201 protein-coding genes, 2 pseudogenes and 1 riboswitch (2 of these 204 running past the window's edge) are annotated in these 230686 nt (G+C 70.4%); of the genes and pseudogenes, 88 read left to right on the plus strand and 115 right to left on the minus strand.

Going from position 1 to position 230686, the window contains the following annotated elements:
- A protein-coding gene (locus ACFO6S_RS11800) for an ATP-binding protein (RefSeq protein WP_378417133.1) crosses the window boundary here: on the plus strand, positions 1–1037 show its end. 1285 nt of this gene lie to the left of the window's left edge; 1037 of the gene's 2322 nt are visible here — the last part of the coding sequence; the start codon falls outside the window, past its left edge; the stop codon is at positions 1035–1037.
- Between the two features lie 24 nt (positions 1038–1061).
- On the opposite strand, the gene ACFO6S_RS11805 is transcribed toward ACFO6S_RS11800, so the two are convergent.
- Entirely contained in the window at positions 1062–1262 is a 201-nt protein-coding gene (locus tag ACFO6S_RS11805; RefSeq protein ID WP_378417135.1) for a hypothetical protein, read from the minus strand.
- Positions 1263–1465: 203 nt separating this feature from the next.
- Here ACFO6S_RS11805 and ACFO6S_RS11810 point away from each other — a divergent pair, with 203 nt between their 5' ends.
- Together ACFO6S_RS11810 and ACFO6S_RS11815 are read left to right on the plus strand one after the other, a co-directional pair.
- Positions 1466–2482 (plus strand): AurF N-oxygenase family protein, encoded by a 1017-nt coding sequence (locus ACFO6S_RS11810; RefSeq protein ID WP_378417137.1) that lies wholly within the window; start codon positions 1466–1468, stop codon positions 2480–2482.
- 56 nt (positions 2483–2538) lie between these two features.
- Positions 2539–4284: an FAD-dependent oxidoreductase gene (locus ACFO6S_RS11815; protein WP_378417139.1), complete on the plus strand. Its 1746-nt coding sequence runs from the start codon at positions 2539–2541 to the stop codon at positions 4282–4284.
- A gap of 108 nt (positions 4285–4392) precedes the next feature.
- On the opposite strand, the gene ACFO6S_RS11820 is transcribed toward ACFO6S_RS11815, so the two are convergent.
- The 4 genes from ACFO6S_RS11820 to ACFO6S_RS11835 all read right to left on the minus strand — a co-directional run bounded on the left by ACFO6S_RS11820 (position 4393) and on the right by ACFO6S_RS11835 (position 7052).
- On the minus strand, positions 4393–5427 hold the full coding sequence (locus tag ACFO6S_RS11820) for an aldo/keto reductase (RefSeq protein WP_378417141.1): 1035 nt from the start codon (positions 5425–5427) through the stop codon (positions 4393–4395).
- A complete protein-coding gene (locus tag ACFO6S_RS11825; protein WP_378417142.1) occupies positions 5424–5858 on the minus strand; it encodes a MerR family transcriptional regulator in 435 nt (144 codons plus the stop codon). The genes ACFO6S_RS11820 and ACFO6S_RS11825 overlap by 4 nt, the downstream gene beginning before the upstream one ends.
- Before the next feature lie 11 nt (positions 5859–5869).
- A complete protein-coding gene (locus ACFO6S_RS11830) occupies positions 5870–6391 on the minus strand; it encodes a cysteine hydrolase family protein (protein ID WP_378417143.1) in 522 nt (173 codons plus the stop codon).
- A gap of 67 nt (positions 6392–6458) precedes the next feature.
- Complete coding sequence (locus tag ACFO6S_RS11835) at positions 6459–7052, minus strand: hypothetical protein (RefSeq protein WP_378417144.1); 594 nt, start codon at positions 7050–7052, stop codon at positions 6459–6461.
- 102 nt (positions 7053–7154) lie between these two features.
- On the opposite strand from ACFO6S_RS11835, the gene ACFO6S_RS11840 reads away from it, so the two are divergent.
- Positions 7155–7574 (plus strand): MarR family winged helix-turn-helix transcriptional regulator, encoded by a 420-nt coding sequence (locus tag ACFO6S_RS11840; RefSeq protein ID WP_378417146.1) that lies wholly within the window; start codon positions 7155–7157, stop codon positions 7572–7574.
- Between the two features lie 58 nt (positions 7575–7632).
- Here ACFO6S_RS11840 and ACFO6S_RS11845 read toward each other — a convergent pair whose 3' ends face one another.
- Positions 7633–7965 (minus strand): zinc-binding dehydrogenase, encoded by a 333-nt coding sequence (locus tag ACFO6S_RS11845; protein ID WP_378417147.1) that lies wholly within the window; start codon positions 7963–7965, stop codon positions 7633–7635.
- Between the two features lie 24 nt (positions 7966–7989).
- Positions 7990–8418, minus strand: a complete 429-nt coding sequence (locus ACFO6S_RS11850; protein ID WP_378417149.1) for an ester cyclase — start codon at positions 8416–8418, stop codon at positions 7990–7992.
- 500 nt (positions 8419–8918) lie between these two features.
- On the opposite strand from ACFO6S_RS11850, the gene ACFO6S_RS11855 reads away from it, so the two are divergent.
- The 3 genes from ACFO6S_RS11855 to ACFO6S_RS11865 all read left to right on the plus strand — a co-directional run bounded on the left by ACFO6S_RS11855 (position 8919) and on the right by ACFO6S_RS11865 (position 11440).
- Positions 8919–9335, plus strand: coding sequence for a DoxX family protein (locus tag ACFO6S_RS11855; RefSeq protein ID WP_378417150.1), 417 nt, complete (start codon positions 8919–8921; stop codon positions 9333–9335).
- Between the two features lie 492 nt (positions 9336–9827).
- Positions 9828–10637 carry an alpha/beta fold hydrolase gene (locus ACFO6S_RS11860; RefSeq protein ID WP_378417151.1) on the plus strand — a complete coding sequence of 270 codons (810 nt, stop codon included), beginning with the start codon at positions 9828–9830 and terminating at the stop codon, positions 10635–10637.
- Positions 10638–10699: 62 nt separating this feature from the next.
- The gene (locus ACFO6S_RS11865) at positions 10700–11440 is read left to right on the plus strand and encodes an SDR family oxidoreductase (RefSeq protein ID WP_378417152.1); all 741 of its coding nucleotides are present in this window, start codon (positions 10700–10702) and stop codon (positions 11438–11440) included.
- A gap of 69 nt (positions 11441–11509) precedes the next feature.
- Here the strand turns inward: ACFO6S_RS11865 and ACFO6S_RS11870 are convergent.
- Positions 11510–11827: pseudogene (locus tag ACFO6S_RS11870) on the minus strand (sensor histidine kinase); the annotation flags it as partial.
- Between the two features lie 84 nt (positions 11828–11911).
- Entirely contained in the window at positions 11912–13510 is a 1599-nt protein-coding gene (locus ACFO6S_RS11875) for a Na+/H+ antiporter (protein ID WP_378417154.1), read from the minus strand.
- A 66-nt stretch (positions 13511–13576) separates the two neighbouring features.
- On the opposite strand from ACFO6S_RS11875, the gene ACFO6S_RS11880 reads away from it, so the two are divergent.
- The 5 genes from ACFO6S_RS11880 (at position 13577) to ACFO6S_RS11900 (ending at position 19793) form a co-directional block, all read left to right on the plus strand.
- Positions 13577–13906 carry a UBP-type zinc finger domain-containing protein gene (locus tag ACFO6S_RS11880; RefSeq protein WP_378417671.1) on the plus strand — a complete coding sequence of 110 codons (330 nt, stop codon included), beginning with the start codon at positions 13577–13579 and terminating at the stop codon, positions 13904–13906.
- A gap of 204 nt (positions 13907–14110) precedes the next feature.
- The gene (locus tag ACFO6S_RS11885; protein WP_378417156.1) at positions 14111–14689 is read left to right on the plus strand and encodes a carboxymuconolactone decarboxylase family protein; all 579 of its coding nucleotides are present in this window, start codon (positions 14111–14113) and stop codon (positions 14687–14689) included.
- Complete coding sequence (locus ACFO6S_RS11890; protein WP_378417158.1) at positions 14686–15549, plus strand: RNA polymerase sigma-70 factor; 864 nt, start codon at positions 14686–14688, stop codon at positions 15547–15549. Before ACFO6S_RS11885 ends, ACFO6S_RS11890 begins: the two co-directional genes overlap by 4 nt.
- Before the next feature lie 544 nt (positions 15550–16093).
- Positions 16094–18238, plus strand: a complete 2145-nt coding sequence (locus ACFO6S_RS11895) for a phosphocholine-specific phospholipase C (RefSeq protein ID WP_378417160.1) — start codon at positions 16094–16096, stop codon at positions 18236–18238.
- 97 nt (positions 18239–18335) lie between these two features.
- Positions 18336–19793, plus strand: coding sequence for a cellulase family glycosylhydrolase (locus ACFO6S_RS11900; RefSeq protein WP_378417161.1), 1458 nt, complete (start codon positions 18336–18338; stop codon positions 19791–19793).
- A 123-nt stretch (positions 19794–19916) separates the two neighbouring features.
- Here ACFO6S_RS11900 and ACFO6S_RS11905 read toward each other — a convergent pair whose 3' ends face one another.
- Together ACFO6S_RS11905 and ACFO6S_RS11910 are read right to left on the minus strand one after the other, a co-directional pair.
- On the minus strand, positions 19917–20735 hold the full coding sequence (locus tag ACFO6S_RS11905) for a DUF1707 SHOCT-like domain-containing protein (protein WP_378417163.1): 819 nt from the start codon (positions 20733–20735) through the stop codon (positions 19917–19919).
- 5 nt (positions 20736–20740) lie between these two features.
- The gene (locus tag ACFO6S_RS11910) at positions 20741–21601 is read right to left on the minus strand and encodes a DUF1707 SHOCT-like domain-containing protein (protein WP_378417165.1); all 861 of its coding nucleotides are present in this window, start codon (positions 21599–21601) and stop codon (positions 20741–20743) included.
- Between the two features lie 283 nt (positions 21602–21884).
- On the opposite strand from ACFO6S_RS11910, the gene ACFO6S_RS11915 reads away from it, so the two are divergent.
- From ACFO6S_RS11915 to ACFO6S_RS11925, 3 genes are all read left to right on the plus strand, one after another.
- On the plus strand, positions 21885–24041 hold the full coding sequence (locus tag ACFO6S_RS11915) for a DUF6924 domain-containing protein (protein WP_378417167.1): 2157 nt from the start codon (positions 21885–21887) through the stop codon (positions 24039–24041).
- 196 nt (positions 24042–24237) lie between these two features.
- Positions 24238–24444, plus strand: coding sequence for a hypothetical protein (locus ACFO6S_RS11920; RefSeq protein ID WP_378417169.1), 207 nt, complete (start codon positions 24238–24240; stop codon positions 24442–24444).
- Between the two features lie 199 nt (positions 24445–24643).
- Positions 24644–25021: a hypothetical protein gene (locus ACFO6S_RS11925; protein WP_378417170.1), complete on the plus strand. Its 378-nt coding sequence runs from the start codon at positions 24644–24646 to the stop codon at positions 25019–25021.
- A gap of 168 nt (positions 25022–25189) precedes the next feature.
- Here ACFO6S_RS11925 and ACFO6S_RS11930 read toward each other — a convergent pair whose 3' ends face one another.
- Both ACFO6S_RS11930 and ACFO6S_RS11935 read right to left on the minus strand, forming a co-directional pair.
- On the minus strand, positions 25190–25876 hold the full coding sequence (locus ACFO6S_RS11930) for an MBL fold metallo-hydrolase (RefSeq protein WP_378417172.1): 687 nt from the start codon (positions 25874–25876) through the stop codon (positions 25190–25192).
- Between the two features lie 190 nt (positions 25877–26066).
- Positions 26067–26732, minus strand: a complete 666-nt coding sequence (locus ACFO6S_RS11935; protein ID WP_378417174.1) for a DUF6891 domain-containing protein — start codon at positions 26730–26732, stop codon at positions 26067–26069.
- A gap of 402 nt (positions 26733–27134) precedes the next feature.
- Here ACFO6S_RS11935 and ACFO6S_RS11940 point away from each other — a divergent pair, with 402 nt between their 5' ends.
- On the plus strand, positions 27135–28097 hold the full coding sequence (locus ACFO6S_RS11940; protein ID WP_378417176.1) for a DUF389 domain-containing protein: 963 nt from the start codon (positions 27135–27137) through the stop codon (positions 28095–28097).
- A 515-nt stretch (positions 28098–28612) separates the two neighbouring features.
- Here the strand turns inward: ACFO6S_RS11940 and ACFO6S_RS11945 are convergent.
- The 3 genes from ACFO6S_RS11945 to ACFO6S_RS11955 form a co-directional block, all read right to left on the minus strand.
- Positions 28613–28867 (minus strand): hypothetical protein, encoded by a 255-nt coding sequence (locus ACFO6S_RS11945; protein WP_378417178.1) that lies wholly within the window; start codon positions 28865–28867, stop codon positions 28613–28615.
- Positions 28868–29498: 631 nt separating this feature from the next.
- Positions 29499–30008 carry a hypothetical protein gene (locus tag ACFO6S_RS11950; protein ID WP_378417180.1) on the minus strand — a complete coding sequence of 170 codons (510 nt, stop codon included), beginning with the start codon at positions 30006–30008 and terminating at the stop codon, positions 29499–29501.
- 273 nt (positions 30009–30281) lie between these two features.
- Positions 30282–30533 (minus strand): hypothetical protein, encoded by a 252-nt coding sequence (locus tag ACFO6S_RS11955; RefSeq protein WP_378417182.1) that lies wholly within the window; start codon positions 30531–30533, stop codon positions 30282–30284.
- Positions 30534–30698: 165 nt separating this feature from the next.
- On the opposite strand from ACFO6S_RS11955, the gene ACFO6S_RS11960 reads away from it, so the two are divergent.
- The gene (locus ACFO6S_RS11960) at positions 30699–31553 is read left to right on the plus strand and encodes an alpha/beta fold hydrolase (RefSeq protein ID WP_378417184.1); all 855 of its coding nucleotides are present in this window, start codon (positions 30699–30701) and stop codon (positions 31551–31553) included.
- Between the two features lie 426 nt (positions 31554–31979).
- On the opposite strand, the gene ACFO6S_RS11965 is transcribed toward ACFO6S_RS11960, so the two are convergent.
- The 9 genes from ACFO6S_RS11965 to ACFO6S_RS12005 form a co-directional block, all read right to left on the minus strand.
- Positions 31980–32687 carry an MFS transporter gene (locus tag ACFO6S_RS11965; RefSeq protein ID WP_378417186.1) on the minus strand — a complete coding sequence of 236 codons (708 nt, stop codon included), beginning with the start codon at positions 32685–32687 and terminating at the stop codon, positions 31980–31982.
- 28 nt (positions 32688–32715) lie between these two features.
- The gene (locus ACFO6S_RS11970) at positions 32716–32976 is read right to left on the minus strand and encodes a response regulator transcription factor (RefSeq protein ID WP_378417188.1); all 261 of its coding nucleotides are present in this window, start codon (positions 32974–32976) and stop codon (positions 32716–32718) included.
- 294 nt (positions 32977–33270) lie between these two features.
- Complete coding sequence (locus ACFO6S_RS11975; RefSeq protein WP_378417190.1) at positions 33271–34560, minus strand: M20/M25/M40 family metallo-hydrolase; 1290 nt, start codon at positions 34558–34560, stop codon at positions 33271–33273.
- 33 nt (positions 34561–34593) lie between these two features.
- Positions 34594–35844 carry a hypothetical protein gene (locus ACFO6S_RS11980; protein WP_378417192.1) on the minus strand — a complete coding sequence of 417 codons (1251 nt, stop codon included), beginning with the start codon at positions 35842–35844 and terminating at the stop codon, positions 34594–34596.
- Complete coding sequence (locus ACFO6S_RS11985) at positions 35844–37850, minus strand: hypothetical protein (protein ID WP_378417194.1); 2007 nt, start codon at positions 37848–37850, stop codon at positions 35844–35846. The genes ACFO6S_RS11980 and ACFO6S_RS11985 overlap by 1 nt, the downstream gene beginning before the upstream one ends.
- Positions 37847–38335, minus strand: coding sequence for a hypothetical protein (locus tag ACFO6S_RS11990; protein ID WP_378417196.1), 489 nt, complete (start codon positions 38333–38335; stop codon positions 37847–37849). The genes ACFO6S_RS11985 and ACFO6S_RS11990 overlap by 4 nt, the downstream gene beginning before the upstream one ends.
- 74 nt (positions 38336–38409) lie before the next feature.
- Complete coding sequence (locus ACFO6S_RS11995; RefSeq protein WP_378417198.1) at positions 38410–39717, minus strand: hypothetical protein; 1308 nt, start codon at positions 39715–39717, stop codon at positions 38410–38412.
- Complete coding sequence (locus ACFO6S_RS12000) at positions 39701–40381, minus strand: hypothetical protein (RefSeq protein ID WP_378417200.1); 681 nt, start codon at positions 40379–40381, stop codon at positions 39701–39703. The genes ACFO6S_RS11995 and ACFO6S_RS12000 overlap by 17 nt, the downstream gene beginning before the upstream one ends.
- Positions 40382–40408: 27 nt before the next feature.
- Positions 40409–41536, minus strand: coding sequence for a hypothetical protein (locus ACFO6S_RS12005; RefSeq protein ID WP_378417202.1), 1128 nt, complete (start codon positions 41534–41536; stop codon positions 40409–40411).
- Positions 41537–42287: 751 nt separating this feature from the next.
- Between ACFO6S_RS12005 and ACFO6S_RS12010 the strand changes: the two genes are divergently transcribed.
- The gene (locus ACFO6S_RS12010) at positions 42288–43457 is read left to right on the plus strand and encodes a hemopexin repeat-containing protein (RefSeq protein ID WP_378417203.1); all 1170 of its coding nucleotides are present in this window, start codon (positions 42288–42290) and stop codon (positions 43455–43457) included.
- A 541-nt stretch (positions 43458–43998) separates the two neighbouring features.
- On the opposite strand, the gene ACFO6S_RS12015 is transcribed toward ACFO6S_RS12010, so the two are convergent.
- The 8 genes and pseudogenes from ACFO6S_RS12015 to ACFO6S_RS12050 form a co-directional block, all read right to left on the minus strand.
- A complete protein-coding gene (locus tag ACFO6S_RS12015; RefSeq protein WP_378417205.1) occupies positions 43999–45456 on the minus strand; it encodes a carboxylesterase/lipase family protein in 1458 nt (485 codons plus the stop codon).
- Between the two features lie 549 nt (positions 45457–46005).
- Positions 46006–47835, minus strand: a pseudogene (locus ACFO6S_RS12020) (thioesterase domain-containing protein); the annotation flags it as partial.
- Between the two features lie 299 nt (positions 47836–48134).
- Entirely contained in the window at positions 48135–49514 is a 1380-nt protein-coding gene (locus ACFO6S_RS12025; RefSeq protein WP_378417207.1) for a DUF6297 family protein, read from the minus strand.
- Positions 49505–50158 (minus strand): ABC transporter ATP-binding protein, encoded by a 654-nt coding sequence (locus ACFO6S_RS12030; RefSeq protein WP_378417209.1) that lies wholly within the window; start codon positions 50156–50158, stop codon positions 49505–49507. Before ACFO6S_RS12030 ends, ACFO6S_RS12025 begins: the two co-directional genes overlap by 10 nt.
- 54 nt (positions 50159–50212) lie before the next feature.
- The gene (locus ACFO6S_RS12035; RefSeq protein WP_378417211.1) at positions 50213–50548 is read right to left on the minus strand and encodes a DUF6412 domain-containing protein; all 336 of its coding nucleotides are present in this window, start codon (positions 50546–50548) and stop codon (positions 50213–50215) included.
- A gap of 73 nt (positions 50549–50621) precedes the next feature.
- Positions 50622–51167, minus strand: coding sequence for a DUF2716 domain-containing protein (locus tag ACFO6S_RS12040; protein ID WP_378417213.1), 546 nt, complete (start codon positions 51165–51167; stop codon positions 50622–50624).
- Between the two features lie 73 nt (positions 51168–51240).
- Positions 51241–51465: a cold shock domain-containing protein gene (locus tag ACFO6S_RS12045; RefSeq protein ID WP_378417215.1), complete on the minus strand. Its 225-nt coding sequence runs from the start codon at positions 51463–51465 to the stop codon at positions 51241–51243.
- A gap of 97 nt (positions 51466–51562) precedes the next feature.
- On the minus strand, positions 51563–52009 hold the full coding sequence (locus ACFO6S_RS12050; protein ID WP_378417217.1) for a hypothetical protein: 447 nt from the start codon (positions 52007–52009) through the stop codon (positions 51563–51565).
- 74 nt (positions 52010–52083) lie between these two features.
- On the opposite strand from ACFO6S_RS12050, the gene ACFO6S_RS12055 reads away from it, so the two are divergent.
- Positions 52084–53133 (plus strand): lipoate--protein ligase family protein, encoded by a 1050-nt coding sequence (locus tag ACFO6S_RS12055; RefSeq protein WP_378417219.1) that lies wholly within the window; start codon positions 52084–52086, stop codon positions 53131–53133.
- Positions 53134–53138: 5 nt separating this feature from the next.
- Here ACFO6S_RS12055 and ACFO6S_RS12060 read toward each other — a convergent pair whose 3' ends face one another.
- Both ACFO6S_RS12060 and ACFO6S_RS12065 read right to left on the minus strand, forming a co-directional pair.
- Positions 53139–53567: a pyridoxamine 5'-phosphate oxidase family protein gene (locus ACFO6S_RS12060; RefSeq protein WP_378417221.1), complete on the minus strand. Its 429-nt coding sequence runs from the start codon at positions 53565–53567 to the stop codon at positions 53139–53141.
- 84 nt (positions 53568–53651) lie between these two features.
- A complete protein-coding gene (locus tag ACFO6S_RS12065; protein WP_378417223.1) occupies positions 53652–55139 on the minus strand; it encodes a GMC family oxidoreductase in 1488 nt (495 codons plus the stop codon).
- Positions 55140–55346: 207 nt separating this feature from the next.
- Between ACFO6S_RS12065 and ACFO6S_RS12070 the strand changes: the two genes are divergently transcribed.
- Both ACFO6S_RS12070 and ACFO6S_RS12075 read left to right on the plus strand, forming a co-directional pair.
- The gene (locus ACFO6S_RS12070; RefSeq protein WP_378417225.1) at positions 55347–55817 is read left to right on the plus strand and encodes a flavodoxin family protein; all 471 of its coding nucleotides are present in this window, start codon (positions 55347–55349) and stop codon (positions 55815–55817) included.
- Positions 55818–55976: 159 nt separating this feature from the next.
- Positions 55977–56489 (plus strand): nitroreductase/quinone reductase family protein, encoded by a 513-nt coding sequence (locus ACFO6S_RS12075; protein ID WP_378417226.1) that lies wholly within the window; start codon positions 55977–55979, stop codon positions 56487–56489.
- Positions 56490–56667: 178 nt separating this feature from the next.
- Here the strand turns inward: ACFO6S_RS12075 and ACFO6S_RS12080 are convergent, their stop codons facing one another.
- The 4 genes from ACFO6S_RS12080 to ACFO6S_RS12095 form a co-directional block, all read right to left on the minus strand.
- Positions 56668–57252, minus strand: a complete 585-nt coding sequence (locus tag ACFO6S_RS12080; RefSeq protein ID WP_378417228.1) for a hypothetical protein — start codon at positions 57250–57252, stop codon at positions 56668–56670.
- Between the two features lie 69 nt (positions 57253–57321).
- A complete protein-coding gene (locus tag ACFO6S_RS12085; protein WP_378417230.1) occupies positions 57322–57753 on the minus strand; it encodes a hypothetical protein in 432 nt (143 codons plus the stop codon).
- Positions 57754–57893: 140 nt separating this feature from the next.
- Positions 57894–58427 carry a hypothetical protein gene (locus tag ACFO6S_RS12090; RefSeq protein ID WP_378417231.1) on the minus strand — a complete coding sequence of 178 codons (534 nt, stop codon included), beginning with the start codon at positions 58425–58427 and terminating at the stop codon, positions 57894–57896.
- Positions 58428–58473: 46 nt separating this feature from the next.
- The gene (locus ACFO6S_RS12095) at positions 58474–58914 is read right to left on the minus strand and encodes a VOC family protein (protein WP_378417232.1); all 441 of its coding nucleotides are present in this window, start codon (positions 58912–58914) and stop codon (positions 58474–58476) included.
- Between the two features lie 224 nt (positions 58915–59138).
- Between ACFO6S_RS12095 and ACFO6S_RS12100 the strand changes: the two genes are divergently transcribed.
- The gene (locus tag ACFO6S_RS12100) at positions 59139–60368 is read left to right on the plus strand and encodes a hypothetical protein (RefSeq protein ID WP_378417672.1); all 1230 of its coding nucleotides are present in this window, start codon (positions 59139–59141) and stop codon (positions 60366–60368) included.
- A 180-nt stretch (positions 60369–60548) separates the two neighbouring features.
- The gene (helR, locus tag ACFO6S_RS12105; RefSeq protein WP_378417235.1) at positions 60549–62801 is read left to right on the plus strand and encodes an RNA polymerase recycling motor ATPase HelR; all 2253 of its coding nucleotides are present in this window, start codon (positions 60549–60551) and stop codon (positions 62799–62801) included.
- On the opposite strand, the gene ACFO6S_RS12110 is transcribed toward helR, so the two are convergent.
- Positions 62790–63827: a MerR family transcriptional regulator gene (locus ACFO6S_RS12110; protein WP_378417237.1), complete on the minus strand. Its 1038-nt coding sequence runs from the start codon at positions 63825–63827 to the stop codon at positions 62790–62792. The two genes, helR and ACFO6S_RS12110, sit on opposite strands and share 12 nt — an antisense overlap.
- A gap of 15 nt (positions 63828–63842) precedes the next feature.
- Entirely contained in the window at positions 63843–64508 is a 666-nt protein-coding gene (locus ACFO6S_RS12115; RefSeq protein WP_378417239.1) for a HEAT repeat domain-containing protein, read from the minus strand.
- A gap of 142 nt (positions 64509–64650) precedes the next feature.
- On the opposite strand from ACFO6S_RS12115, the gene ACFO6S_RS12120 reads away from it, so the two are divergent.
- Genes ACFO6S_RS12120 through ACFO6S_RS12135 form a run of 4 tightly spaced genes read left to right on the plus strand, consistent with a single transcriptional unit; the run spans position 64651 to position 67172 of the window.
- A complete protein-coding gene (locus ACFO6S_RS12120; RefSeq protein ID WP_378417240.1) occupies positions 64651–65043 on the plus strand; it encodes a hypothetical protein in 393 nt (130 codons plus the stop codon).
- Positions 65040–65792 (plus strand): RES domain-containing protein, encoded by a 753-nt coding sequence (locus tag ACFO6S_RS12125; RefSeq protein ID WP_378417242.1) that lies wholly within the window; start codon positions 65040–65042, stop codon positions 65790–65792. The genes ACFO6S_RS12120 and ACFO6S_RS12125 overlap by 4 nt, the downstream gene beginning before the upstream one ends.
- 52 nt (positions 65793–65844) lie before the next feature.
- On the plus strand, positions 65845–66414 hold the full coding sequence (locus tag ACFO6S_RS12130; RefSeq protein ID WP_378417244.1) for an RNA polymerase sigma factor: 570 nt from the start codon (positions 65845–65847) through the stop codon (positions 66412–66414).
- Entirely contained in the window at positions 66411–67172 is a 762-nt protein-coding gene (locus ACFO6S_RS12135) for a hypothetical protein (RefSeq protein WP_378417245.1), read from the plus strand. Before ACFO6S_RS12130 ends, ACFO6S_RS12135 begins: the two co-directional genes overlap by 4 nt.
- A 50-nt stretch (positions 67173–67222) precedes the next feature.
- Here the strand turns inward: ACFO6S_RS12135 and ACFO6S_RS12140 are convergent, their stop codons facing one another.
- Both ACFO6S_RS12140 and ACFO6S_RS12145 read right to left on the minus strand, forming a co-directional pair.
- The gene (locus tag ACFO6S_RS12140; RefSeq protein WP_378417247.1) at positions 67223–67615 is read right to left on the minus strand and encodes a VOC family protein; all 393 of its coding nucleotides are present in this window, start codon (positions 67613–67615) and stop codon (positions 67223–67225) included.
- 185 nt (positions 67616–67800) lie between these two features.
- Positions 67801–69048 (minus strand): KasA/KasB family beta-ketoacyl-ACP synthase, encoded by a 1248-nt coding sequence (locus ACFO6S_RS12145; RefSeq protein ID WP_378417249.1) that lies wholly within the window; start codon positions 69046–69048, stop codon positions 67801–67803.
- A 39-nt stretch (positions 69049–69087) separates the two neighbouring features.
- Between ACFO6S_RS12145 and ACFO6S_RS12150 the strand changes: the two genes are divergently transcribed.
- Together ACFO6S_RS12150 and ACFO6S_RS12155 are read left to right on the plus strand one after the other, a co-directional pair.
- The gene (locus ACFO6S_RS12150; protein WP_378417251.1) at positions 69088–69657 is read left to right on the plus strand and encodes a TetR/AcrR family transcriptional regulator; all 570 of its coding nucleotides are present in this window, start codon (positions 69088–69090) and stop codon (positions 69655–69657) included.
- 75 nt (positions 69658–69732) lie between these two features.
- On the plus strand, positions 69733–70287 hold the full coding sequence (locus ACFO6S_RS12155) for a hypothetical protein (RefSeq protein WP_378417253.1): 555 nt from the start codon (positions 69733–69735) through the stop codon (positions 70285–70287).
- A 72-nt stretch (positions 70288–70359) separates the two neighbouring features.
- On the opposite strand, the gene ACFO6S_RS12160 is transcribed toward ACFO6S_RS12155, so the two are convergent.
- Positions 70360–71205, minus strand: coding sequence for a hypothetical protein (locus ACFO6S_RS12160; RefSeq protein ID WP_378417255.1), 846 nt, complete (start codon positions 71203–71205; stop codon positions 70360–70362).
- A gap of 111 nt (positions 71206–71316) precedes the next feature.
- On the opposite strand from ACFO6S_RS12160, the gene ACFO6S_RS12165 reads away from it, so the two are divergent.
- The 3 genes from ACFO6S_RS12165 (at position 71317) to ACFO6S_RS12175 (ending at position 73126) form a co-directional block, all read left to right on the plus strand.
- Positions 71317–71868 (plus strand): GNAT family N-acetyltransferase, encoded by a 552-nt coding sequence (locus ACFO6S_RS12165; RefSeq protein WP_378417256.1) that lies wholly within the window; start codon positions 71317–71319, stop codon positions 71866–71868.
- A gap of 345 nt (positions 71869–72213) precedes the next feature.
- Positions 72214–72501, plus strand: a complete 288-nt coding sequence (locus tag ACFO6S_RS12170) for a DUF1918 domain-containing protein (protein WP_378417258.1) — start codon at positions 72214–72216, stop codon at positions 72499–72501.
- 106 nt (positions 72502–72607) lie between these two features.
- Positions 72608–73126, plus strand: coding sequence for an acetyltransferase (locus tag ACFO6S_RS12175; RefSeq protein ID WP_378417260.1), 519 nt, complete (start codon positions 72608–72610; stop codon positions 73124–73126).
- Positions 73127–73661: 535 nt separating this feature from the next.
- Here ACFO6S_RS12175 and ACFO6S_RS12180 read toward each other — a convergent pair.
- Together ACFO6S_RS12180 and ACFO6S_RS12185 are read right to left on the minus strand one after the other, a co-directional pair.
- Positions 73662–74300, minus strand: a complete 639-nt coding sequence (locus ACFO6S_RS12180; protein WP_378417262.1) for an RES family NAD+ phosphorylase — start codon at positions 74298–74300, stop codon at positions 73662–73664.
- Positions 74297–74803, minus strand: coding sequence for a hypothetical protein (locus ACFO6S_RS12185; RefSeq protein ID WP_378417264.1), 507 nt, complete (start codon positions 74801–74803; stop codon positions 74297–74299). The genes ACFO6S_RS12180 and ACFO6S_RS12185 overlap by 4 nt, the downstream gene beginning before the upstream one ends.
- A 162-nt stretch (positions 74804–74965) precedes the next feature.
- On the opposite strand from ACFO6S_RS12185, the gene ACFO6S_RS12190 reads away from it, so the two are divergent.
- The gene (locus ACFO6S_RS12190; protein ID WP_378417266.1) at positions 74966–75574 is read left to right on the plus strand and encodes an SMI1/KNR4 family protein; all 609 of its coding nucleotides are present in this window, start codon (positions 74966–74968) and stop codon (positions 75572–75574) included.
- Positions 75575–76562: 988 nt separating this feature from the next.
- Here ACFO6S_RS12190 and nicT read toward each other — a convergent pair.
- Positions 76563–77633, minus strand: a complete 1071-nt coding sequence (nicT, locus tag ACFO6S_RS12195) for a Nickel transporter NicT (protein WP_378417268.1) — start codon at positions 77631–77633, stop codon at positions 76563–76565.
- A gap of 270 nt (positions 77634–77903) precedes the next feature.
- Between nicT and ACFO6S_RS12200 the strand changes: the two genes are divergently transcribed.
- From ACFO6S_RS12200 to ACFO6S_RS12235, 8 genes are all read left to right on the plus strand, one after another.
- Positions 77904–78386, plus strand: coding sequence for a hypothetical protein (locus ACFO6S_RS12200; RefSeq protein WP_378417270.1), 483 nt, complete (start codon positions 77904–77906; stop codon positions 78384–78386).
- Between the two features lie 236 nt (positions 78387–78622).
- A complete protein-coding gene (locus ACFO6S_RS12205) occupies positions 78623–79021 on the plus strand; it encodes a chorismate mutase family protein (RefSeq protein WP_378417271.1) in 399 nt (132 codons plus the stop codon).
- Between the two features lie 9 nt (positions 79022–79030).
- The gene (gene pabB / locus ACFO6S_RS12210; protein ID WP_378417273.1) at positions 79031–81130 is read left to right on the plus strand and encodes an aminodeoxychorismate synthase component I; all 2100 of its coding nucleotides are present in this window, start codon (positions 79031–79033) and stop codon (positions 81128–81130) included.
- Positions 81121–81990, plus strand: coding sequence for a prephenate dehydrogenase/arogenate dehydrogenase family protein (locus tag ACFO6S_RS12215; protein ID WP_378417675.1), 870 nt, complete (start codon positions 81121–81123; stop codon positions 81988–81990). Before pabB ends, ACFO6S_RS12215 begins: the two co-directional genes overlap by 10 nt.
- Positions 81987–82970 carry a diiron oxygenase gene (locus ACFO6S_RS12220; RefSeq protein WP_378417274.1) on the plus strand — a complete coding sequence of 328 codons (984 nt, stop codon included), beginning with the start codon at positions 81987–81989 and terminating at the stop codon, positions 82968–82970. Before ACFO6S_RS12215 ends, ACFO6S_RS12220 begins: the two co-directional genes overlap by 4 nt.
- 45 nt (positions 82971–83015) lie before the next feature.
- Complete coding sequence (locus ACFO6S_RS12225) at positions 83016–83438, plus strand: helix-turn-helix transcriptional regulator (protein WP_378417276.1); 423 nt, start codon at positions 83016–83018, stop codon at positions 83436–83438.
- Between the two features lie 28 nt (positions 83439–83466).
- Positions 83467–83877 (plus strand): VOC family protein, encoded by a 411-nt coding sequence (locus tag ACFO6S_RS12230; protein ID WP_378417277.1) that lies wholly within the window; start codon positions 83467–83469, stop codon positions 83875–83877.
- A 1-nt stretch (position 83878) separates the two neighbouring features.
- Entirely contained in the window at positions 83879–84508 is a 630-nt protein-coding gene (locus ACFO6S_RS12235) for a glyoxalase (protein WP_378417279.1), read from the plus strand.
- A 129-nt stretch (positions 84509–84637) separates the two neighbouring features.
- On the opposite strand, the gene ACFO6S_RS12240 is transcribed toward ACFO6S_RS12235, so the two are convergent.
- From ACFO6S_RS12240 to ACFO6S_RS12255, 4 genes are all read right to left on the minus strand, one after another.
- Positions 84638–84946, minus strand: coding sequence for a hypothetical protein (locus tag ACFO6S_RS12240; protein WP_378417280.1), 309 nt, complete (start codon positions 84944–84946; stop codon positions 84638–84640).
- A 65-nt stretch (positions 84947–85011) separates the two neighbouring features.
- A complete protein-coding gene (locus ACFO6S_RS12245; protein ID WP_378417282.1) occupies positions 85012–85581 on the minus strand; it encodes a GtrA family protein in 570 nt (189 codons plus the stop codon).
- A gap of 104 nt (positions 85582–85685) precedes the next feature.
- Positions 85686–112445, minus strand: a complete 26760-nt coding sequence (locus ACFO6S_RS12250) for a non-ribosomal peptide synthase/polyketide synthase (RefSeq protein ID WP_378417284.1) — start codon at positions 112443–112445, stop codon at positions 85686–85688.
- A gap of 221 nt (positions 112446–112666) precedes the next feature.
- Complete coding sequence (locus ACFO6S_RS12255; RefSeq protein ID WP_378417285.1) at positions 112667–112999, minus strand: hypothetical protein; 333 nt, start codon at positions 112997–112999, stop codon at positions 112667–112669.
- 186 nt (positions 113000–113185) lie between these two features.
- Between ACFO6S_RS12255 and ACFO6S_RS12260 the strand changes: the two genes are divergently transcribed.
- Positions 113186–113524, plus strand: a complete 339-nt coding sequence (locus ACFO6S_RS12260) for an RNA polymerase-binding protein RbpA (protein ID WP_378417287.1) — start codon at positions 113186–113188, stop codon at positions 113522–113524.
- Positions 113525–113590: 66 nt separating this feature from the next.
- Here the strand turns inward: ACFO6S_RS12260 and lnt are convergent, their stop codons facing one another.
- Genes lnt through ACFO6S_RS12275 form a run of 3 tightly spaced genes read right to left on the minus strand, consistent with a single transcriptional unit; the run spans position 113591 to position 117316 of the window.
- Complete coding sequence (gene lnt / locus ACFO6S_RS12265) at positions 113591–115150, minus strand: apolipoprotein N-acyltransferase (protein WP_378417288.1); 1560 nt, start codon at positions 115148–115150, stop codon at positions 113591–113593.
- Positions 115140–116723: an amidohydrolase gene (locus ACFO6S_RS12270; RefSeq protein WP_378417290.1), complete on the minus strand. Its 1584-nt coding sequence runs from the start codon at positions 116721–116723 to the stop codon at positions 115140–115142. Before ACFO6S_RS12270 ends, lnt begins: the two co-directional genes overlap by 11 nt.
- 5 nt (positions 116724–116728) lie before the next feature.
- On the minus strand, positions 116729–117316 hold the full coding sequence (locus tag ACFO6S_RS12275; protein WP_378417292.1) for an FxsA family protein: 588 nt from the start codon (positions 117314–117316) through the stop codon (positions 116729–116731).
- A gap of 202 nt (positions 117317–117518) precedes the next feature.
- Between ACFO6S_RS12275 and ACFO6S_RS12280 the strand changes: the two genes are divergently transcribed.
- On the plus strand, positions 117519–118136 hold the full coding sequence (locus ACFO6S_RS12280) for a hypothetical protein (protein WP_378417294.1): 618 nt from the start codon (positions 117519–117521) through the stop codon (positions 118134–118136).
- Positions 118137–118185: 49 nt separating this feature from the next.
- Here ACFO6S_RS12280 and ACFO6S_RS12285 read toward each other — a convergent pair whose 3' ends face one another.
- A complete protein-coding gene (locus ACFO6S_RS12285) occupies positions 118186–118944 on the minus strand; it encodes a dienelactone hydrolase family protein (RefSeq protein ID WP_378417295.1) in 759 nt (252 codons plus the stop codon).
- Positions 118945–119215: 271 nt separating this feature from the next.
- On the opposite strand from ACFO6S_RS12285, the gene ACFO6S_RS12290 reads away from it, so the two are divergent.
- Positions 119216–119758, plus strand: a complete 543-nt coding sequence (locus ACFO6S_RS12290; RefSeq protein ID WP_378417297.1) for a hypothetical protein — start codon at positions 119216–119218, stop codon at positions 119756–119758.
- 50 nt (positions 119759–119808) lie between these two features.
- Here the strand turns inward: ACFO6S_RS12290 and ACFO6S_RS12295 are convergent, their stop codons facing one another.
- Positions 119809–120867: a coiled-coil domain-containing protein gene (locus ACFO6S_RS12295; RefSeq protein ID WP_378417299.1), complete on the minus strand. Its 1059-nt coding sequence runs from the start codon at positions 120865–120867 to the stop codon at positions 119809–119811.
- 282 nt (positions 120868–121149) lie between these two features.
- Here ACFO6S_RS12295 and ACFO6S_RS12300 point away from each other — a divergent pair, with 282 nt between their 5' ends.
- Positions 121150–121323, plus strand: coding sequence for a hypothetical protein (locus ACFO6S_RS12300; protein WP_378417300.1), 174 nt, complete (start codon positions 121150–121152; stop codon positions 121321–121323).
- 137 nt (positions 121324–121460) lie between these two features.
- Here the strand turns inward: ACFO6S_RS12300 and ACFO6S_RS12305 are convergent, their stop codons facing one another.
- Both ACFO6S_RS12305 and ACFO6S_RS12310 read right to left on the minus strand, forming a co-directional pair.
- Positions 121461–122312 (minus strand): alpha/beta fold hydrolase, encoded by an 852-nt coding sequence (locus ACFO6S_RS12305; RefSeq protein WP_378417301.1) that lies wholly within the window; start codon positions 122310–122312, stop codon positions 121461–121463.
- 68 nt (positions 122313–122380) lie between these two features.
- Positions 122381–123787, minus strand: coding sequence for an inositol monophosphatase family protein (locus ACFO6S_RS12310; protein ID WP_378417303.1), 1407 nt, complete (start codon positions 123785–123787; stop codon positions 122381–122383).
- A gap of 268 nt (positions 123788–124055) precedes the next feature.
- Here ACFO6S_RS12310 and ACFO6S_RS12315 point away from each other — a divergent pair, with 268 nt between their 5' ends.
- The 10 genes from ACFO6S_RS12315 to ACFO6S_RS12360 all read left to right on the plus strand — a co-directional run bounded on the left by ACFO6S_RS12315 (position 124056) and on the right by ACFO6S_RS12360 (position 134171).
- Complete coding sequence (locus ACFO6S_RS12315; RefSeq protein WP_378417305.1) at positions 124056–125210, plus strand: site-specific integrase; 1155 nt, start codon at positions 124056–124058, stop codon at positions 125208–125210.
- 37 nt (positions 125211–125247) lie between these two features.
- Positions 125248–126765 carry a TldD/PmbA family protein gene (locus ACFO6S_RS12320; RefSeq protein WP_378417307.1) on the plus strand — a complete coding sequence of 506 codons (1518 nt, stop codon included), beginning with the start codon at positions 125248–125250 and terminating at the stop codon, positions 126763–126765.
- A complete protein-coding gene (locus tag ACFO6S_RS12325) occupies positions 126762–128123 on the plus strand; it encodes a metallopeptidase TldD-related protein (RefSeq protein WP_378417308.1) in 1362 nt (453 codons plus the stop codon). The genes ACFO6S_RS12320 and ACFO6S_RS12325 overlap by 4 nt, the downstream gene beginning before the upstream one ends.
- Positions 128123–128512: a YchJ family protein gene (locus tag ACFO6S_RS12330; RefSeq protein ID WP_378417310.1), complete on the plus strand. Its 390-nt coding sequence runs from the start codon at positions 128123–128125 to the stop codon at positions 128510–128512. Before ACFO6S_RS12325 ends, ACFO6S_RS12330 begins: the two co-directional genes overlap by 1 nt.
- Before the next feature lie 132 nt (positions 128513–128644).
- Positions 128645–128938: a hypothetical protein gene (locus tag ACFO6S_RS12335; protein ID WP_378417312.1), complete on the plus strand. Its 294-nt coding sequence runs from the start codon at positions 128645–128647 to the stop codon at positions 128936–128938.
- Between the two features lie 62 nt (positions 128939–129000).
- Positions 129001–129696, plus strand: coding sequence for a response regulator transcription factor (locus ACFO6S_RS12340; RefSeq protein ID WP_378417314.1), 696 nt, complete (start codon positions 129001–129003; stop codon positions 129694–129696).
- Complete coding sequence (locus tag ACFO6S_RS12345; RefSeq protein WP_378417316.1) at positions 129693–131039, plus strand: sensor histidine kinase; 1347 nt, start codon at positions 129693–129695, stop codon at positions 131037–131039. The genes ACFO6S_RS12340 and ACFO6S_RS12345 overlap by 4 nt, the downstream gene beginning before the upstream one ends.
- Before the next feature lie 36 nt (positions 131040–131075).
- Positions 131076–132500, plus strand: coding sequence for a lipase maturation factor family protein (locus ACFO6S_RS12350; RefSeq protein ID WP_378417318.1), 1425 nt, complete (start codon positions 131076–131078; stop codon positions 132498–132500).
- 9 nt (positions 132501–132509) lie between these two features.
- Positions 132510–132896 carry an RNA-binding S4 domain-containing protein gene (locus tag ACFO6S_RS12355; RefSeq protein WP_378417319.1) on the plus strand — a complete coding sequence of 129 codons (387 nt, stop codon included), beginning with the start codon at positions 132510–132512 and terminating at the stop codon, positions 132894–132896.
- A gap of 414 nt (positions 132897–133310) precedes the next feature.
- On the plus strand, positions 133311–134171 hold the full coding sequence (locus ACFO6S_RS12360; RefSeq protein WP_378417320.1) for a hypothetical protein: 861 nt from the start codon (positions 133311–133313) through the stop codon (positions 134169–134171).
- A gap of 72 nt (positions 134172–134243) precedes the next feature.
- Here the strand turns inward: ACFO6S_RS12360 and ACFO6S_RS12365 are convergent, their stop codons facing one another.
- Positions 134244–135188, minus strand: a complete 945-nt coding sequence (locus ACFO6S_RS12365) for an AraC family transcriptional regulator (protein WP_378417322.1) — start codon at positions 135186–135188, stop codon at positions 134244–134246.
- An 81-nt stretch (positions 135189–135269) separates the two neighbouring features.
- Here ACFO6S_RS12365 and ACFO6S_RS12370 point away from each other — a divergent pair, with 81 nt between their 5' ends.
- Positions 135270–135776: an anthrone oxygenase family protein gene (locus ACFO6S_RS12370; protein ID WP_378417324.1), complete on the plus strand. Its 507-nt coding sequence runs from the start codon at positions 135270–135272 to the stop codon at positions 135774–135776.
- Between the two features lie 52 nt (positions 135777–135828).
- On the opposite strand, the gene mihF is transcribed toward ACFO6S_RS12370, so the two are convergent.
- The 3 genes from mihF to cobN form a co-directional block, all read right to left on the minus strand.
- A complete protein-coding gene (mihF, locus tag ACFO6S_RS12375) occupies positions 135829–136140 on the minus strand; it encodes an integration host factor, actinobacterial type (RefSeq protein ID WP_378417326.1) in 312 nt (103 codons plus the stop codon).
- Between the two features lie 111 nt (positions 136141–136251).
- Complete coding sequence (locus ACFO6S_RS12380; protein WP_378417328.1) at positions 136252–136632, minus strand: PPOX class F420-dependent oxidoreductase; 381 nt, start codon at positions 136630–136632, stop codon at positions 136252–136254.
- A gap of 29 nt (positions 136633–136661) precedes the next feature.
- The gene (gene cobN, locus ACFO6S_RS12385) at positions 136662–140276 is read right to left on the minus strand and encodes a cobaltochelatase subunit CobN (RefSeq protein ID WP_378417330.1); all 3615 of its coding nucleotides are present in this window, start codon (positions 140274–140276) and stop codon (positions 136662–136664) included.
- A gap of 34 nt (positions 140277–140310) precedes the next feature.
- Positions 140311–140452, minus strand: a riboswitch (cobalamin riboswitch).
- Between the two features lie 4 nt (positions 140453–140456).
- Between cobN and cobG the strand changes: the two genes are divergently transcribed.
- Genes cobG through cobJ form a run of 3 tightly spaced genes read left to right on the plus strand, consistent with a single transcriptional unit; the run spans position 140457 to position 143759 of the window.
- Positions 140457–141626 carry a precorrin-3B synthase gene (cobG, locus tag ACFO6S_RS12390; RefSeq protein ID WP_378417332.1) on the plus strand — a complete coding sequence of 390 codons (1170 nt, stop codon included), beginning with the start codon at positions 140457–140459 and terminating at the stop codon, positions 141624–141626.
- A gap of 19 nt (positions 141627–141645) precedes the next feature.
- The gene (locus ACFO6S_RS12395; RefSeq protein WP_378417334.1) at positions 141646–142272 is read left to right on the plus strand and encodes a precorrin-8X methylmutase; all 627 of its coding nucleotides are present in this window, start codon (positions 141646–141648) and stop codon (positions 142270–142272) included.
- Positions 142272–143759: a precorrin-3B C(17)-methyltransferase gene (gene cobJ, locus ACFO6S_RS12400; RefSeq protein ID WP_378417337.1), complete on the plus strand. Its 1488-nt coding sequence runs from the start codon at positions 142272–142274 to the stop codon at positions 143757–143759. Before ACFO6S_RS12395 ends, cobJ begins: the two co-directional genes overlap by 1 nt.
- 94 nt (positions 143760–143853) lie before the next feature.
- On the opposite strand, the gene ACFO6S_RS12405 is transcribed toward cobJ, so the two are convergent.
- The 6 genes from ACFO6S_RS12405 to ACFO6S_RS12430 form a co-directional block, all read right to left on the minus strand.
- On the minus strand, positions 143854–144153 hold the full coding sequence (locus ACFO6S_RS12405; protein ID WP_378417339.1) for a hypothetical protein: 300 nt from the start codon (positions 144151–144153) through the stop codon (positions 143854–143856).
- Between the two features lie 167 nt (positions 144154–144320).
- Entirely contained in the window at positions 144321–144536 is a 216-nt protein-coding gene (locus ACFO6S_RS12410; RefSeq protein WP_378417341.1) for a DUF4287 domain-containing protein, read from the minus strand.
- A 79-nt stretch (positions 144537–144615) separates the two neighbouring features.
- Positions 144616–145353, minus strand: coding sequence for a cobalt-precorrin-6A reductase (locus ACFO6S_RS12415; RefSeq protein WP_378417342.1), 738 nt, complete (start codon positions 145351–145353; stop codon positions 144616–144618).
- Entirely contained in the window at positions 145353–146102 is a 750-nt protein-coding gene (gene cobM, locus ACFO6S_RS12420) for a precorrin-4 C(11)-methyltransferase (RefSeq protein ID WP_378417344.1), read from the minus strand. Before cobM ends, ACFO6S_RS12415 begins: the two co-directional genes overlap by 1 nt.
- Positions 146099–147343 (minus strand): precorrin-6y C5,15-methyltransferase (decarboxylating) subunit CbiE, encoded by a 1245-nt coding sequence (gene cbiE, locus ACFO6S_RS12425; protein WP_378417346.1) that lies wholly within the window; start codon positions 147341–147343, stop codon positions 146099–146101. The genes cobM and cbiE overlap by 4 nt, the downstream gene beginning before the upstream one ends.
- Positions 147340–148077: an SDR family NAD(P)-dependent oxidoreductase gene (locus ACFO6S_RS12430; protein ID WP_378417348.1), complete on the minus strand. Its 738-nt coding sequence runs from the start codon at positions 148075–148077 to the stop codon at positions 147340–147342. Before ACFO6S_RS12430 ends, cbiE begins: the two co-directional genes overlap by 4 nt.
- Positions 148078–148108: 31 nt before the next feature.
- Here ACFO6S_RS12430 and ACFO6S_RS12435 point away from each other — a divergent pair, with 31 nt between their 5' ends.
- Together ACFO6S_RS12435 and ACFO6S_RS12440 are read left to right on the plus strand one after the other, a co-directional pair.
- Positions 148109–148522, plus strand: coding sequence for a pyridoxamine 5'-phosphate oxidase family protein (locus ACFO6S_RS12435; protein WP_378417350.1), 414 nt, complete (start codon positions 148109–148111; stop codon positions 148520–148522).
- Positions 148523–148642: 120 nt separating this feature from the next.
- Positions 148643–149098: a hypothetical protein gene (locus tag ACFO6S_RS12440; RefSeq protein ID WP_378417352.1), complete on the plus strand. Its 456-nt coding sequence runs from the start codon at positions 148643–148645 to the stop codon at positions 149096–149098.
- Between the two features lie 34 nt (positions 149099–149132).
- Here ACFO6S_RS12440 and ACFO6S_RS12445 read toward each other — a convergent pair whose 3' ends face one another.
- The 5 genes from ACFO6S_RS12445 to ACFO6S_RS12465 all read right to left on the minus strand — a co-directional run bounded on the left by ACFO6S_RS12445 (position 149133) and on the right by ACFO6S_RS12465 (position 153818).
- The gene (locus ACFO6S_RS12445) at positions 149133–149420 is read right to left on the minus strand and encodes a hypothetical protein (protein WP_378417354.1); all 288 of its coding nucleotides are present in this window, start codon (positions 149418–149420) and stop codon (positions 149133–149135) included.
- A 50-nt stretch (positions 149421–149470) separates the two neighbouring features.
- The gene (locus ACFO6S_RS12450; protein ID WP_378417356.1) at positions 149471–150262 is read right to left on the minus strand and encodes an ABC transporter permease; all 792 of its coding nucleotides are present in this window, start codon (positions 150260–150262) and stop codon (positions 149471–149473) included.
- Entirely contained in the window at positions 150259–151221 is a 963-nt protein-coding gene (locus ACFO6S_RS12455; protein ID WP_378417358.1) for an ATP-binding cassette domain-containing protein, read from the minus strand. Before ACFO6S_RS12455 ends, ACFO6S_RS12450 begins: the two co-directional genes overlap by 4 nt.
- Positions 151222–151403: 182 nt before the next feature.
- Positions 151404–152177, minus strand: a complete 774-nt coding sequence (locus tag ACFO6S_RS12460; RefSeq protein ID WP_378417360.1) for a sulfite exporter TauE/SafE family protein — start codon at positions 152175–152177, stop codon at positions 151404–151406.
- A gap of 267 nt (positions 152178–152444) precedes the next feature.
- Entirely contained in the window at positions 152445–153818 is a 1374-nt protein-coding gene (locus tag ACFO6S_RS12465) for a rhodanese-like domain-containing protein (protein ID WP_378417361.1), read from the minus strand.
- A 384-nt stretch (positions 153819–154202) separates the two neighbouring features.
- Here ACFO6S_RS12465 and ACFO6S_RS12470 point away from each other — a divergent pair, with 384 nt between their 5' ends.
- The gene (locus ACFO6S_RS12470; protein WP_378417363.1) at positions 154203–154718 is read left to right on the plus strand and encodes an ester cyclase; all 516 of its coding nucleotides are present in this window, start codon (positions 154203–154205) and stop codon (positions 154716–154718) included.
- Between the two features lie 102 nt (positions 154719–154820).
- Here ACFO6S_RS12470 and ACFO6S_RS12475 read toward each other — a convergent pair whose 3' ends face one another.
- Positions 154821–155777, minus strand: a complete 957-nt coding sequence (locus ACFO6S_RS12475; RefSeq protein WP_378417365.1) for a R2-like ligand-binding oxidase — start codon at positions 155775–155777, stop codon at positions 154821–154823.
- Between the two features lie 133 nt (positions 155778–155910).
- Here ACFO6S_RS12475 and ACFO6S_RS12480 point away from each other — a divergent pair, with 133 nt between their 5' ends.
- Positions 155911–156180: a tyrosine-type recombinase/integrase gene (locus ACFO6S_RS12480; protein ID WP_378417367.1), complete on the plus strand. Its 270-nt coding sequence runs from the start codon at positions 155911–155913 to the stop codon at positions 156178–156180.
- Between the two features lie 1375 nt (positions 156181–157555).
- Here ACFO6S_RS12480 and ACFO6S_RS12485 read toward each other — a convergent pair.
- Entirely contained in the window at positions 157556–158482 is a 927-nt protein-coding gene (locus ACFO6S_RS12485) for a DUF6884 domain-containing protein (protein ID WP_378417369.1), read from the minus strand.
- 316 nt (positions 158483–158798) lie between these two features.
- Positions 158799–159938 (minus strand): M24 family metallopeptidase, encoded by a 1140-nt coding sequence (locus ACFO6S_RS12490; protein WP_378417371.1) that lies wholly within the window; start codon positions 159936–159938, stop codon positions 158799–158801.
- A gap of 37 nt (positions 159939–159975) precedes the next feature.
- Between ACFO6S_RS12490 and ACFO6S_RS12495 the strand changes: the two genes are divergently transcribed.
- Positions 159976–160932 (plus strand): 5'-3' exonuclease, encoded by a 957-nt coding sequence (locus ACFO6S_RS12495; RefSeq protein WP_378417372.1) that lies wholly within the window; start codon positions 159976–159978, stop codon positions 160930–160932.
- A gap of 3 nt (positions 160933–160935) precedes the next feature.
- Positions 160936–161955: a hypothetical protein gene (locus ACFO6S_RS12500; RefSeq protein WP_378417374.1), complete on the plus strand. Its 1020-nt coding sequence runs from the start codon at positions 160936–160938 to the stop codon at positions 161953–161955.
- On the opposite strand, the gene ACFO6S_RS12505 is transcribed toward ACFO6S_RS12500, so the two are convergent.
- The 7 genes from ACFO6S_RS12505 to pafA form a co-directional block, all read right to left on the minus strand.
- Positions 161945–162574, minus strand: a complete 630-nt coding sequence (locus ACFO6S_RS12505; RefSeq protein ID WP_378417376.1) for a DUF4333 domain-containing protein — start codon at positions 162572–162574, stop codon at positions 161945–161947. The two genes, ACFO6S_RS12500 and ACFO6S_RS12505, sit on opposite strands and share 11 nt — an antisense overlap.
- A gap of 122 nt (positions 162575–162696) precedes the next feature.
- On the minus strand, positions 162697–165411 hold the full coding sequence (locus tag ACFO6S_RS12510) for a DEAD/DEAH box helicase (protein ID WP_378417378.1): 2715 nt from the start codon (positions 165409–165411) through the stop codon (positions 162697–162699).
- A 70-nt stretch (positions 165412–165481) separates the two neighbouring features.
- Positions 165482–166408, minus strand: coding sequence for a twin-arginine translocase subunit TatC (gene tatC / locus ACFO6S_RS12515; protein WP_378417379.1), 927 nt, complete (start codon positions 166406–166408; stop codon positions 165482–165484).
- A gap of 70 nt (positions 166409–166478) precedes the next feature.
- Complete coding sequence (tatA, locus tag ACFO6S_RS12520; protein ID WP_378417381.1) at positions 166479–166754, minus strand: Sec-independent protein translocase subunit TatA; 276 nt, start codon at positions 166752–166754, stop codon at positions 166479–166481.
- A 58-nt stretch (positions 166755–166812) separates the two neighbouring features.
- Entirely contained in the window at positions 166813–167775 is a 963-nt protein-coding gene (locus tag ACFO6S_RS12525) for a helix-turn-helix transcriptional regulator (protein WP_378417383.1), read from the minus strand.
- Positions 167772–168764, minus strand: a complete 993-nt coding sequence (locus ACFO6S_RS12530; protein WP_378417385.1) for a helix-turn-helix transcriptional regulator — start codon at positions 168762–168764, stop codon at positions 167772–167774. Before ACFO6S_RS12530 ends, ACFO6S_RS12525 begins: the two co-directional genes overlap by 4 nt.
- A 26-nt stretch (positions 168765–168790) precedes the next feature.
- Positions 168791–170149, minus strand: a complete 1359-nt coding sequence (pafA, locus tag ACFO6S_RS12535; protein WP_378417387.1) for a Pup--protein ligase — start codon at positions 170147–170149, stop codon at positions 168791–168793.
- Between the two features lie 92 nt (positions 170150–170241).
- On the opposite strand from pafA, the gene ACFO6S_RS12540 reads away from it, so the two are divergent.
- A complete protein-coding gene (locus ACFO6S_RS12540; protein ID WP_378417677.1) occupies positions 170242–171666 on the plus strand; it encodes a bifunctional phosphatase PAP2/diacylglycerol kinase family protein in 1425 nt (474 codons plus the stop codon).
- 46 nt (positions 171667–171712) lie between these two features.
- Here ACFO6S_RS12540 and prcA read toward each other — a convergent pair whose 3' ends face one another.
- From prcA to ACFO6S_RS12580, 8 genes are all read right to left on the minus strand, one after another.
- Positions 171713–172507 (minus strand): proteasome subunit alpha, encoded by a 795-nt coding sequence (gene prcA / locus ACFO6S_RS12545; RefSeq protein ID WP_378417389.1) that lies wholly within the window; start codon positions 172505–172507, stop codon positions 171713–171715.
- Positions 172504–173388: a proteasome subunit beta gene (gene prcB / locus ACFO6S_RS12550; RefSeq protein WP_378417391.1), complete on the minus strand. Its 885-nt coding sequence runs from the start codon at positions 173386–173388 to the stop codon at positions 172504–172506. Before prcB ends, prcA begins: the two co-directional genes overlap by 4 nt.
- The gene (locus tag ACFO6S_RS12555; protein WP_378417393.1) at positions 173385–173579 is read right to left on the minus strand and encodes a ubiquitin-like protein Pup; all 195 of its coding nucleotides are present in this window, start codon (positions 173577–173579) and stop codon (positions 173385–173387) included. The genes prcB and ACFO6S_RS12555 overlap by 4 nt, the downstream gene beginning before the upstream one ends.
- 133 nt (positions 173580–173712) lie before the next feature.
- Positions 173713–175212, minus strand: a complete 1500-nt coding sequence (gene dop, locus ACFO6S_RS12560) for a depupylase/deamidase Dop (RefSeq protein ID WP_378417395.1) — start codon at positions 175210–175212, stop codon at positions 173713–173715.
- A 175-nt stretch (positions 175213–175387) separates the two neighbouring features.
- Positions 175388–176005, minus strand: a complete 618-nt coding sequence (locus tag ACFO6S_RS12565; RefSeq protein WP_378417397.1) for a hypothetical protein — start codon at positions 176003–176005, stop codon at positions 175388–175390.
- A gap of 589 nt (positions 176006–176594) precedes the next feature.
- Positions 176595–177845, minus strand: coding sequence for a hypothetical protein (locus ACFO6S_RS12570; protein ID WP_378417399.1), 1251 nt, complete (start codon positions 177843–177845; stop codon positions 176595–176597).
- A gap of 78 nt (positions 177846–177923) precedes the next feature.
- Positions 177924–178310: a nitroreductase family deazaflavin-dependent oxidoreductase gene (locus tag ACFO6S_RS12575; protein WP_378417401.1), complete on the minus strand. Its 387-nt coding sequence runs from the start codon at positions 178308–178310 to the stop codon at positions 177924–177926.
- Positions 178311–178515: 205 nt separating this feature from the next.
- The gene (locus ACFO6S_RS12580) at positions 178516–178716 is read right to left on the minus strand and encodes a hypothetical protein (RefSeq protein WP_378417403.1); all 201 of its coding nucleotides are present in this window, start codon (positions 178714–178716) and stop codon (positions 178516–178518) included.
- 481 nt (positions 178717–179197) lie between these two features.
- On the opposite strand from ACFO6S_RS12580, the gene ACFO6S_RS12585 reads away from it, so the two are divergent.
- Positions 179198–179719: a hypothetical protein gene (locus tag ACFO6S_RS12585; protein WP_378417404.1), complete on the plus strand. Its 522-nt coding sequence runs from the start codon at positions 179198–179200 to the stop codon at positions 179717–179719.
- An 83-nt stretch (positions 179720–179802) separates the two neighbouring features.
- Positions 179803–180342: an NUDIX hydrolase gene (locus tag ACFO6S_RS12590; RefSeq protein ID WP_378417406.1), complete on the plus strand. Its 540-nt coding sequence runs from the start codon at positions 179803–179805 to the stop codon at positions 180340–180342.
- A 57-nt stretch (positions 180343–180399) separates the two neighbouring features.
- On the opposite strand, the gene arc is transcribed toward ACFO6S_RS12590, so the two are convergent.
- Entirely contained in the window at positions 180400–182172 is a 1773-nt protein-coding gene (arc, locus tag ACFO6S_RS12595; protein WP_378417408.1) for a proteasome ATPase, read from the minus strand.
- Positions 182173–182343: 171 nt separating this feature from the next.
- Here arc and ACFO6S_RS12600 point away from each other — a divergent pair, with 171 nt between their 5' ends.
- Positions 182344–182826, plus strand: coding sequence for a WKL family lipoprotein (locus tag ACFO6S_RS12600; protein ID WP_378417410.1), 483 nt, complete (start codon positions 182344–182346; stop codon positions 182824–182826).
- 43 nt (positions 182827–182869) lie between these two features.
- Here ACFO6S_RS12600 and ACFO6S_RS12605 read toward each other — a convergent pair whose 3' ends face one another.
- Positions 182870–183736, minus strand: a complete 867-nt coding sequence (locus tag ACFO6S_RS12605) for a tRNA (adenine-N1)-methyltransferase (RefSeq protein WP_378417412.1) — start codon at positions 183734–183736, stop codon at positions 182870–182872.
- Positions 183737–183824: 88 nt separating this feature from the next.
- Here ACFO6S_RS12605 and ACFO6S_RS12610 point away from each other — a divergent pair, with 88 nt between their 5' ends.
- On the plus strand, positions 183825–184721 hold the full coding sequence (locus tag ACFO6S_RS12610; RefSeq protein WP_378417414.1) for a RecB family exonuclease: 897 nt from the start codon (positions 183825–183827) through the stop codon (positions 184719–184721).
- Positions 184718–185527, plus strand: coding sequence for a thioesterase family protein (locus ACFO6S_RS12615; RefSeq protein WP_378417416.1), 810 nt, complete (start codon positions 184718–184720; stop codon positions 185525–185527). Before ACFO6S_RS12610 ends, ACFO6S_RS12615 begins: the two co-directional genes overlap by 4 nt.
- 81 nt (positions 185528–185608) lie before the next feature.
- On the opposite strand, the gene hisG is transcribed toward ACFO6S_RS12615, so the two are convergent.
- From hisG to metH, 8 genes are read right to left on the minus strand one after another with little or no spacing between them, the layout of a single operon-like run.
- Positions 185609–186460 carry an ATP phosphoribosyltransferase gene (gene hisG / locus ACFO6S_RS12620; RefSeq protein ID WP_378417418.1) on the minus strand — a complete coding sequence of 284 codons (852 nt, stop codon included), beginning with the start codon at positions 186458–186460 and terminating at the stop codon, positions 185609–185611.
- Positions 186461–186513: 53 nt separating this feature from the next.
- Positions 186514–186777: a phosphoribosyl-ATP diphosphatase gene (locus ACFO6S_RS12625; protein ID WP_378417419.1), complete on the minus strand. Its 264-nt coding sequence runs from the start codon at positions 186775–186777 to the stop codon at positions 186514–186516.
- A gap of 45 nt (positions 186778–186822) precedes the next feature.
- Positions 186823–188448 (minus strand): ABC transporter ATP-binding protein, encoded by a 1626-nt coding sequence (locus ACFO6S_RS12630; protein ID WP_378417420.1) that lies wholly within the window; start codon positions 188446–188448, stop codon positions 186823–186825.
- Complete coding sequence (locus tag ACFO6S_RS12635; RefSeq protein WP_378417422.1) at positions 188445–189260, minus strand: ABC transporter permease; 816 nt, start codon at positions 189258–189260, stop codon at positions 188445–188447. Before ACFO6S_RS12635 ends, ACFO6S_RS12630 begins: the two co-directional genes overlap by 4 nt.
- On the minus strand, positions 189257–190204 hold the full coding sequence (locus tag ACFO6S_RS12640; protein ID WP_378417424.1) for an ABC transporter permease: 948 nt from the start codon (positions 190202–190204) through the stop codon (positions 189257–189259). The genes ACFO6S_RS12635 and ACFO6S_RS12640 overlap by 4 nt, the downstream gene beginning before the upstream one ends.
- A 4-nt stretch (positions 190205–190208) precedes the next feature.
- Positions 190209–191717, minus strand: a complete 1509-nt coding sequence (locus ACFO6S_RS12645) for an ABC transporter substrate-binding protein (protein ID WP_378417426.1) — start codon at positions 191715–191717, stop codon at positions 190209–190211.
- 23 nt (positions 191718–191740) lie between these two features.
- Positions 191741–192448, minus strand: a complete 708-nt coding sequence (locus ACFO6S_RS12650) for an HAD family hydrolase (protein ID WP_378417427.1) — start codon at positions 192446–192448, stop codon at positions 191741–191743.
- Positions 192441–196010, minus strand: coding sequence for a methionine synthase (gene metH / locus ACFO6S_RS12655; RefSeq protein ID WP_378417429.1), 3570 nt, complete (start codon positions 196008–196010; stop codon positions 192441–192443). The genes ACFO6S_RS12650 and metH overlap by 8 nt, the downstream gene beginning before the upstream one ends.
- A gap of 114 nt (positions 196011–196124) precedes the next feature.
- Between metH and ACFO6S_RS12660 the strand changes: the two genes are divergently transcribed.
- The 9 genes from ACFO6S_RS12660 (at position 196125) to ACFO6S_RS12700 (ending at position 209572) form a co-directional block, all read left to right on the plus strand.
- Positions 196125–196958: a PAC2 family protein gene (locus ACFO6S_RS12660; RefSeq protein ID WP_378417679.1), complete on the plus strand. Its 834-nt coding sequence runs from the start codon at positions 196125–196127 to the stop codon at positions 196956–196958.
- Positions 196955–198070, plus strand: a complete 1116-nt coding sequence (locus ACFO6S_RS12665) for an MFS transporter (RefSeq protein ID WP_378417431.1) — start codon at positions 196955–196957, stop codon at positions 198068–198070. Before ACFO6S_RS12660 ends, ACFO6S_RS12665 begins: the two co-directional genes overlap by 4 nt.
- Before the next feature lie 136 nt (positions 198071–198206).
- Positions 198207–198908 (plus strand): MspA family porin, encoded by a 702-nt coding sequence (locus ACFO6S_RS12670; RefSeq protein WP_378417433.1) that lies wholly within the window; start codon positions 198207–198209, stop codon positions 198906–198908.
- A gap of 260 nt (positions 198909–199168) precedes the next feature.
- Positions 199169–199867, plus strand: a complete 699-nt coding sequence (locus ACFO6S_RS12675; RefSeq protein WP_378417434.1) for an MspA family porin — start codon at positions 199169–199171, stop codon at positions 199865–199867.
- Between the two features lie 103 nt (positions 199868–199970).
- On the plus strand, positions 199971–201395 hold the full coding sequence (locus ACFO6S_RS12680) for a TIGR02677 family protein (protein WP_378417681.1): 1425 nt from the start codon (positions 199971–199973) through the stop codon (positions 201393–201395).
- Complete coding sequence (locus ACFO6S_RS12685) at positions 201392–202744, plus strand: DUF2398 family protein (RefSeq protein ID WP_378417435.1); 1353 nt, start codon at positions 201392–201394, stop codon at positions 202742–202744. Before ACFO6S_RS12680 ends, ACFO6S_RS12685 begins: the two co-directional genes overlap by 4 nt.
- A 13-nt stretch (positions 202745–202757) precedes the next feature.
- A complete protein-coding gene (locus ACFO6S_RS12690) occupies positions 202758–206909 on the plus strand; it encodes a TIGR02680 family protein (RefSeq protein ID WP_378417436.1) in 4152 nt (1383 codons plus the stop codon).
- Positions 206910–206995: 86 nt separating this feature from the next.
- Positions 206996–208120: an NDMA-dependent alcohol dehydrogenase gene (locus ACFO6S_RS12695; protein ID WP_378417438.1), complete on the plus strand. Its 1125-nt coding sequence runs from the start codon at positions 206996–206998 to the stop codon at positions 208118–208120.
- A gap of 27 nt (positions 208121–208147) precedes the next feature.
- Positions 208148–209572, plus strand: a complete 1425-nt coding sequence (locus tag ACFO6S_RS12700; protein WP_378417440.1) for an aldehyde dehydrogenase family protein — start codon at positions 208148–208150, stop codon at positions 209570–209572.
- Positions 209573–209579: 7 nt separating this feature from the next.
- Here the strand turns inward: ACFO6S_RS12700 and ACFO6S_RS12705 are convergent, their stop codons facing one another.
- Positions 209580–210173 carry a VOC family protein gene (locus ACFO6S_RS12705; protein ID WP_378417441.1) on the minus strand — a complete coding sequence of 198 codons (594 nt, stop codon included), beginning with the start codon at positions 210171–210173 and terminating at the stop codon, positions 209580–209582.
- 339 nt (positions 210174–210512) lie between these two features.
- On the opposite strand from ACFO6S_RS12705, the gene ACFO6S_RS12710 reads away from it, so the two are divergent.
- Complete coding sequence (locus ACFO6S_RS12710; RefSeq protein ID WP_378417442.1) at positions 210513–211532, plus strand: alcohol dehydrogenase catalytic domain-containing protein; 1020 nt, start codon at positions 210513–210515, stop codon at positions 211530–211532.
- A 46-nt stretch (positions 211533–211578) separates the two neighbouring features.
- Here ACFO6S_RS12710 and ACFO6S_RS12715 read toward each other — a convergent pair whose 3' ends face one another.
- Positions 211579–212364: an SDR family NAD(P)-dependent oxidoreductase gene (locus tag ACFO6S_RS12715; RefSeq protein WP_378417444.1), complete on the minus strand. Its 786-nt coding sequence runs from the start codon at positions 212362–212364 to the stop codon at positions 211579–211581.
- A 229-nt stretch (positions 212365–212593) separates the two neighbouring features.
- On the opposite strand from ACFO6S_RS12715, the gene ACFO6S_RS12720 reads away from it, so the two are divergent.
- The 3 genes from ACFO6S_RS12720 to ACFO6S_RS12730 are packed head-to-tail and all read left to right on the plus strand — an operon-like array spanning position 212594 to position 214919.
- Positions 212594–212995 carry a GntR family transcriptional regulator gene (locus tag ACFO6S_RS12720; RefSeq protein WP_378417446.1) on the plus strand — a complete coding sequence of 134 codons (402 nt, stop codon included), beginning with the start codon at positions 212594–212596 and terminating at the stop codon, positions 212993–212995.
- A complete protein-coding gene (locus tag ACFO6S_RS12725) occupies positions 212992–213852 on the plus strand; it encodes an ABC transporter ATP-binding protein (RefSeq protein WP_378417448.1) in 861 nt (286 codons plus the stop codon). The genes ACFO6S_RS12720 and ACFO6S_RS12725 overlap by 4 nt, the downstream gene beginning before the upstream one ends.
- Positions 213849–214919, plus strand: coding sequence for an ABC transporter permease (locus tag ACFO6S_RS12730; RefSeq protein ID WP_378417450.1), 1071 nt, complete (start codon positions 213849–213851; stop codon positions 214917–214919). The genes ACFO6S_RS12725 and ACFO6S_RS12730 overlap by 4 nt, the downstream gene beginning before the upstream one ends.
- A 60-nt stretch (positions 214920–214979) precedes the next feature.
- Here the strand turns inward: ACFO6S_RS12730 and ACFO6S_RS12735 are convergent, their stop codons facing one another.
- Positions 214980–215318: a hypothetical protein gene (locus tag ACFO6S_RS12735; protein ID WP_378417452.1), complete on the minus strand. Its 339-nt coding sequence runs from the start codon at positions 215316–215318 to the stop codon at positions 214980–214982.
- A gap of 378 nt (positions 215319–215696) precedes the next feature.
- On the opposite strand from ACFO6S_RS12735, the gene ACFO6S_RS12740 reads away from it, so the two are divergent.
- Entirely contained in the window at positions 215697–217094 is a 1398-nt protein-coding gene (locus tag ACFO6S_RS12740) for a flavin-containing monooxygenase (RefSeq protein ID WP_378417454.1), read from the plus strand.
- On the opposite strand, the gene ACFO6S_RS12745 is transcribed toward ACFO6S_RS12740, so the two are convergent.
- A complete protein-coding gene (locus ACFO6S_RS12745; protein WP_378417456.1) occupies positions 217081–217971 on the minus strand; it encodes a LysR family transcriptional regulator in 891 nt (296 codons plus the stop codon). The genes ACFO6S_RS12740 and ACFO6S_RS12745 overlap by 14 nt on opposite strands.
- Positions 217972–218078: 107 nt before the next feature.
- On the opposite strand from ACFO6S_RS12745, the gene ACFO6S_RS12750 reads away from it, so the two are divergent.
- Together ACFO6S_RS12750 and ACFO6S_RS12755 are read left to right on the plus strand one after the other, a co-directional pair.
- Entirely contained in the window at positions 218079–218447 is a 369-nt protein-coding gene (locus ACFO6S_RS12750; protein ID WP_378417457.1) for a YybH family protein, read from the plus strand.
- A gap of 238 nt (positions 218448–218685) precedes the next feature.
- The gene (locus tag ACFO6S_RS12755) at positions 218686–219867 is read left to right on the plus strand and encodes a Cmx/CmrA family chloramphenicol efflux MFS transporter (protein ID WP_378417459.1); all 1182 of its coding nucleotides are present in this window, start codon (positions 218686–218688) and stop codon (positions 219865–219867) included.
- A 49-nt stretch (positions 219868–219916) separates the two neighbouring features.
- Here ACFO6S_RS12755 and ACFO6S_RS12760 read toward each other — a convergent pair whose 3' ends face one another.
- The 5 genes from ACFO6S_RS12760 to ACFO6S_RS12780 all read right to left on the minus strand — a co-directional run bounded on the left by ACFO6S_RS12760 (position 219917) and on the right by ACFO6S_RS12780 (position 223372).
- On the minus strand, positions 219917–220312 hold the full coding sequence (locus ACFO6S_RS12760) for a tautomerase family protein (RefSeq protein WP_378417461.1): 396 nt from the start codon (positions 220310–220312) through the stop codon (positions 219917–219919).
- Positions 220313–220417: 105 nt separating this feature from the next.
- The gene (locus tag ACFO6S_RS12765) at positions 220418–221569 is read right to left on the minus strand and encodes an HNH endonuclease signature motif containing protein (RefSeq protein WP_378417463.1); all 1152 of its coding nucleotides are present in this window, start codon (positions 221567–221569) and stop codon (positions 220418–220420) included.
- Positions 221560–222342 carry a DUF222 domain-containing protein gene (locus tag ACFO6S_RS12770; RefSeq protein ID WP_378417465.1) on the minus strand — a complete coding sequence of 261 codons (783 nt, stop codon included), beginning with the start codon at positions 222340–222342 and terminating at the stop codon, positions 221560–221562. The genes ACFO6S_RS12765 and ACFO6S_RS12770 overlap by 10 nt, the downstream gene beginning before the upstream one ends.
- A 157-nt stretch (positions 222343–222499) precedes the next feature.
- Positions 222500–222697: a hypothetical protein gene (locus tag ACFO6S_RS12775; RefSeq protein WP_378417467.1), complete on the minus strand. Its 198-nt coding sequence runs from the start codon at positions 222695–222697 to the stop codon at positions 222500–222502.
- 78 nt (positions 222698–222775) lie between these two features.
- Positions 222776–223372, minus strand: coding sequence for a helix-turn-helix domain-containing protein (locus ACFO6S_RS12780; RefSeq protein WP_378417469.1), 597 nt, complete (start codon positions 223370–223372; stop codon positions 222776–222778).
- A 90-nt stretch (positions 223373–223462) separates the two neighbouring features.
- On the opposite strand from ACFO6S_RS12780, the gene ACFO6S_RS12785 reads away from it, so the two are divergent.
- Positions 223463–224455, plus strand: a complete 993-nt coding sequence (locus ACFO6S_RS12785) for an NAD(P)/FAD-dependent oxidoreductase (protein ID WP_378417471.1) — start codon at positions 223463–223465, stop codon at positions 224453–224455.
- A 36-nt stretch (positions 224456–224491) separates the two neighbouring features.
- Here ACFO6S_RS12785 and ACFO6S_RS12790 read toward each other — a convergent pair whose 3' ends face one another.
- The 5 genes from ACFO6S_RS12790 to ACFO6S_RS12810 all read right to left on the minus strand — a co-directional run.
- Positions 224492–224893: a DUF1622 domain-containing protein gene (locus ACFO6S_RS12790; protein ID WP_378417473.1), complete on the minus strand. Its 402-nt coding sequence runs from the start codon at positions 224891–224893 to the stop codon at positions 224492–224494.
- Positions 224894–224901: 8 nt separating this feature from the next.
- The gene (locus ACFO6S_RS12795) at positions 224902–225387 is read right to left on the minus strand and encodes a hypothetical protein (RefSeq protein ID WP_378417475.1); all 486 of its coding nucleotides are present in this window, start codon (positions 225385–225387) and stop codon (positions 224902–224904) included.
- Between the two features lie 185 nt (positions 225388–225572).
- Positions 225573–225809: a hypothetical protein gene (locus ACFO6S_RS12800; RefSeq protein WP_378417477.1), complete on the minus strand. Its 237-nt coding sequence runs from the start codon at positions 225807–225809 to the stop codon at positions 225573–225575.
- Positions 225810–225970: 161 nt separating this feature from the next.
- Entirely contained in the window at positions 225971–227212 is a 1242-nt protein-coding gene (gene mshC, locus ACFO6S_RS12805) for a cysteine--1-D-myo-inosityl 2-amino-2-deoxy-alpha-D-glucopyranoside ligase (protein ID WP_378417479.1), read from the minus strand.
- Positions 227213–227288: 76 nt separating this feature from the next.
- On the minus strand, positions 227289–230686 hold the end of the coding sequence (locus ACFO6S_RS12810) for a non-ribosomal peptide synthase/polyketide synthase (RefSeq protein WP_378417480.1). It continues 23422 nt past the right edge of the window; the window shows 3398 of its 26820 coding nt (coding positions 23423–26820); its start codon lies beyond the right edge, outside the window — the gene reads right to left on this strand; the stop codon is at positions 227289–227291.

Consider the following 230686-nt stretch of genomic DNA (forward strand, 5'->3'; position numbering starts at 1 on the left):
TCAGCGAAGGACGCCGCTGGCTCGAGCGTGCCTTGGCCCGCCCGAGCGCGGCCACGACGGCGGAACGCGCCAAGGCGCTGTACGCCTGGAGCGCCCTCGCCTCGATGCAGGGCGATGTCCAGGCCGGGATGGCCCGTGTGCGGGAGGCGCGTGAACTGATCCGGGAGGGCGACGACGCCGTGTCGGACGCCCTGATCACCCACGTCGAGGGCCTGCTGGCGCTCGCGGACGGTGACTTCGATCGGGGTGTCGAGTGTCTGGAGGCGAGCCTGCGTGTCTTCCGCGCGGAGGGCATGCGGCTGCAGATCGTCGAGGACCTGGTCGGGCTCGAGTTGGCCACGGTGCTGCTCGGCGATGCCGAACGGGCCGCCGCGTGGCACGCGGAGGTGCTCGCGATCACCGAGCCCTGCGGCGAGGCCGTCTTCCGGACCTACGCGTTGTGGGCCGCGGGCATGGCGGAGTTGCGGCGGGGCGACCCCGCGAAGGCGGTCTCGGTGTTCGAGGAGGGACTGCGGCTGACGCGGTCGGTGGACGACCCGCTGAGCGCCGCCTGGTTCCTGGACGTGCTGGCGTGGATTGCGGCCGCGGCGCGGGACTTCGGCCGGGCGGCGACCCTGCGGGGTTCGGCCATGGCGATGTGGCAGATCGTGGACGGACCGACGGTCCGATTCCCCAGCCTGCTCGTGCACCGCGACGAGTGTCGGGAGCAGATCGTCGGTGCCATCGGCAAGCGGGGCTACGAGGCGGCGCTCCGCCACGGCCGGGAGCTGACATTCGAGGGTGCGGTTGCGTTCGCGCTCCGGGAGAAGGATGCGGTGGAACCCGAGCAGGACGACGCCGCACCGAACCTGACCCGACGCGAGCGGCAGGTTGCCGACCTGGTGGCGCAAGGACTGACGAACAAGGCGATCGCCGAGCAGTTGGTCATCTCTCCGCGCACCGCTCAGGGCCACGTCGAGCACGTGCTGACCAAGCTCGGCTTCACCTCCCGGAGTCAGATCGCGGCGTGGACCGTCGAGCGCACCCGTGATCGGTAGGGGAGGCCGACTGTTCCGCGCGACTCAGACGCCCGGTCGGGTCCCGGACAGGTCGCGGAAGGTCAGCATGAAGCCGAAGATCGCGAACAGCACCGCGAGGATGTAGCCGCCAACCGCGAACCAGGTGGGCCCGGAGGTGGCCGTGACGATGAACAGTGCCATCGCGGCAAAGACAAAGAGGATGCCGTAGAACGGCGTCCGCTGCGGATGATCGCCCCTGGCCATGGCTCGCTCCCGGTGTCGATGTGACTTCCGACGAATCCAGTGTAGGCGCGGGGCGCAGGCGCAGGAAACTGGTACTAGAGTTCTCTGATACTTGCGGTTACAGTAACTGTCGTGAGGTCGAGTTCCCCCCGGAGCGATGTCCTCTGCACTGACTCGACGCCTGGGCTGACGCTCGGGCGGCCGGAACGACGGAGGAGACTCGGATGACAATCTCGGCGGAGCGGATCGGTTCGGATCGGGCACCGGTGGACTCGGACGCGGCCTACAACGAGATGCTCATGCGGTTGTCGGAGGGCTCGGTGCACAAGCACTTCGACCCCTTCACCGACATCGACTGGGATGCGCCGGACTTCGCGGTGGTCCCGAACGACCCGCGCTGGGTGCTGCAGAAGGAGACCGACCCGCTCGGCAGCCACGCCTGGTACCAGGCGCAGCCGCTGGACAAGCAGATCGAGATCGGGATGTGGCGTCAGGCCAACGTCGCCAAGGTCGGCCTGCAGTTCGAGAACATCCTGATCCGCGGCCTGATGCAGTACGTCTTCTCCACCCCGAACGGCTCACCCGAGGCGCGCTACTGCACGCACGAGGTGATCGAAGAGTGCAACCACACCATGATGTTCCAGGAGATGGTCAACCGCATCGGGATGGACACCCCGGGGATGAGCCGACCGCTGCGGTTCCTCGCCCAGTTCATTCCGCTGGCAGGCAACACGCTGCCGGTGATCTTCTTCATGGGGGTGCTCGCCGGCGAGGAGCCGATCGACCACCTGCAGAAGTCCGTGCTCCGTGAGGACGGCGTGATCCACCCGATCATGAAGGGCGTCATGGCGATCCACGTCGCCGAGGAGGCCCGGCACATCTCGTTTGCGCACGAGTTCCTGCGTCGCCGCATCCCGCTGATGTCGCGCCCCGGCCGGTTCGTGGCCTCGCTGGCGATGCCGTTGATCATGCGAATCCTGTGCGACGCCATCGTCGTTCCGCCCAAGCAGTTCTGGGAGGAGTTCGATATCCCGAAGCAGGTCAAGAAGGACCTGTTCTGGCGCAGGCCCGAGTCGCGGCAGTCGCTGCGTGACTACTTCGCGGACGTGCGGATGCTGGCCCAGGACAGTGGGCTGATGAACCCGGTGTCCAGGCTGGTGTGGAAGGCGCTGAAGATCGACGGCAAGGTCTCGCGCTACCGCAGCGAGCCGTCCCGCGGCACCGACTACCTCGCTGCCTGACCCCTCGCGCGCCAGCGCACCAGACCCAGCCCCCCCGACGATCGGATCCGCCCGACATGCCCCACGTGGTGACCCAGTCCTGCTGCAGCGACGCCTCCTGTGTGTACGCGTGCCCGGTCAACTGCATCCACCCGACGCCGGACGAGCCCGACTTCCTGACCGCGGAGATGCTGCACATCGACCCGGCTGCCTGCGTCGACTGCGGGGCGTGCGTGTCGGCCTGCCCGGTGGACGCGATCGTGCCGGAGTCGAAGCTGGCGCCGGCGCAGCGGGTGTTCCTGGAGATCAACGCTGACTTCTACCGGACCCAGCGGGATCGGCCGATCCTGGCGCCGGTCGTCCCCGCACCGACGGTCCGCCGCGGCCGCGCGCCGCTGCGGGTGGCCGTCGTCGGGTCGGGCCCGTCGGCGATGTACGCCGCCGACGAGCTGCTCACCCAGCCGGGCGTGCGGGTCGACGTGTTCGACCGCCTGCCGGTGCCGCACGGGCTGGTGCGCGCCGGCGTCGCGCCGGACCACCAGAAGACCAAGCAGGTCACCGCCCTGTACGACACGATCGCCGCCCAGCCGGGTTTCGAGTTCTACCTCAACGTCGAGATCGGCCGCGACCTCTCGCACGACGAGCTGCTCGCGAGCCACCACGCCGTGGTCTACGCGGTGGGGGCGTCGTCGGACCGCAAGCTCGGCGTCGAGGGGGAGTCGCTCGCCGGCAGCGCCTCGGCGACGGACTTCGTGGCCTGGTACAACGGCGACCCCGACCACGCGGGCGACACCTACGACTTCTCGCACCGGCGGGCGGTCATCGTCGGCAACGGCAACGTCGCGCTCGACGTGGCCCGGATCCTGACCATGGACCCGGAGCTGCTGGCGGGCACCGACATCGCGAGTCACGCGCTCGAGGCCCTGCGCGCCAGCAGGATCGAGGAGGTGGTGATCGTCGGTCGGCGCGGCATCGCCCAGTCCGCGTTCACGGTGCCGGAGTTCGCGGGGCTGCTCGAGACCCCCGGCATCGAGATCGCGGTCCGCGACGGCGACGAGGTGCTCGACGCGGCCACCGAACGCGCCCTTGCCGACGGCACCGTCTCGCACGCCGTGGAACACAAGCTGGGCCTGCTCGGCTCCTTGGCCGCGCGGTCCGGCGGGACCGGTCGGCGGATCACCCTGCGGTACCTGTCGAGCCCCACCCGGATCGTCGGCGACGACCGGGTGACGGGGATCGAGTTGGGACGCAACGCCTACGCCGAGGCAGGCGACGGCACGGTCCGGGTCGAGGCGACGGGCGAGACGGACGTGCTCGACGCCGGGCTGGTGCTCACCTCGATCGGCTACCGGGGCGTGCCGCTGGCCGGGGTGCCGTTCGACGACGCGGCGGCCGTCATCCCGAACCGCGAGGGCCGGGTGCTCGACGGGCCGGACGGTGCGCGGCTGCCCGGCGCCTACGTCACCGGGTGGATCAAGCGTGGGCCCAGCGGATTCATCGGCACCAACAAGTCCTGCGCGCAGGAGACGGTGAACGCCCTGGTGGACGACTACAACGACGGCCTGCTCGCCGACCCCGGCACCGGCACAGCGGAATTCGACGCGCTGGTGCGTCGGCGTCAGCCCGCCGTGGTGGACCGGACCGGCTGGCAGGCCATCGACCGCGCCGAGCGGGCTCGCGGCGCTGAGGCCGGCCGGGTCCGGGAGAAGATCACCGACACGGCGGAACTGGCGTCGATCGCCGCCGCGGCGCAGCGGGTCCCGGTGGCCCGCAGCGGCGGCCGCAGCCTGATGCGCGGTCGGCTGCGGCTGGTCCGGGACTAGGGGGCACGCTCACCCCGCGGATGTTCTGGTGGCCGCCGGAAGGGTTCGGCGTGCCGACCACGACTGGACGTGAGACCGGCGAGACACGCCACAAGGGTTGTGCTCACATCACTCTCGCCCCGTCGAGATCCACTGCGGTCCGTTGAAAGTCAGATTGCGGTCACCCGTCACCAGGTCCGCTGCGCGGTCGAGCCTCGACATCTGATCGGCGTTGAGAAAGACCCGGACCGCGCCCGCGTTCTCGTCGACCCGCGCCGGCCGACGCGTCCCGGGGATCGGCGCGACCGGCACACCGAGCCGCTCGCCCTGGGCCAGCAGCCAGGCCAGCGCCACCTGCGCGGGCGTGGCCGACACCTCGTCGGCGACCGCGCGCACCACGTCCACCACCGCCTGGTTCGCCTCGAAGTTCTCGTCGAATCGCGGCTGTCCCTTGCGCATCGAGCCGGACACACTCTCCCTGGTCAGGGTGCCGGTGAGGAACCCGCGACCGAGCGGCGAGTACGGCACGAAACCGGCCCCGACCTCGATCGCGGCGGGCACCACGTGACGCTCGATGTCGCGCGACCAGATGCTCCATTCGCTCTGCACCGCGGTGATCGGGTGCACCGCCGCGGCCGCGCGCAGCTCGTCGCCGGTCACCTCGGACAGTCCCAGGTGCCGCACCTTGCCAGCCTCGACGAGTTCGGCCATCGCGCCGACGGTCTCCTCGATCGGCCGGCCGAGGTCGCGGCGGTGCAGGTAGTACAGGTCGATGACGTCGGTGCCGAGTCGCCGCAGCGAGGCCTCGCACGCGGACCGCACGTAGTCGCGGTCGCCGCGGGTCGGCGTGTCCCCGGGCTGGTCACCGATTCTTCCGGTGATGCCGAACTTGGTCGCGAGCTGAACCTCATCGCGGCGAGTGCGCAGCACCTCGGCGATCAGTTCCTCGTTGGTGCCCGCCGGGCCGCGCGCGTCCGGGCGGGGTAGGCCGTACACGTCGGCGGTGTCGACGAAGGTGACGCCGATGTCGAGCGCGTGGTGCAGGGTTGCCAGTGCTTCGGTGGGATCGGTCGGCCCGTAGACGTGGCTCAGCGCCATGCCCCCGAATCCGATGCGGCTGACCGTCAGCCCGTGGCCGAGTTCGAGGGTCGGTACCTGACTCATCGGGAATCTCCTTGTCGTTCGAGAACTGTGAGGTCGGTGATCGGTGCGTTCTCGCAGTCCAGGCCGCGGTCGATCAGCCCTCGGTAGTGCTCGACCTTGTCGTCGATCGCGCCGAGGTCCTGGTGCAGCTGGTCGAGTTGGGCGAGTACTCGTTCGCGATGCGCGAGCAGCAGCGCCATTCGGCGTCCGTGGCTGGCCGCGCCCTCCTCGTAGTACTCGAGGAACCGCCGGATCTCCGCCACCGGCATACCGGTGCGGCGGAGCCGGACGATCAACTGGATCATCCGCAGTGACGCGTCGTCGTATCGACGGCGTCCGTCGCTCCCACGCTCGACCCGCGGGATCAGACCCTCACGCTCGTACCAGCGAAGCGTGTCGCGGGTGAGCCCGGTCGCCTCGGAGACCTCCGCGATGCCCAGTGCTGTCGTCATGGGTACCGACGCTAGGTGCTGGAGTGCACTCCAACGCAAGTGCCGGCTCGGACGACCGTGATTCCTTCCTCCGCCATTGCGACCAGCGCCCGGCGATGGGATTCGACCGTCGTGCCCGCGCAGGCATCCGCGACGACGGATACGTGGTACCCGAGTGCGCGGGCCGACCTCGCCGCGAGCGCAACTCCGTGCTCGGTGGCGACGCCGGTGAGCACGACATCGGTGATTCCGCGCAGGCGCAGGTTGGTGTTGAGATCGGGGTTGGTGAAGACGTCACGGTCGTACTTCGTCAGCACCAGATCGCCCTCGTCCGGCGCCAACGCCGGATGAAACGACGCGCCGTGGCCCGCCGGATCCGACCGCATCGGATCGGTCGGGTCGGTACTCACGTACCGGGTGCAGACCACCAGTGCTCCCTCGGTCCGAAACCGGGCACGGGCCAACGCCGCCCGGCCGACGACCTCGCGGTCGTGCGCCAGCGCGACGATCCAGTGCTGGAAGTCGATCTCGATCAGTGCTGTGGCGGTGGTCATCCGCGGCACGCTAGCGGCTGGAGCGTGCTCCAGCGCAAGCCGCGCGGGTCCGGCGCTGTGCCTGCGATCAGCAGGGGCTCGGCTCGCCGATCTTCACGGCGGACAGGACGGCCTCGGCCTCACCGACGGGTGAACCCGGCAGCGGGGTCTGGCCGACCACGACCCAGTTCGCGTCGAGGACCTGTCGGCGCCCGGCGCCCGTCGCGTCGACACTCCGCGAGAAGAAGACGCCCGCCGTCTGGATGCGATCCTGCGCCGCCTGCAGATTCATGCACACGACGTTCGGCATGGTTGCGGGCTCGGCTGCCGGTGCGGCCGCCGGGGGTGGTGCTGCCGCGAGCGGTGCAACCGAGATCGGTTCGGCCGCCGCACGGGTCACCGACGGGACGGCCGCGACCGGTGCCGAAGTGGTCGGATGCGCCGACGCTGTCGTCGGGCTCACCTCGGAGGTGACGGCGGTCGGCCGAGCTTCGGAAGAGCCCGACTCGTCGTTGTCGCCGCAACCTGCCACACCCGCGACGGTCAGAGCCAAAGCCGCCAAGGTCAGGACTGTCCGTTTCATGACCCGTTGTCTAACAGAGCGCGCCGCGTGTTTCAGGAAGGCCTCGCACAATGTCAGCCACCCGAATGACGGATACGTGGCCCGGGCCGAGCGCGCCATGAGGTTAGTGACACATCAGCAAAGATGTATCGTTGACCTGTGGCGGATTCTGGGTGGCTCGACGAGCGTGAGGCGCGGGTGTGGCAGGCGTATCGCGAGGTGGTGCGCGATCTGCAGTCGGCCTTCGACCGCCAACTGGCCGACGACGCTGGTCTGTCCGGCGCCGACTTCGCCCTCCTGGTACCTCTCTCGGAATCGCCTGAAGGCGTGCTCCGGACCCGTGATCTCGGACTGATGGTCGGCTGGGACCGCAGTCGCGTCTCGCATCAGGTCAGCCGGATGCAGCGGCGGGGACTCGTGGCCCGGGAAGACTGCGCGGACGACGCGCGCGGATCGATGGTGCGGCTGACACCGGAAGGACGCGGCGCCATCGAGGCGGCAGCACCCGAGCACGTGAACACCGTTCGCCGACTGTTCTTCGATCCGCTGTCCGATGAGGAAGTCGACCTCCTCGGGGGGATACTCGAGCGGCTGCGGGAACGGAACGGTGGCGACAAGGAGCTGTCGCACCTGCCGAGATAGCGCAACCCGCAGTGCCTATCCGCCCTCTCGCCGAATCGCCATGGCAGTGCGACGTCGGCTACTCGCGGCGCTCGCCGGGCGCGATGATGCTGCTGAGTACCCGCTTGCCGCTGGTGTGACGGGTCGCGACGTCCCGGTACGCCTGCCGCACCTCCGCGAGGGGGTACACCTGATCGATGGGAATGGAGAGTTGTCCGTCGGCCGCCAGGTCGGCGAGTGCGGCCCACAGGGCGGGTGAGGCCGCCTCTTCCTGCGCGTCGGAGTGCACCCCGTACTTCCGGATGGCCGCCCCGTCGGCGAGCGTGTTGATCCGGCGGCTACGACGATGAGGATGACGTCGGCGCCGCTGGTGTCGCCGCCGTCCACGGCCTGGCCAGGCCACCGCTGACACTTCCGCGCCCGACCGCGGTGATGTTCACGAGGGCAGGCCGCCGAGCTGCTGCATGAGTGAGAAGAGGTTGGCCACGCCCCAGTGCTCGACGATCTTGCCGTCGCGCACCCGCATGGCGTCGACCGTCTCGAACTGGATCTTCCGGCCCGTCGGTTCGACGCCGAGGAATGTTCCCAGGTGCGTGCCGTGGTAGGTCTTGAAGGTGGTGACGAGGTCGCGTTCGGCGGCCTGCCAGTGGATGTCGGCGTGAAAATCGGGGAACGCCGTGCGCAGGGCCTGGTAGAGGCCCCGGACCCCTTCCTTCGTCGGGGTCATGTTCGGTTGTGGCGTGTGGTCCCGAAAGTCGTCGTCGAACAGGTCGTCGAACACCTCGAAGTCGCCTCCGCTCTGAACCTCTTCGGTGTTTCGGCGGACGACAGCCTTCGCGGCATCGCTCACGTCGACTGGTTGCATGGGACTCTCCGATCCTTCGGCGGGCGTCCGGGCGCAGGCCCGAGGCGTGAAGTGGGGCCGAGTCTGCCCTTGCTCACATGTGCCCCCTCGTCGCAGGAGTGAGGCGCGCCGGTCCGGGTCGGCAATGGTGCTGGGTAGCAGCACCATCCGTTGCTCATTCGGTGAACGTCCGGGATCGGCGCGCACGGCCGGATCGGCTGTTGGTGGCCACCACCCTGGTTTTTGATGATGCATCAACAACGATATTTCCGGAATGTTGATGTGTCAACGAATGCTTCGGAATCTGGATGACCTGCGCATGATCACCGCCGCCAGGTTCGACCTCGCATTCGCCACGGGCGAGGTGTCCGACGCGAGATACTGGACAACGTCGAGTTTACGGCTCAACGGTGATCCCCTGGTGCGCGAGATCCTCGCGGAGTTGGCGAGGGGAGGTCGGCAGGCAGACCGCCGCCGGCGCACTACTGACCCGCTCAACAACCACCGCCCGGAGGTAGGCAATGGACATCGTCGTTCTCATCGGCCGAATTCTCTTCTCCGCGTTGTTCCTCTCGTCCGCTCTGGGCCACCTGACCCAGTCCAAGGTCATGGCGCAGTACGCCGCGGGCAAAGGCGTGCCGATGCCGCAGCTCTCCGTCCTGCTCTCAGGTGTGCTTCTCGTCGCGGGCGCGCTGAGCGTGCTCCTCGGCGTCTGGGCCGATCTCGGCTCCCTCCTGCTGCTGGCCTTCCTCGTGCCGACCGCGGTGCTCATGCACAACTTCTGGTCCGAATCCGACCCACAGGCCCGACAGATGGAGATGATCCAGTTCAACAAGGACATCGCGTTGGCCGGTGCGGCACTGATGCTGTTCGCCTTCTTCGCCCACACCGGTGATCTCGGGTTGACTGTCACGGGGCCGCTGTTCTCGATCTCGTGATCTGGCGAGAATGGACCGCGAATGGACCCAGTGGCGGCGTTCAGAGCTGGGTCGACGCCCGGCGCTCAGGAATCCGTCGTATTGCATCGCTACCGGTGAAGCGCAGTCCGAGAGGTGGAAGTCCGGTCCGGCTCCATGACTTTCGTCCTGTGAAGCATGTCGCGCTAGATGCTGACAGAACCTCCATCGCGGTCTCCCTGATCATCCCTGGCGCACGTAAGATCATGTGCTGGGGGAGGGCATCCCGAGGAGGCGCCCGCGACAACACCGATCCCGAGGCCACCTGCGTTCCGCCGCCAAGATCCGGCGCCGCCACAACTCAGGCATCACCGAGCTCGAGGTGTTCTCGGACCGTGGCCGCGTGATGCCCGCAGACCACGGTTGGCCCGAGATCGCCGACACCGCACTGCCGTTCCTGGTCGAGAACGGGCTGGCCGCAGGCGCGGGCCTCGGTTCGTCCTGACCCTGCGCGCACAGCGAAGGAGTACGCCCATGAGCATCTTTCGATTCGCCCGAGCCGCACTCGTCACCATCGGCCTCATCACTGTCCTCGCCGCGGCACTGATCAGCCCGGCCGTCGCACGGCCGCTGCCGACGATCGTGCTGGTGCACGGTGCATTCGCCGACACCACCAGCTGGGACGGCGTGGCCGACGATCTGCGCGGCCGCGGCTACACCGTTGTCGTACCGGAGAACCCGCTGCGCGGACCCGCCTACGACGCGGCCGCAATCGAGAAGACCCTCGCCGGGATCGCCGGGCCGGTCGTGCTGGTCGGCCACTCGTACGGCGGCGCGGTCATCACCAACACTCACAACCCGAACGTGACGGCGCTCGTCTACGTCGCGGCCTTCGCCCCGGCGCAGGGCGAACCCGTCCAGCTGGCGCTGGACCCGATCCGGTTCCCGGGCAGTCAACTCCTGCCACCCGTCTTGCAGGTGAAGGTGGTCGACGACGCACATGCGATCGGCGGCAAGAACCTCGACGGCTACATCGCCGACGCGTCGTTCCACCAGGTGTTCGCACCCGACGTCAGCGCCGCGACCGCCGCGACCATGCTGGCCCACCAACGCTCGATCGCGCTGTGGGCCAACATCGAGCCGTCCGGGCCGACCTCCTGGTCGAACACCCCGAGCTGGGCCCTGATCCCCACCGGCGACAGCATCATCCCGCCGGCCTCGCAGCGCTACATGGCGGGCCGTATCGGGGCGCGCACCAGCGAGATCGCGGCCTCGCACGCCGTGCTCGTGTCCCAGCCCGTCGCCGTCGCCGACATCATCGTCGTGGCCGCGACGGGCAGCTGACCCGGGGAGGTTGCAGGGAAGCTCGCTGACCTCGAAGCAACACTCGAACGGAAGGAACGAGCATGAAGATCGTCGTCATCGGAGGCACCGGGCTGATCGGCTCGAAGCTCGTCGCTGGTCTGAGCGAGCGCGGCCACCAGGCGGTTCCGGCAGCACCCAGTACGGGCGTGAACACGCTCACCGGTGAGGGAGTGAAGGAGGTGCTGCAGGATGCGAAAGTCGTGGTCGACGTCTCCAACTCGCCGTCGTTCGCCGACGACGACGTCATGACGTTCTTCCGGACCTCCACCAGGAACCTGCTCGACGCCGCCGGTGCGGCAGGCGTCGGCCACTACGTCGCCCTGTCGGTGGTGGGCACCGAGCGGTTGCCGGAGTCCGGGTACTTCCGGGCGAAGGTGGTGCAGGAGGACCTGATCAAGGGTTCGGGCCTGCCGTACTCGCTCGTCGACGCCACGCAGTTCTTCGAATTCGCCGGTGGCATAGCAGACTCCGCGACGGTCGACGGCAAGGTGCGGCTGTCGGGCGCGGCCGTGCAGCCGATGGCCGCCGACGACGTGGCCGCGGCCGTCGGCAAGGCCGCGGCGGCCGCCCCGCTGAACGGCACCGTCGAGATCGCAGGTCCGGAGGTGTTTCGCCTCGACCAGTGGATCGGCACGGTGCTGGCCGCACGAGAAGATCCGCGCGAGGTGGTCACCGATCCGCAGGCCCCGTACTTCGGGGCGAAGCCGGACCGTGAGCTGCTGCCCGGTCCGGGCGCGAGCCTCGCGCAGACGCGGTTGTCGGAGTGGTTGACCCGGCACTGACGCGTCGAAGACCGCGAACCGCCTGCCGGCCCCGCCGCCGGTGTGGCCGCGGGGCCGGCTCCCTCGATCTCAGGGGTTTTCGCCCGTGTCGGGCGCGGCCATCGGGATGCGAACCACGAACTCGGTGTTTCCGGGCCGCGACTCCACGCGGATGTCGCCCCGGTGCTTGTCGACGATCCGCCACGAGATGTCGAGTCCGAGCCCGGTGCCTTCCCCGACCGGCTTCGTGGTGAAGAACGGCTCGAAGATGCGGTCGCGGACCTCGTCGGGGATGCCCGGTCCGGTGTCCCCGACGGCCACGGCCAGGCAGTCGCCGTCGCGGTAGGTGCGGACGGTGAGCGTGCCGCGGCCGTCCATGGCGTCCACCGCGTTGTCGACGAGGTAGGTGGGCCGTGTGGGGCTCCTCGCGGTCTCGAGGGCGTCGGTCGCAGGTTCCAGCTCCAGGGCGTGTCCGCCGGATACGGTCCGGTCCTACTCCCGGTTCAGGGTCGCCTCCTCGAGGTCGAGTTCGCGCAGCACCTGCCGCAGCACCTCGTCGTCTATTCGTCCGCTGTCCCGCTCGGCGATGAAGACGCCTCGCTCGGTGTCGAGCATCTGCAGGCGCAGCGCGCGGAACGCGGCGGAGGGGCTCTCGCCCAACTCGGCCTCGCTGCGCCCGAGCCGCTCCCATGCCGCGTGGGCGCGGTGCTCGCTCCAGGTGCGCAGGATCTCCGCGGCCCGCTCACGGACGGCGGCGGGGTCCCCGTCGGCGTTCGCGACCAGGCTGTCGAGCACGTCCGTCGCGGCCCGCGCGGCCTTGTCCTGCGCGGCGGCCAGCGCCACCGCGTCGGTGCGGCGTTCCTCCTCGTTGTCGACGCCCAGTCGGGTGATCAGCCACGGCAGGGTCAACCCGTGCAGGAGCAGCGTGCCGACCACGACGGTGAAAGTGATGAAAAGGATCATTTCGCGCTCGGGGAACGGCGCGCCCGAGTTGACGGTGAGCGGAATCGCGAAGGCCGCGGCGAGCGAGACCACACCGCGCATGCCGGACCACGCGACCACGAACACCGCCCGAAGACTCGGCGCCGGCTCCCGCTCTCGGATCCGCGCGGACAGCAGACGAGGGAGGTATGCCGCGGGGTAGACCCACAGCAACCGGACCGCGATCACGGCGACGAGCACGGCAAGGGAGGCGCCGACCACTGCGGCCACGCTGCGGCCGTGGAGGCCCTGGACGACGCTCGGCAGCTGCAGTCCGATCAGCAGGAAGACGAACGACTCGAGGACGACGTCGACGGCCTTCCACACCGCGGTGTCCTGCAGGCGGGTCGCGTAGCCGGCGCGAGTCGACCGCTGCCCGAGGTACAGGCCGGCGACCACTACCGCGATCACCCCGGAACTGTGCACCTCCTCGGCCGCCAGGTACGCGACGAAGGGGACCAGGAGCCCGATCCCGCTCTCCATCACCGGATCCGCGAGCCGCGAACGTATCGCGGCCACGACGATCCCCACCCCGATGCCGATCAGTACGCCGCCGATCGCGGCACCGAGAAACGTGCGCACCCCCTCGACCAGCGTCACGCCGGTGCCGACCGCTGCGGCGAGTGCCACCCGGTACGCGGTGAGCGCAGTGGCGTCGTTGAGCAGGCTCTCGCCGCCGAGCAGCGTCATGATCCGTCGGGGCAGGCCGAGGCGCCGTCCGATCGCGCTGGCGGACACCGCGTCCGGGGGAGCCACCACCGCGCCGAGCACCAGCGCGGCGGCCAGGGGGAACTGGGGAATGGTGAGGTAGGCGACCACCCCGACAACGGCGGTGGTCGCCAGTGGCAGCCCCACCGCGAGCAGACCGATGGCGCGCGCATTGCGGCGCATCGCAAGCGAGGAACTGTCGAGTGCGGCCGAGTAGAGCAGCGGCGGCAGCACCGCGAACAACACGAGATCGGGGTCGAGTGTGGTGTCGGGGAGCCCGGGGATCTGTGACCCGGCCAGTCCGACCAGGACCAGCAGCAGCGGCGCCGACCAGTTCAGGCGCCGCGCGAGTGCGGCGGTGAGCAGCGCCGCCACCGCGACGGCGAGCAGGGCCACGTTCACGGCGGTCTCCGTCCATCGGGTCGGATGTCTAGATATCGCACCTAGCAGCATGCAGGATGGGAGGTGATGAAGAGAGTTCTGCGACGTGCGGCGGACCGGATCCGAGTCGAATCCACGGGTCCGGCCACCGTGGCGCCTTGCGACGAGCTCGCGGCGGCAACGGGACCGGATCCCGAGGCGCGCACGCCCGGCGTCTGCGAGGAATGCACCGAACTCGACGAACAGAACTGGGCGCACCTGCGGATCTGCCTCACCTGCGGGCACGTCGGATGCTGCGACTCCAGTCCCCACCGGCACGCGACCGCGCACTTCGAGCAGACGGGACACCCCGTCATGCGTTCGCACGAGCCGGGCGAGTCGTGGCGTTGGTGCTACCGGCACGCCGAGATGGGCTGACCCCGGACACCTACAGGATTCGATGTCCGACCCAGCCCCCAGGGCGCTCGGGCCCACACGCATGTCGAGGGGCGGGACTGACGAACAGGGCCATCGCGCCGCGACCGGTGATCTCCCTCGGTGCCGCCGATCTCGGGATCGGATGTCACATTCGAGGTTCGGCCGGTGTCTTCATGCCGAGAGCACGAAATCGGAGGAGGAGTAATGACCGGCAATACCAGAATCCCCAAGGCGGAGTTGACCGGAATCTACGGCGCCGTGGTCAAGCGGATGTCCCGCAAGATGCTCGGCGAGGTGGCCGAGCCGGTCGAGGTGACGTGGCACAACCGGAAGGTGCTGAACTTCAGCTTCACTGTCGGCCGGAAGGTGCAGAAGTGGGACCGGTGTGACGAGAGCCTGAAGTCGTTTGCCCACATGGCGGTGGCCAGCCTGGTCGGCTGCAGTTTCTGTCTGGACTTCGGCTACTTCCAGGCGCGCAACGAGGGGCTCGACCTGACCAAGGCGCGTGAGGTGCCGCGTTGGCGCGAGTCGGACGTGTTCACGCCGTTGGAGCGCGACGTCATGGAGTACGCCGAGGCGATGACCGCGACCCCGCCGACGGTGACCGACGCGATGTCCGCGCGGCTGCTCGACCAGCTCGGTGCGCCCGCGCTGGTGGAGCTGACCGCGTTCGTCGCGGTGGCGAACCTCATGACCCGAACCAACACTGCGTTCGGTATCGAGTCGCAGGGCTTCTCGGCGGCGTGTGGGCTGAAGCCTCTCGCCGTACGCTCGGCAACATGACCGACGACCCGTTCGTCACCCACCGAAGCCTGCTGTTCACCGTCGCCTACGAGATGCTCGGCTCCGCCGCCGATGCCGAGGACGTCGTGCAGGAGACGTGGCTGCGGTGGGCCGAGGTCGACCGCGGCGAGGTTCGTGACCCGCGCGCCTACCTGGTCCGCATCGTCACCCGGCAGGCGCTGAACCGGCTCCGGTCGGTCGCCCGGCGCCGCGAGGAGTACGTCGGGGAGTGGCTGCCGGAGCCGCTGCTGACCAGTCCCGACGCGGCCGAGGACGTCGAGCTCGCCGAGAATGTCTCGATCGCGATGCTCACCGTGCTCGAGACACTCGGTCCGGTCGAGCGGGCGGTGTTCGTGTTGCACGAGGTGTTCGAGACGCCGTACCAGGAGATCGCCGAGGTGGTGGGCAAGACGCCGGGCGCGGTCCGGCAGATCGCACACCGCGCCCGCGAACACGTCGGCGCGCGTCGGCCGCGGATGCAGGTCGACCGCGATCAGCAGCAGGCGGCGGTGGAGAAGTTCCTGGCTGCCGTCTCGACCGGCGACGTGCAGGCACTGGTGGAGGTGCTCGCCCCGGACGTGGTGGTGATCGCCGACGGCGGCGGCTTCGCCACGGCAGCCCGGAAGCCGATCGTCGGGGCCGAGAAGGTCGCCGCCTTCCTGGCCCGCGCAGCGAAGGTCACCGACCTCGTGGCGACCACCGCCTGGCTCAACGGGATGCCGGCCGTCCGGATCGACGCCCAGGGCTCGGCGACCGCGGTGAGCCTGGTCGTCGAGGACGGCCGGATCACCCGGATCTTCGCTATCCGCAACCCGCACAAGCTCGGCCGGCTGGAGGAGGTAGCGGAACTGCGGCGATGAGGCTGGAGGACCTGTCGGCGGCCGGCGCCCGTCGCGTCGACGCTCCGGGAGAAGAAGACCCCTGCAGTCTGGATGCGATCCTGTGCTGCCTGCAGATTCATGCACGCCGCGTAATTTCGGGCAGGCCTCGCACAATGTCAGCCACCCGAATGACGGGCACGTCGCACCCGATGTCACTCGCGTCCGCTCTGATCCCCCCCTACTGACAACGAAACCTTGTCAATCCCTCCCAAACAAGTGTTTCTGTTCCGGTCCACCCGACCATAGGGTTCACTCACTGGAATGTTCCGGAACGTCCGGAGCTGACATTCCCCGTGCCGGTCCCACCGGACCAAGCACCAGGCGACCCGCGCTGACGCGTACAAACCCACACCGGGCGGCCTCGACTCCCTGCAACTGACAACCAGTACACAGTGAAGTGCCTGTCCCCGCCCACAGTGGCCGGGGACAGGCCCCTTCCAGCACTCGAATCTCCGGAGTCGGCCGCTTCCGACGCTCAGTCTCGAGTGGTAGTCGTACCGACCCATCCGACAATGGAGCCCTTGTGACTCGGAATTCTCTTACCCGCCGGAGGTTTCTCACCGCCGGCGCCGGTGCGGCCGCTGCCGTCACCGCCGCCTCGATGCTGCCGCCGTCGCTGCAGCGGGCGATGGCCTCGCCGGTCCCGCCCGGGGGCATCGACTCGATCGAGCACGTTGTCCTGCTGATGCAGGAGAACCGGTCGTTCGACCACTACTACGGGATGCTGCGCGGGGTAAGGGGTTTCGCCGACCCCAACTCGCTGACCCTGCGGGGCGGGGCGTCGGTGTTCGAGCAGCCCGGCCCGAACGGACCGGTGCTCCCGTTCCCGATCCGGGACTCCGCCGCCGCGCAGCGGATGGACAGCCAGAACGTCACCGGCCTCGACCACAGCTGGGAGGGCGGGCACCAGGCCCTCGCCGGCGGCTGGCACGACGGCTGGATCGCGGCGAAGACGGCCACGACGATGGCCTACTACGACCGCCAGGACATCCCGTTCCACTACGAGCTCGCGGACGCGTTCACCATCTGCGACGCCTACCACTGCTCGGTGCCGACATCGACCAGCCCCAACCGCAACTACTGGGTGTCCGGGTACACCGGTTTCGAACCCGTCGGCCCGAATCCGTTCGGTTCGACCGAGGAGCTGGGTTTGAGCGGGTCGGAGGGTGCGCCGGGCCCCGAGGGGCGCGCGGTCACCAACGCCGCCTACAACCCATGGCACGCCGGCTACGGGTGGACCACCGTGCCGGAGCGGCTGCAGGCCGCCGGCGTCACCTGGAAGACGTACCAGGAGTGGGACAACTTCGGGGACAACAACCTCGAGTACTTCACCACCTTCAAGAAGGTGGGGGCGCACCTGCTCGGGAACCCCGGCCTGGTCCCGTACGAGCTGCAGACCCTGGCCGGGCTCTACCTCGCGCTGCCTGCGCTGCCGCCCGCGGCCCAGGACGCGGCGCTCGGGGCACTGACGGTCGCGGTGAACGGGCTTTCCCCCGCCGACCGGCAGCTCTACGACCGTGGGCTGTACCGGTCGCGTCCGGGCACGCTCGCCGCCGAGTTCCGCAAGGACGTCGAGTCGGGCAACCTGCCGCAGGTCAGCTACCTGGTTCCGTCCGAGGTCGACTCGGAGCATCCGTCCGGGTCGTCGCCGGCGGCGAGCGCGACGCTGCTCTACCAGGTTCTCGACGCCATCGCCTCCGACCCGGCCCTCTGGGCGAAGACCGCCGTGATCGTCAACTTCGACGAGAACGACGGCTACTTCGACCACGTGCCGCCGCCGCGCCCGCCGCTCTCGGTCGGCGCGGAGTGGGTGGCCGGTCAGCCCCTCGGCCTCGGCCCCCGGGTGCCGATGACGATCGTCTCGCCCTGGACCGTCGGCGGGTTCGTGTGCTCGCAGGTGTTCGACCACACGTCGGTCAACCAGTTCCTGGAGAAGCGGTTCGGGATCACCCAACCGGAGATCGACCCGTGGCGGCGCACGGTCAGCGGGGACCTGACCTCGGCCTTCGACTTCGCGAACCCGCGCGCGCGGCCGAACGTCGCCCAACCGCGGCCCACCCCGCCGCTGGAGCCGCGGTGGACGCCGACGCCGCCGATCGAGCAGCGAATGCCGCTGCAGGAGAACGGCACCCGGCCTGCCCGGGCGCTGCCGTACCAGCCCGACGCCCACGCGACCGTGGATCCCGGCGCCCGTTCGCTGACGGTCCACCTGGTGAACTCCGGCGCGGCCTCGGCGCACCTGGCCCTGTACCCCTACGCGGGCGAGTTCGACGCGCCGCGCCACTACGACGTCCTCGGCACGACCGACGACACCATGGCGGTCCCCGGCCCGGGCTACAACCTGACCCTGACGGGCCCCAACGGCTTCCGGCGCGAGTTCGCCGGGTCGATCGACGGCGCGGCGGCCGCACTCGCGGTGTCCACCAGGGTCGACGCGTCGGCCGGGGCGCTCGACCTGACCGTGGCGAACCCGGGGGACCGGGAGCTGACCGTCGTGCTCGGCGGCCAGCGCCGCTCCGTCGCGGCCGGCGGCAGTCAGTCGTGGACGGTGCCGTCGACGGACGGCTGGTACCAGGCCACGGTGACCGTCGAGGAGGACCCGGCGTTCCGGCGGCGCCTCGTCGGACACGTCGAGAACGGCCGGGGCAGTGTCAGTCAACCGGTGTGAGGCGACGACCGGGCACCTCGCCCGGATCCGCGCCCGCGCAGGACAAGTCAGTCAACCCAATCGACCAGTAGGAGCTTCTGTGCGTCGCGTCCCACTCTTGGCACTGATCATGGCCGGCTCGTTGGCTGTCGGGGGCGGCGTCGCCGTCGCCCAGAGCAGCCTGCCCACCGCGGGGAGCGGGGGCGGCAGCTCCGCGGCGTCGGCGGCGCCGTACCTCACGGACGACGCGGGCCGCTCCCTGGTCCTGCGCGGGTTCAACACCGCGTCGAGCGCGAAGAGCGCGCCGGACGGGATGCCGGACTTCACCGAGGAGGACCTCACCCGCGAACACGCCGACATGGGTACGAACTTCGTGCGTTTCCTGATCTCGTGGCGCTCGGTGGAGCCGGCGCCGGGGCAGTACGACCAGGCGTACCTGGACCGCGTCGAGGACCGGGTCAGCTGGTACGCCGAGCGCGGCTACAAGGTGATGCTCGACATGCACCAGGACGTGTACTCCGGCGCGATCACCCCGGAGGGCAACAACGGCAACGGCGCCGGCGCCATCGGCAACGGCGCGCCGGCCTGGGCGACCTACATGGACGGCCTGCCGGTCGCGCCACAGCCCCGGTGGGAGCTGTACTACATCCAGCCCGGCGTGATGCGCGCGTTCGACAACTTCTGGAACACCACCGGCAAGCACCCCGAGCTCGTCGAGCACTACGCCAAGGCGTGGCGGGCTGTCGCCGACCGCTTCGCCGACAACGACGCCGTCGTGGCCTACGACCTGATGAACGAGCCGTTCGGCGGCTCCCTGCAGGGGCCGGCGTTCGAGGCCGGGCCGCTCGCCGCGATGTACCAGCGCACCACCGACGCCATCCGCGAGGTGGACCAGGACAGCTGGGTGTGCGTGGCCCCGCAGGCGATCGGCGTGAACCAGGGCGTCCCCAGCGGGCTCACCAAGATCAACGACCCGCGCGCAGGCGACCAGCGAATCGCCTACTGCCCGCACCTCTACCCGCTGCCGCTGGACCTCGGTGACGGCTACTCGGGCCTCTCGCGCACCCTCACCGACGCGACGATCACCACCTGGCGCGCCAGCATCGAGCACGTCGCGGGCACGGTGCTCGGCGGCGTCCCGATCATCATCGGCGAGTTCGGGCTCGACACCACGCTGCCCGGTGCCCGTGACTATCTCGACCGCGTCTACGACAACGCGCGGGAGATGGGCGCCGGCGTCTCCTACTGGTCCAGCGATCCCGGACCCTGGGGCCCGTACCTGCCCGACGGCACCCGGACCCTGCTCGTCGACACCCTGAACAAGCCGTACCCCCGCGCCGTGGCGGGTACGCCCACCGAGTGGTCGTCGGCGGTCGACCGCCTGCAGCTGACGATGCGTCCCGACCCCGCGGTCACCGCGCCCACCGAGATCTATCTGCCGCAGAGCGGATTCCCCGCGGGCGTCAAGGTCGAGGGCGCCGACGTCGTGGACTGGAACCGGCAGAGCCGGCTGCTCACCGTGCGGACCCCGGCGGGCGCGGACACCGCGACCGTCACGGTGACGCCGGCGGCCTGACCGACGACTGTTCGACGGGCAGAGCTCCCGTGACGCCGTGGCCACTCCTCGACAGGGGTGGCCACGGCGCGTAGACGGTCGGGGACCTCCGGCATCCCCGCGCGGTGGTGGATCGTTCCGCTGCTACCGGTCGGTTCGGTAGACGCCGCGGACGCTGCCGTCGAAGCCGACGATCAGGAAGCCCTGTGCCCCCGTGTCCTCGTTCCGCAGGTAGATGCTGACGGCCGGTCCGTCGTCCCCGCGTTCCGCGATCAGGTAGGTGTCGGTCGGGTCGCCCACGCCGAGCGTGCGATCGGCGCCGTAGAGCAGCCCGATCAGCCGAGAGACGTTCGGGCGCAGCTCCGCGAGGTCGACGGGTACGCCCTCGGTGCGGGGGGACGGCGTTCCGTCGTCTGAGATGCGGGCCCGCCCGTCCTCCACCTCGTACCGGTACGACTGCTCGCTGCCGGGTCGGCCGGGGACCGGGCGCGAGAACGTCGCGTACGCGGGGTGGACGGTCAGCCGGTCGACCTGCGAGTCGCCCAGGTGGTGGGCGATCTCGTCGATCATCCGCCCGAAGCCTGCCGCGGTGGTCAGTTCCGCCTGCGGCCCGGCCGCGCCGGCTACCGGGCGGTCGTTGGCCCGGCTCGACGTGACCGCCACGACGCCGCATGCGAGGACGACGGCGGCCGCGAGCGCGACGGCCCAGCGGGTGCTCCGCGGCGGTGGCGGCGTGCTTGCGCTCTCCCGCAGATCGTTGGGCACCTGCAGGTCACGCACGAGTCCATCGAGGTCGGCCAGCGTGCGCGCCGTGCCGGCTGCCTCGACCCGGATCCGATGCTCGGCGTCGGTCAGCTGGCCGTCGGCGAAGGCGGAGTCGAGGGCGTCGCGCACCGCGGCGCGGTCGACGTCGCGGGCGCGCACTCGCGTCGTCGCGGCCATGCGGCGGAGGCGGTTCGGCATGATCGTCACCCCTCGGCGTGGGAGATGTCGACGACCGAGCCGTCCAGACGCGTGTTGACGGACCCCGATCGGTCCGCGTCGTCCTCGAACTGGACGGTGACCAGGCCTTCGGTTCCCGAATCCGGGCGTACGAAGACGTGTTCCACCCGGCCCGTCGGCATCCCGACCTGGTTCGCCCCGGTGGCGATCACGTCGGCGAGCCGGTCGACGTCGAGGGCCCCGAGGTCGACGGTGGCGGTGTCGAGGGTCCGCGACTCCGGATCCCCCGAGGTGGCGAATCCGCCGCGGAAGCTCCAATCCTGTTTCCGGTGCGGCTGGTCCGTCAGCATCCGGGTCACGAACACGTAGTTGGAGTAGAAGGTCACCTGGTCGACCCGCAGGTCCCCGCCGAACTTCGCCCCGAGCTGACCGACGAAGTCGCGGACCCCGTCGGGGGTGAGGGGATCGATCGGCTCGACCGCGATCGGTTGTGGCTCGCCGGCCGGGATCTGCGCGGGGGCGGGAGCCTGCCGGGCCGCGGCGATGTCGGATGCCCCGTCGCTTCCGACGGTGGTGACGACCAGGGTTCCACCGACCGCCAGGACCGCGGCGGCGACGGCGGCCACGACGCGTCCGGGGACTTGCCGCCGCGGCGCCGGCGCGGGCGCCGTCGGACGGGTGACCTCGACTAGATGCTCGGGGATCTGCAGGTCCGAGACCAGCGCATCGAGTTCGCCGAGCGTCTTGGCCTTCATCGCCGCGGCGTTGCGTGCCTGGTACTCGGCCGGGTCGAGTTGTCCCTCACCGTATCCGGCGTCGAGCAGCCCGCAGGTCTGGGCGCGATCGATGTCGCGCGCGCGAGTTCTGGAGGAATCCTGCTCAGGCACGCACGTGATCCTAGGAAACCGTTCGGAATCGTGTCCTTCCGGCTCCGGGCCGACCCGGTCCGAGCTCGACGTAGACGAGGACAGCAAGCCGAGCACCGCTGTTGGCCGCCTTCTCTGGTGGCGGGTGGCGGCAAGGAACGTGTCGCCCCGCGACGGCGCCGGGTTGTACGCGTCCGACGGTGCCCACTACGCCGACGCGGGACGACTGCTTTGCCGTGACTTCGCAGCACGGTGCGTGACGTCTCGCTGACCTGTCGAGCGGACCGTCGGGTACGTTCCGACCATGGCGCCGACGTGGGAACAGGTCCGAGGCTCGAACTACGGCACGATGGGACGGACCACTCGCGGAATTGTCCACCGACCGGACGGATCTTGGGCACTCGTGTGGCACGCACCTGAGGAAACTTGGCGCTACGAGAACGAGTCCGGTGAGCCCACTTTCATCGAGAACACCACCGGCACATGGTCACGCGACGAGGGCGGCACGATGGTGCACTCCGTCAAGTCCCCGAACACCATCTACGCAACCATTGGAACTGGCTCGCCGTCCCTTCTTCTACGCGCCTACGACGTGTTTCCTGCCAGGACAACTCACGGGTTCGACGACCAACGATTCGTCGGACCGAGTGCACCCAGAGCCGTCCGCGTTCGTGGCCGCGACGGCTGGGAGGTGAGCGCCGTCGACCAGCATGCGAACGAAACCGTCACCTACGTGTTCGACGCGGAACTCGGCATCGCAGTGCGCTGGCAGCAGGGTGAGGATTGGATGGAGCTTGAACACCCCAGCCTTGACTACGCCTTCGAGCCCACGTTGTTCACATGGACAGGTCCGTCACGCTCGGCTGAGGACGACTTCGCGAAGTTCCACCGCGAGCACGAGGAGCGGCAGCGCGTTCTGGCCGGGATTCCTCAGGCGCTTCCGACGTGGCTGCCGATGACGACAGACGTACAGTCTCAATCCGGCGATGCCCGCACCAGCGAACTGAGTGTGTCGATCAGTGGGTATACGCCACAGTTCACGCTGCGTCGATGGGTGACAGCGATCGGCGAACCGAAAGCCGAGTGGCCCAACGATTCGACACCGGAACGCTACCGCCAGTCCATCGGTGACTGGACATACGAGATCCGCAGTTACCAGGAGATCAACCGGGACGACTGTGCTCGGATCGTGGACTCGATCGTTCCAGTCGACCCACCTGAGCGAGATCCCGCAGCGATCACAGCCGAACTGGCCGCCGAGGAGCACGATCGCCGCGAAGCGGAGGTGCTCGACGCCCTCGGCGCAGGACGACTCCTCACCGACCACCTCGAGGGCGAGTCACTGCTCATCCGTACCGATTTCACCGACGACGCCGCCTGGCGGGACATTGCCGTCGCAGCCATGGCTCCGGTACCGCAGGGAGATGACACCGTATTCGAGGCCTACCTCACCTGCATCGACAACCCGGAGTACGACGGGTTGACCGTCGACGGGCTTCTCGAGGCAATCGGCGAACCGCCGCCCGACTACGTGTTTCTCGTCGACGCCGAGACGGTGACAAACCCCGAGAAGCCCATCGTCACCGTGTACACCGGGCCCGACGAACCGGAACGGCCTCGTGGAAGAACCTTCCGCGTCATTCCCTCGGAGATGTGTGGCGTGGAGAACAACCTGTCGATCGCGAACATGGACTTCGAGTCCTTCGCGGACAGCGCCGACGAGGACGGGGTGTTTCGTGGTTTCCCGGAACCCGTCCGTCCCATCGAGGAGGTGACCACACGCGAGATCGCGCACTGGATCGCAAATGATCTGGATACCGACGCCCTCCGGGAGTTCCACGCCCAGATCGCCGGGCGGAAGTATCGCTATCCGGTGTCCCTGTTCGAGGTCGAACTGGCGGAGGTTCATGCGCAAACCCGCGATGCCGAACACGGATCACGCGCCGAACTCCTCGGCTACGACGAGTTCCTGGGCGCAACCTCGAGTGGGGGACCAGCGCTGCGCGGTACCGTGCCGACACACAACGGCTACTGGACGTTCGTCATCGACCGTGGATCCCATCGACCGATCGCGGCGTACCGCATCACGTTCGCACCCTACGTCCCCCCAGCGCCACAGGACGGAGTGCCGCAACCGATGAAACTCGAAGTGCCGTTCGTATGCACTGAACCGGTAGATTTCTCGATGCTGACCGATGACGACGACCTGATCGACCGAGACGTCGTGCAGCGAGCCATTCTGGCGGAGGCTGCACGGCTGCACCCCGACGGCGACATCAGGGGCGGCGAACCGGTCCTCCGGCAGATCCCCCGCCTCGTGGGCTTCAGCATCGGCTGCCACCTTCAAATCGACGGCCGGCCGGTGTTCTATGTGGCCATCGTGACCGACGTCGACGACACGTTCATCGTCCAGGAGGTGCCACCCGAGGGGCTGCGGGTAGTCGGTCCTGGCGAAGACTGAACGATGACCACGGCCCAGACGCCGCCGACGAGCGCCGCTTTGCGGCGGTTCAGGCCGTAGCCGGTCACGAACGTCCACATCGTCCTGACAGACAATCGTCGAAGAGGACGCTGTACCGCGAGGGTCTCGGTTCACCCCGTCCACCTTCCGAGAACTCACAGGTCTGCTGGCGTCCAGCCCGGCATGCGCAGCCCTGGTGAAGGTCGAGTGGCTCAAGGGCGTCGTTCCGTTCTCCCACGTCGCACACGTGACCGTCGACAGGTCGGGCCCGACGCGCATCGACATGCCGATCGGTGCCGGCGCGAGCCTGCTGACCGTCCAGGGGTTCGGAGTGCGGGCGCTGCGGCCGGACGCTCAGATGGCGCGTGTGTTGGTACGGCCCGAACCGGACATTTCGGCGTAGGTTTTCCGTCGTGGCCGTGCTGTCCACGAGCGTCATCTCCGGCACGCGCTGTGCAGGATGGCGCGTTGGCTTGGCTGCCGTCTCATCGCGCAATTGATTCACATGCAGGAGACCTCGCTGCGCGGCGTTGTTCAACCGCAGCAGTAACGCCTCATCGGCACGACCGATAGGTGTGGTAATCACTACGGGAAGGATCTCAATGAGAAACACAGTTCTCGTGGCCGCACGTGTCACGGCCGTGGCCGCAACCGGGTTCGCCTTCGCAACGTTGATCGGCTCCGGCACCGCCCAGGCCGACCCGGCGGAGTGCGGCGTTCAATGGAATGCATTCAATGCGACGGCTACGTGCCATGACACCGATGCACCCGCGGGTAGGGAGTACGCGCTGATCGTCGACTGTTGGGGCCTTCACGGCATCCCCAACGCCTTTCCGCTCTATGCGATCGGTCCTTACAGTCAGTCCAGTCCCTCCATCGCGCCGACAGGTCAGGCGATGGGGAATTGCGGCACCAATTGGGGCGCCCCTTCGATGAACGTCGGAGTCATCACCAATGCTCGCGTGGAGATCTATCGCTGATTGGGCGCCTGAGACGCGACCGCGACTGACTGTTGGCCAGGTCGAAATTTGTCGGATGAGCTGGTGGTGCCCGCCCGACCGGGCCCAGGCCAGGAGTGCGGTCATGCGAGTGGTTGTGCCGCAGGACCTTCACGAACCCGCCGACCAGCGGGCGAGATGTGGACGTGCTCAGTGGGTGCGATCGCGCACCACGTCGACGGCCGCCGAGATGGGCATGGTCAGTGCGGGGCCGTGGCCGGGGACGATTGTGTCGGCGTCGAGCGCGGCGAGGTGGTCGAGTGCCCCGAGCGTGTCTTCCTCGCCGTGGTCGAACACCGGCGGGAGTAGTTGCGGTCCCTGGATCTTCGACAGCGGATGCGCGGTGACGAGGGCATCGCCGGTGACGACGACGCCGTGCTGCGGCAGATGGAACGCGGTGTGTCCGGAGGTGTGACCGTGGGTGGCTACCGGCACGGGGCCGCCCGGCAGATCCAACGGATGGCCCGGCGTGAATGCCTGTGCGTTGACCGACACTGATCGGGTGGCGCCTGCGCGGGCGATGCGCAGCAGCCACGGCAGCACGCCGTGCTTGTGCAGCATCGGGATGAAGTCCTTGCCCGTGGCCTGCTCGAGGTACTCGCGGCGCGCGTGTGCGACCTCGGTCGGGTCCGTGAACACCGGGATCCCGTAGCGATCGTGGAACGCGACGATCGCGCCCATGTGATCGACGTGCGCGTGCGTGAGCAGCATGCCCTGGACATCTTCCGGCCGCCGGCCCAGCGCACGGATGGCGCTCTCGACTGCGGTGACATCCCCGGGGTAGCCGCCGTCGATCAGGGTGAGTGCGTCACCGTCCCGCAGGAGCACGAAGTTCACGTCCGTCCCGGTACCACGGAACACATCGGGCGCTATTTCCTCGACAGTCTTCACGGAAATCCATTGTGTCGCATCGACAAAGGGGGCACTGGCAGGGGGTGAGTTCTGGCAGGAGATTGGACAGCGATGCTTCTCGGCATCACGAGCGGCGACACGTGGGTCACGGCGGCTACTCCCACTCGACCGGGCGTCACGCCTCGATCGGGTCGTACCAGTCGGCATTCCTGAGCAGCACCCTCGTGCCCAGGTCGCGGTTCCATTCCGGCTCGATGCCGTGCCGCCGGAGGACGGGAAACACCACGTCGTCGAGCAGGCGTGTCACGTCGGCCTCGTAGAGGGCCTCCTTCGCGTCGTCGCTGAGCGCACCGTAGGTGGCCTCGTCGAAGTCCTCGGGCGGGAACGCGCCGTAGCCGATGTGGGTCTCGCCGTCCTCGACGAGACGCTCGGTGTCCTGCTGGTGGAAGTAGGTGTAGCCCTGCCAGTGCCGGCTGTCGTCGAGCTCGCCCCAGATCTCGGCGGACGCGCAGGTGCCGCAGCAGGTGAAGTCCGCGCGGGCCAGGACGCCGTTGGCGTTGAGCTCCTCGAACGCGGCCATGGTGCGGGAGGTGTACGCGCCGAGTTCGGACTGCTGGCGCAGCCGCGCGGTGCGCAGTGCCTCGAACGCCGCCCCGAGCTGCTCGGCGGTGAGGTCGTGGTCCTCTCCGTAGATGTCGACGAAGTCGTCGGCGTCGCCGCGGCCGGTGATCAGGTGGTCCCAGATCTGCCGGGTCAGCTCGGCGCGGTCGTCCTCGTCGAGCGGCAGGTCGGGCAGGGTGGCAAAGGGCGGCAACGCATTCGGGTTCGACGACGCGCTCACGGCGCAACCTCCAGACGACGAGCGGAACCGAACTACTTGCCCGGCGGGGACGATGCTAGCTTCCGGCGATCCCCAGGTCGGTACGCAGGCCAAGGCCTGAATTCGGCCCCGCACCGGCTGATCCAGGTGTTGCACCACTTCTTCTCGACGTACGTGACCTTCGTCGCCGGTGCCAGCTCGGCGAAGTCGAACTCCGCCCCCGCAGCCAGGAACGAATCGTGCGGAACCCGGCGCGCCGCGCGGACCCGCTGCTTTTGACCGCTCATCGAACGCGGCCGCCGAACACCGTCCACTCGACAACCTCATGCGGGCGCGCAAGGAGTTCCTCCGCCGCGCTCCGGAAACCGAAATTGTGCCCGCACATCCCGCCTGTCACTGCTCCGCCCCGGCAGACTGACCCGCATGCTGCACCTACGGATACTGGCGCCGAGCGACCTGACCGACGACGCCCTCCGAATTCTGGAAGAGGAACCGGGTGTCAGTGGCCTTGCGGTGCTGCGCGGCGCCGCCCTGCGTCCGGCGGGCGACGTCGTGTACGCCGACATCGCCCGGGAGGCGGCCAACGACGTGATCGATCAGCTGCGGGCCACCGGCTTGCACCACCGCGGCAGCATCGAGATCGAACCGGTGCACGCGTGGCTCTCCCGCAGCGGATTCGACGCCGAACTGAGCACACCCGGCAGCAGCGCGGACTCCGTGGTGTGGGCGGAGGTCGCGCAGCGCTCCTACGAAGAGACCGAACTCAACTGGACCTATCTGAGCTTCATGTCCCTGGCGACCCTGCTGGCCGGGATCGCGATCATCACCGACTCGCAGATCCTGGTGATCGGGGCGATGGTGCTGGGGCCGGAGTTCGGGGCGATCGCCGCGCTCGGGGTCGCGCTGGTGCGGCGACGGTGGGTGCTGCTCGCGCTTGCGGTCCGCACCCTCGTCGTCGGGTTCGTGGTCGCGATTGCGGTGACGGCGATCCTTGCGCTCGTCGGCCGGGGGCTGGGCTGGGTGACGATCGACGACGTCACCGGTCCGCGGCCGGACACCGCGTTCATCTACAGCCCGGACAAGTGGTCGTTCATCGTGGCGGTGATCGCGGCCGCCGCAGGCGTACTGTCGCTGACCTCGTCGAAAATGGCCGGGCTCTCCGGAGTGTTCATCTCCGTGACTACGGTACCCGCGGCGGGAAATGTGGGTCTGGCCCTGGCATTCGGGGCCAGTCACGAGATCTGGGGCAGCAGCCTGCAGCTGCTGCTGAACCTGTCCGGCATGGCGTTGGCCGGCTGGGCGACGCTCGCGATCCAGCAGGCGCTGTGGACGCGGGTGTCGGTGCGCCGGGCCCGTGCGCTCGACCGGGTTCGCCGGATGCTCTGACCGGTCAGGAGTTGCGCCGGGCCATCTCCGCGCCGAGCGCGGTCAACGGATACACCGCAACTTCCTCCGTCAAGCAGCGTTACGTGAACGAGAAGATCTCCCTCGCCGCACCAATTCTCGTGGGCGACGTCCTGACCGCCACCCTGACAATCACCTCGATCACCGAACGGGCCGGCGCCGCGATCATCGAAGCGGTCACCGACATCAGACACCGAGACGGGAGACCTGCGGGCGACCGTGACCACGTCGAACCTGGTCGGACCCAACGATGTGAGACCCGCCGAGCCCGCGCTGGTCGCCGCTCCGCATGCGCATCCCACTGCTCGACCAGCCACCGTGTGCGGGGGGAGAGGGCGCTCGGCGGTACACGCACCGGTGGGTGGTGTGCGGGCACTTGCGCCGCCGGTGGTTTCCGAGCGTGCAGCAGCACGTGCTGACCGTGGATCACGGACTACATCGCCGGGCCGGAGGATACCCCGATCGTGGTGCGCGACAAGGCGACGATGGTCAGCTGACTAGGACGATCCGAATCCGAGACTGGCGAGGCTTCCACCGGCGGTGGGATGCGGGGTGACCTCGGGGGTGTCCGGGGTGTCCGGGGTGCCGACGGTCAACGGGTACAGGGTGAGTGAGGTGTACTTCGGGACCGTCCAGCCTTCGAGTCGTTCGTACTGGCCGCACACCACCCCCGCCACGTACTTGCCGTCCGCGACCGCGGGGATCACAGCTTCGCCGGACTGGCCCGCATCCAGGTGGAGAATGTTGGGCATCGGTGCTCCATTCCCGGTGATCGCACTGTTGGGGGAATCGGGCTGGTGCATCAGCCACTGGCCCGGATTTGCTGCCAGGTCGATGTCGGGGCTGGTGCGGATGCGGTTGGTGCTCGCTTCTGTGTGCACCAGCGGCCCGACGCATACGTTGGTGCGGACTTCTCGAGGGCCAGGCGTTCCGTGCACCGCGATCGTTGCCCGAATGGTGTTGCCCACGACCCCGATGCTGACGTCGGAGGGGAGCTCAGCAGTTGGGAGATCGCTGGCGGCCGCGGTGCCGGTGACGGCGATCGCTGCTGCGGCGGAGAGAGCAACAGCAGTCGCTGCGCGACGAGCAAAGCTGGCGGGAGTCACGATTCACCTCGGTGCACTGGATCGGCAGGGACGGAGCCGGACGCTATCAAGGACCGGAGGGCAGGCGGCCCGGGACATTCGCGGTGTCAGCCGTTCAGCTGACACCGGGGCGTCGACGAGTCGTCGACAGCTGTCCAAGCCTTGCGGCGGCCCGGGGTGCTGTGCGCCGGCCGCGGGCTGCAGTAGTCGCCGAGTTGCCAGCGAAGTACTAACACTGAAGGCCCGCCCCAGAATTGGGTGCGGGCCTTCGACGTGGATGCAGTGAGCTGGCCGTGCCTCAGCTGCCGAAGAGCTCGCCGAGGTCTGGGCGGGCCGGCTCGACGTGGGGGACGGTGACCACGGTGGACTCCTGGTCCACGGTGAATGCAGTGATGGCCGGGATGCCCGCCAGGTAGTCCGCGATGCCGGGGTAGTCCGAGACCCACATGGTCATTGGGTCGGCGACGGGGCTGCAGGAGGCCAGGACGACGTAGGAGCCGTCGGGGATGTCCGTGACGGTCTGGGTCGCCGTGCCGGGTTGGACCTCGCCGTTGGCGTAGAGAGTCTGGCCGGCGCGGAGGACGTCCTCGACCGGCGGCAGCACGGCGCCCGGTCCCTGCGCGAGCGAGGTCCCGCACATCAGGGCGGTGCCGGAGTTGTTGGTGATCGTGTTCGTCACCGCCGATCCGCTGACCTCGTACGCGAAGGTGACCTGGTCTGCCCCGGCAGCAGAGGCCAGTGCCGGGGTGGCGATGGATAGTGGAATCGACGCTGCCGCAATGAGTGCGGCGCGGGTGATCAGTCGCATGCAGGTATCCTCTTAGTCCGGTTGTCCTCCGGTTGCGATCTTGCACGACGAGCGACCCGGCGCCGCCGATCGTGGCTGAGGACGAGCGCACCCACCGCAGCACACTTTGTAGCTGTGAACTGCGAGGATCACCTCCCTCTCGTCACGCTCCTTTGGCCCAGACGATGGGCGTGTCCCGGACCGATGTCGGGGCGGGGCGCATTTGGGGTGCACCACGGGCTTCTGGCATCAGACCCGGCCTGCGAAAGCATCCCTGCGGCACCGGAGAGGAAGTCAGGGTTCCCCGTTTGAGCGCGCCGTGGTCGTATCGGTCTTGAGGCATTGTTTGATGTCGCCGCGGGCTCCCGCCATCGCCCACGCGACGCCTGTAACACCGCTTTCCGTGAGGCCGTACTCCTTGATGGCCTGTGCTGACTCCGGCGTCTGCTTCAGCCACATGCTCCACTCGGAAGTGCTGTCGGAAACCGTCTTCGCCAGGTCAGCCGACGACCGAAGTGCTGGGAACAGGCCAGACTTCGAGATCATGGCGTGAGGCGGCGTCGCTGGTCATGAACGGACACCAGGGACCGATGAGTTGCAGCCGCGGAAGTGGTCTCTTCTTAAAGACGTAACCGTAGAGGAGTCGCAATGCCGCTTCATGTTCAGTAATCGCCCGAGCACCTGGTCGCCGTCGGGGATGTCGACCTGTGCGTGTCCACATTCGGGGACCGGCGGCAGCCACCGGTGCTGCTGCCGTGCACGTCGAGACTGTTCTGGGAAGACCGGTTCTGCGACCGGCTTGCCGGCGCTGGCCGGTTCGTCCTGCGCTACGACATCCGCGACACCGGCCGGTCGACTGTCTATGTGACCGGCGCTCCCGGCTACAGCCTCCGTGGCTTGGTCTTGGACATCATTGGCCTGATGGATGTCTTCGAACTTCCGCGAGCTCACCTGGTGGGCTTCTCCGTGGCCGGGTGGATCTGTCAGCTTGCCGCACTCGACCACCCCGACCGTATGTCGGCACTGACCTTGATCAACACCCGTCCGACGTCCCCTGGCCCGGCGGACTCGGACCTGCCCGAACACTCGGACCAGGTCGTGGAGTTCTTCACCAAGGCACCCGACCCGGACTGGTCCGACCGGGAGGCGGTGATCGATTACGGTGTCGAACAGGCGCGGGTACGTGCGGGCGCACACGGATTCGACGAGCAGGAGGCCCGGCGGCAGACGACCCGGATGGTCGACCGCACCACCAACGTGGCCTCCAGCATGCGCAACCTGGCATTTGTCGAGGCGGGCGACCGCTGGCGGGAGCGTTTGGGCGACATCACCGTGCCGACCCTCGTCGTCCACGGGACCGATGACCCGTTCTTTCCGTACGGCAACGGACAGGCCATGGCGCGCGAGATCCCTGGCGCGGACCTGCTCTCCCTAAACGGCATCGGCCACGAGCTTCCGTCCACCACCTGGGATCGGCTGCTGGACGCAATGCTGGTGCTCCAGCCGGGATCCGCGATCGACGACGGTGTTGGACAGCAGGATGGACGAGGGCCGGCCACTGCGTGATCATGTCGTGTTTGTCTCTGACTCAACCGATTGGCGTGAACATGGGTCATGACTTGGCGTCTGATCTCCTGCAACGGGAGTTCGACAGTTTGAGCGGCCGGTCGCGCGGGTGGGAGACCTGCGGTACTGCGGCGCGATGCTTGACGGGATGGTGTCGGGGCTCCGAGCTCGGGTGTTTCACCAATGACGGAGCGTGGTCGGCTGCATGCGGATCGAGTAGGCCTACCGGTCGGTAGTCACACTTACGGACGGCCCCTGATCACACAGATTTGGATGAACTCCAGGTTGGGACAGTCAGGTGCACAATCACTGGTTCGATGACTTGCCGCGCCGACTGAACGGCGACGGTGAGGGACTGCCCGCGTGCTAGATCGATCTCTAGGGGCAGGCGAGAGTTGGGGACTGGACAGACTCGAGGGTCATTCACTATTCCTTGGTCGGGCTCAAGAGTCTGCACAGCACCAGGGCGATGATCAGGCCGCCGGCGGCGCAGATCGCGACCGCCAGAAAGCCCGCGCTGACGCCGTCGAGGGTTGCCGCGGCCGCGGTGTCGTGGTGGTTTCTGATGACGGTGGCAATGGTCGTGCCGACGACCGCTATCCCGACGGCGCCGCCGGTCTGGTTGAAGGTGTTGAGCAGGCCCGAGCCGACACCTGAGTCCTCGATCGCGACATGGCTGGCGCCGATTCCGTAGAACGGGACGAAGGCGCTGGGCAGTCCGGCGCCGATGAGGGCGAGTAGTGCGATCGCTACGGCTGTGTTGTCGATTCCGGAGGCGAAGGCCGCGGCGCCGATCAGCTGTGCGGCGACGCCACCGAGATAGACACGGGCAGGGCCTTGGGTGGCGATGATCTTCGGTAGGGCGACCGCGACGACGAGGGAGGCCAGTCCCATCGGGAGCAGGCTGAGACCGGCGAGCAGGGGGCTCATCGCACGGACGTCCTGGAAGAAGATGCTGCCAAGGTACGAGCTGCTGATCATGACAGCGGATGTAGCGGGTGCGGCGATCAAAGGCTGATCGACGCGACAACAGTGTCGTCCCTGCGTATACCGTATGTTGGCCGAACTGGACGCCGCGGGTCTCCGTGGATTCGTCGGCGCGGTTGTTGTCGCCTCGTCGCGGTGATCGGTCACTCCCGCGATCCCAGGAGTGGCCCTGGGGTCAGGTTCCGCGGAGTTCGGCGGTGTTCAGCCTGGCGAGCTGGGCGACCATTTCGGCACGGCTGGAGACCGAGAACTTCGCGAAGATGCGGCGCAGGTGGGTGGACACGGTCCATGCGCTGATCTCGAGTGCCGACGCGATCGAATGGTTGGTGTGGCCGCGGGCGACCAACAGCGCGATCTGCCGTTCCCGTGGGCTGAGGTTGACCCGATCGGAGGGGTGCTGCATGACGAGGGTGCAGCGGATTCCGTCGACGATCACGTCGAGGAGGACACCTGCCCGCAGGTTGGTGTCGAATCCTCCGTTGGTGACCGCGTGGACGACGTCGTCGAGGATTCGGAGTAGGTCAGAGTCGGCGAGGTGGTGTTTCGGGGGGTCTTCTGACCGCGGAGGGGGTTCGGCGTCTGCGGCGACTTCTGTGGGAAGTGCTGCCGGTGAGCCTTCTGTCGGGCGTTGGTCACGCATCGCTTGCCCCTCGTGTCCGCGTGCACCTCAAGTGATGGGTGACTGCCATTGATTGAAGATTCAAGGGCAGGGCTGACTTTCAAGCGCTAACTAAACCTTAGGTGCTGGCGGACTGTCCCGCGTCAGAGTCGAGATCAGCGCAGTGCACGTATCGACCGCCCGCGCCCACTGTGCGAGGTCGAGGTACTCATTCGGCCCGTGCGCTCCGTCATCGACCGGACCGAACCCGAGTAGCACCGGCGGGGGACCGAAGATGTCGGCGAGGACGGCGACGGCGGGGATCGATCCGCCCGACGAGACGCGGGTCGGTGCGGTGTGAAAGGCGAGCCGGCAAGCGACATCGATGGCCACGCGGGTCTCGTCATCGTGGTCGAGGCAGCGGCCGTCGGCGCGGCCGCGGCGGGTGACGGACACCGTCGCCGTGCGCGGCAGATGGTGTCCGAACACGTCGCGGAGGTGGGACTCGACAGCGTCGGTACGCATTCCCGGAGGTATCCGGATGTCGAGGGTCGCGGCCGCGGCCGCGGGAATCGCGCCGGGGGCGGCACCCGATCGGAACGAGTTGACCGTCAGAGCGCCGGATCGGGCCGCGGTGTGCGCGTCGACACGCGTGGCCGATGACCCGGTGCCGGGGACGGTGGGGGTGCGCAGTGTGCACGGTGTGCGCAGCGCCGCGACATCGCGGGCGGCGCTGTGCACGGCCGCCGCGAGCCAGAGAGTCGGGTCGAGGACCGCGCCGCCAAAGCGGCCGGCATGAACGGGCCCACGTCGGGTCGTCACCGTCACCCGCAGTGCGAGCATGCCACGCTGCGAGACGGTGACGGTGGGGTCGCCGTGTGTGTCGGCGCGGGTGTCCGAGACGACGGTCGCGGCGACCGGCCCGGCCAGGGTCGGCCGGCGACGCCACCGACCGAGCACGCCCGCCAGGTGGGGCGAGCCGATCTCCTCGGCGCCGTCGAGGACAAGCAGGACGTCATGTGGGGGTCCACCAACGGTGCTCCACGCGCGCAGCGCTGCCAGGTGAGCCATGAGTTGGCCCTTGTCGTCGCTGGCGCCGCGACCCACGAGGCGGGCTCCACGTCGCGTCGGCTCGAACGGGCCGGTCCGCCAGCCCGGACCGGCGGGGCGGACGTCGAAATGCCCGTACACGACTGTCGCGGGACGGCCAGGGTGGCGACCGCGGATCCGGGCGAGCACGGTCGGCCCCGACGGGCTGGGAATCACGCACACAGTGGGGGTGAGGACCCGCAACCAGCGCGCCGCCAAGAGGGCGGCGCGGTCGACGTCGCCGCGGTACCGGGCCGAACCGCTCACCGAGGGGATACGGATCCACTCGGTCAGGTCGCTGACAGTGGCGGGCAGTGCGGAGCGGGCGGTCAACCGAGCGTCCTGCAACCGCGTGGCCATCGCTAGTCACCGCCGTCGAGTCGAGGCAGGTACCCACCCTGCCTTTCCACCGCGGTAGGTGCCCTTTCCGTTGCGCTGCGGGTACACGGGGACGGGCATGCCGCCGGGCTGCATGGTCGGCGGGACTGTCAGGGGGCTGCGTTCTGCGTATTGGGAGGCGACGCCGGACTGGCCGAGCTGCTCCCACGGCAGGACACGGTCGGTGCCGGTGCGGCGGGCCAGGCTCATCGCTTGGGCCGAGGTCAGCCATTCCTCGGCCGGTTCGGCGATGTTCATCAGCAGCGCCTCGAACTCGCCGCGCTGGGTTTCCATGATGTGTGGGCCTGCGAGCCAACGCAGCACTTCGCGGCCGGTGACCGCCATCCGCTGGCGTGGGGAGCTTTGGAGTCGTTCGTCGAAGTAGCGGATCAGGACCTCGTCGACGACGTCCCAGGCGTTGTCTGCGCCGAACAGGTCGATGACGTCTTGTGACCCGAGGATCCGGAAGCACTCTTCGAGGACTTGCATGACCTCGACGCGCAGGACGTTGAGGTGACCGAACGAGGTGAACTTCAGGTTGTTGCGGAGGTCGAGACCGGCGCGGCGGACCACGGCGATGGATCCGAAGCTGGGGTCGAGGGCACCTGTCCGGATAACGTCGCTGATTCTCTTGTCGCGCCAGAACAGGGTCACTTGGTTGTCGAAGTGCGCGAACAGCATGTGGAAGTCGGTGTTCGGTCGGGATTGGGCGGAACCGCGGCCGCGGCCGTACCCGAGGACTCGCCGGTAGGCGTCGTGGCGGTCCTTGCGGGTGTAGCGCAACACGTCACGCCGATCGAACTGGTAAAGCCGGTAGGCGCCGGGGCCGCCAGACAGGCGGACGGAGCCGGCTTCGAACAGTTGCTTGAGTTTCTGAACGACCTTGAACACGCCGATCATTTCGTGTTGGTAGATGTAATACAGGTCGCCGACCGCGACGATGCGTTCGGAGTTGACGTTGTCGTCATAGGGGGCGACGCCCTGCGACATTCGGGTTTGGCCGAGTTGTTGTGCTGCGTCGGGGCCGAGGCCGACCAGGGACGCCAACCCCATGTCCGGCGGGACAGCTTTCCCGGAGTCAGCGCCCGTCGCAGCATCGACGAGAGCGTCGATCTGCCCGTTCAACTCCTCCGCGAGCGCCGGGTTCGACACCAAGCTCCCCGACAGTTGCTGTGCGACCTTCTCCCGCAGGGCCTGGATCCGGTCGAGGCGTTCCTGATACTCCCGTTCGGTAACCATCACCAATCACCTCCAACCTCGGTATTCAAGCGCTGTTGAATCTCGGCCCGCTCGGCCTCTTTCTTGACCCGCTCCGCGTTGATTTCCGAGATTAACCAGTCGCATGTGTCCACCGCCCCCTTGGCCCAGCGCGCGTTCGTTTTATTCGGAATCTCCCGTCCTACAGCGGTGACCTGGATTGACCTCTCATCCAGTCGAGCTATTTCCTCATTTACATGCACAAATGCGCTGAAGAGCTTTCTCCTGTCATCGGTAGGAAGCTGTGCGTTAGGCATCGCAGCGGCGTTATCTCGCCCCTCGGAAGGTCTGAGCAGAGCCACGTCGGGAAGTTTCGTTGGGGTGTGGCCAATGATGTATTCGTCGATTTGATGGTTGTCGGGTTCACCTTTGGCTCCGTCGAGGATGACGAGAGTACTTATCGCTGAGGCGGGGAGGGTGAACGGCTGGCCGGAATCTAGCAGGTCATTGATTGTTTCGGCGTCTTTGGCCTCGAAGATGTTGTTGCGCAAATCCTCCCTGAGGAAGATCGCCGAGGTCGAGTCGGCGTTGGCGCTGGGAGTGGATCGGACGGGTCTCACGAGCCCCTTGCAGCCGTTCCTGCCGTCGTCGACACGGAATGCAGGGATTTGTATCGGTCGGATGTTGAGGCCTCGGAGTTCGCTTCGAACAAGGTGCGGCTGGACCTTGTTGATCGTCGGTGGGAGCGGGGTGAAGGTGATGTCAAATAGGACCGGGTCGGGGAAGCGGGAGATTCGTTGGGCTGTGATCGCCAGGTCGCGGAGGAGGCGTCGTAGTCCATCGACGGCGATCTTCGTTCGTGCGGAGTACATGCCTGCCGGGTATTTCCTTTTGCCTATCGGTAGGCCCGGGTTCGTGATGTAGACGGGTTCTGTTTGGTTCGCGGCTGGGGTTTGGCCGTTTAGTAGCTTGATCACGTTGCCGATGTCGATGGTGCCCAGGATGTGCCCGGCGAGATTCGTTTCGAGGCTGGTGACGATGTCGTTGATGGTGGGGGTGAGCCCGGCGACGATGCCGTTGCGGCCCCCGTCTTGGGCGATGTGGCGGCCCTCCTCGACCAGGAACGTTCGGATCCAGGACAGCAGCCCGTCGAGGGTGAGGTTGTCGTCTTCGTTGAGGGTGATGGTCTGGCGTTCGGACAGCGGCACGAGTGCCGAGTCGAGGACCGCCTCAACCTCGGCGGTCTGGTCGGCGGCGGCGTCCATCAGCCGCGAGATCCGGATCAGGTCGGTGCCGAGGAACCCACTGCTGTCGCTCTGGGCGAAGTGGGATTGATTGGTGCGCCAGGCCTTGTGCAGATCGGTAGTGAGGTCGGCGAGGGTCCAGAAGGCGGTGCGGATCTCTTCTTCTTCGATGGTGTTGACGTTGGCGTCGATGAGTCCGAAGTGGTCGCGGAGTTGCCCGAGGAGGCCGGTAATGGCGTCGGGGGTGGGGTAGGCGACCGGTGTCTTGGGATCTGTGGGTAGTCCGGTGAGGCTGCGGAGGTAGGAGTCGACGATCGGGATCCGGGGCCCGCCGGGGTTGCCCAACTCGTCGACGGTGTTTTCAAGGGCGCCGCGAACCAGCCCACGGAACGCCTCCATGTCCTCGTGGTCGGCGTCGACGCGCAGCGGGGTGAGGGCATCGAGGATGCGGAGGGTTTCGGTGCGGGCAATCGCCGCGCGGCGGTAGAGGGAGGCTTGGCCGCCGGTGACGCTACCGAGGTCGGCTTGGACGGCGAATCCGTGTGGTACATAGGCGGATTCGGTGTGCCCGTCGACGGTGGTGAGCCGGAAGGAGGAGGTGAGGGCGTCGAGGAACGCACCGGGATCCTCGACGCGGGGCCGCCACCCCAAGATGGTGCGGATCACGTCGTGCACGGCAGGGGCGGTGTCCCCAGCAACGGCGGGGGCGGAGGACGCCGCAGCGCCTCCAGCCGCCATCGGCGGGAAAGGTGTGTCGACGTCCACCACCGGCAGGTGGCCGGTGGTATCGGGGTCCCAGGTCATCGCGTCCTCCTCAGGTGGTCGGCGACACTGTCGGGCTGGTCCTGCGCGGTGACCTCTGCGGCACTCGCGCTGGTGGCGGGCGGTGGTTGAGTCGGAAGGCAAAGCATCAGCAGGTCGGCGACTTCACGCCAGCTGGCGCGGACGGTCGCCTCCAGCGCGGTCAGCGATTCTTCACACCGCAGCTGCGACACCTCGACGCTGTCGGTCCAGGTCCGCCAGTGGTTGTCGCGGCGGGTGGCGGACCGAAGCTCCGCGGTGGGGGTGTAGGCACGCAGCTGCTGCCAGTAGCGGTGTGAGGCAGTGGCGACAGCGGTGTCGATCGCCGGTAGGAGCCGGGGGAGATGCCGTGCGTCGGTCAGCCCGGCGACCAGGTCGCCGCAGGTTTCGATTGGTGCCTGGAACTCGGTGACCAGTTCGACGAGGGCGGTTACGGCTGCGGGTTCGTCGTCGTGCTGCGGCCGGTCGAGGTCGACGATCATGACCATCTCGGTGATGCTGTGACGCAGGTCGGTGATGCTGCGGCGCAGGTCGTCACGGGCGGTGTTCAGCGACATCATCGTCACCGCCTCGACAATTCGGTGTAGAAGTTCCTCATCAGCGAGTCAGGTTCGGCGAGACGGCGGTCGAGGGCGTACCGGACCGCGCCGATGAGGAATCGTTCGGGGACGACACCCGGGTCGACACCGCGGGCGAGCCGGACACCGGCTTCCTCGATCATCCGCTGATGCCGCGGGGTGAACGCGATGACCTGACGCAGGGTCTTGTCCCCGAGACCGGGATAGCGGGTGTAGCAGACGGCGTCGACGGTGGCACGGACGCACGCGGGCCAGGACCGCAGCACCTGCACGGGCAACGTGGTTCCCGTCGTGGTTGGGTACAGCCTGCGCCACGCCTGTTCGTACGCGGCGGCGGTGTCGGCGAATCCCATGCGGCGCAGCAACTCTGTGGACAGGAACGTCCGCAGGTACGGGGTCGGGTGCACTCCGCGTGGGGAGTACGCCAGCGCCTGTTCAGGGGCGCGACCGATCACGTCCATCAGTGACGCGACGAACGCCTCGCCGCCGAGCAACACCCCGGCGAGATCACCGAAGATTTCGCGGTTCCACCGGGACCAGACCGCCGCGACCGCAGGACCGGCGCCCGTCGCGCGGACCGCCTGGCCGATGGCGCGGGGAATGTCGCGTTCGAGTTGCAGCTCGTTCTGCAGGTTGTGGCTGACCTCGTGCAGGATCGCACCCATCGTCCACGGATTGACCAGACGGTGATACGGCAACTGAACGAGGGGAAACGGGTTGAGTTGAGCGCCGAGGCGCCGCAGCGGAATGTTGCGCCGATACGTGGCCGGGGAGAACCCGGTCCGCATGTACGCGAACGGGGGCGGGCTGGGGATACTGCGGTACGCCCCCAAGCGCAGGAAAATGTACTGATAGCAGTCCAGGGCGATGCGGTCGCAGGCGAACAACCACTCCCCGAACGCGCCCTGCCGCTGGCCGAACAACTCGAAGTAGAAGTCCCATACCCGTTCGGTCGCCCGCACCCAGTCGTGAGCAAGGCTTTTGCGGCGCAACAACTCCGACAGGTCCTCGGTGGTGGCGGCCGCGGCACCGGCACGCCTGCTGGCCTGCTCGAGATCGTCGACCGCACGCTGCAAGGGCTGACGCAGGCGGGCGAGCAACGCATTGACGGCTTGGACGTGACCTTCGGACGGCCGCGCGATCGACGTCCCGAACTCGTCGCGACGGAAATCACGCAACGCGTCGAGGTGCCGGCGCACGTTGACTGGTTGCCCGCCGACGAACGCGGTGAGCAACAGCGACGACACCTGTCCGCGGGCCTGCGCGGGCGGGTGGTCAACGACGGTGGACACGACGTCTCACCGCAACGGACTGGTAGACAGGCTGTACACGCTGGCGGGCGGCGGCGCGGTGAGCACGGTGCCAGCGGTCGTCGAACACACCGACGGCACGGATCGACCGTCCCCGAGCCGACGGCGCAAGAACCCGCTGCGTCATCGTGCCGAGGGTGCGTGCCACCGTACTGGAATCGATGGCAGCACCGGACGCGGCTTGGTCGGCGAGGCTCTGCGCGGTACGTTGCAGCACCACCGGGAGAGCACCCACCAGGGCACGGGTGGCGGGGTCGTGGCGAAGAGTGCGGGCGATCCGAGCGGCGCCACGGATCATCGCCGGTGCGTTCGCGGCGACAATCGACGCAGCGCGCGGCACCAGCCGCGCAGCCAGCGGAACGAGCGCGCCGATGAACGCCTCGGCTTCCGCTTCGCTGTCCGTGCGGCCCGCGCGTGTGGCGAGGTGCGCCATCGTCTCCGCGTCGCGGTAGACCCGCCGCACCGGATTGACGAACGCCTCGCCCTCCTCCTCGCCTTCGTGCTCGCCATGGACAGCCGCGTACGCCTCGGCCTCGAACTCGAACTCCCCCGCCCCGCCAGGGGCGAAGTCCTCGCGGTCAGCAGAGAACCCTTCGTCCTCGAGCTCACCCTGGATCGGGGGGTAATAGCGGTTCCGTGTGGTCATGGTCTCTCCCGCGATCGTGATGGCTGGTCATCGCCGGGCGTTCACACCGACGGGACGACCGGCGAGACGGGCGCCACTCGGCACCCGAACGTCGGTGAGAACCCGGACAGTGCGGGCGGGCTGAGTGCCGCGAGCGGGAACCCGGACCGGCGTCGCGACGCGGACGTATCCCGGCCGGGGACGTTGGAGCCTGGTGGTGGGGGAGACGGTCCGCACCCGCGACGGTCGCCGCGTGAGCGTGCCGCCGCGCGGGTAGCCGCGTCCGACCGTCGCGACGCCACGGGCGTGCCGACGCACAATCGGACGCTGGACACGCGGGTCACTCAATGCGCGCCGAGCAGCGGCGGCGAGGACGGATCCGACGTCCGTGGGTGTCACGGCGCCGCCGACGGCCTGGCGGCGCGCCAGGGTGCGGGCCGAGGCGTCGACGATGCCGGGGATCAGGCGGACACCCGCGCGGCCGCGGGAGCGGCGCAACGCCCGGGTGAGGACGGCGGTGCCCTTGATCATGCTCGGCAGGACTCGTTGCAGTTCGCGGTAGTCACGCCTCTGCAGGGTGAGCGTGACCGCGGATCCGATGAACCCTTCGGCCTCGCTTTCGGATTCGGCCGTGGCGGCGCGGGCGGCGAGGTACTCGCCGAGAGCCTGCTGCGTCGACAGCGGCGCGGTGGCGAGATCCTCGAACTCGGCTTCGAGCTCGTCCTCGAGCTCACCTTCGAGCTGTGAGGTCACGGCACGGGCGATCGCCCCGGCGGCAGGTCCGCCGACGGCAGTGGCGATCATCGGGCCGGCGACCTTGGCGATCTGGCGCAGCGCCGGCGCGAACCGTCGTAGGACCTTCCCGATCTTGAAGAACTCTTCCGCTTCGCCCTCGACTTCACCCTCCAACTCGAGCTCGTCTTCGAATGCCCCCTCACCGAGACCGGCGGGCGTGAAGTCCTCGAACTCGCCTTCGTGCTCGGCCTCGAGTTCTTCCTCCCCGAGGCCGAGCACCGAGAAATCCTCGGACTCGTCCTCGAACTCATTGCGGAGCTCGACCTCGAACTCGTCCTCGTACTCGCCTTCGAGTTCGTCCTCCGCCTCGTACTCGGATTCGAACTCACCTTCACCCTCGTCCTCGTATTCGCCTTCGAGTTCGAACTGCACGTTGGTCATGAGCATCCCTTTCTGCCCCGCTCGGCGGCCCCTTGCTGGGGCTCACGTACGCGAATCGAATGAAATCGAGACCTCGATCAAGTGCACGCCCGGCGAGGTGTGAGGCACCAGTCACGTCCGTGAGCTCACCCGAACCGGGTACGCGTTATGTGGTCGCTCACCTGTGGGCCCCGGTTGGGGTTCCCCCGTATGTGTGAGCCCGGTGGAGGTCGCCGGTTCGTGTGACTGGCCAGGCCGCGAAACAATGGCGAACGCTCGTAGTGCATCCGGGCCGCCCACTGCAGCAACAGCGAGTCGACACTCCACATACGGATGATGAGTGGCGAGTGCGCTGCTTCGAAGTCGTCCGTCCGAAACCGATCGCCGACGGCGCGGTCCAGCCGTCGCCGGCGACGAGCCGCTGGAGTCTGTGTCTAGCCCACCGTGCCGGTGCCCGACAGGTCCAGGAGCCCTTTCAGGTCCGGGTATGGGAACGGACACAGGCACAGGAAGGCGCGTCGGGCACTGCACTCGAAGGCCCGCTGAATTGGATGCTGTCCGACAGCTCTATGGCGGCGGCGGTTTCGTATTCGGATGACGGACGCAGTTGTCGGTGCGGGCGCACTCGTCGCCGCACTGCAGGAGTCTCGACCGTGACGAGGTGGCTACCGAACCGGCCCGTGCCCCGAGGACACCGATCGGGGGCCCCGCGACGGTCGCCTGCACCCCGATACGGCGGTCGATGGGAAAGGAATCCGTTATGGGTACGGGAGTGTACTTCTTCAAGACCGGCAACTACGTGCGATACGACCGAGGCGCCGACCGCGTCGATGACGGTTACCCACTCGGCGTAGGACCGAACTGGCCAGGACTGGCGGCGGCCGGTTTCAATTCAGGTGTCGACACTGCGCTCAACCTTGGCGCTGGATTCGCCTATTTCTTCAAGGGCAGCAAGTACGTTCGCTACCGCCTGGACAGTCCTGAAGGAGTCGAATTCGGACCTGCGCCCATCGCCGATCACTGGCCGGGGCTCGAGGCGCGAGGATTCGCCAGCAACCTCGACGCCGCCGTGAACTTCGGCAACGGCTTCGTGTACTTCTTCAAAGGCTCGCACTACGTCCGATACAAGGTGAGCAGCCCAGAAGGGGCCGATTCCGGGCCGACGCCAATTGCCGCCGAGTGGCCAGGAATGGCCGTGGCGGGCTTCGGATCCGACCTCGACAGTGCCATCACATGGGGTGACGGAAGCACGTACTTCTTCAAGGACGATCAGTATGTGCGGTTCGACCACGCCGACAACAAGGTGCCCGGCGGCTACCCGCTCGCCATCGCCGACCGATGGCCGGGCATGGCGAGCGCCGGGTTCGATGATGGTCTCGAACTCGCCGTCGACGTGATCGACCTGCGGAAGCCGCTGCTCGACGCAAGCACACAGCAGCGGCCGGCGTCGGTCAACGGACCCGTATTCATCGACCGGCCGTGGAGGGGTGTGCTCCACACGACGGAAGGGAGCACACTTGCGGGTGCGCTGAGCACCCTTGACTCCAAGAAGGTGTGGCCGCACCTGACGATCGAACCCAACACCTTCAAAAGCGTTCAGCATTACCCACTCTCGCAAGGTGCGCGAGCGCTCACCGATCAACTCACCCCGCAGAATGCAGCTCGGTGCATACAGATCGAGATCGTCGGATTCGCCGCGCAGACCCAGGACTGGGCTCCCGAGCAGCTGGAGTTCATCAAAGACGTCATGCGCCAGATCGAAGATCTCGTGCCAATCCCCCGAACCGCGGATGTCATCTTCCTCAGCGGCGGCGATCACCCTGCGAACCGGATGTCCGTCAACCAATGGAACCGGTTCTCGGGATGGTGCGGCCATCAACACGTGCCCGGCAACTCGCATTGGGATCCCGGGGCGATCGACATCGCAGCACTATTGTCGTGACCAGCGCGGATGACCTACTCGACGGCCCGAGGCGAGGCCGGTACCCCGGCCGCCCACGAAAGGCGAAATCCAAGGATTTCGTGGCGCGACTTCGGCCGCATGGCGGAATCACTGGTCCATAGGCGCCACGAGCATACGACTCGACTCAGATTGTGGGGGAATCGTGCCCGCGACTAGGTGGAGAATCCACCTAATCTCTCCATTCAGGCGGAGTTGCGATGGAAATCGGCATCCGGCCTTGGTTCTAATAGGTGAACTCAAACAGCGCTGATGGGTGAACACTCCGGCTCCAGGGTCGACCGCAGGCGGGGGACTACCTTGGACCCATGGAGCACTACGTGCGCAAGGAGCCGATACCGTGCGGGGCCGTGACCACACCCGCCAGCCCGCGACGCTGGTTCCAGCGGATCACGGTCGGAGGACTCCTCGGGGATCGGAAGCCGAGCCCCTACTCGTCGCTCGTCCCGCGCCACCCCGACGGATCGCGTACCGCGATCATCCCTTTCAACTCGAGCGGTGGCGGGAACGGCGGCGGTGCGGCCTAGCCGCCGGAGCGAATGTCGTCGGGAGCGGTGTCCTCGCCTAGGTGTGGGCCGGCATCGAACTGCATCGCAATCCTGGTGTCGTCGTAGGCGGGCCAGCCGGGATCCCCGTGGGTTGCGAAGGCGACCCAGGCCTGGTGCATCGTGCGGGTGAGGCCGGAGGGTGCGGCGCCGCCGATCAGATCGCGGCACGTCTGTGTGGTGTCGAAGACGAAGGGGACGTCGAGGCCGTGTGCGGCGCCGTGCAGCGGTGACCGCCAGGCGAATTCGTAGACGAAGGTGGGGCCCGGGTGCCGACGCGCGGTGCGGCGTCTCGGTGACCGGAACATCAGGTCCGTGTAGGCGGACGTGAGTGCGCGTCCGGGGGTGACGGACGGGTCGTGCAGGCCGTACCGGTCGAGGAGTGCTTCGGCATCGGGGTAGGTGGCGGCCAGCTCCGCCACGGCGTCGTCCGCGTCGAAGTCGGCGAACCCGTCGGCACCGAAACCGAGGTTGGCCTCCTCGAGTGTCGTGCCGATCAGCAGGGCGACGCCGAGCGAGTGGGCGCTCGCGGCTCCGAGAGGGTCGGGGAGGACCTCGTCACCGGTGGTGGGGAGGAACAGGGCTCGACCGTGGCCCGGGTCGACACCGGTGCCGTCGCGCAGGTCCGGGCGGGGTTCAATCCTGAGCAGCGCCGTCTGCGCGCGCAGCAGGTCCGCGGCGGTGAGTGCCCGGAATGCGTCTGCGGTCGGAGAGGTTCCGAGCCGGGCAGCGAGTGACCTCGTGAGCTCCTCGGTGACCTCGAGCCGGCGGGCCATTTCGTCGTGTCCGCTCTGGACGATCGCCCGCCGGAACAGTCCGGCGGCCAGCGGGGAGCGCAACAGGAGCGCGACCGAGGTGCCGCCGGCCGACTCGCCGAAGACGGTGACGTTGTCCGGTTCCCCGCCGAACCCGGCGATGTTGTCGCGAACCCACCGCAGTGCCGCGATCTGGTCGCGCAGTCCGTTGTTGGGGGTCCCCCCGGGGAGAGAGACGAAGCCCTCCGCCCCGAGCCGGTAGTTGACGGTGACCAGGACGACGCCGTCGCGCGCGAACGAGGTGCCGTCGAAGGCGGGGGCCGATCCCGAGCCGATCATGAACCCGCCGCCGTGGAGGTAGACCATCACGGGAAGCCCGCTCGAGCCGGGATCGGGCGTCCAGACGTTGAGGTTGAGGTAGTCGCCGTCGCCGGTGACCCATCCGGGCCCGGTCAGCGGCGCCAGATTCGCGTGAGCGGGGTGCAATTGCGGCTGGGGTGCGGTGGCGCCGTAGCTGGTGGCGATCCTGGCCCCCGCCCAGCGTTCCGCGGGGCCGGGCGGCGCGAACCGGCGTTCGCCCGCCGGTGCTGCCGCGTAGGGGATTCCCAGGAAGCGGGCGACCCCGTCGGTGTGGTCGCCGGAGACTCGCCCGGCCTCGGTTGTCACGGTACGGACGGTCATCGGCGACGTCCCCTTTCGTGTATGCGCGGACGGTCGGGCCCACGGTGGCGGTCTGAGTCGGCACCCCACCCCGTCCGAGCCTGCCATTGGCTTCGGTGTCCGGCCCGAGGTCGCCGCCGTCATGTCGTGCCGTGGCTCGTGGTAGACCGGCGCCGATCGGGACTTCGAGGGGGAGCGGCATGACCTGGCAGATGCGTGATTCTCAGCGGATGATGGAAGACCTGCTGCTCGAAGGTGCGGTGACGCTCACGGAAGCACGTCGGCTCCGGATGCCGCCGCCCCCCGGACTCGTTCCTCCGGGCCGCTGTCGAGCCCCTCCTGATGGTCTGGTCGGGTTACCCGCTCGGGGAGGGCGGGCCGCGCTGGCACGTCGCGACTGACCCGCGAGAATCGTGCGGATCGACGCTGGGCGATCCTCGACCCGCTCGGGGCGCCGGCGAGCGACCGGAGGATTCCTGTGTGTCCCGTCAACCCGGGGTCGTCGAACATCGGCCGCCCGAGGTTTGGTGCGGGTCGACGAGGGAAGCGTCGGCCCGCACCATCTTTCACTCAGCGGCGCGCCAGTGCCTCTTCGATTGTGGCCAACTTGTTCGCCAGATCAGCGCCCACCGTGGCGATGTACGGCTCGTCGATTATCTGGATGTGGTCGCAACCGACGTGGACGATCTCCAGGTTCTTCACGGCGTCTCCCCAGCCGCCGTCCGGCTGGCGGATCCGGAACGCGGGTTCGAGCGCGATCTGGTCGTCCAGGTACTTCTCGGCCATGTACAGCACCACGTCACGGTCGTAGGTTCCCAGGTCCGTGCTCGGGATGGCCCGGTTGTCGAGCCACGACGTGCGCTGGTGCTCGATGATGCCGGCGGGGATCTTGGCGCCGCTCGCCTTCAACAGGTTCATCAGGATCTTGATCTGTTCCTCGTCGCTGCCGGCGGACGCGAGCTGGTCGTAGGGCAGCGGTGCGTCGAAGTTGTAGGTCTTCTTCGCGAATGCGGCGTACCGCTGCCAGCGCTTACGGATCTCCTCCGGGGTGTTCTCCACTTTCTCGCCGGGGAGAACAGTGTCGATGAGTCCGACGTACTGGACGTCAGCGCCGTCCTGGCGCAGTTGCTTCGCGACCGCGTATGCGAGGGCGCCACCGAAGGACCAGCCGTACAACACGTACGGGCCGTCTCCCTGGATCGTGCGCAGCAGCGGGACGTACTCCTTGGCGCGTTCCGCGAGTGGGCCCTCGACGCGTTCGAGCCCGAACATCGGGGTGTCGGCGGGTAGCCGCTTGAGCAGCGGTTCGTATGCGACGGTCGAGCCGCCTGCCGGGTGGAACACGAACACCGGTACGGCGTTCGAGCCCTCGGCGCGGGGCCGGAGGGTTCGGACGAGGCCGTCGATCTTGAGGCCGTCCTCGAGGTGTTGGCGCACGGTTTCGGCGAGTTGCTCGATGGTCTCGGCGTCGAGGACGTCGTCGTCGGTGATCTCGCCGCCGGCACGCTCGGTGAGCCTGGCGGCCATCTTCGCGGCGGTCTCGTCGTCGAGGATCGGCAGAGTCGCGAAGATGCTCTTCGCGGACTTCCCGGTGACGACTGCCCAGGTGGCGAAGGCGAGCCGTTCGGCCGCGTCGCGTGGCGGCACGTCGAGGTCGCCGGACTCGCCGGGTACCTTCGCGACCAGCTCGGGGGTCGCGACCGGTTCCGTGACCTCCACGGATTCCCGTTCGGCCTGTTGCTTCTCCGCCAGCGCAGTCAACTCTTCCCGGTTGTCCACGGCGTAGCGCAGGTACTTCGAGACGTCGTGCAGGCTCGCGTCCTTGACCGCGGCGAGCTGCAACTGGGGGATGTCGAACTCGTACTCGACGCGGTTCTTGATCCGCACCGCCATCAGCGAGTCCAGGCCCAGTTCAATGAGTGGGATCTCGGCGGGCAGGTCCTCGGGGGCGTAGCCCATCGACTCGGCCACGATCAGTGCCAGCCGGTCCTCGAGGGGTTGCGACCCCTCCGGATCCCACCTGTCGCCGAAGGTGTCGATGACTTCGGGGAGCTCCTCGACGAGCGCCGTCGGCGCCGCGACGACAACGGTCGATTGCCGAACTTCCTCGCCCGACGACACGACGGCTTCACACAGCAGCGTGAATCCCGCCGCATTGGCGACACCCGAGGTGGTGTTCTCGGACCTGCAGTGAACCTGAACCGCCGCCCCACCCGGGTGCCGGAGCATGGTCACGCTGAGGGTGCCGCTGGATGGCAGGTCGGTGTGCGAGATGGTCGTGACGAGCGTGACTTGCGGAAGCACTTGTGCCGCAGTCGTTGTGACAAGGTCTTCGAAGCTGGAGGCGGTCGATGCTGGCAGCTCCCACGCGTGGCGGCCGTCCGGCAAGGCCACCCGCGCCCAGAAACGGTCCTGAGACTCTCGGCCCCCTGTAGTGAATTGCTTGTCCGTCATGCAGTCATTCCCTCCCGTGACGCCCTGCTCCTTTGCGGCGCAGCGTCAGTGCGTGTGTGCAACCAGCCAACAGAATCCGGCATTCGCCCCCGGCGCGAATTCAAAGCGCGACGATCATGACACGCCGATAGTGCTGCGGCGCCCATCCCGTGGATTCGGAAACGACGCAGGACGACAGAGTTGTTCGTGTCTGTCAGCTGGTTTCAGGCCCTGGGCTGAGAGGGTGGTGGCATCACGCCGCACCGTCACGCCACCACCGCGGCCAGCAGCACCGCCGTCACGACCAGGACATCCGGCCCCCGCATCAGTCGCCGGAGCAGGTCGACGGGAACCTGGCCGTACCCGGTCTCCAGGATCAGGCCGTCGTAGGCGGTCCAGGGGCGCGTTCGCAGCCGGTAGGCGGCGAGAAGTGCCCCGGCAGAGGCGATCAGCGGGATGGGCAGCTGGGTGTGGACGGCCGGGGCGGTCAGTGACGCGGTGCAGACGACCGCGCACAGCGGCACGACGAGCAGGGCGAGACGCAACGGGCGGTCGCCGACACCCAGCATCATCCGCAGCTCGTCGTTCGTGCACAGCTCGCGGAGCCCGGAACTGAACACCAGCGCCACGACGGATGCCGCCCCGAGCTGTGCCATTGCCGCACCCAATACGGTCCCGACGGAGGCGACCGTCCAGACCAGTCCGACCGCCGCGGCGGCGATCGCGAACGACGAGGGCCGGCGGAGGTGCCGGAGCAGATCCGCCCGGATCATCGCGTGGACACGACCCGGGGGCAGGCGCCGAGACCGGCTCTTGCCGATACGCCGCCAGGCCCTGACGTCGAGAATCCCCGCCAGTGCGGTGATATCGAGGGTCGTCATCGAGACACCGGCGCCGACAGCGAGATCCGCGCCGGCAGCCAGATCGGCCCGGCCGATTCGCCCGCACGCGAGCAGGGAGATCGCCGCGGCGGCTCCCGCGCACACCGTGCCGATCAGTACCGGCCACCACGACGTGACGACCGGGACCGCGACGCCCACGGCCGCCGCCGCCCCGAGACAGGCCCCCGCGGCGAGGAACACCCACCGGGAGATCGGAAGGACGCGAACCGGGAGCACCCGGCACTGCGCGAGCGCGGCCACGGCCACGACACCGACACCCGCGGTGGCCCCGAGCCCGGTCACAGGGAGCCACCCGGTCACCGCGCCGGCGAACGCGGCCAACCGTCCGACGATCAGGCCGGCCGTCGCGCCGAGCCCAAGCACCAGGAGGAGGCGGGGACGCAGCAGCGCGGCGCGGTCCACCGGCGTCGACAGCAACCAGCCCGTGTCCTCCGGGGAGGTCGTGACGGGGCCGAGCGCCCTGGCGATCGCCAGGCCCGCCCCGATCGCGAGGGAGCCGAGGGACCAGGCCCACGTGGGGCTCCAGGCGGGACCCGAAATGAAGAGGACCGAGCCGGACAGAACGGTCGCCGGCCGGTGGGCCAGCCACCACAGGGACCCGGCCGCGACGTAGGCGCCGAGGGCGAGCAGCAGAATCGTGCCGACCCGATCGCCGCGCGGTGCGTGCCTGCGTGCGAAACCCCGTCGCAGCGACCGCAGGTCGCGTGCCGACGGGACGGCTGCGCGGGCGTCGGTCAGTGCCATGTCCCGGCCTCCACGACGTGGTCGGCGACGGCGGCGACGAGGTCGGAGTCGTGGGAGACCAGCAGCACCGCAGTGCCCATTCGTTTCTCCTGCTCGAGCGCCGACGCCAGCCAGCTGCGGCCCGCGCTGTCGAGGTGCTGTTCGGGCTCGTCGAGGACCAGCAGTCGGCGGGGACGGACGAACGCGGAGGCGAGCGCGAGCCGCCGTCGCTGTCCGCTCGACAGGGTCACCGGGAGCTGATCCGCGGCACCGGCCAGGCCCACGTCGGACAGCGTCGCGGTCGCGATCGCGTACGGGTCCGGCACGCCGTGCGCCGTCGCGACGAGCTGAAGGTGTTCGTGCGCGGTCAGGTGGGCGAAGGTAGCGACGTCGCCGACCACCGCGGCGACGGTGGCCCGGAACCGGGGCGAGGACTCGTCGACGTCGGCCCCGTCGATCGTGATGCTGCCTGCGTTGAGTCGGTCGGCACCGATCACGCATTGAAGCAGGGTGGACTTGCCGGCTCCGTTGTCGCCGATGATCGCGCAGCAGTTGCCCGCTGCGACACCGAAATTGACTCGTGCGAATGCGGTCAGCTCGCCGAAGTGTCGCGCGGCGTCGCGGACGACCAGGAATTGATCGTCGTGATGTGAGTGGTCGAGCATGGGTTCTCCCGGATTTCCTCGTGGTGTGTGGATGCGCGAGGAGGCGGGGGCCGGTCAGAGCGCGGCAGAGAGTGCGGCCCCCGCGACGGGGCCGGGTGCCCGGGGCCGCGGGCGGCCTGCGGTGTCGGGGTGGCTGTGACGGCGGAACGAGCCGCGGAGTCGTCGTTCCTCGGCGGTCGGACCCCGCGCGGTGCGGCACTGCCCGCACGTCGGGTCGTCGGCGCGGCCCAGGAGCACGAGCGCAGCAACGGCCACGACGGTGGCGAGCAGCCCCATCAGCAGGGCATTGGTGTCGCCGGTGGGCGGGAGGGTGGCGGCGATGAAGGCAATGGTCGCCCACGTCATCAGGACGGCGAGAACATCAGCAATGCCTCGCGAGTCCCGGAACATGTCCAGCAGCCTAACCCGGTGAGTTCCGACGACGCCCTACCGTTCGAGAATCGAACGAGGGTGTTCGGTTGCGCTACTCGGAGTCCGGTCGTTGGCCGTCGACTCGCTTGACAGGCAGCCACGTCGCGAGGGTGTGTGCGAGTGTGCCCAGGAGGCGGTCGCCGAAGACACAGAGGGTCTGCTCCCACGGGTGCCCGAAGGTCCCCTCGCTGAGGTCGTCCCGCAGGAAGATGTAGTAGTCGCCGTTGGGGTAGACGGGAACCCGCCACTCGGTGTCGGGAGTGGCGGCATGGACGGCGGCATCGAGCCGGTATCCGTGGTGCTGCCAGTCCAGCACCACGAACGTGGGGTCGTCGGGAAACTCGCTGACGAAACAGCGCAGTGCCTCGGCGTTCACCGCGTCGAAGCGGCTCTGCCAGGCGCCTGCGATGTTGGTGGGCGCGGTGAGGTCGAAGGTGATCGACGGTGTCGGTTCGGCGATCGCCGGCCAGGTCGATTCGGTGATGCCGGGCCGGAACCCGAACCTGTCGGTGAACCGATCCCAGTATCGATTCTGGTCTTCCAGCGTGGTCCAGCCGCTCGGCAGCGGGCTTCCGAAGTCGAGCGTGTGCCTCATCATTGCGGCTCCTTCTGCTGGCACCCCGGACCCGATCTCGTCGATGACGGGCTCCACCAGGTTTCGTCGCCCGCGTTCACGTCTCCGGCTGCTTCACTCGGGTCGCGCGGAAGCGGTACCCGTCCTGGGCCGCGTGCTCCCAGTCGATGTCGACCGTCGCGCCTACCGTCAAGGCACGGAATCCGGTCCCGTCGATGTTGCTGTAGTGCGCCCAGCATCCGCCGGGGGTGTCGGGGGAGTCCAGCACTCCCCACCCCAATTCGGCGTGCCACTCCCGGACCGTTCCCGTTGTCTGTCCCACGGCAAGGACGATCTCATGGTTTCGGCGAGGGTCGACTGTCCGAAACGCCCGAGGTCGGAAGAGTCCGATCGTTGAACCTGGCACTGCACGGCGGCGCTCAGTAGGCGGCCATGCAGTTGCGGATCACGTCAGCAGAGAATTCTGGAATCGAGCAGGTGATGCGCCGCCAGCCTGGCGTGCCGCCGAACTGGTCTTGCGACGTGTCGACCAGGACCTCGAAGTCACTCGTTGCAGGCGTGGCACGCAGGTAGTACACGATGGGGTCGCCCTCGGTCGTGTAGCTGGTGAGCGCGAACTCGCCACCGTGACGCTGTCGCCCGCCTGACAGGCAGTCGATCACCGGCGGTGTGAGTGAGTCCTGCGGCGTGGTCCCGGGACGAGGCGCTGCCTGGCCACAGCTCGGTAGCGCCGAGCGATGGACGATCTCGTCCGGCGGCGGACCGGCCGGTGGCTCCCAGCTGACGTAGACGACCGCGGCCGCGACAGCGAGCAGGATTGCGAACGGGACGCAACGCAGCGCTGCCTGGATCTTCCCCGCCCTCATGACGACCAGGCTAGATGCTGCGCTGGCAGGTAGCTGTGGCTGACCGGCGGTCGGCGGCCGATACGCTTTGCCTCATGCGTGGTGAGTACAAAGTTCCCGGTGGCAAGCTCGTGGCGGTCGACGTCGAGGTGGACGACGGGCGCCTGTCGCGGGTGTCGCTGTCCGGTGACTTCTTCCTCGAGCCGGACGAGGCGCTCGACGACATCGTCGCCGCGGTGATCGGGATGTCCGTCAACGCCGACGCCGCGAAGATCGGACACGCGATCTCCGGGGCGCTGGGCGACGAGGTGTCGATGATCGGCTTCACCCCGGAGTCCGTAGGCATCGCGATCCGCCGGGCCCTCGGTCACGCGACGAGCTGGCACGACCACACCTTCGAGGTGATCGAGCCGGTGGTGCTCGACCCGGCGCTGCACGTCGCCCTCGACGAGGTGATCACCCGTGAGGTGGCCGTAGGCGACCGGGGCCCGACGCTGCGTTTCTGGGACTGGGACGCCCCGCTGGTGGTGCTCGGCTCGTTCCAGTCGGTGCGCAACGAGGTCGACGAGGAGGCCGCCGCCCGGCACGGCATCGGCATCGTGCGCCGCATCTCCGGTGGAGGTGCGATGTTCATGGAGCCCGGCAACTGCATCACCTACTCGCTGTCGGTGCCCACCTCGCTGGTCGACGGACTGAGCTTCGAGCAGTCGTACGAGTTCCTCGACCGGTGGGTGATGGGTGCGCTCGCCGACGTCGGCATCAACGCCCGCTACGTGCCGCTCAACGACATCGCCTCCGACAAGGGCAAGATCGCCGGGGCCGCGCAGAAGCGCTTCGCCGTCGGCGCGGTGCTGCACCACGTGACGATGGCCTACGACATCGACGCCGACAAGATGACCGAGGTGCTGCGCATCGGTCGGGAGAAGATCTCCGACAAGGGGATCACCAGTTCCGGCAAGCGGGTCGACCCGATGCGTTCGCAGACCGGCATGGCGCGCGACGCCATCATCGCCGCGTTCCTCGCGCACTTCCGTGCCCGCTACGACACCCGGGACAGCGCCTACACCGACGCCGAACTTGCCGCGGCACGCGAGTTGGTCGATTCCAAGTTCCACACCCGGGAGTGGAACCACCGCGTGCCGTGACGTGGCTACAGGTCCCGGATGTCGCCGAGGTCTGCCGAGAGCCAGTGCTCGGGCCGCATGAACACCGCGACCTGGCCGCCGTACGACTCGGTCGCCTTCAGGTACGGGTCGACCTTGTCCGCGGGGAGGTAGCGGGCGGCCATCTCGCGGTTCATCTCGTCGGTCACCTCGACGATCCGGGTGACCGGCCCCTCCACGCTCACGTACCTGACGGTGGGTTCTTCGCGCTGCACCATCAGGCTGAATCGACCGGCCTCCCTGATGCGGCGGATCTTCTGCGACTCGGGGCCGGTGAGCACCCACGCCTCGGTTCCCGGTGCGTACTGGTACCAGATCGGGACGGTCAGCGGGCCGCGGCCGGGGGCCGACACCGCCAGCGCGGCGATGTGCGGCTGCGCGAGAAACTGTTGACGCTCATCCTGTGACAGCGGCATGTTCCTCAGGCTAGCGCGCCAATGGGTTGTCCGCGAGGAGTCACGGACCGCGCCGAGCGGGCCTTCGGGTACCGCCGTCGTGCCTCAGATCAGTTTTGCGGCACGTTCGGCCATCATCACGCAGCCGAGATAGGTGTTGCCCGCCGGCAGCACCGGCATCGCGGAGGCGTCCACCACCCGCAGGCCCTCGACCCCGCGGACGCGGCAGCGTGCGTCCAGGACGGCGTTCGGGTCTCCGTCCGGACCCATCGCGCACGTACCGCCCAGGTGCGCGTAGCTGATCACGCCGCCGTCGACCAGGCCCGCCGCGGCGCCGTCGGCGCTCAGGTCGGTCATCGGCTGGATGCGGGTGGCGCCGAGTTCCGCGAACGCCCCGGTCGACTCCAGTGCGGCGATGCGACCCAGGATCCAGTCGAGGCGTTCCAGGTCGTGCGCCGTCAGCGCCGGCATTTCCACGTCCGGTTCGGCGCCGGGATCGGTCGAGGAGATCCGGACCGTTCCCCGCCCGGTGACGTCGAGCAGGTACGGGACGACCGAGAAGTACGCGCCGTCGGCGGTCGGTTCGCCGATCGGCAGGTTCAGGACGTGGAAGTCGATGGTGTCCGACTGAGGCGTGCTGCCCACCCACACCGGCTGGACCGGACCGCCGCGCAGCGGCCCGCCGCCCGCGTGGTGGTAGACCAGCGGGAAGCCGAGGTGGTCCTGCAGGTTCGCCCCAACCCCCGGGACGTCGGCGACGACGGGGATGCCGAGGCCGTCGAGCAGATCCCTCGGGCCGATGCCCGAGCGCTGCAGCAGCGCGGGCGAACCGGTTGCGCCGGCGCTGACGATGATCTCGCCGGCGGACAGTTCCCGGCCGTCGGCGGTGCGGACACCTCTCGCCCGTCCCTCCTCGACGACTACCCGGTCCACCGTCACCCCGGTCTCGACGGTCAGGTTCGGTCGCGACCGGACCTCCCGGGTCAGGTACGCCTGGCTCACGGTCAGCCGCTCGCCGTCCTCGGACACCGTCAGCGGGAAGATCCCGACGCCCGGGAGCTGCGCGGGGTCGTTGACGTCGTCGGCCCACGGCACGTCGAGTTCCCGCAGTCCCGCGAGGAACGACCGCTGGGACTCGGTCTGTTGGTCGGGGGTGGAGCGGCGTACGACGAGGGGCCCCTCGGTGCCGTGCAGTTTCGATGCGCCGCAGTCCAGGTCGTTCTCCATGGCCCGGAACGTCGCAAGGATGTCGGGCCAGCCCCATCCGTCGAGGCCCCGCGCGGCCCACGCGTTGTAGTCGGCCGGCTGGCCGCGCATCGTGGCGAGGTAATTGACGGCCGAGGTGCCGCCCAGGACGCGCCCGCGCACCATCTGGACCGTGGTGTGTCCGGCCTGCATCGGGAAGGCCCGCGCGAACGGCGTTCCGGCCCACACGTCTCCCGCCGCGGTGGGTCGCAGAACGGAGTCGTCGTACGAAGAATCGTCCGGGCCCTGCTCCAGCAGCAGTACGCGCCGTTCCGGGTCCTCCGACAGCCGTGCGGCCAGCACCGCACCGCTGGTGCCGCCGCCTACGACGATCACATCCGCGTCCATCGCCACTCCGTCTCGACTCGCTGAGGCCTTGCGCCCCTGCTTGACTCGGTCACACTACTGACCGCAGTGTGACCGGGGTCATCGGGACGTGTTCGTGCCACGCGAACCGCATGGCCGGACTGATCGAATCCGGGCCGCTGTCACATTTCCCTCGTGGGCGGTGTCCTATCTCGAGAACATGGACGCGACATCGGCAGGAGAACCGCCATGAAGGCACTGATCGTCTGCACGTCCGTCTCGCACGGGAACACCAGAAGGGTCGCCGAGGTCATGGGCGGGGTGCTGTCGGCGCGGGTCATGGCTCCCGAGGAGCTCGACCCGGCAGCATTGGCGGGCTACGACCTGGTGGGATTCGGATCCGGGATCTTCCAGATGTCGTTCCATCCGCAGCTGCGCGACTTCGTGCGGGCCCTTCCGTCGCAGCCCGCGACCGCGGCGTTCCTGTTCTCCACCAGCGGTCTTCCCGAACCTCCGTTCCGGCGCTACCACCGTTCCCTGGAACTGCTGCTCGCGCAGAAGGGGTTCGAGGTGGTCGACACGTTCTCCTGCCGGGCCTTCGACACGTACCTGCCGTTCAGGCTCGTCGCCGGCATCCGAAAGGGACGGCCGGACGTCGACGATCTGCGGGCAGCACATGCATTCGCCGCGGGCCTACGTTTGCGGATGTCCGCCCTTTGAGGCGTCACAACGTCTTCGGGCCGCGGCGGCACAGGCCGTGCCGAGGTTGCCGCGCGATCACGGGCACCTGGCCGCCCTCGGCTGCTCGCGTCGACACCGCAGCGAACGTCAACCTATTTTAGGACCGTCACTGTCCTATATCCGCGACACACTCGAATCATGAGCGAAACCGACACGACTGCCGGACAGCCGGATCAGACCGACATCACCGACTACAACGATCCAAACGCGCCGTGGAACCAGGCTTGGGACCCGCAGGACGGCATCGCCAACTGGAACGATGATGTGATCAAGGAGTTCCGAGAGAACTCGGGCAAGGTAGGCGGTGCTTACGCGGGCGGGGACCTCATCCTGCTCACCACCACGGGAGCCAAGAGCGGCAAACGGCACACGACTCCGCTGGGGCCTCTGTACCGGGACGACACCATGTTCGTGAGCTCGTTCATCGAGGACAAGTACCCGGCCTGGTGGTACAACATCAAGGCGAATCCGCAGGTCACTATCGAACTCCGGGACAAGACCTACCAGGCGACCGGCAAGGTGCTCGAAGGCGCGGACTACGACGAGTTCGCGACCTGGGTACTGGCCAACAACCCCCTGCTAGCGGACTTCCAGTCCAAGATCGACAGGCCCATGCCGCTGGTTGTGCTGACCCTCAACGGCGAGGTTTGAGCGCTCCCCGAGACCTCCCGGCCCCGGTGCGTCGAATGGTGCGCACCGGGCTGCGCAGCAGAACCAGGATGCTGCCCGAGGTCGCACTCAGTACTGCGTCACAGGGGTGGCTGTCGAATCGCGGCTGAGGCACCCGACTCGCGGCGGTCCGACGATTGCGACCGAATCCACTGATTGGTCAGTCCCAGTACGGCGGCTCGCATTCGGGGTCATCGAGCACCGCGTCGATCCGCTGGTCGACCACGATCCGACCTATTGCATCGGTATCGGCACCGATGGTCGCGAAGTGCGGATCGACGTCGTTGGTGACGCACCAGGCGCGGTCCGCCGGCCAGATGAATGCGGGATCGGGCGAGTCTCCGAACGGCCACCGCGCGGGGTCGTCGCCGTTCCAGTCGGCGTAGTCCGCGAGTGTGCCGCGGAACAACCAGTAGTCGCGGTTGGGGATCTTGAAGTTGGGCGCCGAGTTGACGGTGATGGTGCCCCACCCATCCCACATGCAGAAGTAGCACTCGTCTGGTGTGGCTGTGTATCGAGACAGCACCTCCAGCGCCACGCCGACCTGCTCCTTCTCCGACAATGCGTTCTGATCGAAGTCGACGTCACTCGTCTTCTGTCCGGGAAAGCTCGGATCGGGAATGAACCTCACCCGCGCATAGCTCGGAAATCCGACCGGGCCGCGACCCGCCAGTCGGTACCACGGAAGACCCTGCTCGAGGAGCCACTTGGCGGCCGCCGCGTCCCTGCACAGTTCGAAGCTCACCACACCATTGTCTACGGGTTGCGAGGCCGCGCTTCACAAGTCGATCGGAACGCCCGTACCGGACCGCACCTACCCGCCGAGCGCACCCTGTGCACGAACGCCCCGGCGACGACGCACGACATCGGTGACCAGGCCGACCGCGACCAGCACCTGGCCCAGCATCAACGACGCCGGCAACGCAATCAACTCCCACCCGGTCGAGCCGAACTGCAACGCCCACACCACGATCGCCACGGCCAGGACCAGCGTCGTCAACTGCCCGAGCCCCATCAGTAGCGGAGGAACCCACACTCGAGCGGTGCCGCGCAGGAGAACGACCACGCCAGCCACCGCTCCCACCGCCGCGGCCATCAATCCGATCAGCGTCGGAAACACCACCATCAGCTCGAAGAACGGACCCGGCTCGATCACCCCCGAACTCGCCAACTGTGGCATCACATACAGCCACACCGACACGAAACACAGCACCGATACCGCCGACGCAGTCATGAGCATCTTCATCGCTGCAAGGTAGCCCGATATCCACACGGTCGGACTCAGGGACGCATCCGCGCGCAGGTGCGCTGACTCCCTCCACGACGGGTGTTCACCAATCCCGGCCAAGTCCGTGTAGCCACTGCTTTGATCACTTCCGCATTCGGCTAGGGGACCTGGAAGGTGCCGAGCCCCGGGGTGATCAGGATCTGATATGCGGGCGCGGGCAGCGGCGCGCCGACATCTGCCGTCGCGGCGACCGTTCCGCTGCCCGTGGACACCGTTGCGGGTCCGTATCGACACCACCCGTCCGGTGCGACCGGCCGGCTGTAGTCGGGAACCACGTGCTTGAGCACGGTGGTGCCCGCGGCGCCGGTGGTCAGGTTTCGCCAGTTCACCGTCATGTCGAGGGCGACACAGATTCCTGTCGGTGGCTCGGTCGCGAAGGTCACCGCACCGGGTGCGCCAGTCGTTGCCGACGGCGTCACCGAGATCAGTGGCGTCGGGTTCCAGCACATGAGGAGCTCGCTCAGGCATCCGGCGACGTACCGCACCGGGACCTGGAATGCCGTGGTCGTCGGCACCGGTACCGGCGGTGGGTTCGCCGCCGCCGCGGCGGACGAGCAGAGCGGGAGGGTGAGCACGGCCACGGACGCCAGGGTCTGGGGGAAGAACGAACGATGAATTGCTGCACGGCGCATGGCGTGAGCCTTTCCGCGTTGGATCCGAACCGACCCTGGTGCAGTGTCAGCGTACGTGCTCGAACAGGGACACGATGATCCCTTCGGGCCCACGCACGTAGGCCATCCGCACGCTGTCCTCGTACTCGCCGATGCCACCGATGAGCCCGTACCCGTCTGCGGCCACCGCGTCGACGGCGGCCTGGAGGTCGCCGACCTCGAAGGACACGTTGCGCAGCCCGAGTTCGTTGGCCATCGCCGTGGGCGATCCGGGCACGTGGTCCGGCGTGACGAAGGTCGAGAGCTCGAGCCGGGACCCTCCGTTGGGCGGTCGCAGCATCGCGATCCGGCAGTGCGCGCCGGGGATGCCGCAGACGGTCTCCACGAACTCGCCCTTCACGGAGCCGGTGCCCTCCAGTTCGAGACCCAGCCCGACGAAGAACGCCGTTGCCGTGTCGAGGTCCGCGACGGTGATGCCGACGTGGTCGAAGCGTTGCACGTGTGCCATGGGATCGATCCTCCGGTTGTTGTCTTGTCGATTCGATTCGATGCCGGGACGGAGCCGGGACGGGGTTCTCGACATGTTCCTACCGCATGGCTGCGGACAACCGAGGGACTCGGAACCCGCGACGCCGGCAGTTCCCGGGCGTAGCGTGAGGAGCCGAGCGGACGGAGCCGGGCATGTCTGATTCGTTGTCGCGCACGTCGAATGCGGTGCGCACCCTGCTGGCGATGCTGGGTTCGGTGCTGATCGGCGCCGCGGGTGCCCCCGCCGCGGTCGCACAGCCCGCGGTGACCGCGCCGCCGCCCGCCTGCGCGTGGCGGTTCATGTCCAACAGCACAGTGCTAAACGTCGCGTTTCCAGATGCAAACGCGACTTACTGGGTGCTGCCGTACGCGCTCGGCGCGGGCGAGACCATCGAGCTGACCGGGACGTACCCCGCCGCGCGGTACCTCTCGCTCAACACCTACGGCACCGACCTGAACACCGTCGACACGCTCCGCGACGACCAGATCGTGCCTGACGCGGGCAGCGTGAACCCGTTCGCGGGGCCGACGGTGCCGGGCTCCCCGCGACAGTGGCACGCCACCGTGGTGCCCGGGCAGGCCGACCACTCCCGCAACGAGATCCGGGGGTTGCCTGCCGACGGCGCCCAGCCCACGCCGGTGGGATTCCTGATCGTGCGGGTCTACGTCCCCGACGACGCGGCCTCGCCGACCGGCGGGGTGGAGCTGCCGTCGGCCACCCTGGTCCTCGGCGGCGGCGCCACCCGCGTCGCGCTGCCGACCTGCGCATCGCCGTTCGACCCGGCGGACGTCACGGGCGGCCCGCTCGGGCAGCTGGCGACCGAGGGCTTCGACCGGCTCATCGCGGGCGCCGCGTCCGGGGCGTTCCCCGGGAACGTGCCCGAGGCCACCTTCGTCAACCCCGCCAGCACCTCCGGCCTGTTCCCCAACGGCGACAACAAGTATCTCGGCGCCGGCCTGACCTACCAGGCGCAACGGATCGTGGTGGTGCGGGGCAAGGCGCCGACGTTCCCGGACACCCGCGCCGGCGACCCGGTCACCGATCCCGGGCAGCAGGTGCGCTACTGGTCGATGTGCCAGAACGACCAGGTCTCGCCCTATCCCGTGGTGGCCTGCGCGGCGGACTTCCAGACCCGGCTCGACGCCGACGGCTACTACACCTACGTCGTCGCGGCCACCGGCGACGTCCCCGCGCGCGCCGAGTCCGATCCGACGGTGACCGTCCTGCCGTGGGGTTCGACGGACGTGCCCAAGAAGGTGCTGTTCATGCGGAACATGCTGCCCACCACGGACTTCTACCCGCGGTCGATCCAGGCGTCGCAGGACGGTGGCCTGGACCCGGCGACCAGCATGGGTGAGTTCTACCCGGTCGCGGCCTACTGCGACACGGCGGCGTTCGAGGCCGGCGGGTACCGGGCGTGTGCGGGTGGTTGATCGATAGAGGGGGAGTGCTCACCCCTTCCACCTTCAACTTATAGCCGACAGGGGGGCTTGCGGCAAGGCCCCGGTGGTGACGCAGAATCGTCGGCCCGGGCCAAAACCCGTGGACAAGTGGAGGCCGACGGCCCCGGTGTGAACCACCCGGGACGGTCGGGCCGGAGCAGTAGGGGGCACATGTCAACGCAGGGGTACGACTCGACGGGGCGGCACGACTCGACACGGCGGTACGACGACGAGCTACGGTCCGAGCAGCGCTACGTGGCCGGGCTCTACGCGCGGCTCGACGCCGAGCGCGCCCGGGTGAAGGGCAGGCACGGCGCCGCGCTGAAGGGCGCCGCCAGCCAGGACAAGGACGGCACCCTGGTGGACCGGGACGCGGAGGTGCGGGCACTGGCCGCCGAGATGAGGCGCCTCGACGTCGCGGACAGTGGACTGTGCTTCGGCCGGCTGGACGCCGTCGCCGGGCACCCGTCCTACATCGGGCGGATCGGGATCTTCGACGAGGACGACGAGTACGAGCCGCTGCTGCTCGACTGGCGCGCGCCGGCCGCGCGCGCCTTCTACACCGCCACCGCCGCCAGTCCCGAGGGCATGCACCGCCGCCGGCAGTTCCGCACCCGCGGCCGCGGCGTCGTCGGCTTCACCGACGAGGAGTTCGGCCGCCCCGACTGGCATGCCCGCGGCGACGAGGCCCTCCTCGCGGCCGTCAACGCGCCCCGGGGCGACGGGATGCGCGACATCGTGGCGACGATCCAGGCCGAACAGGACCGGATCATCCGGCTCGAGCACCCGGGCGTGCTGGTGATCGAGGGCGGCCCCGGCACCGGCAAGACCGTGGTCGCGCTGCACCGTGTCGCGTACCTGCTCTACACCCAGCGCGAGCAGATGGAACGCAACGGCGTGCTCGTGGTCGGACCGAACCCGGCGTTCCTCAACCACATCGGCCACGTGCTGCCCTCGTTGGGCGAGTCCAACGTGGTGTTCACGACGACCGGGGACCTCGTGCCCGGCCTGCGTGTCACCGCCGAGGACGCACCGGGCGTCGCGGAGCGGAAGGGCTCACGCGAGATCCTGGGGGTGCTGGCGGCGGCGATCGCCGACCGGCAGCGGCTGCCCGAGCACCCGGTGCTCCTCGACCTGGCGGACGTCACGGTGCGGATCGACGCCGAGACCGCGCAGTGGGCCCGAGAGGAGGCGCGCGCGAGCGGGCTGCCGCACAACGAGGCCCGGACGGTGTTCGCCGAGATCGTCACGTACGTGCTCACCGAACGGGCCATCGGTCGGATCGGCAGGGGCTGGCTGAGCCGGTCGGACAAGCAGGCCTGGGAGCAGCTGCGGGCGGACCTGGTGACCGAGCTCGCGGAGAACGACGCCTTCACCGCGGCCCTCGACGAGCTCTGGCCGGTCCTGACGCCGCAGGCCCTGCTGGCGCAGCTCTACTCGTCCCCCGAGCGGCTGCGGGCCGCCGGCGCCGACGCGGCGCTGGGCCGCACAGACGGCGACGCCTGGACGGTCTCGGACGTGCCGCTGCTCGACGAGCTGGTCGACCTGCTGGGCCGAGACACGGCGGCCGAGAAGGCCGCCGCGCTGGCCGCGACGCGGGAACGGCGGGCCGAGGCCGCCTACGCCGCCGGCGTGCTGGACCTGATGGTCGGCCGCGCCGACCACATGGACGACGACGACCACCTGTTCGCCACGGACCTGCTCTACGCCGAGGACCTCGCGGACCGGTTCGCCCAGCGCGACGACCGGGAACTGTCCGAACGCGCCGCCGCGGACCGGGACTGGACCTACCGGCACGTGGTGGTCGACGAGGCCCAGGAGCTGTCCGAGATGGACTGGCGGGTGCTGATGCGGCGCTGCCCGAGCCGGTCCTTCACGGTCGTCGGCGACCTGGCCCAACGCCGCTCCCCGGCCGGCGCGCGGTCGTGGGACGCGGTGTTCGAGCCGTACGTGCCGGGCCGCTGGGTGTACCGGTCGCTGACGGTGAACTACCGCACCCCGGCGGAGATCATGACCGTCGCCGCCGCGCTGCTCGCCGAGTTCGCGCCCGGGGTGCGGCCGCCGGAGTCGGTCCGGGCGTGCGGCGTCGCGCCGTGGTCCCGGGCGGTGGACGAGTCCGACCTGGCCGCCGCCGTCGACGAGTTCGTGGTGGACGAGGCAGGCCGGGAGGGCACCAGCGTGGTGATCGGCCCGCCGGGCGTGCCGGGCGCGGTGCCGCCGTCGGAGACCAAGGGCCTCGAGTTCGACGCGGTCCTGGTGGTCGAGCCCGAGCGGATCCTCGCGGACGGCCCCCGCGGCGCCGCGGAGCTCTACGTCGCCCTCACCCGCGCCACCCAGCGGCTCGGCGTCCTGCACCGGGAACCGTTGCCGCGGAGCCTGACCGGGCTCACCCAGACGGGGATGGCTGCCGGCCTAGGGCGCTGACGGTCCGAGGGACCTGGGCCGTGTGCGCGTGCGGGTTCGCGCGTTCACGATGGCCGCCGCGGTGGCCGCGACTGTCCTGTCACCGTCGTGGGTCAGCCGGTCGAGGGCCTCCCGCGCGGCGGTGCCGGGAATCTCGGCGAGGGCCTGGGTGATCCGTGACCGGGTGGACGCGTCCGCGACGGTGTCGAGCAGGTCCTGCAGCGCCCCGACGATGTCGTCGGCCACGGGCGCGGACTCGGTCAGCCGGCCCAGCGCCTCGGCGGCCTCGACGTCGCGGCGACCCTCGGCAACCATCGCGAGCAGGGTGGGGACCGGGTCGGTGTTCGACCGGGCGGCGAGAGCCAGCGCCGCCCGGTCGCGGACCTCGGTGTCCGGGTCGTCGAGGGCCCGCCGCAGGAGCACCGTCGCCTCGGTGGTGCGCACCGCCGCGATCGCCTCGGTGGCGCGCCGCCGGACGCCCACCTCCGCAGAGTCGAGGCCGACGGCCAGGTCCGCCAGACCCCGGCCGTCGGCCCTCGCCAACGACCACCGCAGCGCGCCGGCGACGTAGGGGTCGTCCTCCGACAGTGCCGCCGCGGCCAGCGCCCCGGCGGGCAGCGCCGCGTGCTCGTCCTGGGCCAGGATCGCCTGCTGACGGCGGGCGGCGGACTCGGACTCGAGCGCACGCAACGCGGTGACGACGCTCAGCACGCCGTCCCACTCCGCCGGGGCGGCGGAGTCGACGTGCTCGAGCTTCGCGAGCAGTTCCTGCTCGGCGGCGATCCGTTCCCGCGTGTGCCGGATGAGCTCACCTACCAGCTGGGCCGGTGCGAAGCCGGGCTCGTCCAGCGCGCGCCCGGCCTCGCTCAACGACAGCCCCAGGGTCCGCAGGCTCTCGACGTGGAAGAGCCGGCGGATGTCGTCGGCGGAGTACTCGCGGTAGCCGCCGGACGTGCGGCCGGTGGGCCGCACCAGGCCCAACGCGTCGTAGTGCCGCAGCATCCGGGCGCTGACGCCGGAGCGCCGCGAGACCTCGCCGATCAACATCCCCGTCTCCTTCCGTTACGCGTCCGGGCCGGTGACCGCGACGCGCTTCGCCGTCTCGAGGGAGAGCGCGAACCCGCTGTCGGGGTCGTGCCAGAGCTGCCGGGTGGCCTCCGCGTGCGCCCGGACGAGCGGGTCGGGACCGGTCGTGGCCGCGTCGAGGAGCGGCAGGACGGACTCGCCGAGTCCCGCCAGCGCGCGGCTCAGGCTCAGGTGTCGGTCGCGGTCGCCGCGCCCGAGCTCGGTCACCAGCGCGCCCGCGAGCGCGGGCTCGTCGTCGGGCGCCACCAGTGCCACTGCCGCCCGCCACGCACTGCGCGCGACCTCGTCGTCCGGGTCGTGCAGCATTGCCGACACCGCGGGCCAGGCGAGCCGGTCGCCGATCTTGGACAGCGAGTGCAGCGCCTGGCTGCGGGCCTGCGGGTGTGCGGACCCGAGCTCGTCGACCAGCCTCGGCACGGTGACCTCGGCGGGCAGCCGGCACAGCGCCCAGGTCAGCATGTCCCGGACGAAGAAGTCCGGTTCGACGGCACACCGCTCGACGAGGGTCTCCGTCAGCCGGGGATCGGGGTCCGTGCCCGCGGCGAGGGCCGCGCGCAGCCGAGCCGACGGGTCTGCGGCGGCCAGGGCGTCGACGAGGCGGGCGTTCGGCCCGCCGTGATGGGTTGTGTTCACGACAACCACCTCCTTCGTCGACCATTCGAGTCCTTGTCACAGTGTCAGGGTCAAGCCCCGGTGTCAGGGGGACCCGGCGGCGGGCCGGGCCGTTCGCACGCTGGCAGTGATCATGAATGTGATTTACCATGTGATCAGGAGGTGGATTCACATGACTGCAGCGCATCCCCGACCGGACCTCGCGGCCTACAACGCCGCCGCCCGCATGTCCCAGGCCGAGCTGGTCACCGAGCTGCGTGAGCTGCTCGGCGCCAAGCTGGTCGCCTACCTGGGAAAGGTGAAGGAGACCCGGGCCGTCCGGCAGTGGGCCGACGGCACCCGCACCATCGGCAACGACGTCGACGTCGAGCGGCTCCGCATCGCCTACCGCGCCGCCCGGCTGGTCACCGAACGCGACACCCCGCAGGTGGCGCAGGCGTGGTTCCAGGGACTGAACCCGATCCTCGACGACCGGGCCCCGGCGCTGCTGCTGCGCGAGGGCGACCTCGCCGACGTCGGTCCGCTGGTCCTCGCCGCAGCCCGCCAGTTCGCGGCGGTCGGGTGAGCGGACGTCGCCGTGTCCTGACCGACACCGGGCTGGGCCGGGTGTGCTGTGTGCGCGTCGCCGGCGCCGCCGCCCACCGCGTCGGGTACCCGCCGACCGCGTGGGAGTGGACACCCTGGGAGTACGCCACCGACGGGCGTTTCGGCGGCCGCTGGGACGACCCGGCGGGTGTCTGGCGCACCCTCTACGTCGGAGCCAGCCGACTGGCCTGCTACCTCGAGGTGCTCGCGTTCGCGCGGCCGAGCATCGACGTGGACCTGGACATGGACGCCATCGTCGTCGACGAGGAGGACCAGGCCGAGTTCCCGACGCTGGCACCGGGACTGCTGCCGCGCTCGTGGCCGGCGTCCCGGGTGTCCGCGAGCGGGATGATCGGCGGGTGGTTCGTCGTCCCGGGCGATCCGGAGACCATCGCAACCCTGCGAATCGGGTTCCGCGGCGCCGCGATTCGGCACGGGCTGGCGGACCTCGACGGTGCCGCGATCCGCGACGGCCGCCCCCGGGAACTCACCCAGGGCATCTCGCAGTGGATCAACACCCTCGTCGATCCCGCAGGCACCCCGGTGGCGGGGATCCAGTTCGACTCCCGCCACGGTGACGGCCTGACGCTGTGGGCGGTGTACGAGCGCCCCGGGGACCACGCGGCCTCCGGGCACATCACCCCGCTGGAGGCCGGTCCGATCGAGCCGGACGATCCCGAACTGGCCGAGGCGATGCGGCTTCTCGGCCTGGTCTGGTCCGACGACTGAACCCGTGTCGCCGGGCCGGTAAGGAACGGCAGTCGTCCGGACACTTCTTGGTATGAGCGAGGAACAGCCGGGATCACCGGCACCGGGGGACAGCGCGCGGTTCACCGCGCTGTGGGACGACTACGCCGGGCGGGTGTTCGCGTACGCCTGCCGGCACGTCGACCACCACACGGCCCAGGAGGTGGTATCCGAGGCGTTCCTGGTCGCGTGGCGGCGGCTGTCGGAGGTCCCCGACCAGGCCCTGCCGTGGCTGCTGGTCGTCGCCCGCAACACCGTCGCCAACCACCGTCGCGGCGACCGCCGTCGTGATGCGTTGACGGAGAAGATCTCCCGCATCGAGCAGGTCGCGGGATCGGCGCCCGGCGCCGACGTCGCGGTCACAGACCGCGCCGAGGTGCTCGCGTCGCTGGCCACACTGACCGCCGTCGAACGCGAGGCACTGCTGCTGACCGCGTGGGACGGGCTGACCGCGACGGAGGCGGCCCGCGTCGTGGGATGTTCCGTGCCCGCCATGCACGTCCGGCTGTACCGGGCCCGACGGCGCCTGCAGTCAGGTGCCGCCGCCGAACCCACCGCAGTGGCCCCGCAGCGGGCCGTCGCCGTACCGAGGAGCATCCGATGACCAGTGACCCGTTGCGAACCCTCGAGGCGCTGAGGCCGGACGCCGGAGCCGGCGAGCTGTGGCCGCAGCACCTGCAGGCCGCGGCCCGCGCCCGGATACTGGCCACCACGACGGAGCCGGCTCCCGCCCCGCGGCCCCGTCGCAGAGTGGGTGCCGTGTGCCTGGCCGCGGCCCTGCTCACCGCGGGCGGCCTCGGCGTCGCCGCGGCCGCCGGAATGATGCCGGCGGCGTTCACCGACCACTACTCGCACTGGCGCAATCCTCCGGAGCCGGGCACACCCGCGGTGGACCCGGCCGCAGCAGCGAGGATCGGCTCCGTCCCCGGCCCGGACGGCACGGTCTTCAGCGTCATGGTGGCGCCGGGTGCCGACGGGATGCGATGCGTGACGTCGGTGTTCGAGACAGTCGCCAGCGCGGCCCTGCCAGGCCCGGACGAGTTCATCGACCTGGGCAACCGGTGCCGACAGGGACCCGAGGACTGGGGCGCGCTGGGCGACGGTGCCGGCACCTTCGTCGTCGGCGGATACGGCGAAAGCCTCGGGGGCGTGCCAATTTCGCGTGGGTGGACCTACGACGCCGCGGCCGGAACTGCGGTGCGTGCCGAGATCCGCACGAACACCGGTCAGGTGCTTCCGACCATCCTCGCGGACGGCAGCTTCTTCGGCTGGTACCCGACGCCGACCGCCGGCAGCCCCCGGCCGGTCCTCACCGGCTACGCCGTGGACGGCACGATCGTCGACAGCTTCGAGATCGGCTGACGACCGAGCCGCCGCGGTGACGACCGACAGGGCGCCGGGGGACCCGCCCGCTAGACGTTCTGGCGGGCGATCTGGATCAGGTTGCCGCAGGTGTCGTCGAACACCGCGGTGATCACCGTGCCCATGTCCACCGGTGCCTGGGTGAAGCGGACGCCGAGGTCGAGCAGTCGTTCGTACTCGGCCTGGACGTCGTCGACCGCGAACGAGGTGAACGGGATGCCGTCGGCGACAAGGGCATCCTTGAACGGCTTCGCCGCCGGGTGCCCGCTGGGTTCGAGCAGCAACTCGGTGCCGCCCGGGTTCTCGGGGGAGACCACGGTGAGCCAGCGGTCCTCGCCGCCCATCGGGACGTCGTGCTTGAGCACGAAGCCCAGCACCTCGGTGTAGAACTTCCGGGCCTTCTCCTGGTCGTCCACGAGCACGCTCGTCAGGTTGATCCTCATGTCGGTGCCTGCTTTCCGTCGGTGTCGGCGTCACTGTCGGGGTGGTCGCCGGCTTCCTTGTCTGACCCGCCGAGCCGTCGGTCGACAACCGGCCCGCGTGCCCTGGTGCCGAGGTGAATGCTTGCATGCCGAGCGAGAGAACCCTACGAACGGTGACGGCGGGGCACCGCCCGACAGGCAGAGCGTCAGCTCCGTCCGAATGCGAGGCTGACGTTGTGCCCTCCGAATCCGATGGAGTTGCTCAGTGCGTAGTCGATCCGTTGCTGCCGTGCTGCTCCGGACACGATGTCGAGTTCGACTGCCGGGTCTTGGTTGTCGAGGTTGAGGGTGGGCGGCACAACCTGGTTCTCGAGCGTCAGGATGGTCAGGATCGCCTCGAGTGCACCGACCGCGCCGATCGAGTGGCCGAGGGCCGACTTCGGGGCGTACACCGTCGCGTCCCCTGCTACCGCAGCGATCGCAGCAGCCTCGGACGCGTCGCCGACGGGTGTCGCCGTGGCGTGCGCGTTGACGTGCGCGATGTCCGACGCCGACAGTCCGGCGGTACGGATCGCCGCGCGCATCGCGCGGGCGGCGCCTTCACCGTCCGGTGCGGGCGCCACGATGTGGTGCGCATCGGAGGTGATGCCCGCACCCACTACTCGCCCGCGGACCTCGGCCCCCCGAGCCCTGGCGTGTTCCTCGGACTCGAGCAGCAGCAACGCGCCGGCCTCGCCGAAGACGAACCCGTCACGGTCCCGGTCGAACGGCCGCGAGGCACGTACCGGCTCGTCGTTGCGTTGACTCATCGCCCGCATCATCGAGAAGCTCGCGATGGGCACGGCGCCGATCCGCCCCTCGACGCCGCCCGCGACCACCATGTCGGCCTCACCCGTGGCAATCATCCGCCAGCCGTGGGCGATGGCCTCCGATCCGGAGGCACACGCGGAGACCGGGGTGAAGATGCCGGCCTTCGCGCCGATCTCGAGCCCGACGGTCGCCGCTGGGCCGTTCGGCATGATCATCGGTACGGACATTGGCGACACCTTGCGGTATCCGCCCGCCCGCAGCGTGTCGACGGCGTCCACGAGGGCGTCACCCCCGCCGAGTCCGGTCCCGATGGCGACGGCGAGCCGCTCCCGGTCTACCTCGGGTAGCCCCGCGGACCGCCACAGCCGACGTCCGAGAATCATGCCGATCTGCTCGACGAATGACATCCGGCGCAGTTCCACGCGGGTCAGCTCGTCGCTCGGACGCAGGCAGAGTTTGCCGCCGATGCGCACCGGTAGGTCGTGGTCGGTGACGAACTCGTCGTCGAGCAGTCCGATGCCGCTCTGGCCGTCGAGCAGTCCCGTCCACGTGCGGTCTACGTCGTCCGCCAGCGAGGTCGTCGCCGCCATTGCGGTGACGACGACCGGCCTGGCTGCAGTTAGTGAAGCAGTTGTTACGTTCATGAGCAAATGAATACCTGGAGCGACCGCTACAGTCAACACATGGCTCGACCACCCGATCACCACAAACGCGCCGCGCTCCTCGCCGGCGTCGTCACGTACATCGGCGAGAACGGACTGGCCGACCTGTCGCTGCGGCCACTCGCCGCGGCGCTGGGCACCACCTCGCGGATGCTCATCCACTATTTCGGCACCAAGGAAGAGCTGCTCGTGCAGGCGCTGGCAACCCAGCGGCCCGACTTCGACGCGTTCTTCGCGGACGTGTCGGACGCCGCCGGCCTCGAAGCGCGGCTGCGTGAGTCGTGGACAGCCATGACTGTCGGCGACGACGCGGTCAGCACCCGAATCCTGCTGCAGGTCATTGCCATCGGACCCACCCAGCCCGGACCCTTCGCGGACTTCGCCGAGAAGGCGCTCGACACCGTCATCGGGGCGCTTGCTGCCGCGATGGTGCGTTCGGGATGGTCGCGTGGCATCGCGACGGCGGACGCGACGATGATCTCGGCGGGATTTCGGGGGCTGCTGTCCGATCGCTTGATCACCGGCGACTTCGAGCGCACGGAACTCTCGGCCGAGAGGCTCATCGGAGTCGTGCTGGGCGGGATGCGCTGAGCACGAGTAGCGCGGTCGTGCGCCGGCCTCAGCGGGTTGAGCCGGCTGGTCGGGGAGGATCGCACGATGGCGCCCATGGATTCACGCGACCCGGGATCACGTACGGGGTGGCTCACCGCTGTCTTCTGGACGGTCACGGCCGCGTTCGCCTACGTGCTCCTCGGGCTGCTCTTCCCTTGGGCGTGGCTGCCGTACCTCGGTTCCGGACTTGCGCTCACCTACCTCTGGTGGAAGCGCCGTCACCGCGGTCGGTACTCGGTCCTGTTCGGTGCGACCTGCGCGTTCTTCGCACTGATGGCCGTCGGGGTGAGCGGGGCGGCGCTCCTGGTGCCCGTCTCCCTCCCGGTCGACAGCGTTGGTCCGCGGCGGGTCGACTGCGGATCCGTCGTCGACCGGGTGCCTGCCGACGAATTGACGGTCACGACCGGTGACTCCAACGAGCCTGCGGTGCAATCTCGTTCGATCCCGCAGGGTTCGCTGGAGCGGAAGTGCTCGGATTGGCTCGACGGTCGCGGTGGTCGAGCAGCAGGGCTGGCCCTGATCGGCCTGTTCGTCGGCGCACGCGCCACCGGGCATTTCGTCCGTTCGGACGGTGTTCGATCGGTGGGTGTTCCTGCAAGCTCAGTGTGAAAGCCGGATCGCAAACCCTCGACGGTGAGGGGTCGTCCTAGCGTGGAGCTTTAGGGCAGTGATCGGCCTCGATCACGTGTCGTCGAGTTCGGCAGCGAGCTCCCGGGCGCGCGTCAGCTCCGCGGTCGCGCGCTGCGCAGCCTCCTCGGCGGCCCGACGTGTGGAGTCGGCGAACCGTCGCTCCTGCTCGGCCCGCGTCAGCTCGTCCCGGAGTTCCTCGACCCGGCGATGGGCGTCTCTCGACCGTTTGGCTGCCTCGTCGAGGTCGGACGCGGCTTCGTGCGCAGCGCGTTGCGCCTCGTCGACCGCCGCCTGTGCCCTCCGCAGTGCCTCCTCGTGCGCTCGCCGCACGGCGTCATCATTGGCTTCGGTGTGTGCCTGGCGCTCGTCGTCTGGCGGCGTCTCCTCCGCAGCGGGGGCCGGTGCGGGCACCGACGCGAGCGCAGCCGGCCCGAACCCGCTGTAGGACACCGCACCGAGCATCCGGCCGCGGCGCAGGTCGGCGCCGATGTCGGGGTCGGCGATCGCCGCCGTCAGCGACTGACTCACCTCCCGCAGCACGGCCTCGGACAGCTCGTGACCGTGTTCCCGGGCCGCGGCAGCCGCACGGTTGGTCAGCGCCGAAATCACCGCGGCACGTTGGGCGGCCAGGGACCGCAACTCGTCGCCGCGTAGTGCCTGATGCGCCGAGCGGAGGGCCGCCCCGAGGTCGAGCAGCTGATCGACAATTGCCGGCTCGGCCCGGACCAGCACGTTCAGCGCCCACCCGGTGGTCGTGGGCTTCCGCAGGCCGCCGACCTCCTTCGCCAGCGTCTTCTCGCCCGCGTCCTTGGCGTTCGCCACCGCGGTGCGTCGGGCGGCGACGAAGTCGGACGGGGTAACCGCGTAGAGCTCGTCGGCGACGCTGTCGAAGTCCACTTGCTGATTGTGGCATCGCATACCCCACCGATGGGGCCTGTCCGGGGTCAGGCGCAGCCCGGGCGGATGCCAATGGAGTGCGGGCCTATGGGGCTGGAATAGTCGCCACGCATGGAATTCGTGACGCTGTCGGTTGAGGATGTGGGTGAGCTTCTGACGTTGCAGAGGGCTGCGTACGTGACGGAAGCGCAGGCCCACGACGATGTAAACCTTCCCCCGTTGATGCAGTCCCTCGACGAGTTGGCGAGTGAGCTGACTGAGCCCGGCGTAACCGCGTTCGGGTTGCGCAATGGCTCTCTGCGTCTCGTCGCCGCGGTACGGGTGCACCTCTCGCCGACGGACCCGCACACCGCCGAGTTGGGAAGGCTGGTCGTTGCCCCGGACATGCAGGGCCGGGGTTGGGGCAGTCGACTGCACGAGTTGGCGGAAGCGCGACTACCCGAGCAGGTCACCGATCTGCAGTTGTTCACGGGCGAGCGCAGCCTCGGTAATCTGCGGCTCTACTCCCGATTCGGATATCGGGAGACACATCGCACTCCGACTCCGGGTGGCTATTCGCTGGTCCACCTGACGAAACGAGTGCGTGAGCAGCCTGACGCAGTAGTCACGCCGCCGCCGCCGTGTGGGGGAGGGGAGAGCGCTCTGTCAGCGGGCGGGTTGTGAACTGCGACGGAAGTCGTGGTGATCGGGGAGTGCACGGCGAGATGCACCGCGCGCTCCCGGTGCCCAACAGAGCTACCACCTGCATGTATGCCTCGTATATCCGCGTGGGCCGTCGCGCAGAACAAGGATAATAATGTCATAATCCAACTTATCGGCAGTTTGGGGAAACCGGTGCTGAGTCCCCGAATTCGTCTCCCGCACCGCAGTACTCCCGTTGCCGACCGCACCGGAGAGGGGAGGGGAGGGGATCGGCGTCGCCCTTGGGCAAACGGTCCCGGCGGAGGATGATCAAGGTGGCCGGATCGGCCGCGACCGTCGGCATTCGCGCCCTAGGAGGGCAGGACAATGCACGCAGTACCCGGTGACTGGATGGTGATCAAGGGAACCGTTGTGGACGAGCCCGACCAGGTGGGGCTGATCCGCGAGGTGCACTCGGAGGACGGTGGTCCGCCGTATCTCGTCCGGTGGATGAACGACGACCACGAGACGCTGGTCTTCCCGGGCCCGGACGCCTACGTGGTGCCCGAGGCGTCGAAGACATCCTCCGACGAGCATGAGCGCCGGCGGTATGCCGAACTGCAGGAAGTGGTCGCCGCGCGGCAGGCCCACGCGCACACCCATCCGTCCGGCTAGGGCGAGCCGCCTCGGCGGCGGGGAAGGGCGCTCACGCGCCGGGCCCCGTTGAATACGGGCCAAAGTCGGTTGACAACCGCCTTCAGCCGTCTGTAGTCATGCACCCATGAGCACATCCAAGGAACTGGTTCTCCGCCCGTGCGAGGGCGAGGCGGAGTGGCCGGCACTCGTGCGCATCTGGCGGAGCGCCGTGGAGGCAACCCACGACTTTCTCACCCCGGAGGATGTCGACTTCTACGAGTCACGGATGCTCAGCGACTATCTTCCGGCCGTCGAACTGACGGTCGCGGAGATCGAGGAGGCACCGGTGGCCTTCGCCGGGCTCGCGGGCAACTCACTCGAGATGCTCTTCGTCGACGGTGCCTGCCGCGGGCACGGTGTCGGTTCCGCGCTGCTGTCCCGCGCGATCGAGCGCCATCCCGATCTGCGCCTGGACGTCAACGAGCAGAACCCGCAGGCTGTCGGCTTCTACCAGCGCCACGGTTTCGTCGTGCTGAGTCGATCGGCGACCGATGGAGACGGGCGCCCGTTCCCGATCCTGCACATGGGTCTGTCGGTGGTCGGGACTCCGGACGGCCCGTTCGGGCTCAGCGGGAACGCGTCCTCCAACCCGCGAGCTGTTTGAGCCCGGGTACCCACACCGGTAGTCCGCCCGTGTCTGCGCGCATGGGCGTGCTGCCGCTGGCTGCGAGCTCGTTCATGTGCCGGGCCGGGATCGAGATTTTGTCGCGGCGTCGGAGTGCGGAATGCTCCGGCGTGTGACGAGTTTCGTGATTCTGGCGCTGTTGGCGCTCCTGCTGTTCTTCGGTCTCCGCGCTGCCACCAGGAAGCAGCCGCCGGCGCAGGCGCGCCGGGGCTCGTCGGGCGCGGGGGATGCCAGCGGATTCACGTCCGGTCAGAGTGACGCGGGGACATCCTTCGGTGGAGGCTGCGGCGACAGCGGGGGATCCTCCGACAGCGGTGGTGGGTGCGACTGACGCGGCGGCGAGCGTGGGCGCCGCCGAGCACCCGATTGGGAGTCCGTGTCTCCGTCGGGGTCGGTGTATCAATGGCATAACGTGGCTTATCGGCCCAATTCCCGACCACCGCATCACCATCCGTACTCGGCTCACCTTGAGCCGCAGTTCAGACCCCAACATTTGAGGGGGACGGGGTCGGGCCTAGAGGGAGTGGGGGATGGCGAGCACGGTGATCCCGGACGTCTCGCGCAGCTGCTCGAACAGGTCGCCGCGGTCGGCGAGCTTGTCGGTGCGGGTGACGAGGTAGTCGCCGGTCCCTGCGCTGTTCGTACGGTCGCCGGCGTCGTCGAACAACGCGATGCATGCGTGGGTGTGGGAGAGGTCGTGGCGCGCCCAGTACCGGACGCCGGCGTGTCCGGCCTCGCGCAGTGCGGCCGCCCATACCTGCGTCGCCCCGTAGTCCACCGTCGTGAAGATCTCCGCGGTCACCCCGAACTGCACCGCCAGGTTCGAGGTCAGGTCCGCGACCGTCACGTCCACGGCGAGCTCGAGCTGCGAGATCGTCCGGCCGGTGAGTTCGGTGCTGGGGATGACGCGGATGCCGCCCCAGGTCTCGAGCAGGGTGACGTCCTCCGACTCGGCGGTGTAGCAGGTGCCGTACGGGTCGGTGAGGTCGAACCGGCCGTACCCTCGGCTGCCGAACCACCACGGGCTGTACGCGGCCCCGTGGGTGCGGTGCAACCGGGTGCCGGCCCTGAGCGTGGCGACCGGGAAGCGGTCGCGCAGCAGGTCCGGGGGAGGCGGGGCGGCAAGGTGGGACGTGGCGCGGGGTGCGCTCACGCGGCCAGCCGCTCGCCAGCCTGTCGGGCGAGCGCGACCACGGTGGTCACGTCCCCGTCCAGCAGCGCCGCCCGCGGCGTCCGGCCACCAAGCTCGGGCTGCTCGGTCATCAGCCACGACGCGACGGTCCAACCCTGCGGGTCGGCGTGCGACCACGCGCGCAGCACGTCCTTGATCCCGAGGATCGGCTTGGCCGGGATGGCCTCGTCGAACCCGGTGACCGAGTAGCCGGCGGTCCCGTCCTCGGCCTCGAGGCGCAGCACCCGCTTGTCGCGCACGGCCTGGCTCAGGGCCTGCTTCGTCCAGCCCGTCAGTTCGAGGGTCTGCTTGTGGGTGAGGATCGGGCCGATGTGGTTCTCCCAGACGCGCCGGGCCTTGAGCCCGGAGAGCACGTCGCGGATCCGGTGCTCGACGTACTGGACGTCGGCCGGGTTCAGCTCGGTCTCGTCGATACCGCTGGCGGCGATCTCCGCTGCCATGACGTCTGTCAGTGGGCTGCTCATGCCACCATCGTCCACGGTCAACCAGGTCAAGTCAAGCAGGTCAACCGCAGCGGACTCGTTCCGGCGGCGTCGGGCAGGGGACCTGGCGCCGCGTCGCGGGTGGGTGTCGGGGTGCGGCGCTATGGTTCCGACCACTCAAGGTCAACAACGGAGGTAGGCACAATGGGCTCCACCAAGTACTCGACGCCGTCGGGATCGGTCACCGAGCAGTGGGGGCGAATCGCACGGTGGCTGCGGGCGAACCTGGATTCGCCGTCGATCGCCGGCGCCGACGAATCCGCGATCGACAGCGCGCGGCAGGCGACGGGGGTGACCTGGCCGGCGGAGCTCGCCGAACTCTTCGCGCAGCTCAACGGATTCCCGCCGGCCGCACACGTCGAGCTGCTTCCCATGAACGAGATGTTCGACCTGGAGCGCGCGGTCGAGGAGCGCGCCATGGAGCTCGAAGTCTGGGGCGAGTTCGACGAGGAGATGGGTGCCCCGGACCCCGACGCCTCCGCGGGCGAGATCGCCGGAACGTACCTTCCCGAGTTCGTCCCGTTCGCCGGTCTCGACGGCTACCTGCTGGTCGTGGACGCCCGTCCCGGGCCGCTGCACGGCTGCGTCACCGCATTCGGGAAGGTTGACTGCGACGACGAGGGCCCGCGGTGGGTCTCGGTCAGCGCGATGCTCGCGGACCTGGCGGACAGCCTCGAGACCGGCGCCGAGTTCGACACGGGGTGGACGCCGGCCGTGGTCGACGGTCGACTCGAATGGCGGCTCGGGGCCTGACCGGCTCGTCCGGGAGGCCGACCAGGGGAGTGCGGCCGTTCGGTCGGTCCGGTGGGCGAGGTCGAGCGCAGGGGAGGCTGCGACGCGTCCGGGCGGAGGGGAGCGTGGGGTGCGCCGAACCGGAGGGCGGGACCGCAGGCAGCGGGGTAGCGGTCGGGTGAGGCGGTGGGGCGGGCGGGCGTCGTGTCGGCCACCGAGCGCGCAGGTTCAATGTCACGTAAACTATTGGGCTGCAGCATGTTTCATGGATAACAGTGATTATCCATGAAACATGGTCGGGGTGCGCGCGGACCCTCGGTCGAGGAGTGCTCCGCAGTCGCAATCCCGCGTGGGCCGAAAACTGCTCCGACGGTCATGCGGTCGAACGTCGACCCGCCGCATCCGATGGTTCGCGTCCATTCGCGTCGGCACGACCAGATGCATGATCGAATGCGTGACCGTGTCCGGCGGTACTCGGCCGTCGACCCGGGGGCCGGTCCTGCGTCCGGGAGGTGGGGCCGGCTCCCAGTCGAGCTGATGTCCGGGTGCCGCTCGCGCCCGTCGCCGGCTCGTACCTCCGGGCTCGTGTCGCCAAATGCGGTCCCGTGCAGTTCCTTCGGGGGCGGCCCCGTGAAGGCAAAATGACATAATGTACATTATCGGATGGCTGCATTCGCAGTGGTCAGATAATCGCCTACCGGCAACCGTCCGATACTTGCGTCCGCCGGCGTGCGTCCGCAGCGACTCGGCGCGTCGGCCCCGACGCTTCACGTGCGTGCCGACTCATTGCCCGGCCGCGGCGCCCGTCGTTCCTTGCGGCCTCGATGCGGACCGCAGTCTCGTCGCCGGCCGTCCGTCGGCCCAGCCGTCGTCATCTCCGGATTTCGGCGATGTTCACCGACCCTTGCGGCGCCCGGTTTCGTGGTGACCGCTCCCGCTGCCGTGTCCGGCCCATCCCGCCGCCCCACCGGTATTCGTCACTGTGACGTAATGATCCGCTGTCGGCGGATCAGTCCGTTCCGACCCGGTCCTTGACCAACCGGGATTCCCAGCGCTCCTGGATCCCGCTGTAGCGCCACACGAGCACCGCGACCAACCAGGTGGCCACGAACAGGCCGACGATCACGAAGCCCATCGAACCGAGGTCGAGGCCGCCGATCCGGCCGAGCAGCCCGGTGGTGATGTCGTTGCGTGCGGTGACGATGGAGATGATCTCCTGCCCGCCGATCAGCAGCGCCACCGCCACCGACAGGCCGGTGACGACGAGGTTGTAGTAGATCTTGCGGACCGGCCGGGCGAACGCCCACCCGTACGCGTAGTTCATGAACGACCCTTCCAGCGAGTCGAACAGCGACATGCCGGCGCTGAACAGCACCGGCAGCACCAGGATCGAGTACCACGGCAGGCCCGTGGTCGCCGCCCCGCCGGCGATCACCAGCAGCCCGACCTCGGTCACCGTGTCGAACCCCAGCCCGAACAGCAGCCCCACCGGGTACATGTGCCACGGCGCGCGCACCGCCCGCACCAGCGGACCGAGCAGCTTGTTCATCACGCCCCGGGAGTCGAGTTCGCGTTCGAGGCGGTCCTCGTCGAACTGCCCGTCCCGCGTCTTGCGCAGCACCGCGTAGATGCCGATCAGCGACGCCAGGTTCAGCAGGCCGATGAGGATCAGGAAGGTGCCGGACACCGCGGTGCCGAACAGGCCCGTCCACCGCTGCAGGTCGGAGTCCGAGTCCCGCAGGCTCGACGCGAGTTGCTTGATGCCGAACGCGAGCAGCAGGACCAGCACGAACACCACCGTGGAATGGCCCAACGAGAACCAGAACCCGACCGTCAGCGTCTTCTTCTTCTCCGCCAGGAGCTTGCGCGTGGTGTTGTCGATGGCGGCGATGTGGTCGGCGTCGAAGGCGTGCCGCATGCCGAGCGTGTATGCGGTGACGCCGAGCCCGACGCCGAACACCCCGCCGTTGAACTCGTACCGCGCAGGGACCACCAGCAGTAGCAGCGCCCCCCAGCCGATGATGTTGAGCGCCGCCACCGTCACGACCATGCCGAGCACGCTCTTCGAAGTCGTGGACATCCGATTCCTCACAGACGAGTGGGCCACGCTGCCGAATCAGCGTAGGCCGGATCCGGCGACCGGGCACGCCGACTCGACTCCCCCGGACCTGCCCGGCGCCGGAGGTTCGCACCTTTGCCCAAGTGTGCTCGGCGTGTCCGGGACTGTTGTAGCGTTCAGCCAGCGGTCGGCGCGACGGGAGTGAATCGCCACATGCGTCTCACCGGTAACATGCCGCGGTCCCATTCCCTCACAGTCACGGAGCACAAGAGAACGATGTTGTCGTCGGTCATGTCCACTGTCTCTACCTCCCCCCGGCGTGGTCGTCGGGTCGCCGCCTTCGCCCTCGGGGCCCTCGCCGTTGTCGCCGTCGCGTCCGGCTGCTCCTCCTCCGAGGATTCCTCGTCGGACGCCACCGCCGATCAGACCGCGGTGGTGGACACGCTCAGCTCCTACTACTCCGCCTTCGGTGCCGACGACGGGCCCAAGGCCTGCGGCTACCTCGACCCGGAGCTCGCCGCCAAGCTGGCGACGACCGGCCCCGACGGCACCTGCGAGTCCGCGGTGAACGCGGGCCACAAGAACGCAGGCGCCGAGGCGCTGACCAAGCTGAGTGAGCTGAAGTACGACGCGACGAAGGTTGTCGTCGAGGGCGACACCGCGAAGCTGAGCACCAAGGACGTCGCCGAGCTGAACGGCAAGGCCACCGACTCGACCGCACAGATCGTCCTCACCCGCGACGGGGACAACTGGAAGATCGTCGACCTGGGCTGATCGGGTCAGATCGACTCCCCGCTTCGACCCGCTGCCCGGTCCGGACCACAATCCGGGCCGGGCAGCGTTTTCTCTGCCGCACTTTCGATGATCAGAGTTTCGTGATCGTGGGGGCGGCGCGCGAGCCTCCGTGAGACGATGGAGGCGCTCGGGGAACGAAGTGCACGCGGGAGGACGAACTCGTACGGCGTGGGTCGACCGGCGTGCTGGTGCAGACTTTGCAAGGGGTGCCGCACATGGAGAACTCGATCCGACCCGCCGACACCGGCCGCTCCACACGGCCGATCGAGGCGCCCCATCCTCTCGAGGACCAGGATCCGCAGCAGCAGCTGGAGAAACTGCGCGCAGAACTGGACGAGATCGACAGCGACCTGCTCGAGATCGTGCGGCGCCGGATCGAGGTGTGCTGCCGGATCGCGGTGCTCAAGCGCCGACACTCGATCCCGATGCTGCAGCCGGCGCGGATGGGCCTCGTCCACGACCATGCCCGGTCCTACGCCCGGAGCCATCAGCTCTCGCCGGACTTCCTCGACGACCTCTACGACGTGCTGATCGCGGAGACCTGCCGGGTGGAGGACCTGATCATCGACGGCGCCGGCACCGGCGGCGCCACTCCCCTGCACCACGACGGCTGAGGATGCGACATGGGCGTCCGGACACTGCTGGTCGACAACTACGACTCCTTCACCTACAACCTGTACAGCCTGCTCTCGGAGGTGAACGGACAGGTTCCGGTGGTCGTCGCCAACGACGCGGACTGGGACTCGGTGCGGCTGGCCGACTTCGACAACATCGTCGTCTCCCCCGGTCCGGGTCGCCCGGATCGGCGACGGGACTTCGGGATCAGCACCGACGCTCTGACCGCGAGTGGGCTGCCGGTGCTCGGTGTCTGTCTCGGGCACCAGGGGCTGTGCTACCTGTTCGGCGGCGCGGTCGAGCTGGCGCCGGAGCCGATGCACGGCCGGATCAGCGAGATCAAGCACGACGGTGCCGGGCTGTTTGCCGGGATCGCCTCGCCGTTCCGGGCCGTCCGGTACCACTCACTGGCCGTCGAAGCGTTGCCGGACGAGCTCGAGGTGCAGGCCCGGTCGAGCGACGGGGTGGTGATGGCGGTGCGGCACCGCGACCAGCCGCTGTGGGGCCTGCAGTTCCACCCGGAGTCGATCTGTACCGAGCACGGGCGGGAGTTGCTCGCCAACTTCAGGGACCTGACCCCGGTCCGGGCGTCCTCCCGCACGGACCCCGCACCCCGCGTCGAGCCCGCGCAGGCCACGGCGCCGCGTTACCGGGTGCGCAGCGACCGGGTCGACCGGGACCTCGACCCGCACACGGTCTTCCGGACGCTGTTCGTGGACGGTCCGAACAGCTTCTGGCTCGACGGCAGTGCCGCGGCCGACGTGGACGCCCGTTTCACGGTGATGGGCGACTGCTCCGGGCCCCGGGCGGAGTACGTCACCTACCGGGTCGCCGAGACCACCGTCCGGGTGCAGCGGCGGGGACTGCCGGACGAGGAGGTCCACTCGACCTTCTTCGACTACCTCGACGAACGCCTCCGCGAGCGCACCGTCGAGTCCCACCCGGATGTGCCGTTCGACTTCGCCCTCGGCTACGTCGGGTATCTCGGGTACGAGCTCAAGGCGGACACCTGCGGGCAGTTGGTGCACGCCTCGCCCCATGACGACGCCGCGATGGCGTTCGCGGACCGCGCGCTGGTGATCGACCACGACGAGGGCTGCTGCTACCTGCTCACCCTCGACGACGGAAGCGGCACCCTCCCGGAGGACGTGCGCTGGCTGGAGGCGATGACCGACGCGCTGATCGGGATCGCCGAGGTGAGCGGTGGGCCGCCTCCGCCGCCGCCGCTGGTGCCTGCGGCCGCCGACGTCGAGGTTCGGTTCCGGCACGACCGGGACACCTACCTCGACCTGATCGAGCAGTCCCTGGCCGAGATTCGTGCCGGCGAGTCCTACGAGGTGTGCCTGACCAACGTCGGGACGGTCCAGGGCGGGATCGACCCGTTGGCGGGCTTCGCCTGCCTGCGGGAGATCAGTCCCACCCCGTACAACGCGCTGCTGCAGTTCCCCGGCCTGGCGGTGCTCAGCGCCTCCCCGGAGCGGTTCCTGCGGATCGACGGGAACCGCCAGGTCGAGTCGAAGCCGATCAAGGGCACCCGGCCGCGTGCCCGCGACGCCGCGGCCGACGTGGCGCTGCGCACGGACCTGCTCGACAGCGAGAAGGACCGGGCCGAGAACCTGATGATCGTGGACCTGGTCCGCAACGACCTGTCCCGGGTCTGCGTCCCGGGCTCGGTGCACGTGCCCGCCCTGTTCGAGGTCGAGACGTACGCACCCGTGCACCAGCTCGTCTCGACGGTGCGGGGCACCCTCCGCGAGGACGTGTCGGCGGTGGAGTGCATGCGCGCGTCCTTCCCCGGCGGGTCGATGACGGGCGCGCCGAAGATGCGCACCCTGGAGATCATCGACAAGCTCGAGGCCGGGCCGCGCGGGGTGTACTCCGGTGCGATCGGCTACTTCTCGCTGACCGGCACCGCGGACTTCTCCATCGTCATCCGGACCATGGTCGCCACCGCCGACCAGGTCACCTTCGGCGTCGGCGGCGCCATCGTGGCGCTGTCTGACCCGGAGGAGGAGTTCGAGGAGATCATGGTCAAGGCCCTGACGATGCGTCGCTGCCTGTCGATGACCGGCGACCGGACGCCGCGGTCGGGCCCGGGATCATCGTGACCGCACGGCCGCCCGTGGCCGTCGCAGGCGGCGGCGGTGCGGTGGGCGGGATGCTGGTCGAGCTGCTGCGTGGGTCCGGGGCCGAGGTGCGCGTCCTCGACCCCCGGGATCCGGACCGGCCGACGGACGTCACCGGTACGGCACCCGACCTGGTGGAGTCGCTGACCGACGCCGCGACGGTGGTGCTCGCGGTGCCGGAGCCGGTGGCGCTCGCTGCGGCGCGCACCCTGCCGCCCCTCCTGCGGCCCGGCGCGTTGCTGGTCGACACCCTGTCGGTGAAGTCCCGCTACGCCGCGGCGTTGCGGGAGCACGCCCCCGCGGTGCAGGCGGTGGGCATCAACCCCATGTTCGCGCCGTCGCTGGGGATGGCCGGACGCGTGGTGGCGGTGGTGGTCCACAACGACGGCGCGGACGTACGCGGCTTCCTGGGGCTGCTGGAGGGCGGGGGCGCCAAGCTGGTGCGGCTGGCCGCAGACGAGCACGACCGGCTGTGCGCGGCCACCCAGGTGGTGACGCACGCGGCGGTGCTGGCGTTCGGGCTGGCGCTGGCGGACCTCGGGGTGCCGGCGGCCCAGTTGGCCGCGGTGGCGCCGCCGCCGCACACCGTGATGCTGTCGCTGCTGGCGCGGATCGGGCTGGGCCGGCCCGAGGTGTACTGGGACGTGCAGGCCGGCAACCCGGCGGCGCCGGCGGCGCGGGCGGCGCTGGTCGACGGACTCGCCCGGCTCACCCGGGTGTGCGAACACGGCACCCAGTCGGAGTTCGAGGAGCTGCTGGTGACGGCGTTGACGCCGTTGGGCGAGGACGCCGAGCGGTACGGGGATCTGTGCGCCCGGATCTTCGGGGGGCCGGTCCGGTGACCGGGGACGTGGACCCGTCGGCCGATTTCCTGCTGCGGATCCCGGCGCTGCCGGACTTCGACCCGTCGGACGTGGTGGACAGCGCCGTGGTCCGGGGGCTGGTCCGCAGCTGGCCGCGCCGGGCCACGGTGCGGCGCAGCGAGCCGGATCTCGACGCGCTGTTCGAGCCGGAGAGGGCGGACTTCCCCGAGTCGATGCTGCCGTTCGGCGAGGACGCCCGCTACCGGGACCTGGACAGGGGCACCCGGAAGCGGATCCGGGCGTGGGGGTGGATCGCCTACAACAAGAGCGTCGTGGACATCGAGCAGCACGTGGTCAACCCCGGATTCCAGCTGCTCTTCCAGGACGGGCTGGGCACCGGGCTCGGCGACGGCATGCGGGCCGCGGCGGTGCAGGCGATGGTCGACGAGCAGTACCACACGCTGATGCACCTGAACGCGAGCGCGCTGACCCGCACGCACCGCGGCCGGTCGATGCCCGACTCGGCGCTGCCGTACGGGCTGACGGTGCGTCGGCAGCGGGAGGAGGTTCTGGCGCAGGCCGACCCGCGGTCCGCCGCGCTGACCACGCTGGCGTTCTGCACGGTCGCGGAGACGTCCATCGGCGCCTACCTGAGCCTGCTCTGCGACGACGCCGACCTGCAGCCGGTGAACCGGGCGACCGTCACCCTGCACCGGCGGGACGAGCGGGCGCACGCGTCCGTGGCGGCGGAGCTGACCGGCGCGGTGTACGAGCGCCTCGGCGCCGACGACCGGCGAACCCTGATCGGCGCCCTGGTGACCGGCGTCGACGCCTTCACCGGCACCGACTACTCGACCTGGGCGGCGATCCTGGCGGCCGAAGGGGTCCCGCACGCCGCCGCGATGCTGGCCGACGCCGCGGCACGGCCGGGCGACCACCGCCTGATGCAGGACTGCACCGCGATCCGGCACCTGATGGAGTCGCTCGGCGCGGCCGAGGACGTCCCCGACACCTGGTGACGCGTCACCGGGCAACCGGCGGCGCGAGGTGGCACGATCTCGGAGGTGACGAGCAGCAACAGCGCGGAGCAGCGCCTGCAGGACCTCGCGCGGTTGCGCCGGGTACGGGACCGGATGGACCGGGAGTACGCGCAGCCCCTGGACGTCGAGGCGCTCGCGCGCGCGGCGCACATGTCGGCCGGGCACCTGAGCCGCCAGTTCAAGCTCGCGTACGGGGAGTCGCCGTACTCCTACCTGATGACGCGGCGGATCGAGCGCGCGATGGCGCTGCTGCGCCGGGGCGACCTCAGCGTCACCGAGGTCTGCTTCGCGGTCGGCTGCTCGTCGCTGGGTACGTTCAGCACCCGGTTCGCCGAGCTGGTCGGGGTGCCGCCCAGCGTCTACCGGGATCAGTCCCGTCACGACGCGGAGTTGCCGCCGTGCGTCACCAAGCAGGTCACCAGACCGATCAGGAATCGAGAAGCGTAGTCCCGCAACGACGCCTAGCGTTGTCGTCATGGACATCACAATTCACTCCGCATTCCTCCCGCACACCGACCACGAAGCCTCCCTGGCCTTCTACCGCGACCTCCTCGGCTTCGAGGTCCGCAAGGAGGTCGGCTACAACGGGATGTACTGGATCACTGTCGGTCACCCGGACCAGCCGGGCATGTCCCTGGTCCTGCACCCGCCGGCCGCCGACCCCGGTGTGACCGACGACGAGCGCCGGACGATCACCGAGATGATGGCCAAGGGGACGTACGCGATCCTCACCATGGCCACCCCCGACCTCGACAAGACCTTCGCGCTGCTCGAGTCCGGCGGCGCGGACATCGTCCAGGAACCGATCGAGCAGCCGTACGGCATCCGCGACTGCGCCGTCCGGGACCCCGCAGGCAACCTGATCCGAATCAACGAGGTGAACTGACATGACCGCAACCACGTCCCGGACCACCGTCAATACCGTCATCCTCGATGTTCCCGACCCGACGGCCGCCGAGGCCTTCTACGCGGCCTTCGGCGTCGGCGACCACGTGGTCGTCCGCGCCGGCGAGGCGCCGACGACCGGCTTCCGCGGCTACACCCTCTCGCTCGTCGTCTCCCAGCCGAACATCGTCGACGCCTTCGTCGACGCGGCCCTCGCAGCCGGCGCCACGTCGCTGAAGCCGGTCAAGAAGGGGTTCTGGGGTTACGGGGGCGTGGTGCAGGCCCCGGACGGCGCGATCTGGAAGGTCGCGACGTCGTCAAAGAAGAACAGCGGCCCGGCCACCCGGCAGATCGACGACATCGTGCTGCTGCTCGGTGTGGACGACGTCAAGGCGAGCAAGGAGTTCTACGTCGACCACGGGCTGGAGGTGGCAAAGAGCTTCGGCCGCAAGTACGTCGAGTTCGCCACCGACGGGACGGGCGTCAAGCTGGCGCTCTACGGTCGTCGCGCGCTCGCCAAGGACGCCGGTGTCCCGCCGGAGGGAACCGGGTCGCACCGGATCGCCCTCGGGAGCGCGTCCGGGGCGTTCACCGACCCGGACGGGTTCGCCTGGGAGCCGTTGTCCGACTGAGTCGCTGCTCAGGGAGGAAGCTACGTGGCCGCCCACCCCATCCCCGGGGTGGGCGGACTGCTCTTCACACAACAGGGCCTGCGGTAGGAGCGTCGCTTCCGCGGTGCTGGAGGCCCGACCGTGGATGAGTCAGCTGACGACGGCGTAAGTCGGTCGACTCAGCTCGAAGTAGATTGCAAAGAGCAGGATCAGGCCGCAGACACTGACGGCAGTGAGACGGTGGGTCGAGGACAGCTCCCGCCAGTTCCTGTAGACCACAAACAGACCCAGCGAAGACACCGCGCCCGCGACGTACTGCATCGGCATACCGATCCAGACGAACGCCAGCTGAGCTAGGACCGGCAACGCAAGCGTCCAGATACTCGTCGGGATCTGCTGCAAACCGAATGCGGGTTTCCACCGCTTCGCTTCCGATGGACGTAGCCGCGGGATTCCCATCCGAGTCGTTCTCCCCCCCTGCGACAATCGTTCTCTTCGTTGTGCAGTGCCGAACGACGTTCGACCTAGGTGGCCTGGGGGCTGCTCGCGGCGGCGACGTCGGTGTGCCCCGTGTCTTCCAGCATCGTTTCGTCCAACTCCGGGTGCGGCATCACAGGATTCGGGAAGACGAACCTGCGCATCGCCCACCAGCGGAACACCGTCGCCAGGAGGGTGCCCACGATGGTGGCGCTGACGAAATCGGCCAGGTTCTCCACGATGAGCGACACGTGCGGCGCCTGGAGGGCGAACACGTACCGCGACACCACCAGCGGCAGCTGGTTGATCGCCAGACCGACACCGGCGACCACGAAGAACAGCGCTGCCTCATGCCGTCGCTCTCGACCGCCGCGGGCGGTAAACGCCCACTCTCGGTTGAGCACGTAGGACACCACGGTGGCGAGCAGCACCGCCACGACATTGGCGGTGACCGGCTTGCCGTCCAGGACCGTCCATTTCAGCCCGAAGAACAGCACCACCGTAACGACGAACGCGATCGATCCGACTGTCAGGAACTTGAACAGCTCCGCCTTGCGCACGAACACCGCCAACAGCCGATTGGGCATCCGTGCGGTGACAAACCGAGTGAGGAACACCGCGACAGGCTACAGAGGTACGGGTGCTGCACGATCGTGCGACACGACCGGAACTGCCCTGGTCTCGTTGGCGGGCGCTGGCGTGTCGGACCGGGTCGGTGTGTTCAGTGGGCGGCGAGGTAGTCGTCGAGCACCGGGCCGACCACGGCGAGCACCTCCGGCTCGATCATCTGGTTGTGCTCGCAGTCCACCCGTACCTCGCGGACACCGCCGGTGACGGACTCCTGCCACTCGTCGGCGGTGTGACCGTCTCCGGTGGACCGGCCGGCGGAAAAGAACAGGATGTCGCCGTCGAAGACCTCGGGGCGGAACGCGTGCATGATCCGTGCCGAGTTGGTGAACCCGGCGCTGATCCGCTCCAGGTGGACGGCCGTCAGGCCGGTCTCCTGGCCGAACGATTCGTCGAGCAGCTCCACCGCGCGTCCGTAGGTCAGCTCGCTGCTCTCGGCGTCGTCCTCGAGGTCCAGACCGAGGCCGTGCAACAGCTCCGCCACCGACAGCGTCTCCGGGGCGTCGGGCTCGTCGTTCTCGATGTAGCTGTCCATGATGGCGAGGGTCGCGACGGGCTCGCCGGCCCGGCGCAGCTCGACGGCGATCGCGTGGGCGATGACGCCGCCGAGCGACCAGCCGAGCAGGTGGTACGGACCGTGGGCCTGCACGGCCCGCATCTCCAGGACGTACCGGTGCGCGAGCTCCTCGATCGAGGCGAAGGTCGGGCCGCCGCTGATCACCGGCAGCTGCAGGCCGTACGCCGGGCGGTCGCCGGAGAGGTGCCGCACCAGTCCGGTGTATCCCCAGGACAGTCCGATCCCGGGATGCACGCAGAACAGCGGCGGCTTGCTGCCCTGCGGGCGCAGCGGGATCACCACGCTCAGCGCGTCGTCGACGGGTGCCGGCTGCTCCCCCGACTCGTCGAGCAGCCGCGCCAGGCCGGCCGGGGTGGGGTCGAGGAACAGGGACTGCAGCGGCAGCAGCTTGCCGAGCCGGGTCTGCAGCTCGGAGACCACCCGTGTGGCGACGATCGAGGTGCCGCCGAGGTCGAAGAAGCTGTCGGTAACCCCGACCCGGTCCACGCCGAGCACCGACTCGAAGGTCTCCGCGACGGCCCGCTCGGCCGGCGAGCGCGGCGGCAGGTAGGCGTCGGAGCGGGAGCCGAACTCCGGTGCCGGGAGTGCCTTCCGGTCGAGCTTGCCGACCGGGGTCATCGGTACCTCGTCGAGGACCACCACCGCGGACGGCACCATGTGCGAGGGCAGTCGGTGGGCGGCGTACTCGCGGACCTCGGTGGGCTGGACCGTGACGCCGTCGGCGCAGTGCACGTACGACGCGAGGAGCACGTCTCCGCTGGGCCCGGGTATCCCGAAGGTGGCCGCGAAGCTGATCGACGGGTGCCGGGACAGGACGGCGTCGATCTCGCCGAGCTCGATCCGGAAGCCGCGGACCTTCACCTGGAAGTCGCTGCGGCCGATGTACTCGATGGTGTGCACGTCCGGGGCGCCCGGCGTCGGGGACGGGGTCGCCTGCCAGCGGACCACGTCGCCGGTGCGGTACATCCGCTTCCCGGGCCCGGCGAACGGGTCGGCCACGAACCGGCCCGCGGTCAGTCCGGGCCGTCGGTGGTAGCCGCGGGCCAACCCGGGTCCGGAGATGTACAGCTCCCCCGGCACCCCCAGCGGCACCGGCTGCAGCCGGCTGTCGAGGACCATCTCGTCGAAGCCGATCGCCGGGCGGCCGATGTTCACGGTCTGAGATGCGGTCATCGGGTCGCTGACGCTGGCCTGGATGGTGGTCTCGGTCGGGCCGTAGCCGTTGAACATCTTCCGGCCGCGGGACCAGGTCTGCATCAGCTCCGGCGGGCAGGCCTCGCCGGCGACGGCCAGCACCCGCAGGAACTCGAGCCCCACGTCGTCGATGGAGGCCAACGCGGTCGGCGTGATGAACGCGTGGGTGACGTGCTCGCGGCGCAGCAGCTCCTCGAGCTCGGGGCCGCCGTACACGGTGGGCGGCACGATCACCACGCTGGCACCGGCGCTGAAAGCCATCATCAGTTCGAACACCGAGGCGTCGAAGCTGGGCGAGGCCAGGTGCGAGACCCGGGAGTCGGCGGTGACGCCGAACCGGTCGTGCTCCTCGGCGGTGAGGTTGGCGATGCCGAGGTGGGTGATGACGACGCCCTTCGGCCGGCCCGTCGAACCCGAGGTGTAGATCAGGTAGGCCGGATGGGTCAGCCGCAGCGGCGTGGTGCGGTCGGCGTCGGTGACCGGGGTGACGGCGGCCCGGGCCAGTTCGGCCTCGGTGGCGGGGTCGTCGAGGACCAGCCACGGCGCACCCGCGGGCAGGGCGTCGGCCCGCTCCGCGACGGTCAGGCCCAGCACCGCCTCGCAGTCCTCGAGCATGTACTCGATGCGGTCGGCTGGGTACGTCGGGTCCACCGGCACGAACGCGGCGCCGGCCTTTGCCACCGCCCAGATCGCGACGACCTCCTCGATCGAGCGGGACAGGCCCAACGCGACGAACGTCTCCGGTCCCACCCCCCGGGCAACGAGCAGTCGGGCCAGGCCGTTGGAGCGTTCGTCGAGCTCGCGGTAGCTGACCCGGCGGTCCTCGAAGGTCAACGCGATCGAGTCGGGGTCAGCTGCGGCTGCGGCGGAGAGCAGGTCCGGCCACAGCGCGGGTTCCCGGCTGGGTCGACCGTGCGCGGGTGCGAACTCGGCGAGCTCGGACTCGTCGAGGATGGTGATCTCGCCGACCGCCCGGGACGGGTCCGCGGTGGCGGCGTCGAGGATCCGCACGAAGCGGTCGGCGAAGCCGTGCACGGTGGCGGCGTCGAACAGGTCCAGCGCGAAGTCGAAGGCCGCGGACATGCCCGCGGGCGCCCCGTCGTCGTCGAACTCCTCGACGAGCAGCAGTTCGAGGTCCTCCTTGGCCACCCGGGTGTCCAGGTCGACGCCCTCGACGGTGAGGTCCGGCAGCGTCAGCCGGGGGCGTTCGGTGTTCTGGAACTCGAGGGCCACCTGGATCAGCGGCGAGTAGGCCGTGGACCGGGCCGGGTTCAGTTCCTCGACCAGCCGCTCGAACGGGACGTCGGCGTTGCCGAAGGCGGCCAGGTCGACGTCCTTGACCCGGGCGAGCAGTTCGGTGAACGAGGCGGCGGGGTCGATGGCGGTGCGCAGCACCAGGGTATTGACGAACATGCCGATCATCTCGTCGAGGCCGGCGTCGCCGCGCCCGGCGAGTGGGGTGCCGATCGCGATGTCGTTGTTGTCGCCGAGGCGGGCCAGCAGCATCGCGTACACCGCGTGCACGGCCATGAACACCGTCGAGTGCTGCTCGCGGGCGAAGGCGACCAGCCGGCGGTGCAGCTCCGCCGGAACGGTGAACTCGACCCGGCTGCCGCGCATCGTCTGCTGCGCGGGCCGCGGCCGGTCGGTCGGCAGCGACACCACGTCGGGCAGCCCGGTCAGGGCGGAGCGCCAGAAGTCCAGCTGCGCGGACAACAAGGATTCCGGGTCGTCGTCCCGGCCGAGCACCCGCTGCTGCCACAGCGTGTAGTCGACGTACTGTGCGACCAGCGGCGTCCATTCGGGGGCGGAGCCGTGGGTCCGGGCATGGTAGGCCGCCATCACGTCCCGGGCGAGGACGGCCAGCGAGAACCCGTCCGCGCAGATGTGGTGCACCACCAGGACCAGCACGTGGCTGCGGTCGTCGAGCCGCAGCAGCCGGGCGCGGATCGGGACGGCAGTGGTCACGTCGAAGCCCGCGCCGGCCAGCTCGGCGATCCGACCCGGCAGGTCCGCCTCGGCGCAGTCGACGGTGTGCAGGCCGTCGAGCGCGTAGGCGGTGGGCAGCACCTCCTGGACTGGGTCGCCGCCGCGCAGCGGGTACCGGGTGCGCAGCGACTCGTGCCGGTCGACGACGTCGAGGACGGCCAGTTCGAGGGCCTCGGTGTCGAGTTCGCCGGTGAGCCGGACGGCCAGGGGGATGTTGTAGGCGGCGGAGGTGACGTCGAACTGGTTGAGGAACCACATCCGCTGCTGGGCGAGTGAGAGCGGGATCCGCTCCGGCCGCGGCTCGGTGGTCAGCGGTGGCCGGGCCTTGACCATGCTGGAGGTCGTGGCGGCGATCCGTTCGGCCAGGGCGGCGACGGTCGGCGCCTCGAACAGTGCCCGGACCCCGATGTCGATGCCCAGGACCGCGCCGAGCCGGGCGGTGACCCTGGTGGCGACCAGTGAGTTTCCGCCGAGGTCGAAGAAGTGGTCGTCGAGTCCGATCCGGTCGATGCCGAGGACGGTCGCGAACACCTCGGCGATGCTGGCCTCGAGTTCGGTGGTCGGGGCGCGGAACTCGGTACCGGTGGCGGCGAACTCCGGTGCCGGCAGCGCCTCGCGGTCCAGCTTGCCGACGGGCGTCATGGGGATCTCGTCGAGCACGGTGATCGCGGCGGGCACCATGTGGGCGGGCAGCCGGGCGGCGAGGTCGGCGGTCAGCGCGGCGGGGTCGAGCAGACGGTCCGCGGCGGGCATGACGTAGGCCGCCAGCACGGTGTCCCCGGACGGCCCGGGCACCGCGAGGGTGGCCGCGAAGCCGACCCCCGGCAGGCGCATCAGCGCCGAGTCGATCTCGCCGAGCTCGATCCGGAAGCCGCGGACCTTCACCTGGAAGTCGCTGCGGCCCACGTACTCGAGTTCGTGCCGGGAGTTCCAGCGCACGATGTCACCGGTGCGGTACATCCGTTCGCCGGGCGCGCCGTACGGGTTCGCCACGAACCGCGACGCGGTCAGACCACCGCGGCGGTGGTAGCCACGGGCCAGGCCGGGTCCGGAGATGTACAGCTCCCCCGGTACGCCCTCCGGCACCGGCTGCAGGTGGCTGCCCAGGACCACCTCGGTGACGCCGTCGATCGGGACGCCGAGCGTGATCGGCTCGCCGACCGTCATCGGGTCGCTGATGTTGGACATGACCGTGGTCTCGGTGGGCCCGTACGCGTTGCACAGCCGCCTGCCCGGTGCCCAGCGCTCGACCAGGTCCGGCGGGCAGGCCTCGCCGCCGAACACCACGTCGGCGAAGTCGTCGAGACCGGTGGGGTCGACGGTGGCCAGCGCGGCGGTGGTGATGAAGGCGTGGGTGACCGACTCCGTCTCGACCAGTCGGGCGAGTTCGGCGCCGCCGTAGACGGTCCGCGGTGCGATCACCATGGTGGCGCCCGCGCCGAAGGCCTGCAGGTACTCGAAGACCGCGCCGTCGAAGCTGGGCGTGGAGAAGTGCAGGGTCCGCGAGGCCGGGGTGGTCCCGAACCGGCGGAGCTGGTCGTGGGCGAAGTTGTCCAGGCCGCTGTGGGTGACCAGCACGCCCTTGGGGATGCCGGTGGACCCGGAGGTGTACACGAGGTACGCGGCACTGTGCAGGTCGATCGGGCCGCGGCGGTCGGTGTCGGTCAGCGCAGTGGCGGGCCGGGCGGCGACCTCCGCCGCGAACCCCGGTTCGTCGAGGCAGAGCCAGCGGGTGGAGGTCGGCAGCGTCTCCCGGTGCTCGGTCAGCGCCAGTCCGAGGGTGGCGCCGGAGTCGGTGAGCATGTGTGCCAGTCGTTCGGGTGGGTAGGTCGGGTCCACCGGGACGAAAGCGGCGCCGGTCTTGGTGACCGCCCACATCGCGGCCACCGACTCGACGGACCGCGGGATGCCCAGCGCGACGAAGGTTTCCGGACCGGCGCCGAGTTCGACCAGGGTGCGGGCGAGCCGGTTGGAGCCCTCGTCGAGTTCGCGGTAGGTCACCTCGCGGCCGCCGTCACCCGGGACGCGCAGTGCGACGGCGTCGGGGTCGAGGGCGGCGCCGTCGGCCAGGATCTGCGGCAGGGTGCGCCGGGAGCCTCCCGGCCGGCCCGCGACGGGCAGCAGCCGCTCGAGTTCGGCGTCACTGAGCGCGTGGGTGGCGACGTGCGGGACCCGGATGTGCGGGTCGGCGGCGACGGCGGTCAGCACCTGGCGGACCCGTTCGGCGATGGCCGCGACCGCCATGTCGTCGAAGATGTCCGCGTCGTACTCGAACTTCAGGTTCAGCAGTTCGTCGCCGGAGGCCACCAACGCCAGCGGGTAGTGCGCCGCGTCCCGGCCGCTGATCCCGGCCACCCGCAGCCCGGCGATATCGGTCTGCGCGGTGAGCCCGGCCTTGTCGACGGGGTACGACTCGAACACGGTCAGGGTGTCGAAGCCTGCGCCGGGTCCGGCGGCCCGCTGGATGTCGGCCAGGCCCAGGTAGTGGTGCTCGAGCAGGCCCGCCTGCTCGACCTGGACGCGGTCGAGCAACTGCGCGACCGTCTCGTCCGGGTCCAGGGTGACGCGGACCGGGACGGTGGTGATGAACAGCCCGACCATCGACTCGATGCCCTGGATCTGCGGCGGCCGGCCCGAGACGGTGCCGCCGAACACCACGTCGCTGCGCCCGGTCAGGGCGGCGAGCACGATGCCCCACACCGCCTGGACCATCGTGTTCAGGGTGACCCCGCGTTCGCGGCCGAGGGACCGCAGCGCTTGCGTCTGGTCCGCGGTCAGCGCGACCGCGGCCTCGTGCGAGCCGACGGCGCGGGACGCGGCCGCAGGCGCCAACTGCGTCGGCTCGTCCACCCCGGCCAGCGCGTCCCGCCAGGCGGCCGCGGAGTCCGTGTCGTCGCGGCCCGAGAGCCAGGCCAGGTAGTCCCGGTACGGGCGGACCCGGGGCAGCACCGCCGGGTCGCCGTCCGTGGCGTACAGGGTCAGCAGGTCCCGGATCACCAGCGGGGTGGACCAGCCGTCGAGCAGGATGTGGTGGTTGGTGAGCACCAGCCGGTACTCGTCCGCCGCCATCCGGACCAGCAGCATTCGCAGCAGCGGCGGCGCCGACAGGTCGAAGCCGGCGACCCGGTCGGCGTCGAGGATCGCGGCGTACTCGCGTTCGCGGGCCTGTGGTTCGAGCCCGGACAGGTCGGTCTCGGTCCAGGGCAGCGTCGCCCGGCCGGGGACCACCTGCACCGCCGTCCCGTACTGGTCGCGCACGAAGGCGGCCCGCAGGTTGGGGTGCCGGTCGAGCAGCCCCTGGCCGGCCCGGCGGACCCGGTCGGCGTCGACGGTGCCGCGCAGCTCCAGCGTCAGCTGCACCACGTACGGATCGACGGCGGACTCGGAGAACTGGGTGTGGAACAGCAGGCCGGACTGCAGCGGCGAGAGCGGCCAGGCGTCGACGAGGTCGGGGAAGCGTGCCTCGATCTCGTCGACGGCGATCTGGTCCAGATCGAGCAGGGCCAGGTCTGACGGGGTGCGGCCGCCGCTCTCCGGGGCGGCGGCGTGCCGGCCGAGGGCGGTCAGCGCGTCCACCCACAGGTCGGCGAGGCGGCGCACCTCGTCGGCGGCGAGCACCCCGGTCGGGAACGCGAAGGTGGCCCGCAGCCGCGAACCGTCCTCGGCGGCGAGGGTGACGGCGTTGACGTCGACGGCGGTGGCCACCGGCATGGTCGGGCTCGGGGCGTCGTCGAGCCGGATGTCGGTGACCGGCAGCCAGCCACTGTCGAGGTGTTCGAGCTGCTGCTGCCCGGTCAGGCGGCCGAGGTAGTTGAAGCTGACCTGCGGCCGACGCGGCTCGTCGAGCGGCGGCGTCGCGAGGTAGCGCAGCAGACCGAAGCCGATGCCGTGGTCCGGCACCGCGAGCAGCTGCTCCTTGACGGTCTTGACCGCGGCGCCTGCGGCGCGGCCCCCGGCGAACGCCTCGTCCAGGTCGACGCCGGCCAGGTCGAGACGCACCGGGAAGATGGTGGTGAACCAGCCGACGGTCCGGGACAGGTCCGCACCCGGGACCACGTGTTCCTCGCGGCCGTGGCCCTCGAGGCTGACCAGCGCGTCGCTGCCGTCGACGCCGCGCTCGCGGCGCCACCGGGTCAGTGCCAGCGCCAGCGCAGCCAGCAGGCCGTCGTTGACGCTGCCGTGGAAGGCCTCCGGCACCGCAGTGAGCAGCTGCTCGGTGACCTCGGCGGACAGCTCCACCTGGACCGAGTCGACGGTGGCGTTGACGTCGACCGTCGGGTCGAGCGGCCGCGAGCCCAGCAGCGAGTCGGGCGCGGCGAGCTCGGCGCGCCAGCGGTCCGCCTCGGCGCCGCGGTCGGCGGCGGCCTCGGTCAGCGCGTGCGCCCAGCGGCGCATCGAGGTGCCGACCGGTGCCAGGGCGGGTTCGGCGCCCGCGGCCACCTGCGACCAGGCGGTGGCCAGGTCCGGCACCAGGATCCGCCAGGAGACGCCGTCGACGGCAAGGTGGTGCGCGACCACCAGCAGCCGGCCTGCGCCGGTGGGCGGCGCGAACCACACCGCCTGCAGCATCGTCCCGGCCTCGGGGCGAAGCCGGCCGGTGGCCGCGTCCAGCGCGGCGTCGGCGGCGGCCACGAACTCCGGGCCGGTGACCGAGTCCACCTCGACTTCGGTGAGCAGGTCCGCGGCCCGCACCGTGCCGGGTTCGGCGACCCGCACGGTGGCAGGTCCCGCATCCGGCCGGTCCAGCATGGCGCGCAGCATGTCGTGCCGGTCGAGCACGGCCTGCAGGGTGCGTTCGAGGCCCTCCCGGTCCGCGCCGTCGGGCAGCGTCAGCAGCGCGGTCTGGGTGTACCGGCGGACGTCGTCGGCGCGGTCGAGCAGCCAGGCCGTCACCGGGGTGACCGGCATGGTCCCGACGCCGCCACCGGGCAGCTCGTCGAGCACCGGCGCGGCCTCGGCGTCCTCGCCGCGGGCCACCGAGGCCAGCGCGGCGACCGTCTTGTGCTCGAACACCTCGCGGGGGGTGAGCACCAGTCCGGCGTCCTTGGCCCGCGCCACCAGCTGGATCGACATGATGCTGTCGCCGCCGAGGGCGAAGAAGGAGTCGTCGACGCCCACCTCGGGCAGGCCGAGGACCTCCGCGTACAGGCCGGCCAGCACCGTCTCCGGGCCGGTGCGCGGTGCCCGGGTCGGCGCCGCGGAGGCGCCGAAGTCCGGGTCCGGCAACGACTTGCGGTCCAGCTTGCCGTTCTCGGTCAGCGGCAACCGGTCCAGCACCATGACGGTGGCGGGCACCATGTGCGCGGCCAGCTCGCCGGTCAGGAAGTCGAGCAGCCCGGCCCGGTCCGGTTCGGCGCCCGGCTCGGGGACCACGTACCCCACCAGCCGGGTGCGTCCCTGCCCGTCGTCGTGCACCAGCACGACGGCCTGCGCGATGCCCGGGTACCGCAGCGCGGCCGCCTCGATCTCGCCGAGTTCGATGCGGAAGCCGCGGATCTTGACCTGGAAGTCGCTGCGGCCCAGGTACTCCAGCTGGCCGTCGACGCTCCACCGGGCCAGGTCGCCGGTCCGGTACATCCGCTGCCCCGGCGCCCCGGACGGATCGGCGACGAACCGGCCCGAGGTCAGCGCCGACCGGCCCAGGTAGCCCCGGGTGACCTGGTCGCCGGAGACGTAGATCTCGCCGGTGACGCCCGGCGCCGTCGGGTGCAGCCGCCGGTCGAGTACCGCGATCCGCAGGCCGGGGACGGCGCGGCCGATGACGCTGGCCGACGACGACGCGGCGCGGGGGGTGTCGAGGGCCAGCCGCGTCACGTGCACGGTGGTCTCGGTGATGCCGTACATGTTCACCAGCAGCGGCGACGTGTCCTCGTGCCGGGCGTACCAGCGACCGAGCTGGCCGAAGTCCAATGCCTCGCCGCCGAAGATGACCAGCCGCAGTGCGAGGTCCTCGGCGTCGCCTGCGACCCGGTCCGCCTCGGCGAGCTGGTAGAAGGCGGTCGGGGTCTGGTTGAGCACCGTCACCCGTTCCCGGCGCAGCAGCTCGAGCATGGCCTCCGGGGAGCGTGCGGTGTGGAAGTCGACGACCACCAGCCGGCCGCCGTACAGCAGCGGTCCCCACAGCTCCCACACCGAGAAGTCGAAGGCGTACGAGTGGAACATCGTCCACACGTCGCTGCTGTCGATACCGAACTCGACGGCGGTGTTCGCGAACAGGGTCAGCACGTTGCGGTGGGGAACCAGCACGCCCTTGGGGCGGCCGGTCGAGCCGGAGGTGTAGATCACGTACGCGACGTGCTCGGGCCGCAGCGGGACGGTCCGGTCGGCGTCGGTGACCGGGGCGCCGGACGCGGCGGCCAGTTCGGCGGCCAGCTCCGGCGAGTCGACGGTCAGCAGCGGGGCGCCGAGCTCGGCGAGCGGCCCGGACGCGTCGGTGGCGCACAGGATGCACAGCGGCGCCGCGTCCTCGACGGTGAAGGCGAGCCGCTCGGCCGGGTAGCTCGAGTCCAGCGGCAGGTACCCGGCGCCGGCCTTGACGACGGCGAGCAGGGCGACCACCAGGTCCGCGCCGCGCGGCAGCGCGACGGCGACGAGCGTCTCCGGCCCGGCGCCGCGCGCGATCAGCGCACGCGCCAACCGGTTGGCCCGGTCGTCGAGCTCGGCATAGCTCAGGGCGCTCTCCCCCGCGGTGACGGCGATCGAGTCGGGGTGCGCGGCGGCGGCCCGGTCGAAGGCGTCGACGAGGGTGTCGGTGCCGGAGCCGATGCCCGGGTCGTTCCACTCGGTGAGCAGGGCGTGGCGTTCGGCGGCGGTGGTCAGCTCGATGTCGCCGACCGGGCGCCGGGGGTCGGCGACGACCGCGTCCAGCAGCGCGGTGAAGCGGCCGGTGAGGTGGCGCACGGTGTCGGCGTCGAAGACGTCGGTGGCGAAGGTGAACGCACCGGTCATCCCGGCGGGCGCCCCGTGCTCGTCGAACTGCTCGGCGAGGGTGAGCTGCAGGTCGAACTTCGCGACCGCCAGGTCCGTCTCGAGCCCGGCGACGGTGAGCCCGGGCAGCTCGAGGCTGGGCAGCTCGTTGTTCTGGAACTCGAGCATCACCTGGAACAGCGGCGTGTGCGAGGTGGACCGCTCGGGGGCGAGCTTGTCGACCAGGCTCTCGAACGGCAGGTCGGCGTGCCCGAACGCGGCCAGGTCGGCCTCCCGGAGGTCGGCGAGCAGGGCCGGGAAACTCGCGGCCCGGTCGATGCGGCTGCGCAGCACCAGGGTGTTGACGAACATGCCGACCAGTTCGTCGAGGCCGGCGTCGCCGCGTCCGGCGACCGGGGTGCCGACCGCCAGGTCGTCGGCGCCCGACACCGAGGACAGCAGCAGCGCCAGCGCGGCGTGCACGGCCATGAACATGGTCGCGTTCTCGCCGCGGGTCAGCTCGGCCAGCGCGCGGTGGACCGCCGGTTCGACGTGCAGCGGCACCCGCGCGCCGCGGAACGAGCGCTGGGTCGGCCTGGGGCGGTCGGTCGGCAGTGCCAGCGCCTCCGGCAGGTCGGCGAGCGTGTGCGTCCAGAAGTCGAGCTGCCGGGACATCAGGGACTGCGGGTCGTCTGCGGAGCCGAGCAGCTCCCGCTGCCACAGTGCGTAGTCGGCGTACTGGATCGGCAGCGGCGCCCAGCCGGGGGCGTCGCCTGCGGTTCGGGCGGTGTACGCGACCATCACGTCGCGGGCCAGCGGCGCCATCGAGAAGCCGTCGGCGCAGATGTGGTGCACCACGATGGCCAGCACGTGCTCGTCGTGCCCGCAGCGCAGCAGCAGGGCGCGGACGGGGGCCGCCGCGGTGACGTCGAAGCCGGCGGAGAAGAACTCGGCGAGCCGCGGGCCCAGTTCGTCCTCGGTGGCCCACTCGGTGATCAGCTCGGGCAGCGCCGCGATCGGCGGCACGATCACCTGGGCGGGCTCGGTGCCGACCCGCGGGAACACCGTGCGCAGCGCCTCGTGTCGACCCAGGACGTCGAGGACGGCGGCCCGCAGGGCATCGGTGTCGAGGCCGCCGGTGAGCCGGACCGCGAGGGGCACGTTGTAGGCGGCGGAGTCGGTGTCGAACTGGTTGAGGAACCACATCCGCTGCTGGGCCAGCGAGAGCGGGAGCGGTTCCGGCCGGGGCCGCGCGGTCAGCGGCGGGCGGGCCTCGGCGCCGGTCGAGTCCTGTTGTCCGAGCCAGCGGGCCAACCCCGCGACGGTGGGCGCCTCGAACAGCGCCCGCACCCCCACCTCGGTGCCGAGGGCGGCGCCGAGCCGGGCGGTCACCCGGGTGGCGATGAGCGAGTTGCCGCCGAGGTCGAAGAAGTGGTCGTCGACGCCCACCCGGTCCACGTCGAGGACCTCGGCGAAGACGTCGGCGACGGTCTGTTCGAGCGTGGTCCGCGGGGCCCGGTACTCGGTGCCGGACCAGGCGAAGGCGGGTTCCGGCAGTGCCGCCCGGTCCAGCTTGCCGACCGGCGTCAGCGGCAGCTCGTCCAGCACGGTGACCGCGTCGGGCACCATGTGTGCCGGCAGGTGGCCGGTCGCGAAGTCGCGGAGGTCGCTCGCGGTGACCTCGCTCCCCGGCACCAGCCGGACGTAGGTCGCCAGCCGGGTGACCCCGGCGCCGTCACGGCGGCTGACCGTGACCGCGAAGTCGACGTCCGGGTGGGCGCCGACGGCGTTGTCGATGTCCCCGAGCTCGATCCGGAAGCCCCGGATCTTGACCTGGAAGTCGCTGCGGCCCACGTACTCGATCACCGGGTGCCCGTCGGTGCCCGCGAGCCACCGCACCAGGTCGCCGGTGCGGTACATCCGCTCGCCGGGCTCGCCGTGCGGGTTCGCCACGAACCGTCCCGCGGTCAGCGCCGCTCGGTGGTGGTAACCGCGGGCGAGGCCGGGGCCGGCGATGTACAGCTCACCGAGCACCCCGGTGGGTACCGGCTGCAGGTAGGTGCCCAGCACCAGCTCGCTGACCCCGCGGATCGGACCGCCGATGGTGACGGTCTCGCCCACCACCATCGGGTCGCTGACGTTGGACATGATCGTCGCCTCGGTGGGCCCGTACCCGTCGTAGAGCCGCCGGCCGGGCGCCCAGCGCTCGACCAGGTCGGGCGGGCAGGCCTCGCCGCCGACGACCACGCACTCGAAGTCGTCGAGGCCGGTCGGGTCGACGGTGGTGAGGGCGGCGGTGGTGACGAAGGCGTGGGTGATCGACTCGGACTCGATCAGCCGGGCGAGTTCGGTGCCGCCGTACACGTCGGGGGGCGTGATCACCAGGGTCGCGCCTGCGTCGAAGGCGAGCAGGTGGTCGAGTACCGACGCGTCGAAGCTGGGCGAGGCGAAGTGCAGGGTTCGCGAGGCCGGTCCCACGCCGTAGCGCTCCCGCTGCTCGCGGGCGAAGTTGTCCAGACCGTGGTGGGTCAGCACCACGCCCTTGGGGAGGCCGGTCGAGCCCGAGGTGTAGATCATGTACGCGGGGTGTGCCAGCCGCAGCGGCGTGGTGCGGTCCGCGTCGGTGATCGGGGTGTCCGGCAGTGCGGCCAGGCGCGCCACCGTGTCCGGGTCGTCCAGAACCACCCAGTCGACGTCGTCGGGGAGCTGGTCGCGGTCGGCGGCGACGGTGACCCCGACCCGGGTGCCGGAGTCGGTGAGCATGTGGCTGACCCGCTCCGGCGGGTAGTGCGGGTCCACCGGGACGAAGGCGGCGCCGGTCTTGGTGATCGCCCACATCGTCTCGACGGACTCCACCGACCGCGAGATCGCCAGCGCCACGAACTCCTCCGGTCCGGCGCCGTGTTCGACGAGCAGCCGCGCCAACCGGTTGGACCGCTCGTCGAGTGCGCGGTAGCGGACCTCACGGCCATGGAAGGACAGCGCGACCGCGTCGCCGTGGCGCCCGGCGGTGTCGGCGAGCAGCTCCGGCAGGGTCCGTTCGGACCGTCCCGGACGGCCGCGTACCGGGACCAGGGTGTCGTGCTCGGCCGGCGAGAGCAGCCACAGCTGCGCCAGCGGGAGGTCCGGCGTGGTGGCGATGGCGTCGAGCGCGCGACCGAGCTGGGCGGCGATCCCGTCGATGGTGTCGGCGTCGAACAGCTCCGGGAAGTACTCCAGCTTCAGGGTGAGGTTTCCGGTGTCGGAGGCGATCAGCGCCAGCGGGTAGTGCGCCGCGTTGGCGGTGTCGTGCACGCCGACCATCCGCATGCCGGCGATGTCGGTGTCCTCGGTCAGACCGGCCCGGTCCACCGGATAGGACTCGAACACGGTGAGCGTGTCGAAGGTCGCCGCGGGCCCGACCAGCTGCTGGATCTCGGTCAGCCCGAGGTGGTGGTGCTCGAGCAGGGCCGCCTGCTCCGACTGGATTCGGGCGAGCAGGTCGCCGAGCGACTCGGTCGGGTCCAGAGTGACCCGGACCGGGAGGGTGTTGATGAACAACCCGATCATCGACTCGATGCCGGGAATCTGCGGCGGGCGCCCCGACACCGTGCCGCCGAAGACCACGTCCCGTCGGTCGGTCAGCTCGCCGAGCACGATCCCCCAGGCCGCCCGGATCAACGTGCTGACGGTCAGGCCGCGGGCGCGGGCCAGGGCACGCAATTCCTCGGTCCGCCCGGCCGACACCTCGAGCCGGACCTCCGTCGAATCGCCCTGACGGGTGCGTCCGAGGCCCAGCGGGCTCACCAGGGCGGGTTCCTCGATCCCGGCCAGCGCGCGGCGCCACACGGCGGCCGAGTCGGCGTCCTCGCGGCGGGTGAGCCAGCGGAGGTAGTTGCGATACGGGTGCACCGCGGGCAGCTCGGCGGCGGAACCGTCGGTCGCGTACAGGGTCAGCAGGTCGCGCAGCAGCAGCGGCATCGACCAGCCGTCGAGCAGGATGTGGTGGTTGGTCAGGATCAGCTTCTCGGCGTCGGGGCCGGTCCTGATCAGCAGGAACCGCAGCAGCGGAGCGACGGCCATGTCGAACCCGCGGGCGCGGTCGGCGGCCAGCACCCGGTCCACCTCGGCGTCGAGATCGTCCGGGGCCAGGTGACGCAGGTCGAGCTCGGACCAGGGCAGCTCGACCCGGTCCTGGACCGCCTGCACCGGCCGGCCGGCGCGGTCCGTGACGAAGGACGTGCGGAGGTTCGCGTGCCGATCGATCAGCGCCTGGCCCGCCCGCCGCATCCGGTCGGGCTGCGTGCCGCGCAGTTCGAGCGTCAGCTGCACCGTGTACGAGTCGACGGTCTCCTCGGCCAGCTCGGCGTGGAAGAGCAGGCCGGACTGCAGCGGCGCCAACGGCCACACGTCGCCGAGCGTGGGGTGGGTTCGTTCGAGCCGGTCGATCTCCGCCTGGTCGAGGGTCACCAGGTCCAGGTCGGACGGGGTGAGACCGCCCGACTCCGGCGCGGCGGCGTGCCGGGTCAGTGCCCGCAACGCCCGCGACCACAGTTCGGCGAGTTCGCGGACCTCGGGCTCGGCGATGACCCCGGTGGGGAACGCCCAGGTGGCGCGCAGCCGGGGTCCCTCGGCGGTGGCGAGGGTGACGGCGTTGACGTCGAGGATCGCGGCGACCGGCAGGTCGGGATCCTGGACGAGGTTCAGGTCCACGTCGGCGGTCGGCATCCACCCGGTGGGTGCGGCGGACTCGTCGCCGTCGGTGGCGAACCTGCCGAGGTAGTTGAAGCTGACCTCCGGCGTGGGCAGCGGCGCCAGCTCGGCGGCGGCGTCGGGGTCCAGGTGCCGCAGCAGCCCGAAACCGATCCCGTGGTCCGCGAACGCGAGCAGCTGCTCCTTGACGGCCTTGATCGCGGTCCCGGCGGCGGCGCCGCCCGCGAACGCCTCGTCGAGGTCCAGGTCGCCGAGGTCGAGCCGGACCGGGAACAGCGAGGTGAACCAGCCGACGGTCCGGGACAGGTCGGCGCCGGGCACCACGTGCTCCTCGCGGCCGTGGCCCTCGAGGTTGAGCAGCGCGCCGGGTCGCGCCTGCGACGAGCCGTGGTCGCGTCGCCAGGCGGTCAGGGCCATCGCGAGGGCGGTGAGCAGGCTGTCGTTGACACTGCCGTGGTACCGGTGCGGGAGCGTGGTCAGCACCGCGTCGCTGACCTCGGCGGGCAGCTCGACGGTGACCCGTTCGACCGTCGAGCCGACGTCGACGGCCGGGTCGAGTGCCCGCGAACCGAGCATCGGGTCGGGCGTGGACAGCGTGCGTCGCCACTGGTCCAGTTCGTCGCGGCGATCGGCGGCGAGTTCCACCAGCGCGTGTGCCCACCGGCGCATCGAGGTACCGACCGGGGCGAGCACCGGTTCGCCGCCTGCGGTCACCTGCGTCCAGGCCGATGCGAGATCGGGCACCAGGACCCGCCAGGAGACACCGTCCACGACGAGGTGGTGCGCCACCACCAGGATCCGGCCCGGTCCGGTAGTCGGGTCCAGCCACACCACCTGCAGCACGGCACCGGTCGCCGGGTCGAGCCGGTCCTGCGCGGCGTCGAGTTCGGCCAGGGCGGCGGCGGCGAACGCGTCGGTACCGGGCGCGGCGTCGACCGGCACCCGCCGGACGAACTCCGCCGCGGGTGTCGCGCCGACCGGCCGCACTTCCACCGTGTCCGGGTGCAGCCGGGCCCGCAGCATGTCGTGCCGGTCCACGACGGCCTGCACCGTCGCGACCAGCTGGTCGGCCGAGGTCAGGTCGGCGGGGGCCTGCAGCAGGACGTTCTGGGACATCCGGTCGAAGGAGCCGCCGCGGCTCATCAGCCACCGGACGATCGGCGTCAGCGGCAGCTCCCCGACGCCGCCGCCGGGCAGCTCGTCCAGCACCGGCGCTACGGCGTCGCTGAGGACCGCCACCGGTGCCAGCCCGGCGACGGTCTTGCGTTCGAAGATGTCCCGCGGCGAGAGTTGGACGCCGGCCGCCTTGGCCCGGGCCACGAGCTGGATGGACATGATGCTGTCCCCGCCGAGCGCGAAGAACGACTCGTCGGCGCCCACCGACTCCAGACCGAGCACCTCGGCGTACAGGCCCGCGAGCAGCGTCTCCATCTCGGTGCTCGGGGCGCGACCTGTCTCCGGGCGCGAGGTGAAGTCCGGGGCGGGCAACGCGCGTCGGTCCAGCTTGCCCACCGGGGTGACCGGCAGCTCGTCGAGCACCACCAGGGCGGCGGGCACCATGTGCGGCGCCAGTTCCGTCCCGACGAAGGCGAGCACCTCCGCCGGGTCGGGTGCGGACCCGGCCTCGGGGACGACGTAGCCGACCAGTCGGCCCCGCCCCGCCGGGTCGGGCCGGGTGGTCACCACGGCGTGCGAGACCCCCGGGTAGCGCGCGAGCGCCGACTCGACCTCGCCGAGCTCGATGCGGTACCCGCGGATCTTGACCTGGAAGTCGCTGCGGCCCAGGTACTCCAGGTCGCCGTCCGCGGCCAGGCCCCAGCGGGCCAGGTCACCGGTCCGGTACATCCGTTCGCCCGCGCCGCCGTGCGGGTTGGGTACGAACCGTTCCGCGGTGGTGCCGGGGCGGTTGCGGTACCCGCGGGCGAGCCCCGGCCCGGTTACGTACAGCTCGCCGGTCACCCCGCGCGGCACCGGCTGCAGCCTGGCGTCGAGCACCAGCTCGCCGCAGCCGAGCGGCGGCCTGCCGATGGTGACCGGGACGGTGGGGTCCATCGGCCCGGTGATGCTGGTCGCGACGGTGGCCTCGGTCGGGCCGTACGCGTTGAACATCCGGCGGCCGTCGCGGACCCACTGCGCCACCAGTTCCGGCGGGCAGGTGTCGCCGCCGGTGATCACGGCGGCGAGCTCGTCGAGGCCCGTCGGGTCCACCGACGACAGCGCAGCGGGGGTGACGAACGCGTGGGTGACGCGTTCGTCGCGCAGCAGGTCGCGCAGTTCGTCGCCGCCGTAGACGGACGGGTCGGCGACCACCATGGTGGCGCCTGCGCCCAGGGCCAGCATCAGTTCGAGCACCGATGCGTCGAAGCTCGGCGACGAGAAGTGCAGGGTGCGCGAGTTCGGGGCGATCCCGAACCGGGTGCGCTGGTCCTCGGCCAGGTTCGCCAACCCCCCGTGCGTGACCATGACGCCCTTCGGCACGCCGGTCGAACCGGACGTGTAGATCAGGTACGCGGGATGGTCGAGCCGCAGCGGGGCCAGCCGGTCGGCGTCGGTTACCGGCGCCCCGGCCAGGTCGGCGAGTTCGGCTGCCGTGTCGGCGTCGTCGAGCACGAGGTGCGGCACCGCGTCCGGGAGCGACTCGCGGTGGGTGGACAGGGCCAGCCCCAGGATCGCCCCGGAGTCCTCGAGCATGTGCAGGATCCGGTTCGCCGGGTAGTGCGGGTCCACCGGGACGTACGCGGCCCCGGTCTTGGCCACCGACCACACCGCGAGGACCGACTCGAACGAGCGCGGCAGCGACACCGCCACCACCGACTCCGGGCCGGCACCCCGCCGGATCAGCAGGCGGGCCAGGCGGTTCGACTGCTCGTCGAGCTCGCGGTAGGTGACCTCGCGGCCCGCCACGACGAGCGCGGGTGCGTCCGGGTGCACGGCGACCGCCGCGGCCAGCATCTCGGGCAGCGTCAGTGTCTCGACCGCAGGCCCCCCGGCGACCGGGGCCAGCCCGGCGCGTTCGTCGGCCCCGAGGATCTCCGCGTCGCCGACGGCGGCACCCGGGTCGGCGGTGACCTCGTCGAGCACCCGACGCAGCCGGTCCGCCAGCGCCGCCACCGACGGCTCGTCGAACAGGTCCGTGGCGTAGGTGAACCCGGCCGTGATGCCCGCCGGTGCGCCGTCGTCGTCGAACTCCTCGGTGCAGGTCAGCTGCAGGTCGAAGTTGGAGATCGCGGTGCCGAGGTCGATGCCCTCGACGGTCAGGCCGGGCAGTTCGAGCCGGGCACGCTCGTTGTTGCGGAACTCGAACATCACCTGGAACAGCGGCGAGTGCGCGGTGCTCCGTTCCGGTGCCAGGGTTTCCACCAGCCGCTCGAACGGGACGTCCGCGTGGTGGAAGGCCTGCAGGTCCCGTTCGCGGACGTCCGCCAGCAGGTCGGTGAAGGAGACGGCGGGATCGACGGTGGTCCGCAGCACCAGGGTGTTGACGAACATGCCGACCATGCCGTCCAGCGCGGCCTCGCCGCGGCCGGCGGTCGGGGTGCCGATGGCGATGTCGTCGCTGGCGCTCACCCGGGCCAGCAGCACCGCCAGGGCGGCGTGCACGGCCATGAACACCGTCGAGTTGCGTTCCCGCGCGGTCGCGACCACCCGACGGTGCAGCCCGGCGTCGACGCCGAACGCGAACTCCGCTCCGGCCAGCGACTGTGTCAACGGCCGGGGGCGGTCGGTGGGCAGGTCCAGCAGGTCCGGCAGCCCGGCCAGGGTCCGGGTCCAGTACTGGGTCTGGGCGCTGAGCAGGCTGTCCGGGTCGGACGCCTCGCCGAGCGCGGCGCGCTGCCAGAGCGTGTAGTCGGCGTACTGCACCGGCAGCGGGGCCCACTGGGGGGCCTGTCCGTTCGTGCGGGCGCCGTAGGCGGCCATCACGTCGCGGGCCATCGGCGCCATCGAGAAGCCGTCGGCGCAGATGTGGTGCACCACGATGGTCAGCACGTGCTCGTCCGGCCTGACCCGCAGCAGTGCCGCCCGCAGTGGCACGGCCTGCGTCACGTCGAACCCGGCGCGGGCCATCCGGTCGATCTCGGCAGGCAGTTCGTCCGCGGTCACCTCGACCGTCGGCAGGTCCGGCAGTGCCTCCGTGACGGTGACCACCTGCTGGGTCGGCCCGCCGTCGCGCAGCGGGAACCGGGTCCGCAGTGCCTCGTGCCGGTCGAGCACGTCGGCGACCGCCGCGCGCAGGGCGTCGGCGTCGAGGTCCCCACTCAGCCGGACCGCCATCGCGATGTTGTAGGCCGCGGAGGTGATGTCGAACTGGTTGACGAACCACATCCGCTTCTGCGCCAACGACACCGGCAGCGGGTCCGGTCGGGCGGCCGGTTCGAGCGGCGGCCGCTCGGCGCCCTGCGCACCCGCGGACTCGATGCGCAACGCCAGTGTCGCCACGGTCGGTGCGTCGAACACCTCCCGGACGCCGACGGCGGTGTCCAGCGCGGCGTTGGCCCGGGCCACCAGTCGCGCGGCGATCAACGAGTTGCCGCCGAGGTCGAAGAAGTTGTCGTGCACGCCGACCCGGTCCGCGGCCAGCAGGTGGGCGGTGATCGAGGCGAGGATCTCCTCGACCGGGTTGCGGGGCGCGACGAACTCGGCGGCCGACGCCACGAACTGAGGTGCGGGCAGCGCGCGGCGGTCCAGCTTCCCGGACGGGCCGAGCGGCAGCTCGTCGAGCACCACGATCTGCGCGGGGACCATGTACGGCGCCAGCTCCGCTGCGGCGGAGGCACGCACCGTCACCGGGTCCGGGGCCGCGCCGGGCGCGGCCACCACGTAGCCCACGAGGGCCTCGCCGGTCAGGTCGTCGTGGTGCACCACCACGACCGACTGGCCGACCGCGGGGTCGGCGAGCAGGGCGGCCTCCACCTCCCCCAGCTCGATCCGCTGGCCGCGCAGCTTGACCTGGAAGTCGCTGCGGCCCAGGTACTCGAGGGCGCCGCCGGGATCCTTGCCGGGCGCCGGTCCGGGCAGGCCGAGCCGGCGCACCACGTCGCCGGTCCGGTACATCCGCTCGCCTGGCGCGCCGAACGGGTTCGCCACGAAGCGGTCCGCGGTCAGGTCGGCGCGGCCGATGTAGCCGCGGGCCAGCTGGACGCCCGCGAGGTACAGCTCGCCGCGCACCCCCACCGGGACCGGGTGCAGCCGCGAGTCGAGCACGTACACCTGGGTGTTCCACACCGGGGCGCCGATCGGCACGCTGTCCCGGTCGGCGGCGGAGGCCCGCCACGCGGTGACGTCCACGGCCGCCTCGGTGGGGCCGTACAGGTTGTGCAGTTCGGCGTCGGTGAAACGGCGGAACACCTCGGTGGTGGCCGGTGGCAACGCCTCTCCGCTGCAGAACACCCGACGCAGTCCCCGGCACTCGTCGGCGTGGGCGCCCGCCAGGAACGTCGCCAGCATCGACGGCACGAAGTGTGCTGTGGTGACCGACTGCTCGGCGATCAACTTCGACAGGTAGCCGGGGTCGCGGTGCCCGTCGGGGGCGGCGAGCACCAGCCGGGCGCCGGTCTGCAACGGCCAGAACAGCTCCCACACCGAGACGTCGAAGGTCGTCGGGGTCTTGTGCAGCACCACGTCGGTCGAGTCCAGCGGGTAGGTCGCCTGCATCCAGCGCAGCCGGTTGACGATCGCGCGGTGGCTGACCGCAACGCCCTTGGGCCGGCCGGTGGATCCGGAGGTGTAGATGACATAGGCGGCGTTGTCCGGTCGCTGTCCGCGCCCGGCGTCCAGCGGGCCGTCGTCGTGGCCGGACAGGTCGAGCTCGTCGACCGCCACGACGTCCACGCCGTCGGGCAGCAGCGACCGCTCGGCGGCGGTGGTGAGCACGCACACCGGGTCGGCGCTGTCGAGGACGTACCGGGTGCGCGCCGCCGGGTGGTCGGGATCGAGCGGGACGTACCCGCCGCCGGCCTCGAGCACCGCGTAGACGGACACCATCAGGTCCAGGGACCGGCGCATGGCCACCGCGACGCGGGACTCCGGCCCGACGCCGCGGGCCCGCAGCTCCCGGGCGAGTCTGTGTACCCGCCGGGCGAACTCGGCGTAGGTCAGTTCCGTCTCGCCTGCGACCAGGGCGACCGCGTCCGGTGTGCGGGCCACCTGGTCCTCGAACAGGTCGACGAGGGTGCCGTCGGGCAGGTCCACCGCGGTGGCGTTGAAGTCCTCGAGCACCCGGCGCCGCTCGTCGGGGCTGAGCAGCGACACGTCGCCGACCACGACCGTCGGGTCCTGCGCGACCGCGTCGAGCATCCGGACCAGCCGGTCCGCCAGCGCGGACATGGTGGTCGCGTCGAAGAGGTCACGGGCGAAGGACATCTGACCGGAGAGCGGGCCGGGGCGACCCTGCTCGTCGGTGTGCTCGGTCACGATCACCTGGAGGTCGAACTTGGCCGTGCCGGTGTCGACGTCGTCGACGTCGACCGTCAGCCCGGGCAGGGGCACGTGCCGGTCGACCGCGCCCTGCAGCACCAGCATCACCTGGAACAGCGGGGAGACGTTGCCGGCCCGGTTCGAGGCCACGGCCTCCACCAGTCGCTCGAAGGGCAGTTCCGCGTGCCGCAGCGACTCGAGGTCGGCGGTCCGGGTCCGGTCGAGCAGGTCGTCGAATCCGGCGGACGGCGAGACCTGGGTGCGCAGCACCAGCGTGTTGACGAACATGCCGATCATGTCGTCGAGGTCGGGATGGCCACGCCCGGAGACCGGTGTGCCGATGGAGATGTCCTCCGCGCCGCTGGCCCGGGCCAGCACCGCCGCCAGCGCGGTGTGCAGCACCATGAACAGGCTGGCCTGGTGTTCCCCGGCGACCGCGAGCAGTCGGCGGTGCAGGCCGGCGTCGATGGTGAAGTCGACGGCGCCGCCACGCATCGAGGGGCGTGCCGGCCGGGGCCGGTCGGCGGGCAGCGAGAGGACCTCGGGTGCGCCGTCGAGGGTGTCGGTCCAGTACGACAACTGGCGGGCGAGCAGGCTCGCGTCGTCGTCGGGGTCGCCGAGCAGCTCGTGCTGCCAGGCCGCGTAGTCCGAGTACCGGACCGCGAGCGGGGCCCACGTCGGCGCGGCGCCCGCTATCCGGGAGCTGTAGGCGACCAGCACGTCCCGGGCCAGCGGACCCATCGACAGTCCGTCGGCCGCGATGTGGTGGACGACGAGGACCAGGGTGTGCGAGGTGGGTGCGGTCCGCAGCAGCCGGGCCCGCAGGGGTGGCTGCTCGGTCACGTCGAAGCCCTCTGCGCCCAGCGCGGCCATCCGCCTGCGCAGCATCGGTGCCGGGACGAACTCGGCGGTCAGGTCGGGCAGCGCCTCGTCTGCGGTGAGGACGAGCTGCACCGGCCCGTCCGCGGTGTTGGGGAAGACGGTGCGCAGCGTCTCGTGCCGGTCGACGACGTCGGTGACCGCCGCCGCCAGTGCGGCCTCGTCGAGGTCACCGGTCAGGCGGACCGCGATCGGGATGTTGTAGACGGCGGACGACGGGTCGAGCTGGTTGACCACCCACATCCGTTGCTGGGCGGGCGAAACCGGGGCCGGGCCGGTGCGCGGCCTCCGCACCAGGGCCGGGGTGTCGGCGGCGGTCTCCCCCGCGGCGACCGCCGTGCCCACCCGGGCGGCGAGCCCGGCGACCGTCGGCGACTCGAACAGCTCCAGCACCCCGAGCGCGGAGCCGGTCGCGGAGTTGATCCGGGCCACCACCCGGGTCGCGACCAGGGAGTCGCCGCCGAGGTCGAAGAAGCTGTCGTCCATGCCGACTCGCGGGACGTCGAGCAGGTCCGCGAAGATCCCCGCGATCAGCTCCTCGGTGGGGGTGGCCGGCGGCCGGTACTCGGCCGCGCCGGTGTCGAACTGGGGTTCCGGCAGCGCCCGGCGGTCCAGCTTGCCCGCCGGGGTGAGCGGCAGCTCGTCGAGCACCACGATCGTGGACGGCACCATGTGAGCAGGCAACACCTCGGCCGCGTCGGCGAGCAGCTCGGCCCGGTCGATCTCCTGTCCGGGTCCCGCCTTCACGTAGCCGACCAGCGAGAGGTCGCCCGACGGCCGGGCGTGGCCGACCGTGAGGGCGAAGCCGACGCCGGGATACGCGCGGAGCACTGCATCGATCTCGCCGAGCTCGATGCGGTAGCCACGGATCTTGATCTGGAAGTCGCTGCGGCCCAGGTACTGGAGCTCCTGCTCGGGGGTCCAGCGGGTCAGGTCGCCGGTCCGGTACATCCGGGTCCCGGGCGCACCGTGTGGGTTGGCCACGAACCGCTCGGCGGTCGTCCCCGGTCGGTTGTGGTAGCCGAGGGCCAGTCCGTCGCCGGTGACGTACAGCTCGCCGGGTACCCCCACCGGCACCGGGTGCAGGCGGCGGTCGAGCACCATCTCGCCCGCGCCCCGGGTGGGGCCGCCGATGGTGACGGGTCGCTCCGGGTCGAGGGGGCTGCTGATGCCGGCCACCACCGTCGTCTCGGTCGGTCCGTACGCGTTGAACAGCGCCCGGCCGCCTGCTGCCCACTGCGCGACCAGCGCGGGTGGGCAGACGTCGCCGCCGGTGACCACGCACACCAGATCGTCGAGTTCCGACGGATCGACGGAGGTGAGCGCCGCGGGCGTGACGAAGGCGTGGGTGACGGCCTCCCGGCGCAGCAGCTCCCCGAGTTCGTCGCCGCCGTAGACGCTCGGCGGCGCGATCACCATGGTCGCGCCGACGGTCGCGGCCATCAGCAGTTCCAGGATCGAGGCGTCGAAGCTCGGCGACGAGAAGTGCAGGGTGCGCGCGGATTCGGTGAGAGCGAACCGCTCTCGTTCCTCGGCAGCGAGGTTGGCCAGGCCCCGGTGGCTGAGGACCACGCCCTTCGGCACGCCGGTCGACCCGGAGGTGTAGATCAGGTAGGCGGCATCGTCGAGGCGCAGAGGTCGGGTGCGGTCCGCGTCGGTGATCGGCGTCGAGGCGCCCGCGGTCGCGGTGCCCGGCTCGTCGAGGACCAGCCAGTCGGTGCTGCCGGGCAGGTTGCGACGGTGCGCGCGGACGGTCAGCCCGAGTCCGGCACCGGAGTCGGAGAGCATGTGCTCGATACGGTCCAGCGGGTAGTTGGGATCCACCGGGAGGAACGCGGCCCCGGACTTCGCCACCGCCCACAGTGCGGTCACGGACTCCAGCGAGCGGGCGATGGCGAGGGCGACCACCGAGCCCGGCCCGGCACCCCGCTCGATCAGCCGGTGCGCGAGTTCGGTGGACCGGGCGTCGAGCTCCCGGTACGTGCGCCGGTGGCCCTCGTAGGCCAGCGCGTCCTTCTCGGGGTCGATCGAGGCGGCGGCGGTGAGGATCTCGGCGAGGGTGCGCGGAGGCACCGGGTCGGGCCCGCGGACCGGGGTGAGCCGCGAGTGCTCGGCGGTGTCGAGGATCTCGATGTCGCCGACCGGTCGGTCCGGGGCGGCGACCGCGGCGGCCAGGACCCGGTCCAGCCGGACCGCGAACTGCTCGACGGTCGCGGTGTCGTAGAGGTCCGCGGAGAAGTCGATCCGGATGCTCGGCCCGGTCAGGTCCAGGGTCATGGCCGAGTCTGTGTGGTCGAGGTGACCGTCGGTGGTGAGCAGGACCTCGGGAGGGGTCGGGCGGGGCCGCTGCCCATCCGCGCTGACCGCGTCGGCGATCCGGTCGAAGGGCAACTCCGCGTGGCGGAGCGCGCGTTGCTCGCAGTCCCGGACCCGGCGCAGGTGGACGGTGAAGGTGGCGGCCGGGTCGACGGTGCTGCGCAGCGGGATCGGGTCGGGTCCGGCTGTTTCGGGCGGCTGGTCCACGGCTGCGGGGCGCACCAGTCCCACGACGATGTCGTCGGACTCGCTGACCCGGCCGAGCAGCACGGCCAGCGCGGTGTGCAGGACGGTGAGCAGTCCGACGCCGTGTGCGGCGGCGAACTCCTCCAGTGCCAGGTGCCGGGGCGGGTCGAGGCGCAGCGGCACGACGCCGCGGCGGGAGGTGCGGTGGGTCGGTCGGGGCCGGTCGGGCCGCGGCAGCGCCGGTACCGCGGGCAGGCCCGCTAGTTCCGTTGTCCAGAAGGTGATGTCAGAGACCTCGCGCAGCCGGCGGACGCCGAGCTCCGCGGACTCCGCGTGCAGGTCCGCGAGCCGGGTGCCGGGATCGGCGGCGAGCAACTCGTCGATGAGCTCGAGGAAGCGCCGGTGGTGGGTGCGCAACTCCTCGTCGCCGTACCGGTTCGGGTTGCCCCGGAAGTCGACGAGAGTCTGTGCCGGTGAACCGCTTTGGTAGATGTTCACCAGCAGGTCCTGGACCGGTCCCGAGGTGACGATGTGGTACTCGCCGACGATGGAGCCGAGGGTGATCTCCTGGTGGAAGAGCATCACGTTGACCATCGGGCCGTTCAGCCCGGCCCGGCCACCGGTCAGTCCGGCGTCGCGGCGGATGTCCTCCAGGCTGCACCGCTGGTGCCGCAGTGCGCCCATCAGTTCCAGCTGCACCCGCTGGACCAGGTCGGTGACGGTGTCGTCGGCGTCGACGGTGATCCGCAGCGGCGCGACGTTGACGAGCATGCCGCCCGACCGCTGCAGCGGCGCCGTGGTGCGTGCGGACACGGGCAGGTTCACCAGCACGTCCCGGCTGCCGGTCATCCGCGAGAGGTAGCAGGCGAAGCCGGCGATCAGCAGCGCGGCGGAGGTCGCCCCCACGATCTCGTCGGAGGCGCCGAGTCGCTCGAGCGCGGAGTCGGAGAGCTGGGCGCTCTCGAGTCGGCTGCGGGCGGCCGCCGGCCCCTCGCGTTCGGCCAGCGTCGACCCCTCCTCGATGCCCACGATGTGACGCGACCAGTACTCGCGGTCGCCCTCGAAGCGACTCGAGGACCGATACTTCTGGTCCAGTTCGTAGAGCGTGTGCAGCGGCAGCGCCCGGTTCGGTTCCGGCTCGGTCCCCTTCACCTCCGCGGTGTAGAGCGAGGCGATCCGGTTCAGCATCACCATGCCGCTGTAGCCGTCCAGCGCGACATGGTGAATCCGCGTGTACCACAGGTAGTCTCGGGCGCCGACCTGGAGGATCGTCATCTCGACCAGGCGGTCGTGGGTGAGCCGGATGGGGGTGACGTAGTCGTTGTCCATCCAGGCGTGCGCCGCCACGAGCGGCTCTGCCTGCCCGCGGAAGTCGAAGAACTCGATGGTCGCGTCGATGGAGTGGTCGACCATCTGACGGGGTTCGCCGTCGACGTCGACGAGTCGCAGGAACGGCGACTGGAACTCGTGGGCCGCAGTCACCGCGGCGCGTCGGAGCACGTCCAGGTCGAGGTCTCCGTGCAGGTCCACGTACTGCGCGATGAAGGTCGGGACCGCGGGGGCGAGCTGCTGGGAGAACCACATGCTGCGCTGAACCGCGGACAGCGGAAAGGCCGTGGATGGATCGTCCTGCGGCGAGGCCTGCCCCTGCTCAGGCTGCTCTCGATCTCCGCACGAATCAGTCGAGGAAAAATCCGTCATCTTTATCCCTAAGGCTGAGGAGACGTCTGATTGCTCATTAATTTGTCGTGCTTCCCCCGCTAGTCAAGGGTATCGGGGGCGGGTGGTCGCCGGGTGACTTTGCCGATACCACGGGAACGGGTCCGCGCCGATTCAACACGCCGGAACCCGCGTTGTCGCTGATGCGGCCGACGATACGCGCCGGTTCGGACACCCGGCCGAGAGTTCGGGGTCTGCGCAGGTCAGCGCAGGCGCTCGGCCTCGTTCGCCAGCTCGAGGAGGGTGGCGCACAGCGCCGCGAGTTCCGCGGGCGACGCGTCCTCGCCTGCGGCGGTGGCGACGTCCTCGGCGGCGCACCGGACCGCGAACATCCGGTCCATCACGGCCGTCGCCTCGTCCGCGGTGAGCACCACGGCGTCGGGTGCGATCGAGGTGCCCTTGACCGCGACGCGCTGTTCGTACGCGCGCTGCCTGCAGGACTGCCGGCAGTACCGGCGCCGTCGCCCCATGCCGGCGTCGGGCACCTGGCGACCGCACCAGACGCACGATTCGGGTCTTCTCGAAGGGCTCGCCACAGTCCGCCACTGTACTGGCCGACGGCCGGATCCCCACCCGGTAAGATGGTGGCTACATCTGCGCTGCGCACGGGAACCAATCGGATGCCCGTGGCGTTGTAGGTGAGTGTGAACGCTTGGTCCGCCGATTCAGGCGCGCTCGCGTGACCAGAGCTTTGTAGGGCAAGCGGAGGAGAGGACACCAGCATGGCAGATCGCGTACTTAGGGGTAGCCGACTCGGAGCGGTCAGCTACGAGACGGACCGTGACCACGATCTGGCGCCCCGGCGGATGGCCAAGTACCGCTGCAGCAACGGCGAGATCTACGAGGTGCCGTTCGCCGACGAGGCCGAGATCCCCGGCACCTGGATGTGCAAGAACGGCCTCGAGGGATCCCTCATGGAGGGCACCGCGCCGGAGGCCAAGAAGGTCAAGCCCCCGCGCACCCACTGGGACATGCTGCTCGAGCGTCGCTCGGTGGAGGAGCTCGAGGAGCTGCTCAAGGAGCGCCTCGACCTGCTCAAGACCAAGCGTCGCGGCGCGTAGCAAGTACAGCCGGCGAACCGACAACGCCCCGGAGGGGATTTCCCTCCGGGGCGTTGTCGTGTCCGGCTACTGCTCGGTGACGCCGCGGCGGCGCCGCAGCACCGCCACACCCAGCGCCGCCGCGGCGGCCAGGCACAGCAGGTACTCCGGGATCGGGCCGAGCCGGGTCGCGAGCGTGTCGGTGGCCCGCAGCGGCACCTGCGCGACGAGGGTGGCCGGGGCGAACAGCGGCGTGGACTGCTGCACGGAACCGTCCGGCGCGACGATGGCGCTGACCCCCGAGGTGGCGGCGACGACGACCGCGCGGCCGTGCTCGACCGCGCGCACCCGCGACATCGCGAGCTGCTGATAGGTCATCTCGGTGTCGCCGAAGGTGGCGTTGTTGGTGGGCACCGCGATCAGCTCGGCACCGTCGCGGACCGCCTCGGTCAGCGCCCGGTCGAAGGCCACCTCGTAGCAGGTCGCGACGCCGACGGGCACCCCGGCGGCCTGCACCACCCCGTTCCCGTCGCCGGGCACGAAGTTCCCGGCCTTGTCGGCGTACGAGGACAGGTGCCGGAAGAAGTCGCGGTACGGCAGGTACTCGCCGAACGGCTGGATGATCTTCTTGTCGTGACGTTCCTGCGGGCCGGTGTCCGCGTCCCACACGATCACCGAGTTCGTGGTGGTGCCATCGCCGTTGACGAGCACCGCGCCGACCATGATCGGCGCGCCGACGGCCCGTGAGGCCGCCTCGATGGCACTGGCCGCGTCGGCGTTGCGCAGCGGGTCGATGTCCGAGGCGTTCTCCGGCCACACCACGATGTCCGGACGCGGCTGACGGCCGGCGTCGACGTCGTCGGCGAGTCGAATCGTCTCGCGGACATGGTTGTCGAGCACCGCGCGCCGCTGTGCGTTGAACTCGAGCCCGAGTCGCGGCACGCTGCCCTGGATCGCCGCGACGGTGACGGTGCGGTTCCCGGAGGCGGAATCGGTGTCGTCCATGCCCGGCAGCGTCGGCCACAGCGCCGCAGCGAGCAGCGGCATCACCGCCGTCCACGCGGCCGGTGCGATCCATCCGCGCGGTGACCGGTCACGGGCCACGGCGAGCGCGAGGGCCGCCAGACCGGTGCCGGTCAGCGCCACCGCGAAGCTCAGCAGCGGCGCGCCGCCGATACTCGCGATCGGCACCAGCCAGCTGTCCGGCTGGCCGAATGCCAGCCGGCCCCACGGGAACCCGCCGAACGGCACGCTCGCACGCAGCCACTCGGTCAACGACCAGGCGCACGCCAGCCACAGCGGCGCCAAGGGCAGTCGCGCGAGCACCACGGCGAGGAGGCCGAAGAGACCGAAGAACAGCGCCTCGATGCCCGCCAGCGCCAGCCAGGGCGCCGGGCCGACGTACTCCCCCACCCAGGGCAGCAGCGGAACGAGGAACCCGAGTCCGGCGAGGTATCCGTACCCGAACCCGCCGCGCAGCCGCCGGGGGGTCCGGATCAGTACGAACACCAGTAGCGCCACCCCGACCGGCGCGAGGAACCAGGTCGGCCGGGGCGGGAAGCTCGCGAACAGCAGCAGCCCGGCGATCACCGCCAGCAGGCTGTCGCGGAGCGTCGGCAGGTACTTCCGGAGCGACTCAGCGCTCATAGACGGTGACGCCGCGGTGCACGGTCATCAGGCAGACGGGGTTCGGGCTGCCCGGTTCGAGGTGCGGCAGCGCGGGCACCCGGGACCGGGGGTCGGTGGACCAGCGCTGCACGGAGTCCTTGGCGGCGCTGACGATCAGCTCGCCCGCCTCCCAGACCACGTACGACGCCGGAGCGCCGGGCACCAGGGTGCCGGACAGCCCGTCGCGGGCACCGCCGGCCCGCCACGCGCCGCGGGTGGCCGCCGAGTAGGCGGCGCGGGGGGACAGCCCGTGCCCCTCGGTGCGGTGGTTGACGGCCGCGCGCAGCATCGCCCACGGGTCGAGGTCGGTGACCGGTGCGTCGGAGCCCAGCGCGAGCGAGACGCCGGCCGCGGCCATCGCGGCGAACGGGTTGAGGGTACGGGCCCGCTCGACGCCGAGCGCCTCGGCGTACATGCCGTCGTCGCCGCCCCACGCGGAGTCGAAGGCCGGCTGGACGCTGGCGATCACGCCGAGGCGCCCGAGCGTGGCGGCCTGCTCCACGGTGATCATCTCCACGTGCTCGAGCCGGTGACCGCGGGCGGCGACGGCCGGGGCGCCGAGCTCGTCGGCGACCCGCTCGAAGGCTGTCACCGCGGCCGCGACTGCGGCGTCGCCGATCACGTGGAAGCCGGCCTGGATGCCGGCCTCGGTGCAGGCCCGCAGGTGCGCGGCGATCGCGTCGACATCGAGGTAACTGGTGCCGGTGTGCGGGCGGTCGGCGTACGGCGCGCACAGCCACGCGGTGCGGGAGCCGATCGCCCCGTCGACGAACAGGTCGCCGCCGAGGCCGTGGGCTCCGGTCTTCGCGAGCAGGGCGGTCGCTTCCTCCGCGGTGCGGACGGCCTCGCCCCAGTAGGCGCGGACCTCCACGCCGTGCGGGTGAGCCAGCAGCTCGGCGAGGTCGTCGAGGCCGGCGATGTCGGGGCCAGCGCACTCGTGCACGGCGACGATGCCGTTGGCGGCCGCCAGGTCGAGGGCCGCGGTGCGGGCGACGGTCCGCTGCGCCGCGGTGAGCAGGTCGCGGGCGGCGGTCCGCGCCCGGTGGTGGGCCTCGCCGGTGACCGGCGCCTGGTCGTCCTCCGACAGGCCGGCGGCCCGGCGCAGCGCGCTCGAGCAGGCAGCGGAGTGCGCGTCGACCCGGGAGAGGTACACGACGCGGCCGGGTGCGGCGGCGTCGAGCTCGGCGGTGGTCGGTGCGTCGCCTGCCTCGGTCCAGCCGGCGTCGTCCCAGCCCTGGCCCCAGATGACGGCGTCGGGATGGCTCGCGGCGTGGGCGGCGAGCAGTTCGAGGCATTCGCCACGCGAGGTTGCGGTGCCGAGGTCCAGGCCGGTCAGGGCCAGGCCCAGCGCGGTGGTGTGGACGTGGGCGTCCACGAATCCGGGGGTGACGAAGGCCCCGTCCAGGTCGATGACCTCGGCGTCGGGGTGCAGCGCACGCCCGGGCCGGTCCTCACCGACCCACACCACGATGCCGTCGGTGACGGCCATCGAGGTGGCGTCCGGGGCGGCGGGGCTGTAGATGCGTCCGTTGACCAACAGTTGGGTGCTCACGGGGCTCAAGTCTGCCCGCCCGCGCTGTCCCGGTGACCGCCCGGGTGCCGGTCGTCGGGGTCCGGGACGATGACCTCGCCCTCGATCACCCGCTGCTGACCGGGCCAGTACCCGGTCTCGTCGCCGTCGACCACCACCCCGTCGACGATCACCTCGTCCACGACGACGCCGTCCACGACGGTGTGCCGCCGGGTGCGCGAGTAGGCCCCGGCCCCGGCCTGCCCTGCGGCCGCGACCATCGCGAACCTACGGCCGCCGAACAACATCACCGCGGGCCGCAGCACCCGACGGGTCGGCGGGATCAGCAGCAACAGGCCGAACGCCGAGGTGACCAGTCCGGGCACGATCATCAGCACGGTGCCGGCCGCGACGAGCGCGCCGTCGGCCACCGCACCGCCTGCCGACGCGGTACCCGCGCCCGCCTGCCGGAACTGATCGAACACCTTCTTGACCTGGGACCGCACCAGCCACAGTCCGACCGCCCAGCAGGCCAGGAACAGCAGCACGGTCCACAGCACGCCAATGGTGCTGCCGACCCAGATCACCGCCGCCACCTCCACGACGAGATAGAGCACGAACAGCACCAGAATCATCACTGTGTCCCTTCGGTCGACGTTGCTGTCGGTTGAACCCTGTCAGTTCAACGCACGAGCGACCGAATTCTCTCCCAGACACTAAACCTCAAGTTGACATTGAGACATTGGCCGTGGTGCAGTTCACCCGGGTCGGTCCGTTCGTTGGGCCGGACCGGTCGGGGAGCTCGCACGGGAACGGCACACAACTCGAGGAGTCACCATGAGACCGCACCGCATCGCCCGCCGGATCGTCGCGCTCTCGGTCTCCGCGGCCGCCGCGACGCTGGGGTTCGCCGGCACCGCGTCCGGCGCGTCCGCTCCCCCTTCAGCCCTGGCCGGACTGCTCGGGCAGGCGACCCAGCAGTCGCCCGAGGCGGTCGCCGCGCTGTACGGCGTCCTCGGCGCCACCGGGCTCCTGCCGGGCCTGCCACCGTTGCCGGAGTTCGGGTCGACCCGGCCGCAGAACTTCTTCTACCCGGCGCCCACCGTGGGGTGCGGAGTCGCAGGCAATCCGATCACCGTCACCGTCGCGACCGCGCAGGCGGGGCCGAACTACCCGATCCCGCCGTGGGTCGAGCGCGGCAACCTGCACTTCCAGGCCGTGCCCGGATACCTCGGCATCCCCAAGACCTCGGGACTGTCCGTGGCCTGGTTCAACCCCACGACGTTCCGGGGCGGGATCGAGCCGCTCGCCGACATGCTGGGCCCGTTCCCGGCGATGTCCAAGACCGTCCGGACCGGCGAGGGACAGGTGTTCGCCGCGTTGTTCGGCAGTGTCGGCTACGAGGGCGGGGCCAGTTGCACGGCACTGCCGACGGTGGGCAGCTTCACCGCCTGAGGCGGTGTCGGCGGCCGGCACGGGGCCCGGACGCCGACACCTGTTCAGGTCAGTCCGAGTCCACCGCGGCCCGGCCGAGGTGCCGGGTGAAGAACCGGGCCGAACTGTCGCGCTCGTACTCGGGCACCGGGTAGTGCCTGCCCGAGTAGGCGTGCAACGACTTCTCCTTCGAGCCGAAGGCGGAGAACAGTGCGATCCCGGATGCGCGGTCGTATTCCTCGTCGTCCCACGGAATCCGGTACTCGACCGGGACGGTGAGCCTGCCGGCCGCCTCGATGAGGGCGTCGTCCACGAACACCCCGCCGAAACTCACGGCGGCGATCCGGGGTTCGACCGCCGCCAGCATCAGCCCGGTCACGACGCCCAGTGACACCCCGCCGTACCCGACCGGCGCGTCGACGCCGATCTCGGGCAGCGCCTGCAGTGCGTCCAGTGTCGCCCGCCATTCCGGCACCGCGCGCACCGCCACCGACCTGCTGTAGTCGACGACGATCGGGGCGATCGGCTCGCCAGCCGTCCGGGCCTGACGGATGGCCTCTACCCACTGCTGGTCCTGAAGGTTTCGTGGCCGGTCGCCGTGACCGGGCGCGTCGATGGCGGCGACGGTGTAGCCGTCGGTGGTGACGCTGTGAAGTGCTCCGGCCACCAGCCCCGGCGCCTTCTTGTGCATGCCGCCGGAGTGCCCGGACAACAGCAACGGTGCGCCGACGGTTCCGGAGGTGGGCGACCAGAGCACGCCGGTGATCTCGTCCAGGGTGAAACTGCGTTCGACGACACCGTTCGAGGATGTCTCGGAAGTGAATTGCATGACGTTGCCTTTCGGGAGTGCCTTGTTGGCGAGGCGCTCCCGGCGACACCTACGTCAGTCGCCGACCGTGAACACGAGTGGGAGCACCCACATGGTTGTTGCGTTCATGGGTCTCACCTCCTGGCGTGATGTCGCGGTCAGGGAAAAGCTACCAATCCGATCCGGATCCCGTCCAACGAATTTCCGGCACCGTCGGAGTCTGCGCGGAGTCCGAACCGAGACCACCCGCGACGCCGGCAACGGGAAACTGGGTGCGCGATACCCTGCGTGGGTGGCCACCAACACGAGCCTTCGCATCACGCGCCTTCAAGCTCTGATCGAGCACCCACGCACGGGGGACGCTGAGCGGGCAGCAGCACAAAGAATGCTCGAGCGCGTTCTGAACAAGTCGCGCGCCGGGCACGGCCGCGGTGACCGTACATACGGTGTGCGCCACAGCCGGGTCGGCCGGCATGCCAGTCTGCCGCGAATAGCAGACATGATCCGTGAAGACATTTCCCTTGCGCGAGTGATGTTCCCGGCGAGCGCGACAGCTGAACAGCTTTCCGTCATCGATCCGATCGGCGATGCTCCTCCGGGGATCAGCTTCACCGTCGAGACATCCCATGACGCCGGCATCGACATCACGATCTGTCGCGTCCCCAGGGACTGGGGATGGGACGTCGAAGACGGCGTTGAGAGCGTCAGTGCCGCGCTGCGAGCCCTCTCCGGCGAACTCGCGGAAATCATGAACGGCTACAACCGAGATGGATCAGACATAGGGAAGCGGTTCTTCGCCCGTGTTCAAGTGGACGGTCAGACGCTGGAGTGGTGACGGCACGTCAGATCGGTTGGGCGCACCGGCCCGGTAGGTCAACGGACGGGTCAGTCGAGAGTCCCCTCGGCTGAGCTGTCCGACGGTCCGGTGCGCCGACCGTCGCGCTGCACGGACCGTAGCTCCGAGACCTGCTCGCGCATTGCCACTTCCGCGGTTCGGGCCTGACCTGCCTCGAGTCGGGCCCGTTCGAGGTCGTCCCGGAGTGCGTCCGCGCGTTCGCGGGCGACGGTCGTCGCCGACCGCTCGAGGTCGACGGACTTCTCCAGCCGCGCGATGGTCGTCGCCGCGGTGATCGCGGCATCGTCGGCCGCTCCCCTCAGGTCCGTGACGCGCTGGTCGGACGCGGCGACCACCTGCGCGAGCCGCTGCTCTGCCGCCGCGGCGGCCTGCTCGGCATGTTGTTCGGCGCTGACGGTCCGGAGTTCGGCTGCCTCCGCCCGGGCCTGTGCCTCGCGGAGCTGGCTGCGCAGCCCGTCGCGCTCGGACTCGGCCGCGGACAGTCGGGCGTCGCGGTCCTGCTCGACCGTCGCCAGCTTCTCTCTCAGTGCCTGCAGCTCCTCTGCGTGCGTCTGCCCGAGTTCCCGGAGCTGGGACTCGTGGTCGGTGGCCAGTCGTTCGAGCTCGAGTCCGTGATCGGCGACGGCCGCGGCGAGTTCGGCGTCGACGGCGTCCACCGCGGCGTCGGCGTTGGCCCGGTCCTCCACTGCGGCCTCGTGGCGCGCCCGTAGCTCCGCCAAGTCCGCCTCGTACTTGGCCTTGGTCTGTTCGAGTTCGACGGTCGCGCGATGCAGGGCCGCGTCGAGGGCGTCCGGGTCGGTGAGCTTGTCCACGGCCGCGGTGATCTGCCGGGCGAACACGTTGAACTGCTCGATCGAGGTGGTGGTGACGGTTCGGAGGTCCTCGAGCGTCCGTTCGAGCGTGCCGACGGCCTCTCCCGGCGTGGCGGTTGTGAGCGCCTCGATCTCGCCCTGCTGCTCGCGGGCCTTTCGTCGGGTCCGGAAGGCCCGGACCCGGTCCGCGTCGCTGGCGTACTGGCGAGGCCGACCCGGCCGCGCCTTCGGCTCGTCCGACTGACTCTCGCCGGCGTCCTCCGGTTTGGTGTTCACGCGCATTCCCCTCATCGCCGCATGTTCTGTTGTTTAGTTACGTTACATCATGCGTTACGTTACGCGAGATGTAATGAAACGATGAATCTTGATCGTCATAATCCCCACTTATCGTGAGTTACAAGATGGGAGATTCCCGCGGTGAAATCGGACCCGGATCCGGACCGAAAAGCTGGTTCAAAAAGTGTGTTGGCCGCGATTCGGCAATGTGAGACGGGGCCGCACCGGCGAAGCTGTTGCCGACGGTCCGGGCACCCCACCACCCCAGGATTGTTGCGTCACGTGACGGCAAAAGTGGTTGCGGAGGACGACCTTCCCGCACGCTCACCAGCGTCGACAAGCATCCGAAGCGAGCATCCGGCCGCCGGAGCCCGCGGGCCAGGCGTCTCGCTGGTCACGACGATGACTGCGCCGAACATCGACAAGGCCATCGGCAACTGGATGATGGTGCCGTGATGGCCCGAGGGATCACGAGGCTGCCACCGCGTCCAGAAGGTCGCGGTGGCAGCCTCTCGTCGTACGCTCACTCACGAGTCGGGCCCAAGGCCGTCGCCACGACCATCGCGTGGCGTTCGGCCTGATGGGCCGTCATCTCATCGGCGAAGGAACTCGAGCGCCACCCGCTCGAACGCCTCCTTCGCTTCGACCATCACCCAGTGCCCGCAGTTCGGGAACACGTGCAGCTCGGCGTTGGGCATGAGCCGCATCGGCACCATCGGCATGTCCGGCGGGCACTGCCGGTCGTCGAGGCCCCACGTCAGCAGGGTCGGGCACTTCACCTTGTGCATCGACGACCAGTACGGCGGCACATCAGATTCGGCCATCGCCCGCTGCTGCGCGGCAAACGCCTCGGAGCCGTACATCGCCGCGAGCGTCTGGTGGGACGCCGGGTCGCCGGCACTCTCCCAGCGTTCCTCGATCCGTTCCTCCGTGACGACGGCGCGGTCGTAGACCATGCATTCGAGCCAGCGAACCAGCTTCTCGCGGCTGGGGCTGTCAGCGAACTCCTGCAACAGCCGTGTGCCCTCGCTCGGGTTCTGGCTGAAGATGTTCGGCCCCACCCCGCCGATGGTGACGAGCTTGCGCACCCGGTCGGGGTGCCTCATGGCCAGGTTGACGCCGACCACACCGCCCATCGAGTTCCCGACCATCGCGGCCGACTCGATGCCCAGCGCGTCCATGAAGCGGATCACCGCGGATCCCGCCGTCAGCACGGGGTGCCCGTCGACGGGATCGCTCACCCCGAAGCCCGGGAACTCGAGGACGTAGCAGTGGAAGTGCTCGGCGAACACGTCCAGATTCCCTCGATAGTTCCGCCAGCCGCTGACACCGATCCCCGAGCCGTGCAACAGGATCAGCGGTGGCCCCTCGCCCGCCTCGTGGTACCGCAGCACCCCCTTGTCGGTGGCAACTTCCCGCTTGGTCCCCTCGTATGTCACGTCCATCCCACGAGAATAGAACAAGTTGCATGATACAACTATCTAAACGGTGAAGCCGGCTGGTCCGAACAGCATCAATGCGTCGGGTACTGCAACGACGTGAGCAACTGCCCGTGCAGGTTGGCGTTCGAGTACAGCCCGCCGCCCTGGTCGCTCGCGTGACCACCGGTTCGATCGGTGAACCGGCCGCCTGCCTCCTCGACAATGAGGACCCACGGCGCGTGGTCCCACTTGAAGTAGCGCTCGGCCAGGAAGGCGTCGATCTCGCCGCGCACGAGTTCGACCAGTGGCAGCGGGCTCCCCGGTGCGTGCGCCACACCTCGAGGGAGTCGTGCTCGGGACGCGTTGTCCACCGCATCCAGCACGGCGTCGGCGAGCGTCGCCGTCGCGCTGACCTCGAGGCGACGCGTCTCGCCGTCCACCCGTGGCCAGGACGACTCGAAGGCGCCGCCACCCCTGGTCGCCCACCAGCAGCGCCGCAGCGCCGGCGACGTGACCACCGCGACCTGGATGATCCCCTGGACCTCCAGCGCAATGTGGATGCGCCAGTTGGGATCACACCTGCCGAAGAGCCCGGTGCCGTCGATCGGGTCGAGGATCCAGATCCGATCGGACTCGCCGAGCTCGCCGAATTCCTCACCGAAGAACGCATCCTCGGGACGTTCCCCGGTCAACGTCGCCCGGAGCAGGCGCTCGACCGCCCGGTCGGCCTCGGTGACCGGCGTTCCGTCGTCCTTCAGGGTCGCGGAGACGCCGGCCTCGAAATGCACCATCGCGAGTTCCGCCGCCAGGTCCGAGGCGTCGAACGCGAGCCGGAGGTCGTCGGTGTCGACCCCCGGCGTTCCCACGCCGAGCACATCCGGGGAACCTGCCGACGAGTCGATCCGGGCGGCAACGAGTTCCGCGGTCGCGCGCAGGTGGCGCTGCGTGTCGGCAGGGTTGGGTTGCTCGCCGTCGAGGAGGTCGGACGTCAGCCAGAACTGGGAGACCGCGCCGACCAGCACCGACGCGGGTGCCGACCAGTCGGCGTCGTCACCGGCGAGCTCCGCCAGCCCGCGGGTGACCACCCGGACGACCACGTCGTACTCGTCGCGACGCAGCTTCCTCAGCACGGACCTCTCGATCGAGTTGTCCCGCATCAGGACCCGTGAGAGGTCCCGGTTGTCCTCGAGCCGGGCCAGCACCATCTCGCACAGCAGGTGGACGTGGTCCACACGGCTCCCGGACGGCGCGAGCCTGTCGAGCCGTCCGACGATCGAGAACCCTGGGTCGAGCAGGTGCGTCCAGTCCTCACGTTGCGCCAACCCATACTCGACGGCCTCGGTGAGCAGTTCCTGCTTGGTCCGGAAGTGACGGAAGAGTCCACCCGAACCCGCCGAGAGCCCGGCCTCGCCCTCGACCCGCGCCACGGGTGTTCCCGCGTAACCCTGTTCGCCGAACAGGTGGAGGGCTGCGGCCAGAATCTTGTTGCGTGTCGACACCTGTGTAAAAGTAAGTACTTACTAACTGCACGTCAATTCAGTACCCGCAACCCACCTCCACACGCATCCTCACCGCCCATAGGGGATGCCCAGACACTCCCCCGCCGAATCGGCGATGGGGGATCTCCGCGCCCGATCGCCCGACTATTCACCCAACCGGACATCCCGGCAAGGCGGGACCCGATCCGCGCCGCCAATCCGACGGGGCCACCGCGTATCGTGCTGGGTCAGACACTTGTTCGAGGTGCGGCGCCGGGGAGGGAGCACAGTGACGGAACTGCCGAGCGTGGAGCCCACGATCGGATCCCGGTCGGCCACCGCAGCAGTGGCCGCCATCCCGGCCGAGGCGGCCGAGGCGATGCACCGGCTGCGGGTCGAGTCCGTCTCCCCGAACACCCGGGCGGCGCAGATGAGTGACTGGAAGATCTTCACCCGGTGGTGCGAACGTGTCGATCGCGCACCGCTGCCGGCGACCCCCGACGTCGTCGGATGGTTCCTGACGGAGAAGTCGTCCGAGGTGCGGCCGGACGGGCGATCCGCCTACGCACCGGCCACCATGACGCGGTGGGTCGCCTCGATCAACAAGATCCATTCGCTCGCCGGACATCCCAAGCCCGGGCAGTCGTCGGCGGTGCGCGAGATCCTGCGCGGCATCGCCCGCACCCGGGCCACCCCGCCGGTCCGACGCGAGCCGCTGCTGACCGACGACGTACGCACCATGATCGAGTCCATGCGCGTGCTGTCCGCCACCGGATCCTGGGCCGACCGCGCTGCCGAGCGTCGGGACGCGGCGCTGCTGCTGATCGGACTCACCGGCGCCATGCGCCGATCGGAGCTGGCTTCGCTCGCGGTGGCGGACGTCGCCCCGCACCGCGCCGACGGGCTGTACGTGACCATCCGCAGGTCGAAGACCGACCAGGCTGCCGCCGGCCGGACGGTCACGCTCCCCTACGGAACCGCGCCGGTCACCTGCCCGGTGTGCTCGTACTGGCGGTGGCGCGAGGTCCTCGATGCCTGGGACGCCGACGGCAAGGCGGGCGTGAGCCGACTGCTCGCCGAGCCCGAGTCCGGCCCGCTCGACCATCGCTGCCGCGGCATGCTCGGACGCCCGGAGCCGACGAGCCGCTCACTGTTCCGGCCCGTACATCGAACCGGCGCACTGGGTGCCAATGCGTTGTCGGGTCAGGCAATTGCCTCGATGATCCAGCGGCGTGCCTCGGCCGCCGGATACTCGGAGGAGTTCGTCGCGCGACTCGGCGGGCACAGTCTGCGCGCCGGGTTCGTCACCCAGGCCGTCCGCAACGACGCGAGCGCGGAGCAGATCATGACCCAGAGCGGGCACACCGACCAGCGGATGATCGCGATCTACTCGCGTCAGCACGCCGGCCTGCACGGCAACGCCGTCACCTCACTCGGTCTCTAACGGCCGCACCGGCGGCCGACCGGTAGCGTGTGGGGCTGTGACCGTGACACGCGATGTCGACTCAGACTTTCTGGCCCTGCCCCTGCGTACCCTCGCCGATGCCGCGCTGTCCGCCGCCCGCGCGGCCGGTGCGAGCCACGCCGACTTGCGGGTGCACCGGCTGCAGACCCAGTCGATCCGGCTGCGCGACGGCGCGGTCCAGTCCGCGGTCGACGGCGCCGAGCTCGGGCTGGCCGTGCGGGTGGTGATCGACGGGACGTGGGGTTTCGCCTCCTCCGCCGAACTCACGGCGGAGTCCGCCGTCCGGACCGCGGACCGCGCCGTCGAGGTGGCCCGGGCGCTGCGGTCGCTGAACCGCGAAAGCGTCGAGCTGGCACCGGAACCGGTGTATCGGGACGCGGTGTGGGTCTCGGACTACGAGCTGGACCCGTTCACAGTGCCCACCGCGCAGAAGGTGGACCTGCTCACCGAGTACTCGGGCCGACTGTCCGCCGCCGACGGCGTCGACCACGTCACCGCGGGCGTCCTGCAGGTCAAGGAGCAGACCTTCTACGCGGACCTGGCCGGGTCGACGATCACCCAGCAGCGGGTGCGGCTGCACCCCGAGCTCGAGGCGACCGCCGTCGACGCGGCGGCAGGCAGCTTCGAGACCATGCGCACCCTGGCCCCGCCGGCCGGACGCGGCTGGGAGTACCTGTCCGGGACCGGCTGGGACTGGGACGACGAGCTGGCCCGGATCCCGGAGTGGTTGGCGGAGAAGGGCAAGGCGCCGTCGGTCACCGCCGGGCCCACCGACCTGGTGATCGACCCCACCAACCTGTGGCTGACGATCCACGAGTCGATCGGGCACGCCACCGAGTACGACCGCGCGATCGGCTACGAGGCGGCGTACGCCGGCACCTCGTTCGCCACCCCGGACCAGCTCGGCACCCTCAAGTACGGCACGCCGCTGATGCACGTCACCGCGGACCGCACCCAGCGGCACGGCCTGGCCAGCATCGGCTACGACGACGACGGCGTCGCGGCGCAGCACTGGGACCTGGTGCGCGACGGCATCCTGACCGGCTACCAACTGGACCGGGTGTTCGCGCCGCGCCTCGGGCTGACCCGCTCCAACGGCTGCTCCTACGCCGACTCCCCACACCACGTGCCGATCCAGCGGATGGCCAACGTGTCGCTGCAACCGGACCCCGATCGCGACACCAGCACCGCGGACCTGATCGCCCGCGTCGAGGACGGCATCTACGTCGTCGGCGACAAGTCCTGGTCGATCGACATGCAGCGCTACAACTTCCAGTTCACCGGGCAACGGTTCTTCCGGATCCGCGACGGCAGGCTGGACGGTCAGCTGCGGGACGTCGCGTACCAGGCCACCACCACCGACTTCTGGGGATCGATGGAGGCGGTCGGCGGACCGTCGACCTGGCGGCTCGGCGGCGCATTCAACTGCGGCAAGGCGCAACCCGGCCAGGTCGCCGCGGTCAGCCACGGCTGCCCGTCGGCGCTCTTCCGCGGCGTCAACGTGCTCAACACCCGAAACGAGGCCGGACAGTGATCGCCGCACAGGACCTGGTCGAACGCGCGCTGGCGCTGCGTACCGTCGACGAGTCGATCGTGATCGTCACCGACGCCAGTGAGGCGGCGCTGCGGTGGGCCGGGAATTCGATGACCACCAACGGGATCTCGACCTTCCGCACCTGGACGGTCACCTCGATCGTCCGGGACGCCGACGGCGCCAGGGTGGGCACGGTGTCCTCGAGCAGCGTCGAGGAGGCGGAGATCGCCGACGTGGTGCGGGCATCCGAGTCCGCCGCCGCGGCCGCGCAACCGGCCGGGGACGCGATGGACCTGCTGCCCGCCGGCGGCGTCGACCCGGGCTGGCACGACGGCCCGGCCGGCACCGGCATCGACGTCTTCTCCTCGGTGGCAGCCGATCTCGCGGACGGATTCGACGGCGCCGACCGGTTGTACGGGTTCGCCCACCACCAGCTCCACAACACCTGGCTGGGGACCTCTGCCGGTGTCCGGCGCCGGTTCACCCAGCCGACCGGGTCGGTGGAGATCAACGGCAAGCGGGGCGACGCCAGCGCCTGGGTGGGCGTGGGCACCGCCGACTTCCGCGACGTCTCGGTCGCTACGTTGCTGGGTCAGCTCGACACCCGGCTGGGCTGGTCCGGCCGGACGGTCGAGCTGCCTGCCGGCCGCTACGAGACGCTGCTGCCGCCGTCGGCGGTCGCGGACCTGATGATCTACCTGATGTGGACGATGGAGGGTCGCGGCGCGCAGGAGGGGCGCACCGCACTCTCCCGCGCGGGTGGCACCCGGGTCGGCGAGCGGCTGACCGACCTGCCGCTGACCCTGTACTCCGACCCGCGCGCGCCCGGCCTCGAGTACGCGCCGTTCGTGGCCGCTCCGGCATCGAGCGAGACCGTCTCGCTGTTCGACAGCGGGATGGACGTCGGCCGCGTCGACTGGGTGTCCGAGGGCGTGGTGGGCGCGTTGGCCTACCCGCGGCACGCAGCCGAGGAGTTCGGCGCCCCGGTCGCGGCGCCGGGCGAGAACCTGCTGCTCACCGGGGGCGGCGGGGCCGACCTCGACGAGATGGTGGCCCGCACCGAACGCGGCCTGCTGCTGACCACGCTCTGGTACATCCGCGAGGTGGACCCGGCCAGCCTGCTGCTGACCGGGCTGACCCGGGACGGGGTGTACCTGGTCGAGGACGGCCGGGTCACCGCCTCGGTGAACAACTTCCGGTTCAACGAGAGCCCGCTGGACCTGCTGCGCCGAGTCACCGAGGCCGGCGTCACCGAGGCGACCCTGCCGCGGGAGTGGAAGGACTGGTTCACCCGCACCGCGATGCCGCCACTGCGGATCCCGGACTTCCACATGTCCTCGATCAGCGCGGCACAGTGATGGGACTCGAGGACGGGGCGCGGTGCCCGTGCCTGAGCGGCGACGTCTATGGCGACTGCTGCGGCCGTTTCCACTCGGAAACGGCGGTGCCGGCGACGGCCGAGGCCCTGATGCGCTCGCGGTACAGCGCGTTCGCCGTCGGCGACGCGGCCTACCTGCTGCGCAGCTGGCACCCGAGCACCCGGCCGCGGCGGCTCGATCTCGACCCGGAGCAGCGCTGGACCCGACTGGACGTGCTGGCCACGACCGGGGGCGGCCCGTTCGAGACCGAGGGCACCGTCGAGTTCGTGGCCCACTACGTCGTCGACGGCCACCGCGACTCGCTGCGTGAACACAGCCGGTTCCGCCGCGTCGACGGGCGCTGGCTGTACCTCGACGCGATCGTGTGATCTGCGACTCTCACAGAGTCCTTACCCTTCCGCAACGGATCCACAAACTCCGCTCCCTAGTCTTTGGATACGAGCTGGTCAGGAGATTCAAACAGCCTGACCGGCAGCGAAATTCGAGGCGCAGGAGGAGTCATGTCGGTCACATCGATGGCGGTCTGGAACGCGCGGTGCGTCACCGCGACGACGACGGAGCTGCGGGCCCGCGGGCTGGACGCAATTCTCGCGGACGGCAGGAACCTGCGCGAGGTGCTGATCACCGAGCCCGGTCGCGGCTGGATGGCGTCGGTGCTGCCCGGCGACCACCCCGGCGACGAGCCCGACGTCCTGCTCTTCGCCACCGACCCGGCGGAACAGTGGACGGACGAGTACATGCAGTGGGCGGAGTCGCTGGAGGCCCTGATCGCGGACCGGACCGTCGCGGCCTGAGCCGGGCCGATCAGGGGACCTGTTGTCCCACGTAGTCTCCGGGGACACTGCAAGATGAGGGAGTGGTTCAGGTTCAGAAGGTGTTGATCGTCGACGACGACGCGGACGTGCTGACCGCGCTCCGACGTGGCCTGGAGCTCTCGGACTTCGCGGTCGTGACCGCCGAGGACGGGGCCGCCGCCCTCTCCGCCGTCGCCGCGCACGATCCGGACCTGGTGGTGCTGGACCTCAACCTGCCGGTGCTCGACGGGGTGGGCGTGGTCACCGCGCTGCGGGCCATGCACAACGACGTCCCGGTGTGCGTGCTCAGCGCCCGGAGCGCGGTCGACGACCGGATCGCCGGTCTCGAGGCCGGCGCCGACGACTACATGGTCAAGCCGTTCGAGTTCGGCGAGCTGGTCGCACGGATCCGCGCCCTGCTTCGTCGACGACCGGAACCCGAGCACGTGCCCACCGACGGCACGGTCTGCGTCGGCCCGCTGGCCGTCGACCTGCTCGGCCGCCGGGTCGAGGTGGCAGGCACCGAGGTGCAACTGACCAAGCGCGAGTTCGACCTGCTCGCAGCGCTCGCCGAGAACCACGGCATCGTGCTCGGCCGGGAGACGCTGCTGCGGTCCGTCTGGGGATACGACTTCGACACCGAGACCAATGTGGTGGACGTGTTCGTGAGCTACCTGCGCCGCAAGCTCGAGATCGACGGCGCCGCCCGGGTGCTGCACACCGTCCGGGGCGTCGGGTTCGTGTTGCGGGACCGATGAGCGCGCGACGGCGACCGGTATCGCTGCGGCTGCGGGTGACGGCCGCAGCCGCGCTCGGCACCGCGCTGGTCGTGCTGCTGCTCGGTGGGGTGGTCTGGGTCGGTATCGAGAAGCAGACGCACGCCCAGCTGGACAGCAAACTCGACTCCGTCGCCCAGGTCGCCGCGGCCAACCTGACCAGCCTGCGGGTCCTGCAGGGCCCGTTGCCGCAGCTGCCACCGGACTACGCGGGTACCCTGCGCGCGGGCAACCTCGAACTCTCCACGACCGGCGCGGTGCTGCCCGACCTCTCGGACGGCTGGGCCGACGCGACGGTCGACGGGACGCAGTACCGGGTGCGGACCGTCGAGCTGGTCAGCGGGATCGACGCCACCATCTCGGTCGGCGCACCGCTCGAGCCGGTCCAGTCCGTCGTCGCCAGCCTGCACCGGTGGACGCTGGGGATCGGTGTCGGCGCGATCGTGGTCGCCGCCGCTCTCGGGTGGCTCTTCGCCGGCGTCGCGATCCGGCCGCTGCGCCGGCTGGCCGAGCAGACCCGCCGGCTGGGCAGTGACCCCGCGGCGCCGCCGCCGCGGGCGTCGGGGGCCCGGGAGGCCGAGGAACTCGCCGCGGCGCTGCGAAACCTTCTCGAGGCCAACGCCGCCGAGCGGGCCCGCACCGCGGCCGCGCTGGCGACGGCCCGCGACTTCGCCGCGGCCTCGGCACACGAGCTGCGCACGCCGCTGACCGCGATGCGCACCAACCTCGAGGTCGCAACGACGTTGGACCTGCCCGCGGCCACCCGCAACGAGATCCTCACCGACGCGCTGCGCACGGAGCGGCGGGTCGAGGCCACCCTGCACGCGCTCGAGCGGCTGGCGGCGGGCGAGTTGTCCTCCGGGGCGGACTTCGTGCAGTTCGAGCTCGCCGAACTGCTCGACCGGGCGGTGCAGGACGCGGCCCGGACCCACCGGGGCGTGGACATCCGGCTGGACGTGCCCGGGACGCTGACGGTGACCGGGCTCCCGGCCGGGCTGCGGTTGGCAGTGGACAACGCCATCTCCAACGCGGTCCGGCACGGCGGTGCGGGGGTCGTCGAGGTCGCGGCCCGGGACGGCCGCGACGAGGTGGTCGTCACGGTGACCGACGACGGCGCCGGCATCCCGGTCGGGGAACGCGAGGAGGTGTTCGGCCGCTTCCGTCGCGGCTCGGGCGCGGCGCCGGACGGCTCGGGACTGGGGTTGACGTTGGTGCGTCAGCAGGCCGAGCTGCACGGCGGCACCGCCGCGTTCGAGGACAGCCCGCTCGGCGGCGTCCGGCTGGTGCTGCGGCTGCCGCGCTCACCGGGGGCGCAAGCGGTGTAGCGTCCGCCACAGGGACTTGTTCTCGAGATGACGGCGATGGACTGGTTTGTCGCGGACGACTACTCGCTTGGACGACTGCTCTTCAAGGAGGGCCTCGCCGTCCTCTACCTCGTCGCGTTCGTCTGCGCGGTCCGCCAGTTCCGGCCGCTGATCGGCGCCGACGGCATGCTGCCGGTCCCCCGATTTGTGCGCGGCTCGTCGTTCCGGCGGCATCCGAGCCTGTTCCAGTGGCACTACTCGGACCGCTACTTCGCCGCCCTCGGCTGGACCGGCGCCGCGCTGGCCGCCGTCACCGCCGCCGGGCTGACGGACCGCCTGCCGCTGGCGGCGACCATGCTGGTGTGGCTGACGATGTGGCTGCTGTACCTCTCGATCGTCAACGTCGGCCAGCTCTGGTACGGATTCGGCTGGGAGTCGCTGCTCCTCGAGGCGGGGTTCCTCGCGGTGTTCCTCGGCAACGCCGACACCGCACCGCCGCTGCTGATCCTGCTCGCCGTCCGGTGGCTGCTGTTCCGGCTCGAGTTCGGCGCCGGCCTGATCAAGATCCGCGGCGACCGCTGCTGGCGCGACCTCACCTGCCTGTACTACCACCACGAGACCCAGCCGATGCCCGGCCCGCTGAGCTGGTACTTCCACCACCTGCCGCGCCCGCTGCACCGGGTCGAGGCGGCCGGCAACCACTTCACCCAGCTGGTGGTGCCGTTCGGGCTGTTCGCGCCGCAGCCGGTCGCGGGCATCGCCGCTTCCGTCATGATCGTCACGCAGCTGTGGCTGGTCGTCAGCGGCAACTTCTCCTGGCTGAACTGGGCGACGATCGTGCTGGCGGTCTCCGTGCTCCCGGACGCGGCCCTCGGCACGGTGCTGCCGGTCCCGCACGGCGCGGACACGACGCCGGGCCCCTTCGTGGTCGCGGTGCTGGCCGCGACGGCACTGGTGCTGGTGCTCAGCTACTGGCCGGCCCGCAATCTGTTCGCCCACCGGCAGCTGATGAACGCCTCGTTCAACCCGTGGCATCTGGCCAACACCTACGGCGCATTCGGTCACGTGACGCGACTGCGGTACGAGGTGGTCGTCGAGGGCACCTCGGCGGAGGTGGTCACCGCCGACACCCGGTGGCAGCCCTACGAGTTCCGCGGCAAGCCCGGCGACGTGCACCGGCGACCGCGCCAGTTCGCGCCGTACCACCTGCGACTGGACTGGCTGATGTGGTTTGCCGCCATCTCCCCCGACTACGCCCGGTCCTGGTTCGTGCCGTTCGTCGAACGTCTGCTCCGCGGCGACGCCGCGACCCTGAAGCTGCTACGGCACAACCCGTTCGTGCACGCGCCGCCGACGTTCGTGCGGGCCCGGCTGTTCCGCTACCGGTTCACCACCCCGCGCGAGCGCACCGAGAGCGGCGCGTGGTGGTCCCGGGAGGAAGTCGGGGAGTTCCTGCAACCGGTGTCGTTGCGGTGGCCCTAGGATTGACCCGTGTCTGCGGGAGAGTCATCGGGAGTGCGTCTCGACAGTTGGGTCTGGTCGGTGCGGCTGTTCAAGACCCGGTCGCTGGCGGCCGCGGCCTGCCGCGCCGGTCATGTGCGGGTCAACGGCACCGTGATGAAGCCGTCCTACTCGGTGCGGGTGGGCGACGAGGTACGGGTCCGGGTCGGCGGAGTCGAGCGGATCGTCGAGGCGGTCCGGCTGACGCGCAAGCGGGTCGGCGCCGCGGACGCCGCACTGTGCCTGATCGACCGCACGCCCCCGCCCCCGCCGCGGGAGGTGCTGATGGCAGTGCCACAGCGCGACCGCGGCGCCGGCCGACCGACCAAGCGTGAACGTCGCGAACTGGACCGGTTGCACGGCTTCAACGAGGACTGACCCGGTCCCACACCGAATCGTTGTGAACAATCGTCCAATTCGCGGGATTTACCCCGGCGCGCATGGCATGCTGCACCTCGTCCTGTGGTCAAACGCGGACGTGCGTATCCAAGTCCCGGTTCAATTCCGGGACTCTGCGGGGTCGACGACCGCTACACCAGCAGGTCAAGGGGGGCCCATGCCGGCAACATTGCCGACATGGGCCTTTGCCATGCGTTGACTTCCCAATAACGCTGCGCACCAATAGATTTCATTCTCAAATCCCCTCTTCCGGCCGAGCCAGTCGTGCGATGCTTCGCTCGACTGGTGGCGTCCGCCGCCGGTCCGGAGCGATACAGCGAGGTTCGGTTGATGTTGGGTCGAGGAAGTATTGATTCGGGGCTGGGACGTCGTTCCCTGGCAGTGGCGTCTGCAGTGGGACTCTCCGCCGCGGCCGTCGCACTCGGCGCGGGCACGGCGTCTGCGGCACCGGCGGCGGCGCCGTCGGAGTCGCAGACACAGGCCGCCGCCGCATTGGGTACCACCATCGGTTGCTCCATCGTGAACTACGACACCACCTGCACGTACGACGCGGTGCCCGGGATCGGCGCAGACGAGTACGCGTTGCTCATTCCCGCCGGCGTGACCCAGGTGCAGGTGACCGCGGTCGGCGGAACCGGCGCCGGAACGGTCGGTGGACGAGGCGGGAAGGTTGAGGCCACGCTCCCCGTCACTCCCGGACAGACGCTGTACATCCAGTCCGGCCGCGCCGGCGGACTCGGCATGATGCCCGGCGGCGGGTACTCCTCCGTGTCCACGGCATCGGTGGCCGTCGACCGGAACGCGGGCCTGCTCGCCCGGGTCGTCGTCGCACCCGGCGGCGGTGCGGGCACCGTGACCGCGGCCGGTGGCGACGCCGGGCTGCCGGCACCTGCCGCGGCCGGCGGCAAGGCCGGTACCGATGTGGCGGGCGGGGCCGAAGGACTCGGCGGGACCCCGGGCACCCTCGGCAACGGCGGTTCCGGTGGCGCACTCGGCGGTGGCGGCGGCGCCGGCGCATACGGTGGCGGCGGTGCCACCGCGGGCGGCGGCGGCGGATCGTTCCTCGTCCCGGCCGGCGGCACGCAGACCCTGGCACCGGCCGGAACCCGGCCCACCGTGCAGGTTTCGTACACCTCCGACCGCCTCGTGCTGCCCGTCAGCGGCAGCTCCAACGGCAGCTCCGACGGCAGCAGCTCGGGCAGCGCAGGCAGCTCCGACGCGGGCAGCTCCGGCTTCGGCAGCACGGGCTCCTAGGCCCAGCACGTCCGGTCGGGTGGACAACCCCTTGCGTTCATCCGACCGGACCGCGCCGACGCGTCACCCGCGCTACGCGACGGCGACCAGCCTCCTGCGGAACTCCTGCGGGCTGAAGCCGTGCACCCGCTTGAACGCCGCACTGAGCGCGAAGGCGCTGCCGTAGCCCACCTTTCGCGCGACGGCACCGATCGTGGTGCCAGGTTCGCGTAGCAGGTCCGCCGCCAGCGCGAGACGCCAGCCGGTCAGGTAGGTCATCGGCGGTTCGCCGACCAGTTCGGTGAACCGTCTCGCCAGTGCCGCCCGCGACAGCCCGGTCTCGGCCGCGAGCGCGGCCACCGTCCACTGGCGTCCGGGACTGTCCTGCAGCAGCCGCAGCGCGCGGCCCACCACCGGGTCGCCGTGTGCCCGGTACCAGGCCGGCGCCGCGGATTCCGGCCGGGAGAACCAGGCGCGCAGCACCGTCACCAGCAGCAGGTCCAGCAACCGGTCCAGCATCACCTCCTGACCGGGCTCCTCCCTGAGCATCTCCTCGGCCAGCAACGGCAGCAGCGGGCAGTCCCACTCGTCGTCCCGCAGGATCAGCAGGCGCGGGAGCGCGCTCAGCAACCGGTCACCGACCGCGGCGCCGGCCCCGTACGTGCCCGTGATCATCACCGTCGCACCGTCGGGGCTGTTTCCCCAGGTGCGGACACCGAGCGTCATTGCCTCCCTGAGTGATTCGCCGTCCGGCGTGGCGCAGACCTGGCCCGGGTGGATGACCGCCTGCGGCACGGTGGCCGGATCGTCCGCCACGGTGTAGGCGTCGGGCCCGCAGACCACCGCGACGTCCCCGGGTCGCATCGACACCGGCTCCGCGCCGTCGTGACACACCCACGCCGTGCCGCTGACCATCACCACCAGCGTCAGCGGCGCGCGGTCCTGGATACGCAGCGACCACGGCGGCTCGAGGACCGAGCGCAGCAGGAACGCGCCGCGCGCCCTCGGTCCGTCCAGCAGCCCACCGAGCGCATCCATACCTGCGACGGTAGACGATTACACATGATTTTGCGCGTTCCGGCTATGGATCGTCTCCCGCATCCCGGGTTGACTCGAGCCATGGACACAAACGGAACCTGGACCGCACTGCGGGGCGGCACGTTGGTGACCGCCGTCGTACTCATGGGGCTGATGGCGGGCCTGTTCTACGCCTACGCGGTGTCGGTGATGCCGGGACTGGGCGCCACCGACGACCGGACCTTCGTCGCGTCGATGCAACGAATCAACGTCGCCATCCTCAACGGCTGGTTCGGCGTCGCCTTCGGCGGGGCACTGGTCTTCACGGTCGCCGCGTTGCTCACCCACCTCGGCAGGCCCGCATTGCCGTGGATCGTGGCCGCGCTCGTGCTCTACCTGGCGGTGCTGGCCGTCACGATGGGGATCAACGTGCCGATGAACGACAGGCTGGCCGCGGCCGGTGACCCCGACCGGATCGGGGACCTCGCCGCGGTGCGGGCGCAGTTCGAGGCCTCGTGGGTGCGCTGGAACGTCGTCCGGGCGGTCGCCTCGACCGGGGCGCTGGCCTGCCTGGCGATCGCGCAGTGGGCGACCGCCGCGGCGGAGTGAGCTCCGCCTCCCCGGCGCCGAGACGGCGCCGGGGCGGCGGGATGCGCAGGGGTCAGCCGACCTTCGCGATCAGGTCCGCGCGCTGACGGGCGCCGAGCCCGGCGACTCGCCGGGTCTCCGGGATGCCGATGGACTCGGCGATGTCGCGGGCCTTGATCTTGCCGACCTTGGGCAGCGACTCGAGCAGGTAGAGCACCTTCGTCTTCCCGACGAGGTCGTCCGAGTCCGCCTTGTCGAGGACGTCGACGAAGGTGAGCTTCCCGGACTTGAGGTTCTCCCGCATCTCGGAGCGGGCCTTGCGGGACGCGGCGGCCTTCGCCAGCGCCGCGGCGCGCTGTTCGGGGGTCAGGTTGGGCAGTGCCATGGTTGGACCTCTTCTCTCGGAGTTCCCTACCCGCCCAGGCTAGAACGCGAACGGCCGTAAATGCCCGCACCCGGCGTCCCCGTGTGTCGGATCGGCCTCGCCCAGCCCCGTTCAGGCCGCGGTGATCGCCAGGCCGACGGTCCCGGCGCGGCCACGACGGAGCAGGCTGCCCTTGACCGTCAGCCAGCCCAGCACGCCGTAGCGCTTCGCGATCACCTCGCGGGCATGCTCGGTGCCGGCGTCGTCGAGCACCACCGCGGTCGCCTCGACCGGATCGCCCTTCGGGTTCCCGCGTACGTCGCAGGGGCCGACCGTGACCCGCGGGTTCTTCTCGATCCGCTTGACCTTGTACGAGTCGGTGACCGTCCACATCAGCAGACGGTCACCGTCCATTGCCGCCCACAGCGGCGTCGCGACCGCGGAGCCGTCCTTGCGGAAGGTGGTCAGCAGCACGTACTTTGCGGCGGCGATCTCGCTCAGCGTGGGGCTCATGGCACCAGCCTAGGCGGTTCGTCCCGGTGCTACTCCCCCTCGAGCGTGCCCTCGGCCTCGAGGTAGACCTGCCGCAGACCGTCGAGGACCTCCCGCGACGGCTCCTCCCACATGTCCCGCTCGACGGCCTCGAGCAGTCGCTCCGCAATCCCGTGCAGCGCCCACGGATTCGACTCCGTCATGAACTTGCGGTTCTGCTCGTCGAGCACGTAGGTCTCGGCGAGCTTCTCGTACATCCAGTCCGCGACCACGTTGGTCGTCGCGTCGTAGCCGAAGAGGTAGTCGACCGTCGCGGCCATCTCGAAGGCGCCCTTGTAGCCGTGCCTGCGCATCGCCTCGAGCCAGCGCGGGTTGACCACCCGGGCCCGGAAGACCCGCGCGGTCTCCTCCGACAGGGTGCGGGTGCGCACCGCGTCGGGGCGGGTGCTGTCGCCGATGTAGGCCTCCGGGGACTTACCGGTCAGCGCGCGGACGGTCGCGACCATGCCGCCGTGGTACTGGAAGTAGTCGTCGGAGTCCGCGATGTCGTGCTCGCGGGTGTCGGTGTTCTTGGCCGCCACCGCGATTCGGCGGTACGCGGTCCGCATGTCGTCCGACGCGGGCGCCCCGTCCAGGCCGCGGCCGTACGCGTAGCCGCCCCAGGTGGTGTACACCTGCGCCAGGTCGGCGTCGTCGCGCCAGTTCTTCGAGTCGATCAGCTGCAGCAGCCCGGCTCCGTAGGTGCCCGGCTTGGAGCCGAAGATCCTGGTGGTGGCGCGGCGCTCGTCGCCGTGCTCGGCCAGGTCCGCCTGGGCGTGCGCCCGCACGTAGTTCTGCTCGGCGGGTTCGTCGAGGTCGGCGACCAGCCGGACGGCGTCGTCGAGCAGCGCCAGCACGTGCGGGAACGCGTCCCGGAAGAAACCGCTGATCCGGACCGTGACGTCCACGCGCGGCCGGCCCAGCTCCTCGGTCGGGATCACCTGCAGGCTGGTGACGCGGCGGCTGGCCTCGTCCCACACCGGCCGGACGCCGAGCAGCGCAAAGACTTCCGCGATGTCGTCGCCGGAGGTGCGCATCGCCGAGGTGCCCCACACCGACAGGCCCACCGACTTCGGGTACTCGCCGTGGTCGGCGAGGTAGCGCGCCAGCAGCGACTCGGCCATCGCCTGACCGGTCTCCCAGGCCAGCCGCGACGGCACGGCCTTGGGGTCGACGGAGTAGAAGTTGCGGCCGGTCGGGAGGACGTTGATCAGCCCGCGCAGCGGCGAGCCGGACGGGCCTGCCGCGATGAAGCGGCCGTCCAACGCGCGGAGCACCTGGGTGATCTCGTCGTCGGTCTGACGCAGCCGCGGCACCACCTCGGTGGCCGCGAACCGGAGGATCTGCCGGACCGTCTCGTCCGCGGACAGCGCGTCCGCGGCGTCGGGATCCCAGTCGGCGGCCGCCATCGCCCGCACCAGCTCGTGGGCGGTGGCCTCCACGGCGTCGACCCGGGTGCGGGACTCGGCACCGTCCACGCCGACCTCGGACTCGCTGAGGCCCAACGCCTCCCGCAGGCCCGGCACGTGCTGTTCGCCGCCCCACATCTGCCGGGCCCGCAGCATCGCCAGCACCAGCTCCACCTCGGCGTCGCCGCGCGGCGCCTGACCGAGCACGTGCAACCCGTCCCGGATCTGCACGTCCTTGATCTCGCACAGCCAGCCGTCGACGTGCAGCAGCATGTCGTCGAAGACGTCCTCCTCGGGACGCTCGGCCAGGCCCAGGTCGTGGTCCATCTTCGCGGCCCGCATCAGCGTCCAGATCTGCTGGCGGATGGCGGGCAGCTTCGCGGGGTCGAGCGCGGAGATGTTGGCGTGCTCGTCGAGCAGCTGCTCGAGCCGCGAGATGTCGCCGTAGGACTCGGCGCGGGCCATCGGCGGGATCAGGTGGTCGACCAGGGTGGCGTGCGCGCGGCGCTTGGCCTGGGTGCCCTCGCCCGGGTCGTTGACCAGGAAGGGGTAGATCAGCGGCAGCTCGCCGAGGGCGGCGTCGGTGCCGCAGGAGGCGGACATGCCGAGGTTCTTGCCGGGCAGCCACTCCAGGTTGCCGTGCTTGCCGAGGTGCACCACCGCGTCCGCGCCGAACCCGCCCTCGTCCGGCCGCGCCGCCAGCCAGCGGTACGCGGCCAGGTAGTGGTGGCTCGGCGGCAGGTCCGGGTCGTGGTAGATCGCGACGGGGTTCTCGCCGAATCCGCGGGGCGGCTGCACCATGAGCACCACGTTGCCGACCTGCATTGCCGCGACGACGATCTCGCCGTCGGCGTCGGCGGAGCGGTCCACGTACAGCTCGCCCGGCGCGGCGCCCCAGTGCTCCTCGACGCCGTCGCGCAGGTCCGCGGGCAGCGTGTCGAACCACTGTCGGTAGCGGGCCGCGGAGATCCGGATCGGGTTGCCCTCGAGCTGCTCGGCGGTCAGCCAGTCCGGGTCCTGACCGCCCGCGGCGATCAGCGCGTGGATCAGCGCGTCGCCGTCCCCGGCCGCCAGGCCCGGCAGCGCATCCTCGCCGTCGAGCGGGCCGAGGTCGTAACCGGCGTCGCGCATCTGGGTGAGCAGCGCGATCGCGCTGGCGGGGGTGTCCAGGCCGACGGCGTTGCCGATCCGGGCGTGCTTGGTGGGGTACGCGGAGAGCATCAGCGCGATCCGCTTGTCCGCGACCGGGATGTGCCGCAGCCTCGCGTGCCGCACCGCGATGCCGGCCACGCGGGCGGCGCGCTCGGGGTCGGGGACATAGGCGGTCAGGCCGTCGGCGTCGATCTCCTTGAACGAGAACGGCACCGTGATCAGCCGGCCGTCGAACTCGGGCACCGCGACCTGGGTCGCGACGTCCATCGGCGAGAGTCCGTCGTCGCTGGCCTCCCAGGTCTCGCGGCTGCTGGTCAGGCACAGGCCCTGCAGGATCGGCACGTCCAGCGCGGCGAGTTCGGTGACGTCCCAGGCCTCGTCGTCGCCGCCCGCGGTGGCGCCCGCGGGCCGGGTGCCGCCGGCGGCCAGCACGGTGACGACCATCGCGTCGGCCGCGCGCAGGGCGTCGAGCAGCTCCGGTTCGGCGGTGCGCAGCGAGGCGCAGAAGATCGGCAACGCCCGGGCGCCGCGGTCCTCGATCGCCCGGCACAGCGCCTCGACGTACGCGGTGTTCCCGGCCAGGTGCTGCGCGCGGTAGTAGAGCACCGCGACGGTCGCGTCGGCGTCCGCCGCTGCGGACGGCCGGTCCAGGTGGCCCCAGGTGGGGGTGTGCGCGGGCGCGTCGAACCCGAGGCCCGTCAGCAGCACCGTGTCGGAGAGGAAGTTGGACAGCTGCAGCAGGTTCTCCGACCCGCCCTCGGCGAGGTAGGCGTGGGCCTCCGCGGCGACGCCGCCGGGCACCGTGGACAGCTCCATCAGTTCGGCGTCCGGGGCCAGCTCGCCGCCGAGCACGACGGTCGGCAGGCCCGCCGCGAGCACCGCGTCCAGGCCCTGCTCCCAGGCGCGCTTGCCGCCGAGGATCCGCACCACCACCAGGTCGACGCCGTCGAGCAGGCCGGGCAGGTCGTCTACGAGCAGCCGGGCGGGGTTGGCCCAGCGGTAGTCGGCGCCGCTGGAGCGGGCACTGAGCAGGTCGGTGTCGGACGTCGACAGCAGCAGGATCACGGGTGTGGCCTCCTCGGGGTCTCGCGCCCCATTGGTTCCGGAACGGCAGCGCACGAGTGTCTGACTCCCCGGACGTGCCGGGTCACAGTGGCGCGACCGCACCGGATTCGCACCGGTTTCCTCGTGAGCTGTCGCAAGCGCCGCTGAGCCTACCGGTGCGCGGAACGTAACCTGGAGACGATGTCCGCGAACCCGATTTCCCCCCGACCCGCCACCGGCGACCGGTCCCGCCCCGACGCCTGCCCGGGCGCCCTGCAGGTGCACCAGGCCGCCGACGGCGCGCTGGCCCGGGTGCGGCTGCCCGGCGGCGCGCTGACCCCCGCGCAGCTGCAGGTCCTGGCCTCCGCGGCCCACGACCTTGCCGGCGGCGAGCTCGAGCTGACCTCCCGCGGCAACATCCAACTGCGGGCCGTCACCGACCCCGCCGCCTTCGCGGACCGGCTCGCCGACGCCGGGCTGTTGCCCTCGCTCAGCCACGAGCGGGTGCGGAACATCCTGGCCAGCCCCCTCTCCGGACGGATCGGCGGGCTGGTGGACGTCCGCGACTGGACCTCGGCCCTCGACCGCGGGCTGTGCGCCGATCCCGCCCTGGCCGCGCTGCCGGGACGGGTGATGTTCTCCCTCGACGACGGCCGCGGCGACGTCTCCGGGCTCTCCGCGGACCTGGGCCTGCACGCGGTCGGGGCCGACGAGGTGGCGCTGGTGCTCGCCGGCCGCGACCACGGCGCCCGGGTCCCCGCGGCCGACGGCGTCGAGGTGCTGCTCGCCGCCGCGCGCCTGCTGCTCGAGATCCGCGAGGACCAGTGGCGCCTGCACGAGATCGACGGCGGCGTGGAGCGGGTGCTGAGCGGGCTGGGCCTGGGCGCGGGGAGCGCCGACACCCTGGACCTGCCCGCCGTGGGCACCGGGCCGATCGGCTGGCTCGACCACGGCGACGGCGCCGTGACCCTCGCCGCCGGGCTCGCCCTCGGCACCATGAGCGCTCGGGTCGCGGAGTTCCTGGCGGCGGTGGACAAGCCGCTCGTCGTCACGCCGTGGCGTTCGGTGCTGATCTGCGACCTCGACGACTGGACCGCCGAGCAGGTGGTGCGGGTGCTCGCGCCGATGGGCCTGATCTTCGACGAGAACTCGCCGTGGCTGCAGGTCAGCGCCTGCACGGGGCGTCCGGGCTGCGGCAAGGCGCTGGCCGACGTGCGGGCCGACCTGGGCGCCGCGCTGGCGGCAGGCGAGATCGGCGAGGGCCGTCAGCACTGGGTCGGCTGCGAGCGGAAGTGCGGCCGACCGCGCGGTGAGGTTACCGACGTGGTGGCCACCGGCGACGGCTACCGGGTGGATCGGCCGTCGTCCTGAAGCCACTATCGTGGTGCGCATGACCGACTACATCCGCGACGGCGCCGAGATCTACCGTCAGTCCTTCGCCACCATCCGGGCTGAGGCGGACCTGACCCGGTTCCCCGCGGACGTCTCGCAGACGGTGGTGCGGATGATCCACGCCTGCGGCCAGGTCGACCTCGTCGACGACGTCGCGTTCTCCCCCGGCGTCGTCTCCGCGGCACGTGCCGCGCTGCGCGCCGGCGCCCCGATCCTGTGTGACGCGACGATGGTGGCCTCCGGTGTCACCCGAAAGCGACTGCCCGCCAACAACGAGGTGCTCTGCATGCTGAGCGACCCGCGGGTGCCGGTGGTCGCCGAGCAGTTGGGCAACACCCGCTCCGCCGCGGCGCTGGAGCTGTGGGGCCCCAAGCTCGAGGGCGCGGTGGTCGCGATCGGCAACGCCCCGACCGCGCTGTTCCACCTGCTCGACATGATCGACCAGGGCGCGCCCCGGCCTGCGGCGATCATCGGCTGCCCGGTCGGGTTCATCGGTGCCGCGGAGTCCAAGGAGGACCTGATCGTGCGCGCCGGCGAGACCGAGTACCTGGTGGTGCGGGGCCGCCGCGGCGGCAGCGCGATCACCGCCGCCGCCCTCAACGCGATCGCGACGGAGGTCGAGTGATGGCGGGCAAGCTCTGGGGCATCGGGCTCGGCCCGGGTGACCCCGAACTGGTGACGGTCAAGGCCGCGCGGATCATCTCCGAGGCCGACGTCATCGCCTTCCACAGCGCCCGGCACGGACGCAGCATCTCCCGGGCCGTCGCCGAGCCGTACCTGCGCGAGGGCCAGCTCGAGGAGCACCTGGTCTACCCGGTGACCACCGAGACCGTGGACCATCCCGGCGGCTACCAGGGCGCCATCGACGAGTTCTACGAGTCGGCCGCGCAGCGGCTGGCCGAGCACCTCGAGGCCGGCCGGTCGGTGGCCCTGCTCGCCGCAGGCGACCCGCTGTTCTACAGCTCCTACATGCACATGCACAAGCGGCTGTGCGACCGCTTCGACGCCGAGGTGATCCCCGGCGTCACCTCCGTCAGCGCGGCCTCCGCCGCGCTCGGGGTGCCCCTGGTCGAGCGCGACGAGGTGTTCACCGTGCTGCCCGGCACGCTCCCCGTCGAGGAGCTGACCAGGCGTCTGCGTGAGACCGACTCGGCGGCGATCCTCAAGCTGGGCCGGACGTTCCCCGCGGTGCGTCAGGCGTTGAAGGACTCCGGCCGGCTCGCCGAGGCCAGCTACGTCGAGCGGGCCAGCACGGATCGGCAGCGGGTGCTCTCGGCCGCCGAGGTGGACGAGTCGCAGGTGCCCTACTTCTCGATCGCGCTGGTGCCCAGCCCGTCGAACAACCCCGCGGCGACGCCCGCGGCCGGTCCGGGCGAGGTCGTCGTCGTGGGTCTCGGTCCGGGCGACGACGCCTGGACCACCCCGGAGGTGCGTCACGAGTTGTCCCGCGCCACCGACATCGTCGGCTACACCACCTACGTCAACCGGGTGCCCGTGGTCGCCGGCCAGCTCCGCCACGCCAGCGACAACAAGGTCGAGTCCGAGCGCGCGGCGATGGCGCTGGACCTCGCCAAGCGGGGCGCCCGCGTCGTCGTGGTGTCCTCCGGTGATCCCGGCGTGTTCGCGATGGCCGCCGCGGTGGTCGAGATGAGCGCGGAGCCGCAGTGGTCCGAGGTCTCGGTCCGGGTGCTGCCCGGCATGACCGCCGCGCACGCCGTGGCCAGCCGGGTCGGCGCGCCGCTGGGCCACGACTACGCGATGATCTCGCTCTCGGACCGGCTCAAGCCCTGGGACATAGTCGCCAAGCGGATCTCCGCGGTCGCGGCGGCGGACATGGCGATCGCCGTCTACAACCCGGCGTCGAAGTCCCGGACCTGGCAGGTCGGCGCGATGCGGGACCTGCTGCTCGAACACCGCTCGCCGCAGACCCCGGTGATCGTCGGCCGCGACGTCGCCGGACCGCAGGAGAGCGTGCGGATCCTCACGCTCGGCGAACTCGACCCCGCCGAGATCGACATGCGCTGCCTGCTGATCATCGGCTCGTCGCTGACCACGGTCGTCGGGTCCGGCAGCGAGCGGAAGGTGTTCACGCCGCGGCGCTACCCCGGCTGACCGTTCGCCCCGCACACGGGTTTTCGCCCCGTCACACCGGAGTTGAACGCTCAGCGCCTGTGTGCCGGGGACGTAGGCCTGTGCGGGCGCTGAGTCAGTGCTCGTCGTAGTGGTCGCCGTGCGGGGCGTGCCGGTGCCCGTCGTGGATGTAGTCGGTGTGGTCGCCGTGCGGGACCGCCACGTGGCCGCAGCCCTCGCCGTGGTGGTGCTCGTGTTCGCCGTGAACGGTGTGACCCGCGCTCTCGCACTCGTCGGTGTGGCCGTCGTGTACGCGGTGCAGGTGACCGTCGTGCACGTAGTCGACGTGGTCGCCGTGCGGCACCGCCACGTGTCCGCAGTCGGGTCCGTGGACGTGGTCGTGGTCCGTGTGCTGGTGGTGCTCGGATGTGGTCACGAGACTCTCCTCACTCGGGTGAGCGTCCCCCGTGCCTCACGCTACTCCCGACTCCCATCGCGCGGCGGCGCTCGGATCGGCGGTCGACGCCACCCCCGACGGCACCGGGGTGCGGGCCACCAGCCGCACCCGAACGCCGCAACTCCCGGGCGGCGGCGAGCTTCGGTTCAGCTGCCCGCCGCGTCCTCCTTCAGCGTGTGCGCGACGAGCGCGTTCGCGTGGCCGTGGCCGAGTCCGTGCTCGGCCTTGAGCCAGTTGACCAGCTCCAGGTGTTTGGTCAGCTCGGAGGCGCGGATCTTCTCCTGCCACTCGCTGATCGGCCTGCCGTACTTCGCCTCGATCGACGGAAAGTAGGACGCTGGACCCTTCACCGGTTCGCTCATGGACGGCAGAGTAGCGGTGAGCTACGACACGTGCACGGATCGACCGCGCCCAGGGTGTCGGACCCGGGCGTCGGGATGCTCAGGCGCGTCCCGACGCCCAGGCGACCGCGTCGTCCGGATTCGCGGTGGACGGCACTCGCTTCGGGAGCGGCGTGCGGGCCACCATCACGACCGGCAGACCCAGTTCGCGTGCCGCGTCCAGCTTCGCGGACGTCAGCGCTCCCCCGCTGTTCTTCGTCACGACCACCTCGATGCGGTGCTCGCGCAGCAGCGCGATCTCCGACTCCACCGTGAAGGGCCCGCGGTCGAGCAGCAGCGTCGCGTCGGCCGGCATCGCGACCTCGGGCGGGTCGATGGCCCGGACCAGGTACCGGCCGGGGGCGTCGGCGAACGCGTCGACGCCCTGCCGACCGATGGTGAGGAACACCCGATGCCCCAGCGCGGGCACCTCGCGGGCGGCCGCGGCGAGGTCTGCGACCGGGTGCCACCGGTCCCCCGGGCCTGCCACCCATTCGGGGCGTCGCAGCACCAGCAGTGGGACCCCGACACGGTCGGCGGCGGCAGCGGCGTTCGCCGTGATCCGGGCAGCGAACGGGTGGGTGGCGTCGACGACGGCATCGATGTCGTTGCTGCGCAGCCAGTTCGACAGCCCATCGACACCACCGAAGCCACCGATCCGCACCTCACCGACCGGCAGGACCGGTTCGCGGACCCGCCCGGCGAGGGACGAGACCACGTCGACGGCGGGCTCGACGGCGAGCGCGGCGGCCAGGGCCCGCGCCTCCGAGGTCCCGCCGAGCACCAGGACGCGGCGCATCAGTGCGTCGCGCGGGACCGCGTCGCCGAGTACAGGTAGCTGTCCGGGAAGCCCTCCGCGGCCAGCACCCGGCCGACGATCACCACCGCCGTCTTGGTGATGCCCGCCGCGTGCACCTGCTCGACCAGGGTCGCCAGGGTGCCGCGCAGCACGATCTCGTCGGGACGGCTCGCGAACGCGACCACCGCGGCCGGGCAGTCGGCGCCGTAGCTCTCGGTGAGCTCCTCGGCGATCTGCTCGATCCGGTGCGCGCCCAGGTGCACCACCATCGTGGCGCCGCTGCGGCCGAGCGACCGCAGGTCCTCGCCCGGCGGCATCGCCGTCGAGAGGGTGGAGACCCGGGTCAGCACGATCGACTGGGACACCCCCGGCACGGTGAGCTCGCGCCCGAGCGCCGCCGCGGCCGCGGTGAACGCGGGAACCCCGGGCACGATGTCGTACCCGACGCCGGCCGCCTCGAGGCGGCGAACCTGTTCGGCCACGGCGGAGTAGATCGACGGGTCACCGGAGTGCAGGCGCGCGACGTCGAGCCCGGCGCGGTCGGCCGCGACGAGCTTGTCGACGATCTGGTCCAGGCTCATCCGGGCGGTGTCGACCACCTCGGCGTCGTCGGGGCAGGTGGCGAGCAGTTCGGCGGGCACCAGGCTGCCTGCGTACAGGCACACCGGGCTGGCCGCGATGATCCGCGACGCCCGCAGGGTGATCAGGTCCGCGGCGCCCGGCCCGGCCCCGATGAAGTGGATGGTCACTGGTTCGACTCCTCTGTCGTCTCTGTCGCGGGGCCGGGCTTCGAGACCGACCACTGGGCCACCGGAAGCTGTGGCCGCCAGGCGGTGAACCCGCCGAGCGGTTCACCGCGGTAGACCTGGAACTTGCGCAGGTCGCCGCCGTGCCGCGAGTGCCACTGCAGCACCAGCGATTCGGACTCCGCGGTCACCGCGTTGACGACCATCCGCCCGCCCGGGCGCAGCCGCGCCCAGCAGGCGTCGAGCATGCCGTCCTGGGTGACGCCGCCGCCGACGAAGATCGCGTCGGGTCCGGCGGCCTCGCCGTCGAAGGCCTCGGGCGCGCTGCCGCGCACGGCCAGCGCCGGAACCCCGAGGGCCGACGCGTTGTCCTGGATCTGCGCGACCCGGGACGGCTCGCGTTCGAACGCGACCGCGCGGCACCGGGGATGGCTGCGCATCCACTCGATGCCGATGGTGCCCGAGCCGCCGCCGACGTCCCAGAGCAGTTCGCCGGGCGCGGGCGCGAGCGCGCTCAGCGTCAGCGCCCGCACCTCGTGCTTGGTCATCTGCCCGTCGCCCCGGTAGGCGGCGTCGGGCAGGCCCGGGTTCCGGGTGAGCCGGCGCGCGGCGCCCGAGCCGCGGACCTCGAGAGCGATCACGTTCAGCGGGTCGCCGGCCTCCGGCGGCCAGGCGTCGGCGGTGCCGTCGTGCACCCGTTCCGCAGGCCCGCCGAGCTGCTCGAGCAGCACCATCCGGCTGCCGCCGAAGCCGCCCTCGCGCAGCAGGTCCGCGACCACCGCCGGGGTGTGCTGGTCGTTGCCGAGCACCAGCACCCGGGCGCCGTCGCGCAGTTCGGGCGTCAGGGTGGCGACGGGCCGGTTCACCAGGCTGACCGTCGGCACCTCGTGCAGCGGCCAGCCCAGCCGGGCGCAGGCGAGCGAGACGGACGAGGGATGCGCGATCACCCGAACACGGTCGGGGCCGAGCACCCGGCACAGCGTGACGCCGACGCCGTGGAACATCGGGTCGCCGCTCGCGAGGACGCACACCCTTCGCTCGCGGTGCTCGTCGAACAGGGCGGGCAGCGCGGGCACCATCGGCGTCGGCCACGGCACCCGCCGCGCGGCGGACTCCGGGACCAGGCCGAGCTGGCGGGTCGAGCCCATCAGGACCTCGGCGTCGGTGACGGCCCGCTGCGCGCGGGGCGAGAGGCCGTCCCAGCCGTCGGCGCCGATGCCGACGACGGTGACCGGCAGGCTCATCGCGGCATCCGCCGCCAGATCGCCTGCGGCAGCAGCCGCATCACGAAGATGGCCGGGCGCAGCAGGCCGGGGATCCACACCCGCGCGCGGCCCCGGCGCAGCGCCTTGACCACGCCATCCGCGACCTGGCCGGGGGTGCTCGACATCGGCGCCGGGGTCATCCCCTCGGTCATCCGGCCGATGACGAAGCCGGAGCGCACCAACAGCAGGCTCACCCCGCTGCCGTGCAGCGCGTCGCCGAGCCCGCTGGCGAAGCCGTCGAGCCCGGCCTTGGCCGAGCCGTACACGTAGTTCGCGCGTCGCACCCGGGCGCCCGCGATCGAGGAGAACACCACGATCCGGCCCGAGCCCTGCGCGCGCAGCAGCTGCGCGAGGTGGGTCAGCACGCCGACCTGCGCCACGAAGTCGGTGTGCACGACGTTCACCGCGTGCTGGGCGTCGACCTCGGCGCGGGCCTGGTCGCCGAGGACGCCGAAGGCGATCACCACCGTGTCGATCGGGCCGAGCTCGGCGATCTCGGAGAGCACCCGGCCGTGGTCGGCGAGGTGGTCGGCGTCGAACTCGACGGTCTCGACCGAGGCCGCGCCCGCCTCGAGGACGGCCGCGCGCGCCGACTCGAGGTCGCCGCTGCGACGGGCCGCCAGGACCACCGGGCGGCCGGGCGCGAGCCTGACGGCGATCTCGAGTCCGATTTCGCTGCGGCCACCGAGGATGACTACCGATCCGACGCTCATGGCCTCAAGTGTCCTCGACTACGGTCGGCCCATGGCCCGCACCCCCTTCGATCCCGCCGACCTGCCCGACGACGCGCACGCCTTCCTGCGCGACCGGCACCTCGCCACCCTCACGACGCTGCGACGCGACGGCACCCCGCACGTGGTCGCCGTCGGGTTCACCTGGGACCTCGAGAGCCAACTGGTGCGGGTGATCACCAACGGCGGCTCGCAGAAGGCGCTCAACGCCGAGCGCTCCGGCTACGCGGCCGTCACCCAGATCGACGGTCCGCGGTGGCTGACGCTCGAGGGCCCGGCGCGGGTCAGCGACGATCCCGCGGAGGTCGCCGAGGCGGTCGCCCGCTATGCCGACCGGTACCGCGAGCCCCGGGAGAACCCGAGCCGGGTGGTCATCGAGATCAGCGTCCGGCGGGCCCTCGGCCTGGCCACCCTGCTCGGCCGCTGATCTGTACGGGTGACTCTTACGGCGCTAGGGTGAGCTGAGTCACAAGACGTTCGGCGGCCTACTCTCCGATCGACGGACCGTGCCGGGCCGAGCGCCCCGCAATCGGACCTAGGAGCAGCCATGGGCGCTCGACGCACCACGATTGTCCGGATCACCGCCCTGACGGCTCCGCTCGCCGCCGCGGCCCTGTTCGCCGCCCCCGGCCAGGCCCTGCCCCCGCACCCGTTCGGTCCCCCGGCGCTGACCATCGGCTGCCCCAACCAGGGCAGCCTGATGTCGCTGACCGGCGGGACCGGGCAGTCCGGTCCCGAGCCGGGGATCGCTCCCGGGTGGATCCGGTTCGCCTCGTTCCCGGCCGCCCCGCCCATCCCGGCCGCCGGCCAGGTGACGGTCGCCTGGATCAACACCGACACCGGCCAGACCGGCATCGCGAACCTCGAGGGCGCGTACCCGTACCTGGCGAAGACCGTCTACACCGGCCCCGGCAACGTGATGGCGACGCTGTTCGGGTCGATCAACCTCGGCAGCATGCCGCTCTGCCAGGCGAATCCGACGTTCGGCAACTTCGTAGCGTGAGGAACCGAAGGCGGCATCAGACTCTCGGTTCGTCCTAGACCAGGACCAGGAAGAACATCCCGGCGACGATTCCCGCGATCCCGCACACGGCGCCCAGGACGGTCTCCACGGTGACCGGCCGGTGTGCCGCGAGGGCGCGTCTGCGTGCCACCACGGCGGTGAAGACCGCACCCACCCCCAGAATTACGCCGATGCCGAAACTCCAGAAGGCCACGATCGAGAGCGCACCGAGCATCAGCGCAATGTCGCCGACGTCCTTCGCCGGGGCCGCCCCCGACGCCCCCGCTCCGTCGGGGTCCTGGTCCGGTTCGTCGGCGGCCATGGCGGTCTACTCGCCGGGCCGGAGGCGAAGGCGGGACACTGCCTGCGTCGTCACGACGTCAGCGTCCGCTCGTACTTCCGCACCGAGAGCGGCACGAAGATCACCAGGAGCAGGACGATCCACGCCAGCGAGTACAGCGCCGCGTGCTGCAACGGCCACGCGTCCGGAGCCGGCACCGCCGGGCTGGTGTTGCCGAACAACTCCCGGGCCGCCTGCGTGACCGAGGAGACGGGGTTCCACTCGGCCAGGACCCGGAGCACCGTCGGGAAGTTGTCGGTGGGGACGAAGGTGTTCGCGATGAAGGTCAGCGGGAAGATGACGATGAACGACGCGTTGTTGACCACCTCCGGCGTCTTGACCGACAGTCCCACCAGCGCCATCACCCACGACATCGCGTAGGCGAACAGCAGCAGCAGCGCATAGCCGGCGGCCGCCTCGAGGAACGACGAGTGGATCCGCCAGCCCACGATCAGCCCGGTGATCGACATGATGACCACCGTGAGCACGTTGGTGCCCACGTCGGCCGCGGTCCGGCCGATCACCACCGCCGAGCGCGCCATCGGCAGCGACCGGAACCGGTCCATCACCCCCTTCTGCAGGTCCTCGGCGAGGCTCACGCCGGTGATCGTCGCGCCGAAGATGACCGTCTGGACGAAGATTCCGGCCATCAGGAACTCTTTGTAGCTGACGCCGGGCACCGCGATCGCGCTGCCGAAGACGTAGGCGAAGAGCAGGACGAACATGATCGGCGACAGGGTCGAGAACACGAGCAGGTCGGGGACCCGCTTGACCTTGATCAGGTTGCGCTTGGCGATGATGACCGAGTCCCGGAAGATCCTCACGACGCCTCACCCTCGTGCGCGTCCACCACGTGCCCGGTGAGGCTGAGGAACACGTCGTCGAGGTTGGGCCGCCGCAGGCCGACGTCGAACACCGCCAGGTCCGCCTCCTTGAGGCGGGACAGGGCCTCCGCGAGGTCGTCGACGCCGCCCGAGACCGGGATGCTGATCCGGCGGGCCTGCGCGTCGGTGGTCGGCGGCTCGATCCCGAGCGAGCCCAGCAGCTCGCAGGCGCGCGGCGCCTGCGCGAAGTCCGCCAGCACGAACTCGAGGCGTTCGCCGCCGACCCGGTCCTTGAGCTGGTCCGAGGTGCCTGCGGCGATGATCGACCCCTTGTCCAGCACGATGATCGAATCGGCCAGCCGGTCGGCCTCCTCGAGGTACTGCGTCGTCAGCAGGATCGTCGTCCCGTCCCGGACGAGGTCGGAGATGAAGTCCCACATCCCGATCCGGCTGCGTGGGTCCAGGCCCGTCGTCGGTTCGTCGAGGAACAGCACGCGGGGACGCCCGATGAGACTGGCGGCGATGTCGAGGCGTCGGCGCATGCCGCCCGAGTACTGCTTGACGGTGCGGTCGCGGGCGTCGGTGAGATCGAAGCGGTCGAGGAGCTCGTCCGCGCGCCTTCGCGCCTCGGCCTTGTCCACCCCGAACAGCCGCCCGACCATCTCGAGGTTCTCGAACCCCGTCAGGTACTCGTCGACCGCGGCGAACTGCCCAGTCAGCCCGATCGACGCCCGCACCTCGTCGGCCTGGCTAGCCACGTCCAGGCCGAACACCGACGCGCGCCCCGAGTCGGCCCGCAGCAGGGTGGCGAGAATCCGGACGGCGGTGGTCTTTCCGGCGCCGTTCGGGCCGAGCACGCCCAGGACGGTGCCCTCGGGGACGGTGAAACTGATCCCGTCCAGCGCGAGCGTCTTCCCGTAGCGCAGCACGAGGTCCTGAACCTCGACGGCATCCGCCATGTGCGTCACCCCTCCAGAGAAGGAACGTGACTGCCAGTGTGGCCCCGTTGCCGATGTGCCGCCACCGGGACGGGCGTCGACCGCACATTCCGCGTGGAGGCTCGCCTTGAATTAGGCCGATGGCACGGTCACCAGCCAGCGACCAGGATTCGTTCGAATCGCCTACGTATCGCGCTGTCCCGTCAGGAGAAGACCGCGGAGTCGACCAGTATGTACGTCGCGACGGCGAACACGAGGTAGGCGAACCACCGTTGGAGTCGGGCCGTGTCGACACGGGTGCCGGCACGGGCAGCGAGCAGCGACCCGGCTATCGCGGTGCCCGCGAAGACGGCGGTCAGCGACCAGTCGATGGTTGCTCCACCCAGGTGTGAGAGCAGTCCGGCCGCCGAGTTGGCGACGATGATGACCAGCGAGGTCCCCACCGCGATCGGCATCGGCACGCCGAGCATCAGCACGAGGGCAGGAATGATGAGGAATCCTCCGCCGACACCGAACATCCCGGTCAGAAATCCCACCGCCAGCCCGGCCGGAATGGACCGCGAGACGCAGCGCCGCCAGTTGATTCCCGAGTCCCCGGCCTTGCACGCGGTGCCGGTGGTGTCGTGGTCGGCCAGCATTCGCGCTCCGGCGACGATCATCACGGCGGCGAAACCGACCATGACAACTGACTGTGGCAGGAGTCCGCCGACGGCGGCGCCGGCGAAGGTGGCGGGGATGCCGGCGGCGGCGAAGACTGCGGCCAGTCGCCATTCGATGTGGTGCGCGAGCAGCTTCGGGAGGGCACCGACCGCGGAGGCGATGCCGATCACGATCAGCGAGATCGGCACTGCCTGTTCGATGTCGAGTCCGATGCCGTAGACGAGGGCGGGCACGGCCAGGATCGATCCGCCGCCACCGAGCAGCCCGAGCAGTACACCGATGGCCACCCCGAGGACGACCGCGAGGGCGAGGGTCATGACTCTCCGGATCAGCGTCCGAAGAGTGCGCGGAAGAATCCGGGTTTGGCGGGTTCTTCCGCACCTGCGGTGCAGGTGCAACGGTCCGGGGCGGGCACGGACCGCATGACGCTGTCCGTGTGCCGGCCGCAGCCACCCCAGGTGGTCTTCGTGCAGGTCGAGCAGGGTTTGGCGTAGCACATCGTCGTTCTCCTCTAGGGGTGCAGCAGGTTTCGTGACTTGTCCGCACTGCCACTGTCGTGCGGCCGCTGGGGTCGATGCGGGCGGTCAGGTGGCGACGTGCGCGGCCCAGTCGTTGTAGCCGCCGACGAGGTCGCTGACCTGCCCGATGCCGTGGGCGCGCAGCAGTGACGCGGCGACGCTCGACCGCCACCCCCCGGCACAGTGGACGACGATCGGGCGGTCAATGGGGAGCTCCCCGAGTCGGGCGCGCAGCTGCGCCAACGGAATCGGCACGGCGCTCGGGATGAAACCGAATTCGCGCTCGGCGGGGTTACGGATGTCGACGAGGGTGACGGCGTCCGCCGCGAGCAATCGCTCGAGGTCCGCGACCGTGGAGCGCGGTGCCGTCTGCACGAGATCGGCCAGCTCGGCGGGGAAGGCGACGCCCGCGACGGTGAGGTAGCCGGCCGAGTGGTCGGAACCGACCCGGGCCAGACGCAGGGCCGCGTCCTGTTCCTGCCCGGGGTAGGTGATCAGCACGATCCTCTCGCCGATGTCGGCGACCATGCCGCCGGTTTCGGCGAAGCGGCCATCGAACCCGACGTTGACCGACCCCCTCAGGTGCCCGGCAGCGAAGTCGTCAGGGGTGCGGGCGTCGAGAACCCGGGTGCCGGATGCGAGTTCGTGGCGCAGCTGCGCCGCGCTCATCGCCGGAATGCGACGGCGCTGGTCGAGCAGCGGTCGGGTGCTCTTGTTCAGGGCGGCGTCCGTGGAGAAGTAGGCGGGCACCGCCGGCTGACCGTCGGTGATCAGGGCGACGAACGCGTCCTCGCTCATCGGTTGCACGGACGGGTTGGTGCGGCGCTGCTCACCGATCGTCGACGTCAGCTCCTTCGACAGGTTCTTCCCGCAGGACGAGCCGGCGCCGTGCGCGGGCATCACGGTGACCGGGTCAGGCAACCGGAGCAGGGTGTCGTGGATGGTGCGGTACATGGCTCGCGCGAGGTCGGTGTTGCTGCCGGCGCCCAGGTTGGCCAGGTCGGGGCGGCCGACATCGCCGATGAACAGCGAGTCCCCGGTCAGAACCGCCGACGGGTCCGCCTCCGGGCGCCTGCGCACCAGCAGGCTGATCGATTCCCAGGTGTGCCCGGGGGTGGACAGCACCTGGAGCTCGACCTCGCCCAGGCTGAGGCGCTCGCCATCGAGGAGGCGGCGAATCGGATACTCGGTCTCGGCCGCCTCCCCGAACCCGATCCACGCGCCGGTCACGTCGAGCAGTTCGAGGTGCCCGGAGACGAAGTCCGCGTGGAAATGGGTGTTGATCACGCCCTCGATGGTCAACCCGTACCGACGCGCGTCCTCCAGGTACTCGGTGATGTCGCGCCGCGGATCGACCACGACCGCTCGACCCGTGCCCTCGTCGCCGATCAGGTACGACGCGTGGGACAGGCACTCGATGTAGTACTGCTCGAGAATCATCCGGCAACCTCCGTTCGGGATCTCTCGACACCGAGGGTGCCAGATACCCCGAGGGGTATTCAAGTACCCCAGGGGGTATGTGACGAATACGACGGACAGCGATGGCCGCGGCGAACGCCAACGGAACCGGGGTGGGCAGGTCGCGCCGCCAGCCACCACCTCCCACTCGTCACCGCCACCTGTCGCGGCAATTCACAAGAGATGACTTCGGGCGACCGCGTGTCGACAAGCCCTCGGCTCTCGTCTCCGCCGACGTTGGCACCGCACCCGGGCGTCGTTGTCGAGTTGTCGACTGCTCGTTCGCGCGACGTTAGCCTTGACAGGAGAAATCCCGTGCGACGCTCGCCAACATGCCGAGCGTCAACATGCAGGGAGGGAGCAGAGATGCCCGATCACAGTCCCACCACACCGCCGAGCGACGTCTCCAACACGCAACTCGTCCAGTGGGCTTTCGACCGCATCAACGCCCACGACGTCGACAGCCTGCGCAACTTCTGGACCGCCGACTCCACCGTGCACCTCCCAACCGGGACATGTCGCGGGAGCGCCCAGATCGCCGCCTATTTCAACCAGGTCTTCGCCGCCGTCGCCGACTTCTCCTTCGAGATCGTCTCGATCGCTGAGTCCGGCAACGATGTCCTGGTCCACTGGCGCCTGACCGGACGGCACGTCGGCACCTTCGTCGGCATCGCCGCCACCGGGCGGCAAATCGAACTCGAGGGATTCGACCACTTCGTCATTCGGGACGGGAAGGTCGCCACCAACACCGTGCGCTACGACCAAATGGAGTTCGCCCGCCAGATCAAGCTCCTACCGGCCGACGGATCGGTTGCAGACCGCGCGATGAAGGCCGCCTTCAACGCCAAAACGCGTCTAGTTGGCATCACTCGCCGTCGCTAGCTCGCGACGACAGGTGACAACCGGCGCACGCTCTCGGCGTGCGGCAGACGATCGTTCGCAGACAGTGCACCTCGCGTCGCGAATCGACGTCGGACGCCTGGGCTACTCCCCGATGTCGGCGAGCGCCGCGTCGTCCTCCTGACCGAACTGGTCCTCGAGCACCTCGGGCGAGTAGTCGAGGTCGATCTCCTCGACCGGCCGGCCCCGGGCCGACTCGATGGCCCCGAGCCGCCGCTGCGCCCGGTCGGCGGCGTAGGTCAGGTACTCCCCCGGGTCCAGCCCGAACGGCTGCTCCTCGAACTGGTCGTTGACCCAGCCGATCATGCCCAGCGCGAGCGGCATCAGCTCGGCCATCCGCTGCTGCACGACGTCCCAGTTCGCGTCGTCCGCGGCCACGTGCCGACGGCAGGTGAACGTCCCCCACGCCATGTGCCGACGCTCGTCGCTCGCGATCCGGCGGATCAGTTCCTGCATGCCCGGCAGGATGTCCCACTCGGCGCACACCTGCTGCCAGGCGTGGTACCCGGTGAGCGCGAGGCTGCCCTCGATCACGTGGTTGTACGTGACGCTGGCCCGGACCTGGTTGGCCGGGCTCGGGTCGGTCTCGAGGATCCGCAGCGAATTCGGCAGCTCCTCGTAGAACAGCGTTCGGTAGAACGGGTTGTCCGCGACGAAGGGGTGCAGGTCCGAGGTCAGCCCGACCGCGTCCATCCAGAGCCGGAACACCTGGGTGTGCTTGGCCTCCTCGAAGCAGAACTGCGTCAGGTACAGCTCGTCACCGAGCCTGCCCTCCAGCGCCATCGCCCGCATGAACGGCTGGATGTCCTGGGTGACCGCCTCCTCGCCGGCGATGAACTGCGCGCACAGGAAGGTGGCGCTGCGCCGTTGCTCGCTGGTCAACCCGGCCCAGTCCTGCGCGTCCCGGGTGAAGTCGATGGTCACCGGGTCCCAGAACAGCGAGTTCCCCTTCGTGAACAGACGCAGCGGAAACGACTCCCAGTTCAGCCCGCCCGCCCTGAGCGTGCCGAATCCCTGCCTGGTCAGCGGTGCAGCGGTCATGGCCACGCTCCTGTGTCTCCGAGCCCCGGCGGACGCGAGTGCCCTGGATCACACCAATGGTGGCACCCACGCGAGTGCTGTCAAGGATTCGCGGCACGTGTCGGGCGCTGGCCGCCGAGCACCGTCGGACCGTGTGGCCGCAGACTCGTCGACTCGCAGCGGGTTCGTCGGCGCTGACGGTGACCGCATCACGGGGCACACGATCCAGTGCCGCGTCGAACGCGCCTACCGGCGGGCGGGGATCAACGGACAGCGCGCGAGGGGTTCGCTGGTGCACCAGCTGCGGCACACCTTCGCGACGTCGTTCGCGGATGCGGACGTGAACGTGAACGTCTACACGCTGATGCGGCTGCTCGGGCACGAGTCGATGACGACGACGCAGCGGTACACGACCGGCGCCTGATCAGCAACGACCGCCTCAAGTTGCGCTGGAGGTAGTTGAGCGCCTCCTGCTGGGGCACCGTGTTGGCTGGGCGTGCGTAGCCGATAGATCCCATGTGTACTCCTCGTGTCGATGATGGTTGCTGTGTTGACCTGTTCCATCGTGCGGAGCGCCGGTTGGTCTTGCGGCACAGCGGGTTTGGGTGGATCGCCGACCGTGCAGGTCCTGCCTGCGTAACGCCGGGTGGTGGCCCGCGGACAGCGGGCCCGGCCTGGCCTGGCCCAAAGGCCTCAGGCCCCGTATTCACGGGTGTTCGACGTCAACGCCATCGACCTGGAGTGGCGGCACTGAACCTTCCGCTGCCGTACCTCGGGGGCCTAACCTGGTCAGACGGTCGGGGAGGCCCGGAGGTGGATGTTTGATGTGGACACCGGAGACGATTGAGCAGATGCACTCCACATGGATGTGGCAGCTGCCCATCCCGGAGGCCTGGAAGATCACGCTGTGGTCCATCATCCCGTGTGACCTCGGCGGACACTGCCCCTGAGCGGAGGTGAGTTGATATGGGTGCAACAGCTTGGGCTTTTTGGGGGCCAATCGCACCTCTCATGTACGTGCTCTCCCTACTCGGCGTGCCGGTCAACTGAAACAGAATCGGTGCCCCGGCTGCAACGACGTCATCACCGGCAGCGACTGGGACTGCCGTTCCCGATGGAATGGCGGATCATGCTGTGGTCGATCGTCGGATGCGACTTCGGCGGACACTGCCTCTAACCGCGAAAGGCGTTGAGACATGTTCCAACTATGGTGGTGGACAAAGAACTTGCCCCCCGAACTGATCCGCGCGCTAGGGGCAGTGACCCCGTGTGAATGGTGGGGATGGGGCCACTGCCCCTGATCGAAGGACAGGCGAATCGAATGGACTTCACAGACCTCTGGTGGACGCTGTGGTTCCTGCCTGAACCGGCTCGAATCTGGCTCATGCGCAACCGCCCGTGTGAGCTGGGCGGCTACTGCTACCACTGAGAAGGTGAACGAAATGGACAACGGATTTTTTGGGCCCGGAGGCGTAGTCATTTTGAATGCCATCGCATGGTGGCTTTACCTGACGCCCTGGTGACGCCCCGGCATCGGCGACACCTTCTGGTTCCTGCCGATTCCGTAACACCGAAGTAGGCGGACCGGCCCGGCGGGCGGACACTGCCCCTGAGGAGGTAAACGAAATGGACACCTGGACCTTTTGGTACGGCCCCATCGGCTACGTCATCGACGTCGCGCTCGCCTGGTGGAACACGACATTCTGATCTGACCAATGACGGACCGGCGAAATTGGGATCTGGCCCGCCGCCGCGCGCTCAGCTGTTGGTAACCAACCGCGCCCGGCACCGCGATGCCGTCACGCGATGTCCTCGAGCGGTTCACCACGGGCGATGCGCGCCAGCCGGTTCTGCTGGTCGCCGATCCCGCGGGTGCCGACCAACGGGGTGAGCGCCCGCGGCCACACCAGCTTCACCAGTTCGGAGTAGGCGCGGCCGGCCAGGACGATGACGTTCGGACGGTCGAGCAGCCGCTGCTTGGAGGCCTGGGCCCGCACCTTCGCCGCGGTAATGGAGCGGGGCTGGCCGAGGCGCAGGTCGTAGGGCTCGACGACCCGGTCAAGGCTGAGCAGTCCCCACCGAGCCGAGATGATGCGGATGGCGGCCGGGTCGTCACCGGTCAGCGTGGTCGCGGCCTGCAGGGCCAGGCGGCTGTACGTCCCGGTGTAGAGCTGGCCGGCGGGCATGGCCGTGGGAGCCTTCGGGGCGCCGCACCGGACGATCACGAGCGGCCGTGGATCCGGCGCGGGGCGGGTCTCTGCGATGTCGGCTTCCCCGGCGGTGGTGGTGGTGGTGGTCGGTTCCTGCGCGGACGGCGACGGGCCCGGGCCGTTCTGGCTCGGACCGGCGGCGGGGCCCGCGCCCGGCAGGCCTGCCGTGTCGCCGGCAGGGGCGTCAGCCGGCTCGGTCGGGGCCGGAGTGCGGCCGGCGGCTTCGTCGATCACCGACTTGACGATCTCCTGCACTGCCTTGCCGTCGGGCTGTTCACCGTTCTCTGCGACGGCGATGACCCGGTCCTCGATCTGGGCGAGCATCGCGACGTCGTCGACACCGTTCTCGCAGGCCGCGCGCAAGGCCCTCTCCGCGACGTCGAGTTCGGTGGCGTCGACACCGGCGCGGGGGGAAACCTCGTGGAGGAACAGCGCGGTGCGGGCCATGCGGTAGATGTGGGCGCGGCCGTACGGCTTGCCGGTGCGTGGGTTGGTCAGGCCGGCATTGGTGAACACCCTTCCTTCCTGCACATCCAGCAGGGCACACAATGCATCACCACGGTCCACTCCCCAAACAAACTCAACTCATATGAGGCGACCCCGCCGAGCACTCAGGAGGCCTGCGCCACGTAGTTGCAGCGGGCGCTCCGACGGAGGCTCGGGCGCTCGCAGCCACGACTCGACAGCCGCACCCGGACCGGCTCGAACAGCTCAAGGCGTTGAGCGGGTGCCTCACCGGCACGGCCGCACCGCCGACGCCGGCACCCACTGAACCATCTCAGAAGGCCTCGACCATTGCCTGTCTCGATCGAGAACTGAGCCCAGTCGGGCGCTACCCGCCGAGCACCGTCAGCCCGTGCGGCCGCAGGTTCATCGACTCGCAGCCGTCGGCGGTTACCACCACGATGTCCTCGATCCGGGCGCCCCACCGGCCGCGGAAGTAGATGCCCGGTTCGATGCTGAACGCCATGCCCTCGGCGAGCTCGATCCTGTTGCCCGCCACGATGTACGGCTCCTCGTGCACGGACAGCCCGATGCCGTGCCCGGTGCGGTGCAGGAACGCCTCGGCCAGCCCCTCGGCGGCGAGCACGTCGCGGGCTGCGGCGTCGACCGACTCGGCGGTGACCCCCGGCCGGACGGCGTCGACGGCGGCCCGCTGGGCCCGCTCGAGCACCGCGAACTGCTCGGCGACCTCCGCGCTCGGCTCGCCCAGGCTGTAGGTGCGGGTGCAGTCGGAGTTGTAGCCGGGCTCGACCGGGCCACCGATGTCGATCACCACGATGTCGCCGGCCTCGAGCACCCGGTCGGAGACCTCGTGGTGCGGGTCGGCGCCGTGCGGGCCCGACCCGACGATGATGAACTCGGCGCCGGTGTGGCCCTCCTCGACGATCGCGGCCCCGATGTCCGCGGCCACCTGTGCCTCGGTGCGCCCGGGTCGCAGCCACTGCCCCATCCGCGCGTGCACCCGGTCGATGGCGGCGCCCGCACGGCGCAGCGCCTCGATCTCGGCCTCGTCCTTGAGCATTCGCAGCTCGCGCAGCACCCCGGTGGCCAGCACCGGCGGTGCGCCGAGGGCCGCGGTCAGCGGGATCACGTGCAGGGCCGGCATCGCCTCCGCGACCGCGGTACGGCTCGGCGTCGGCAGCAGCGACCCGACCAGGGCGTACGGGTCCACGCCGTCCACCCAGTCCAGGACGGGCAGGCCGAGTTCGGCGGCCGCCGAGTCGCCGAGCGCCGCCAGCTCCAGGCGCGGCACCACCACCGACGCGGCACCGCCGTCGGCGGGGACGACCAGGCAGGTGAGCCGCTCGAACGAGTCGGCGCGCGAGCCCAGCAGGTACCGCAGGTCCGGTCCGGGGGTGATGAGCAGCGCGTCGAGTCCGGCGGCCGCGGTGAGCTCGGCGGCGCGGCGCAGGCGCTCGCCGTAGACCGCGGTCGGGAAACGTCCTGTCGAGGAGGTCTGTGCACTCATGACACTGAGGCTAACGATGTTTGGCAGGATGAGCGGCATGACTGGCCCCCTGCTCATCCTCGACGGCGCAAGCCTGTGGTTCCGCGCGTATTACGCACTGCCCGAGTCGTTCACGTCGAAGGACGGCCGGCCGGTCAACGCGGTGCGAGGATTCACCGACATGGTCGCCTCGCTGATCACCCGGCACCAGCCGTCGCGGCTGGCGGTCTGCCTCGACCTCGACTGGCGCCCGCAGTTCCGGGTGGACGCGGTGCCGTCGTACAAGGCGCACCGGGTGGCCGCCGAGCACGAGCAGGGCCCCGACGTCGAGGAGGTGCCCGACACGCTGACCCCGCAGGTCCCGATGATCCTCGACGTGCTGGCGGCGGCGGGGATCGCCACCGCGGGCGCGCCCGGCTGCGAGGCCGACGACGTGCTCGGCACGCTCGCCGCCCGCGAACGCGAGGACACCGTGGTGGTGGTGAGCGGGGACCGGGACCTGCTGCAGGTGGTCTCCGACGACCCGGTGCCGGTGCGGGTGCTCTACGTGGGCCGCGGACTGGCCAAGGCGGAGCTGTTCGGCCCCGCCGAGGTCGCCGAGAAGTACGGCGTCCCGGCCGACCGCCCCGGGCCCGGCTACGCCGAACTGGCACTGCTGCGCGGCGACCCGTCCGACGGCCTGCCCGGTGTCAAGGGTGTCGGCGAGAAGACCGCGTCCGCGCTGATGCTCGAGTACGGCTCCGTTGCGGCGCTGCGGGATGCGGTGGCAGACCCGAGCTCCGGACTGGCCAAGGGAATTCGCGCAAAGCTGACGGCGGCGGCGGACTACCTCGACTCCGCGCTGCCCGTGGTCCAGGTGCTCACCGACGCCGACGTGACCCTCTCGCGCTCAGACGTGCTGCCAGGCGCCCCCGTGGACCCGGACCGCCTGGCCGCCCTGGCGGCCGACCTCGCGATCGAGACGTCGGTCGGCCGGCTGGTCAAGGCGATGGCGGCGCCGCGCGACACGGTCTGACCCGTGGATCCGGTCTCGCTCCTGCTCGGCTCGCCCCGGGGCCGGTACCTGTGCGCGAACATCGGCTACGCGTGCGGTGACGGCACGCCGTATCCCAGCGCGCTGCAACAGTCGGCCGCCGAGGTGCTCGATGTCCTCTCGGGCGTCGACGTCGACGCGATCGCCCGGTTGTCGGAAATCGAACTGCTCGACGCCCTTTCCCTCGCGGTCGACCTCGCCCGCTACTGGCAGCCGCCGGACGAGGAGGATCTGATGTTCGCGCGCCCGGACGTCGTCGCCGCCCTCCGGCCGATCGCCCGAGCCGCCCTGGCCGCACCGCAGGCCCGATGGTGGGCCGAGCCCGTCGACCTCGACAACCAGTGCGTGGTCGCGAAGTTCGACCGGCGCCCGTCCGGGACGCAGTTGCCCCGAGTACCGCACGACGTCGACCTGGGCCGGTGGCGCGAGGACTCGCTGTCGAACGAACGCCGATTCCGGGAGTACCTCGCTGCCGACCCGACGCGGGACATCAGCGGCGAATGGTGGTCCACCCCGGTGTTCAGCGGGGCGGTGGACACGAGTCGGCCGCGGCAGCGGCTGGGCGCACTGGAGTTGATACTCGAGGAGGACGACTCGGGCGCCGAGTACGCCCGCGTCTGGCCGGTGCGCGTCCACGGCGCACCGCGGATCTACGAGATCACCGGTCCCGCGGACTGGGCACACCTCGTCGAGACCTACCCGCTGCCGCTGCCGGCCTCACGTCGCTCCGTCTGGTTCGCCACCACCGGCGAACACCACGACTGGTTGATCCCAGACTGGGCCGCGGTGGCCGCAGACTACGACGCCGTGCACCTGACGATTCACGGCTACCTCGCCACGGCCGGGATCGCGATCCCCATCGCCGCCCACGCGGGCGCCACCGTGCTCGCCGGGTGGAACCCCGATGCCACCTGCTGGCTGCGGGGCGAATTCTTCACCGTCGACGACGATCCCACCGACTGGCAGTGGACAGCCGACGGGAAGTGGACGCCGGTCAGGGGGTAGTCGGGCGGCCGACCTCGTAGGTGCCGACGCCGTCGGTGAACGTGACGGTGACCTGCTGCGGCTCACCCTTGACCGTGAGCGTGCAGACGAAGTTGGCGCCCTTCACGACCTTCTGCCCTGACGGGCAGGAGACGTCGGCGACCTCGACGGCGCCGTACGAGTCGGCCAGCACCTGGGCGACGCCCTGCTGGGCTGCCTGCTGGTCGAGAGTGGTGCCGCGGGTGCTCAGCACGGCGGCCACGATGCCGCCTGCCGCCAGGAGGGCGACGACCCCGATCGCCACCCACTTCGGCGTCGCGGACCGCGGCGGGGGCGGCACTGCCGGGTACGGGGGCTGGAACTGGCCCTGGTACGGACCCGGCGGAGGAAACGGGCCCGGGAACTGCTGCTGGGGGTACTGGGGCTGCGGGTACTGGGGCTGCGGGTACTGCGCACCGGGGAACTGCGGCGGCGGAAACTGCTGGCCCGGCAAGGGCTGGCCCGGCAAGGGCTGGCCCGGATACTGCGGCGGCGGAAACTGCGCGGGCTGCACGGGCACCGGCTGCGGTTGCGGCTGGTCGGGGCGCTGCGCCCACTGCTGATCGTCCTCGGTACTACCGCCCTCGAACTGACCGGTCATCGTGCCTCCACTCGGGCTGCGCCCGTCGTCACTGCTCCCCCGCCACACCGCACCGGGCCCATTTCCCTTCAGGCGCCCGGCATTTCGTCGGGCGTCCGAATCCAATCACACATCGCCGTCGCTCAGGCCGCGTCGACCGCGACGACACCACGCCTGATCGTGGTGACCGCCTTCGAGGCGGCCGCGCGCACCTCCCGGTCGGGGGCGGTCGAGTACACCTGGTCGAGCAGGTCGATCACCTGGCGGCACCACCGCACGAAGTCGCCGGCCGACAGCGCCTGGCCCCGGTTGCCTGCGGCCACCAGCGCGTCGACGAGCGGTTCGGCGCTGGCCCACTTGTAGACGGCGGTCGCGAAGCCGAAGTCCGGCTCCCGGGTCAGCGGCAACTTGTGCCGGACCTCGTCGGCCCGCAGCGCCGACCACAGCCCCATGGTCTCGCCGAGCGCGTGCCGGACCGCTCCGGTCGGTCCGCGGTCGCCGGTCTCGCCGTCCTGGCGGGACTCGTAGACCATCGTCGAGACCACCGCCGCCAGCTCGGCGGGGCCGAGCCCCTTCCACACCCCGTGCCGCAGGCACTCGGCCACCAGCAGGTCGCTCTCGGAGTAGATCCGGCTCAGCCGCTGCCCGTCCTCGGTGATGCCGTGCGGGCCCACGTCGGGGCCGCCCAGCTCGGCTGCCTCGATGTACCCCCGCTCGCCGAGCAGGTGCACGATCCGGTCGAACGTGCGGGCCAGCGAGTTCGTGGTGGCCGCGACCTTCTGCCGCAGCGTCTCGGTCTCCCGGGCCAGCTTGTTGTACCGCTCGCCGACCCGGTCGAGCTGGTCGCGGTCCGCGGCGGTGTGACACGGGTGCGACCGCATCGACCGCTGCAGGGTCGCCAGTTCGGGGTCGCTGGACGCGGGAGACTTCCGTTTGCCGCGCCGTCCTGGGACCGCGATCTGGGTGCTGCGCAGCGCGGCGGCGAGGTCGCGACGGCTGCGGGCGGTGTGGTGGTCGACGAACTTCGGCAGTCGCATGGTGCCCAGAGCCTTCGCCGGGGACGGGAAGTCCGCCGCCGACACCCGTCCGGCCCACTTGTCCACGGTCAGGATCAGCGGCCGCGGGTCGGTGGGATCGGTGTCCGGCTCGAGCACGACGGCCATCCCCGCCCGCTTGCCGACGGGGATCGCGATGACGTCGCCGCGCCGCAGCGCCACCAGCGATGCCACCGCGTCCTTGCGCCGGTCCGTGCGGCCCTGACGCTCGAGCTCACGTTCCCGGGCCCGCACCCGTTCGCGGAGCCGCGCGTACTCGAAGTACTCGCCGTCCACGCCGCCGAGCTTCTCCGCGAGCGGGACCAGGGCGGCCTCGTTGCGTTCGATGGTGCGGACCAGCCCGACCACCGAGCGGTCCGCCTGGTACTGGGCGAAGGACCGTTCGAGCAGCGAGCGGGATTCCTTCGCACCCATCTGGTCGATCAGGTTGATCGACATGTTGTAGGACGGGCGGAACGAGCTGCGCAGCGGGAACGTCCGGGTGGAGGCCAGGCCCGCCACCTCGGTGGCCTCGATGCCGGGCTGCCAGAGCACCACCGCGTGGCCCTCGACGTCGATGCCGCGGCGGCCGGCGCGGCCGGTGAGCTGGGTGTACTCCCCCGGGGTCAGTTCGGCGTGGGTCTCGCCGTTGTACTTGACCAGCCGCTCGAGCACCACGGTGCGGGCAGGCATGTTGATGCCCAGGGCCAGGGTCTCGGTGGCGAACACCGCCCGCACCAGGCCCTTGACGAACAGTTCCTCGACCGCGTGCCGGAACGCAGGCAGCATGCCCGCGTGGTGGCCCGCGATGCCGCGCTCGACGCCCTCTCGCCACTCCCAGTAGCCGAGGACCGCGAGGTCGGACTTCGGCAGTTCACCGGTGTGCCGCTCGACGATCTCGGCGATCTCCGCGGCCTGCTCCTCGGTGGTCAGCCGCAGCCGCGAGCGCAGGCACTGCGCCACCGCGGCATCGCAGCCAGCGCGGCTGAAGATGAAGGTGATGGCGGGCAGCAGCCCGTCGTCGTCGAGCCGGGCGATCACGTCCGGCCGGGACGGCGGACGGTAGTTGGTCCGGCCCCCGCGGCCCCCGCGACCGCGGGGTTCCCAGGACTCGGCCCGCGCCAGCTCCTCGTGCTGCTTGAGGTGACGGACGAGGGAGCGGTCCACCACCAGCCGCGCGGCGGGGTCCCGCGCCTGCGCCTTGGTGTCGAACAGGTCGAACATCCGCCGGCCGACCATGATGTGCTGCCAGAGCGGGATCGGCCGCACCTCGTCGACGATCACCGCGGTGTCGCCGCGAACGGTCTCCATCCAGGAGCCGAACTCCTCGGCGTTGCTCACCGTCGCGGACAGGCTCACCAGCCGCACGTCCTCGGACAGGTGCAGGATCACCTCCTCCCACACCGCCCCGCGGAACCGGTCGGCGAGGAAGTGCACCTCGTCCATCACCACGTGCGAGAGGCCGCGCAGCGTCGGGGAGTTCGCGTACAGCATGTTGCGCAGCACCTCGGTGGTCATCACCACCACCGGCGCATCGGAGTTGATGCTCGAGTCGCCGGTGAGCAGACCGACCGAGGCCTTGCCGTAGCGATCGACCAGGTCCGCGTACTTCTGGTTGCTCAGCGCCTTGATCGGCGTCGTGTAGAAACACTTGCGACTCGCGGCGAGCGCCAGGTGGACGGCGAACTCGCCGACGACCGTCTTGCCCGCGCCGGTCGGGGCACACACCAGCACGCCGTGCCCGGCCTCCAGCGCCCGGCAGGCCTGGGCCTGGAACGGGTCCAGGGAGAAGTTCAACTGCGCCGCGAAGGCCTCGAGTTCCACCCCGCCAGGCTGTCACATGTCGGCCGCGGAGACCGCAACCGACATGTGACAGACGCCCGGCACGATCCCCCTAGAGGGTGTCGGAGAAGTCCTTGACCGGGGACGGCGTGTCCACCGACGAGGTCTCGCCGATCGAGGAGGCCTCCTCGTCGTCGAGGTCGCCCCAACCGTCGGCGGCCTGACGCTTCGCCTTGTGCTTGTCGTGCAGGCGCGCGATCTGCACCGCGAGCTCGAACAGGATGGTCAGTGCGAACGCCAGCGCCAGCATCGAGAACGGATCCTGGCCGGGTGTCGCGATCGCGGCGAAGACGAACAACGCCATGATCAGGCCGCGCCGCCACGCCTTGAGCCGTTCGTAGGTGAGCACACCGACGGCGTTGAGCGCGACGATCAGCAGCGGGATCTCGAAGCTGACGCCGAAGATGATCAGCAGGTTGACCACGAAGCCGAAGTACTCGGAACCGTTGAGCGCGGTCACCTGGACGTCGCCACCGATGGTGAGCAGGAAGTGCAGCGCCTTCGCCACCACCACGTACGCGAGGACCGCGCCGGCGACGAACAGTGCGGCGCCACCCGCGACGAAACCGATCGCGTAGCGGCGTTCCTTGGAGTACAGCCCGGGCGTGATGAACGACCAGATCTGGTAGAGCCAGACCGGGCAGGCCAACACGATGCCGGCGGTGAACGCCACCTTGAACCGGAGCATGAACTGGTCGAACGGCCCGGTTGCGAGCAGTCGACAGCCACCGTCCTCGGTGAGCGCGGCACGGCTCTCGGAGGGCAGCGAACAGTACGGCCCCCGCAGCAGCTCACCCAGGCTCTCGATGCCGAGAATCTGGTGCGAGTACCAGAAGAAGCCGAACGCGGTGGTGATCAGGATCGCGAGGATCGAGAACAGCAGCCTGGTCCGCAGCTCGTACAGGTGGTCGATCAGCGACATGCTGCCGTCGGGGTTGACCCTGCGCTTGCTGCGCTTCGGGTCGAATGGGATGCGCAACGTTGGCCCTAGCTCTGGTCAGCAGTCGGCCCGGGGCGCCGATCACGCCCCGGGACCGTCGGAATCGGGACTAGGAAGCCCGGGGATCGATCTGCGCGGCGGGCGTCGCCTGGTCGACCACCGCTGCCGCTGCGGGCAGCTGGGCGGGGGGCGCGACGGGCGCAGCGGGGGCGGTGGGTGCAGCGGCCGCCGGGGCGCCGTCGTTCTGCATCTCCTTGACCTCGCTCTTGAAGATCCGCAGCGACCGGCCGAGGCCGCGGGCCGCGTCCGGAAGCTTCTTCGAGCCGAACAGGATGACGACGACTAGCGCCACAATGGCCCAGTGCCAGGGGCTCATGGCTCCCATTTTTACCTCCAGGTATCAGTTGTGTTTGATGCTACCGGACCAGTGGCCCGTATTTCGGTCATCGGTGATCGGCGGCCTGAGCATAGGCGGCCAGCGCGGCCGCCGCGCGAACACGGACCGATTCGGACAATTCGGCGGGCCCCAGCACCCGGACCCCGGGCCCGAACCCGGCCATCAACCGTGCCATCCAGTCCAGCGATCCGTACCGCATCGAGGCCTCGATCGAACCGTCGTCGGCCACCATGACCTCGGTCATCGGGTAGTAGTCCATCACCCACGCGTGGTCGGCCGCGATGGCCAGCCGTGCCTGCGGCAGCGCCTCGTCGTCGTGGAACAGGTCGGTGGCGTGCGCGTCGTCCAGCGCCGCCTGCGGCGGCCGGGCGGGCTCGTCCAGCTCGGTGGCCGCGTCGATCCGGTCGAATCGGAACATCCGCACCCCGTCCGCCTGCCGGCACCAGGCCTGCAGGTAGCTGTGGTTGTCCATCAGCACGATCCGGACCGGGTCGACCACCCGCCGGGTCACCGCGTCCCTGGACGCGGAGAAGTACGTCAGGTCCAGCGCGTGGCCTCGCCCGACCGCGGAGCGGACGGTGGCCGCGACCGGGTCCTCGTCGCCCGCCGGCGGCGCTGCGTGCGTGCCCCCGGCCGCGGATCCCGCCGCGGACTCGATCTTGGCGATCGCGCTCTGCACGGCCGTCGGGTCCGCCGTGCCGGGCATCTCCACCAGCGACCGCAGCGCGACCAGCAGCGCCGTCGCCTCCGTGGAGGTCAGCCGCAGCGGCCGGTCGATGCCCGCGGAGAAGGTGACCTGGATGCTCTCCTCGGAGAAGGACAGGTCGATCAGGTCGCCGGGCCCGTACCCGGGCAGCCCGCACATCCACAGCTGGTTCAGGTCGTTCATCAGCACCGTGGTGCTCACGCCGAGCTCGGCCGCGGCCTCGGCGGCACTGATCCCCGGGTTCGCGGCGAAGTACGGGACCATGTTCAGCAGCCGGGACAGCCGGGTGGACAGCTGACTCATCGGATCTCCCCGCTTCCCGCGGCGGCCCGCAGCTTGTCCATCACGTCCTCGCGCAGGTCCGGCGGCCCCAGCACCAACGCGTCCTCCCCGTACCCGGCGATCAGCCGGGACACCCAGTCCCAGGACCGCACCGGCACCTCGAGCACCGTGCCGGACCAGTCGCCGACCGTGCGGGTGTCCACCGCCCGGCCCAGCCGACGCAGCTCCTGGGCCCGTCCGTCACGCACCGCCACCGTCGCGGTGCCGGTCACGCCCCGGGCGCCGACGACCCGGCCGACCATCTCCCGCAGGTCGACGCCCGCCGGCTTGTGCACCGCGTTGTGCGGGCCGAACGCGACGACGTCGTCGCCGATCCGGGAGAGCCGGAAGGTGCGGGTCGCGCCCCGGTCGACGTCATGCCCGATCAGGTACCACCGGCCGTCGTGGGTCACCACTCCCCACGGCTCGACGGTGCGGGTCCGGAACGGTTCGTTGCGGGCCGGACGGTGCTCGAACCGGACGGCGCGGCCGGCGTCGACGGCGGCCAGCAACTTCTCGAGCGCGGGCTCGGAGCCGCGGGTACGGGCCGGCAACGCGGTGACCACCGGTCCGGGCGACTCCTGGTCGACGACGACGCCCGCGGCCCGCAGCTTCATCAGCGCGTTCTGCGCGGCGGAGACCAGTTCCGGGGACTCCCACAGCTGCACCGCGATCGCGACGGACGCGGCCTCCTCGCTGGTGAGGTCGATCTCGGGCAGCTCGTAGGCGTCCCGGTTGATCCGGTAGCCCTCCACGGTGCCGAAGCGCGAGGCCTGGCCGGTCTCGAGCGGCACACCGAGGTCGCGCAACTCGTTCTTGTCGCGCTCGAACATCCTGCTGAACGCGTCGTAGTTCGATTCCTCGTCGTACCCGGCCACGAGCTGCCGGATCTTCTCGGCCGTCAGGAACTGCCGTGTCGCGAGCAGGCAGATGACCAGATTCATCAACCGCTCGACTTTGCTGATCGCCACGGGTCAGCAGCCTAGCGACTCGAACGTCACATGGAGGCGATCAGACGCTCGACGCGTTCGTCGACCGACCGGAAGGGGTCCTTGCACAGCACGGTGCGCTGCGCCTGGTCGTTGAGCTTGAGGTGCACCCAGTCGACGGTGAAGTCCCGGCCAGCGTCCTGGGCTGCGGAGATGAACTCGCCCCGAAGCTTGGCGCGGGTGGTCTGCGGCGGGGTGTTGACCGCCTCGTCGATCTGCTCGTCCTCGGTGACCCGCTTCGCGAGGCCCTTGCGCTGGAGCAGGTCGAAGACGCCGCGGCCGCGTTTGATGTCGTGGTACGTCAGGTCCAGCTGGGCGATCTTCGGGTCCGCGAGGTCCAGGCTGTACTTGTCCTGGTACCGCTGGAACAGCTTGCGCTTGATCACCCAGTCGATCTCGGTGTCCACCTTCGCGAAGTCCTGCGCCTCGACGGCGTCGAGGGTGCGGCCCCACAGGTCCACCACCTGCTCGACGTGCGGGTCCGGCTCGCGGTTGCGCAGGTGCTCGACCGCCCGCGAGTGGTACTCCCGCTGGATCTCGAGCGCGGTGGCCTGCCGACCACCGGCCAGCCGCACCGGGTGGCTGCCCGTCATGTCGTGGCTGACCTCGCGGATCGCCCGGATCGGGTTGTCGAGCGAGAAGTCGCGGAACGAGACGCCCGCCTCGATCATCTCCAGCACCAGCGCCGCCGAGCCGACCTTGAGCATGGTGGTGGTCTCGGACATGTTCGAGTCGCCGACGATCACGTGCAGGCGGCGGTACTTCTCGGCGTCTGCGTGCGGCTCGTCGCGGGTGTTGATGATCGGCCGGGACCGGGTGGTCGCCGAGGAGACGCCCTCCCAGATGTGCTCCGCGCGCTGGGACAGGCAGAAGGTGGCGGACTTCGGGGTCTGCAGCACCTTGCCCGCACCGCAGATCAGCTGCCGGGTCACCAGGAACGGCAGCAGCACGTCCGAGATCCGGGAGAACTCCCCCGCCCGGACCACCAGGAAGTTCTCGTGGCAGCCGTAGGAGTTGCCCGCGGAGTCCGTGTTGTTCTTGAACAGGTAGATGTCGCCGCCGATGCCCTCCTCGGCGAGACGCTCCTCCGCGTCGATCAGCAGGTCCTCGAGCACCCGCTCACCGGCGCGGTCGTGGGTCACCAACTGCGCCAGGTTGTCGCACTCGGCGGTCGCGTACTCGGGATGCGAGCCCACGTCGAGGTACAGGCGTGCACCGTTGCGGAGGAACACGTTGGAGCTGCGGCCCCAGGACACCACCCGACGGAACAGGTAGCGAGCCACCTCGTCCGGGCTCAGCCTCCTGTGACCATGGAAGGTGCAGGTGACACCGAACTCGGTCTCTATGCCCATAATTCGTCGCTGCACACTTCGAGAGTACAACGCGCACAGCCTCGTTGGCCGGTTCCGCGCGTACGAGCACGGTTCCGCGCCCCGCGGTGGCCTAGCCTGGACCCGTGATGAACCCGGTGCAGAGCGTCGTTGAGTCGAGGACGTGGACGGACTCCGGGCTACGTGTGGCCAGCCGGGCCGCCGACCACGGCCTGTTGTGGTTCGCGGTCGGGACCGCCGCATTCGCCGTCGGTGGCCGCACCCGGCGCGCGGGCGTACGCGGTGTGCTGGCCCTCGCCGGCGCCAGTGCACTGACCAACGCGGTGCTCAAACCGGTGTTCCCGCGGCGCCGACCACCGCCGGAGCACGTCGCGCCGGGACGGCGGCCTCGGCGGACGCCCACCTCGTCGTCGTTCCCGTCCGGACACGCCGCCTCGGCCGCAGCCTTCGTCACCGGGGTCGCCCTGGAGTCACCGGCAGCCGCGGCGCTCCTCGCGCCGGTCGGCGCCGCGGTCGCCTACTCGCGGGTCCACATCGGGGTGCACTGGCCCACGGACGTGCTGGCCGGCGCCGCGATCGGGGCGGCGGTCGCGGTTGGAACCCGGCGCTGGTGGGCGGTCCGCGCGGACGAACCCGCGACCCTCGGCGGCGTCGTGTCCGCCCCCGCCCTGCCCGACGGTAGCGGACTGTTGATCCTGGTCAACCCCGGTTCGGGCGACGCCGACGAGGACCCGAGCGACCGGTTGCGACGTCTGTTCCCGGCCGCCACCCTCCTGCGCGCCGACCCGGACGGCGACGTCGGTGCCCAACTCGAGGCCGCAGTCGAACGCTCGGCGCCCCGCGCGCTCGGGGTGTGCGGCGGCGACGGCACCGTCGTGACGGCGGTGGGCGTCGCGCTCTGTCACGACCTCGCTCTGGCGGTCTTCCCCGGCGGCACGCTCAACCACTTCGCCCGCGACGTCGGCGTCGAAGACCTCGAGTCCACCCGCGACGCGGTGACGGCGGGCACCGCGGTGCGGGTGGACGTTGGCGAGGTGCGGCGGGACGGAAACCCGGCGACGATCTTCGTCAACACGGCGAGCCTGGGCGGGTATCCCGACGCGGTCCGGCTCCGGGAGCGCTGGGAACCGCGACTGGGCAAGTGGCCTGCGGCCGCCGCGGCGATGGGCCGGGTACTGGCCAGGGCCCGCCCGATCGCCGCGGAGGTGGACGGCACGCCGACGTCGATCTGGATGCTGTTCGTGGGCAACGGCCGGTACGCGCCGTCCGACCAGGTCCCGCTGTCCCGACCGGACCTGAACGAGGGCACGCTCGACGTCCGGTACCTGCGGGCGGACCGACGCCACTCGCGCGCCCGGCTGCTGTGGGCGACTCTCACCGGCACCCTGTCGGCCTCGCCGACGTACGCACACACGGACGCCACGGCCGTGACGGTGCGGCTGCGGAGCGAACCGGTGTCACTGGCAACCGACGGCGAGGTGATCGGCCGCGGCCGCGAGTTCCGGTTCACGAGCCGGCCCGCGGCGCTGCGGCTCTACCGGCGCCGCGCCTGAGGGCGACCGCCCGGGGCGAACCCACGGGCGGTCGCCGTCGTACAGGTCAGGCTCCGTCGGCCTTCTTGTCGGCCGCACCGGTCGCGGCGGACGGGTCCGAGTCCGACTCGGCATCCGGCGTCGCCGCAGCGGGCAGCAGACCGTCGAGGGCGGCACCGGTGATCCGCTTGAACGCACGCCGCGGCCTGGTCTGGTCCAGCACCGCCACCTCGAGCGACTCCGCACCGATGACCCGCGGCTCCGCGTCGCCGCTGCCGGGCACGATCGACCCCTTCCGCAGCGCGGTCACCGCCACCTCCACCGCCGCGGCCAGGTCGAGGTCGGGCCGGTAGGAGTCCTTGAGCGCGGCCGTGATCGGCTCCGTCGCGCCGCCCATCACCACGAAACGCTGTTCGTCGACGATGGAGCCGTCGTAGGTGATGCGGTACAGCTGCGCACGGCTGCCCTGGTCCGCGCCGCCGACCTCGGCGACACACAGCTCCACCTCGTAGGGCTTCGGCTGCTCGGTGAAGATGGTGCCGAGGGTCTGGGCGTACGCGTTGGCCAGCGACCGACCGGTCACGTCGCGGCGGTCGTAGGAGTACCCGCGCATGTCCGCGTGCATGATTCCGGCCCGCCGCAGGTTCTCGAACTCGTTGTACTTGCCGACGGCGGCGAAGCCGAGGCGGTCGTAGAGTTCGCTCACCTTGTGCAACGCCTTCGACGGATTCTCCGCGACGAACAGCACGCCGTCGGCGAAGGTGAGCACCACCACGCTGCGGCCACGGGCGATTCCCTTGCGCGCCAGCTCCGAGCGATCCCGCATGATCTGCTCGGCGGAGGCGTAGTACGGCATCGTCACTGCGAGTCACCACCTTCCAGGGTCCGCACGGCGATGACGGCGCGCGCCAGTTCCGAGATCCGGTCCGCGGCCACCTCGACGGCACCGGCGTCGGTGATCACCACGGCGGTCGGGTAGATGCCCCGGACCATGTCCGGTCCGCCGGTCGCGGAGTCGTCGTCCGCGGCGTCGTAGAGCGCGGCGATCGCCGCGCTCAGGGCCTCGTCCTCCGTGCCCTGCGGGTCGTACGTCTTCTTCAATGCCGACTTCGCGAACAACGACCCGGAACCGACCGCGTGGTACCCGGCGCGTTCCTCGTAGCGTCCGCCGACCACGTCGTAGGAGACGATCCGGCCGGCCCTGGACGGGTCCGCCGCGTCGAGGTCGTAGCCGACCAGCAGCGGCACCACCGCCAGCCCCTGCATGGCCGCGCCCAGGTTGCCGCGGACCATCGAGGACAGCCGGTTGGCCTTGCCGTCGAAGGTCAACGGCACCCCTTCGATCTTCTCGTAGTGCTCGAGCTCGACCGCGAACAGCCGAACGAGCTCGATCGCCACTCCCGCCGTGCCGGCGATGCCGGCCGCGGAGTAGTCGTCGGTGACGTACACCTTCTCCACGTCACGGCTGGCGATCATGTTGCCCATGGTGGCGCGGCGGTCACCGGCGAGCAGCACGCCGCCGGCGAAGGAGACCGCCACGATCGTGGTGCCGTGCGGCGCGAGGTCCGCGGCGTTCATCGACTCACCCCCGGTCCGGAGCGAGCGACCGACGTCGAACCGGTTCTCCGGCAACAGGTCCGGCGCATGCAGGCGCAGATGTTCGGAGAACGAGGACAGCTGCGTGCCGTACCGCAGCCGCTCGTCCCCGAGTGCGGGGCGCGACGCCGGGTGATCCGCCGTCACTGCCCGCCCTTTTGCACGTACGCGCGCACGAAGTCCTCGGCGTTCTCCTCGAGCACGTCGTCGATCTCGTCGAGCAGGTCGTCGGTGTCCTCGGCCAGCTTCTCGCGACGTTCCTGACCCGCGGCGCCCTCGCCGACGGGGCCGTCGTCTTCGTCGCCACCGCCACTGCGTTTGGTCTGCTCCTGCGCCATAGCCGTCGACCTCCTCGGTATTCATCAGGCGTACCCACGCCGGACGTCGTGTGACCCCAGTGTGCGCCTCTGCTCGGACTTTCACCCTACCGAGCGACACCGACAGAATGCGGGTACCCGGCCGTGTCGTGGTTCAGGTGGTGAGCTGGTCCACCAGGTCCGCGGCGGACTCGGCGGCGTCGAGCAGCGCGCCGACATGAGCCTTGCTGCCCCGCAGCGGCTCCATGGTGGGAATTCGCACCAGCGACTCACGGCCAAGGTCGAAGATCACCGAGTCCCAGCTGGCCGCCGCGATGTCCGCCCCGAACCGGCGCAGGCACTCGCCACGGAAGTAGGCGCGGGTGTCGGTCGGCGGGTTGTGGACCGCGTCGAGCACCTGCTGCTCAGTGACCAGCCGCTCGATCGAGCCGCGCGCGACCATCCTGTTGTAGAGCCCCTTGTCGAGCCGGACGTCGGAGTACTGCAGGTCGATCAGGTGCAGCTTGGGCGCGGCCCAACCGAGGCCGTCGCGCTGCCGGGCACCCTCGAGCAGGCGCAGCTTCGCGGGCCAGTCGAGCAGGTGGGCGCACTCCATCGGGTCGCGTTCGAGCAGGTCCAGGACCATCGCCCACTTGTCGAGCAGGTCGGCCACCCGCGGGTCGTCGTCGCCCCGCCGGTCCGCGAACTCGGCCACCCGCTCGTGGTAGATCCGTTGCAGGGCAAGACCGGTCAGCTCCCGGCCGTCGGCCATCGCGACCGCCTGCCGCAGCGTGGGGTCGTGACTGATCTGGTGCACCGCCGTCACCGGCCGGGCCAGCTCCAGATCCGACAGGTCGACGCCGGCCTCGATCAGGTCCAGCACCAGCGCGGTGGTGCCCACCTTGAGGTAGGTCGACATCTCCGCCAGGTTGGCGTCGCCGATGATCACGTGCAGGCGGCGGTACTTGTCGGCATCGGCGTGCGGCTCGTCGCGGGTGTTGATGATGCCGCGCTTGAGGGTGGTCTCCAGCCCCACCTCGACCTCGATGTAGTCGGCGCGCTGGGAGAGCTGGAAGCCGGCGGTGTCGCCGGACTGGCCGATCCCGACCCGCCCGGACCCGCAGATCACCTGACGCGAGGCGAAGAACGGCATCAGCCCCGCGACCACCGCCGAGAACGGCGTGTCCCGCGACATCAGGTAGTTCTCGTGGGTGCCGTACGAGGCGCCCTTGCCGTCGACGTTGTTCTTGTACAGCTGCAGCCGCGGCACGCCGGGCACGCTCGCCACGTGCCGGGCGGCGGCCTCCATCACCCGCTCCCCCGCCTTGTCCCAGATCACCGCGTCGAGCGGGTCGGCCACCTCGGGCGCGGAGTACTCGGGATGCGCGTGGTCGACGTACAGCCGCGCGCCGTTCGTGAGGATCATGTTCGCGGCGCCCACCTCGTCCGCGTCGATCACCGGCGCCGGCCCGTTGAACCGACCGAGGTCGAATCCACGAGCGTCCCGCAACGGCGATTCCACCTCGTAGTCCCACCGGGTCCGCTTGGCCCGCGGGACGCCCGCCGCGGCTGCGTAGGCCAGAACTGCCTGCGTCGAGGTGAGGATTGGATTCGCTGCCGGCTCCGTCGGGGAGGAAATCCCGTACTCGACCTCGATACCGATGATGCGCTGCATGCCCACGAGCCTAGATCGTCGAGGCGACCGGCCCGTGAGCTATTCCCTTTGCCCCGCCGCCGCGCCGCGGCCCGAAGGGTTGCCTGCCGGCCGCGATCCGGGATCGACGAGGCGAGACGGAAACCGTCGGCGGCCGACAGCGATCGCTGCCGGCCGCCGACGGGCATTCGGTCACTCAGGGAGCGATGAAACCGCCGAACCCGGGCAGGGCGGGATGCCCGACAACGGACACGGTGAACACCACCGGCCCCGTTCCCGTGCGGGCGGTGACACGATCCGGGGGCCCACCCATGAGGCCGTTGCACGCCTGCACGTCCACCGATCCCGCATTGCCCGTGGCGACGTTGGTGTAGCCGATCCTGACCAGCTGGAAGCCGAAACCACTCGAGGAGCAGACCGAGCCCTCGAGTGGCGCCGAGAACACCGTTTCTCCGGGAACGCCCGAGGCCTCGGCGTTCACAGTTCCGTTGTAGGGAAACGGAACGACGAGTCCGCTCACCGCAATCCCGTTCGCGGGAATCTGCAACACCGTGATCGCATCCGGCCCGACGGGCTCTCCGAACGAACCACCCACCGACCCCGCCAGCGAACCGGACACCGAACCGTCCGCGGAGCCGGCGGCTGCGGCAATCGGCGACACCGCAGTCGCCTCGGTGGCACCGGCTTCCCCTGGCGCGGCCAAGGGGGCAGGGAGGGCCGGATCTGCGATGTTTACGGGCGCGGCCGATGCCGAAGCCACGGTGCCGAGGGCGATGGTTGCGCCGGCCAACGCGACGATGAGTGAACGCTTCAAGATTGTCCTCTGCGATAGTGCTGTTTCGACGCCGAGCGACGTCCCAGTGATCACACCGCACTCCGCTGCGTTTGTCCCCGGTGAGAGTTACCGGGATCTGGCGGGTTTGTCCCCGGTGGTCGTTGCTGATTCGTCGCGTCGCGTCGGCGGATACCTCGGCTCAATCTGGATGTGAGTCGCGCTGTGATCAGGTCGAAGAGACGACAGGTTGACTTGGCCGGGCTCGGCATTCGGTCCATTGACCGACCGTGGGACGACCGCGCCGACCATGCAGGCTCGGTCGCGGCCACCCCCTGCGGTGACAGGCCGCGCGGACGAACGGATCAGGATCCGCCGTTGAGTGAGCTGACGGTCTCAACCCGCGTGTGCCCCGTCAGCTGCCAGTCGTTTGCCGGCGGAACCCCGGTTAACGTCTCCTACCAGGGCTTGTGTCCGATTTCGCGGCGCAGGCCGCGACGCCCGCCCCCGCCCGTCGCGGCCTGTTCTAGATCGCTCGGCGGGCGCCCGAGCCTTCGGCTCAAACGCCGATAAGCTGCGTTATGACATTATTGACAGGAAGTTGACGCCGAAAGACGGCCGGACCGGTCCGTCAGAAACCGCAGGTCGGGGTGCCCGGGAACTGCCCCGCCCCCGCTCGGCAGCCGACCTCGGTGACCGCCGTGAGCCGCTCGACCGGTCCCCTGACCTGCAGGGCCGGCACCAGACCGTTCGTCACGAGCTCAGCCTTGGTGGCGGGAAGAGTCGCACGCTCGTCGAGGGTGCCGCGGGCCCGCGCGAAGTCGACCAGCTCGTCGTAGACCATCGACAGCGTCGCCTCGGTCGTCCGGTCCCCCGGCTCGACGCCCGCGAAGTCCACGCCGGTCTCGTACTCGTGACGGATCGCGTGCGGGCCTTGGTCGCAGGTGGGCACGTTCAGGTCGATGCGGAACTCCGGCCGCTCGGGCGACGGCGGCGTGATCGTGGCGGCGTCGGTGCAAGCCCGGTGCGAGATGCGGTCGCCGAGCGCGTGCAGGTAGATGCCGGTCCGCGCGTTCCACGAGTTCTCGCCGATCCAGGAGTCGAACTGCCCGGACCGCACGTCGCCGGAGATGACCTGCTGGCCGGTCTCGTTGTCGAACGGGATGGCCAGCGGGGCCTCGACGGCGTACTCGCCGTGGATCTGCGCGGGCTGCCCGTCGCCGTAACAGGTTGCGCCGGTGGCGTAGTCGCCTGCCGCGCTGGGCGCGGTGAAGCCGCCGGTGCACAGCGGCACGGCGCTCGACGGGCCGGCCATGGCCCAGCGGCGCAGGTGCGTGAGCATGACCTCGTGCGCGGGATCCTCGGCGTCGGGCCGCAGCCCGTCCGGCTGCGGGTCCGACGGTCCGCGCATCGTCGGCAGGAAGTGGAAGAGGAACCCGCCGGTGGCGAAGTGGGTGCGTACCAGGCCGTCGATGTCCCGGGTGGTCAGGGCGGCGGCATCGGGGACGAGCCGGCCGTCCGCGTCGCGCGGGGCAAAGGACCCGAGGTCGGTCGCCTCGTCGTACGCGGCGATCCAGTAGGCGTCGCGCTCGGAGAAGCCCACGGTCCGGGCGATGATGTACGTCGAGTCGGTGTGCACGAGGCTGCGTCCGCCGAGTGGACGCTGCAGCGTGTACCCGTACAACGCGAATGCCTGCAGGCCGCACAGCGGTGCGTCGGGATCGTCCAGCGGGCACACCGGCGGCAGCGGACCGCAGTTCTGCGCGGGCGCGCCCTCCTCCGGGTAGCAGACGTCCTCGGCGAAGGCGTGTGCCGCAGGCGGCGGCACGGCGACCACGGCTGCGGCGGTGAACAGGGCCAGGGCCACGCCTGCGAAACTCATCTCTCGACCGTGCATTCTCATCGGACCACGCCTTTCGAAGTGGCGGACCGTGCGCACGTCAACGCGGGATTCGAGCGCTCACGTTCCGCTGCCGAGACGGCACTGCAGGTAGTCGCCCGCGTGGAGGCGCCGAAGCACCACGCGCACCGGCCGCGGCGCCCACCGCGCCTGCGGGTCGCACTCTCGTCGCGGATCGGTCAGGGTCAGCGGGCGACCGCGGGTGGTGATGTCGGCTCGGCCCGCGGCCAGCACGTTGAGCACCCAGTCGCTGCCGCGCCCGTAGGTGAGCCCGAAGCGGTAGCCGTCGCCGTACCGGAAGCAGTTGACCGGCGTCCGGTACTCACGCCCGCTGCGGCGGCCCCGGTGGTGGACGATCGCGAATCCCGGCAGCCAGCCGGCGACCGGAAGCACCACGCGGTTGGTCGCCGACCTGTTGAAGCGGGCCAGCCGCCTCGGGAGAGGCACTCGGTCAGCCTAACCCTCGCGACACGCGATGTGGGCCTGAATCAGCTGCCAGACAAGGCCGCCAGCTGCCCGACGAAGCCGCGCAAACACTCCCGCTCGGGATCGTCGACATCACCGGGCGGTACGCGGTCCGGCAGCGTCCATTCGGCGCGGTGCCGGCGTCGTCGGTGTTCCCGATCAGATGTCCCCCGAGACTGGGCACTCGTCACGGACTCGGTTGTGGAAGTGCGCAATCGGTCACCTTGGGGTTGACGCCCAGGTAGTTCAGGGGTCCGGCCACGACGGTCAGCGCAATGGTTCCCACGCCGGCGCAGTCCGGGCGCGAGCCGCCGTAGTAGCCCCGCTGTCCCGCCGCGACCGCGCCGATGATCAACCAGACCAAGACGACGACGGTGACGATTCTCATCGCACTCACCACATTCCTGTTGCCTCTGCACCCCTCTTCCAAGGATGCTCCGCACGAGGGCCTTTCAAACCTGACGAGGACGTCGGCCACACGTTGCCCCACCTCTGCGTGTGCCCGGCGCCCGCCGTCCTTCTGCCCGCTGCCGTCACCGCGGCCGCCGAGAGCGGGGCCGTTCAACCGCCAGGCACCCCGAGCACGCACCTCTCCGCCAGTTGAGGCGGCGGCCGATCCGGCGCGGGCCCCGGTTCCGGCGGGAACGGCGGCTGCGGGGAAGGCGGTTCCGGAGCCGGACTGGGCTCGGGCGGGAACGGCGGCGGTGGCGGTGGTGTGGGCGGGACCGGTGGCGGCACCGAGCCGTTGCACTTGTCGAGACAGACAGCGTTCACATGCAACATCTCCCCGACCAGCGGAATCGAACAGCGGCATCGCGGTACACGATCCGATGACATACCTTCCGCTGTCGGCATACCCAGGTTGCACTGTGACCAAACCCGACCGTCGAACAGCGGTGCAGGCAATCTGGAGCGCCCCATCGGTCAACGAAGCGGCCACCGGTCTCTGCCGGGGCGCGGCGCGGCCGTCGGTTTACCAACCTTTGGTCCCGGGTATCCGCCGTCCGGTGACGTACCGTCGGCAGCGGAGACTGAGAGGACGAGTCATGGAAGCTCAAGATTCCCGCATCCGACTGCTGTTCATCGGCCATTCGAGCACCATGAGTGACATCTGGTCCTGGGCCGCCGCCCAGGGCTACGAGACGGTCGACACGGTAGACAGCGACACCTCGTACGCGATCGCGACTGACGACGTACTGGACGGGAGGTGCTCGCCCACCGACGCCGACCTTCTCGCCGCGGCCGAGGACGCGGAGGTTCCCATCCTGAATGCCAGACATGCCCGAGACCTCGTCAAGGCAACACCACCGACGTGCCCACAACGGCTTCCCCGACCGACCGGCATGTCGGCGCGGCCCGAAGGACTTCAGAGCGTCGAACGCGCCGGGTGACGGGCCGGTCCGGGCACACTGACCCACCCTGAGGGGCGCAATGGCCGTCGCAGGCCGCCTTGCCCTCGTGACACCATGGGTTAATGGATCAGCAGCCCGGCAACGCCGCGCCAGCACGGGACGAGGTCGTCACCGTCTACGACGCAGAGGGACACGAGACGGGCACCGCACCGCGGTCGCGGGTCTACGAGGAGGGGCTGTGGCACGCCAGCTCCGGCGTGCTGCTGCGCTCGCTGGACGGGCAGCGGATCTACGTGCACCGCCGGTCCCCCGACAAGGCGGTGTTCGCCGGCATGCACGACTGCATCGCAGGCGGCGTCGTGGACCCCGGCGAGAGCCCGGAACAGACCGCGGTCCGCGAACTCGCGGAGGAACTCGGCGTTACCGGCATCACGCTGACGCCGATCTCGCGCATCTCCTGGGACGGCGAGTGGGCGGGCCGGCCCCTGCGCTGCCATCTGTTCGCGTTCGAGGGCCGTCACGACGGTCCGATCACCCACCAGGCCACCGAGATCTCCGACGGCTGGTGGTGGACCGAGGCGGAACTGCGGGCACACCTCGCCGATCCGGACTGGCCGTTCGTTCCGGACACCCGCGCGCTGCTCGCGAACCACCTGAGCTGACCCGAACGGCGGTGGCCCGGACCGAGAATCGGTCCGGGCCACCGCCGTTCGCCGGTCCTACAGGTACTGCCCGGTGTTCGACTCGGTGTCGATCGCCCGGCTGGCACTGGCGTTCTTGCCGGTGACCAGGGTGCGGATGTAGACGATCCGCTCGCCCTTCTTGCCCGAGATCCGCGCCCAGTCGTCCGGGTTCGTGGTGTTCGGCAGGTCCTCGTTCTCCGAGAACTCGTCCACGATCGAGTCGAACAGGTGCTGCACGCGCAGACCCGGGGTGCCGGTGTCCAGGATCGCCTTGATCGCGTACTTCTTCGCGCGGTCGACGATGTTCTGGATCATCGCGCCCGAGTTGAAGTCCTTGAAGTAGAGGACCTCCTTGTCCCCGTTGGCGTAGGTGACCTCGAGGAAGCGGTTCTCGTCGCTCTCGGCGTACATCCGGTCCACGACCCGCTCGATCATGGTCTTGATGCAGGCCGTGCGGTCCCCGCCGAACTCCGCCAGGTCGTCGGCGTTCACCGGCAGCTGCTCGGTCAGGTACTTGGAGAAGATGTCCTGCGCCGACTCCGCGTCGGGCCGCTCGATCTTGATCTTCACGTCCAGCCGACCGGGCCGCAGGATCGCGGGATCGATCATGTCCTCACGGTTGGACGCGCCGATCACGATGACGTTCTCCAGGCCCTCGACGCCGTCGATCTCGCTGAGCAGCTGCGGGACCACGGTGGTCTCGACGTCCGAGGACACGCCCGACCCCCGGGTCCGGAAGATCGAGTCCATCTCGTCGAAGAACACGATCACCGGGGTGCCCTCGGACGCCTTCTCCCTGGCCCGCTGGAAGATCATCCGGATGTGCCGCTCGGTCTCGCCGACGAACTTGTTGAGCAGCTCCGGCCCCTTGATGTTCAGGAAGAAGGACTTGGCGTCCTTCGCGTCCTGACCCCGGGCCTCGGCGATCTTCTTGGCCAGCGAGTTCGCGACCGCCTTGGCGATCAGGGTCTTGCCGCAGCCGGGCGGGCCGTAGAGCAGCACACCCTTCGGCGGCCGCAGGGCGTACTCGTGGAACAGGTCCTTGTGCAGGAACGGCAGCTCCACCGCGTCGCGGATCTGTTCGATCTGCCGGCCGAGTCCGCCGATGTCGCCGTAGTCGACGTCCGGGACCTCCTCGAGCACCAGGTCCTCGACCTCGGCCTTCGGGATGCGCTCGTAGGCGTAGCCGGCCTTGGTGTCGACCAGCAGCGAGTCGCCGGGCCGCAGCTTGCGCATCGGCGAGTCGATGTCCTCGTCGACGGCGTGCACGGTGGTGTCCGACGCCGCCACCATCAGTGGGTGCGCGAGCCAGACCACCCGCTCCTCGTCGGCGTGCCCGACCACGAGCGCGCGCTCGCCGTCGTCCAGAACCTCACGGAGACTGCAGATCTCACCGATCCGCTCGAACGTCCCGGCCTCGACGACGGTGAGCGCCTCGTTCAGCCGGACGGTCTGGCCGGCGCGCAGCTTCTCGGTCTCCAGGTTCGGGGAACAGGTCAGTCGCATCTTCCGACCCGAGGTGAACACGTCGACGGTCTGATCAGGGTGGACGTCGAGCAGCACCCCGTACCCGCTCGGCGGCTGGCCGAGTCGGTCGACCTCCTCGCGCAGCGCGATCAGCTGCTGACGGGCTTCCTTGAGCGTGTCCAGCAGCTTCGAGTTGCGGATCGAGAGCGAGTCCACCCGCGCCTCGAGCTCGCGCACCTGCTCGGGCGACTGCGCCAACTGGCGACGCAACCGGTCCGCCTCGAGTTGCAGGGCCTCCAGTTCCGCCCTGGCAGCCGAGTCCGGATTCTCTGATGCGCTCATGCGCGACTCCTCCCAGTTGCGATAAACCAACGCTACAGCCGCCGCGGAGAATCCGTGGAGCGACACCAGCGTCAGCGCAGAGTATGAGATATCGACCAGCCTGACCACCGAAAGGTCATGTTAGCCTTGCCTATCTAGTCGACTTTACTGCCGCCAGCGAAAGGCCCATTCGTGATCATCCGCAAATCCCTCGTCGTCGTCGCCGCCACCCTCGCCGCGGTCGGCGTCGCCTCGTGCAGCTCCGACGAGTCCAGCACCGCCGACTCGACCACGACGGCGTCCGCCACCACCGAGGCCACGACCGAGGCCGCCGCCGACGCACCCAGCACCGACGCACTGAACGCCACGCTGGTGACGTTCTTCGACCCCGCCGTCCCGACCGCGGACAAGGTCGCGGTGATCGTCAACGGCGAGAAGCAGGCGGCGGTGCTCGAGCAGTTCAACGGCGTCCTGAAGGGATACCCGCTGACCACCGAGGTCACCGCCGTGACGCCGGTCGACGCCGACACGGTCAAGGCCACCGCCACCATCACCGGCCCGCACGGCGGCGCGCCGACGGACCTGACCTTCGACCAGGTCGACGGCAAGTGGGTCATCTCCGACACCGCCGTCTGCACCATCTTCTCGATGGGCCGCCTGACCTGCGTCAGCTGATGCCCGAGCCAGGTGGCCGCCCGCGCGGCCACCTGGCGGGAGCCTAGGCCGGGGCCTTGCCCTTGCCCGCGCGACGCTGCGGCTTGGGGGTGACGGTGCCCTCGGCCAGCCGGCGCGCGCTCACCAGGAACGCGGTGTGTCCCTGCATCCGGTGCTCGGGGCGCACCGCCAGGCCCACCACGTGCCAACCCCGCACGATCGACTCCCACGAGCGCGGCTCGGTCCAGCACTCCTGCTCGCGCAGCGCCTCGACCACCTTCGAAAGCTGGGTGACCGTGGCGACGTAGACCATCAGCACCCCGCCCGGCACCACTGCCTTGGCCATCGCCGGCAGCGTGTCCCACGGCGCCAGCATGTCCAGGATCACCCGGTCCACCTGCCCGCCCGCGGTCTCCGGGTCGAAGTCCGCGACGTCGGCGATGGTCAGTTCCCAGTTGTCCGGACGCTCGCCGAAGAAGGTCTCGACGTTGCGCACCGCGTGCTCGGCGTGGTCGTCGCGCACCTCGTAGGAGAGCACCGTGCCCTCCGGGCCGACCGCCCGCAGCAGCGAGCAGGTCAGCGCGCCGGATCCGGCACCGGCCTCGAGCACCCGGGCGCCGGGGAAGATGTCGCCCTCGTGCACGATCTGCGCGGCGTCCTTCGGGTAGATCACCTGGGCGCCGCGCGGCATCGAGAGCACGTAGTCGACGAGCAGAGGGCGCAGCGCGAGGTACGGGGTGCCGTTGGTGGAGGTGACGACGCTGCCCTCGTCGGCGCCGATCAGGGCGTCGTGCACGATCCCGCCGCGGTGGGTGTGGAACTCCTTGCCCTCGGTGAGCACCACCGTGTAGTGACGGCCCTTCGCGTCCGTCAACTGGACGCGGTCGCCCACTCGAAACGGTCCGGTCGGCCTGTTCGACTGCCCTGCCATCAGTTACTGACTCCTAGATTGAGTTGTCCCGGCGACCCTTGCGCCGGCCCCGACGAAGTTGTCGGACCCCCGGCATACCCTGCCAGGTGTGAGCATCCCCGCGGCGTCGCCCCCCACCTCGTCCACCGGTCCCGCGCGACCGCGGTCGCGACCTGCGCTTTCCCCGTCCCGGGCCGGGGACTTCAAGCAGTGCCCCCTGCTCTACCGCTTCCGGGCGGTGGACCGGATCCCGGAGACTCCGTCCAAGGCGCAGATCCGGGGCACCGTCGTGCACGCCGCACTGGAGTCGCTCTACGGGCTGCCCGCGGCGGAGCGGGTCCCCAGCCGGGCGGCGACGCTGCTCGCCCCGGCCTGGGAGCGGGTGCTCGCGGAGTCCCCGGAGGCCGCCACCGCCGTGCCTGCCGACGAGGTGGCCGAACTCCTGACGGAGGCCCGGGCACTGCTCGACGGGTACTACCTGCTCGAGGACCCGACCGGGTTCGACCCCGAGTCCTGCGAACTGGGCGTCGAGGTCGAGTTGGCCGACGGGGCGGTGCTGCGCGGCTTCGTCGACCGGATCGACCTGGCCCCGACCGGCGAGCTGCGGGTCGTGGACTACAAGACCGGCCGCTCCCCCAGCGAGGCCGGCGAGTCCAAGGCGCTGTTCCAGATGAAGTTCTACGCGCTGGTGCTGCTGCGCACCCGCGGCGTGGTGCCTGCGCAGCTCAAGCTGCTCTACCTCGCGGACCGGGAGGTCCTCACCTATTCGCCGGACCTGGCCGAACTGCTCCGTTTCGAGGGCACCCTGTCGGCGCTCTGGCGGGCCATCCTCGAGGCGGGCGTGACCGGCGACTTCCCACCGAGTCCCGGGCGGCTGTGCGACTGGTGCGATCATAAGGTTCGCTGCCCGGCGTTCGGTGGCACGCCGCCGCCCTATCCCGGCTGGCCGGACGCAACGGTCGGGAGCCAGTCCGCAGTGCCGAGTTTCGAGGAGATCGTCGAGTGAGTGACCTGTCCTATTACGTTCCGCTGGGGCGGGACGCCGACGGCACCGAACGGTTCGCCAGCACCCCGCTCACGGTGAGCACCTGGGCCGACACCATGCAGCACGGCGCACCGCCGTCGGCGCTGCTGGTACGGGCGCTCGAGCGGTGCCAGCCGCGCGAGGATGCCCGGCTCACCCGCGTCGTGGTGGAGATCCTGGGCCCGGTCCCGATCGCGGAGATCGAGGTCCGCGCCTGGGTGGACCGGCCCGGCCGCCGGGTCGAGCTGGTGGTCGCCGAGCTGTGGGCCGCCGGCCCGGACGGCACCGCCCGCGCGGTGGCCCGCGGCACCGGCTGGCGCATGCAGACCGCGGACACGGTCGCCGCGGTCCACACCGGCGAACCCGTGCTGGCGCCCGTGTCGCAGGCCCACGAGGTGGAGATGAGCGGCGAGTTCTGGGGCACCGGGTTCGTGACCAGCCTCGACTGGCGCTGGCTGGCGGAGATCGGCGGCCGGGGCCCCGGTCAGGTGTGGGCGCGTCCGACTCCCGTCCTGGTGGAGGGCGAGACGCTCTCCCCCGTCCAGCGCCTGTTCACCGTCGCGGACGTCGCGAACGGCGTCGGGGCGAAGCTGGACCCGAGCAAGTGGACCTACCTCAACACGGACCTGACCGTCCACCTGTTCCGGGAGCCGGAGGGCGAGTGGGTCGGAATCTCCGCGGAGACCTCCTACGGACCGGACGGGGTCGGCATGTGCGCGGGCGTGCTGCACGACGAGTCCGGGCCCGTCGGCCGGATCAACCAGACGCTGCAGATCCGCAGGCGCTGACGCCGGAGCGACTCGGCACCGAGACGCCGGGCCCCGCCGCAGAGAATGCGGCGGGGCCCGGCGTTGTCGTGTCGGTGGGCGTCAGAAGGCGCGGCAGGCCCGGATCTCGGACGCCAGGATCGCCTTGGCACCGATGTCGGCCAGCTGGTCCATCACGTCGTTGCTGACCTTGCGCGGCACCAGCGCCCGGATCGCGACCCAGGCCTCGTCGGCGAGCGGCGAGATGGTGGGCGACTCGAGGCCGGGGGTGACACGCAGCGCCTCGTCCAGGAGCGAACGCGGGCAGTCGTAGTCGAGCATCAGGTACTGCTGGGCGAAGACCACGCCCTGCACGCGGGCGATGAGCTGGTTGCGGGCCTTGTCCGTGCGGTCGGAGCCCTCCCGCTCGATCAGCACGCCCTCGGAGTCGCACAGCGACTCCCCGAACGCCACCAGGTTGTGCTGACGCAGCGTCCGGCCGGAGCCGACCACGTCGGCGATCGCGTCCGCGACACCGAGCTGGATGGAGATCTCCACGGCGCCGTCGAGGCGGATCACGGTCGCCTCGATGCCGCGCGCGGCGAGGTCCGCGCGGACCAGGTTCGGGTACGAGGTGGCGATGCGCAGGCCGGCGAGGTCCGCGGGCGCCCACTCCTTGCCTGCGGGCGCGGCGTACCGGAAGCTGGACCGGCCGAAGCCGAGCGACAGGCGCTCCGCGACCGGGGCTGCCGAGTCCAGCGCGAGGTCGCGGCCGGTGATGCCCAGGTCCAGCTCGCCGGAACCGACGTAGATGGCGATGTCCTTGGGACGCAGGAAGAAGAACTCGACCTGGTTCGACGGGTCGAGGACGGTGAGGTCCCGCGAGTCGGTGCGGCGGCGGTAGCCGGCCTCGCTGAGGATCTCGGCGGCGGACTCGGAGAGGGAACCCTTGTTGGGTACTGCGACGCGCAGCATCGTGTTTCCTTTCGGGAAGGTCGAATGGGGTCTACCGGCAGTGCGAGCGGGGCTCACAGATGTCGGTAGACGTCCTCGAGCTTCAGCCCACGACCGACCATCAGGACCTGCACCCAGTAGAGGAGCTGCGAGATCTCCTCGGAGAGCTCCTCGTCGCTCTGGTACTCGGCCGCGATCCACACCTCGCCGGCCTCCTCGATCACCTTCTTGCCCTGGGCATGGACGCCGGCGTCCAGTGCGGCCACAGTGCCGGAGCCCTCGGGGCGGGTCTCGGCGCGGTCGGACAGCTCGGCGAACAGCGATTCGAAGGTCTTCACGGGAGGTGATTGTTTCACAGTGTGCGCGGGCCGCTGCCCGCGCACTCAGGCTCCCCGGGAGTCGAGGATCGGCGCGCTACCGATCAGGGCCCGGGTGTACGGGTCGCGGGGCCGTTCGAAGACCTCCGCGGTGGGTCCGCACTCCACGATCCGGCCCCGGTGCATCACCGCGACCACCTCGCAGACGTGCCGCACCACCGCCAGGTCGTGCGAGACCAGCAGCAGGGTGAGCTGGTACTCCCGGACCAGCCGCGCCAGCAGGTCCAGCACCTGCGCGCGCACCGACACGTCCAGGGCGCTGACCGGCTCGTCGGCGACCAGGAACTTGGGGTTGGTGATCAGCGCGCGGGCGATCGAGATCCGCTGCCGCTGGCCGCCGGAGAACTGGTGCGGGTGCCGGCGCGCCATGTCCGGTTCGAGGCCCACCGCGGTGAGCATCTCGGCCACCTTCTGCGCGGCGCCGGTCCGGTCGGTCAGCGGCTCGGCGACGATCTCGCCCACCCGCATCCGCGGGTCCAGCGAGCCCATCGGGTCCTGGAACACGATGGACACGTCGCGGCGGAAGCCACGCAGGTCCCGTTCCCGGACGCCGACGATCTCGCGGCCGGCAAACCGGATCGACCCCGCGGTGGGGGTGTCGAGACCGCACAGCATCCGGATCAGTGTCGACTTCCCCGATCCGGACTCGCCGACGATGCCGAAGCGCTGCCCCGGGCCGATGTCGAACGACGCGTCGGCCAGCGCGTGCACGGGCTCCGGCGGACGCAGCAGGCTGGACCGCGAACCTCGGTAGGTGCGACCGAGTCCCCGCACCGACACCAACGGGTCGGGATGCGGGTTGAACACCGGCGCCGCCACCGCGTGCTCCCCCGGCGCCGAGCTCCCCGGGCCCAGCCGGGAGGCATCGAGCAGCGACCGGGTGTACGGGTGCTGCGGGTCGGTGAACACCCCGGCGACGGTGCCGGACTCGACGACCGCGCCGTCGCGCATCACCAGCACCCGCTCGCACAGCTGCGAGACGACGGCCAGGTCGTGGGTGATCAGCAGCAGCGAGGTGTCGTGGTCGCGGACCGTGGTGTCGATCAGGTCCAGGATCTGCGCCTGCACGGTCACGTCCAGGGCGGTCGACGGCTCGTCGCAGATCAGCACCCGGGGGCGGTTCGCCATCGCGATCGCGATCAGCACCCGCTGCCGTTGACCGCCCGAGAGCTCGTGCGGGTAGGAACGGGCGATCCGCGCCGGGTCCGGCAGGTTCACCGAGGCCAGCAGGTCGAGGGTCGCGGCGCGCCGGTCCGCGCGGTCGGTGCCGCGCTGGTGCAGCTCGATCATCTCGGCCACCTGCCGACCCACCCGCATCAGCGGGTTCAGCGCGGTCATCGGTTCCTGGAAGACCATGGCGATGTCGTCGCCGCGCAGCGACGTCCACACCCGCTCCGGCGCGCCCACCAGGTTCCCCGGCGCGCCGTCGATCACGATCGACCCGCTCGCGCGCAGCTCGTCCGGCAGCAGCCCCAGCACGCTCAGCGCGGTCAGCGACTTGCCGGACCCGGACTCACCGATCAGCCCCAGCCGCTCGCCCGCCGACAGGCTGAACCCGACGCCGTCGAGCAGCGTCCGGTCGCCGGTCCGCACCGTCAGGTCGGCGACGGTGAGCAGCGGCGCGCCCGTCACCGCCGCACCGACTTCGGGTCGAGCCGGTCCCGCAGCCCGTCGCCGAGCAGGTTGAACCCGAGCACGGTCAGCGCGATCGCCAGTCCCGGCCACAGCATCACCGCCGGCTGCAGGTACAGGTACGGCTGCGACTCCTGCAGCATCCGCCCCCAGGACGGCGTCGGCGGCGGGGTGCCGAACCCCAGGTAGGACAGCGCCGCCTCGGCGAGCACCGCGATCGCGAAGGTCACCGACGCCTGCACGATCAGCGCGCTGGAGATGTTCGGCAGCACGTGCCGACGCGCGATCGCCGCAGGCCGCAGGCCCGCCGCCCGGGCGGCCAGGATGTAGTCGTGGGCGGTCACCTGCCGGGTGCCTGCGCGGGCCACCCGGGCGAACGTGGGAGCCGATCCGATGCCGAGCGCGACCATCGCCGTCACCGTCGAGCCGCCCCACACCGCGGCGAAGACAATCGCCAGCAGCAGCGCCGGGAACGCCAGCAACACGTCGTTTCCACGCATCAGGATCTCGTCGGCGTGACCGGGCCGCAGGCCGGCGGCCACCCCGACCGGGATGCCGACGATCGCCGCGATCGCCGTCGCGACGAAGCCGACCAGCAGCGTCGTCCGCGCCCCCACCAGCAGCGCACTGAAGATGTCCCGGCCGAAGTCGTCGGTGCCGAGCCAGTGCGCCGCGCTCGGGTGCAGCATCCGGGCGGCCGGGTCGACGACGGTCGGGTCGTAGGGCGTCCAGACGAACGAGACCAGCGCCGCCAGGAGCACCGCGGCGATCAGCACCGCCCCCGCCACCAGGCTGCCCGACACCCGCCTCATACCCGGCTCCGCATGCGGGGATCGATTGCCGTGTAGACGATGTCCACCACCAGGTTCAGCAGCAGCACCATCAGGACCAGCACCATCACGATGGACTGCACCTCCGCCATGTCCCGCTGGCTGACCTTGTCCAGCAGCAGGCTGCCCAGTCCCGGCACCACGAACACCCGCTCGACCACCACCGCACCGATCAGCAGAGTGGTCAGCTGCAGGCCGGCGACCGTGACCACCGGGATCGCCGCGTTGCGCAGGCCGTGCCGTAGCAGGGCCCGGGTCCGGGTCAGGCCCTTGGCCCGCGCCGTGCGCAGGTAGTCCTTGCCCATCTCGTCGAGCACCGCCGACCGCACGTACCGGGTCAGCACCGAGCCCTGCACCAGGCCGAGCGCCAGCGCGGGCAGGGCCAGGTAGGACAGGAACCCGCCGATCCCCTCGATCGGGGCCTGCCAGCCGCTGGATGGCAGCCAGCCCAGCTCGACGGCGAACACGGTGGAGAGCAGCACGCCTGCGAGGAAGGCGGGGATCGCGATGCCGACCTGGCTGATCCCGCCGATCAGCGCCCCATCGGGTCGGTGGCTGCGGACCGCGGCGGCCACCCCCAGCGGCAGCGCGATGGCCAACGCGACCACCATGCCCGCCGCGACCACCCAGAGTGTCACCTGCAGGCGGTCGAAGATCTCCGGGCCCACCGGTTGCCGGGTGAGGTACGAGGTGCCGAGGTCGCCGTGCAGCATCCCCCCGACCCAGTCCAGGTACTGCCGGTAGAGCGGGCGGTCCAGGCCCATCGCGATGCGTTCGCGGGCCACGTCCGCCTCGTCGGCCTGCACCCCCAGCGCGATCCGGGCCGGGTCGCCGGGCAGCACCGAGAGCAACGCGAACACCAGCACGGACGCGACGGCGGCCGTCACCGCGAAGATCCCGAGCCGCCGGAGCAGGGCGAGTGCCATCGCGCTACCCGCGCCGCACCGGGGCGAGGTCGAGCGCGAGGCTCGTGGCGTTGCGGGGCAGTCCGGTCAGGTCCGCGTCCGCCACCACCAGCAGCGGGAACAGGAACAGCCAGTCCGCGGCGGCGTCGTCGGTGACGGTCCGGGCCACCTCCCGCATCCGCTCGACGTACCCGGCCTCGTCGGCGGCGTCGGCCTCGGCGACCAGGCGGGTCACCTCCGGATTGTCGTAGCCCCAGTAGAACTTCGGGTTCGCGAAGGTGACGATGTCGTGCGGCTCGGAGTGCTGGATCACCGACATCTGGTAGTCGTGGCGCGAGAACACCTTGTCCAGCCACACCGCGGGGAACTCGACCGGCTCGCTGCGCACGTCGAAGCCGACCTGCCGCAGCTGCGAGGCGACCACCTGCGCGGCGGAGCTCGCGTACGGGAGATTGGGAACGCTGAAGCGCACCACGGGGTTCGGGGTTCCTGCCTCGGCGAGCAGCGCCCGCGCCCGGTCCGGGTCGAACGGGTAGACCTCGGTGAGGTCCTCGAACCAGGGGTCGGTCGGCGGCACCATCGAGCCGATCAGCTCGCCGTATCCCGCGTAGGCGGTGTCCCGCACCGCCTTCCGGTCCACCGCGTACATGACCGCGCGGCGCACCCGCACGTCGTCGAACGGCGCGACCGCGCCGTTCATCGACAGGGTGACCTCACCGTTGGTGGTGCCCTGGGTGACCCGGAACCGGGCGTCGCCGGCGAACTGGTCGAGCAGCTGCGGCGCGCCGAGGCTGTAGACGACGTCGACTCCCCCGCTGCGCATGGCGTTGGCCTGGGCGGTGGCGTCCGCGAAGTAGCGCAGCCGAACGGTTTTCATCCCCGGCGGCGTCCCCCAGTACCGGGGGTTCGCCGCGAGCACCAGCTCCGAGCCCGGGTTCCACCGCGCCACCGTGAACGGACCGGTCCCGACCGCGGTGGTGGCCAGGTGGCTGACGCCGTCGGGGGTGAACATGGCGCCGATCGGGCCGGTCATCGCGAAGAGCCACTCGTTGCTCGGCCGGCGCAGCACCACCCTCGCCACGTGCGGGTCCGGGGTCTCGACCCGGTCCACGACGGCCATCGCGGCGGGCGAGTTGGCCGTCCACTCGGTCTTGACCCGGTCGATGCTGAACTTGACGTCGCCGGAGTCGAAGGCGTCCCCGTCGCTGAACACCACGTCGTCGCGGAGGGCGAAGTCGTAGACGGTGCGGTCCTCGCTGACGGTCCACGACTCCGCCAGCTGCGGGGTGATCACGCCGTTGTCGTCGAGCCGGACCAGGCCCTCGTACACGTTGTCCAGCAACGCTTGCGGGATGGCCGCGCCCGCGGTGCGGGTGAAGTCGAGGTTGTCCGGCTTCGCGGTCAGCGCGACGGTGAGGGTGTCCGGACCACCGGCCCCGGAGAGCCCGGCGCCCGCCGAGCACCCCGTCGCCAGCACCACCACGGCCACGGCCGGGGCGGCGGCCGTCAGCCGTCCGCCCCGCCGCGTTGTCATGCGTGCGATCTTGCCACCCCAGGTCAGGCGTGCGCGTCGCGCCACACCGAGGCGAGCATCGACTCCCCCATGCCCTCGAGCGTGGTGCGGTGCACCCGGCGCGGACCCGTCGGCACGGCCACCTCGCACGGCACCACCAGCACCGCGCAGCCGGCGGCGACGGCGGCCGCCGCCCCGGTCGGCGAGTCCTCGACCGCGAGGCACTGCGCCGGGTCGAGCCCGAGCAGGGCCGCCGCCCGCAGGTACGGGTCCGGCTGCGGCTTCCCGTGGGGCACCTCGTCGCCGCACACCGTGACGTCGAAGTGCTCGCGCCCCAACGTGTCCAGCGCCTGCTCGGCGAGCTCGCGGTCGGTGTTGGTGACCAGCGCGGTGCGCAGCCCGCTGGCGCGGACCGCCCGCAACGCGTCGAGGGCACCCGGCCGCCACGGGATGCCCCTGGTGAACAGCTCGGCGACCCGGGCATTCATCCACGCGTCCGCCTCGGCCAGCGCCGCCGGCGTCGGGTCCAACGCCAGCGCCGCGAAGACCGTCGCCAGCGCGTCGGGTCCGGACGCCCCGATGATCGACTGCCGGGTCTGCGGGGTCATCACCCCGCCGAGTTCCGCGGCGAGCCCGTGCATCGCCACGTCCCAGATCTTCTCGGAGTCGAGCAGCGTGCCGTCCATGTCCCACAGCACGCCCTCGAGCGCCACACCCGCGACCGACGGGTCGGCCAGCACCACCTCAGGCATTGAAGTACTTGGCCTCCGGGTGGTGCAGGACGAACGCATCCGTGGACTGCTCCGGATGCAGCTGCAGTTCCTCCGACAGCGTCACCCCGATGCGTTCCGGCTCGAGCATCGCGACCAGCTTGATGCGGTCCTCGAGGTCAGGGCAGGCCCCGTAGCCGAACGAGTAGCGGGCGCCGCGGTAGCCGAGCTTGAAGAACTCCTCGACGTCCGTGGGGTCCTGCTCGGCCAGGTTGTGACCGTCGGGCAGCGTCAGCTCCTCGCGGACCCGGCGGTGCCAGTACTCGGCCAGCGCCTCGGTCAGCTGCACGCTGATGCCGTGCACCTCGAGGTAGTCGCGGTACGAGTTCGCCGCGAACAGCTCGTTGGCGAAGTCCGCGATCGGCTGACCCATGGTCACCAGGTTCATCGGCAGCACGTCCACCTGTCCGGTGGCCCGGGCGTCGGCGCGCGAGCGCACGAAGTCCGCGATGCACAGGAACCGGTCCCGCTGCTGGCGCGGGTAGGTGAACCGGAAGCGTTCCGGCGCATCGGGTTCCGGCTCGGTGAGCACGACGATGTCGTCGCCCTCGGAGACCGCCGGGAAGTAGCCGTAGACGACGGCGGCATGCGCCAGGATGCCGTCGGTGCTGAGCCGGTCCAGCCAGTAGCGCAGCCGCGGACGACCCTCGGTCTCGACCAGGTCCTCGTAGGTCGGCCCGTCGCCTGCCCGCTGTCCGCGCAGACCCCACTGGCCCAGGAACAGGGCGCGCTCGTCGAGCAGCCCGGCGTAGTCGGCGACCGCGATGCCCCGGACCACGCGGGTACCCCAGAACGGCGGCGTCGGCAGCGTGACGTCGGACGCCACGTCGGACCGTTCGGGCACCTCGACCGGCACCTCGGCGGCCTTGCGGGCCTCCGCGATCCGCTTGGAGCGCTCGTGCCGGGCCTTGCGCTCGGCCACCTTCTCCTTGGCGGCCAACGCCTCCGGGCTGTCCGGGTCCGGTCCGCCGCCGCGCTTGATGGACATGATCTCGTCCATCAACCGCAGGCCCTCGAACGCGTCCCGGGCGTAGGACACCTCGCCGTCGTAGACCTCCGCGAGGTCGTTCTCCACGTAGGACCGCGTCAGTGCGGCGCCGCCGAGGAGCACCGGGAACTGCTCGGCCACCCCGCGGGCGTTGAGCTCCTTGAGGTTGTCCTTCATCACCACGGTCGACTTGACCAGCAGCCCGGACATGCCGATCACGTCGGCCCGCTTGTCGACGGCGGCGTCGAGGATGGTCGCGATCGGCTGCTTGATACCGAGGTTGACCACCTCGTAACCGTTGTTGGACAGGATGATGTCGACGAGGTTCTTGCCGATGTCGTGCACGTCGCCCTTGACGGTGGCGAGCACGATCCGGCCCTTGCCGTCCTCGTCGGAGGCCTCCATGTGCGGCTCCAGGTGCGCCACGGCGGTCTTCATCACCTCCGCGGACTGCAGCACGAACGGCAGCTGCATCTGGCCGGAGCCGAACAGCACGCCGACCGTCTTCATGCCCGAGAGCAGGGTCTCGTTGATGATCGTCAGCGGCGGGACCTCGGTCATCGCGGCGTCCAGGTCCGCCTCCAGGCCGTTGAGTTCGCCGTCGACGATGCGCCGCTCGAGCCGCTCGAACAGCGGCAGCGCGGCCAGCTCCTCGGCGCGGGTCTCGCGCGCGGACGCGGCGGAGACGCCCTCGAAGAGCTCCATCAGCTTCTGCAGCGGGTCGTAGCCCTCGCGGCGGCGGTCGTAGACCAGGTCGAGTGCGGTCTCCCGCTGCAGGTCGGGGATCCGGGCCATCGGCACGATCTTGGAGGCGTGCACGATCGCGGTGTCCAGACCGGCCTGGGTGCACTCGTGCAGGAACACCGAGTTGAGCACCTGCCGGGCGGCCGGGTTCAGGCCGAACGAGATGTTCGAGATGCCCAGGGTGAAGTGCACCTGCGGGTAGATCTCGTGCAGCTGGCGGATGGCCTCGATGGTCTCGATGCCGTCGCGGCGCACCTCCTCCTGACCGGTGGAGATCGGGAAGGTCAGCGCGTCGATGATGATGTCGGACTCGGACAGCCCCCAGTTGGTGGTGATGTCCTCGACCAGCCGGCGCGCGATGCGGACCTTGTGCTCGGCGGTGCGGGCCTGGCCCTCCTCGTCGATGGTCAGCGCGACCACCGCCGCGCCGTGCTCGGTGGCCAGCCGCATGATCTTCTGGAACCGGGAGTCCGGTCCGTCGCCGTCCTCGTAGTTGACCGAGTTGACCGCACAGCGGCCACCGAGGTGCTCGAGGCCCGCCTGCAGCACCTCGGGCTCCGTCGAGTCGAGCATGATCGGCAGCGTCGACGCCGTCGCCAGCCGGCTGGCCAGCGCCGCCATGTCCAGCGCGCCGTCACGGCCGACGTAGTCGACGTTCAGGTCCAGCATGTGGGCACCGTCGCGGGTCTGGTCCTTCGCGGTGTCGATGCACTTCTGGTAGTCCTCGGCGATCATGGCGTCGCGGAACGCCTTCGATCCGTTGGAGTTGGTGCGCTCGGCGATCACCAGGATGCTGGCGTCCTGCTCGAACGGGACCGCCGCGTACAGCGAGGACGTCCCGGGCTCGGGCTCCGGCCTGCGCACGGCGCGCTCGGCGTGCCGGACCGCCTCGGCGACCGCGGTGATGTGTTCGGGCGTGGTGCCGCAACAGCCGCCCACCATCGACAGGCCGTACTCGGAGACGAAGCCGCTGAGCGCGGCCGCGAGCTCGTCGGCGCCGAGGGGGTACTCCGCGCCGTCCTTGCCGAGCACCGGCAGGCCCGCGTTCGGCATCACCGACACCGGCAGCTTGGAGTGCTTGGACAGGTGCCGCAGGTGCTCGCTCATCTCGTCCGGCCCGGTGGCGCAGTTCAGGCCGATCATGTCGATGCCCAGGGGCTCGAGCGCGGTCAGCGCCGCACCGATCTCGCTGCCCAGCAGCATGGTGCCGGTGGTCTCCACCGTGACGTGGGTGATGATCGGGATCCGGCGGCCCGCGAGGTCCATCGCGCGCTGGGAGCCGATGATCGCGGCCTTCGCCTGCAGCAGGTCCTGGCAGGTCTCGACGAGGATGGCGTCGGCGCCGCCGTCGAGCATGCCGAGCGCGGCCTCGATGTAGGCGTCACGCAGCACCGCGAAGGGCGCGTGCCCGAGGGTCGGCAGCTTGGTGCCGGGGCCCATCGAACCGAAGACGAATCGGGACATGCCGTCGCGGCCGGGGCCCATCTCGTCGGCGACCTCGCGGGCGACGCGGGTGCCGCGCTCGGACAGGTCGCGGATCCGGTCGGAGATGTCGTAGTCGGCGAGGTTGGGCAGGTTGCAGCCGAAGGTGTTCGTCTCCACCGCGTCGGCGCCGGCCGCGAAGTAGGCAGCATGGATGTCCCGGAGCACGTCCGGGCGGGTTTCGTTGAGGATCTCGTTGCAGCCTTCGAGCCCGAGGAAGTCGTCGAGGGTGAGGTCGGCGGCCTGCAACATGGTCCCCATCGCACCGTCGCCGATGACAACGCGCCGCGTGAGCGCATCCAACAGGCCGGAATTGAATGGGGTAGACATGCCGACCACAGTAGTGGGCGCCCTGTTTCACCCTGGTCGTAGGCTAGGCGGGTGAGTGAGAGCGAAGCCCGTGCCACGCCCGACGGCGACCCCGTCGTGCTCCGCAACCCGATCATGGTCGCCGCGTTCGAGGGCTGGAACGACGCCGCCGACGCGGCCAGCGGTGCCGTCGAGCACCTCGAACTGATCTGGGACGCCCGTCCGCTCGCCGAGCTCGACTCGGAGGACTACTACGACTACCAGGTCAATCGACCCACCGTGCGGCAGGTGGACGGAGTGACCCGCGAGATCGAGTGGCCGGCAACCCGGATCTCCGTGTGCTCGCCGCCGGGCAGCGACCGGGACGTGCTGCTGATGCGCGGCATCGAACCGAACATGCGCTGGCGGAGCTTCTGCGACGACCTGCTCGAGATCATCGAGGATCTGCAGGTCAACACCGTGGTGATCCTCGGGGCGCTGCTCGCCGACACCCCGCACACCCGACCGGTCCCGGTGACCGGCACCGCCTACAGCACCGAGGCCGCCGCGCAGTTCAACCTCGAACAGACCCGGTACGAGGGCCCGACCGGGATCACCGGCGTGCTGCAGGACGAGTGCGTCAAGGCCGGGGTTCCCGCGATCTCGTTCTGGGCCGCCGTGCCGCACTACGTCTCGCAGCCGCCGAACCCGAAGGCCACCATGGCGCTGCTGCAGCGCGTCGAGGACGTGCTCGACGTCGAGGTGCCGCTCGCCGAGCTGCCCGCCCAGGCGCAGGAGTGGGAGGAGTCGGTCACCGAGATGACCAAGGACGACGAGGAGATCAGCGAGTACGTCCGTTCGCTCGAGGAGCGCGGCGACGCCGAGGTGGACATCTCCGACGTGATCTCGAAGATCGACGGCGACGCCATCGCCGCCGAGTTCGAGCGGTACCTGCGTCGGCGCGGACCGGGCGGCTTCGGCGGTCTGTGAGGTCCAGGCTGCAGCGAGGGGCGCTGTTCGCCGGCGGGTTCCTCGGGCCCTTCGGCGGCGGGGTCGTCACCTCGATGCTGCCCGAGATGGGCGCCGACCTCGGGGTGGGCACGGCGACGGCGGCCTCCTCGCTGACGGCGTACCTCCTGCCGTTCGCGGCGCTGATGCTGGTCTCCGGCACCTACGGGGCCCGCTGGGGACGCCTGCGCACGGTCCGCGTCGCCTACGGCGGATACGCGCTGGCCTCGCTCGTGTGCGTGCTCGCCCCGACCTACGAGGTGTTCCTCGCAGGCCGGGTGCTGCAGGGCGCGGGAAACGCGTTCACCACCCCGCTGCTGCTGGCCGCGCTCGCCTCGGCCACTCCCCGCGCCCGTCTCGGCAGGGCGCTCGGCACCTTCGGTGCGCTGCAGGCCGCGGGCCAGACCACCGCACCGCTGGTCGGCGGCCTGGCCGCGGAGTTCAACTGGCGCCTGGCCTTCGTGGCGATCGCCGCGGTCGCGCTGTCGCTGGGCGCCGTGGGACTGCCCCGTTCCGCCGACGACACCGCCACCGGCAGGCCGCCGCGGCTGCGGGACGCGCTCGAACCCACCGTGCTGCGGATCGGAGTGGTGGCACTGCTCGGCTGGGGCGCGCTCGGCGGCATCGGCTTCCTGGTCGCCTTCCGGGGCGAGGACACCTTCGGGCTCGAACCCTCTGGGCGGGGCCTGCTGCTCACCGGATTCGGCGTCGCCGGGATGCTGGCCGCACGGTGGGTCGGCGGGTTCGTCGACCGCTACGACGCCCGCACCGCGGTCCTGGCGGGGGCGGTCGGCGGCGCGGCGCTGGTGCTCAGCGCTGGCGTGCTCGGCCCGGTCGCGGTGGTCGCGGCGGCGTGGGCGCTGGCCGGGGTCGCCGGACAGATGGTCCTGGTCGGGGTCAACGCCGCGACCCTCACCGGGGAGGGCGCCAACCGGGGCGGCGCGGTATCGGTGGTGCAGGCATTCAGGTTCGGCGGCGCCGCCCTCGCCCCGCTGGCACTGACACCGCTGTACGCCGTCAGCCCGACGGCAGCGTTCGGAGTGCCGACGCTGGCACTGGCAGTACTGGCTCCGGTGCTGATGCCCAGGAGGTAGCCAGCGCGTCGGTCGAGCATTGACGCGCGCTCGCGGTCGTCATCCACTAGCGTCTGACCCAGATCGGGGATCCCTCATTGGACTGGTTTCCAGGCGTGGGCACGCGTGGGGACGCGACCGAACGGATGACGATTTCATGACGGAGACTGACAAGGCACGTCGGACCCGCAGGACCGCCGCCACCAGGGCGGTCGCCGCCGCCGGTGTCGTCGTCACGGGCATGGTGCTCGGCAACGGCGTCGCGGCCGCGGGCGTCGACAACGCCAGTTCGATCGTCGATGCCAAGGGCGACACCATCGAGGTCATCCAGGGCGACACCCGGATCGACGCGGTGGCGCCACTGGACAGCTCACCGCTCAGCCGGGAGTTCTTCCACAGCGGGTACGCCGAGGCCCGCATCACCGGCCCCGCCGCCGCCGACGCTGTCGGCAGCAAGCTGACCTTCGGTTACCAGGTCGGCTACCCGGCGGCGGTGACCGGCGGCTCCATCCAGATCAACACCCCCGCCCTCGGTTTCGAGGGGGAGAACACCAGCGGCGCCCTGATCGGCGTCATCCCCGACGAGAGCCTGCTGCTGGACACCGAGAACCGCACCGAGCTGCTCGGCGACATCATCCCGCAGCAGAACTTCATCGTGGACCTGCAGCCCGGCGGCATCACCGACGTCCCGCTGGTCAAGGAGAAGGCCTTCGACGGCCCGGCCGCGAGGATCCGGATCGGCGGGGTCCACGGCGCCGTCTCCGGGGCCGTCGGACAGACCACCCTGCGCCCGTACGCGCGGCTCGAGACCGCCGACGGCGACATCGTGATGACCTACGGCGCGCCGTTCCGGCTGTAGCGACTCCCCCAGCGACACACCTGCACAGCACGCCCGGAACGACCGCGGTCCCACCGCCGGCAGCGACACCCAGCCACACGCCGGCGGTGGGACCTCGCCTCTCTCCGCGACACGCCCGGCGAGAAAAACCCGAACACCGAATTCTCGCAATGTTCCCCGACTAGCGTCCACCGGCACGACCTTCGTTCAGGTCCACCGGATACACCAGTTCCCGAACGCGAACACGCGCTCGGCCGCACGACCGGACAGAAGAGGTATCGATGCCTGACTCTCACAAGCCTCGGGGACGCTCCACGACGTTCGTGCGCGGCGCAGCACTGGCCGGCGTCGTCGTGACGGGCATGGTGCTGGGCAACGGCGTCGCGGTCGCCGGCGTCGACAACGCCAACTCCATCGTCGACGCCAAGGGCGACACCCTCGAGATCATCCAGGGCGACACCCGGGTCAACTCGGTGCCGCCGCTCGACAGCTCGCCCTTCAGCCGCGAGTTCTTCCACAACGGCTACGCCGAGGCCCGCATCACCGGCCCCGCCGCCGCGGACGCGGTGGGCAGCAAACTGACCTTCGGCTACCAGGTCGGCTACCCGATCGCGATCACCGGCGGTTCCATCCAGATCAACACCCCGGCCCTCGGCTTCGAGGCCGAGCACACCGACGGCGCCCTCATCGGCCTCATCCCCGAGCCGAGCCTGCTGCTGGACACCGAGAACCGTGTCGAACTGCTCGCCGACATCATCCCGCAGCAGAACCTGATCGTGGACCTGCAACCCGGCGGCATCACCGACGTCCCGCTGGTCAAGGACAAGGAGTTCGACGGCCCGACCGCAAAGATCCGCGTCGGCGGCGTCCACGGCAGCGTCTCCGGAGCCGTCGGACCGACCACCCTGCGCCCGTACGCGCGCCTCGAGACCGCCGACGGCGACATCGTGATGACCTACGGGGCGCCGGTCCCGCTGTAGCGCCGTCGGCTCCCCTAGGCTGTTCCCGGTGAGCGATTCCGGCAGGGCCGACCCCGCGACCCGAGACACGTTCGTCCGTGACACCGCCGTCCGTGACGACCGGCTGCGACTGTTCTCCTTCGCGACCGCGGAGAAGCGTGCGGACTACCTGTCGGTGCTGCGGGTCTTCGACCAGGCCCGGGCCAACTACGTGGTGCTCCTGCACAGCGGCGAGGTGGCCGACCGGATCGGCAGGCTCTCCGCCGCCGAGATCGGTCCGCTGCTCGAGCAGCTGCACGTCTGGGGTGTGCTCGAGCGCAGCTACGACGGTTCCCGGGCCGCGACGCTCGCCGAGTACCGCAACCGGCACTTCGTCTACCAGTTCAGCCAGCTCGGCTACCAGACCTTCCGCGCCGTCGAGGACGTGCTCGGGGCGCGCGGTGACGAGTCCGCGCTCTCCCGGCTGGCGCTGCCGGAGCTGCTCGCCGACCTGGGCGAGCTGGCCGAGGCGAACCGCAACGCCGACGGCGACCTGATCTACCGCAAGCTCGCCCGCCTGGACTCGACGCTCTCGGAGATGGCCGGCCGCGCCGCGCAGTTCTACCTCACCCTGGGCGACCTGGTCCGCACCACCGAGATCACCCCGGAGGCGTTCCTGACCCACAAGGACGCGCTGCTGACCCACATGCGCGAGTTCAGTTCCGACCTGGCCCGGTACGCGCCGAAGATCACCGGTGCGATCTCGGCCGTGGAGGCCACCGGCCTCGAGCAGCTGATGGACCGCGCCGCGACCAGCGACGAGCGGATGTTCCTGCCGATCGAGGAGCGGCGAGCGGACTGGGCGGCGCGCTGGCAGGGCCTGACCCAGTGGTTCGTCGCGGCCGAGGGCGGGCTCAGCGAGTCCGAGCGGCTGCGCGAGGGCACCATGAGCGCGATCGCGGCGGTGCTCGCGCTGCTGCGCCGGGTCACCGAGACCCGCCGCGGCGGGGTCAGCCGGGAGAGCCAGTTGCGGCACCTGGCCGGCTGGTTCGCCGCGACGCCCACCGAGGACGCCGCCCACGCCCTGTTCCGGTCCGTCTTCGACCTCGGCCAGCCCCGGCACCTGTCGATGCTGCATCCCGACGCCGACGTCATCCCCGACTCCCGCTCCTGGTGGGACGCGCCGCCGGTGGAGATCGCCCGCACCCTCGCCGAGACCGGCAGGTCGCCGTCGGCGGGCCTGCCCGGCCGGGTGCAGCGCAACGACGCCGGCATCCGTCGGCTCCGCGAACGCCAGCTCGGCGAGCAGCGGGCCCGCAGCGTCGCCGCCGCGTCGCTGGCCGCAGGCGGTGTCTACGAACGGACCCTCGACGAACAGGAGACGGCGGTGCTGCTCAGCCTGCTCAACGCCGCGCTCACCGCCCGGGTGCCGGTCAGCGGCCGGGTCGCCGGCTCCACCGGCTCCGACAGCGGGGTGCGGCTGACCCTGACCCCGCACACCGAGTCGACGACCGTGCGCACCGCGCGCGGGAGCCTGCACCTGGACGGGCTGCGGGTGAGCGTGCAGTGAGGGCGAACGAGATCTCGCCGCTGACCCTGGACTCCTACCAGCGCGCGGCCCGGGTGATCCTGGCCAACCACCTCGTCACCGCCGACTACCCGGACCGGGTCGCACTGCCGCTGCTGCGCCGCTGGGCCACCGAGCTGCGCGACGACCTGCTCGAGCTGTTCGGCTACCGGCTCGAGGTCACCGAGACGACGGCCCGGCTGTTCACCGTCGCGGACCGCCTCGACGCGACCGCGCCCGCCCGCACCGGCACCGACCGCGACTTCGACCGGCACCGGTACGCCTACCTGGCCCTGTGCCTGGCGGCGCTCGGCCGGGCCGGGAACCAGATCACCCTCTCCGAGCTCGCCGACCACGTCACCGCCGACGCCACCCAGGTCGACGGCGTGGAGCTCTCGACGCAGCGGGCCGCGGACCGGGACGCCTTTGTCGACGCCGTCGGCTGGCTCGCCGCGCGCGGGGCGATCGCCCTCGCCGACGGCGACGCCGGCGGATGGGCGGCCAATCCCGATGCGGGAGAGGCCCTCTACGACATCGACCGCTCGGTGGTGGTCGCACTGTTCCGTCCCCCGCGGGCCCTGCAGCACCTGGTCTCCGTCGAGGGTCTGCTCGCGGACGAGACGGCGAGCCCGGCCCGCCGGGTGCGTCGCGCGCTGGTGGAACGACCCGTCGTCTACGCAGGCGAGCTCGACGACGACGAGGCACTGCAGCTCGCGCTGCCGCGCACCGCCGCCGAGGTGGAGAAGCTCACCGGGCTGGTGGCCGAGCGCCGCGCCGAGGGCATCGCGATGATCGACCCGTCGGGCCGGCTGTCGGACCTGCGGTTCCCGAACACCGGCACCGTCGCGCAGGTCGCGTTGCTGCTGGCGGGCGAGATCGCCGACCGGGTCCTCGATCCCGATGCGCCGGAGTCGGTTCGGCTGCCGCTGCCCAGCTCGCGGCACGCGGAGCTGCTGGCCCAGCTGGACTCGGCGATCCCGGACGCCGGCATCTTCCGGGGCCTGGCGGACGAACCCGACGAGGCCACCGCCCCCGACGCTCCCGACGCGGACGCACCCGGCGAGTTCCGCGAGCCTGCCCGCTACCCGCTGATCGAGGACAGCTGGATCGACGCGGCGGTGGTCGAGCTGGTCGCCCGCTTCGGCCGGACCTTCGCCGCGCAGTGGCAGGCCGATCCCGACGGGCTCCGCCGCCGGGCGGTGGAGCTGCTGGACAAGCAGCTGCTGGTGCGCCGCACCGACGGTGGCGTGCTGGCGCTGCCCGCACTGGCCCGGTACCGCGGGGTGGTGGTCACCGTCCGCGAGCGGGCCACCAGTCCCGACCTGTTCGATCCCACTCCGACACAGAAGTAGAGGCAGATTTCGCATGGCGCACGCGCGTTTTCGTCCCACCCGGGCCGGGATCATCAACCTGTGGGACTACCGCGACCAGGAGTTCTCCTTCGCCGACGGCCGGCTGGTGCTGCGCGGGCCCAACGGCTCGGGCAAGACCAAGGCCCTGGAGGTGCTCTTCCCGTTCGTCCTCGACGGCCGGATCGAGCCGCGCCGGCTGAACCCGTTCGCGGGCGAGGAACGGACGATGAAGTCGAACCTGCTCTACCGCGGGCAGGACAGCGCGCACTCGTACGTCTGGATGGAGTTCTCCCGCGGGCCGCAGGACGACCCGGAGTCCGTCACGGTGGGCATCGGGATGCGGGCCACCCGGCAGAACGACAAGGTCACCCGCTGGCACTTCGTCGCCGAAGGTCGTGTCGGGGTGGACTTCTCACTGCTGGGCAGTGACGACCGGCCACTGACCAAGCGGCAACTGGCCGAGCAGCTCGGCACCGACGCGCTCACCGACCGCCCCACCGACTACCGGGCCGCGATCGACGCCCGGCTCTTCGGTCTCGGCGCCGAGCGGTACGACCAGCTGATCAACCTGATCCTCACCCTGCGGCGCCCGCAGCTGGCGAAGAACCTCGACCCGAAGGGCCTGTCCCAGGCGCTGACCGACGGGCTGCGACCGCTCGACGAGCAGCTGGTGCTCGAGGCCGCCCGGTCCTTCAGCGACATGGAGGAGGTCGGCCGGGCGCTCGAGGGCCTGGCCGCCGCCGACCAGGCGTCCGCGGACTTCGTCACGGTGTACCGCCGCTACCTGCGCCAGCAGGCCCGCGCGGATGTCGAGCAGGTCTCCCGGCGGCTCGAGACCGTCGAGCAGTCCGTCGGCGCGCTGTTCGAGAGCGCGGAGGTCGCGACCCGACGCGGGCGCGAACGCGCCGAGGCGGAGGAGCGGTTCACCGCAGCCGAGCGCGCGCTCGAGCAGGCCCGATCGGAACTCGAGACCCTGCAGCGCTCGGGCGCCTACGAGGGCAAGCAGCAGCTCGACGACCTGGCCGCGGTGGTCGCCACCCTCAAGCTCTCCACCGAGCAGCAGTCCGACAAGGCCCGCAAGGCGCAGGCCAGCCTGTCGCAGCGGGCCGACGAGGCCGCCCGGTCCACCGCCGCCGTCACCGCGGCCGTCACCGCGCTGAGCCGGGCCGAGGACGCGCTGCTCGCGGCCGCCGAGGACGCCGGCATCGCCTGGGTTCCGTTGCCGCCCAACGCCCGTACCGACCAGCTCACCGATGCGGTCCGCGGGCACGCCGAGGAACGCGACGGTGACGTCCGCACGGTGCGGGAGGCGCTGGCCACCGTCGAACGCGCGGCCACCGAGCGCACCCGCGCGGATCGGGCCGCGGACCGGGGCCGGGAGCTGCTCGACGCCGCGACGGCCGCGGTGGCGCAGGCCCAGGCCGGCGCCACGCTGGCCCGCTCGGACTCCGCGAAGGCGTTGCGCATCTGGTGGACCCGCAGCTCCGCGACCTACGCGAAGATCGGTGTGTCGAGTGCGATGTTCGTCGACCTGCACGACGCGGTCACCGAGATCGGTGACCACGACGAGGCCCCGTCCCTGGCCGAACTGCTGACCGAGCACACCGAGTCCGGCCTCGACGAGGTGCGGTTCCGCCGTCAGCAGGCCGGCGCGGAGGCCGCCGAGGCCGCCGCCGCGGTGGCGGCGCTGACCGCCGACCGCGACCGGGTCGCCGCCGAGAGCGACGACGCCCCACCGCCGTTCGCGGCCCGCACCGGGTCCCGCGAGCGGCTCGCGGGGGCGCCGCTGTGGCGGCTGGTCCGCTTCGCGGACGGGGTGAACCCGGCAGACGCCGCGGGTGTCGAGTCCGCGCTGCAGGCCGCGAACCTGCTCGACGGCTGGGTCTACGGAGGGGACGGCGCCACGCCCGACGCGGAGTCCGAGCAGTACCTGACGGCGTTGCCCACCGACCGGCGTCCGGCCGGCCGGACGCTGGCGCACGTCCTGGTCGTCGAGTCCGACACCGGCGTACCCGAGGCGCGGGTGCAGGCGGTGCTGGAGTCGATCGCGCTCGGTCAGGACGGGATCAGCACGGACGGCCGGTTCTGGCAGGGCGTGCAGCACGGTCGGCACACCAAGGCCGACGCGGAGTACATCGGCGCCACAGCCCGCGCCCGGCGCCGGGAACTGCGACTGGCCGAGCTGGACGCCGCGATCGCGGCGGCCGAGGCCACCCGCGAGGCCGCCCTGGCCGCCCAGCGGGAGACGGCCGAGGTGATCGCCGCCGTCGCGGCCGCGTCGAAGTCGTTGCCACGCACCACGCCGGTGCTCGCCGCCCTCAAGGCGGTGACCGAGTCGGCGGGCGCGCTGCGGACCCGTTCGGAGTCGGCAGCGGCGACCCAGCGCGAACTGGACCAGGCCATCGCCGACCTCGGCACCAAGGACAAGTCGTTGCGCGCCACCGCCGTTGCGCACCGCACCGGTCACCTCCCCCGCGACCTGGACTCCCTCACCGCGGCCATCGGCCACTTCGAGAAGCAGGGCGAGGTGGTGCTGCGCTGCCGCCGCGAGCACGGCAAGGAGGTCGAGCACAGCCGCGAGGCCGACGACCGGCACGCCGAGGCCCGGGGCATCGCCGAGGAGCACGCCGAGGAGTCCGCGATCGCGGAGGAGAGCTACGCCCAGCAGGTCCAGCGCCTGGACATGCTGCGCGAACTGCTCGGGGCCAACGCGGACCAGATCGACGCGGACCTGGCGAAGGCCCGCGACCGGATCGAGGAGTGCAAGGCCGAGCAGCGGGCCGCCCGCAAGGCCAGCGACGCGGCGGTCGAGGCGATCGGCAAGTCCGAGGGCGCCCACAGCGCGTCCGTGGAGGCGCTGCGCAGCGCGCTGACCGAGGCCCGCACCGACGCGGACCGGTTGGCGCCCTACGCGCGGGCCGACCTGCTCGAGCTGCTCGGCGTGACCGAGGCGCACTCGTGGCCCGCCACCGACGCGGCGTGGCTGAGCGCGGACCAGCTGGTGTACCGGATCCAGCACGAGGACGGCCCGGACACCCCGGTGCTGCCGCCGGAGGTGCTCGCACTGCAGGCCGCACTGACGGCGTCGACGGAGTCGGTGAAGGTCAGCGACGGTGCCCGCAAGGCCACCCGGACGGCGCTGACCACCGCGCTGCAGGACTTCGACGCGCAGCTCGCGGCGGCAGGCCAGGACTACCGGCTGCAGTGGGACGCGCCGGACGGCCTGACCACGGTGCGGGTGCAGGACGAGCAGGGCTTCTCCTCGATCGGCGAGTTCGCGACCCGGATCGCGGCCGCGCGGGCGGACCAGGAGCAGCTGCTCACCGAGTCGGAGCGGCGCATCCTCGAGGACGCGCTGCTCACCGGCCTGGCGCAGCAGATCCACGAGCGGACCGTCGACGCCCGCGAGCTGATCGCCCAGATGGGCGCGGAGATGCGCGAGCGGCGGATGTCCTCGGGCAGCACCATCGGCGTGCACTGGGTGCTGGCCGACCACCTCGACGAGAACTCCCGGGCCGTCTCGAAGCTGCTCGACCGGGACGCGTCGGGGCTGGGACCGGACGAGCTGGCCACCGTACGAGCACATTTCGCGGCCCAGATCCGGATCGCCCGGGCGGCGCACCCGGAACGGTCCTACCCGGAGATCCTCGCGACCGCGCTGGACTACCGGCGATGGCGGGTGTTCTCGTTCACCCTGATCGGCGGCGACGGCAGCGAGGACCGGTTGACGGTGGCGCGGCACGGGGCGCTCTCCGGCGGCGAGCAGTCGGTCTCGCTGCACCTGCCGCTGTTCGCGGCCGCCCACGTGATGCTCTCGTCCGCGGACCCGCACTCCCCCCGCCTGCTCGGCCTGGACGAGGCGTTCGCCGGTGTCGACGACAACGGCCGCAGCGAGCTGTTGGGGCTGAGCGTGCAGTTCGACCTGGACCTCTTCATGACCGGTTACGACCTGTGGGTGACCTACGCCGGGGTGCCGGGGTGCGCGCACTACGACCTGGCGCACTCGACGGCCGAGCAGACCGTCAGCGCGGCGCTGCTGGTGTGGTCGGGCGGCGAGTTGCTGGCCGAGCACGACGGCACCGACCTGGCCTCGGCGCTGGGCTCGCCGCTGCGGCGCCGGGTCCTCGCGCCTGCGGAGGGCGGACTCGAGTTCGCGGAGGTGTAGCCGACCGGCAGGAGTGACGCAGGTCACCATTTCGCCTACTCTGGCGCCATCGCGACTCGCGACCACGGACCGGAGAAGGAGAGATCTTGAAGACCAAGGCAGCGGTACTCCACGGCGTCGGCGAAGAGTGGAAGGTCATGGAGGTCGACCTCGGCGACCCCGTGGAGGGCGAGGTGCAGGTCCGGCTGACCAGTTCGGGGATGTGTCACTCCGACCACCACATCCGCACCGGGCAGAGCCCCGTTCCGTTCCCGGTGGTCGGCGGCCACGAGGGCGCCGGGATCGTCAGCAAGGTGGGCCGCGGCGTCACCCGGCTCGCCGAGGGCGACCACGTGGTCACCGCCTTCATCCCGGCCTGCGGCGTGTGCAAGCCGTGCTCGATGGGCCTGCAGAACATCTGCGACGAGGGCGCCGGGCTGCTCACCGGACTGTCCATCTCCGACAAGACCCACCGGATCACCGTGGGCGGCGTCGGCGCCACCCAGATGTGCCTGCTGGGCACGTTCTCGCCCTACATCACGGTCAACCAGGCGTCCCTGGTCAAGGTGGAGGACGACATCCCGCTGCGGTCGGCGGCGCTGCTCGGCTGCGGCGTCGCCACCGGCTGGGGTTCGGCGACCGCGATCGGCAACGCGAAGGTCGGCGACACGGTCGTGGTCGTCGGCATCGGCGGCGTCGGCATCAACTCCGTCCAGGGTGCGCGGGCCGCCGGCGCCCGGTTCGTCGTCGCCGTCGACCCCGTCGAGTTCAAGCGGACCGAGGCGTTGAAGTTCGGCGCCACCCACGCCTTCGCCTCCATCGAGGAGGCCGCCGCCACGATCGGCGAGATCACCTGGGGTGAGATGGCGAACGTCACCGTGCTGACCGTCGGCGAGATGACCGGCGACATCATCGCGCCGTCGATGAGCATCACTGCAAAGGGCGGCACCGTCGTGGTGGTCGGCATGGGCGACTACGCGAACACCAGCGTCACCCTGAGCCTGTTCGAGCTGACCCTGCTGCAGAAGCGACTGCAGGGCGCGATCTTCGGTGGCGTCGGTCCCCGGACCCAGATCCCGGCGCTGTTGAACCACTACCGCAGCGGCGCACTGAAGCTCGACGAACTGATCACCCGGACCTACCGCCTCGAGGACATCAACCAGGGCTACGACGACATGCTGGACGGCAAGAACCTGCGCGGGGTCATCGAGTACACCGACGCCGACTACTGACCACCACACGAGTCCGGAGCATCGCCCATGAGCAGTCATCGCTTCACCGATCTGTACATCAATGGGGAATGGGTGCCCTCCCACGGCACCTCGACGATCGACGTGGTCAACCCGGCCACCGAGGAGGTCATCGCCACCGTGCCCGACGGGACGCCTGCGGACGTCGACGACGCGGTCGCCGCCGCCCGGGCCGCCTTCGAGGACTGGTGGCACACGCCGGTCGACAAGCGCACCACCTACCTGCGGGCCGTCGCGCAGGGGCTGATCGACCGCGCGGACGAACTCGCGCGGACCATCTCCGCCGAGATGGGGGCCCCGCTCTCGTTCGCGGCGGCGGTGCAGGTGCCGATGCCGATCAACAGCTTCCTGCACGCCGCCGAGGTGGCCGAGTCCTTCGAGTTCGAGACCGAGCGCGGCAGTTCACTCATCGTCCGCGAACCGGTCGGGGTGGTCGGCGCGATCACCCCGTGGAACTACCCGCTGCACCAGATCGCGGGCAAGGTCGCCTACGCGCTCGCCGCCGGCAACACCGTCGTCGTCAAACCCAGCGAGGTGGCGCCGCTCGATGCCTGGCTGCTGGCGGAGATCTTCGACGACGTCGGCGTACCGAAGGGGGTGTTCAACCTGGTCAGCGGCACCGGTCCGGTGGTCGGTGAGGCCATCGCCTCGCACCCCGACGTCGACCTCGTGTCCTTCACCGGGTCCACCCGGGCCGGCACCCGGGTCAGCGAGCTGGCCGCCCGCACCGTCAAGCGGGTGACCCTCGAACTCGGCGGCAAGAGCGCCAACGTGGTGCTCCCCGACGCCGACCTGGACGCGGTGGTGCCGCACGCCATCCAGATGGCGTTCCTCAACTCCGGGCAGACCTGCTCGGCGCTGACGCGGCTGATCGTCCCCCGGGACCGGCTCGCCGAGGTCGAGTCCGCGGTGAAGGCCGCCGCGGACGCGGTCCCCGTCGGCGAACCCGACGACCCGGGCACCGTCCTCGGTCCCCTGGTCTCGAAGACGCAACTGGACCGGGTCCGCGGCTACATCGACCGCGGCATGTCGGAGGGAGCCACGCTGGTCACCGGCGGCAGCGAACCGCTGCCCGGTCTGCCGGCCGGGTACTACGTCAGGCCCACCGTGTTCTCGGATGTCACGCAGGACATGACGATCCACCGGGAGGAGATCTTCGGCCCGGTCCTCTCGATCGTCCCCTACGACACCGAGGACGAGGCCGTCGCGATCGCCAACGACACCGACTACGGGCTCTCGGGCGCGGTGTGGTCACGGGACGTCGACAAGGCGCGCGCGGTCGCCGGCCGCCTGCGGACCGGTCAGGTCGCGGTCAACGGCGGCGCGTTCAACCTGAACGCACCGTTCGGCGGCTACAAGCAGTCCGGCAACGGCCGCGAGTTCGGGCCCGACGGTCTCGCCGAGTTCCTGGAGACGAAGTCCATTCAGTTCTGACTCGTCGTTAGCGCTCGTCCGCCATGTACTGCGCGTACCAGTCCGGCCAGTTCGGGTCGGCCTGCCCGAGCTGTTCCTCGTACCTGCCGTGCGCGGCCGCCGCGCGGCGCAGCGCCTCCGCGAGGTCCGCGGCGGAGTCGTAGGCCACCGGACCGGGGGTCGCCACCCGGCCGGCCTGCCGGGTGGTGACCTCCTGCACGAACCAGGTGTTGCCGTCCGGGTCGGCGAAGGAGAGCCACGAGCCGTAGCTCGTGCGGTCCGGGTCCGGCCCGGCGACCCGTCCGGTGTCGCCGGCGTGGTGGAAGATCCCGCCGACGTCGTGGAAGACCTCGCTGACCGGTGCACCGCCGCTCGCCAGCTCGGCCCTGGCCGCCTCGATGTCGGTCACCACGAGCTGCGGGCCGTCGGCCGACCCGGGCGCCGCCGCGGTGACGCCGGTGCCGAAGATGACCGAGCAGGCCGAGCCCGGCGGTGTCAGCTGCACCACCCGGAAGTCCGGCCCGGTGGTGACGTCGGCGTCCTCGCGCCACCCGAGCGACTGGTAGAAGTTCTTGGCCCGGTCCACATCGGAGACCGGCAACACCACAATCTCGAGCTTCATGTCCACGGCCACCACTCCTCCGTCGCTGCCGACCGAGTCACGGCCGGTCGATTCACTTCGATTGGCGCGAGATCCACACTTCCACCACGAAGTGCCGAAAGTCCATCACCCGTGGCGCCTCGGAGGAGACGGCGGCCGGCCGGGCGATGGTCATCGCGACCGATGGGCACTACGCTCGAAGCATCGACGCCGAGTGCCGGCGGGCCCCGTCAGGACGGGACGCGCCGCGGCGGTCGGGGCCGTCTCCCCATCCAACTCCTGGCGAGTATCTCTGCCGCGCACCACATCTCGTACGGTCCTCCGACCCGCGTCGATCACGCCAGGGAGGAGCGATTCGTCATGGCAAGCATCCGGTCCGTTCAGGTAGACCAGCCCGGCGACGAACTGCGCGTCACCACGAGAGAGATGCCCGAGCCGGGCCCCGGTCAGGTGCGGGTGACCGTCGAGGCCTGCGGCATCTGCCACTCCGACGACGCGTTCGTGACCAACGCGCTGCCCGGCGTGACGTTCCCGGTGACCCCCGGCCACGAGATCGCGGGGCGGATCGACGCGGTCGGCGAGGCCGTCCCCCGCTGGCGCCCCGGCGACCGGGTGGCGGTCGGCTGGTTCGGCGGTGCGTGCCTGTACTGCGACCCGTGCCGGGACGGGGACTTCATGCACTGCGAGAACCTCCAGGTGCCCGGCTGGCACTATCCCGGCGGATACGCCGACGCCGTCGTGGTGCCCGCCACCGCGATCGCCCGCGTCCCCGACGAGTTCACCGCCGCCGAGGCCGGGCCCATGGCCTGCGCCGGGGTGACCACGTACAACTCGCTGCGCCGGAGCGCGGCCCGGCCCGGCGACCTGGTCGCGGTCCTCGGCCTCGGCGGCCTCGGGCACCTCGGCGTCCAGTTCGCCGCGAAGATGGGTTTCGACACGGTGGCGATCGCCCGCGGCCCGGACAAGGAGGCACTGGCCCGCCAGCTCGGCGCCCGGCACTACATCGACTCCACCACGCAGGACGTCGCGGTCGAGCTGACCGGCCTGGGCGGGGCCAAGGTCGTCCAGGCCACCGCCGCCAACTCCGCTGCCATGGCCGCCACCATCGACGGGCTCTCCGCGGACGGCGAACTGATCGTCATCGGCGCCGTCCCGACGCCGATCCCGGTCAGCCCCTTCCAACTGATCTTCCAGTCCCGCGCGGTGCGCGGGCACCCGGCAGGCACCGCCCGCGACGTCGAACGGACCCTGGACTTCGCGGCCCTCACCGGCATCCGCCCGATGATCGAGGAGGTCCCGCTGACGGACGCCCCGGCCGCGTACCGCCACGCCCTCAGCGGGAAGGCACGGTTCCGGGTCGTGCTGACGACCGGACTCTGACCGCAACGAGCCGTCGGCGGTCCGCTTCCGGGTGATCGGAGTCCGTCTACACGGTGGCGATGAATCCGCCGTCGATGGTCATGTCCGCGCCGGTGATGTTCGCGGCCCGGTCGGAGGCCAGGAAGACCACCAGGTCGGCGACCTCCTCGGGGGTGGTGAACCGCCCGGTCGCGGTGCCTGCGACGGCGCCGTCCGCGACCTCCTGGGCACTCGCCCCACTCGACTTCCCGATCACGTCGGCGACACCGCCGTCGCCGAACCACAGGTCCGTCGACACGGGGCCCGGGCTGACGGAGTTGGCACGAACACCCTGTGGGCCCAGCTCTTTCGACAGGGCCTTGGTGAGGTTGGTGAGCGCGGCCTTGACCGCGCAGTAGTCGGGTATTCCGGGGTCGGGGTAGAAGGCGTTGACCGAGCCGACCGTGACGATGGACCCGCTGCCGCGGGCGGTCATCCCCGGGATCGCGGCGCGGGTGGTCCGGACCGCGGCCATCATTCCGAGTGCCCACGAGGCGTTCCAGTCCTCGTCGGTGACCGAGACGAAGCCGCCCGGGCGCGGGGTGACCGCGCCGGCATTGTTGACCAGGATGTCGACACCGCCCCGTCGCTCGGCGGCCGCGACCAGCGCGATCGGCCCCTCGGCGGTAGCCAGGTCGCAGGCGACGAAGGTGACCTTCCCCTCGGATTCGAGGGCTTCGATTTGCGGTGTCCGGGTGCGCGATCCGGCGAATACGTGCGTGCCGGCCGCGGCGAGACTTCGGGTGATCGCCAGGCCGATGCCCTTGCTGGCGCCGGTCACCACCGCGGATTTTCCATCGAGGTGCAGGTCCATCGGACACCCTCCCGGGTGGATACGAACTCCATCCGGCCACCGCGGCTGCGGTGGCCGTCACCGCGAACTCGAGGACCTGTGACGACCGTCTTCGAAATGTCGGGCGCGGTCCGCCTGCAACGATAACCCCGTACCCGACGTAGGCGGCCGAATCGTCCGCAACCGTTGACACCCGACGCCACACCGTGCAATATCCATTTCACTATTGTCATAGTGAAATGGAGATTCGGTGGTGGAGTTCCACATCAACCGTCGATCCGGCATCCCGGCCTACGTCCAACTCGTCCTTCAGGTCAAGCAGGCGCTGCGCCTCGGCGACCTGCATCCGGGCGACCGACTCCCCACCGCGAAGGAGGTGGTCGCCGCGGTCACGGTCAATCCCAACACCGTCCTCAAGGCGTACCGGGAGCTCGAGAACGACGGACTCGTCCAGGCGCGACCGGGACTGGGCACCTTCGTGACCGCGTCCCTGATCAAGCCCGGCATGGCGGAACGGCAGGCACTGCAGGCCGAACTGGCGAGCTGGGCGCGTCAGGCGGCGTCCGCGGGCCTGGCCCGGTCGGATCTCGAGGCGTTGGTGGCGGCGGCACTGGACACCGAATTCGGCGAGGACACAGGGGAGTTCACATGAGCGGGGCGGCGGACAGCGCACTTTCCATGCGCGGGGTCGACAAGAGATTCGGCAGCAAACAGGCGTTGCGGGGGTGTTCCTTCGACATCGAACGCGGCAGCATCACGGCGATTGTCGGTGCGAACGGCGCGGGCAAGTCGACACTGATGTCCCTCGCGGTGGGACTGCTCGAGGCCGACGGCGGGGAGATATCCGTGCTCGGCCGCAGTCCCGACCGGGACGGCATCTGCCCCGGGCTGGCGTACGTCGCCCAGCACAAGCCGCTCTACAGCAGTTTCTCCGTCGCCGAGATCCTTCGATTCGGTGGGAAGTCGAACACCCAGTGGGACAACGCGTATGCGACGAGCCTGATTGCCGACGCGCAGATCCCGCCGGGGGCGCGGGTGAAGTCGCTCTCCCCCGGACAGCGCACCCGGGTCGCGCTGGCCCTGGCGCTCGGCCGTCGGCCGGAGGTACTGCTGCTCGACGAGCCGCTGGCCGAACTGGACCCCGTCGCCCGCCGATCCGTCGTGCGCACCCTGATGACCGACGCCGCCGAGCACGGGACCACCGTGGTGTTGTCCTCGCACGTGCTCTCGGAGGTGGCCGAGATCGCCGACCAACTGCTGCTGCTCGGCGGCGGACGGGTTCGCCTGTCCGGCGCGGTCGACGATCTCCTCGACGAGCACTACCTGCTCACCGGGCCGGACGATCCCGCCGGACTCATCGGCGCGGGTGCCATCGTCCAGTCACAGCAGCGCACCCACCTGGTGCGCGGGGATCGGCCGAACCGGGCCGACGACTGGCGCACGGAACAGCCGAATCTCGACGACATTGTCCTGGCCTACCTGACCACCATCGACGAAGAGGCAGCATGATCTGGGTTACCTGGCGGCAGCACCGCGCGACCATCCACGCCGCGGTCGGTGGGATCCTTCTCCTCGCGGTCGTAGCGTTGGTCTGTGGGTTCGGCATCAGAGCGTCCGAACAGCCAGTGGCATTCGGCACCATGCCCTACTGCCCGAAATCGGGCGATGGCGCGGGCGAATGTTGGTCCGAGTCGACGCTCACGCTGATCACCCTCGTCACCACGTTGTTGCCGGTACTACTCGGCATACTGGTCGGTGTCACAGTCTTCTCCCGCGACCTCGAACGAGGCACCCACGTCGTCGGGCTGTCCCAATCAGTCAGCAGGGCTCGTTGGTACTGGAGCCGCCTCCTGGTTGTATTCGTACCTGTCACCGCTGCGATGGTGGTCCTCGGGTCGGTACTCGAGTGGACCCGCTCGGCAGGGATTCAGTCGAACTACGCCTACGCCTCGAACGGCGTCTGGTACGGATACTCACGGCTGACCTTTCCGCTCTTCCAGTCAAGCGGTCTGGTTGCCGGCGCGTACACATTCCTGGCCTTGATCCTCGGAAGCCTCACCGCGCTGCTGCTCCGCAACACGCTCGGGGCGATGACGGCAACGCTGGTCGCAATGACGGCACTGATGGTGGGTTTCCAGATCGACGCGCGACCGCAGTACGCGACACCTGTCGTCGAGTCACAACCTCTCGGCCCCACGACAACAATGGCCCACTACATGCCGGCTGACGAGAACAGAAGTATGTGGCTGCTGGGTTCAGGCTTGGTCGATGAGAACGGCCGAAGCGTGAACTTCGACTACGCCACGTGCGGCCAGATTGGTGACGATGCCGACTGGAGTCAACGACCCGACGAGACACTCGCCGCGTACGAGCTGCGCGAGGATTCCATCCTCGCCGCGCAGAACCGCGAGTTCGTTGCCTGCCAGCGCGCCCAGGGCGCAGACCATTTCGAGATCCGGTTCCACCCCGACAGCCTGTTTCGCCGATTCCAGCTGATCGAAGCGGCGCTGGCGCTGGCCCTCGCGGCGCTACTGCTCGCCCCGTCGCTGTGGGCCCTGCGCAGGCTCCGGCCCTGACCAGTTGCCCGGGTGGTCGACGCCCTCACCGCGTGGACCACCCGGGCGAGCTTGGCGCTCCTATCCGCCGGCGCCGTTGTCCGGGTTGGTGCAGATCGTGCCCTCACACGGCACCACCGTCCCGTCACCGTTCGGGTTCTCCATCACCGCACCGCCGTTCTGCTGCGGATCTGTCCCCGCCCCGTGATCAGGATTGGTGCAGATCGTGCCCTCACACGGCACCACCGTCCCGTCACCGTTCGGGTTCTCCATCACCGCACCGCCGTTCTGCTGCGGATCTGTCCCCGCCCCGTGATCGGGATTGGTGCAGATCGTGCCCTCGCAGGGGACGTACCCCGGGTCGCCGTTGGGGTTGGGGATCGCGCCCGCGCCGACCTGACCATGCCCCGGGGCAGTCACCGGTTGCTGGGCCGGAGCGGGTTGCTGCTGACCCTCCGCCGGCGCATTGGCACCTGCCGGAGCCGACGAAACGGTCGTTGTCGTGGTCATGGTGGTGGTGGCTGTTGTTGTGCTGGGTGACGTGTTCGATGCGTCGTCGCTACACCCCGAAGCGAGGACGGTCATCGACAGCGCCGCCAGAACTACTAGACCTCGTTTGAACATGTGTGTTCCTTTCAAGGATCAACAATCTGTTGATTCGCTGATCCTGGCACCTCCGGCCGCGCTCCGCAGGGGCTGCGCGGGCGGGCCGCGGACCGCCGTCGAAGTCCCGCCGGTCCGGAAATTCGCCCCCGGATCCCTGCCGCACCACCCCCTCGCCGTGCCACCATGGCGACCATGTCCTACATGGTCAAGGCCAGGCATCGAGCTCCCGCCCAGCATGCGCAGCTCACCCCCGACCCGAACCTGCCGCGCGTCTGCGTGATCGGCGCCGGGTCGAGCGGGATCACCGCGGCCAAGGCGCTCTACGGCGCGCGGGTCCCGTTCGAGTGCTACGAGCAGGGTCCGGTCGTCGGCGGCAACTGGGTGTACGAGAACCCCAACGGCCTGTCCGCCTGCTACGACACCCTCGAGATCAACACCTCGTGCCCGCGCATGGCGTACTCCGACTTCCCGATGCCGCAGGACTACCCGGCCTACGCCAAGCACCACCAGGTCGCCGCCTACTTCCGGGACTACGTCGAGCACTTCGGCTTCGGCGGCCGTCTCACCTTCTCCACCACCGTCGAGAAGGTCGAGCGGGACGCCGACGGCCGCTGGTCGGTCACCGTCACCGGGCCCGACGGCACCCGCACCGAGGAGTTCGACGCGGTCGTCGTCGCGACCGGCCACCACTGGGACCCGCGGTTGCCCGAACCGGCCTACCCGGGCAGCTTCGACGGGGAGCAGATCCACTCGCACGACTACCGCAGCGCCGACCAGCTCGACGGGCGGGACGTCGTCGTGGTGGGCGCAGGCAACTCGGCGATGGACATCGCGGTGGCGGCCTCCGAATGCGCGCGGTCGGCGTCGATCTCCCAGCGTCGCGGCGAGTGGGTGCTGCGCAAGTTCGCGTTCGGGCGACCGTCGGACCAGATCGCGCTGCCCGGGTGGCTGCCGTGGTGGGTGACCAGCGCCCGGCTGGCCTTCGGCGCCGCAATCTCCGGGAATGTGGCCAAGCTGGGCCTGCCGCAGCCGGAACACCGTCCCGGACAGTCGCATCCGGTGCAGTCCGAGGGCATCCGGGACGCCCTGCGATCCGCCCGCCTGACCCCTCGGCCCGGCATCGAGCGGCTCGACGGCGACCGCGTCGTCTTCGTGGACGGGAGCAGCGCGCCGGCTGACCTGATCGTGTGGGCAACGGGGTACCGGGTGAGCTTCCCGTTCCTCGACCCGGACCTGCTGAGCGTCGAGGACAACGACCTGCCGCTGTGGAAGCGGACCGTCCACCCCGACCTGCCCGGCCTGTACTTCGTGGGGCTGTTGCAGCCGGTCGGTGCGATCATGCCGCTCGCCGAGGCCCAGGGCGCCTGGATCACCGAGATGGTGCGCGGCGTCTACGTCGCCCCCGACGGCGCCGAGGTGCGGGCGCAGATGACCCGGGACGACCAGCTCTACAAGAAGCGGTTCTACAAGTCCGCCCGCCACACCATGGAGGTCGACTTCGACCACTACCTGTGGGACCTGCGCCGCGAGCGTCGGCGGGGTGCGCGCCGCGCCGGTGCGGCGGTCGCCGAAACCGTCAAGCTGGGGTAGGCCCCTCACCGAAGGCCAGTCGGCAGTGCCGCACCAACTCACGCAGCGCCGGGGTGCCCATCCGGCCCCAGACCAGTGCCAGCACCGCGGGGACCTCGACGTCCTCGATCACCCGGGCGACGAGGCCGTCGTAGGCGCCGGCCATCGACTCGCTGAGGATCGCCGCGCCGAGGCCGCGGGTCGCGAGGTCCGCCACCGCGTCGGGAGCACTGGCCTGCAACGCAATCGCAGGCCGGACCCCGATCGCGGCGCAGGCCTGATCGAAGACCGTGCGGATTCCCGTGCCCTTCGGCATGCAGACGAGGGGATGCCGCGCCAGGTCCTCGACTCGCACCCGCCGCAGTCCGGTCAGCGGGTGGTCGGGCGGCACCGCCGCAACCAGTCGCTCGCTGACAATCTGCAGGGCGTCCAGTCCCGGCGGCGCTGTCGCCGCGGACCCGACCAAGGCGAGGTCCAGGGCGCCCGACCGCACCTTCTCCACCAGTCGATCCGACCCGTCCTCGACGAGGGCGATCTCGACCCCGGGATGAGCGGTGTGGAAGTTCGCCAGCGCGTCGAACAGTCCGGTGACGGTGCACGCGGTGACCATGCCGACCACCAGTCGGCCCCGGATCAGGGTGGTCACCTCGTCGACGGACTGCCGGACCGCCTGCGCAGACGTGAGCGCGGCGCGGGCGTGCTCGATCGCCGCCTTGCCGGCGGTGGTGAGCGTGGCGGTGCGGCTCGAGCGGTCGATCAACTGCGCGCCGAGGTCGCGTTCGAGCTGGCGGATCTGGGCGCTGATCCCGGACTGGCTGACGTGCATGCGTTCGGCGGCCCGGGTGAAGTTGCGTTCCTCGGCCACCGCGACGAGGTACTCCAGCTGGCGAAGTTCCATGACTGCAGATTCTAGTTTCCAGAAGAACTATCTGTTGGACACATGGCGGACGGCCGGGAAGGCTGGACCCTGTCGGCAGAACCGTCCATCCGAGCAGAGGAATTGCCATGTCGCCCAACGAGAAAGCACTTGTCCCCGAGGACCTCACCCGCCTGTTCGTCGAACGCAGCAATGCCGGCGACGCGGCCGGGGTCGCAGCGCTCTACGCGGAGGACGCCGTGATGGCGTACCCGCCCGGAAGCCAGACCGTGGGCCGTGCCGCCATTCAGGCGCTGTGGGAATCGGTGCTGGCGCACGCGCCGCGTTTCGAGCAGGAGCCGCCGCTGCCGACCCTGATCAGCGGCGACATCGCACTGACGTCGACTCCCCCACGGGACGGTGCGGGCGCGCGGGCCCAGGTCGCCCGGAGGCAGGCGGACGGAAGCTGGTTGCGGGTTCTCGATCAGCCGGAGTTCGTGACGCCGACCGACGCCTAGTGTCCCGTCACGGTTGGAGCAGCTCATCAACAACGATGTAGTTGAGCTACTGTGGCGACCATGTCGAGCCCTGAATCAGACCGGGCGGGGGCTTTCGGTCACGCCGTCAGCCCCCGGAACCCCTGAGTTCTTAGTTCACATCCCAGCAGCCTTGCTGCGCGGGCAATTGTGCGCACCCTCCGGGTGCTGACCGCGGTGACGAGACGTTCCTTGTTCGTTCTCTCACCTCGGAGTTTCGATGTTCCTCCCTCTCTACATGCTCGCCGTGGCGGTCTTCGCCATGGGTACCTCTGAGTTCATGCTCGCCGGCCTGGTGCCCGACATTGCCAATAGTCTCGAGGTGTCGATCGGGGCAGCTGGACTGCTCACCTCGGCATTCGCGGTCGGCATGATCGTGGGGGCGCCGCTGATGGCGGCGCTGGCACGCCGATGGCCCGCCCGGACAACCCTGCTGTTTTTCGTGCTGGTCTTCGCAGTCACGCATATCGTGGGCGCCCTCGCGACAAGTTTCGCGGTGCTGCTGGTCACCCGGGTGATCGCCGCACTGGCCAACGCAGGATTCCTCGCCGTCGCATTGAGTACCGCGGCCACTCTCGTCGCAGCCGATCAGAAGGGACGCGCACTCGCGGTCCTGCTCTCAGGCACGACGATGGCCACCGTCGCCGGGGCTCCATGCGGAGCGTTGCTCGGCACACTGCTCGGCTATCAGGCAACCTTCTGGGCGATCGCACTACTCTGCGTTCCCGCTGCGGTCGGTATCGCCAAGGGCATTCCGGCTGACGCCGGAGCGACCTCAGCGGGTGCTTCGGCTTCCCCGCCTCTTCGGAACGAGATCGCCCAACTAGCGCGGCCCGGACTGATCCGGGTCATTCTGCTCAGTGCCCTGGTCAACGCCGCCACCTTCGCTACATTCACCTTCCTGGCGCCGATCGTGACCGATACCGCCGGACTGGAAGAGCTCTGGGTTCCTGTGGCGCTGACGCTTTTTGGTGTCGGATCTTTCGTCGGTGTCACTGTCGCAGGGCGGCTCTCGGATCAACGTCCCGCTGTCACGATCGCAGTATGCGGCCCGGTACTGTTGCTCGGCTGGGTCGCAATGGCGACCCTGGCTGCGTACCCGGCGACGCTACTGTTCCTGGTGTTCACGCAGGGTGCACTGTCCTTCGCGCTGGGCAGCACCCTGATTACAAGGGTGCTCTACGAGGCCGAGGACGCCCCCACAATGGGTGGGTCGTATGCAACCGCTGCGCTGAACATCGGGGCAGCCAGCGGACCTGTTGTTGCCGCAACGACTCTCGGTGCCGGTGCTGGCAACCTCGGTCCCGTGTGGACCAGCAGTCTCCTAGTCACGCTCGCACTGGCTATCGCCCTGCCGCTGCTGCGAGTCATCGCACCCAGTGTCGGCCAGGTGATCCGATGAAGGTCGAGCGCTACCAGCGCATCTCGGCCGAAGTATTGCTCACGCCTGGTCATACGTGGACGTTGAAGCCGAGATCGACGTCGGAGGCGGCCAACCCTCCACGGATCCCCCAGTTCTCGGGCTCGATCTCCCGGAGGGTGATCGTGATGTGGTCCCGGGGGATACCGAGCGCCGCGAGGCGGTCGACGATCTCGGCGTAGAGGTTCCGTTTGGCCTGCCCCGATCGACCGGCGAAACAGTCGATGGTGACGATGGTGCAGAACTCGGGTGCCGCCATATTGGGCGGGCAGGCGAACCGGTGCGGCTCATGAGCGATGAGCCGCACGTGCTTGTCCTTCGGCGGGATCAGGAAGGCGGACACCAGCGCGCCGTGGACAGCGTCGATGATGGCAACTTCGTCGGCTTCGGAGTAGCTACGCCGAACCTCGATCGTGACTGTTGGCATGGTTCCTACCATTGCAGATCCACGGGAGAAATTGGTCGCAATAACTCTGCGCCAAACTGCTTCGCGTCCGGCAACCGCCCCTAGAAGGATGGCGGTGCGTAGTGCTCACGGCCGGCGATGACCGCGAGGTGCTCGACGTGATGGGCGCGCAGCTCCCGGCAGTGGGCAAGGTGTTCCGGGTCTGCGATCGTGGCGAGTTCGTCGAGTGTCGGGGGGTCGGTCGCAAGGGCGCATGTGGGATTCCCACCAGGTCGGTTCGTAGATCAGTGCATCCGGGGGTTTCTCGGCGGCCGGCGGGCTTTCAAGTGGTCGGACCTTTGGCCGTCGGGGCGAAGCAGTCGCGACGTAGCGGTCCGGCAGCGTGACGCCGATGGCCCCGTTTCGCCCGATCCAAACGATCACGTCCCCCGCGAGGCGGACGACGCGGAAGTGCCTGTCGGTCTTGGCCTGGTGATGCAGCCCGCAGGAAGGTTCGCCGTTGGTCTCGACGGTCCAGCTGCCGCGTTCGGGGTCGTCGTGGTCGTACTCCACGATGTGGTCGAACTGGCACTTGCGGGTGGGGACGGTGCAGCCCGGGAAGGTGCAGGTGGAGTACTTCGCGAACACCGCCTTCCGGACCGCGTTCGATGGTCGGTAGGTCAGCGCACCACGGGGTGGCTGGTCGAATCCGCCGTGCCCGTCGGGGAACTCGCCGTCCAGCAGGGCGGGGTTCGTTGTGATCGCTGCGTGGATGTCCCCGGTGGTGATTTCCGGATTCAGGTCGGTGCGCGGCGGCGGTAGCGGTGGGTCCTGCCAGCTCGGGGGTGGTTCGTCGGGTCCTGACGGCACGGCGCCCGCCGTCCGACGTCGACTGCGGTAGCGGATGGGGATACCGGGCGCGGCGGGCTGCTCGACGACTTCGTCAGTGCAAAGCCCCTCCCGGGCACAATCGGATTCCCCGCCCTCAACCGGGTTTTCGTCATCCTGGCGTGAGCTGCCGGAATCGCCGTCGCGTTGGGCGGCGATCTTGCGGGCGTCGGCGATGATCGCCTGCCACGTCGCGTCCTCGGCGATCCTGCGCGCGAGTTCCGGATCGATTGGCCCGTGACCGGACAGGAAGCCGGGGTCGTCGACCAGTCCCAGCAGCGTGTCGAGGTCGATGTGCAGTTGCACGTCGACCTTTCCGCGTTCCCGCTCGTGGGCCGGGAGGAGCTTCGTCGGGCACGCCTGATCCGGGCACTGGCAGGTGAGGTGTTGTTCGCCGTGCATCAGCGCCACGATCCCCCAAGCACTTCGTGCAGGGAGGTACCCCCAGCGTCGGTGCGGAGGTTGTCGGGCGTCCGCGGATCTGCGGCGCAGACGGTACCGCCCATCTCCTCGATCAACCCGGCGACGGCCTGCCCCTCGGCGGCGGTCAGGGTCCCGAAGAGGGTGGCCATACCGTGCCGGTCGGCGCTGACGGAGATGAATCGGGAGTTGCGTTCGCGGCGTTTGCGCAGGCGGGCGGCCTCATCGGGGTTGATGCGAATCAGTTGCCGCATGATCTCCGCCGCCAACGCCCGCGGCGGCCGCTGCAGGGCGGCGTCGACGGCGAGCGGTTCCAGAGCCTCCAAGGTGGCGTCGCTGACCTGGTCGGTGAACTCGGAGATGGTGCGGACCCGAGGGTAGTCGAGGCGGCCGTCGAGGAACGCGGCCCGGGTCAGCGGCAGGTGGTGGTCGAGGTTGTTGCCGACCGCGACGTACTTCCCCGCGAGACTGAAGGACAGCCCGAGTGCGAGCGCCGCCTCGGATTCGGCGCCGCGACCGCCCCGCTCGAGCGCGATGTCCTCGCCGAAGCGGTCAAGGTCGTCCTCGAAGGCGCGGCGGGCGAAGGCGGCGAGGGTGAGGACTTTGTGCGCCGCCGCGACATTCTCGGCCCGCGCATGGATGCGGAGCGCGGCGAGTGCGTCGAATCCCGACTCGTGGTCGATCACGAACTCGGCGGGGCGACTGGGTGTGCGCCCGGCGTGGCTGACAACCGCCGGTTCCGCCCCTTCCAAGCCTTCGAACATGCGTACTAGTTTACGCCGAAAACGCCAGGATTTCACCAAGTTTCACGTGCACATAGGGCCATCCGCGGCGACAGTCGCCACATGCTTCGAACACTGGTCCCGTCGTTGCGGTGCCAGTCGTCATGAGCCGCCGACCCGCACTGAAACGGCCTTGGACTCAGTCCTGTCCAAGCTCGGGATGCCGCTGTAGTAGTTCGCTCTCGACTCGGCGAAGCGAGGCGATCTCCGTGTCCACGTCATCGAGCCGTCGCCGCAATCTGTCCAGGCGAGCCTCGAGTTCGCGGCCATCGAGCAGGAGATCGTCCCGCTCGACCAGTAGACGCGCGATCCGATCCGCAGCGGGGTTCGTGCTCATTCACCCAGGATATGGCGCACGGAGGGCGCATGCTCGGCGCCGAGCCAATTGGGGCACGAGGCGCCGCGGTGGGTCGCCTCAGGCAGAGACGCCCGGGCTGGTCCGGACATGCGCGCGCTCGCCCTGCGGTCCGAACAGGCTGAGCATCTCCACCGGCTCGTCGCCGGTGTTGCCGAACCAGTGCGGGGTCCTGGTGTCGAACTCTGCCACCTCCCCCGGCGTCAGGACGATGTCGTGCTCGCCGAGCAGCAGCCGCAACCGCCCGGACAGCACGTACAGCCACTCGTATCCCTCGTGCACCTGGAGCGTCGGTTCCCCCGCCGGCGTGTGCGGCGGGATCACGTGCTTGAACGCCCGCACCCCGCCGGGTCGCCGCGTCAACGGGATGATCGCCATCCCGTTCCGGCTGATCGGCCGGGCGTGGATCCGCGGGTCGCCGGTCGCGGGCGCGCCCACCAGCTCGTCGAGTGGCAGGTGGTGGGCACGGGCCAGCGGCAGCAGCAGCTCCAGCGTGGGCCGGCGCTGACCGGACTCGAGCCGGGACAGGGTGCTCACGGAGATTCCCGTCGACTCCGACAGCTGCGCGAGGGTCGCACCCCGTTGCAGGCGCAACACCCGCAGCCGCGGCCCCACCGCGTCGAGGACGTCGTCGAGGGCGTGCGGGTCGTCGTTCATCCCCCCACTTTGCCGCATCGGCAAAAGAACTTGCCAGCATCGCGTCGGCGGGCGCAGAGTCGGAGCCCACCGACGAGTACGAGGAGACAGATGAACGAGAAGTACGACGTTATTGTCGTGGGCGGCGGCGCGGCCGGGCTCAGCGGGGCACTGACGCTGTCACGGGCGAGGCGCTCAGTCCTGGTCGTCGACGCAGGCGCCCCGCGCAACGCCCCGGCCGCGCACATGCACAACTACCTCGGCCGCGAGGGCGACAACCCCGCCGCATTGCTGGCCGACGGACGCGACGAGGCCGCCGGCTACGGCGCCGAGCTGGTCACCGGGGCTGTCACCACCGCCGAGGCGACGGACGACGGATTCCGCGTCGAGCTGGCGGACGGCCGCCGGGTGATCGCGCGGCGGCTGCTGGTCACGACCGGCCTGGTCGACGAGCTGCCCGACGTGCCGGGCCTGGCGCAGCGGTGGGGTCGCGAGGTGCTGCACTGCCCGTACTGCCATGGCTGGGAGGTGCGCGACGAGAGGATCGGTGTGCTGTCCACCGGGCCGCTCGCCGTGCACCAGGCCCTGATGTGGCGGCAGTGGAGCGCGGAGGTGACCCTGTTCCTGCACGACGGCCCCACCCCGACCGCGGACGAGGCCGAGCAGCTCGAGGCCCGCGGCATCGCCGTGGTGACCGGGAAGGTCACCGGTCTGGAGGTCTCCGAGGACCGACTCACCGGCGTGCAGCTGGCCACCGGCGAGCGCGCCGACCTTCGGGCGCTGGTGGTCTCGCCGCTGTTCACCGCCCGCGCCGACTTCCTCGCGGGCCTGGGTCTCGAGTCGGCCGAGATGGAGATGGGCGGCCACGTGATCGGAACCCACATCCCCGTCGATGCGATGGGCGCCACGGCGGTGCCCGGGGTGTGGGCCGCCGGCAACGTCACCGACCCGCGCGCCCAGGTGATCGGGGCCGCCGCGGCCGGCGTGATGGCCGGCGCCGCGCTGAACGCGGACCTGATCGCCGAGGACACCCGCCTCGCCGTGTCCACCCTTCGCGACACCGGCTCGGCTCGGGGACAGCAGGACTCGGCCGTCCCGGCCTAGCGGATCGGGCGCGGCCGGCGGTTCACGCCGGCCGCGTCAGCGCGCCTCGTCGCCGGCCTGACGGGTGGCCCGGGCCAGCACCTGCGGTCCGGTGGTCAGCGCCCGCTTCCACGGCGGCACACCCTCGATCTCCACCTCGATGGACAGGCTCAGCACGGTCCGGATCAGCACGATCAGGCCCAGGACGGCCGCGTCGGTCAGCGAGGGTGTGGACGTGACCGTCTTGACGATGTCCGCCGCGACCAGCAGCTCCAGGCCGAGCAGGATTGCCCCGCCGAGGGATTCGCGCAGGGTCTTGAACGCCCGCCCGCCGTCGCCGGACCGCTTCCAGGTGAGCGCGGCGAGGAAGAAGGCGTAGACGAAACCCACCACCATTGCCAGGACCCCGAGCACCTCGAAGGCCTCGGTCGACAGCTCGAAGAACCTGACTGTGTCCATGGGCCCATCTAATCCGAGCCGAAGCTCCCGCGCCCGCCGAGTCGGCCTGGATCACCGGTTGAAATGCGACGGTTGTGGACGACGTTGACCCCAATTGCGGCGATCACGACAGCCGCCAGTAGGACCAGCACCGGCCAAACTCCGCGCCCGACAAGGCCGGCGACAACGACGATCCCCACCGTCAGGAACGGACTCCCGACACCGGCGAGCAGATCCCACTGCCGCGGTCGCACCGGCGGCGTACCCCACCACGGAATCCGGTGGCCGGCGTTCTCGCGCAGGGTCCGCCGCGTCGCCGCGACGAATAACCCGAGGCCGACGAGCATCGCAAGGACGCCCACCACCCACGCGACGGCTCCGGACGGCTGGCTCCCGAACGCGTAGATCCATCCCGCCGCGGCGAGCGCGAGCCCCACCGCACCCGGCCACCACGGCTCGGACGCCGGGGCATCCTCATTAACCACGACCGGTCGCATCGGAGCCAGCTCGTCCATACGTCCCCCCACTCCGTCGCAATGTCACAGGCCTCGGTCGACATCTCGAAGAACCCTATCGCCGCCCGGAGGTGGCAACTGGAGTTCGATCGCAACGCACTGTTCGCCGGTGACCGCTGCGGCGGACACCGCGCGGAAAATGTTGCCGCACAGGAACAATCAGACGAAGAACACGGCCAAAACGGTCATTCGACGAGTCGCAGGAGCGGTCGTCGCCGAGCGAATCTCGCACTCGGGTGACGTTGTTGCGCCGCCCTTCTCTCTGCACGCTCTTCCAGGTCCTGCCGTGACGACAGCTCCAGCAGCGCACCGAGTGATGCCTCGTCGTCCACGTCGCGATCGGCGGTGACTGCGCCTGCTACCGCGATCGTCTCGGCCGGCGCGTCGCCCCGATCCGACCAGTTCATGTCCGTTGCGCCCATTGTCTGAGGATAGGGACGACGCGCTGCTCAGGCATGGTGGCCGCGTACCAAAGAACAAGGCATTCACCGTAGTCTTCGCCCAGTCGCCCTGCGTTCCCACCGGGTGCGAGGTCGTCCCGACCCCTGCCAGGACATCGGACCGGGGGGCGGCAACGCGGATGTCAGCGCAGCGACACGCCCAGCAACGCATCCACCGCGTCGGACAGCAGACCGGGGGCCCCGGCGTCGGAACCGCCGTGGTCCACGGCCCGGCGGGCCCAGCCGTCGACCGCGTCGATCGCCTTGCCGGTGTCCAGGTCGTCCGCGAGGTGCTGACGCAGCCGCGCGACGGTGTCCTCGGCGGACTGCGCGGTCGGCAGCGCCGCGGCGCGCCGCCAGAGGTCCAGCCGCCGCTCGGCGGCGGAGAGAACCGTGTCCGTCCAGGCCCGGTCGGTGCGGTAGTGCCCGGAGAGCAGGCCCAGCCGGATCGCCATCGGGTCGGTGCCCTCGCCGCGCAGCTTCGAGACGAACACCAGGTTGCCGCGGCTCTTGGACATCTTCTCGCCGTCCAGGCCGATCATCCCGGTGTGCACGTAGTGGCGGGCAAAACGCCGCTGCTCGACCAGTGCCTCGGCGTGCGCGGCGGAGAACTCGTGGTGCGGGAAGATCAGGTCGCTGCCGCCGCCCTGCAGGTCGAAGCCGGTACCGATGCGGTTGAGCGCGATCGCGGAGCACTCGATGTGCCAGCCCGGCCGGCCCGCGCCGAACGGCGACGGCCAGGACGGCTCGCCCGGGCGCTCGGTGCGCCAGAGCAGCGCGTCGAGCGGATCCCGCTTGCCCGCCCGGTCCGGGTCCCCGCCGCGCTCGGCGAAGAATCGCTCCATGGTCTCGCGGTCGTAGCCGGACTCGTAGCCGAACTGCTCGGTGGCGTCGGCGCGGAAGTACACGTCCGGGTACTCGGCGTCGTCGAGCACGTAGGCGGCGCCGGCGGCGAGCAGCTTCCCGACCATCTCGACGACCTCGTTCACGGACTCGACCGCGCCGATGTAGTCGCGCGGCGGCAGCACCCGCAGCGCCTCCATGTCCTCACGGAACAGCGCGGTCTCGCGCATGCCGAGCACCACCCAGTCCTCGCCGTCGCGCTCGGCCCGCTCGAACAGCGGGTCGTCGACGTCGGTGACGTTCTGCACGTAGTGCACCTCGTGCCCGGCATCACGCCAGAGCCGGTTCACCAGGTCGAAGGCCAGGTAGGTCGCGGCGTGACCGAGGTGGGTCGCGTCGTACGGGGTGATACCGCAGACGTACATGGTGGCAACCGGACCCGGGGTGACGGGCCGGACCCGGCGGTCCGCGGTGTCGAAGAGGCGCAGGGGCGGCCCCTGACCGGGGACGGAGGGAACGGCAATGTCGGACCAGGACTGCATGGCCCCGAGCCTATCGGAGGCCCGGACACGCGACCCGCACCAGTCGGTTCAAGAAGGTCGTCGCGACCGCGACCATTCAGGTTCGCCGACCGAGTCGTGCGGCAAGCACGGGACCGATCACGGCCAACGACGACGGCTCGATCATCTCGTTGTGCCCGCAGTCGACGGGGCACTCGTCGATGGCGCCGGTGACCAGCGGCAGCCACTCCTGCGCCGAGCGGTCGGTGCCACCCTCCTGCCCCCGCTGCGCCGGGAACACCAGGATGTCGCCGTCGAACACACCCGGCACGAAGCGGTGCACCAGCAGTCGTGAGTGCGCGTATCCGTCGTTGATCCGCTCGAGGTGTGCCGCGGTGATCCCCTCGCTGCCGAGGAACTCGCCCAGCATGCGCGCCGCCGAGTCGTAGGTCAGGTCCCGATGTCCGTCGGGGACTCCGACGTCCAGCCCGAGACCGCGCAGCAGTTCCGCGAGCTCGAGCCTGCCGAGCATCGGGTCCGCGCCGTCGTCCGGGTAACTGTCCATGACCGCCAGGGTCGAGACGGACTCACCCCGGCGCTGCAACTCGACGGCCATCGCGTGCGCGAGGACGCCACCGAGGGACCAGCCGAGCAGGTCGTACGGTCCCTCGGGGGCGATCGCGCGAATCTCGTCGACGTACCGCCGCGCGAGCCCCCCGATCGATTCGTATCCCGGCCCGCCGGTGATCGCGGGCAACTGCAGGCCGAACACGGGGCGTTCGGCCGGTACGTACCGGACCAGTCCGGCGTACCCCCAGGACAACCCGATTCCGGGATGAACGCAGAACAGTGGTCGTCCGGTTCCGGTGCCGCGCAGCGGGATCACGACCCGGAGGGCGTCCTCGACACCGACGGCGGCCGTCGCGCCGATCCGGTCGGCAATCCCGGCCGGCGTCGGAGCCAGGAAGATCGTCTGCAACGGGACCTGCCGCCCGAGTCGCTCGCGGAGGTCGGTCACCACGCGGGTCGCGAGCAGCGAGTTGCCGCCGCGGTCGAAGAAGCTGTCGTCGGCGCCGATCCGCTCCACCCCCAGCACCGCGGCGAATGCCGATGCGACCGCGGACTCGACCGGACCGGCGGGTTCCCGGAACGCGGCCGCGGCGGACGCGAACTCCGGCGTCGGGAGTGCGTCGCGGTCCAGCTTGCCCGTCGGGGTGAACGGGACCCGGTCGAGCACCGTCACCGACGCCGGAACCAGGTGGCCCGGAAGTCGCTGCGCCACCCCGCGTCGGAGCTCGTCCGGCTCCAGGTGCGCCTTCCCGCTCGCGCGCACGTACGAGCACAGCAGCGTCTCGCCCGCCGGCCCGGTACGCGCGATCGTCACCGCGAACCCGACGCCCGCCTGCGCCGCCAGCGCCGCGTCGGTCTCGGCAGGTTCGATGCGGAAGCCGCGAACCTTGACCTGGAGGTCGCTGCGGCCGACGTACTCGAGCGTGCCGTCGGCCCGGCGACGGACCAGGTCGCCGGTGCGGTAGATCCTGTCACCGGGCGAACCGAACGGATCCGCGACGAAGCGGGCCGCCGTCAACGTCGGACGACGGTGGTAGCCGCGGGCGAGGGCCGGCCCCGCGACGTACAGCTCCCCCACCACGCCACCCGGCACCGGGTGCAGCCGCTCGTCGAGCACCAGCTCGGACACGCCGCGGATCGGCCCGCCGAATGTAATCGGCTCACCCGGGGTCATCGGATCGCTGATGTTCGCCATGATCGTGGTCTCGGTGGGGCCGTACGCGTTGAGCATGGTCCGGTCCGGCGCCCAGCGGGCGACCAGTTCCGGGGGGCACGGTTCACCGGCGACGACGAGGGTGCGGAGCGAGTCGAGCCCGTCGGGATCCACCGAGGCCAGCGCGGTCGGGGTGAGGAATCCGTGGGTGACCCTGCCGGCTTCCATGGCCGCGGCCAGCTCGGTGCCCCCGTAGACGTCCGGCGGGACGACCACCATGGTCGCGCCCGCACACAGCGCCATCACGATCTCGAACACCGACGCGTCGAAGCTCGGGGACGCGAAGTGCAGGGTGCGGGCGTCGGGAGTGACGTCCAGGCTGGTGCGCTCCTCGGCGGCGAGGTCCGCCAGGCCCCGGTGGGTGAGCACGACGCCCTTCGGGGTGCCGGTCGAGCCGGACGTGTAGATCAGGTACGCGGGGTTCTCGGCCCTCAGGGGGACGATCCGCTCGGCGTCGACGACCTCCGCGTCCGACATGACCGCGACCACCGCGGTGGTGTCGGCATCGTCGAGCACCACCCAGTCGACGTCGTCCGGCAGTGGACTCCTCGACTCGGCGACGGTCACCCCCAGCACCGCGCCGGAGTCGCCGAGCATGTACTCGATCCGCTCGGCCGGGTAGCCGGGATCGACCGGCAGGAACGCCGCCCCGGTCTTCGCGACCGCCCACACCGCGAGCACCGACTCGAGCGACCGCGACAACCCGAGCGCGACGCAACGCTCCGGCCCGGCTCCGCGGCCGATCAGCACCCGAGCCAGCCGGTTCGACCGCCGATCCAGCTCGCCGTACGTCAGCTCACGGCCGTCGCAGACAACCGCGACCGCATCCCGATCCCGCCCGGCGCGGGCCAACAGCCCCGGCAGCAGCACTTCCGGGGCGTCGGGGCCGCCGTGCGCCGCCGTGAGGTCGCGCTGTTCGTCGTCGCTCAGGATCCCCAGGTCACCGACCGCGCGGTGCGGATCGGCGAGCGCGGATTCGAGGACCCGGAGGAACCGTTCGGCGAGCCCGCGCACCGTGTCGGCGTCGAACAGGTCCGCGGCGTACTCGATGCTCCCGGCGATGCCGGCCGGCGCGCCCGAACCGTCGAACTGCTCGGCCAGCACGAACTCGAGGTCCTCCTTCACCGCACCGGACGGCGGGGTGAGGCCTTCGACGGTCAGGCCCGGCAGGTCGAGGCGGGCCCGCGTGTCGTTCTGGAACTCCAACGTCACCTGGAAGATCGGCGAGTACGCGGTCGATCTCGGCGGGTCCAGCGCCTCGACGACTCGCTCGAACGGAAGGTCGGCGTGCCCGAACGCGCCGAGGTCCACCTCCCGCACTGCGGCGACCAAATCGGCGAACGACTGAGCGGCGTCGACCCGGGTGCGCAGCGCGAGCGTGCCGACGAGCATGCCCACCAGGTCGTCGAGAGCCGATTCCCCGCGGCCCGCGACGGGGGTGCCGACCACGATGTCGTCGGTCTCGCCGAGACGGCTCAACAACACGGCAAGCGCGGAATGCACCGTCATGAACACGCTCGTCCCGTGACGCCGGGCGAACTCCTCGAGCCTGCGGTGCAACCGCGGTTCGATCGCGAAGCCCGTTCGGCCGCCACGGAACGACTGCTGGGACGGACGGGGTCGATCGGTCGGCAGCCCCAGCAGGTCCGGCGCCCCCGCGAGCGTCGACGTCCAGTAGTCGAGTTGCCGTGCGGCCACCGACCCGGGGTCGTCGTCGTCACCGAGCAGTCGGC

This window comes from Rhodococcus kronopolitis, from assembly GCF_042654025.1.
GTDB lineage: Bacteria > Actinomycetota > Actinomycetes > Mycobacteriales > Mycobacteriaceae > Rhodococcus_G > Rhodococcus_G kronopolitis.

Excerpts from the sequence above, each read along its gene's own strand:
- ACFO6S_RS11985 (WP_378417194.1), bottom strand. The coding sequence starts at position 37,850 with ATGACCTGGGACCCCGATACCACCGGCCACCTGCCGGTGGTGGACGTC.
- ACFO6S_RS11940 (WP_378417176.1), top strand. The coding sequence starts at position 27,135 with ATGCTGCACCTACGGATACTGGCGCCGAGCGACCTGACCGACGACGCC.
- mihF (WP_378417326.1), bottom strand. The coding sequence starts at position 136,140 with ATGGCACTGCCCAACCTGACCCCCGAACAGCGCGCCGCGGCGCTGGCG.
- ACFO6S_RS12190 (WP_378417266.1), top strand. The coding sequence starts at position 74,966 with ATGGGCTCCACCAAGTACTCGACGCCGTCGGGATCGGTCACCGAGCAG.
- ACFO6S_RS12250 (WP_378417284.1), bottom strand. The coding sequence starts at position 112,445 with ATGACGGATTTTTCCTCGACTGATTCGTGCGGAGATCGAGAGCAGCCT.
- ACFO6S_RS12070 (WP_378417225.1), top strand. The coding sequence starts at position 55,347 with ATGAAGGCACTGATCGTCTGCACGTCCGTCTCGCACGGGAACACCAGA.
- ACFO6S_RS12035 (WP_378417211.1), bottom strand. The coding sequence starts at position 50,548 with ATGTTCCGGGACTCGCGAGGCATTGCTGATGTTCTCGCCGTCCTGATG.
- ACFO6S_RS11880 (WP_378417671.1), top strand. The coding sequence starts at position 13,577 with ATGAAGAGAGTTCTGCGACGTGCGGCGGACCGGATCCGAGTCGAATCC.
- ACFO6S_RS12345 (WP_378417316.1), top strand. The coding sequence starts at position 129,693 with ATGAGCGCGCGACGGCGACCGGTATCGCTGCGGCTGCGGGTGACGGCC.
- ACFO6S_RS12415 (WP_378417342.1), bottom strand. The coding sequence starts at position 145,353 with ATGCGCCGCGTCCTGGTGCTCGGCGGGACCTCGGAGGCGCGGGCCCTG.
- ACFO6S_RS12555 (WP_378417393.1), bottom strand. The coding sequence starts at position 173,579 with ATGGCGCAGGAGCAGACCAAACGCAGTGGCGGTGGCGACGAAGACGAC.
- ACFO6S_RS12570 (WP_378417399.1), bottom strand. The coding sequence starts at position 177,845 with ATGAGTTTCGCAGGCGTGGCCCTGGCCCTGTTCACCGCCGCAGCCGTG.
- ACFO6S_RS11950 (WP_378417180.1), bottom strand. The coding sequence starts at position 30,008 with ATGCGACTGATCACCCGCGCCGCACTCATTGCGGCAGCGTCGATTCCA.
- hisG (WP_378417418.1), bottom strand. The coding sequence starts at position 186,460 with ATGCTGCGCGTCGCAGTACCCAACAAGGGTTCCCTCTCCGAGTCCGCC.
- ACFO6S_RS11990 (WP_378417196.1), bottom strand. The coding sequence starts at position 38,335 with ATGGTCATGATCGTCGACCTCGACCGGCCGCAGCACGACGACGAACCC.
- ACFO6S_RS12185 (WP_378417264.1), bottom strand. The coding sequence starts at position 74,803 with ATGAGCAGCCCACTGACAGACGTCATGGCAGCGGAGATCGCCGCCAGC.
- cobG (WP_378417332.1), top strand. The coding sequence starts at position 140,457 with ATGTCCGCGAACCCGATTTCCCCCCGACCCGCCACCGGCGACCGGTCC.
- ACFO6S_RS12540 (WP_378417677.1), top strand. The coding sequence starts at position 170,242 with ATGAACCCGGTGCAGAGCGTCGTTGAGTCGAGGACGTGGACGGACTCC.
- ACFO6S_RS11850 (WP_378417149.1), bottom strand. The coding sequence starts at position 8,418 with ATGCAACCAGTCGACGTGAGCGATGCCGCGAAGGCTGTCGTCCGCCGA.
- cobJ (WP_378417337.1), top strand. The coding sequence starts at position 142,272 with ATGGCGGGCAAGCTCTGGGGCATCGGGCTCGGCCCGGGTGACCCCGAA.
- ACFO6S_RS12470 (WP_378417363.1), top strand. The coding sequence starts at position 154,203 with ATGCCCGATCACAGTCCCACCACACCGCCGAGCGACGTCTCCAACACG.
- ACFO6S_RS12235 (WP_378417279.1), top strand. The coding sequence starts at position 83,879 with ATGACCGCAACCACGTCCCGGACCACCGTCAATACCGTCATCCTCGAT.
- ACFO6S_RS12285 (WP_378417295.1), bottom strand. The coding sequence starts at position 118,944 with ATGCAATTCACTTCCGAGACATCCTCGAACGGTGTCGTCGAACGCAGT.
- lnt (WP_378417288.1), bottom strand. The coding sequence starts at position 115,150 with ATGAGCGCTGAGTCGCTCCGGAAGTACCTGCCGACGCTCCGCGACAGC.
- ACFO6S_RS12100 (WP_378417672.1), top strand. The coding sequence starts at position 59,139 with ATGCTGGGTTCGGTGCTGATCGGCGCCGCGGGTGCCCCCGCCGCGGTC.
- ACFO6S_RS12040 (WP_378417213.1), bottom strand. The coding sequence starts at position 51,167 with ATGATGAGGCACACGCTCGACTTCGGAAGCCCGCTGCCGAGCGGCTGG.
- ACFO6S_RS12580 (WP_378417403.1), bottom strand. The coding sequence starts at position 178,716 with ATGAGAATCGTCACCGTCGTCGTCTTGGTCTGGTTGATCATCGGCGCG.
- ACFO6S_RS12090 (WP_378417231.1), bottom strand. The coding sequence starts at position 58,427 with ATGCGCCGTGCAGCAATTCATCGTTCGTTCTTCCCCCAGACCCTGGCG.
- ACFO6S_RS12660 (WP_378417679.1), top strand. The coding sequence starts at position 196,125 with ATGGTCGCCGCGTTCGAGGGCTGGAACGACGCCGCCGACGCGGCCAGC.
- ACFO6S_RS12095 (WP_378417232.1), bottom strand. The coding sequence starts at position 58,914 with ATGGCACACGTGCAACGCTTCGACCACGTCGGCATCACCGTCGCGGAC.
- ACFO6S_RS11945 (WP_378417178.1), bottom strand. The coding sequence starts at position 28,867 with ATGCCCAACATTCTCCACCTGGATGCGGGCCAGTCCGGCGAAGCTGTG.
- ACFO6S_RS12505 (WP_378417376.1), bottom strand. The coding sequence starts at position 162,574 with ATGACCGGTCAGTTCGAGGGCGGTAGTACCGAGGACGATCAGCAGTGG.
- ACFO6S_RS12725 (WP_378417448.1), top strand. The coding sequence starts at position 212,992 with ATGAGCGGGGCGGCGGACAGCGCACTTTCCATGCGCGGGGTCGACAAG.
- ACFO6S_RS12785 (WP_378417471.1), top strand. The coding sequence starts at position 223,463 with ATGAACGAGAAGTACGACGTTATTGTCGTGGGCGGCGGCGCGGCCGGG.
- ACFO6S_RS12705 (WP_378417441.1), bottom strand. The coding sequence starts at position 210,173 with ATGAAGCTCGAGATTGTGGTGTTGCCGGTCTCCGATGTGGACCGGGCC.
- ACFO6S_RS12050 (WP_378417217.1), bottom strand. The coding sequence starts at position 52,009 with ATGAGGGCGGGGAAGATCCAGGCAGCGCTGCGTTGCGTCCCGTTCGCA.
- ACFO6S_RS12475 (WP_378417365.1), bottom strand. The coding sequence starts at position 155,777 with ATGACCGCTGCACCGCTGACCAGGCAGGGATTCGGCACGCTCAGGGCG.
- ACFO6S_RS12445 (WP_378417354.1), bottom strand. The coding sequence starts at position 149,420 with ATGGCCGCCGACGAACCGGACCAGGACCCCGACGGAGCGGGGGCGTCG.
- ACFO6S_RS12590 (WP_378417406.1), top strand. The coding sequence starts at position 179,803 with ATGGATCAGCAGCCCGGCAACGCCGCGCCAGCACGGGACGAGGTCGTC.
- ACFO6S_RS12410 (WP_378417341.1), bottom strand. The coding sequence starts at position 144,536 with ATGAGCGAACCGGTGAAGGGTCCAGCGTCCTACTTTCCGTCGATCGAG.
- ACFO6S_RS11915 (WP_378417167.1), top strand. The coding sequence starts at position 21,885 with ATGGCGCCGACGTGGGAACAGGTCCGAGGCTCGAACTACGGCACGATG.
- ACFO6S_RS12495 (WP_378417372.1), top strand. The coding sequence starts at position 159,976 with ATGACTGGCCCCCTGCTCATCCTCGACGGCGCAAGCCTGTGGTTCCGC.
- ACFO6S_RS12780 (WP_378417469.1), bottom strand. The coding sequence starts at position 223,372 with ATGAACGACGACCCGCACGCCCTCGACGACGTCCTCGACGCGGTGGGG.
- ACFO6S_RS12165 (WP_378417256.1), top strand. The coding sequence starts at position 71,317 with ATGGAATTCGTGACGCTGTCGGTTGAGGATGTGGGTGAGCTTCTGACG.
- ACFO6S_RS11805 (WP_378417135.1), bottom strand. The coding sequence starts at position 1,262 with ATGGCCAGGGGCGATCATCCGCAGCGGACGCCGTTCTACGGCATCCTC.
- ACFO6S_RS12455 (WP_378417358.1), bottom strand. The coding sequence starts at position 151,221 with ATGGCGGATGCCGTCGAGGTTCAGGACCTCGTGCTGCGCTACGGGAAG.
- ACFO6S_RS12770 (WP_378417465.1), bottom strand. The coding sequence starts at position 222,342 with ATGTTCGAAGGCTTGGAAGGGGCGGAACCGGCGGTTGTCAGCCACGCC.
- ACFO6S_RS12335 (WP_378417312.1), top strand. The coding sequence starts at position 128,645 with ATGTCGGTCACATCGATGGCGGTCTGGAACGCGCGGTGCGTCACCGCG.
- ACFO6S_RS12645 (WP_378417426.1), bottom strand. The coding sequence starts at position 191,717 with ATGACAACGCGGCGGGGCGGACGGCTGACGGCCGCCGCCCCGGCCGTG.
- ACFO6S_RS12745 (WP_378417456.1), bottom strand. The coding sequence starts at position 217,971 with ATGGAACTTCGCCAGCTGGAGTACCTCGTCGCGGTGGCCGAGGAACGC.
- ACFO6S_RS11955 (WP_378417182.1), bottom strand. The coding sequence starts at position 30,533 with ATGATCTCGAAGTCTGGCCTGTTCCCAGCACTTCGGTCGTCGGCTGAC.
- ACFO6S_RS12155 (WP_378417253.1), top strand. The coding sequence starts at position 69,733 with ATGGATTCACGCGACCCGGGATCACGTACGGGGTGGCTCACCGCTGTC.
- ACFO6S_RS12465 (WP_378417361.1), bottom strand. The coding sequence starts at position 153,818 with ATGATTCTCGAGCAGTACTACATCGAGTGCCTGTCCCACGCGTCGTAC.
- ACFO6S_RS12135 (WP_378417245.1), top strand. The coding sequence starts at position 66,411 with ATGACCAGTGACCCGTTGCGAACCCTCGAGGCGCTGAGGCCGGACGCC.
- ACFO6S_RS12740 (WP_378417454.1), top strand. The coding sequence starts at position 215,697 with ATGTCCTACATGGTCAAGGCCAGGCATCGAGCTCCCGCCCAGCATGCG.
- ACFO6S_RS12675 (WP_378417434.1), top strand. The coding sequence starts at position 199,169 with ATGCCTGACTCTCACAAGCCTCGGGGACGCTCCACGACGTTCGTGCGC.
- ACFO6S_RS12145 (WP_378417249.1), bottom strand. The coding sequence starts at position 69,048 with ATGAACGTAACAACTGCTTCACTAACTGCAGCCAGGCCGGTCGTCGTC.
- ACFO6S_RS11825 (WP_378417142.1), bottom strand. The coding sequence starts at position 5,858 with ATGACGACAGCACTGGGCATCGCGGAGGTCTCCGAGGCGACCGGGCTC.
- ACFO6S_RS12710 (WP_378417442.1), top strand. The coding sequence starts at position 210,513 with ATGGCAAGCATCCGGTCCGTTCAGGTAGACCAGCCCGGCGACGAACTG.
- ACFO6S_RS12240 (WP_378417280.1), bottom strand. The coding sequence starts at position 84,946 with ATGGGAATCCCGCGGCTACGTCCATCGGAAGCGAAGCGGTGGAAACCC.
- arc (WP_378417408.1), bottom strand. The coding sequence starts at position 182,172 with ATGAGCGCATCAGAGAATCCGGACTCGGCTGCCAGGGCGGAACTGGAG.
- ACFO6S_RS12605 (WP_378417412.1), bottom strand. The coding sequence starts at position 183,736 with ATGGCAGGGCAGTCGAACAGGCCGACCGGACCGTTTCGAGTGGGCGAC.
- ACFO6S_RS11835 (WP_378417144.1), bottom strand. The coding sequence starts at position 7,052 with ATGGCGCGCTCGGCCCGGGCCACGTATCCGTCATTCGGGTGGCTGACA.
- ACFO6S_RS12055 (WP_378417219.1), top strand. The coding sequence starts at position 52,084 with ATGCGTGGTGAGTACAAAGTTCCCGGTGGCAAGCTCGTGGCGGTCGAC.
- ACFO6S_RS12370 (WP_378417324.1), top strand. The coding sequence starts at position 135,270 with ATGGACACAAACGGAACCTGGACCGCACTGCGGGGCGGCACGTTGGTG.
- mshC (WP_378417479.1), bottom strand. The coding sequence starts at position 227,212 with ATGCAGTCCTGGTCCGACATTGCCGTTCCCTCCGTCCCCGGTCAGGGG.
- ACFO6S_RS11815 (WP_378417139.1), top strand. The coding sequence starts at position 2,539 with ATGCCCCACGTGGTGACCCAGTCCTGCTGCAGCGACGCCTCCTGTGTG.
- ACFO6S_RS12800 (WP_378417477.1), bottom strand. The coding sequence starts at position 225,809 with ATGGGCGCAACGGACATGAACTGGTCGGATCGGGGCGACGCGCCGGCC.
- ACFO6S_RS12075 (WP_378417226.1), top strand. The coding sequence starts at position 55,977 with ATGAGCGAAACCGACACGACTGCCGGACAGCCGGATCAGACCGACATC.
- ACFO6S_RS12025 (WP_378417207.1), bottom strand. The coding sequence starts at position 49,514 with ATGGCACTGACCGACGCCCGCGCAGCCGTCCCGTCGGCACGCGACCTG.
- ACFO6S_RS12440 (WP_378417352.1), top strand. The coding sequence starts at position 148,643 with ATGGGCGCTCGACGCACCACGATTGTCCGGATCACCGCCCTGACGGCT.
- ACFO6S_RS12730 (WP_378417450.1), top strand. The coding sequence starts at position 213,849 with ATGATCTGGGTTACCTGGCGGCAGCACCGCGCGACCATCCACGCCGCG.
- ACFO6S_RS11820 (WP_378417141.1), bottom strand. The coding sequence starts at position 5,427 with ATGAGTCAGGTACCGACCCTCGAACTCGGCCACGGGCTGACGGTCAGC.
- ACFO6S_RS11855 (WP_378417150.1), top strand. The coding sequence starts at position 8,919 with ATGGACATCGTCGTTCTCATCGGCCGAATTCTCTTCTCCGCGTTGTTC.
- ACFO6S_RS12525 (WP_378417383.1), bottom strand. The coding sequence starts at position 167,775 with ATGAGTCAGCTGTCCACCCGGCTGTCCCGGCTGCTGAACATGGTCCCG.
- ACFO6S_RS12715 (WP_378417444.1), bottom strand. The coding sequence starts at position 212,364 with ATGGACCTGCACCTCGATGGAAAATCCGCGGTGGTGACCGGCGCCAGC.
- ACFO6S_RS12030 (WP_378417209.1), bottom strand. The coding sequence starts at position 50,158 with ATGCTCGACCACTCACATCACGACGATCAATTCCTGGTCGTCCGCGAC.
- ACFO6S_RS12775 (WP_378417467.1), bottom strand. The coding sequence starts at position 222,697 with ATGAGCACGAACCCCGCTGCGGATCGGATCGCGCGTCTACTGGTCGAG.
- ACFO6S_RS12640 (WP_378417424.1), bottom strand. The coding sequence starts at position 190,204 with ATGGCACTCGCCCTGCTCCGGCGGCTCGGGATCTTCGCGGTGACGGCC.
- ACFO6S_RS12760 (WP_378417461.1), bottom strand. The coding sequence starts at position 220,312 with ATGCCAACAGTCACGATCGAGGTTCGGCGTAGCTACTCCGAAGCCGAC.
- ACFO6S_RS11885 (WP_378417156.1), top strand. The coding sequence starts at position 14,111 with ATGACCGGCAATACCAGAATCCCCAAGGCGGAGTTGACCGGAATCTAC.
- pabB (WP_378417273.1), top strand. The coding sequence starts at position 79,031 with ATGGGCGTCCGGACACTGCTGGTCGACAACTACGACTCCTTCACCTAC.
- ACFO6S_RS12175 (WP_378417260.1), top strand. The coding sequence starts at position 72,608 with ATGAGCACATCCAAGGAACTGGTTCTCCGCCCGTGCGAGGGCGAGGCG.
- ACFO6S_RS12110 (WP_378417237.1), bottom strand. The coding sequence starts at position 63,827 with ATGTTGATCGGCGAGGTCTCGCGGCGCTCCGGCGTCAGCGCCCGGATG.
- ACFO6S_RS12795 (WP_378417475.1), bottom strand. The coding sequence starts at position 225,387 with ATGGACGAGCTGGCTCCGATGCGACCGGTCGTGGTTAATGAGGATGCC.
- helR (WP_378417235.1), top strand. The coding sequence starts at position 60,549 with ATGTCAACGCAGGGGTACGACTCGACGGGGCGGCACGACTCGACACGG.
- tatA (WP_378417381.1), bottom strand. The coding sequence starts at position 166,754 with ATGGGAGCCATGAGCCCCTGGCACTGGGCCATTGTGGCGCTAGTCGTC.
- ACFO6S_RS12635 (WP_378417422.1), bottom strand. The coding sequence starts at position 189,260 with ATGAGGCGGGTGTCGGGCAGCCTGGTGGCGGGGGCGGTGCTGATCGCC.
- ACFO6S_RS12380 (WP_378417328.1), bottom strand. The coding sequence starts at position 136,632 with ATGAGCCCCACGCTGAGCGAGATCGCCGCCGCAAAGTACGTGCTGCTG.
- ACFO6S_RS12120 (WP_378417240.1), top strand. The coding sequence starts at position 64,651 with ATGACTGCAGCGCATCCCCGACCGGACCTCGCGGCCTACAACGCCGCC.
- ACFO6S_RS12490 (WP_378417371.1), bottom strand. The coding sequence starts at position 159,938 with ATGAGTGCACAGACCTCCTCGACAGGACGTTTCCCGACCGCGGTCTAC.
- ACFO6S_RS12365 (WP_378417322.1), bottom strand. The coding sequence starts at position 135,188 with ATGGATGCGCTCGGTGGGCTGCTGGACGGACCGAGGGCGCGCGGCGCG.
- ACFO6S_RS12670 (WP_378417433.1), top strand. The coding sequence starts at position 198,207 with ATGACGGAGACTGACAAGGCACGTCGGACCCGCAGGACCGCCGCCACC.
- ACFO6S_RS11980 (WP_378417192.1), bottom strand. The coding sequence starts at position 35,844 with ATGGTTACCGAACGGGAGTATCAGGAACGCCTCGACCGGATCCAGGCC.
- ACFO6S_RS12280 (WP_378417294.1), top strand. The coding sequence starts at position 117,519 with ATGAGACCGCACCGCATCGCCCGCCGGATCGTCGCGCTCTCGGTCTCC.
- ACFO6S_RS12435 (WP_378417350.1), top strand. The coding sequence starts at position 148,109 with ATGGCCCGCACCCCCTTCGATCCCGCCGACCTGCCCGACGACGCGCAC.
- ACFO6S_RS12700 (WP_378417440.1), top strand. The coding sequence starts at position 208,148 with ATGAGCAGTCATCGCTTCACCGATCTGTACATCAATGGGGAATGGGTG.
- ACFO6S_RS12000 (WP_378417200.1), bottom strand. The coding sequence starts at position 40,381 with ATGACCACACGGAACCGCTATTACCCCCCGATCCAGGGTGAGCTCGAG.
- ACFO6S_RS12065 (WP_378417223.1), bottom strand. The coding sequence starts at position 55,139 with ATGGACGCGGATGTGATCGTCGTAGGCGGCGGCACCAGCGGTGCGGTG.
- ACFO6S_RS12260 (WP_378417287.1), top strand. The coding sequence starts at position 113,186 with ATGGCAGATCGCGTACTTAGGGGTAGCCGACTCGGAGCGGTCAGCTAC.
- ACFO6S_RS12430 (WP_378417348.1), bottom strand. The coding sequence starts at position 148,077 with ATGAGCGTCGGATCGGTAGTCATCCTCGGTGGCCGCAGCGAAATCGGA.
- ACFO6S_RS11905 (WP_378417163.1), bottom strand. The coding sequence starts at position 20,735 with ATGCCGAACCGCCTCCGCCGCATGGCCGCGACGACGCGAGTGCGCGCC.
- ACFO6S_RS11830 (WP_378417143.1), bottom strand. The coding sequence starts at position 6,391 with ATGACCACCGCCACAGCACTGATCGAGATCGACTTCCAGCACTGGATC.
- ACFO6S_RS12015 (WP_378417205.1), bottom strand. The coding sequence starts at position 45,456 with ATGACCGTCCGTACCGTGACAACCGAGGCCGGGCGAGTCTCCGGCGAC.
- ACFO6S_RS11810 (WP_378417137.1), top strand. The coding sequence starts at position 1,466 with ATGACAATCTCGGCGGAGCGGATCGGTTCGGATCGGGCACCGGTGGAC.
- nicT (WP_378417268.1), bottom strand. The coding sequence starts at position 77,633 with ATGTCCACGACTTCGAAGAGCGTGCTCGGCATGGTCGTGACGGTGGCG.
- ACFO6S_RS12275 (WP_378417292.1), bottom strand. The coding sequence starts at position 117,316 with ATGATTCTGGTGCTGTTCGTGCTCTATCTCGTCGTGGAGGTGGCGGCG.
- ACFO6S_RS12140 (WP_378417247.1), bottom strand. The coding sequence starts at position 67,615 with ATGAGGATCAACCTGACGAGCGTGCTCGTGGACGACCAGGAGAAGGCC.
- ACFO6S_RS12305 (WP_378417301.1), bottom strand. The coding sequence starts at position 122,312 with ATGGACGTGACATACGAGGGGACCAAGCGGGAAGTTGCCACCGACAAG.
- ACFO6S_RS12650 (WP_378417427.1), bottom strand. The coding sequence starts at position 192,448 with ATGCCTGAGGTGGTGCTGGCCGACCCGTCGGTCGCGGGTGTGGCGCTC.
- ACFO6S_RS11890 (WP_378417158.1), top strand. The coding sequence starts at position 14,686 with ATGACCGACGACCCGTTCGTCACCCACCGAAGCCTGCTGTTCACCGTC.
- ACFO6S_RS12330 (WP_378417310.1), top strand. The coding sequence starts at position 128,123 with ATGGGACTCGAGGACGGGGCGCGGTGCCCGTGCCTGAGCGGCGACGTC.
- ACFO6S_RS12790 (WP_378417473.1), bottom strand. The coding sequence starts at position 224,893 with ATGGACACAGTCAGGTTCTTCGAGCTGTCGACCGAGGCCTTCGAGGTG.
- ACFO6S_RS12200 (WP_378417270.1), top strand. The coding sequence starts at position 77,904 with ATGTCCACTGTCTCTACCTCCCCCCGGCGTGGTCGTCGGGTCGCCGCC.
- cbiE (WP_378417346.1), bottom strand. The coding sequence starts at position 147,343 with ATGAGCCTGCCGGTCACCGTCGTCGGCATCGGCGCCGACGGCTGGGAC.
- ACFO6S_RS11860 (WP_378417151.1), top strand. The coding sequence starts at position 9,828 with ATGAGCATCTTTCGATTCGCCCGAGCCGCACTCGTCACCATCGGCCTC.
- ACFO6S_RS12005 (WP_378417202.1), bottom strand. The coding sequence starts at position 41,536 with ATGACCAACGTGCAGTTCGAACTCGAAGGCGAATACGAGGACGAGGGT.
- ACFO6S_RS12460 (WP_378417360.1), bottom strand. The coding sequence starts at position 152,177 with ATGACCCTCGCCCTCGCGGTCGTCCTCGGGGTGGCCATCGGTGTACTG.
- ACFO6S_RS12750 (WP_378417457.1), top strand. The coding sequence starts at position 218,079 with ATGTCGCCCAACGAGAAAGCACTTGTCCCCGAGGACCTCACCCGCCTG.
- ACFO6S_RS12690 (WP_378417436.1), top strand. The coding sequence starts at position 202,758 with ATGGCGCACGCGCGTTTTCGTCCCACCCGGGCCGGGATCATCAACCTG.
- ACFO6S_RS12205 (WP_378417271.1), top strand. The coding sequence starts at position 78,623 with ATGGAGAACTCGATCCGACCCGCCGACACCGGCCGCTCCACACGGCCG.
- ACFO6S_RS12060 (WP_378417221.1), bottom strand. The coding sequence starts at position 53,567 with ATGCCGCTGTCACAGGATGAGCGTCAACAGTTTCTCGCGCAGCCGCAC.
- ACFO6S_RS11925 (WP_378417170.1), top strand. The coding sequence starts at position 24,644 with ATGAGAAACACAGTTCTCGTGGCCGCACGTGTCACGGCCGTGGCCGCA.
- ACFO6S_RS11865 (WP_378417152.1), top strand. The coding sequence starts at position 10,700 with ATGAAGATCGTCGTCATCGGAGGCACCGGGCTGATCGGCTCGAAGCTC.
- metH (WP_378417429.1), bottom strand. The coding sequence starts at position 196,010 with ATGTCTACCCCATTCAATTCCGGCCTGTTGGATGCGCTCACGCGGCGC.
- ACFO6S_RS12150 (WP_378417251.1), top strand. The coding sequence starts at position 69,088 with ATGGCTCGACCACCCGATCACCACAAACGCGCCGCGCTCCTCGCCGGC.
- ACFO6S_RS12085 (WP_378417230.1), bottom strand. The coding sequence starts at position 57,753 with ATGAAGATGCTCATGACTGCGTCGGCGGTATCGGTGCTGTGTTTCGTG.
- ACFO6S_RS12170 (WP_378417258.1), top strand. The coding sequence starts at position 72,214 with ATGCACGCAGTACCCGGTGACTGGATGGTGATCAAGGGAACCGTTGTG.
- ACFO6S_RS12755 (WP_378417459.1), top strand. The coding sequence starts at position 218,686 with ATGTTCCTCCCTCTCTACATGCTCGCCGTGGCGGTCTTCGCCATGGGT.
- ACFO6S_RS12395 (WP_378417334.1), top strand. The coding sequence starts at position 141,646 with ATGACCGACTACATCCGCGACGGCGCCGAGATCTACCGTCAGTCCTTC.
- ACFO6S_RS12130 (WP_378417244.1), top strand. The coding sequence starts at position 65,845 with ATGAGCGAGGAACAGCCGGGATCACCGGCACCGGGGGACAGCGCGCGG.
- ACFO6S_RS12350 (WP_378417318.1), top strand. The coding sequence starts at position 131,076 with ATGGACTGGTTTGTCGCGGACGACTACTCGCTTGGACGACTGCTCTTC.
- ACFO6S_RS12230 (WP_378417277.1), top strand. The coding sequence starts at position 83,467 with ATGGACATCACAATTCACTCCGCATTCCTCCCGCACACCGACCACGAA.
- dop (WP_378417395.1), bottom strand. The coding sequence starts at position 175,212 with ATGCAGCGCATCATCGGTATCGAGGTCGAGTACGGGATTTCCTCCCCG.